The following is a 225382-nucleotide window of genomic DNA, read 5'->3' as shown; positions in this document are numbered from 1 at the left end:
GCGAGTTCAAGCGGATCGCGAAGGACGGCCGCGAGGTCTGGATCGAAGCATCCTACAACCCTGTGCTCGATGGCGACGGCAAGGCGGTGATGGTTGCCAAGATTGCGACCGACATCACCGAGAAGAAGATCCGGAGCATGACGGATGCCTCCAAGATCGCCGCCATCGGCCGCGCCCAGGCTGTGATCGAGTTCAAGCTCGATGGCACCATCGTCTCCGCCAACGAGAATTTCTGCAGGACGCTCGGCTACTCGCTCGCCGAGATCCAAGGCAAGCATCACAGCCTGTTCGTGGCCGACGCTGAGCGCAATGGCACGGCCTATCGCGAATTTTGGGCCGCGCTCAACCGCGGCGATTATCAGGCCGGCGAGTTCAAGCGGATCGGCAAGGGCGGCAGGGAGGTGTGGATTCTCGCTTCCTACAATCCGCTGCTCGACGAGAACGGCAAGCCGTACGGCGTCGTCAAGTTCGCAACCGATGTCACCGCGGAGAAGCTGAGAAACGCCGATCTCGCCGGTCAGATCGCGGCGATCGACAAGGCGCAAGCCGTGATCGAGTTCAACATGGACGGCACGATCATCACCGCCAACCCCAACTTTCTCAGCGCGCTCGGTTATTCGCTTTCCGAGATCAAGGGCAAGCATCACAGCATGTTCGTCGAGCCGAGCGAGCGTGACGGCGGCGCCTATCGCGAGTTCTGGGCCGCGCTCAACCGCGGCCAGTACCAGGCGGCCGAATACAAGCGCATCGGCAAGGGCGGCAAGGAAGTCTACATCCAGGCCTCCTACAATCCGATCCTCGATCTCAACGGTAAGCCGTTCAAGGTCGTGAAATATGCCACCGACACCACCAAGCAGGTGCTGGTGCGCATGGGCAACGAGCGCGTTCGCGGCATGATGGAATCGGTGGCCGCCGGTTCGGAGGAGCTCAACGCTTCGGTGCGGGAGATCTCCGAAGCAATGACCAAGTCGCGCGAGACCGCGATGAGCGCCGTGGATCAGGTCGCTGCCGCCGACGCCCAGGCCCAGCGGCTCACCGAAGCCGCGCAGGCGATGAGCGGCATCGTCGAGATGATCAACAGCATCACCGGCCAAATCAATCTGCTGGCGTTGAACGCCACGATCGAATCCGCCCGCGCCGGTGAGGCCGGCCGCGGTTTTGCCGTGGTGGCTTCCGAAGTGAAGAGCCTCGCCAACCAGGCCAAGCAGGCCACCGACAAGATCGGCCAGGAGATCGGCAGTCTCAACGGCATCTCAGGCGATGTCGTCAGCGCGCTTGGCTCGATCAAGCAGGCGATCAACAACGTCAGTGAATACGTCACCTCGACCGCCGCCGCCGTCGAAGAGCAGAGCACGGTGACGAACGAGATGTCGACCAGCATGCAGCGCGCCGCCGCCGAAGCCGCCGCGATTGCCGCGAGGGCGTAGGCAGCAACCACATCGTCATTCTGGGGCGCCTCGAAGAGGCGAACCCGGAATCTCGAGATTCCGGGTCTGGTCCTTCGGACCATCCCGGAATGACGGTTCCCGTCACTGTTTCGGCAGCTTGGCCTTCAACGCATACAGCGCATCGAGCGCCTCGCGCGGCGACATCTCGTCGGGATGCAGTGCCTTCACTGCGTCCATCAATAGCTCGGCCTCGGTCGGCGGGGCGGCCTCCGCGGCGGCACGCGAGGGCACGGCGAACAGCGGCAGATCATCGGCCAGCGCACGCGCGGTCTGGCCGCGGTCCTGCGCTTCGAGTTTTGCCAGCACCGATTTGGCGCGCGTGATCACGGCCGGCGGCAGGCCGGCGAGCTTGGCAACCTGGATGCCGTAGGAGCGGTCGGCCGAGCCTGGCAGAACCTCGTGCAGGAACACGACATTGCCCTGCCATTCCTTGACCCGCACGGTCGCATTGAACATCCGCGGCAGCTTTGCCGAGAGCGCGGTCAATTCGTGATAATGCGTGGCGAACAGCGTGCGGCAGCGGTTGCTCTCATGCAGATGCTCGATCGCGGCCCAGGCAATGGAGAGGCCGTCGAACGTAGCGGTGCCGCGGCCGATCTCATCCAGGATCACCAGCGCGCGTTCACCGGCCTGGTTGAGGATCGCCGCGGTCTCGACCATTTCCACCATGAAGGTGGAGCGGCCGCGGGCGAGATCGTCGGCGGCGCCAACGCGCGAGAACAGGCGGTCGATGATGCCGATCCGCGCGCGGGTGGCCGGCACGAAGCTGCCGATCTGCGCCAGCAGGGCAATCAGCGCGTTCTGGCGCAGGAAGGTCGACTTACCCGCCATGTTCGGACCGGTGAGCAGCCAGAGCTGGCCGGATTTTTGTGCAGGGCTCGGTGAGAGATCGCAGGCATTGGCGATGAACGGTTCGCCATTGCGCTTCAAAGCCTGCTCGACCACGGGATGGCGGCCGGCTTCGATGGCAAAGCCGAGGGAGCCGTCGACCTCGGGCCGCACATAGTTCTCGTCGACTGCGAGCTTGGCCAGTGACGTTGCAACGTCGAGCAGCGCAAAGCCTTGCGCGGCGGCGCGCAGATCGTCGCTGATGTCGAGCGCCTTGGCGCAGAGCCGCTCGAAAATTTCGAGCTCGAGCCCGAGTGCGCGGTCGCCGGCATTGGCGATCTTGGCTTCGATCTCGCCCAGTTCCGAGGTCGTGAAACGGACCTGTCCCGCCAGCGTCTGGCGATGGATGAAGGTTGCGTTCAGCGGCGCCGACATCAGCTTGTCGCCGTGCTGCGCGGTGACCTCGACGAAATAGCCGAGCACGTTGTTGTGGCGGATCTTGAGACCCTTGACGGAGGTGTCGTCGGCGTAACGCGCCTGCATCGAGGCCACGACCAGGCGCGAGGCGTCGCGCAGGTTGCGGGCTTCGTCGAGCGCGGGCTCGTAGCCCGCACGCACGAAGCCGCCATCGCGCTTGATCAGCGGCAGCTGCTCGTCGAGCGCGCGGGCAAATTCAGCCGCGAGCTCGCGCGGCGGACGCTTGAGTGCCGCCATCACCGCGGCGATCTCCTGCGGCGGCTGGTCGAGCTCGGACAACCGCGCCAGCACCTGGTCGGCAGCGATGATGCCGTCGCGCAGACCCGCGAGATCGCGCGGTCCGCCGCGGCCGACTGAGAGGCGGGCGAGTGCGCGCGACATGTCAGGCGCGCCGCGCAAGATGCTGCGGATGTCTTCGCGCGTCGCCGAATCCGCGACAAAGGCGCTGACGGCATCGAGCCGCCGCGCGATCGCAGGCGCATCGGTCAGCGGTGCCGCCAGCCGCTGCGCGAGCAGGCGCGAGCCGGCCGAGGTCACCGTGCAGTCGATCGCATCGAGCAGCGAGCCGCGGCGTTCGCCCGCAAGCGTCCGCGTCAGTTCGAGATTGGCGCGCGTGGCGGGATCGATCGCCATGGTCGCGCCGGAAGCTTCGCGTGCGGGCGGCGACAGCGGCGGGTGCTTACCGACCTGGGTGCGGTCGACATAGGTGACGGCGGCGGCCGCGGCGGTGGCCTCGAGCCGCGAGAGCTGCGCCAGTCCGTCCATGGTCGCGACGGCAAAATAGTCGCACAAGCGCTTCTCGGCGGTGGCGCCATCGAACACGTCGCGGGTCACCGGCGTCACCGCCGGCAGCTCGCGCAAGGTCTGTCCGAGCTCGTTATCGCTATAGAGCGCGTCGGTGACGATGGCCTCGTTCGGGTTGATGCGTGCCAGCGTGGCGGCGAGCTCGCCACTCGAAACTTCCGTGACCGTGAATTCGGCGGTCGAAATGTCGATCCAGGCAAGCCCGAAGCGATCGCCGCCGGCAGAGGAGCGGGCGCGCGCAATCGCCAGCAGATAATTGTTGGCGCGCGCATCGAGCAGCGTGTCCTCGGTCAGCGTGCCCGGCGTCACCAGCCGCACCACGCCGCGGCGCACGACGCTCTTGTTGCCGCGCGCTTTGGCCGCCGCAGGATCCTCGGTCTGCTCGCACACCGCGACCCGGTGGCCGGCGCTGATCAGGCGATGCAGATAATCCTCGGAGCGCTCGACCGGCACGCCGCACATCGGGATGTCGTTGCCCTGATGCTTGCCGCGCTTGGTCAAGACGATGCCGAGCGTTTTCGAGGCGATCTCGGCGTCCTCGAAGAACAGCTCGTAGAAATCGCCCATCCGGTAGAACAGCAGCAAGCCCTGATGTGCCGCCTTGATCTCCAGGTACTGTTCCATCATCGGCGTGACGCGCGATGCGGCTTCCGCCTGCGGCGCGGGGGTGGGTTCAGGCTCTGGCGCTGGGATTGGCTGTTGCATGGTCATGGGCGGCGCAACCTACAAAATTTCGCCTCCTGCTCCTATCGCTTTGGCCGGGGAGGGGAGGTTTTCCACGTTGTCCGCACCGCGGCATGCGCTGGCGGCGTGGACACCCCTCGGAACACGCAAGAAACCGTCAATTGACCTGCTGCGGGCGCCCTCCTAAAACTCCGCCGACATTGAAGAATTTTCGCCGGACCGCGGCATTCAGGGAGAACAACGATGCGTGACGTGTTTATCTGCGATGCCGTGCGGACCCCGATCGGCCGTTTCGGCGGCTCGCTCGCCAAGATGCGTGCCGACGACCTCGCCGCGGCCCCGATCAAGGCGTTGATGGCAAAACACCCCAATCTCGACTGGGCGCAGGTGGATGAAGTGTTCTTCGGCTGCGCCAACCAGGCCGGCGAGGACAACCGCAACGTCGCGCGCATGGCGCTGCTGCTCGCGGGTCTCCCGGACTCGGTTCCCGGCCAGACCCTCAATCGCCTCTGCGCCTCCGGCCTCGATGCGGTCGGTGCTGCGGGGCGCGCCATTCGCTCCGGCGAGATCGAGCTTGCGATTGCCGGCGGCGTCGAGTCCATGACGCGCGCGCCCTTCGTGATGGGTAAGGCGCAGGAAGCCTTCTCGCGCTCCGCCGAGATCTTCGACACCACGATCGGCTGGCGCTTCATCAATCCGCTGCTCAAGGCGCAGTACGGCGTCGATGCGATGCCGGAGACCGGCGAGAACGTCGCCGAGGAATTCCAGGTCTCGCGCGCCGACCAGGACGCCTTTGCCATCCGCTCGCAGCAGCGCGCAGGCAAGGCGATCGCCGCCGGCTATTTCGCGGAAGAGATCACGCCGATCATCATTCCCGGCGGCAAGGCAGGTCCGATCACGGTCGACAAGGACGAGCATCCGCGCCCCGAGACCACGCTCGAAGGTCTGGCCAAGCTGAAGCCGATCGTGCGCAATCCCGGCACGGTGACCGCGGGCAATGCCTCCGGCGTCAATGACGGCGCCGCCGCGATGATCCTGGCGTCCGAAGCTGCCGTGAAGAAGCATGGCCTGACGCCCCGCGCGCGCATCCTCGGCCTCGCCTCGGCCGGCGTGCCGCCGCGCATCATGGGCATCGGCCCCGTGCCCGCGACCCGCAAGCTGATGGAGCGTCTGGGCAAGAAGATCAGTGATTTCGATCTGATCGAGCTCAACGAAGCCTTCGCCTCGCAGGGCATCGCCTGCATGCGCCAGCTCGGCGTCGCCGACGATGCCGATTTCGTCAATCCGCATGGCGGCGCGATTGCGCTCGGCCATCCGCTCGGCATGAGCGGTGCCCGCCTCGCGCTCACCGCCGTCCACGGCATGGAGAAGCGCGGCGGCAAGCTCGCGCTGGCCACCATGTGCGTCGGCGTCGGCCAGGGCGTCGCGGTTGCGATCGAGAAGCTGAACTGACGGTGCACGCAGTGGACCGTCATCTCGGAGCCGCTCGTTAGAGCGGAATCCGGGATCTCGAGATTCCGGGTTCAGCCCTGTCGGGGCTGCCCCGGAATGACAGGGAGAGAGAGCCATGATCATCGAGCGCGAGCAGGACGTCACGGCCGCGGCTCTGGCGGTGATGGAGCGGACGTCCGATCCGCGGATGCGGCAGATCATGATCTCGCTGGTCAAGCATCTGCATGGCTTCGTCCGCGACGTTCGCCTGACCGAGAAGGAATTCCGCGACGCCACCGCCGTTATTGCCGAACTCGGCAAGCTGACGACCGACACGCATAATGAAGTCGTGCTGATGGCGGGCTCGCTCGGCGTTTCGCCGCTGGTTTGCCTGCTGAACAACGGCGATCAGGGCAATACCGAAACCGATCAGTCGCTGCTCGGGCCGTTCTGGCGGTTGAACTCGCCGCGGGTGGAGAATGGTGGGTCGATCGTCCGCTCCGAGACCCCGGGCGCGCCGCTGTTCGTGAACGCCCGCGTCGTCGACAAGGAGGGCCGCCCCGTTGCGGGTGCTGAGGTCGATGTCTGGCACGCCTCGCCGGTTGGGCTTTACGAGAACCAGGATCCCGATCAGGCCGACATGAACCTGCGCGGCAAGTTTACGACCGACCAGGATGGGCGTTTCGCGTTCCGCTCGGTGATGATGGTCGGCTATCCGATTCCGACCGACGGTGTCGTCGGCCGCCTCCTGGAGGCACAAAGCCGGCACCCTTATCGTCCCGCGCACCTCCATGCCCTGATCTTGAAGCCCGGCTTCAAGGTGCTGATCTCGCAGGTCTACGATCCCAACGACCCCCATATCGACAGCGACGTGCAGTTCGGCGTGACCCAAGCGCTGATCGGCAAGTTCGTGCGCCATGAGACGCCGCATCCGACCGTGCCAGACGTCGCAACGCCCTGGTACTCGCTCGATCACACCTACCGGCTCGAGGCCGGGGAGGCCGTGCTGCCGCGTGCGCCGATCAAATAGGGCAGCCGGCCCGAATGTCCGGGGGGAGATGGGTGCTAAAGCCGCTTCCCTAAATTAGTTATATTCTATAATGATTGGCGCAAATGTTGTCCGGCCGGCCCAAAGTGGCCGGGGCCGGGGAGGAGTTCGCCAATGACGTTCATTTATCCCACGGACAGCAACAAGGCGCATCCGCTGCCGCTGTCGCCCGACTACAAGAGCTCGATCAAGCGCGCGCCGAACAAGCCCTTGATCCCGATGCGCCACACGTTGTCGGAACTGACCGGTCCCGTTTATGGCCACGAGACCGTGCGTGACGGCGACAGCGATCTCACCACCCAGCACAAGGGCGAGCCGCTCGGCGAGCGCATCATCGTGCACGGCCATGTGCGCGACGAAGACGGCCGCGGCGTGCCCCACTCGCTGATCGAGATCTGGCAGGCCAATGCCTGCGGCCGCTACGTCCATGTCCGCGACCAGCATCCGGCGCCGCTCGATCCCAACTTCACCGGCGCGGGCCGCACCGTGAGCGATGCCGCCGGCTATTACCGCTTCGTCAGCATCAAGCCGGGCGCTTACCCTTGGGGCAATCACCACAATGCCTGGCGCCCCGCCCACATTCATCTCTCGGTGTTTGGCCATTCCTTCGTCACACGTCTGGTGACGCAGATGTATTTCCCGGGCGACCCGCTGTTCCCGTTCGATCCGATCTTCAACTCGGTGCCGGACGAGAAGGCGCGGATGCGCATGGTCTCCTCGTTCGATCTGGAGAATACCAAGCCCGAATGGGCGCTGTGCTACCGCTTCGACATCGTGCTGCGCGGCAAGAACGCTACCCCCATGGAGACCAAGTAAGTGCAGGATTCCGCGAAGCCCGATGGGATCACGCCATCGCAAACGGTCGGTCCGTTCTTCAAATACGGCCTGACGCCGACGGGCGAATATGCCTGGAATGATGCCTTCACCAACTCGACGCTGACACCGGATGTCTCCGGCGATCGCGTCCGCATCGAGGGCCGGGTGCTGGATGGTGACGGCGCCGCCGTGCCCGATGCCATGCTGGAGATCTGGCAAGCGGATGCGCAGGGTCGCTTCGCCGACCCGCAGGACAAGCGCGCGCTGCCGAATGCGAGCTTCCGCGGCTTCGCCCGCTGCGGCACCGATAAGGACGGTCATTATTCCTTCGACACCATCAAGCCGGGCGCCGTGCCCGATCCTGATGGCAAGCCGCAGGCGCCGCATATCGTTCTGGCGGTGTTTGCGCGCGGCATGCTGCGGCATCTCTATACCCGCATTTATTTCAGCGACGAGGCCGGCAACGCCGCCGATCCCGTGCTGGGATTGGTGCCTGCCGACCGCCGCGCCACGCTGATCGCGGTGCGGGAGGCCGGCAAGCCGGTCTATCGCCTCGACCTGCGCCTGCAGGGCGACACTGAGACGGTGTTCTTCGACGTCTAAGTCAATGCGTGCCGGCCATTTGCGAATCGCCGGCGCGAGCTTCTCATCCAGCGCATCGCAGTGCTTCATCAGTCTCGACACTTGTCTCTTCCGGCCAGTGCGTCGGCGCGACTGACTCAAAACCGATTGCCCGGCATCTGTTTCCCGTAGTTTTGCGGGGCATTCCTTTCGCCGATGCGTCCTCCGGGAAATCCCGTATTTACCGTATCCGGTTAGGCTCGCTGCAGTTTCAGCACGTGCCCCCGGAATATTTCATGAAAATTCGCCTGTCCTTGTCCTCTGCGATCATCGCGTTCGGGATCGTTCTTGCCATCGGCTTCACGGCGGTCGTCTCCACCAGCCTCTATGCATTGCGCGAGCTCAAGGTCGGCGGGCCGCTTTACTCCGATATCAAGCTCGGCAACGACCTCATCGCCGACATCCTGCCGCCGCCGGAATATGTCATTGAGGCCTATCTCGAAGCCACTCTTGCCATGCGCGAGCCGGACCAACTGGTGGCTCATGGCGAACGCCTGGTCCAGCTCCGCAAGGATTACGATGAGCGCAAGGCCTATTGGACCGCGTCCAGCCTCTCGGCCGACTTGAAGACGGCCCTGGTGTCCAAGTCCGACGCCGAGGTGCAGAAGTTCTGGAAGCTGTTGTCCGATCAGCTCCTGCCGGCGCTCAAGGCCAAGGACGCGGCCGCATCCGAACGCGCCTATGCGCAGCTCAAGGATGCCTATACCACGCATCGCGCCGTCATCGACAGCATCGTCGAAAGCGCCAACAAGCAGAATGCCGACATGGAGAAGCTGGCCGCCGACCGCGACAGCGCGATGCTTTATATTCTGCTCGGCGTCTCCGCGGCCGTGCTCGCCTTCATCGCCGCCGGCCTGCTCGGCGTTGCGTTCGGCGTGGTGCGCCCGATCGTGCGCATGACGGACACGATGCAGAAGCTTGCGACCGGGGATCTCGCCGCTGAAATTCCCTTCGCGCAACGTCAGGACGAGGTCGGCTCGATGGCCGGCGCACTCCAGGTGTTCAAGCAGGGCGCGATCGAGAATTCGCGCCTGCGCGAGGAGCAATTGCGACAAGAGCAAGAAGCCGCGCTTGCCAAGCGCGGAGCCCTGTACCAGATGGCCGAAACCGTCGAGCGCGAGACCGGCCGCTCGGTCGACACCGCCAGCGCGACGACGCAAGGCGTCGAGCGGGCTGCCCTGAGCCTGTCCGAGATCGCGCGATCCCTGTCGTCGGAATCGCAGGCGGTCGCCGCGGCCTCCACCCAGGCGCTCGGCAGCTCGCAGACCGTTTCGGCCGCCGCCGAAGAGCTGAGCGCATCGATCCGGGAGATCGCAACGCAGGTCGGACGCACCTCGACCGTCACCAAATCGGCCGTCGCAGGCCGCGAGCAGGCACGCTCGACCATCCAGGCGCTGGCGGGCGCCGTGAAGAAGATCGCCGAGGTCTCCGACCTGATCGGCGGCATCGCCGGCCAGACCAATCTGCTCGCGCTCAACGCCACGATCGAGGCGGCGCGTGCCGGGGAGGCCGGCCGCGGTTTTGCGGTCGTCGCGGCCGAGGTGAAATCCCTGTCCGACCAGACGGCGAAATCCACCGAGGAGATCGGGCGCCTGATTGCCGAGATCCAGGCCTCGACGCAGGCCGCGGTCGATGCCGTCGAGACCATGGGTGGTCATATTGTCGAGATCGACGGCGTGGCGACCTCGGTTGCCGCCGCGATGGAACAGCAGGACGCCGCGACGCGGGAGATCGCGCGGTCGATTTCCGAGTCGGCCTCCGCCGCGAAGGAAGTCTCGGCCAAGATCGCCAATGTCAGCCGCGACGCCGCGTCGGTGAACGAACGCGCCGCAGACGTCAGGCAGGCAATCGCAGGGATGGCGGCCAATCTGGAATCGCTGCGATCGGTCGTGGTCCGCACCGTGCGCGACTCGACCGCAGCGGCGTAAGCTCTGCCGCTGGCGCGCGGGGGTGTGATCGTGCAGTATGGCGCCGGGCAGGGGCATCATGGCTATGACACCTCCACAACTGCCGGCGGTCGTTGAGCCCGCCCGATTGACGGCGGCACTGCGCAAGGCCGGCGCACTGGACGCCGGCGCCGTGCGCGAGGTGAAGGTGCTGCACGAGCGCGATACGGTGGTGTCGCACATCGTTCGACTTGGCCTGCGCTATGTCGGGGAATCCGCTGGTGCGCCGCAATCGCTGATCCTCAAGACGCCGCATGCCGACTTCGCCAAGACGCTCGCCAATGGCGGCCGACACGAGGTGGCGTTCTACACCAGGCTCGCACCGCGAATGCCGCGGGGACTGGTCCCGCGCTGCTTCGACGGATTCTTCGACGAGGAAACCCTCAACTGGCATCTGCTGCTCGAAGACCTCACCGATAGTCATGAGATCGCAACCCAATGGCCGCTGCCGCCGTCGCGCGCGCAAACATTCGCGATCGTCACTACGCTCGCACGCTGGCATGCGGCCTGGTGGGACCATCCCGATCTCGGTGACACCGTCGGCACCTGGGCGAGCCCCGAGGACAGCGCGCAGCACATGGAGACCTTTGCCGGTCATTACGACCGGTTCGCCGATCTGCTCGGCGATCGCCTCAGCGAGGAGCGCCGGCTTCTCTATCGTCGCCTGATCGACCAGTCGGCCCGGCTATCCGAGCGCTACCACGCGCGCCGTAACCTCAGCATCACCCATGGCGATGCCCACACCTGGAATTTCATGCTGCCGCGCGCCGGCGTCACTGACACCGTGCGCCTCTTCGATTTCGACCTGTGGGGCGTTAACGTCCCGACCAACGACCTCGCCTACATGATGGCGCTTCATTGGTTTCCGGAACGCCGCCAGGCGCTCGAACGCCCCTTGCTCAATCTCTATCACGAGACATTGCTCGCAAACGGCATCACCGGATACACACGCGGTGCGCTCGATCGTGACTACCGCTTGTCGGTGCTCTGGCACATCACCAAACCGGTCTGGCAATGGAGCATCAACATCCCACCCGGCATCTGGTGGCACCATCTGGAACGGATCATGATGGCGGTCGAGGATTTGGGGTGTGAGGAGTTGTTGTAGGGGCAACAAAATCGGTGTCGCCCGGCCTTCGCGGGGACGACGTCGGAGATTAACGCTCCGGCTCGGCTCTAAACGACTGCAGCCTACTCCATCACCGCATGCTCCGGCCCGGCCGCCTGCTTGCGCAGCGTGGCTTTGGTCGAGCCGATCATCAGCGCCAGCGGGATGGTGCAGAGAATGAAGAACATCACCAGCTGGTAGTCGTGCGAAAACGCAATGATCTGCGCCTGCACGCTGACCATCCTGTCCGCCATGGCGCGACCGGCGCTGGTGGAGAGATCGATCATCCGGCTGACGTCAGGCATCTGGAGCGCCTGGTTGAACGGGTTGACGTGTTCGGACAGGATCGCATAGGTCCGCCGCGTCCCCTGCGTCAACTGGGCGATGACGACGGAGATGCCGACCGAGCTTGCGACGTTGCGCATCAGGGTCAGCATCGCGGTGCCGTCGGTACGCAGATTGTTCGACAGCGTCAGGAACGACACCGTCGAGAGCGGTACGAACACGAGACCGAAGCCAAAGCCCTGGATGACGCTGACGGTCACGATCTCCGGCACCTGGGTCAGGTCGGTCCAGCCGGTCATCTGGAATAGCGAGCCGGCGGTCAGCGACAGGCCGGCGATGATCAGCGTGCGCGCCTCGAAATATCGCATCATGCGCCCGACCAGCATCATGGCGAAGAAGGTGCCGAAGCCGCGGCTCGCCAGCAGCAGGCCGGCGGTGATGATGGGATAGCCGATCACGTTCTGCATGTAGGGCGAGGCCAGCGCCATGGTTGAAAACAGCACGAGCCCCATCACGATCATGAACACGCAGCCGGTGACGAAGTTGCGATCCCTGAACAGCGCAAAGCGGATGAACGGCGTCGAGGTCGTGAAGGAGTGCGCGAGGAAGAAGTAGAAGGCGACGGCCGAGACGATGAACTCCGCGATGATCTCGTCCGATTCGAGCCAGCCCAATTGCTCGCCGCGATCGAGCGCGAGCTGCAACGCGCCGATCGCGATCGCCAGCGCGGCGAAGCCGAGCCAGTCGAATTTGAGGCTGAGATCCTTCTTGGTCTCGTCCATGAAGATGATGAGCCCGATGACCGTGATCGCGCCGAACGGCAGATTGACGAAGAACACCCAGTGCCAGGAATAGGTTTCGGTCAGCCAGGCACCCAGCGAGGGTCCCATGATCGGACCCATCATCACGCCCATGCCCCAGATCGACATCGCCTTGGCGCGTTCTTGGAGCGTGTAATAGTCGAGCATGACCGATTGCGACAGCGGCACCAGCGCCGCGCCGAACACGCCTTGCAGCAGGCGGAACAGCACCATCTGGTTGATGTCCTGGGCGAGACCGCACAGCACGGAGGCCATGGTGAAGCCGCCCGAGCAGATGATGAAGATGCGCTTGCGGCCGAAGCGGTTGGCGACCCAGCCCACCGGCGCCGTCATGATCGCGGCCGCGACGATGTAGGAGGTCAGCACCCAGTTGATTTGGTCCTGGGACGCCGACAGCGTGCCCTGCATATAAGGCAAAGCGACGTTGGCGATCGTGGTGTCCAGCGCCTGCATGATGGTCGCCGTCATGGCGCAGATCGTCACCATGTTCCGGCGCAGGCCGGGAACCATCAGGCTGGCATTGGGGCCGGACATCGGCTTAGTCCTTGTCCTGGTCTTTATCTTGGCTTGCGGTCGCCGACAGGCCCAGCAGGCCGGCGAGCGAGCGCTGATGGCCGGTGTCGATGGTGGCGTAGACGCTCATGCCGGCCTTCAGCTTCTTCACGTATTTGTCGCTCTCGTCGAAATAGATCCTGATCGGCACGCGCTGCACCACCTTGACGAAGTTGCCGGTGGCATTCTGCGGCGGCAGGATCGCGAATTGCGCGCCGGTGCCGGGCGAGAGCGAGCCGATCTTGCCCTTGAAGACGTGGTTCGGGAACGCGTCGACCTCGAGCGTGACGGGCTGACCTTCGGCAACGTAGGTGAGATCACTCTCCTTCGGATTGGCGTCGACCCAGGGGTGGGCGACGTCGACGATGGTGAAGACCGGCGTGCCGGCGGCGACGTAGCGGCCGAGCTGAATCTGCTCGACCTGGGTCGCGATGCCGCCCATCGATGCGCGCACCACGGCGTGGTCGAGATTGCGCTCGGCATTCTCGAGCTTGGACTTGGCCTGGGCGTAAGGCGGGAATTTCTCCAACGGCAGGTCGATGTCGCCGAGCAGCTGGGTCTTGGCGGTCGAGATCTGCTGTTTGACGTATTGTGCGATCGAGCCTGATGTGACCAGGGCGTTCGAGGCATTGTCGAGATCGAGCTGCGAGCCAAAGCTGTTCTTCACCAGCGCCTGCTTGCGCTCGACGTCACGCTGCTTCAGGTCGATGCCCTTCTGCGCGAGATCGAGCATGTCGCCGTAGATCTTGATGTTGGCGCGCAAATTGTCATAGGTCGTCTGCGCCTGCATCAGCTGCGCCTTGGCGTCGTCCACGGCGAGGCGGAACGGCACGGGATCGATCTCGAACAGCACGTCGCCCTGTTTGACGAGCTGGCCTTCCTTGACGACGACCTTCTCGATCTTGCCGGAGATGTCGGGCGTGACCAGCACCTTCTGCGCGCCGACATAGGCATCGTCGGTGCCGACATAGCGGCCGCCATTCAGATAGAAGGTCAGGCCGGCGATCACGGCGACGGTCGGCAGCACCACCATCAGCAGGAAGCGGCGATGGCGGCGCAGGCCGGCGACGAAGCGGCGGCGCGGATCGGTCCCGGCCTTCTTTGTCGGCTTGCCGCTGTCGATCTTCTGCTCGGGCTGGAATTTGATGACCTGATCAGCCATAGCGCTGCTCCTTACGCGCTTGTTCCGCTCCGGACGTCTGGATCGCGGTACGCACGTTTTCCTTGATGGTTTCGAGTTGGGTGAGGAGACGATGGGCGTCCGCCGGGCTGATGCCGTCGAGCGCGTTCGCCGTGAGCTCCGATTTCAGGCCGCTCATTCTCCCCAGCAGCGCACGGCCGGCCTTCTTGAGGTAGAGGCGTTTGACGCGGCGGTCCGAGGCGTCGCTGCGGCGCTCGATCCAGTCGCTGTCGCAGAGCTTGTCGATCAGCCGGGTCAGCGTGATCGGCTGCATCTCCAGCAGCTCGGCGAGTTCCGACTGCTTCATGCCCTCGCTGCGTTCGACCTTGGCCAGCACCGCCCATTGCGCGCGGGTGATGCCGAAGCGCGAGGCCTCCTTGTCGGCATAGACGCGCAAGAGGCGGTAGAGCTCGCCGAGGGTGAACAGGAAATTCTGGTCGACAGACCCGCGGGTCATAAGCTTGGTCTCCAATAAGCTTGAATATAATAAGCAAGCTTATGATTTTTTCATGGCGGATTAAAGCGATGCTGTCCCGCAGCAAGAGCATGGCTGACCGCCGCGGTGCCGGACGAGCTTTGGGTTCCACGGCCGAAATGTTAGAAGGCAGGCCAAATGACCCTCGCAAAGCCGGCATTTCCAACGCCTGACCATGATCACGGCCGCTGTACCGCGGACGCGCTGGCGCATGCGGAAGCGGTCTGCGAGCAGCGGGCACAGAAATTCACGCCGATCCGCCGCCAAGTGCTGGGCGCACTGCTCTCCAGCCATCGCCCCCTCGGCGCCTATGAGGTGATCGACGAATTGGCAAAGTCGATGCCGCGGCCGGCGCCGATCACGGTCTACCGCGCTCTCGATTTTTTGATGGCCAACGGCCTCGTGCATCGCATCGAAAGCCGCAACGCCTATCTTGCTTGCGCCGCCCACGACCATGATGCGACCTCGGCGGTGGCGTTCCTGATCTGCGAGCGCTGCGGTCTCGTCGGCGAGATCCCATCGGCGTCCTTCGCCAAGGAACTAAACGCGGCGGCGCGCGCGTCAGGTTTCGCACCAAAGCTGTCCGTGGTGGAGATCACGGGCGTCTGCACCCATTGCCAGAAGGTCTCTTAAAGCGATGGAATCGGCTCAAGCCAAAGCGGTGGTGCTCACCCCTCCCAGAGGGAGAGGTGAAGAGTCCGCCGTCTGACCAAACAAGCAACAACGGCGCAAAGCCGGGTCCCAGGAAGATATGTCCACACCTCAAGCCATACCGCCCGCCGGCCGTCCGCTCAGTGCTGGCGCCATCGCCCTGATGCTCATGCTGTGCCTGACTTGGGCCTTCAACCAGATTGCGGTGAAGCTGGTGCTCCCGGACATCCCGCCGATGCTCCAGGCCACCTTCCGCTCGATGGGCGCGCTGCCGGTGCTGTTCATCATCGGCAGCTTCCGCGGCGTCAAATTCTTCGAGCGCGACGGTACGTGGAAGGCCGGCCTCGCCGCCGGGGTGATGTTCGGCATCGAGTTCGTGCTGATCTACCAGGGTCTGCGCTTCACCTCGGTGTCCCGCGCCGTCGTGTTTCTCTACACCGCACCGTTTTTCGTCGCGCTCGGGTCCTATCAGATGCTCGGCGAGCGGCTTGGCGGTTCGCAATGGCTGGGGCTCGCCGTGAGCTTTGCCGGCGTCGCGCTCGCAATCGGCGTGCCGCAGCCGGACGTCGATGCCAAGGTGCTGCTCGGCGATCTCATGATCGTCGGTGGAGCGTCCCTCTGGGCCGCGACCACGCTGGTTGCCAAGAGCACGCGGTTGCGCTTCGCCGCGCCCGAGAAGGCGCTCGGCTATCAGGTCGCAACCTCGATCCCGATCCTTGGCGCCGCCGCCTGGTTGTTCGGCGAATCCATCACCCACACGCCGTCGCCGCTCTCGATTGGCCTGTTGGCTTTCCAGGCGATCTGGGTGGTGGGAACCACGTTCACGCTTTGGTTCGCGCTGGTGAAGGCCTATTCGGCCAGCAAATTGTCGGCTTTTACCTTCATCACCCCTTTGTTTGGCGTGGTGGGTAGCTATTTCATCATGCACGACACCTTAAGTCTGGCCTTCGGGGCGGCAGCCGTCCTTGTAATTGCTGGGCTTTTTCTGGTTAACCGTCCGAGCCAAACGGCCGCGACGCCAGCTGATGCATTGCTGAACGTCACCAAAACCTGATATTTGGACCCCATGAACAAGCTCGAAAACCCCCTCGATTCCGAGATCGCAGGCCCAGCGCCGCGTCACCGGACCACCCAGGTCAAGGTCGGCGACGTCGCCGTTGGCGGCGGCGCGCCGATCGTCGTGCAGTCGATGACCAACACCGACACCGCCGACATCGACGGCACCATCGCCCAGGTCGCAGCGCTCGCGCGCGCCGGCTCCGAAATGGTCCGCATCACCGTGGACCGTGAGGAGGCCGCTGCCGCCGTTCCGCACATCCGCGATGGCCTCGCCAAGCGCGGCATCACCACACCCTTGATCGGCGACTTCCATTATATCGGCCACAAGCTGCTCGCAGCCTATCCGGCCTGCGCCGAGGCGCTCGCCAAATACCGCATCAATCCGGGCAATGTCGGCTTCAAGGACAAGCGCGACACCCAGTTCGCCGACATCATCGAGATCGCGAACAAGAACGGCAAGCCGGTCCGCATCGGCGCCAATTGGGGCTCGCTCGACCAGGAGCTGCTGACCAAGCTGATGGACGAGAACGCCGCCTCCGCCAATCCGCGCGACGTTCGCGCGGTGACGCGCGAGGCCATGGTGCAGTCCGCGCTGCTCTCGGCCGCGCGCGCCGAAGAACTCGGCATGCCCAAGGATCGCATCATCCTCTCCGCCAAGGTCTCGGCGGTGCAGGATCTGATCGCGGTCTATCAGGATCTCGCGTCGCGTTCCGACTACGCCATCCATCTCGGCCTCACCGAAGCCGGCATGGGCTCGAAGGGCATCGTCGCCTCATCGGCCGCGCTCGGCATCCTGCTTCAGCAGGGCATCGGCGACACCATCCGCATCTCGCTGACGCCGGAGCCCGGCGGCGACCGCACCCGTGAGGTGCAGGTCGGCCAGGAACTGCTGCAGACCATGGGCTTCCGCACCTTCGTGCCGCTGGTTGCAGCGTGCCCCGGCTGCGGTCGCACCACCTCGACCACGTTCCAGGAACTGGCGCGCTCGATCCAGGATTTCATCCGCGACGAGATGCCGAACTGGAAGAGCAAGTATCCCGGCGTCGAGGAGCTCAACGTCGCGGTGATGGGCTGCATCGTCAACGGCCCCGGCGAATCCAAGCACGCCAATATCGGCATCTCCTTGCCCGGCACCGGCGAAGCGCCGGCCGCGCCCGTGTTCGTCGACGGCAAGAAGTTCCGCACGCTGCGCGGTCCGACCATCTCCGCCGATTTCAAGGCGCTGGTGATCGACTACATCGACCAGCGCTACGGCCAGGGCGCCAAGGTAGCCGCGCCGGCGGAGTAGCAGCTCTCAAATATTGGAATCGCAGGGCGGGTTCGCGGCGAGCGACCCGCCCTCTTCTTTTGCGCGACCGGCCCGGATTGCACTTCGCTCTATCCGGGCTACCATGTCTCCCAATCAAGAATGATCGGGAGCAACACGATGAGCTCGCTGTCCGGCAAGCAAGGCCCGCGCTATCGCCACACGGCCGAAGACGGCGCTCCTTACGAAACCATCGCGGTCGAAAAGCTCACTCCCATCATCGGCGCGGAAATCTCCGGCGTCGATATCGGCAAGCTCGTCGAGGGCGATGCGCGCTCCAACCAGCAGATGGACGAGATCCATCGCGCGCTCGCCGAGAACCTCGTCATCTTCTTCCGCGACCAGCAGATCACGCCAAAGCAGCATCTCGCCTTCGGCCGCAAGTTCGGCGAGCTGCATTTTCATCCCGCCGCCCCGCATGAGGACGAAGATCCGGCGCTGATGAAGATATATGCCGACAAGAACTCGCCGCGCGCCAATGGCGAGGGCTGGCACTCCGACGTCTCCTGCGATCTCGAGCCGCCGATGGGCTCGATTCTCTACATCAAGCAATGCCCGCCGCGCGGCGGCGACACGCTGTTCGCCAATATGTACGCGGCCTATGAGGCGTTGTCGGATCGCATGAAGGCCTATCTCGACGGCCTCACTGCACTGCATGACGGCGAGCCGATCTACCGCGGGCTCTATGCGAACTATGGCGTGGCCGATCGCCCGTCCTATCCGAGCGCCGAGCACCCGGTGGTGCGCACCCATCCGGTCACGGGCAGGAAGGCGCTCTACGTCAACCGCGGCTTCACCCGCCACATCAACGGCGTTCCGCGCGACGAGAGCGACGCGATGCTTGCCTATCTCTACCAGCACGCCGAGAACCCGCTGTTCCAGTGCCGCTTCCGCTGGACCGAGAACGCCATCGCCTTCTGGGACAACCGCTGCACCCAGCACCGCGCGATGTGGGACTACTGGCCGCACACACGCTCCGGCACGCGGGTGACGGTGAAAGGGGAGCGGCCGGTGTGAAAATATCGTGGCGCATCACTGCCGCTATCGCTGTTTGGCTGATCCCGCTTTTGGCCTTGCCGGCTGACCATGGCGAGGCGGCTGTGGCCCGAAAGGCCGCGAGAGCCAGGATCAAGCCGCCGGCGCCGGAGGCCTGCGATCCGCGCAAATTCAGAATCATCCTCGATGTCGGACACACCTCGGAATCGCAGGGTGCGACCAGCGCGCGCAACGACGTGGAATTCGGCTTCAACCTGTATTTGACGCGGCTGATCGGAGAGCGCTTGAAGTCGGCGGGCTTCGCCGCGACCCGCGTGCTGGTGACCGAAGGCAAGGCGCGGGCCAGCCTGCTCAAGCGCGTCGGAACGGCCAATGACGCGCATGCGGATTTTTTCTTGTCAATCCACCACGATTCCGTCCCGGACAAGATGCTCGAAGCATGGGAATTCGACGGCGCCAAGAGCTATTTCAGCGACCGCTTCAGCGGTCATTCGCTGTTCGTGTCCGAGCGCAATCCGCATTTCGCTGCCAGCCTCGCCTTTGCCAAGCTGCTGGGCCGCGAACTGAAGCAGCAAGGCCTGCAATACGCCACCCAATACAGCCTGCCGCTGATGGGCCGTTACCGGCATCCATTGCTCGACAAGGATGTCGGCGTCTACCGCTATGACGGACTCGTCGTGCTCTCGCAGACCCGAAGCGCCGCGGTCCTGCTGGAAGCCGGCTCCATCATCAATCGCGACGAGGAGATGGCAATGAACTCGCCGGAGCGACGAGAGCTGACGGCGAAGGCCGTGGTGGCGGCGATGCGCGCGTATTGCGCTCGCAATGACGAAAAAGACTACAGCGGCGCCCCCTGATACTCCCGGTTCGCCAGGCTCGCTTCCTCCAGATCGAGGTCGCGCTCGATCCTGCGCCGCGTCTCGTCGGTGATTTGTCCGTCGCGCAGGAGATCGTGGATGAATTTGCGCTCGGCGGCGATCAGCTCGCGGGTCAGCGCGGTGCCGGCGGCGGAGACGTCGTGGTGGGTCGGATCGAGCGAATCCGGGAGCTGGTTGACGCGGATCTCGTGGCGCGCGCGCAGGAGCCGCATCACCTCGTCCGACACCTCTTTCTCTTCCATCAACGCGTCCAGCGATTTCAGCGCGGCGTCGAGCGCCTGGCGCCGCGCCGCGATCTCGGCCTCGTGCTCGGCGACATGCTCGTTGCGGCCGGCCTCTGCGATGCCGAGCCAGCGCACCACCGGCGGCAGCGTCAGGCCGACGCCGATCAGGGTGATGAAGATGACGCCGAAGGCCACGAACAGGACCAAATCGCGATACGGGAAGGTCTCGCCGCCGGGCAGCGTGAACGGCAGCGCCAGCGCGGCCGCCAGCGACACCGCGCCGCGCACGCCGGTGAATGCGAGCGCGAATGGCCATTGCCAGGGCGGCGACGGATCGCGCGCGCGCAGCGACTTGCTGAGCATCCGCGGCAGATAGGTCGCGGGATAGAGCCAGGCGAAGCGCGCCACAACGATAATGGTCATGACCAATGCGGTCGCGATCATGATGTCGTCGAGCGGGAACATCTTCGATTTCTCGTAGAGCGCGCGCATCTGGAAGCCGGTGAGCAGGAACAGCAGGCCCTCGATCAGATAGATGATGAGGTCCCAGAAGAAGATGCCCTGCAGCCGCGTCGACGCCGAAATCAGCAGCGGCCCGTTCCAGCTCACATAAAGGCCACAGGCGACGGTGGCGATCACGCCGGAGCCGCCGACATGCTCGGGCAGCCAATAGGAGACGTAGGGCGTGATCAGCGACAGCGTCAGCTCGACCTGCGGATCCCCGGACCATTTGCGGAAGCGTAGAGAGAGCCAGCCAACGCCGATGCCGAAGGCGATCTCGCCGGCGACGATGAGCGCAAATTCGCCGGCCGCCAGCGGCAGCGAGAAATGCCCGACCACGATCGCGGCCAGCGCGAAGCGGTAGAGGATCAGCGCGGTGGCGTCGTTGGCGAGCCCCTCGCCCTCGAGAATGACCAGAAGCCGGCGCGGCATGTTCAGCCGGCGGGCGATCGCGAGTGGCGCCACCACGTCGGGCGGCGCGACGATGGCGCCCAGCAGGAAACCGATGCTCCAGGGCAGGCCGATCACGTAATGGGTGGCCGTCGCGACCATTGCGGCAGTGAAGATCACGGCCCCGACCGCGAGCAGCACGATCGGACGTAGATTATTCCTGAACTCGCGCCAGCTCATCGCGACGCTCGCCGAGTAGATCAGCGGCGGCAGCACCATCAGCAGCACCAGCTCCGGCGGCAGTTCCACCGGCGGCATGCCCGGCACGAACGCGAGGCCGACGCCGGAGAGCATCAGCAAAATGGCAGGCGCCATGTTGAAGCGGCGCGCGATCAGCGCCGTGCCGGCCAGCACGGCCAGCAGGATGAGAAAGGTCTGGAATTTCGCTGCGATCATGACCTGTCTTGGCCGGAAGCGGCCAAGAGGTCAATGTGACTGGGTTAGACCAGCCGTTCGGCCACCACGCGCCCGATCCGCGCGAAAACCGCTTCGAGCTGCGCCGCATTCGGTGCGCCGCCCTGGGTATAGGCCGCGATCAGGATCGGCGCTTCCGGTTTGGGCCAGGCGACCGCGATATCGCCCGATGCGTCCTTGCCGTTGTTGCCGGTCTTGTCGCCGATTGTCCAACTGGCCGGCAGGCCGCCGCGCAGCCGGTTCGCGCCGGTCTTGCAGCCCACCATCCATTCGGTGAGCTGGGCCTTCGAAGCGGGCGACAGCGCCTCGCCCGTGACCAGCCGCTTCAGATTGCCGGCCATCGCCGCCGGCGTCGTGGTGTCATGGGGATCGCCGGGTGGCGAGCGGTTGAGCTGGGGCTCGTTATGGTCGAGCCGCGAGGTGGTGTCGCCGATCGATCGCCAGAATGCCGTGAGTGCGGCGGGGCCGCCGATCCGCGCGAGCAGCAGATTGGCGCAGGTGTTGTCGCTGAGCTCGACGATGGCTTTGCACATGTCCGCGACCGACATCGCGCCGGCCGACAGGTTCTGCTTCGCGACCGGCGCGTACTCCAGCAGATCGGTCTTGCCGTAAGAGATCATCGCCGCCAGCTGCTCCTCGCCGCGATCGACCCGCGCCAGTACGCAGGCTGCGAGCGAAGCCTTGAAGGTCGAGCACATCACGAAGCGCTCGTCGGCCCGCCAGGCGAGCTTGGCGCCCGTGGCGAGATTCTCCGCATAGACCCCGATCCGTCCGCCGCTTTCGCGTTCATAAGCTTCGAGTTCGGGCGGCGCCTCCGCAGCAAGCACGGGAGAAGCGGCCATCCAGCACAGCGAGGCGAGCAGGGAGCGGCGGTCGAGCAGCATGAGATGACTTTCGAGGGAGACGGAGGTGGGGAGCAACGTGCGGGCTATCCCCGCCGTCATTGCGAGCGCAGCGAAGCAATCCAGAATCCCTCCGCGAAGAGACTCCGGATTGCTTCGTCGCAAGGGCTTCGCAATGACATGTGGCGAGAGTTGGGGTCGCAATCGGAGAATGTGGGGCGGGCGCGTCAGATTTCGGTGAGCGGCAGGCGAGCCGCTCACTCTTTCAGATCGTACCGATACGATTTCGACACGATCTGCCAGCCGTCGGCGAGCTTCATCGCCACCAGGTAATCCGTGAAAAACCGCGGCGGCAGCTGGCATTTGACCTTGATGAAGGCGGTCTTGTCGTCCGAGCGGTCGATGGTGACGATGAAATCCTCGCGCGGCTTGCCTTCCGCCTTGGCGGAAGGGCGCTTGCGCACCCAGGCGAGCCAGTCCGGCACGGTCAGGATCTTCAGCTCGCCCTTTTCGACCCAGCGCAGATCGGCGGACGGGTGGAAGACGGCACCGAGCTTGTCGGCATCACCCTCGTACAGTCCGTCAAAATAGGATTGCACGACCGCTTCGACGCTGGACCTGTTCTGGCTCATGGGTCATCCCTTTGAATGATGGCTGGCCGCGAACTTAGTCGTACACATCAAATTGCGCTATGGATGTCTTCTGCCATTTGCGTGAGGGCGCCATCATGACGGGTTCGCAACAACCGAACGCTCGCATCCTTGCCGGTGAATGCTATTGCCGCACCGTCCGCTACGAGGTGGCGGACGCATTCGCCTACGCGCTGAACTGCCACTGTTCGAACTGCCGCCGCACCACCGGTTCCGCCTTCAAGCCGTTCGCCGGCATCGCATACAGCAAGCTCCACCTCGTCAGGGGCGAGGACCAGCGGCGGCTCTTCGGGGACGACACCACCCATGACGCGCACTGCGCCCGGTGCGGCTCGCTGCTGTATTCGAGGGTCCGCGACGGACAATGGGCCCATGTCGCCATGGGAACCCTGGTCGATGCCCCCTCGATCCGCCCGACCGCCCACATTTTCGTCGGCTCCAAGGCGCCATGGCACGAGATCACGGACGATCTGCCGCAGCATCGGGGGCACATCGGCGATGGCTAGAGGAAACCGGCCCGCGTGCATTTGGCGGCGAACCGCCAACGCACTGGCGCGACTAACAAAAAGGGTTCCTCGGCCTGTCGGCGCCGCCTTCGTGACCTCCATCACAAGCGCAGGCGGCGGATCTTGCTAAGGCTATCCCTGAGGGTGTGAACTACCTCGAATTTTTGGAAGTCGTGTCATGCGCAATTTGTTCAGGCTTTGCCCATTGCTCCTCGCCGCCGCGCTGCTGTTCGGCGCCGGGCCCGCTTTCGCCGGAAAGCGCGTCGCGCTGGTGCTGGCCAACTCGGCCTATCAGCACGCGCCTTCGCTCGCCAACCCCGTCAATGACGGTGCGGTGATGGCGAAGACGCTGAAGGATGCCGGCTTCGATGTCGTCGATTCCCGTCGCGATCTGACGGCGCTCGACACGCGGCGCGTGCTGCGCGACTTCGCCGATTCGACCCGCGATGCCGACATCGCCGTGGTCTACTATGCCGGCCACGGCATCGAGGTCGAAGGCTCCAACTATCTGATCCCGGTCGATGCCAAGCTCGAGCGCGACACCGACGTCTATGATGAGGCGCTCTCGCTCGATCGCGTGCTGGTCGCGGTCGAGCCGGCCAAGCAGCTTCGCCTGGTGATCCTGGATGCCTGCCGCGACAATCCGTTCGGCAGGACCATGAAGCGCACGCTTGCCTCGCGCGGCATCGGCCGCGGTCTGGCCCAGGTCGAGCCGACCAGTACCAACACGCTGATTGCCTATTCGGCCAAGGCCGGCTTCACGGCGCAGGATGGTGACGGCGCCAACAGCCCGTTCACGATCGCGCTGTCGAAGCATCTGACGACGCCGGGCCTCGACGTCCGCCGCGCCTTCGGCTTCGTTCGCGACGACGTGCTCAAGTCCACCGGCAACAAGCAGGAGCCGTTCGTCTACGGCTCGCTCGGTGGCGAAGACGTGCCGCTGGTGCCGGTCAAGGCCGCGCCTGCGCCCGTGACCGCGGCAGCGCCTGCGCCCGCGACGAACCCGCAGGCCGACATGCGCCGCGACTATGAGCTCGCACTTCAGGTCGGCAACAAGCCGGCGTGGGAAGCCTTCCTGGCCCAGCATCCGGACGGTTTCTATGCGAACCTTGCCAAGCTCCAGCTCGACAAGATCCAGGCCGAGCAGGTTCATGCGGCCGCGACCGAGAAGACCAAGCAGGCCGAGGCCGAGCGCGATCGTCTCGCTGCGCTTGGTGCGCAGAAGGACGCCCAGGCCAAGGCCGCGGCTGACGCAAAGGCGGCCGAGCAGGCCCAGCTTGCCGCGCAGAAAGCCAAGGAGCAGGCGCAGCAGCAGGCGGCAGCTGCCGAGCAGCAGCGCGTCAATCTCGCCGCCGCAGCCCCGAACGCCGCTCCCGCCGGCGCGGCGAGCCCCGCCGGCACCAATGTCGCCTCGCTGACGCCGGCAACCGCGCCGGCGGATCTCAGCCGCTCGGTGCAGACCGAGCTTGGCCGCGTCGGCTGTTTCTCCGGTCAGGCTGACGGCAATTGGAATACGTCCTCGCAGCGGTCGCTGTCGCAGTTCAACCGCTACGCCGGCACCAAGCTTGACGTGAAGATGGCGAGCACCGATGCGCTCGACACGGTCAAGTCAAAGCAGTCGCGCGTCTGCCCGCTGGTCTGCGAGCACGGCTTCAAGGCTGACGGTGACAAGTGCACCAAGATCGTCTGCGGCGACGGCTATGCGCTGAACGACGACAATGAATGCGAGAAGCAGCGCGCTGCCAAGCCGGGCAAGCCTGCAACCGCCAAGCGCGACGACGGCGATGAGCGGCCCGCACGTCAGCGTCGCCAGTCCGGTGGCGCGGCCATTGGAGCGGCGGGTGGCATCGCTGCCGCTGCCGGTCGCGCCACGGGCGGTGGCGGTCAGGTCTTTTGCAATGATCTGCTCTGCCGTCCCGTTAAGCGCGGCTGCCATCTCGAATATCACGGCGGCGGCGGCCCTCACAATGACGCCAATGTCGAGGTCTGCAACTGATCTGCCGCAAGAAACCCGTGACGGTTATGTCGCGATCGCGCTCGCCGCAATGTTGACCGTCAACGCCAGCAACGCGGTGTTGTAGATGAAGGACACGATGCCGTGCGCGGTGGCGGTGCGGCGGATGGTCTTGTCGGTGATGCCGACGTCGGAGACCTGCGCGGTCATGCCGATCACGAAAGAGAAATAGACGAAGTCCCAATAGTCGGCGTGGTCTTCCTTGTCGCCGCTCGGGAACTGCAGTCCGCCGGGCGGATGGCGGTAATAGTCATGGGCGTAGTGCAGCGCGAAGGTCGTGTGCACGGCGGCCCAGGACAGCGCGATGGTGGTGATGGCGATGGTGAGCTCCGCGGCGCCACGGTGCGGGGTGCCGAGCTCGGAGACGATTGCCGCGATGCTGGCGAACGCGCCGATCGCCGTCACCAGCAGGATCACGAAGCGGCCGTCGTCCTGCATCGCAGCCGCACGGCGGATGTGCTGGTGGTCGTTACACAGCATCATCGTGTAGACCAGCACGAGATAGACCGCGATCAGCGCATCCCAGCCGAACAACAGTCGCGTCACCAGCCGGTGCGAACCGGGGACGAGCAGGCAAACGAGGACGCCGACGGCAAGCGAGATGAAGGTCCGCGGCCGCGCGTAAATCAGCCGCATCGGCCGCGACATCTGACGGAAGCGGGCGAGGACGGGATCTTCTTTTTCCATGCAGATCGTCCAGTGAGGCTTGAGCGGCATCGAAGGTGCGCTCCCTCCCCGCTTGCGAGGGTAGGGGAGAGGGTGTCTCCGCAAGCAAGAACCCCCAAGGGGAGAGAGCCCTCACCCGCGCCTTCGGCGCGACCTCTCCCACAAGCGGGAGAGGTGAAAACCCAAGGTCAGTTCTTCCGTTCGGCAACGAACCGCGCGGCGGCCTGCAGCACGGCGGCGCGATCGCCGAAGATCGAGACGGCGCCGTCCGCGCGCGCGAGCAGATCGCGCACGCGCTGCTTGGCGCCATCGATCCCGAGCTGGGTGACGAAGGTGGTCTTGCCAAGCGCCGCATCGGCCCCGGCCGGCTTGCCGAGCGCGGCCGCATCGCCTTCAACGTCGAGCAGATCGTCGGCGATCTGGAAGGCTTCGCCGAGTGCACGACCGTAATCATCGAGCGCCTGGTATTCCGCACTCGAAGCCTGGCCGAGGATCGCGCCGGCGATGCAGCCATAGCGCAGGAGCGCGCCGGTCTTCATCTGCTGAATGCGAGCGACATCGATCGGTTCGTTGCCGCCAAAGCGGCCTTCGCCGGCGAGATCGAGGATCTGGCCGCCGACCATGCCGCCGATGCCGGCGCAGCGCGCCAGCGCGCGCGTCAGCAGCAGCCGCACATTGGCGTCGCGATGGATCTCGTCGCGGGTGACGATGTCGAAGGCGAGCGTGAGCAAGCCGTCGCCGGCGAGGATCGCGGTCGCATCGTCGGTCTGCTTGTGCAGGGTGGGGCGGCCGCGGCGCAGGTCCGAATTGTCCATCGCGGGCAGATCGTCATGGATCAGCGAGTAGCAGTGAATGCACTCGAGCGCGGCACCCACGAGCAGCGCGGCCTCGCGCGGCACGCCGAACACGGTGGCGCTCTCGACCACCAGGAACGGCCGCAGACGCTTGCCGCCATTCAGGCTCGAATAGCGCATTGCGTCCATCAGTCGCTTGGGCCGGGCGATCTCATCGTGCAGGATATCATCCGACAGCAGGCGGCCGAGCAGGGCCTCGGTGTCATCAGCGGTCTTGTCCAGACGTTTGGCGAAATCGGACGGGGACGTGCCGGTCATCAAGAAAGGCTCCAGAACTAAAATTCGGCGGGACAATCCTTTATGCGCCCGCCCCAGTCAATCGTTTGGAAGGCCTAAAAAGTGCTGGAAAAGGCCCGAATTATCACAGACTTAATGGCGGGATTCGCGGCCACGTTCATTTCGCGCCGGAAAGTTCGATTTGCGCATCGTTAAAATCCTGCTGGCAGCGTTCGCGATCGTGGCTCTCGCGCCCTATCTGATCGCACCGTTCTATCGCACGGGGCATCCGGTTTCGACGCTGATGGCCTGGCGCTCGCTGACGGGCGCGCCGATGCATCGGGAATGGATCGATCTGGCGACGATGTCGCCCTATGTACCGCGGTCGGTGGTGGCGGCCGAGGACGCCCATTTCTGCAAGCATCACGGCATCGACTGGGGCGCGCTACGCGAGGCCATCGACGATGCGCAGGAGGACGGTACGCCGTTCCGCGGCGCCTCCACCATCACCCAGCAGGTGGCGAAAAATCTCTTCCTCTGGCAGGGCCGGGATTTCGTCCGCAAGGCGCTGGAGTTTCCGCTGGCGCTCTGGATCGATTTTGTCCTGCCCAAGCACCGGATTCTGGAAATCTACCTCAACATCGCCGAGCTCGGCCCCCAGGGCCAGTTTGGCGTGGAGGCGGCCAGCGCCTATGCTTTCGGCAAGTCGGCCGCCAACCTGTCCCCCCGGGAAGCCGCCCTTTTGGCCTCGATCCTGCCGAATCCGGTCAAACGCAGCGCCAGGACCCCGGGACCGGGCGTTCGGCGGCTGGCCGGGACCTATGTGGCGAGGGGGCAGGCCCCCTCGCTTTTGACCTGTTGGCGGGAAAATCGCTGATTTCTGGCCCTTTTCGGGCAGATTTTCCGGTCCAAGAGCCTAGCTTTACGGCCAACCTTCCTCTATAAGCCCGGCCTTGATTGGCATTCAGCTCGCCTCGCATTGCGGGTGCTGAGCCGTCCCTCCGCGGACGATGCCCGGATGAACACCAATCCCTAGAGGATATTGAAATGGCCGTTCCGAGAAGAAAAACCTCGCCGTCGCGCCGTGGCATGCGCCGCTCGGCAGACGCCATCAAGAAGCCGACCTATGTGGAAGACAAGGACTCCGGCGAGCTCCGTCGTCCGCACCATCTCGACCTCAAGACCGGCATGTACAAGGGCCGTCAGGTCCTGAAGAAGAAAGAGTCCTAAGGTTTAGGACCTTTCTCCGGGCAGGATGATTTGACCTGCCTGATTTCGGCCAACCCATGAGATATGACAGTGACGGCGGCGGAGCAGATGCTTCGCCGCCGCATTGTCCTGCCCGGACATCTTGATCGAGAAGGCGCTTTGCCGATGGTCGGTTTCCCGCTGCTTCTGATTCCGCTCGCGGTGTACAACATCATCGCCTTCCTGATGCCGAGCGTGTCCTTTTCGGACGTGCTGTTCAAGGTGCCGATGGTGTCAGGGGAGGCCTGGCCGGTCACGCTGGCCGATCTGCTGCTGGCGCTTGGCGTGCTGCTGTTGCTGCTGGAAGTGGTCAAGGGCGCGCGGCCCGGCGCGAAATTCCTGATGGATCATCTGCTGTCGCTGATCATCTTCGGCGCGGCCGCGGCCGAATTCGTGATGTGGCCCAAATTCGGCAATTCCACCTACTTCCTGCTTGTGCTGCTTGCGATGGCCGACTTGTTCGGTGGCATTGCCCAACGTGCACGCCGCCGCATCACTTATGTTGCTGCCGAGACGGTCGCGGTGCCGCGCAAGGCGAAACGCCAGGCCGAGGCGCCGCCGCCAGCGACGGTGTTCGAGCCGAAGCTTGATCCGGTGCCTGCACCGCAGCCCGAGCCGCCGGCGCACTCGGCGCAATCAGTTGCCGAATCCGTTTTGATGGATCCCCCGGCGCCGAAGCCGGTCCAGGGCATCGCGCCATCGCCGGAAATTCCCTCGCCGCATTTGCAGCCGGGCAACGGCACGCCGTCCTCGCCCGAAGAGCCGCGCTGAGCTTGCCGCGATGCCGGTGCGCTCCCTCGCCCGCTTGCGGGAGAGGTGAAGACGAGTTACCGCGCTGAGGGCCTTACGCCACCTGACGCGTGCGTGAAGTGACGCTCGGAAGCGGGCGCTTGTGTCCATAGGCGAGGTATGCGTCCTCGGACGAGCCGCGGCGCAGCCGGCTTGCCTGGGGCAGGTGCTCGGCATTGGCGATCAGCTGGGTGACGAAGCTCGGATCGGGGCGTGTCAGAGGCATCTTGCGGATCAACTGCAAAACCGGCGTCAACGGTACCAGCGCGGTACTCGCCTCCCGCGTTGCCTCTTCGATTTGATCCTCATTCACCATCGCAACACCGCTGATCCGGTCGAACTGGCGCGATTTGGGACGCTGGCGCCGGTGCATGTGATGGTCTCGCAAGGCCTATGCCGGACGAGCCTATTCCGTTCCGCCGAGTTCGGGAACGTGGTTTCCAAATTGTTTATGAACTTTGCATAGGGTCTGAGGCGAATCTGGCCGTATCCTGTGCCGGCTTAGGACTCCCCGCTGTCCCGAAACGAGGCGCTTTTGACCCCTGCATTGCCGCAAGCCTCCGAAATCCTGGCCGCCCTCGGCCAAGCCGTTTTCGTCTGGGATCTTTCCAGCGACGCCATCGTCTGGGGTGAGCAGGCCGGCGCGATTTTCCCCGGCATTCCCGCCGAGCGGCTTGCGACCGGCGCGGAGTTCGCCAAGCTGATCGAGCCTGCGCAAACGCTGCGGAGCGCCGCGCTGGCGCAGACATCCGCCGTGCACGGCGCCGACGGCACGCCCTACCGGGTCGAATATGGCGTGCGCATGAGCGCCTCCGATCCCGTGGTCTGGGTCGAGGAGACCGGCCGCTGGTTCGCCGGCGCCGACGGTCGCCCAATGCGTGCGCTCGGCTCCGTCCGTATCAACAATGAGCGGCACGCCCGCGACGAGGAATTGACGAAGCTTGCGCGGCTCGACCCGCTCACCGGCGAGCTCAATCGCTCTCATCTGATCGCGGCGCTGGCCGAAGCGATCGAGGAGACGAGCCGCTTCCGCTCGACCGCGGCCTTCATGCTGGTCGGCATCGATCATCTCGCCCGCGTCAATGACGCCTTCGGTTTCGACGTCGCCGACGCCGTGATCCTCGACGTCGCCCAGCGCATTCGCGCGCGCTTGCGCGGTGGTGACGTGCTCGGCCGTTTCTCCGGCAACAAGTTCGGCCTGATCCTGAAGAACTGTACCGTGGACGACATGAACGTCGCCGCCGAACGCTTCCTCACCGGCATCCGTGACGAGGTGGTGCCGACCAAGTCCGGTCCGGTATCCGTCACCGTCTCGATCGGCGCGGTCAGCCTGCCGCGCTATGCCCGCAATACCGACGAGGCCATCAACCGCGCCCACGAGACGCTGGACGCCGCCAAGCGCCGCCGCGCCGGTTCGTTCGCCGCGTGGCGTCCGAACGCCGAGCGCGACGCGCAGCGCCGCGTCAACATCCGCGTCACCGACGAGATCGTCACCGCGCTGAACGAGCGCCGCATCAAGCTCGCGTACGAGCCGGTGGTTTCGGCTGCCACGCGCGAGGGCGCGTTCCACGAATGCCTGGTGCGGATGGACCAGGGCGACGGCCAGGTGCTGCTCGCGCCGGATATCGTGCCGGTCGCCGAGCGGCTCGGCCTCATCCGCCTCGTCGATCATCGCGTGCTCGAGCTGGTGGTGGCCGAGCTCGCGGCGGCGCCCGACATCCGCCTCAGCCTCAACATCTCGCCTGATACGACGATGGACCCGGACTGGTGGGCGGGAATCGAATCGCTGATGCGCGCCCATCCCGGCGTCGCCGAGCGGCTGATCGTGGAGATCACCGAGACGGTCGCGATCCAGGACATCGACGACGTTCGCGCCTTCGTCAGCCGCCTCAAGAATTTCGGCAGCCGCATCGCCATCGACGATTTCGGCGCCGGCTACACCTCGTTCCGCAATCTGCGCAAGCTCGGCGTCGATATCGTCAAGATCGACGGCGCCTTCGTGCAGAACATCACCCGTTCTGCCGATGACCGCGCCTTCGTGCAGACCCTGATCGACCTCGCCCGCCGGCTCGACATCAAGACCGTCGCCGAATGGGTGCAGGACGAGGAAGCAGCAGGCATGCTGCGCGACTGGGGCTGTGATTACATCCAGGGCCGCCTGATCGGGTTGGCGTCAGCCGAGCGCCCGTGGGGCGCGCCACCGGACAGCGCGCTGCCCGCGGCAAGCTGAGAAGCCGTAGGGTGGGCGAAGGCGCACTTGCGCCGTGCCCACGATTCTCTCGGCGAATGCACAGAAATGGTGGCACGCTTCGCTTTGCCGCCCTGCGATAGTGTTCGTCGGCGCGGCCCTCCCCCGTTCATTGCTTCGCTGCGCTCGCAATGACGATGTGGTGACTACGCCACGCAAATGCCTGCTACCGCGACCTTCTGAAACAGATGCGGACTTGCGACGGCGGATGCGGGGTAGATCGCGATCTTCGCGCGGAATTCCGGGTGGGTGAACGCCGCGCGGAAATGCGCATTGGATTCCCAGACCGCGTAATTGAGATAGGTCGGACTGTCGCCGACGGCGCGGTGAAGCTGGGTCGAGATGAAGCCGGGCTGCCGTTTCATGAAAGCGGCGTCGTCCTGCCAGCTCGTCAGGAAGCTCTGTTCGTCCGCGGCATCGAGCGTGAACAGATTGACCAGCACCACGGGGCCGGTTTCGAGTGCGATCTGGCGGTCGATCGGGAAGCTCGGGTCGAGCGGGCGCATCTGGGGCATGGCATTACTCCTCGCGATTTGGTATTATCATGTCAATTCGACAATACATTACATATGAGTTTGACATGATGATGTCAATGCAGAGCGATGATTACAAATGAGCAAGGCCAGGCGAACCCCAGCGGGCGAGGCCCTGACCGGCCTCATCCTCGACCTGTTCCGGGCCAATGGCCTGCTCCTGACTGCTGGCGACCGGCTGGTCGCCTCGCTCGGCCTCACCAGCGCGCGCTGGCAGATCCTGGGGGCGATCGTCGATGCCGAACGTTCGGAGCCGGTAGCGTGGCTGGCGCGCAATCTCGGAGCCAACCGCCAGAACGTGCAGCGGATCGTCAACGACCTCGAGCGGGATGGCCTCGTCGCATTCGAGACCAACCCGCATCACCGCCGGGCGCAGCTCGTGGTGCTCACCGACAAGGGCCGGCAGGTCTACGATGCCGCCGGACGCTTGCAGGTGCCGTGGGTCAATGGTCTGGCGGATGGCTTGTCAGTGAAAGACATTGAGGCGACCCATCGCCTGATCAGCGTTCTGCGCGACCGGCTTGAAGGAACCGGCGAGGGCTGATCGCCCGTGGGGCGCACCGCCGGGCAGCGCGCTGCCTGCGGCAAGCCGAGAATCCGGTTTAGAATCAACCCCGTTCTACTGTGCATGGGGTTGTTTTCGCAGAAGTTCATGAGGCGAGAAGAAACCTCACGCCACGCGGCGAACGGCGTTGAGCGTCTCGATGGTCAGGCCCACCTCGGCCGCCGGGCAGGGCTTGCCGAAATAAAAGCCCTGCACCGCGGTGCAGCCGCATTCGCGCACGAAGTCGAGCTGCTCCACCGTCTCGACGCCTTCCGCCGTGGTCTCGACGCCGAGCACCGAGCCGAGGCTCGCGATGGTGCGGACGATGGCGACGCTCTCCGGGCTTTCGCCGAGCGTGCCGACGAAGGAGCGGTCGATCTTGATGCGGTCGAACGGAAACTTGCGCAAGTAACTCAGCGACGAATAGCCGACACCGAAATCGTCGAGGCTGACGCGCACGCCGAGGGCGCGGAGCTGATGCAGGATCCCGATCGTGGCTTCGCTGTCGTCGAGCAGCGCCGTCTCGGTGACCTCGAGCTCGAGCCGCTGCGGCAGCAGGCCGGCTTCCGCCAGCGCGCTCGTGACCATCGCCACCAGCCCGCGCGAGCGGAACTGCACCGGCGACAAGTTCACGGCGACCGTGACATCCGGCCATGCTGCAGCTGTGGCGCAGGCCGTGCGCAGCACCCATTCGCCGATCGGAACGATCAGCCCGTTCTCTTCGGCGATCGGAATGAACTCGGCCGGCGAGACGAGGCCGCGCGAGGGATGCTTCCAGCGCAGCAGCGCCTCGAAGCCGGTGAGCTCGGTGGTGTCGAGCCGCACCTGCGGCTGAAACACCAGATGGAATTGGCTGGCTTCCAGCGCGCCGCGCAGATCGTGCTCGACCGCGTGCCGGCTGCGCGCTTGTTCCTCCATCTCGGGCTCGAACAGCTGATATGCGCCGCGCCCCTTGGCCTTGGCCTGGTAGAGCGCAAGGTCGGCGCATTTCATCAGCTCGTCGGCATCCAACCCGTGATCGGGCGCGATTGCGATACCGACGGAGGCGCCGACATGGATGGACTGGCTTTCCAGCGGCGGCGGGTGTCCGATGATCTCGACCAGGCGTCTTGCAAGCCGCTCTGCCGATTGCGGCTGCGGTCCGCGCTGGAGCACGGCGAACTCGTCGCCGCCGAGGCGCGCGACGGTGTCGTGCTCGCCGACATTCTCCCTCAGCCGTGCCGCGACCCAGCGCAGCAATCGGTCGCCGGCGGCATGTCCGAGCCGGTCGTTGACGGTCTTGAAATTGTCGAGGTCGAAGCACAGCACGGCCATGGCGCCGCCGGCGATCGCGACCTGGTTCAGCCCTTCGCTCATCTTCTCGCGGAACAGCGTACGGTTGGGCAGGTCGGTGAGCGAGTCGTGCTGCGCCATGTGCGCGACGCGCGCCTGGGCCTTGTGGCGCTCGGTGACGTCTTCGTAGGTGACGACCCAGCCGCCATGCACCATCCGCTTATGGTTGAGCTTGATGATGCGGCCGTCGCTCAAATGGCGGTGCAGCGTGTGCTCGCCCTCGCGCAGCCGCTCGACGTAGTCGGCATAGAGCCTGGCGCCGGTCATGTTCGGATGGATGCCGAGCGAACAGCTGTGCTCCATGATCTCGCGCATTGAAATGCCCGGCTTCACGATGTCGGGCGACAGCCCGTACATCTCGATGTAGCGGCGGTTGCAGACGATCACGTGCAGGCTCGCATCGAGCATGCACAAGCCCTGGCTCATATTGTTCAGCGCTGCGTCGAAGCGGCGATACTGCTCACTCAATTCCTCGACGGCGCGTTCGCGCTCGGTAATGTCCTCATAGGTGGCGACGAAGCCGCCCTCGGGCAGCGCGCAATAGCGCACCGAGATCATCGTGTCGTTGATCATGCGCCGGCGCATCGGCGAGGAATCGTTGTTCTCGATCCGGGCGCGGGCAGCTTCCAGGATCTGCTGCGGGCTGTATTCGGAGGCGAAGGCGCCGTTGGCCATCGACCGCTCGATCAGCTCGGAGAGATGCGTGCCCGGCTTGCTCTCCTCCGGCGACAGCCGATAGATCTTCTGATAGGTGGAGTTGCAGATGCGGAGGCGCATGTCGCCGTCGTAGAAGGCGAGCCCATGCGCCATGTTTTCGAGCGCGGCATCCAGCATCAGGTTTTGCTGCTTCAGCGTCTCTTCGTGCTGCAACCGCGCGGTGACGTCCTCGTGCACGGTGACCCAGCCGCCATCGGGCATGAAGCGGGATACGGCCTGCACTTTTCGACCGTCATGGCATGTCACGAGAATGGTCTTCGGGCTTCTCGTCCGGATGTCGTTGGTCCGGGCATCGCGGAACGCGTCTCCGGACATCGCCGCTCGGTTGCCGCGTGACAGCCAATGATCGATGGCCGCGCCGTGGGCGATGCCGGGCTTCACCACGTTCGGGTCGAGATTGTAGAGTTGCAGGAAGCGCTCGTTGCAGACGACGACACGCCCGCCGGCGTCATACATGATAAGGCCGTGCGACATGTGGGCGAGCGCGTGCTGGCTGCGCTCCGTCTGCAGTTGCAGCTCGGCCTCGAGGCGGGCGAGGCGGCTGACATCGTCGCAGATCGTCATCCAGCCGCCGCCGGGAAGCGGCTTCAGTTCGAGCGTGATGACAAGGCCGTTTGCGAGCGTCTGTCGCGTCTGGAACGGCTCGCCGGCCGCAATCAACGCGATCCGCGAAGCGTAGAGCGCATCGAGCTCGCCCGCCGGGATATTCCCGCGCGCCACGCTGTGGGCGAGCACGTCGCGGTAGCTCGTTCCGAGCCTGACGATATCGGCCGACATGTCGAATAGCGTCAGGTAGCGCGCGTTGACCAGCACGATGCGATTGTCGGCGTCGTAGACGCAAACGCCCTGCTCCATGCCGTCGAGTGCAAGCTGGCTCAGTGAGAGCAGGGCCTGTTGGCCTTGCTCGCGGCACGCACCGAGCTCGTTGTCGCGGGTCGACGTCATGGGATCAGCGGGATCTCGGTGGCAATAGACTTAACGCAACGTAATTCAGCCACGGAGCGTAGCGAAGAGGCGGGAAAATTCCCTTAAGCGCCGTAGTTTACGGAGGGTGACTGGCGATGGAGAGCGAGTGCACGAACCGCTGGCCCACGGGGCGATAGCAGGGCTCAACGCCTACGGTCCGTACAACACGAGTTCCGTATCAGTGAGATCGGCCAGCCGTGGGCGATGCGGACCCTTGAAATATTTGCGGCCGCGTCGCTCGGTATAAATACCGACAAGGCCGGGGATGGGCTCGTTGGAATCGACCAACACCGAGATCTTGCCGAGACGCAGCAACAACCGGCCGATGCGGCCGGCGCAGGCGGCGTATTCGGCGGCGTTGCGGCAGTAGATCAGCTGCATCGCCGGCGGTGCGATGAAACCGCGCCGGATCCGCACCGGTTGCAGGATGAAGGGGAAGACGCCCTTCGGCGTGCGGCAGACCAGGCTGAGGCAATTATAGCGCGCATGCCGTGTCAGCAACTCGGTCTCGGCCTCGGACAGGCCCTCGATCTGCTTGGTGTGTGGGGAGATGACTTCGATCTTGCTCCAGCGCGGAGCGCGCGACAGAGCCGGCACCGAGACGAACAGGCCGCGGCAATAGGCGCGAAAACCCTGCGTCTCGATGAGCGGCCAGGTCCACGGAGCCGGGCTGATGTTGAGGTAAGTCACGTGCTTGTGCCGCTGCGCGATCTTGGTCAGCAGCGGCGCATAATTGCGGTAGGCCGGCTCGACATACCAGCTCGACAAATTGCACTGGATGGCGGTCTCCTCGCCATCCCTGCGCGCGGTGTAGATCAGGAGCAGTACGCCGACCGGTTCGCCGTCATTGTCGAGCATGTAGCCGAAGCGCGGATAGCCGTCCGGCACCGGCCGGAAGGCCTGCCGGCGCAGACCCTGGATCCAGTAGCTGTGCGAGCGGCCAACGAAGCCGCGCGTCAGCAAGTCCGCGATGGCTTCAACATCGGACTCGGTAATCTCGCGACATCGGACCTTGGTATGGATCACGCTCGTCTTGCCCGTGGAAATGGTCGGCCTCTTACCTTAGCGCCAGCCTTCGCCGTGAGCGTCCACCGCGACGTGCGGCATGCCCAGAATGTCCCGCACCTTGGCGGGCCAGGCGGAGAGATCCGTGCCGTGGGTGTGGAACATGGCGACGGCCAGGCGATCCATGCCGAAGGCGACGCAGCCGGTGTGCGCGGGCTCGCCATTGGCGTCCTGGATACCCCAGGTCGTGCCGAAATGTTCGCGATGATAGTTGAAGCTCATGCAAGCCGTCGGCTGCTCTTCCGAGCGTAGTGGGATCAGGAGCTCGAACTTGAGCTGCTGCTGCTTCTGGCTCACCGCCTTCATCTGGCCGACGCGGCCGAAGAAGGGATCGCTGGCATAATCGACGCGGAAGGTCAGGCCGAGATCGGTCGCGATCTTCTGCGCGCGCACCATCCAGCGCTCGCGGAAATCGGCGACGTCGTCGGGGGTGCCGATGCAGACATATTCGCGCATCCGGAACGATTGCAGCCGGTCGAGATGCTTCGACGGCTCGCGGCGGAAGCAGTCGGCGGCGACGTCGAAGCGCAGGCCGCCCTTCGGCAATTGGCCACGGCTCGCCGCGATCGGGTACACGGGATAGCAGGCAGCCGGCGACAGCACGAGATCGGCGGGCGAGAGCGACGAAGTCCAGTCGCCGCCGGCATCGAAGCGGCTCACCGCAGCGTTGATCTCGCGTTCGGTGCCGTGCAGGCCGCAGACGCAGCCGAGCAGATTCGGAAAGCTCTTGAGATAGCCGGACTTTTCCAGCTGCGCCCGGCTCATCACCGGCGGAAAGCGCATCACCTCGGTGCCGGCTTCGCGGTTGCCGGTGATCAGCGCGGCGAGCTTCTCGACGACGCCCTCATAGAGCGCGGTGCGGGCGTAGACCCCGTCCGAGCCCATGCGGTGGAACAGCTTGTCGGCGAGATGATCGAGCGGGTCGACAATTTCTGGCGCGGTTTCGGGTGAGTTGGGGAGGACGGCAATGTTCATGGGATGATGTCCTGCTATCTGAAAATTGTTCTTATTGGTTTAGTCACGAAGGCTCGTCGGCACGCCGCTCATCAGCGTCGAGGTGGCGGCGTTGGCCAGAATACGGTCGTTGTTGATCATGATCGGCGACGACAGCACGTCACGCAGATGGCGGCCCATGGTGAACTCGCCGTCGTTGCGATAGCCGGAGAGGCCAGCGGTGCGCATCGCATGCATCACGGTCTCGACCGCGAGCTCGGAGGCTTGCACCTTGAGAAGGGTGATCGAGGACTGGAAATCGAGCGAGCCGAGCGCGCGCTCGTCATGTTCGGCGCGGGCGAAAGCGTCGATATTGGCTGATATCAGCGCGCGCAGCTTCGCCAGCGACATCTTCGCAGCCGTGAAGTGCGCGGCCGCCGGCGGCATCTGACCACCGGAGCTGCGGGCCGCCTTGCGGACGAAAGCCTGCGCGCGCGTGACGGAGGCAGCGGCAATACCGGCCCAGGCCGACGACCAGCACAGATGTGCGAACGGCGTCATGGTCTGAGCGTGGATCTTGTCATAGGCTTCCGGGAAGACGCGGTCGGCGGGACAATCGACCTTCAGCTCGAAGCCCGTCGAGCAGGTGCCGCGCATGCCGAGCGTTTCCCAGCCTTGCGTCTGCTTCAACGAATAATCGTCCTTGGCGAGCGCCAGCAGCACCTGGTCGGAAGCCGCGGCCTCAGTGGCGCGGCGGGCGATGGTGACGAGGCCGTCTGCCTCGGCGCCGTATGAGATCACGGTGGCGTCGCGCACCAGTGAGACGGTGTCGCCGGCGTGGTCGACGGCTGCCGCGCTGGCGCGGATGTTGCCGCCGTTCTGGCCTTCGGTGGTGGAGGAAGCGAGCAGCCACTGGTCGCGGGCGACCCGGCGCATCATGGTTTCCATCCACGGGATGCCGTGACCGTGCCTGACGACGCAGGCGACCTTGGTGGTGTGCATGGCATAGATCATCGCGGTCGAGGCGCAGGCGCGCCCGAGCGCGTAGCAGATGTCGGTGACATCGTGGATCGAGGCGCCAAGGCCGCCGAACTCGGCCGGGATCATGACGCCGAGCAGTTTCTGCTCACGGGCAACTTCGAAAGCCTTGTGGGGGAAGCGGGCGTCGCGGTCGACCCCGTCTGCGTCCGTCGCTGCCGCAGCGGCGGTTCGCGCGGCGCGCTCGATCAGGGATGGACCCTGCTCGAGGAAGCTCGTCTGCGTTTCGTCGACAGTGAGGACCGCTTCACGCACGTTCATACTCGTCCGCCTCCGGTTTGTCGTTCAGGATCGCCGGCCATCATTCGCGATGCCGCTCGAAGCGATCCTCCGACCATCTTTGCTTGTGGGACGAGGCTACGGATTTAATTCAAATTCGTCGATGAAATAGAGGGTAAACGAACTGCAATTCCGGACGAACAGTTAAGGTCCGGTTGTTTGCATCCTCCGAATTTCGACGGTCACGTTAGGGATCTGGAAGAAGTCCGAATTTCCGACAATCTGAGTCATCGTTTACTAAGAAGCATGAAGTAATGGTCACGCCCATTGTAGGATCGGCCCGTCGCGGCCATCGTACGGGGCGACAGGTCCGACCTCGATAGACAGATGGGAATTTAACCATGCAGGCCTTCCACACCGACGTGCGTGATCGCATCATCAAGCTGGTGAAGGGCATCCTCGAACAGAATTCGCTCATCACCGATGTCACGCCGTCGACGAAGCTCGTCGATGCCGGCCTGACCTCGATGGACATGGTCAATCTGATGCTGGGCGTCGAAGCCGAGTTCGACTTCACCATTCCGCAGTCCGAGATCACGCCGGAGAATTTCAAGTCCGTCGAGACGCTGGAGCGCATGGTCGCGACCCAGCTGAAGCTGGCGGCCGCGGCTTAGTCGCGTGGTCGTCCCGGCGTAGGCCGGGACCCATACCCCGCGATCCGTCGGCCGCGGATGGTAGCAGTACCGAACGACTGATCTTCGCCAAATTACTCCCTATGGCAATGGGTCCCGGCCTTCGCCGGGACGACACTGAGTATCTAGCCAGCGCTTTACGTCCCTCACAGCACGCCCCCGTTCCAAAACCGCCGCAAAACTGGCATAGCTTAACCATGTCGCAGGTCGCGGACAGGGTGGAGCAGGCATGACGCAGGCGGTATTGGGCATCATCGGCGGCTCGGGCATCTACGATTTGCCGGGTCTCGAGGGCGCGCACGAAGAGGTGATCAAGAGCCCCTGGGGCGAGCCGTCGGCGCCGGTGCGGCGCGGGACCATTGCCGGCCTGCCGATCGTGTTCCTGCCGCGCCACGACAAGGGCCACCGGCTGTCGCCCTCCGACATCAACTATCGCGCCAATATCGATGTGCTGAAGCGCGCCGGCGTCACCGACCTGATCTCGCTTTCGGCCTGCGGTTCCTTCAAGGAAGAGATGCCGCCAGGCACCTTCGTGCTCGTCGACCAGTTCGTCGACCGGACCCACAAGCGGGAGAGCTCGTTCTTCGGCAAGGGCTGTGTGGCGCATGTGTCGATGGCGCATCCCGTCTCGCCGCGGCTGCGGATTCATCTGGCCGCGGCGGCCGAGGTCGAGGGCATCGCGATCGCGCGCGGCGGCACCTATGTCTGCATGGAGGGGCCGCAATTCTCTACCTATGCGGAGAGCATGACGTACAAGACGCTTGGTTACTCCGTGATCGGCATGACCAACATGCCCGAGGCGAAACTCGCCCGTGAGGCCGAGATCTGTTACGCGACGGTCGCAATGGTGACCGACTTCGATTGCTGGCACCCCGATCACGACGCCGTCACCGTGCAGGACATCATCCGCGTGCTGACCTCAAATGCCGACAAGGCCAAGGCGCTGGTGGCGCGGCTGGCCAAGGATTTTCCGCGCGAGCACGAGCCGTGCCCCATAGGCTCGGATCGTGCGCTCGACACCGCGCTGATCACTGCGCCCGAGGCGCGCGATCCCGAACTCTTGAAGAAGCTCGATGCGGTCGCCGGGCGCATCCTGCGTGCTTGAGATGAAGGGCGGAATGCCATGAAGGTCGACGGAAAGCATTTCCGCAGCATCTGGCGCGAGCGCGACGGCTGGTCGGTCGGCGCGATCGACCAACGCAGGCTGCCGCATGAGTTCATCGTTGCGAAGCTCACCTCGTGCGGGGATGCCGCGGTTGCGATCCGCGACATGCTGGTGCGCGGTGCACCGCTGATCGGTGCCACTGCGGCGTACGGCATGGCGCTGGCGATGCGCGAGGATGCCTCAGACGCAGGCATGAAACGCGCCTACGACACGCTGATCGTCACGCGGCCGACCGCGATCAATCTGAAATGGGCGCTGGACGAGATGCGCGCGGCACTCGCCCCGATCGATCCGATCGAGCGGGCCGAGGCCGCCTATGCGCGTGCCGACGAGATTGTCGAGCAGGACGTCGAGATCAACCGCGGCATTGCGGCCAACGGCCTGCCGTTGATCGAGGCGATCGTGGCCAGGAAGAAGCCGGGCGAGACGGTCAACGTGCTGACCCATTGCAACGCCGGCTGGCTCGCCACCGTCGACTGGGGCACCGCGACCGCGCCGATCTATCTGGCGCATGAACGTGGCATCAAGATTCATGTCTGGGTCGACGAGACCCGCCCGCGCAATCAGGGCGCTTCGCTTACCGCCTGGGAGCTCGGTCACCACGGCGTGCCGCACACGGTGATTCCCGACAACACCGGGGGTCATCTGATGCAGCACGGCATGGTTGATCTCGCCATCGTCGGCACCGACCGCGTGGCCGCCAATGGTGATGTCTGCAACAAGATCGGCACCTATCTGAAGGCGCTTGCCGCGCACGACAACGGAGTGCCGTTCTATGTCGCGCTGCCATCGCCGACGATCGATTTCGCCGTCAACGACGGCATTCGCGACATTCCGATCGAGCAGCGCAGCGGCGCAGAGGTCACTGACATGACGGGTCGTACCGCGGACGGACGGCTGGAGACGGTGCGCATTGTGGCGGAGGGCTCGCCAGTCGCGAACTACGCGTTTGATGTGACCCCGGCAAGGCTGGTGACCGGCCTGATCACTGAGCGCGGTGTGCTGAAGCCGGATCGTACCTCGCTTGCTGCTGCGTTTCCTGAGCGCATCGCTACTGCGGCGGAGTAGCGCTCGTAGCGTGGGTACGCTTCGCTTTGCCCACCTTACGGCAGCCACAGCTTTCCGCGAACTATCTTAGCTTCAACCCCGTCGCTGCCTCGAGCTCGGCGATCGCCTGCGCGCCGCTCGTAACCTTGATCGTGGTCATACCCATCTCGCGCGCCGGCTTCAAATTGACGCCGAGGTCGTCGAGATAAACGCATGTTTTCGGATCGACCTTCAGCGTCTCGACCATCTGCTGGTAAATACGTGGATCGGGCTTGCGCAGGCCGATCTTGGCGGATTCGATCACATGGTCGAACAGCACCATGACCTCCGCGATGTAGAGTGAGCGACCGGTCATGCTGCCGATCGCGTTGGCCGGCAAATTGTTGGTGATGCAACCGGTCTTGAATTGCGCCTTGACGCGCTTCAAGGCCTCGACCATCTCGGGGCGCAGATCGCCCTGGATGAGCGGCAGCACCTCGCGGCCGCGCACCTCAGCGCCAAGCGTGCGTGATTCCTCGGCGAAAAGCTTGTCGAACGTGTCGATATCGACCTCGGCGCGCTCGAACCTGGCCCAGGCATTTTCCAGATGGTTGGCCGCATTGGTGCGTCGGATAATGTCGATCGGCAAGCCGCGCTCCGTCTCGAACCGCGAAAAGGCCTCGAACGGCGAGCTTGTCAACACGCCGCCAAAATCAAAGATCACCGCCTCGATGGTCACTGTCCCGCCCTCGTCAATTCCTTCCCAAGAGCGCTAGCATGCGGTATCGGCAAGGACCAGTCCGAAGCAGTCCCCGCTGATGCCGAAGCGTGTTCCCATGAAGAAGCTTGCAATTCTCATCGCATCTACGCTGCTGCTCGCCACGCGCGCTCACGCCATTGTCGGCGGTGGTACGCCGCAGACGGAAGGCGTCGCGCGCGCGGTCGTCACCATCGTCGGCTCGCGCGGCAATTTCTGCACGGGCACTCTGATTGCGCCGAAGCTCGTGCTGACGGTTGCCCACTGCGTGCAACCCGGTGCGGACTACAAGATCGTCGATCGCGGCGCTGACGGCCAGCCGCAATTGTTGAACGTGCGCACCGTGGCGATCCATCCAAGTTTCAACATGCAGGCCATGCAGGCGCATCGCGCCACGGCCGACGTGGCATTGCTGCAATTGGAAATTCCACTCAAGGGAAAATCGGCGATGCCGGTTGGCGCGCCGACGATTCCAATTCAAGTCGGCAGCCGTTTCACCATCGCGGGCATCGGTGTCACTATGCGCGGTGATGGCAAGAGCGGCGGGACGATTCGGGTTGCCGGTCTCGTTGCCACGGGCCAGCCTGGCACGTTCCAGATGCGCCTGGTCGATCCCGTAACCAACGGTGTTCGCGACGGAATCGGCGCTTGCACCGGTGATTCCGGCGGTCCGGTGTTCGAGGACAAGCCGAATGGCGCGGTGCTCGTCGGCGTCATCAGCTGGTCGACTGGATCGAATGGTGCCGCTGGCTGCGGCGGATTGACCGGCGTCACGCCGCTGACTCTTTACCGGGATTGGATCTTGCAGACCGCGCGGAGCTGGGGCGCGGCGTTGTAGTTTGATCGCGGCTTGATCTATGTCATTTTGCAGAGGAAGCGCGATGGGTGATCATGCCCGTCGCTGAGGAAACGCGTCGCCAATCAATGGCGGCCTGAACAAGACAAGGCATAGAAACAACAATGAATGTCGCTGTTCGCACTCACGCCACGGCCAAGCAGGATTCTGAACATTTCGACGTGCTGATCGTCGGCGCCGGTATCTCCGGCATCGGAAGCGCCTATCACATCGAAAAGCAGCTTCCGGGCACGAGTTACGTCATCCTGGAGACGCAGGCGACGTTCGGCGGCACCTGGAGCACGCATCGCTATCCCGGCATCCGCTCGGACAGCGATCTCCATACCTTCGGCTACAGCTTCAAGCCCTGGGTGGGTCCGCCGATTGCAACCGCCGACGAAATCCTTGCCTACATGAACGAGGTGATCGACGACAACGATATCGCCCGCCATATCCGCTACAAGCACGAGATCAATTCGGCGAGCTGGTCGAGCGAGCGGAATCTATGGACCATCGAGGCGGTGACCACGGACACCGGCGAGGCAAGGACCTTCACCGCCAACTTCCTCTGGATGTGCCAGGGCTACTACCGCCATTCGGAAGGCTACACGCCGCAATGGAAGGGCATGGATCGCTTCAAGGGCCGTATCGTCCATCCGCAGACCTGGCCTGACGATATCGATCTCAAGGCGAAGAAGGTCGTCGTGATCGGCTCGGGCGCGACCGCGGCGACACTGGTGCCGAACATTGCGGACGAGTGCGCGCAGGTCACCATGCTGCAGCGCTCGCCGACTTATTTTCGCCTGGGGCGCAACGCCATCGAGATCGCGGAGGAATTGCGCCGGCTCCAGGTCGACGAGGCCTGGATCCACGAGATCGTTCGCCGTAAGATCTTGTTCGAGCAGGATGCATTCACAAAGCTCTGCCTGGCGAAGCCCGAGCAGGTGAAGAAGGAACTGATCGGCCAGATCAGCGCAGTGCTCGGTCCGGACTACGACGTCGAGACCCATTTCACGCCGAACTACCGGCCGTGGCGGCAGCGCATCGCCTTCGTGCCCGACTCCGACCTGTTCAAGGGCATCGCCAGCGGCAAGGCGTCCGTCGTTACCGATGAAATCGAGTGCTTCGTCGAGAATGGCATCCAGCTCAAATCGGGCAAGCTGCTCGAGGCCGATGTCATCGTCACCGCGACCGGCTTCAATCTTTCCGCGCTGGGCGACATCGCCTTCGAGATCGACGGCAAGCCGCTCGCCTTCGGCGACACCGTCACCTATCGCGGCATGATGTTCACCGGCGTGCCGAACATGGTCTGGGTGTTCGGCTATTTCCGTGCGAGCTGGACGTTGCGCGTGGATCTCGTTGCCGATTTCGTCTGCCGGCTGCTCGGCCACATGAAGGCGAAGGGCAGCAAGAAGGTCGAGGTCAAGCTGCGGCCTGAGGACCACAACATGCCGATCCTGCCCTGGATCGATCCGGAAAACTTCAACCCCGGCTACATCACGCGTAACATGGACTTGCTGCCCAAGCGCGGCGACAAGCCGGAATGGCAGCACAGCCAGGATTACTGGACCGAAAAGGACGAGATCCCGAAGACGGATCTGGACGACAACGCGTTTGTGTATGGGTGATTAGACCGGCCGTTCGTTCTCCGCTGTCGTCCTGGATCGGCGCTTCGCTTGTCCAGGACGACGGCCGGACGGAATCGTGCTCTGGTTGCGAGAGGCTGCCCAACGGTGCCGCGCTGGCGCGCGATTCTGCACTGACCACGGCATCGGTGCAGATGAACTGGATGAACGGCTGGTCCGCATCGGCGACCTTCGAGGGCGAATTCTCGAATGTCACGCGCTCATACGCCGGCAAGGGCGTTGTGCGCTACAACTGGTAGGCCCTACCGCTTCGGCTGCGCCGGCTTGCGCGGCGGGCGCGGAGCGGCGGCGGGTGCGGGTGTTCCGCTCATCTTGTTGGCGGCATCGCTGACGTCGAGCAGCGAGCGGCGGGTGTCTTCGAGGAAGTTGGCCGATTTCTTCTTCATGGTGTCGGCGAGCTCGTGCAGCCCCTTCACCTTCTCGAACAGCTCGTCGGCCTTGCCGTCGACGAAGCCCGGCACCACGCCCTCGATCTTGGTGACCGCCTTGTCGAACCCCGCAAAAGCATTGTCGACCTTCAGCATCACGGCGTCGATCTCATCGCCCTTACCCCTGAGGTCGGCGGTGTAGTTTTCGAATGTGCGCAGGCCGTCCTTGATCGCTGGCGCGTTGCTGATGATGGTGCGGTCGACGCTGTGCAGTGTGTCGACGATGGATTCGGCGTCACTGAGATCTGCGGTCAGGACCGGCACGCCATCCGAGTCCAGCGGCACTGGCGGTGCGGACGGGGCACCGCCGATCAGCGAGACCGCAGCGACACCGGTGAGACCCTGGAACTCGATGCCGGCCACCGTGTCCTTGCGGATCGGCGCGCTATTGTCGAGCGACACCAGCGCCACGACCTTGCGCGGATTATCCAGCTTGATCGACAGGATCTGGCCCGCGGGCACGCCGTCGAAATTGACCGGGCCGCCGCGGCGCAGGCCGCTTGCGGAACCGCCTTCGAACACGACGCGCAATTGGCTACGGCTCTGGATGGCGCGCCATTTTTGCACGCCGAGCACGCCGCCGAACGCCACGGCGATCACCGCCAGCGTCGTCGTCCCGATCACCAGATTGCTCGCGCGTGCCATGCGGGTGCGATTTTACGACCAAAGCGGGGAAGTTGGAAGGAGCCCGGACGGCCGCAATGTTAGCGCGGGCGGGTTAACGACTTGCCCGCCCACGCGAGATCAATGCTTGGCAGCGCGTCTTGCCGCCGCATTGTTCAACACGATCAGGGCGTCGACCGCGACACCGGTTTTGGCATTGATCAGGAAGGGGTTGACGTCGATCGAAGCGATCCGGTTGCCGGCATCCGCAATCAAATTGGACAGGCCGACCAGTGCTTTTACGGCCGAAGTCTCGTGCAGGGCCGGCTTGCCGCGATAACCGCGCATCTTGATGCCGGCCTTGGTGCGGCCGATCAGAAGCCGGGCCTCGGCCTCGTCCAGCGGTGCGCCGGCCAGCGCCACGTCCTTCATCAGCTCGATATCGATGCCGCCGGTGCCGAACAGCACGACCGGACCCATTTCGGCATCGAGCGAGGCGCCGACCACGAGCTCAAGCTCGGCCTTGACCTGCTGCGCGATCAGGATGCCGTCGAGTTTCGGCCTACCCTTCAGCTTCGTCACCCGTGCGGTGATGTCGGAAAAGGCCTTCTTCACTTCGGCCGCGCTGGTGAGGTTCAGCACCACACCGCCGATATCGGATTTGTGCAGGATCTCGGCGCTCACGACTTTCGCCACCACCGGAAAGCCGATCTGCTTTGCGATCTTCACCGCCTCTGCCGCCGTCTGCGCAATTCCTTCCCTCGAAACCGGGATGCCATAGGCCCTCAGCAGCTTCTTTGATGCGACCTCGTCGAGCGCAGCACCGCTCGCCGACTTCAACGCTTTCTCCAGCACGGCGCGCGCGGCGGGCTTCGAGCTGGAGACGATGTCAGGCACCTCCTTGCGCAGCTTGGCGTAGGCGAGCAGAGATTTGATGGCTGTCACGGCGCGGTCCATGCCCTGCATCGCTGCGAGATGCGGCAACGACTTTCGCAGGCCCTTGGTGAACTCGGTGAAGCCGATCGACATCGCGCTGATATAGATCACGGGCTTTGACGCCCGGCTTGCCATCTCGTTGACGATGCGCAAATTGCGCTCGCGCTGCTCGTGTGGCGCTTTTGGAAGCTCGGCGTCGATGATGACGATGTCGATATCGGGATCGTCGATCATCAGCTTGATCGACTTCATGTAGACGGAGGGATCGACCACCGCGGCAAAGCCGGCGTCGAGCGGATTACCGACGATCGAGCCCGGCCCCAGCATTTTTGCAAGCTCGCCGCTGACATGCGGGCTCAGCGGCGCAAAGTTCAGGCCTTGTGCATAGAAGGCGTCGATCAGCATGCCGCGCTTGCCGCCGGATAACGTCACCGCCGCAAGCCGGTCGCCTCTCGGCACTGCGGCGTGGACGAAGCATTCGGTGGTCTCGATCAATTCGTCGAGCCCGCTCACGCGGATCACACCCTCACGGGTTGCGATCGCGTCGAACGTCTCGATCGAACCCGCCAGCGCACCGGTGTGCGCCATCGCGGCGGCGCGACCACCCTCCGACGATCCGAGCTTGAGCGCGATCACCGGCTTGCTCGCGGCACGCGCCGCTTTGCAGGCGTCGCGAAACGCCTTGGTGTTGCGCACGCCTTCGAGATAGACCACGATCACCCCAACGCTCGGATCTTCGGCGAAATAGCGCATCAGGTCCGGCGTCTCGAGCCCGGTTTCGTTGCCGGTTGTCACCATATAGCCGACACCGACGCCGCGATCCTCCAGCGCCTGCCGGATCGCCATGACGATGGCGCCGGATTGGCCGGCAATCGCTACCGCGCCCTGTTCCATGGTGACGATGCGGTCGTCGATATTGGTGAAAAGCTTTTCGCCGGCGCTCAGATTGCCGAGGCAATTCGGGCCGGTTACGGCGAGGCCCGTCTCGCGCACGGCCTGTCGCAGTTCGGCAGCGAGCTTCTGGCTTTCATCATCCTGCAACTCGCTGAAACCCGAAGTGACGATGGTGGCTGACCGCGCGCCGGCCGCAGCAGCGTCGCGGATCACCTGCACGGCAAAGCGTGCGGGCACCAGCACCAGGACGTGATCGGGCTTCTCAGGGAGACTCGCAAAATCCTTGTAGCAGGGCACGCCCCAGATGGTGTTGCGCTTGGCGTTGACCGGATAGAGCCCGCCCTCGTAGCCGTACTTGATCAGATTGTTCCAGATACGCTCGGCGTAATTGCCCGGCTTGTTGGTCGCGCCCACCAGCACGATGTTGTGCGGATGCAGCATGGCGTGGATGCCCTTGACGATCTCGCTGGCATCGGGCGGCGGCGACCATGGGCGGGCAGGAACCGACGCGGCAGAGACCTGAGCTTCCATGGCGTGACCTCACCTGTTGTTCTTCTTGGCGGTGCGTCACGTGGTTGTATGGCGAGTTGCGGGGAGTGGCAACCAGCACAGCTGCATGCCGCCGGGCGGAATGCGCGGCGGATCGCAAGTGACGACTGCAATCGTCGGCTCGCGTCGCCGCCTCAATAGCGCAAGACCCCGCATTTGTACGCATAGTGATAGGCGAGCTGCTGAAGGAGATAAGGTGCGATGGCACGGCGGATCTGCATCTGCGTCGGATCGAATCCGAGGACGCGGCGCCGCAAGATGCCCATTTCCTTGACGCCGATCGCGTAAGTGGCTGCGGTCTTCTGCGCATCATGGATGCGGAAACAGGAGAGAAACCGCGGCAGGCGCACGAACTTGAATCCAGCGCCCTGCGCCCGCAGGATGAAGTCCCAGTCCATCGCATAATGGAAGCTTTCGTCGATCGGACCGATCTTGTCCCACACGCGCTTACGCCAGAACATCGTCTCCTGCGGAATGTAGTCGGCATATTGCAGCGCCTTGCCGTCGTGGCGGGGCAGGACCGCGCGGCCGACTTCGAGCCCCTCGCGATCGATGAAGATGCGGTTGCCGTAGACGATGTCGACATCGGGATGCGACATGAAATAGCTGACGATATAGGCGAGCGTGCCCGGCAGCAGCATGTCGTCGCTGTTGAGATAAGCCATGATCTCGCAATCGACGCCGGCAAAACCGAGGTTGATGGCGTTGGACTGGCCCTTGTCCGGCTCGCTTTTCCAGCTGATGCTGTCGCCGCGGCTCTTCAGAAGATCGATCGTGCCGTCGATCGAGGCGCCGTCCTGCACGTGATAATAGAGGTTCGGATACGCCTGGCCCAGGATGCTCTCGATCGTGGCGTCGAGATATTGCGCGTGATTGTAGCTCGGCGTGACCATCGCGATCCGCGGTGCGTTCGCAGGGGTCGCGGGTGCGGAGTTGAACGCGTTCAGGTTGAGCAATCGCGCCGGATATTGCTCGAAGGTCCACATCGGCGGACGCCGCCAAAGACTGCGAAGCGAGGAACGTCTCTGACCGGCCGCAACGAGATCGAGATTCCGCTCCAGCAGCGCGACACGGTTTTCGAGCTGCTCCACTCGCTGCCTGAGTTCTTCGTCCATTTACCCCTTCTTCCCGCCCGGCTCCGCCGCAAAATTCGCAGGCCTTTGCTTATAAGTCTACAGTCGGTAGCGCCAGTTCAGCGGTTCCATTGACGCGCCTGCCGCGCACGCCACGCATGTTTGCGGGAGCGCGACCGATCCCACACGGGTCGATTGCGAATGGCTATTCACCATCTCCGATCAGGGTGGCATGCAGGAGGTAACGTTCGGGGCCGGGCGTGATGGCGTCGAACGGCCAGCAGGTCGTCAGCATAAGCTCGAAATCTCCAGTCGCGGGATCGATACCCGATGCGTCGAACCTGACAATCGCGGAGGAATCTGCGCGATAGCGAAAGCGCTTGCCGTCACTGCGTGTGACATCGATCACGTCCCCAATGGCAACATTTCGCAAGAAGCGAAAATGTGTATCGCGATGTGCAGCATATACCGCAACGCCGCGTTCGCCCGCATCAGCCGTTCGGTCGAGATGGCCAGGGCCGAAGGCAAGTGCCTGGCCGCTCGTGCCTTCCAGCACGATCGCGCTGGCTCCGATCCGCTTCACCTCGATCCGCGCCACCGGCCAGGTATCGGCCCAGGACCATGGCTTGACCACCTGCCCGGTCTCAATGCTCCTGTCGAACGCTCGCTCCAGCAGCACCTGCGCGAGCCACGCCTTGGCGTGGATGTAGGCGCCGTCACCGAACAGGATCGTTCCGACGAGCGCCAGGACAAGAGGCGAGATGAGGCGGGGCATTGGCATCTCTTGTTCCGTCAATCCGGGGCGATGCGAAGCATCGAATTCCGGTGCGGAATTGCGCACCGGAGAATCTCGAGATTCCGGGTTCGGCTCTGCGAGCCGCCCCGGAACGACATTCCCAAAAAAGACGCGCGCGGCCGTTGGTTTCGGGACGGGCAGCCGCGCGCGCCAAGCAAGAGGAGTTCGGGGGGCTCCTCCCTCAAGCGGCGTCAGTGAGCAAGGTCCGACGCCGGTTGAACACGAACAGGATCAGGGCGAGAACGATCATGATGAGGCCTGCGATCATCTTCACTTCGGCTGATGTCGCGGTCTTGGGCAAGCGGATGGCGTCGGGTGTGACAGGCGCCGGCCGCCTTGTGGCAGGCTGGCCTGCATCGGCGCGGCGCTCGCGCAACTGTGTCGGGGTTAGCTGCGGCCGTTCGCCGAACACTTTTGCGAAGTCCCAGCCCGCGGGCAGGTTGATCGGCAGCTCGCTGAGCTTGAGCGGCTCGCCATCGGGACGGCTCGGCGTCTTGTCGACCGCGACGAGGCTGGTCAGCCGCGTGACAATCTGATGGTCGAGCGCCAGCGCAAGAATCGTCTTGTCCGTATCCTCCGGCGCCATCTCGCGTAGCGTCCGCGCCACTTCCGCATCGCCGATCTTGCGTCTGGCCCAGAGTTTTGACAGGCCTTTGCCTTCGGCGGCGTTCTGCAACGGCAGCGTCACCGACCATGGGCGGTCTCCGACACGGCCCTTGATCTCAAGCGAGCCAGCGAGCTTGTCGAGCTTGGCGGCGAGCACCAGCGGCTCGCCGCGGTAGACGTCGGGAATGATCGTGGGGGTGACGTCGGCCTTGGCTTCGGAAAATTTTGCGGAGAGCCCGGTCACGGCAGGGTTCTCCAGCTTGGCGAACAGGCCGCGCATGCGCTCCTCGACCTGCTCGACCGAGCCGATATGGGTGAAGGCACCGCGGCCGAGCTCGGAAGCGCGTGTCATCAGATAGGTGTTGGGCGCGGAGCCGATGCCGACCATGAAAATGCGCGAGCGGCCCCGCATCGCCGTGATGGTCTCGAACAATTGCTGCTCGTTGCCGATCGCGCCGTCGGTCAGGAACACGATCTGGCGAACCATGTTGGTGTCATTGATCTTGTCGGTCAGTGCCGCGCGCATCGCGGGCACCATCTCGGTGCCGCCGCGCGCCTGCAATGCGCGGACGAACGAGGTCGCTTCGTCGACATGCGCGGCATCGGCCGGCAGCGAGGTCGGAAACAGCACGTCCATGGTGTCGTCGAACCGGATGACGTTGAAGCGATCGTTCGGCTGCAGCCGGCCGAGGGCATAGAGCAGGCTCGCCTTGGCCTGCTCGATCGAGGTGCCGCCCATCGAACCGGAATTGTCGATCACGAACACGACCTCGCGTGGCAACGGCTTCTGCGTGGCTTGCTCGGCGGCCGGCGGCGTGACGAAGGCGAGCAGGTAATCGGCATCGCCGACATGCTCGCGGAACAGGCCGACCGACGGCGCTTTCTCGGCGACCGGCTTCCAGGTCAGCTCGAAGTCGCGGTCGGCGGGCACGGTGCCGTCCGCGAGTGTCACCACGCGCGTCCTGTTGTCCGGGCTCTCGATCTTGACGTTGTGGTGGTGGCTCTTCACCTCGCCTAGCGCGAAGCCGGAATTCAGGTGCACCGTGATGCTGGTCGGATTGAGCGGCGCGCTCCTGGCGGGATCCGCGACCTCCGGCGAGATGCGGTCACGGTCCGGCACCGGGTCTGATGCGGTGGCGCCCCAGCCGGAGCCGTCCTTGCGAAAGTCGACGCTCTGCACGATCGGCGCCGGATTGTAGCGCGGCCCGACGACGAGCGGCACACGCAGCGAATATTCGTTGCCGGACTGATGTATCGGCTCCTGATATTCGATCTGCACCAGCACGGTCTCGCCGGGACCGATATTGGCAACCGAGTTGGTGAAGATGTTGGGCCGCTCCTGCTCGGTGAGCGCGGCCTTCTGTCCGTCGCGGCGGGCTTGCTCGTAGATGATGCGGGCCTGCTGACGCTCCTTGATGTCGCCGACGATGACGCGGTCGCCGACCACCATCTTGAGCGTGTCGACGGCGCCGTCGGTGGCCAGCGGGTAGACATAGGTTGCCTCGACCCAGTCCCTGGTCGGGTTGCGGAAGGCTTGCGTGACGCGCGTACGCAGGGTCGGGCCTGATACCGTGATGTCGACGTCGATCCCGAGGCGGATGGCTTCGGTGTAAGCGCCGTCCTGCTTCAGGAGGAGGCTGCCGGACTTGGCATCGCCAGGTTGGAGCAGGCTTGCCTGCTCCGTCGTCGCCGACCAGGAGGTCTCGAAACTGACCAGCAGGGCCACGAAGCTCACCAGCAGCACGGCAATGCTTTGCGCCAGAAGGAACAGACCGACCTTGATCAGCCTCCCGAGCCAGGGGTGTTCGTGGCTGTCGACCGTGTCGTAATTGTCCATTTGGCCTGCTCCCGAAGCTGTTTGATGCCGCTAAGCATCGGTCCGGAGGGGGCGAATTCGCGAGCAGAATGATCGGCAATGTTCCGCCAAGGCTGGCCCGGGCAGGCCGCCGCCTTGGCGGCGATGTCCGGTTTTGTGCTGACTTGTCCGCCCTGCTAGACTGGCGGCCGTGGAGCAGGGTTAACGATGCAGACGCAAGACAAGCTCTCGGACCGGCAGCTTTCGGACGAGCAGAGCCGCGAGGTTGCGGAGACGATCCGCGAGGAAATTGCCAGGCGCCGGATCTCGCGGCAGGCGCTGGCCGAGCAGGCCAAGCTCAGCCTGTCGACGCTGGAGAAGGCGCTTGGCGGTCGCCGCCCGTTCACGCTGGCAACCACGGTCCGGCTGGAGCAGGCGCTCGGCGTATCCCTGCGCAAGAACCCGGTTGCGCCGGCGCCGGCGGCCGGTAGCGACGTCGCGCCCGACAGCCTCGGCTCCTATTCGCATCGCGCGGTGACTTGGCTCGAGGATGTCTACATCACGCTGCGGCCGTCCTTCGGCGACAAGGACGCGATCTTCGCCTATCGAACCGAGATCATCTGGGAGCCAAAGGTCTCCTCGCTGGTCTTCCGCGAGGGCGAGCGGACCGATGCGGCCTATGAGCACACCGGCGAAGTTGCCGTGCCGCATCAGTCGGGGTTCATCTATCTTGTCATCAACAAGCATGGTCAGCATCGCGTGATCACCGTATCGCGGCCGACCGTGTCTGGCGCGATGTATGGCATCATCTCGACGCTGCGCGCTGGCGCCGGCTCGCAATTGACGCCGGTCGCGGCACCGATAGCCTATGTGCCGGCGCGGACGATCACCGATCCCGTTGTGGGAAGGATCGCTCCCGACCACGCGAACTACAAGCTGTATCGCGATCACCTTCGGCGTACTGTCGAGGAGTCGTTTGCGGTGTTTCTGCCCGCCTGAACCTGCGCCGGACTGGCGTCCCGCGCGATTTTGTTGAGGAGGGGAATCCGGCATGAAATCCGGCTTGAGTCCCGACCGGCCGCTGTTCTCCGTCATCATCCCGCTCGAACACCACCGCGGGCAGTGGGAGCAGTCCTGGCTCGGCTGGACGTCGCAGACGGCCGATCGGTCTCTCTACGAAATCATCCTGGTCGTACCGCCGGATTTTACCGCACGTGCTGAGCTTAAGGCGCTCGCCGGCGACGCTGCGCGCCTCGAATTCGCCGATTGCGTTCACGATATCGGGCTTTGCGCAGTCGGTGCGGCCAGGGCTAGCGGCCGCTATCTGTTCTTCACGGAGGCACATTGCTGGCCCGAGCCCGACGTGATCGCGCTCTGCATCCGCGCGATTGATGATCATCCCGATTGGGCCGGGTTTTCCTGCCGCTCGGTTCCGATCTGCCACAACCGCCTGTCGGAGGCGGAAGCCGCGATGTATCAGGCCGACATCGAGTTCGGCATGAAGCAGCACCCCTGGCGCAAAGTGCTCGACCAGTGCTTCGTGACGCGGCGCGACGTCTACTGGGAATGCGGGGGTCTGCGCCAAGAGCTCGGCCATTTCGCCGAATGGGTGCTCGCCGCCGGATATTCTGCGCGAGGTTACGCCATCGGCTATCTCGAAGAGGCGCGCTTCCATCACTATTACGTCGGCCGGGTCGGTGAGCTGAAGACGTTCACCCTCGATTTCGTGCAGGGCGAGATCCGCTATCTCAGCGACGACAGGCGCGATCCCGGCAGTGAACTGCTCGAGATTCCCCGCGAATGGAGTGAGATGGACGATTTCGATCGTCCGCTGGCCCTCCACGCGCTGAAAGCGTTGCTGTGCGACGGAGGCTGGAGGCGGCCCGGCGAGAAGCTGCGGGCTGTGTGGCGCTGGATCGAGCCGGCGCTGCTTGGTGATCTCCATCTCCGCCTCGCGGCGCTGCTCGCCGTCGCACATGCACGATCGATGCTGACGGCACTGCTTTTGGTCGGGTCGAGCAGCGCCGTCGCGCATTGGTTGAAGCGCTACATCGCATCACTGATCCGGCTTCAGCGGCTTGTCTGTATCCATGATGTTCGCGGCCGTGCCGGACCTGCGCAGAGACTGCTCGGCGATCACGTGCTCGCGCGGATCGGATTTCACGGCCTGGAGGTCGCGGCCGGCCACACGTTTCGCTGGAGCGAGCCGGAGGCGGCCGTCCGCATCAGGGGCGTAGCCGGGCGCAACATGGTCTGCATCCGAAGCCCCGCCCTGCGCGCACCGCTCGCCAAAATCGGTGCGCAATTCTATCTCGACGGCGCGCGTGTCGATCCCGCGGCGATCGAGATCGGTCGTGACCGCTACACGCTGAGCCTCGATCTGCCGCGGTCGGGCATCGCCATCCTGGCATGGGCCTGCCCCGTGCTGATAGGCGTCGGCGATGTGCGTCGTCTTGGCCTCTCCGTCGTTGGCATTGAAGTGGCTCCGGAGCTCACGTGACCGTGGTCACAAAGAATAGCGGCCTTTCGGCCGCCATCTCGCGCGTACCAGCAATTTTTCGGCCTGAGCTAGCCGCTCGGCTCGGCGCTGATGATGGGGCCGAACAGCTCCCACTGACCGCTCTTGAATCGCCACATCTTGAGCTGCTCGATCGGTGCGAAGTCGGTCGCCGAGGTGTTGATCGTGATCCCCGGGATCAGCGTGTCGGGGGCGAAGTCCTTCAGGCTGGCGGCCTGCTTCATCACGTTCTCGCGGGTGAGATTGTCGCCTGACTGCTTCAGCACCTGCACCATGGTCTGGGCTGCGGCATAGCCGTAGACCAGGTTGGCGTCTGAAATGTTCGCGCCGGGCATATACTTCTCGATGAAGGCCATGAACTTCTTCATGCCCGCGTCGTCCTTCCATTGCGGATCCGACGCATCCTTGAGGTATCCCGCCGAGAGCACGCCTTCGGAGGCCTCGAGGCCGGCCGGCTTCATCACCGCGCCGATCGACACCGACACGTCGGTCATCAGATGCATCGGCTTCCAGCCGAGCTCCGCGATCTTCTTGATCGCCTGCGCCGCGAACTTCGGCGTCGAAATATTCACGAAGACATCGGCGCCGGTGTCCTTGAGCTTGACGATATGGGCGTCGATCGACGGCTCCGAGGTCTCGTAGCTTTCCTCGGCCACGATCAGCTTCGAGGCCTTGTCGCCGAACACGTCCTTGATGCCGGCCAGATAGTCTTTGCCGAAATCGTCATTGGCATAGAAGATCGCAACCTTCGCGTCCGGCTTTTCCTTCAGGATGTATTTTGCGAAAATCCGCGCCTCGACCCGGTAACTGGGCTGGAAGCCCATGGTCCATGGAAAATTCTTCGGGTCGTTCCACTTGCTGGCGCCGGTGGCGAGGAAGAGCTGCGGCACCTTCTTGGAATTGTGATATTTCTGCACCGCGGTCTGGGTCGGCGTGCCCAGCGCGTTGAACACCAGGAAAACTTCGTCGCTCTCGATCAGCTTGCGGATCTGCTCCACCGTCTTCGGCGGCGAGTAGCCGTCGTCGTAGGAGATGAAATTGATCTTGCGGCCGTTGATGCCGCCTTGCTCGTTGATCATCTTGAAATAGGCTTCCTCGGTCTTGCCGATGATGCCGTAGGCGGACGCCGGGCCGGAATAGGCCTCGACATTGCCGATCTTGATCTCGGTGTCGGTGACGCCGGTGTCGTACGCCTTCTGCGCGTCGGCGCCCTGGGAGGAAAGCAATGTCAGGGCCGCCGCCGCGGCGAGCAGGGAGAGTTTCTTGTTCTTCATGGAAATTCCTTGGGTTTCTTGTGGGATGGAGCAGGCACTTCAAAACAAGAAAGCGCCCGCGAGGGGCGCTTTGATCAGGCGTTGGCGACTTTCTTGTCGACCTCGGAAGCCACCGAAAATTCCTGGCGCAGGGTCGGCTTGTGGATCTTGCCGGTGGCGTTGCGTGGCAGCGCATCGACGAAGCGGACCTGACGCGGACATTTGAAGCGCGCCAGGTTCGCCGCGCAGTGCGCGAAAACATCCGCTTCGGTCAGCCGCTGGCCTTGTTTGACTGCGACGATGGCGAGGCCGACTTCGCCCCATTGCGCATCGGGAATGCCGATGACCGCGGCTTCCGCGATTGCGGTGAGCTGGTGCAGGACGTTCTCGACCTCGGCCGGATAGACGTTCTCGCCGCCGGAGATGTACATGTCCTTCCAGCGGTCGACGATGTAGTAGAAGCCCTCCTCGTCCACGCGGGTGGCGTCGCCCGTGTGCAGCCAGCCGTCGGTGAAGGAGGACTTGTTCGCCTCAGGCCTGTTCCAATAGCCGGGCGTGATGTTCGGACCCTTGACCCAGAGCTCACCGAGCTCGCCGGTATCGGCATCGCTGCCGTCGGGCCGCACGATGCGCACCTCCGTGTGCAGCACCGGCTTGCCCGCGGAGCCTGCTTTCCGCGCCGCATCCTCGCGGTCGAGCACCAGCACGGCGGGCGAGGTCTCGGTCATGCCATAACCCTGCTGAAGTGCGACGCCGCGCGCCTCCCAAATCTTCAGCAGCGGCACCGGCATCGGCGCGCCGCCCACGCCGCAGACGATCAGCCGGGTCAGATCAGTCGTCGAGAAGGCCGGATGCTGCGCCATGAATTGGTAGATCGCGGGCACGCCGAAGAACGCGTTGATTCCCTGCGCGGGATCGTTGATCAGGCCAAGCGCGGTGCCGGGATCGAACGCGCGCATGATCATCACGGTGCCGCCGGCATGCAGCACGGGGTTGGTGTAGCAGTTGAGGCCGCCGGTATGGAATAGCGGCAGCACGGTCAGCAGCACCGAGGACGGTCCGATGCAGGCGGGGCCGCCGAGATTGACGCAATTCCAGAAGGTCATGCCATGGGTGATGGTCGCACCTTTGGGATGACCCGTCGTGCCCGATGTGTACATGATGGTCGAGACGTCATCGAGCGTGACCTCCTCGGCGTAAACGAGCGGCTTGGCGGACGCGATGCCGGCCTCGTAGGCGCCGCCGGGGCCGAGCAGCAGGCTGGTCGCGACATCGCAGAGTCTTGCGACCGCGAGTGCGGTGTCGGCGAGATCGGCGTCGTGGATCATCACCTTCGGCGCGCAGTCGGCGGTGATGAATTGAAGCTCCGGTACGGTGAGACGGGTGTTCAGCGGCACGAAGACAGCGCCCAGCCGTCCGCAGGCGAACTGCACCTCCAGCGTATCGGTCGTGTTCAGCGCCAGCACCGCGACGCGATCACCGCGCGAAACGTTTAGCGTGTTGTGGAGGAACGAGGCGAGGCGCGAGATGCGGGAGTTGAGCTGCGCATAGGTGAACCGGCGCTCGCTCGCGAGGTCGATGGCCGCGACCTTGCCAGGCGAGCGGCGCGCATGATGGACGATCCAGTCGTAGTAACGAACGGCCAACAGTCCCTCCCTCGGCGGTCTTGTGCCGCCTGAACTTTATTGCTGTGCACCATGCCCGGCATGGCCCTGGGAGGCCAGCCGGAGTTTGTGCAGCAGTCTTTTTTGATTTGGAGTTGGCCCGCGCGGGGTGAAAATCGTCTTGCGTTGAGTTGCTAGGTCACGGCCGGCAAGGTGCGCCTCCCCCAGCCAGCCACTCCGCGCAAGTGAGCCGCTGATGTTCCAGCCATGGTGGAACGGCAGGAGTCGTCGAAAGCGAAATCGCAATGAAGAGCCCGTTCTATACCGCCGAGCACGACGCGTTCCGCGACGTGATGCGCCGCTTCGTCGACAAGGAGATCGCGCCGTTCGCCCATGATTGGGATGAGGCCGGCGAATTTCCGCGCGGACTCTATCGCAAGGCGGCGGAGATCGGGCTGTTGGGGCTGGGATTCCCCGAGGAATATGGCGGGATCGCCGCCGACCAGTTCATGAAGATCGTCGCGAGCCAGGAATTGGCGCGCGCCGGGGCTGGCGGTGTCAGCGCCAGCCTGATGAGCCACACCATCGGCTCGCCGCCGATCGCGCGCGCGGCGCGCCCGGAAGTCAAGGCGCGCGTGCTGCCGCAGGTGCTCTCTGGCGACAGGATCTCCGCGCTCGCGATCACCGAGCCGGGTGGTGGGTCCGATGTCGCGAGCTTGCGCACCCGGGCGCGGCGCGACGGTGATCACTACGTCGTGAGTGGCGAAAAGACCTTCATCACCTCGGGCGTGCGCGCCGATTATCTGACCGTTGCGGTGCGTACGGGCGGTGAGGGCGCTGGCGGCGTCAGCCTGCTCCTGATCGAGGGCGATACGCCCGGCCTGTCGCGCACCAAGCTGAAGAAGATGGGCTGGTGGGCCTCCGACACCGCGACGCTGCATTTCGATGATTGCCGCGTGCCGGCCGAAAACCTGATCGGCGAGGAGGGCCAGGGTTTCAAGATCATCATGCAGAACTTCAACAGCGAGCGCATGGGCATGGCCGCCGGCTGCACCGCCTTTGCCCGCGTCTGTCTCGACGAGGCCGTCGCTTACGCCAAGGAGCGCAAGACGTTCGGCAAGCCGCTCGCCCAGCACCAGGTCATCCGCCACAAGATCGTCGACATGGCGCAGAAGGTCGCAGCCTCGCAAGCGATGCTGGAGATGCTGGCCTGGCGTCTGGAGCAGTGCGAAAGCCCGGTCGCGGAAATCTGCATGATGAAGAACCAGGCGACGCAGACCATGGCGTTCTGCGCCTCGGAAGCTGTGCAGATCTTTGGCGGCGCCGGCTTCATGCGCGGCATCAAGGCCGAGCGCATTTACCGCGAGGTCAAGGTCAACGCCATCGGCGGCGGCACCGAGGAGATCATGAAGGATCTGGCATCGAGGCAGATGGGGTTGTGATCTCAGCGTCATTCCGGGGCGGCGCGAAGCGTCGAACCCGGAATCTCGATATCGTAGAACTCATCTCTGGATTCCGGGTTCGCGCTTCGCGCGCCCCGGAATGACGAAGAGGACAAAATGCTATTCACCGCCGATCACGACGACATCCGTCGTTCGCTACAGAAATTCATCGCGGGCGAGATCAATCCGCATGTCGATGAATGGGAGAAGGCCGACATCTTCCCGGCACATGAGCTGTTCAAGAAGATGGGCAGCCTCGGCTTCCTCGGCCTGAGTAAGCCGGTCGAGTTCGGCGGCTCCGGCCTCGATTATTCCTATGCGCTGATGATGGCGGAGGAGCTCGGCGCGATCACCTGCGGCGGCGTGCCGATGGCGATCGGGGTGCAGACCGACATGGCGACGCCAGCGCTGGCGCGGTTCGGCTCCGACGAGGTGCGGCGCGAGTTTCTGGCTCCTTCGATTGCGGGCGACTTTGTGGCCTGCATCGGTGTCTCCGAGCCCGGCGCAGGCTCCGATGTCGCCTCGATCAAGACCAGCGCCCGCGCCGATGGCGACGACTACCTCATCACCGGCGGCAAGATGTGGATCACCAACGGCACCCAGGCCGACTGGATCTGCCTGCTCGCCAATACCGGCGATGGTCCGGTCCATCGCAACAAGTCACTGATCTGTGTGCCCATGAAGAGCAAGGGTGTCACCGTCGCCCGCAAGCTCGACAAGATGGGCATGCGCTCATCGGATACCGCGCAGATCTTCTTCGACAATGTCCGCGTCCCCAAGCGCAACCGGATTGGCGAGGAAGGTCAGGGCTTTACATACCAGATGATCCAGTTCCAGGAGGAGCGGCTCTGGGGCGCGGCCGCTTGCCTGAAGGCGCACGAGTACATCATCGATCAGACCATCGAATACACCCGTAACCGCAAGGCTTTCGGCCAGAGCATCCTCGACAACCAGGTCGTGCACTTCAAGCTCGCGGAGATGCAGACCGAGGTCGAGTTGCTGCGCGCGCTGATCTATCGCGCCGCGGAGCAGCTGGTCGCGGGCGAGGACGTGACGCGGCTTGCGACCATGGCCAAGCTCAAGGCCGGCCGGCTCGGCCGCGAGCTCACCGATGCCTGCTTGCAATATTGGGGCGGAATGGGCTTTACCAACGAGACGCCGGTCAGCCGCGCCTATCGCGACAGCCGCCTGACCTCGATTGGCGGCGGCGCCGACGAGGTCATGCTGATGGTCCTGTGCAAGATGATGGGTACGCTGCCCGGGAGTCGTAAAGTTTGAGCATGATCTTGTCGGAAAACCGCTTCACACTTTTCCGGATCATGCTCTAGGGGGAAGTCCTGATGATCACGCTCTATCACTGCGACGCCGCGCGCTCGTTCCGCCCGCTCTGGATGCTGGAGGAGATGGGGCTGCCGTATGAGCTGAGGATGCTGCCGTTCCCGCCGCGGGTGTTCGCCAAGGAATATCTCGCACTCAATCCGCTCGGCACGATTCCCTTCATGGTCGACGGCGAGACCAAGATGACGGAGTCCTCCGGCATCTGCCATTATCTCGGCGTCAAGCACGGCCCGACGCCGCTGATGGTCGGCCCCGAGGATCCCGCCTATGGCGTGTTCCTGAACTGGATGTATTTCAGCGACGCCACGTTAACCTTCCCGCAAACGCTGGTGCTCCGCTACACCCAGCTTGAGCCGGAGGAACGCCGCAATCCGCAAGTCGCCACCGACTATGCGAAATGGTTCCTGGGCCGGCTGCGCGCCGTCGAGGCCGCGACCGCTAAAGCCGAAACCTTGTGCGCCGGCCGCTTCACCGCCGCTGACATTGTCATCGGTTATGCGCTACGTCTCGCCGACAATATCGGTCTCGCCAAGGATTTCGGGCCGAATGTCGCGGCCTATTGGGCGCGTTTGCAGCAACGCGATGGTTTCAAGCGCGCGGTTGCTGCGGAGCAGAAGGCCGGCACTGAACAGAATGTTGCGCCGCGTGTGAGGGCGTGAGCATTCCGCAGGGCGGGACTACGGGTCTCATCGCGGTTCCGGGAAGACGGATGCTCGTCCCGGAATGGTAATCTTTTGCGCGTCGTGACAGCGCTATCCCGTCGTGACAGTGCCCAAATTTCCGCTAAGGTGACCTCCGTCCGCAGCGGCCAAAGAGCCGCGCGAGGAGGATCCCAATGGAAGACCAGGGTCGCGAATCCGACCATCTGATGTTGATCACGCCGGAGCGGGTCTTTTATGCCGGCTTGCTCGGACGGCCCCGCAAGCGGACCCCAGGTTGCTGCCACGTCTATGTTGCTGTGAAAGGCAGTCTGCATCTGTCCATCGACGACGTTCTTGCCACCGCCGAATTGTTCGTCACCCTGCCGAATCAGCGGCATTCCATTGCCAGCGACTATCGCACTGCAATCAGCGTGACCCTCGAACCGGAAAGCATGCCTGACGGCGTGATCGAGGCCCTAGCCGAGCGGCTGACCGGAGTCGACAGGGCCGTCTACGCCCGCAAGATCCTCGCCGCCTACGCGCTGCTGCGCCAGCGCCGCTATGGCGACATCACCACTGCCGAATTCGACGAGATGTGCTTTGGCGAGGCGCTGCCGCGCCGCGTGCTCGACCCGCGCGTCACGCGCGCGGTTGCGCGCATCGAGCGCTTTTCCGGCGAGCCGGTGACGGCTGACACATGCGCTGCCGAAGCGGGGCTCTCCGCTTCGCGCTTCCTGCATCTGTTCAAGGAAGAGACCGGCATCTCGTTCCGCTCCTTCCGGGCCTGGAAGCGCGCGCGGCATCTGCTGCACTTCGCCAACCAGGACCTCAACCTCGCCCATCTCGCACAGGATATCGGCTATCCCGACAGCACCCATTTCAGCCACTCGATCCGCCGGTTCTACGGATTGAAGCCGCGCGCCATCTTCGTCGGCTCGCGTGATCTCGCGATCTATCGCAGCACCGAGACGGTGCGGCTCGCGGAGGCGAGCTAACGGCGCTCTCGTAGGGTGGGCAAAGCGAAGCGTGCCCGCCATTCGTTGCGATGGAGAAAAGTGGCGGGCACGGCGAAAGAGCGCCTTTGCCCACCCGACGAGAGCTCGTCTTTAGCTAGCTTCTCCGCGCAAGAAGCCGCTTGTCCCGCATCACATGATCGCAAGCGTTGAATTCTCAACGTGCGAGATATTTTTGGCATGAGCGACAAGGCCGTCATCACCTGCGCGCTGAACGGCGTGCTCACCGACCCCAAGCAGCACAACGTGCCCGTGACGCCCGAGCAGATGGCGCGCGAGGCCAAGGCTGCGTTCGATGCGGGCGCGTCGATCATGCACATCCATCTGCGCCAGCAGGCGCCGGATAAGGGGCATCTGCCGTCCTGGGACGTCAGCGTGAGCAAAGAGATCCAGCAGGCGATCCGCGAAGCCTGCCCCGGCGTCATCATCAACCACACCTCGGGCGTGTCGGGGTCGAACTACTCCGGCGCGCTCGATTGCATCCGCGAGACCAGGCCGGAGATCGCCGCCTGCAACGCCGGCTCGCTGAATTATCTGAAGGTGAAGGCCGACAACACCTGGGCTTGGCCGCCGATGATGTTCGACAACGCGGTCGAGAAGGTGAAAGACTATCTCGACGTCATGAATTCAGTCGGCACCATCCCCGAGTTCGAATGCTTTGACGTCGGCATCGTCCGCTGCGTCGGCATGTACCACCAGGTCGGCATGTACAAGGGGCCACTGGAATATAACTTCGTGATGGGCGTTGCTTCGGGAATGCCTTCGGATCCGGAGCTACTGCCGATCCTGATCAAGCTGAAGCGGCCCGAAGCGCAGTTTCAGGTCACCGCCATCGGCCGCGAAGAGATCTGGCCGCTGCACCAGCGCTGCGCCGAACTCGGCGGCCACCTGCGAACCGGTCTCGAGGATGCGTTCTATCTCGCCGACGGCAGGAAGGTGACCTCGAACGGACAGCTGATCGAAGCCATCGCCGTCTGTGCCCGGCGTGCCGGTCGCGAGATCGCCAGCCCCGCCGAGGCGCGGAAGATCTTTGGGACGAACAGGTAGCCACACTCCGTCATTCCGGGATGGCCGAAGGCCAGGCCCGGAATCCATAGCCACGATCGGGAGTATGGATTCCGGGCTCGCGCTCCGCGCGCCCCGGAATGACGAGCAGGAGATTTAATGTCCATTCTCGAAAACGCCATTTCCCCCGGCAGCGCCGCATATCGTGCCAATCGCGACGGCATGCTCGGCTTGATCGATCGCATGCGCGCGCTGGAAGAGCGCACGCGTGCGGCGTCGGCGGCGGCAAAGGATCGCTTCCACAAGCGCGGTCAATTGCTGCCGCGCGAGCGCGTCGCGCTGGTGCTCGATCCCGGCGCGCCGTTCATCGAGCTGTCGACGCTCGCCGGCTACATGTTCGACATACCGGACGCCGACAAGAGCGTCCCCGGCGGCGGTGTCATCGCCGGCATCGGCTTCGTCTCGGGCGTCCGTTGCATGGTCAGCGCCAGCGATTCCGGCATCGATGCCGGCGCACTCCAGCCCTTCGGCCTCGACAAGACGCTGCGCGTGCAGGAGCTCGCGCTGGAGAACAAGCTGCCTTACGTCCAGCTGGTCGAAAGCGCGGGGGCTAATCTCTTGCGCTATCGCGTCGAGGATTTTGTCCGCGGCGGCAACATCTTTCGCAACCTCGCGCGGCTCTCGGCCGCAGGCCTGCCGGTCGTCACCGTCACGCATGGCTCGTCCACGGCGGGCGGCGCCTACCAGACCGGCCTGTCCGACTACATCGTCATGGTGCGTGGCCGCACGCGCGCCTTCCTGGCCGGGCCACCACTGCTGAAGGCCGCCACCGGCGAGATCGCGACGGAAGAAGAGCTCGGCGGCGCCGAGATGCACACGCAGATCTCCGGCCTCGGCGACTATCTCGCCGAGGACGACCGTGATGCGCTGCGCATCGCGCGCGAGATCATGGCGGCGCTGGAATGGGAGCGGCCGGGCCGAACGGCTCTGCAGTACAGACCGCCGCGCTATGACCAGGACGAGTTGCTCGGCATCATGCCGATGGATCACAAGCGTCCGGTCGATATGAAGCAGGTGATCGCCCGCATCATCGACGATTCCGATTTCACCGAGATGGCGCCGAATTACGGGCCGGCCACCGTCTGCGGCCATGCCCGCATCGAGGGCCAGGCGATCGGCATCATCACCAACAACGGCCCGCTCGATCCCGCCGGCGCCAACAAGGCGACGCATTTCATCCAGGCCTGCTGCCAGACCCGCACGCCGATCCTCTATCTCAACAACACCACCGGCTACATGGTCGGCAGAGCCTATGAAGAAGCCGGCATGATCAAGCACGGCTCCAAGATGATCCAGGCGGTGACGTCAGCGACGGTGCCGCAGATTACAATCTATTGCGGTGCCTCGTTCGGCGCCGGCAATTACGGCATGTGCGGCCGCGGCTTCCATCCGCGGTTCTGCTTCTCCTGGCCCAACGCCAAGACCGCGGTGATGGGCGGCGAGCAGGCCGCCGAGACCATGGCGATCGTGACGGAAGCCGCCGCCGCGCGCCGCGGCAAGCCGATCGAGAAGGACAGGCTGGAGGCCATGAAGGCTGAGATCATCGGCGTGTTCGACGGCCAGATGGACGTGTTCTCGACCAGCGCACGGGTGCTCGACGACGGCGTGATCGATCCGCGCGACACCCGTGCCGTGCTGTCGGAGGTGCTCGCGATCTGCCGCGAGGGCGATGCACGCACGCCGCAGTGCATGCAGTTCTCGGTGGCGCGCCCATGAGGAACGAATCAGGGCAGCACCGGCCGTTCTTCAGGGTCTTGGTCGCCAATCGCGGCGAGATCGCACTGCGTGTGATGCGCAGCGCGCGGCGGCTCGGCCTCGGCGTTGTCGCGGTCTATTCGGATGCGGATCGTGATGCGCTTCACGTCAAGCAGGCCGATCAGGCTGTGCGGATCGGCGAGGCCCTGCCGGCGCAATCCTATCTCAGCATCCCCGCGATCATCGCGGCGGCCAAGGCCAGCGGCGCGGATGCCGTGCACCCCGGCTATGGCTTCCTTGCCGAGAACGAAGACTTCGCGCAAGCGTGTAAGGATGCCGGTCTCGTCTTCATCGGTCCGTCGCCGCAGGCGATCGAGGCGATGGGCAACAAGGCCGGCGCCAAGGAGATCATGAAGAAGGCCGGCGTGCCTATCGTGCCCGGCTATCAAGGTGCCGACCAGGGCGACGAGGTGATGGTCGCGGAAGCCAAAAAGATCGGCTTCCCCGTGATGATCAAGGCGGTCGCGGGCGGCGGCGGCCGCGGCATGCGGCTCGTCGGTGATGTTGCGTCGTTCCCGGATGCGCTGCGCAGCGCGCGGTCGGAGGCCAAGGCTGCCTTCGGCGATCCCACGGTGATCCTCGAGCGCGCGATCCAGAACCCGCGCCACATCGAGATTCAGGTGTTCGGCGACAGCCACTGCAACGCCATCCATCTCGGCGAGCGCGACTGCTCGGTGCAGCGGCGCCACCAGAAACTGATCGAGGAGGCGCCGTCACCGGCGGTGACGTCGGAGCTGCGCGCAAGAATGGGCGAGGTTGCGGTCGCCGCCGTGAAGGCGCTGCGCTATGAGGGCGCCGGCACGCTGGAATTCCTGCTCGATGCCAACGGCGAGTTTTACTTCATGGAGATGAACACGCGCCTTCAGGTCGAGCATCCCGTGACCGAAGCGATCACCGGGCTCGATCTGGTCGAACTGCAACTGCGCGTCGCGCGCGGCGAGCCATTGCCGGTGAAGCAGCAGGACATCCGCTTCTCCGGTCATGCCATCGAGGTGCGGCTGTGCTCGGAAGATGCCGCGCAAGACTTCATGCCGCAGTCCGGGCGCATGGCGCGCTGGCAGGTGCCTGACGGCATCCGCGTCGAGCACGCGCTGCAGTCGGGGGCGGAGATCCCGCCGTTCTACGATTCCATGATCGCCAAGGTGATCGGCCATGGCGCCGCGCGCGAGGAGGCGAGGGGCCGGCTGATCGTCGGACTGGAGCAGCTCACGGCTTTCGGCGTGACGACCAACCAGGCGTTCCTGATGGCTTGCTTGCGTCATCCCGGGTTTGCCGCGGGCGAGGCGACGACAGCTTTCATCGGCACGCATCGCGACGAACTGCTGGCGCCGCGGGCAGACGCTGCATTCGATAGGGCGCTGGCGGGCCTGCTGCTCTACGTGACCAATCCGCGCGCGCCGTCGTGGCGAAGTGGTCGAAGCCTGTCGGCGACCTTTCCTCTGCCGGCGAAAATCGAGATCGCTGGCCACGCATACGAGCTCGACATCACCCGCGAGCGCGATGGCGGCTATGCCGTTGCCACTGACGGCCGGCTGGACAGGTTCGAGATTGACCAGCTCGATCCCGACGCGATCCGCTTCCGCCACGATGGCGTGATGGACAGCGCAAAGTTCCTGCGCGACGGCGACCGGCTCTACGTCCAGCATCGCGGCATTCCGCTTGCGGTGAATGATCTCACGCTCGCTGCGCCGAAGACTGCCGCCGCCAATGGCGGAGATGGAAAGATCCGCGCCGCCATGAACGGCCGTGTCGTCGCCGTCCTCGTCAAGCCGGGCGACCGCGTCACTGCCGGTCAGCCGGTGGTGACGCTGGAGGCGATGAAGATGGAACACGTCCACAAGGCCGGCATCGACGGCGTAGTGGCGGCGATCGCCGTGGCCGAAGGCGAGCAGGTCACGACGGGCAGGATCGTTGCGGAGATCGGGGCGGGGTAGCTGGCGCCTCAAACGGCCGTCGCCGGTACGACGTCAACGATCTCGCCCCGTCCCCTCATTCAACAAGCACGCCACCTGATGCTCATCGCCTGCATCCATCAGCACCGGCCGCTCCGTTTTGCATCGTTCCATCGCGAACCGGCAGCGCGTGTGAAAGGCGCAACCGGGCGGCGGATTGACCGGGCTTGGCACGTCGCCGTCGACGAGCGGCGCGAGCTTCTTCGCCAGCGGGCTGGGGATCGGCACGGAGGCGAGCAGCGCCTGGGTGTAGGGATGGCGAGGGTTACGAAACAGCTCGTCCTTGTCGGCGATCTCGACGATGCGGCCGAGATACATCACGGCGACGCGGTGGCTGATGTGGGCGACTACGGCGAGATCGTGCGCGATGAAGAGATAGGAGAAGCCGTGCCGCTTCTGCAGGTCGATCAGCAGATTGATCACCTGTGCCTGGATCGAGACGTCGAGCGCTGAGACCGGCTCGTCGCAGACGATCAGGCGCGGTGACAGTGCGAGCGCCCGTGCGATGCAGATGCGCTGGCGCTGGCCGCCGGAAAACTGATGCGGGAAGTTGCGCATCTGGTCGGGCCGGAGGCCGACCTGCTCGAACAGCTTTGCGACGCGCGCCTCCAGCGCCTTGCCGGCCGCGAGCCCGTGCACGGCCAGCGGCTCGCCGACGATATCGCCCGCGGTCATGCGCGGATTGAGCGAGGCGAACGGATCCTGAAACACGATCTGCATCGAGCGTCGATGCGGCCGCAGCGCTGCCTTGGACAGATGCGTGATGTCCTCGCCATCGAGGCGGATCCGGCCTGAGGTCGGCTCGACCAGCCGCAGCACGCTGCGCGCCACCGTCGACTTGCCGCAGCCGGATTCGCCGACGAGGCCGAGCGTCTCGCCGGCGCCAAGCGAGAAGGACACGCCGTCAACCGAGTGCACGGTGCCGACCTGCCGGCGCAGCACGCCGGCGCGCACCGGGTAATACTTCCTAAGGTCGGTGACTTCGAGCAGCGCTTCGGTCATGCCACCTCCGCCACTTCAGCCGCGCGCCAGCACGCCGCGAGATGGCCACCGCCCCAATCAGTCAGCGGCGGGTATTCTGCCTCGCAGCGCTTCACCGCGAGCTTGCAGCGCGGCGCAAAGGCGCAGCCCTTCGGCAGCCGCACCAGCGACGGCACGGTGCCGGGGATTTCGTTCAGCCGCTCCTGAGCGGGAACGCCCGACGCAGGGACGGCCGGGATCGAGGCCATCAGCCCGCGCGTATAGGGATGCTTCGGCGCGGCGAACAGCGCCTCGACGCTGGCTTCCTCGACCTTCCGGCCCGCATACATCACGATCACGCGCTGCGCCGTTTGCGCGACGACGCCGAGATCGTGCGTGATCAGCACGAGCCCGGTGCCGAGCTCTTTCTGGAGATCGAGGATCAGGGCCAGGATCTGTGCCTGGATGGTGACGTCGAGCGCGGTGGTCGGCTCGTCCGCGATCAGCAGCGCCGGCCGGCACGCCAGTGCCATCGCGATCATCGCGCGCTGGCGCATGCCGCCGGACAGCTGGTGCGGATATTCGCGCGCACGCCGTGCCGGTTCGGGGATGCGCACCAGCCGCAGCATCTCGACTGCGATGTTGTGCGCCTCCTTGGCCGACAGGTTCCGGTGCAGCCGCACCGCCTCGACGATCTGGTCGCCGATCCGCATCACCGGGTTGAGCGAGGTCATCGGCTCCTGGAAGATCATGGAGATGCGGTTGCCCCGGATCTTGCGCATCTCCGCTTCGTCCAGGGTCAGCAGATCTGTGCCCTCCAGCGAGATCGAGCCGCCGACAATGCGGCCGGGTGGATCGGGCACCAGCCGCATCAGCGACAACGCGGTAACGCTCTTGCCGCAGCCGGATTCGCCGACAATCGCCAGCGTTTCACCGCGCCTCACCGTGAAGGAGACATCGTCGACGGCTTTGAACAAGCCTGAATTGGTGAAGAACACCGTCTTCAGGCCGTTCACCTCGAGTACGAGATCGGATTGTTTCGCCATCAGCCACGCTGCCGGGGATCGAGGATGTCGCGCAGGGCGTCGCCGAACAGGTTTGCGCCGAACACGGCGAGACTGATGGCGATACCCGGGAAGATCACCAGCCACGGCGCAGTGCGGACATATTCGGCGGCGGATTCCGACAGCATGCGGCCCCATGACGGGTAAGGCTCGGGGATCCCGAGGCCGAGGAAGGAGAGCGAGGCTTCGGTGAGGATCGTCGAGCCGAGCTGGGCGGTGGCGAGCACGATCAGCGGCGCGAGCGTGTTCGGCAATACGTGGCGGAGCGCGATGCGGACTTCGCTCATGCCGATCGATTTCGCCGCCTCCACGAACGGCTGCTCGCGCAGCGCCAGCGTATTGGCGCGGGTGACGCGCGAGACGGTCGGGATCAGCGGAATCGCGATGGCGAGGATGACATTCGGCAGCGACGGACCGAGTGCGGCCGTCATGATCAGGGCCAGCACCAGCAGCGGCAGCGCCTGCAAGATGTCGGAGACGCGCTGGAATACGAGATCGACCCAGCCGGAGAGATAACCGGAGGTGAGGCCGACGATGACGCCGATCGTGCCGCCGAGGGCGGTCGAGCCGATGCCCACCGCAAGGGAAATCCGCGCGCCGTGGATGATGCGGCTGAAGACGTCGCGGCCGAAGGAATCCGTACCCATCCAGTGCGCGAGGCTCGGCCGCATCAGCGCGTGGGCCGAATCGACGCTCAGCGGGTCGTAGCGCGCGATGAAGTCGGCAAAGATCGCAGTGAACACGAACAGCGTCATGATCATGAGACCGGCCGCGCCTAGCACGTGCCGCTGTGCCAGGAACAGCACGCGCCGCCACCCGCCGGTCGCGTGCGCGCCGGCCCGCCTCAGTTCAACGTCATAGTCGATCGCGGCCAAGCGCCTCTCCTAATCCGTGTATCTGATGCGCGGGTCGAACACGGCGTAGAGCATGTCGACGATGAAATTCGCGCTCACCACCACGACGGCAATCAGCATCACGAGGTTCTGCACGATCGGATAATCGCGCCAGCGGATCGCCTCGACCAGAAAGCGGGCGACGCCGGGGATATTGAAAACGGTTTCCGTCACGATCAGGCCGCCGATCAGGAACGCCGCCTCGATGCCGATCACGGTGATGACGGGCAAGATCGCGTTCTTCAGCGCGTGGTGATAGTTCACGGCGGCGTCGGAGGCGCCCTTGGCGCGCGCGGTGCGGATGTAATCCTGCCGCAGCACCTCCAGCATCGAGGATCGCGTGATACGCATGGTCAGCGCCGCGCTGCGGAAGCCGACGGCCGCGGCCGGCACGGCGTAGGTCGCGAACGCTTCCAGCCACGTGGCCGGGTTTGGATTGAAGATCGGGATCTGGCCGAACATCGCCACCGCCGCGGTGAGGATCAACAGGCCGAGCCAGAATGAGGGCAGCGACAAGCCACTCAGGCTCACCACGCGCAGCGCGTAGTCGAGCCGCGTGCCCTGCTTCACCGCGCTGATGACCCCGAGCGGGATGCCGATCGATGCCGAGAACAGCAGCGCGAGGCCGGCGAGCCGCGCGGTGATCGGGATCCGCGGCAGGATCTCTTGCAGCGCAGGCTTCTCCGACACGTAGGAGTAGCCGAAGTCACCACGCAGAAAGCCGCTGATCCAGTGCCAATATTGCAGGATCAGCGGCTGATCGATGCCGAGCTCCTTCTCCAGATTGGCCTTGTCGGCCGGATCGACATAGCCGGCTGCCGCGAACAGGATGTCGACGATGTTGCCGGGCACGATGCGCAACAGGAAGAAGATGACGATCGAGATCCCGAACAGGGTCACGAGCATCAGGAACAGGCGCCGCACCAGATAGGCAAACATCCCGCGTCCTCCGCGAGCCGCTAGGGCATGATCCGGAAAAGTGCGTGGCGGTTTTCCGACAAGATCATGCTCAAACCAAAACCTCTTCAGCCTGCCGCACTATTTGTCGAGCCACACGTCCTCGTAGCGAAATCCGTTGTATGAGCTGTTCGACATGATCGTGATTCCCTTGACGTAGGGCTGCCAGCAGGTGCCGGCGCGCGCATGGAATATGATCGGACGGGCGACGTCCTCCTGCAGCTTCTTGTCGATGTCCCAGACCAGTTGCTTGCGCTTGTTGGTGTCGATCTCCTGCGACTGCACGTCGAACAGCTTCTCGATCTCCTTGTTGCAATAGTTGGTGTAGTTCCGCTCCGAGCCGCAGGAATAGTTCTCGTAGAAGGACTGGTCCGGATCGTCGACGGAATTGCCCGTCAAATTGAGGCCGAGCATGTAGTCCTTGCGCGCGACTTTCGGGAACCAGTTCGCAGTCTCGACCACATCGAGTTCGCCGTCGATATAGATGCTCTTGAGCTGGTCGATCAGGATCACCGCGGGATCGCGATATTCCGCGAGATTGCGCGTCGAGATTTTTACCGCCAGATGCTTGTCGGGGCCGTAACCGGCCTTCTGCATCAGCTTCTTCGCTTCCTCGCGATTCGCGTTCACGTTCGGACCATAGCCCGGAATGGTCTCAAGCTTGTCCTTGGGCATGCCCCAGATGCCCTGCGGCGGCGGCAGCATGGTGCCGCCGATGTCGGCCTGGCCTTCGAACAGGATGTCGACGAAGGCTTTGCGGTCGAGCGCCAGCGACATCGCGCGGCGGATATCGATGTTGTCGAACGGCGCGGAGGTCGAATTGACGATGATATTGGTCGAAACGTTGGTCGGTTCGACGACGCAGGTCGCGTTCGGCGCCTGCGATTTGATGTCCTTCAGGAGTGGGATGGTAATATGCGTCGGAAACGTCATATCGAATTTCCCGGCGACGAAGGCGAGGATCGCGGTCGAGCGGTTTGGGATGATCGTGTATTCGATGCCGTCGAGATAGGGCAGGCCCTTCTTCCAGTAGTCCGGATTCCGCGTCAGCTTGATCGATTCATTGGCTTTGAACTCGACGAATTTGTACGGTCCGGTCCCGATCGGATGGGTGCGCATGTCCGCCGGTGAGACGTGACAGGGGTAGATCGGCGTATAGCCGGAGGCGAGCATCGCGAGCAGGGAGGGTTGCGGCCGCTTCAGGTTGAAGGAAATCTCGAAGTCGCCGTTGGGCGCGACGTCGTCGACTTCGTTGTACCAGGCCTTGCGCGGATTTTGCCGCAGCTTCTGCTGCGATTTGCCCATGAGGAGATCGAATGTGCATTTGACGTCGGCTGACGTGAATGCCTTGCCGTCATGCCATTTGACGCCCTGGCGAAGTTTGAATGTCAGCTTCTTGTTGTCGCTGCTCCAGGACCAGCTCTCGGCCAGCTCGGGCCTCAGGGTATCGGGACTGTTCTGCGCGATGTGCTGATCATAGATGACGAGATTGTTGAAGACCCCCATGAAGGGTACGTTGAGCGAGTAGGTCGCGCCCTCGAGGATCGAGGCGTTGCCGGGGCTGTCGCGGTGATACATCCGCAGGATTCCGCCCTGCTTGGGCTCACCGGCGAATGTCGTGGTCGAAAACGCCAGCAAAGATAGCGCCGCCGTCGCGGCGAGCGCCCAAACGCTCCGCATCCTCGGTCCTCCCTGGACATCGGCCTTTCTGGCCTGTTTGACCAGACGATAGCCGAGCCGCGTGGAGGGAGGCAACCGGCCAACGCGCTTTACCGCCTTGACAATTTGGATGACGTAACGCCGCAGGCGTTCACACTTTCACAGTGGGAGAGTGCAAGTGCGAACGGTTCCAGAGCCGTTGTTATGCAATGCCGCAACGCCAATCTTCGCTGTCGTCCCGGACGAGCGAAGCGAAGATCCGGGACCCATACCCCCAGAGAGCAGTTTGGTGAAGATTCGGAGTGACCTGCTCGCGCGACGATTGCGCGTCCTGTGGTTATGGATCCCGGGTTCGCGACTTCGTCGCGCCCCGGGACGACAGCGGAGTTTGCGGCGCTCGCTTCCTCACACAACGCGACCGAGCTGCTCACACGATCCGCGACGTCTTGTTGCCCCAATACCGGTCCCGCAGCAGCCGCTTGTAGAGCTTCCCCGTCGGCAGGCGCGGCAGTTCCTGCTCGAAATCGACCGAGCGCGGCACCTTCTGCCGCGACAGCGATGCGCCGCAGAAGGCGATCAGCTCCTCGGCGAGGGCCTCGCCGGGCATCACGCCCGGCATCGGCTGCACCACCGCCTTCACCTCCTCGCCGAGATCGGCATTGGGCACGCCGAACACGGCGGCATCGGCGACCTTCGGATGGGTGATCAAGAGATTTTCGCACTCCTGCGGATAGATGTTCACGCCACCGGAGATGATCATGAAGGTGGCGCGATCGGTCAGATAGAGAAAGCGGTCCTCGTCGACATAGCCGACGTCGCCGACGGTGCTCATGCTGCCGTCGGCCGAGCGCGCCTCTTTGGTCTTCTCCGGGTCGTTGAAATATTCGAACGGCGATCCCGTCTTGAACCAGACCTGGCCCGGCGTGCCGGTCGGACACGGCTGCATGTTCTCGTCGAGAATATGGAGATCGCCGAGCAGCACCTTGCCGACGGTGCCGCGATGAGCGAGCCATTCCTTGCTGTTGCAAGCGGTGAAGCCGAGCCCTTCGGTGGCGCCGTAATATTCGTGGATGATCGGCCCCCACCATTTGATGATGTCGTCCTTGACCAGCGCCGGGCAGGGTGCGGCGGCATGGATCGCGATCTCGAGCGAGGAAAGGTCGTAACGTGAGCGTACCTCCTCCGGGAGCTTCAGCATGCGGGAGAACATCGTCGGCACCAACTGGGTATGCGTGATGCCCCATTGCTGCACCAGCTGGAGGTAACGCTCGGGATCGAACGTTTCCATGATGACCACGGTGCCGCCCATCCGGATCGTGAGATTGACCGCGGCCTGCGGCGCCGAGTGATAGAGCGGCGCCGGCGACAGATAGACCATGCCCTCGCGGTAGTGCCATAGCTTCGTCAGGAAATCGAACAGCGGCAGATTGTGCTTCGGCGGCTCCTCCGGCAGCGGCCGCAGGATTCCCTTCGGCCGTCCGGTCGTGCCGGACGAATAGAGCATCGCGGTTCCGAGCCATTCATCCGGGATCGGCGTCTTCGGCAGGTCCGCGGTGACGTCGGCCAGTCCGACGATGCGATCGCTCTCGCCGGGGCCGTCGGCGACAATGCAGAGCTTGACGTCGGGACAGGCCTGGATTGCCTCGCGCGCGATGTCGAGCTTTGCCACCGACGTGATCAGGATTTTCGACTGGCTGTTGACGAGGAGATAAGCGAGCTCGCCCGGCGTCAGGAAGGAGTTGATGCAGGTGTAATACAGCCCCGACCGCTCGCCCGCGCCGCAGGCTTCGAGATAGCGGGAATTGTTCTCCATGAAGATCGAGTAGTGATCGAGCCGCCGCAGGCCGTGCTTGCGAAACAGATGCGCCAATCGGTTGCTGCGTGCATCGAGTTCGCGATAGGTGACGGCCTCGCCCGTCGCCGCCATGATGAAGGCGGGTTGCAGCGGGCGCAGGCGGGCATGCAGACCTGGGTACATCAGTCCTCCGGGCTTACAATTATGCGGCGAGAAGCAGGATTTCGCGCACTTGCGCTGGGTTCTCGATCCTGCGCGGATTGCGCGGGATCCAGTTCGTGCGCATCGCCTGTTCGGCGATTCCATCGAAATGCTCGGGCATCACGCGCACGTCGGCAAGCCTGCGCGGCATGCCGAGCGAGCGGATGAAGGCATCGAGCACGTCCGCGGCATCGTGGCCGGGAAAACCCATCGCAGCGGCGACGATCATCTGGCGTTCGGCATTATCGCGCGCATTCCAGCGCATCACCGCTGGCAACATCACGCAGGACGTGTAGCCGTGCGCGACGTCGAAGGCGGCGCCAAGGACGTAGCCGATGCCGTGGCTCGCGCCCATCGGCACGCCGGCCGCGAGCGCGCCCATCGATAGCCAGGTGCCGATCTGCGCATCCATCCGCGCGTCGAGATCTCCGGGATCGGCCTTCACCCGCGGCAGTGCATCGGCGAGCATGGCGAGGCCCTTCACCGACTGGGCATCGGCATAAGGATGCGTCTCACGCGAGCAGATCGCCTCGACGCAATGATCGATGGCACGGATGCCGGTGGAGAGAAACAGCCATTCCGGCGTGTGTACCGTGATGGCGGGGTCGAGAATGGTCGCGCGCGGTACGGCAAGCGGATGCCGCAGCATCTGCTTCACATGGGTGCTGCGGTCGGTGACACCCGCGATCGACGAAAACTCGCCGCCGGCAATCGTGGTCGGCACGCTGATCTGGCGCACTGTCGGCGCGGTCATGTCGGGCACGGCGCCCTTGTGCACGCGGATGCGGTCGATGCCGTCGATGTCCTCGATGCCGTTGGCAAGACAGAGCTGCACCGCCTTGGCGCCATCGGTGATCGAGCCGCCGCCCACGGTCACAATCAAATCGGCGTCGGCCTCGCGTGCGGCATTGGTGGCCGCGATCACCGCCTCACGCGGCGTGTGGGCCGGCATGGCGTCGAACAGCCCGGCGCAGCGCGGGCCCAGGGCCGCGACAATTTTTGCGATTTCGTCGGTCTGGCGGTTCAGCGTGCCCGAGACCATCAGGAAGGCACGGTGGGTGCCCAGACGGTCCATCTGCGCGACGATGGCCTCAGTCGCCGGATGGCCGAACACGACCTCCTCGATCGCGCCGTAAACGACACGTCCCTGGTGCACGCCTGTCCTCCCCGGACAATTCGTCTTGCTTTTGTGGATTTAATCTAACCGAGCTGACGACGTTCGTCATGCGCGAAGGCGCTGGGTCCTCTTCTCCCTCTCCCCGCGTGCGGGCAGAGGCGAAGAACGCACCACGCCCATTCATGAGCCCGATGAATAAGTCCAATCGCAAGCGGTCGGCTAATCACCGCGTGCGGGGCGGGCTACCACCCTGTCAACCCGCCATCCGGCCAGGGCATCGTTCCGGGCTCTGCGCATGCTTTGGTCTTGAAGAGTTCATCAACTCGACCCATCTTGGGACCCCCGCGGGTAAACGCGTACCCCGCTTTTTCCGCGGCTTTTGAGGCGAGGACCTGGGATGACCGGACCAGACGGAAGCGAGCGACTCGTCAAAAGGCTTGTCAAAAAGCACGATTTCGTTCAACCGCGGCATTGCGCAGCCGCGGGCCTCCTCGCCGCGGCATTCGCGCTTAGCGGTTGCGGGCAGCCGGCCTCGCAAGCGTCGGCACCGCCGCCCGCACCGGTGACCGTGGCCCAACCGGTCAAGCGCACCGTCACCGATTGGGACGAGTACACCGGCCGCTTCGAGGCGGTCGAGGAGGTGCAGGTGCGCCCCCGCGTCGGTGGCTTCGTCAATTCCGTCGAGTTCCAGGACGGCGCGATCGTGCATCAGGGCGACCTGCTCTACGTCATCGACCCGCGCCCGTTCGAGGCAGTGGCCGAGCAGGCGGACGGCCAGCTCTCCGACGCCCGCGCCAAGGTGGAGCTTGCCAAGCGCGAGCTCGATCGCGGTCTGAACCTGGTGCAGACCAGCGCGGTCTCCGAGCAGGTCGTCGACCAGCGCCGCCAGGCCTTGCAGGCCGCGCACGCCGCCGAGACCCAGGCCGAGGGCGCGCTGAAGGCTGCCAGGCTCAACATCGAGTTCACCCATGTCACCGCGCCGATCACCGGCCGCGTCAGCCGCCATCTCGTCAGCCCCGGCAATCTCGTGCAGGGCAGCGACAACGGCTCTTCGACCCTGCTGACCTCGATCGTGACGATGGACCCGATCTACATCTATTTCGACATGGATGAGACGACCTTCATCAAATACAGCAAGCTCTGGTTCGAAGGTAAGCGGCCGAGTTCGCGAGACACCGCGAATCCGGTGCAGGTGACGCTCGCCGGTGAGACCAAGCCGTCGCATGAAGGCTCTATCAACTTCCTCGACAACCGCCTCGATGTCTCCACGGGAACCCTGCGCAGCCGCGCCGTGGTCAAGAACGCCGATCTCTCGATCCTGCCCGGCCAGTTCGGTCGCGTTCGGCTGATCGGCAGCGCGCCTTACGAGGCGCTCTTGATTCCGGACGCCGCGGTCGCGACCGATCAGTCGCGCAAGATCGTGTTCGTGGTGAAGCCTGACGACACCGTGGAAGCGCGGCCCGTGGTGCTCGGGCCGCTCGATGACGGCCTGCGTGTGATCCGCGAAGGGTTGAAGGCCGAGGATCGCGTGATCGTCAATGGCATCCAGCGCGCCCGCGTCGGCGCCAAGGTCGCCCCGCAGGCCGCTCAACCGCCGGCCGGTGGCAAGGCTGGTGACAAGTCATGAATCTTGGCCGCCTCTCCATCAACCAGCCCATCCTGGCGATGGTGCTGTCGATCGTGCTCCTGATCGTCGGGACGCTCGCTTATTCGACGCTGCCGGTCTCCGAGTATCCGCAGGTGGTGCCGCCGACCGTCGTCGTCACCACGCAATATCCGGGCGCCTCGGCGCAAACCGTGTCCGACACGGTCGCAGCTCCCATCGAGCAGCAGATCAACGGCGTCGAGGACATGCTGTATCTCTACAGCCAGGCGACCTCGAACGGCCAGCTCACCATTACCGTCACTTTCAAGCTGGGCACCGATCTCGACAAGGCGCAGGTGCTGGTCCAGAACCGCGTCGCGATCGCGCAGCCGCAGCTGCCGGACGAGGTGCAGCGCAACGGCGTCGTCACCCGCAAGAACTCGCCCGACATCCTGATGGTCGTGTTCATGCTGTCGCCGGACGACACGTTCGACCAGCTCTATATCTCCAACTACGCGCTGCTCCAGGTTCGCGACCAGCTGCTGCGCATCGACGGCGTCGGCGACATCCAGATCTTTGGCGCGCGCGATTATTCGATGCGGCTGTGGCTCGATCCCGATCGCATCGCCAATCTCGGCCTGACCTCGACCGAGGTGCTGGCCGCGATCCGCGCCCAGAACGTGCAGATCGCCGGCGGCCAGATTGCGGAACCGCCGATCGCCGATCGCGCCTTTCAGCCTAACCTGGTTTTCACCGGGCGACTGAAGGACCAGAAGCAGTTCGAGGACATCCTGATCAAGGCCGGCTCCGACGGCCGCACGGTACGCCTGCGCGACGTCGCCCGCATCGAGCTCGGTGCGCTCGCTTATTCGACCAACAGCTTCCTGCTGCGTAAATCCGCGGTCGCCATGCTGGTGACACAGCGGCCGGGATCGAACGCGCTCGCGACGGCAAAAAATATCTCCGACACCATGGCGAAGCTGAAGGAAAGCTTTCCAAAGGGCCTCGACTTCAACATTGGCTATAATCCGACTGAATTCATCGCGCAGTCCGTCCACGAGCTGATCAAGACCATCTACGAAGCCATGCTGCTCGTGGTCGTCGTCGTGCTGGTGTTCTTGCAGGGCTGGCGGCCGGCGATCATCCCGATCATCGCGATCCCGGTCTCGCTGGTCGGCACGTTTGCGGTGATGGCGGCACTCGGCTTCTCCATCAACAACCTCACCTTGTTCGGGCTCGTGCTCGCCGTCGGCATCGTGGTCGACGACGCCATCGTCGTGGTCGAGAATGTCGAGCGGCATCTCGAGCACGGATTGAGCCGGCGCGACGCCGCGCTGAAGACCATGGAGGAGGTCGGCGGCGCGCTGGTCTCGATTGCGCTCGTGCTCTGCGCGGTGTTCGTGCCGACGGCGTTCCTGGGTGGCATATCCGGACAGTTCTTCCAGCAATTCGCCGTCACGATCGCGGTTGCGACCGCGATCTCCTGCTTCTGCTCGCTGACGCTGTCGCCGGCGCTGGCCTCGCAGATCCTGACTCCTCATGAGGAGAAGCGGCCGCCCGCCGCCTGGAATCTGATTGCGCGGGGTTGGAATGCCTTCACGGGCGCCTTCAACCGCGTGTTCGACCGGCTCGCGCACGGCTATGCCGGCGTCGCCAACTTCGTGATCCGGCACTCGGTGGTGATGATCCTGATCTATCTCGTGCTGATCGGCAGCGCAGGCTGGCTGATCGGGACGACGTCTCAGGGCTTCATCCCGGCGCAGGATCGCGGCTACGTCATCATCTCCGTGCAATTGCCGGGTGCGGCGTCGCTGGCGCGGACCACCGAGATCGTGCGGGAGATCGAGCGGATCTCGCTGGATACGCCGGGCATCATCCGTGTCGCCGCCTTCGCCGGTTTCTCGGGCGCCACGCGCACGCAGGCGGGCAATGCGGCCGCGCTCTTCCCGGTGTTCGATGAGCCCGAGGTGCGGCTGAAGAAGGGCCTGACGGCGAATGCCATCACGGCCGAGCTGCGCAAGCGCCTCGCCGCGATCCAGGGCGCCTTCATCATCGTGATTCCGCCGCCCGCCGTGCCCGGCATTGGCACGGGCGGCGGCTTCGCCATCCGCATCCAGGATCGGCAGGGCCGCGGGCCGGCGCTGCTGGCATCCGCGACCGACGAGCTCGTCGCCGCCGCGCGCAAATCGCCCTCGCTGCTTGCCCCCACGGTGTTCTCGCCGTTCACGGCCAACACGCCGCAGCTGTTCGTCGACATCGACCGCACCAAGGCACAGAAGCTCGGTGTGCCCATCGCCAACATCAACGACACGATCCAGACCTATTTCGGATCGACCTATGTCAACGACTTCAACCTGTTCGGCCGCACCTATCACGTCACCGCGCAGGCTGATTTCCCGTTCCGGAAAGAGCCGAGCGATCTCGCGCGGCTGCGCACGCGCAACGCCTCCGGCGACATGGTGATGCTCGGCAGCGTGGTCGACTTCAGGGATGTCTCTGGCCCAGACCGCGTCGCACGCTACAATCTCTACGCGGCGTCCGAATTGCAGGGCGAGCCGGCGCCAGGGACCAGCTCGACCACCGCGCTCAACGCCATCAAGAAGCTCGCCGACGACACTTTGCCGAGCGGCTTCAGCTTCGAATGGACGGATCTCTCCTATCAGCAGGTTACCGGCGGCAATGCCGGCCTCTACGTGTTCCCGATCTGCGTGCTGTTCGTCTATCTCGTGCTCGCCGCGCAATATGGCAGCTGGACGCTTCCGTTCGCGGTGATCCTGATCGTGCCGATGTGCCTGCTCGCGGCCACCATCGGCGTGCGCATCATGGGCCAGGACGTCAACATCCTCACCCAGATCGGCTTCGTCGTGCTGGTGGGGTTGGCGGCGAAAAACGCGATCCTGATCGTCGAGTTCGCGCGCGACATCGAGAACGAGGGCAAGCCGCGGCTCGAGGCCGTGATCGAGGCCTGCCGCCTGCGCTTGCGGCCGATCCTGATGACGTCCTTCGCCTTCATTCTCGGCGTGCTGCCGCTGGTGATCTCATCCGGCTCGGGTTCCGAGATGCGTCAGGCCGTCGGCGTGGCCGTGTTCTTCGGCATGATCGGCGTCACCCTGTTCGGGCTGCTGTTCACGCCGATCTTCTATGTGGTGGTGCGGAACCTGGCGGAAGGGCGGCGGGACAAGAAGCTGGAGAGAGTGACTTAAGCCTGTCTCTGCAGCCATCGGCGTCCCTACACCCTCCGCTGTCATCCCCGCGAAGGCGGGGATCCATAACCCCAGGGAGAAGTGTGGCGCGACGCTGACAACCACGAGTCTTCGCCAAACTCCTCCCTGTGGTGATGGGGCCCGGGCTCGCGACTTCGTCGCGCCCCGGGACGACAGCGGTTATTTGACGCACAGCTGCCCTTACCAACGATCTACGCAAATTCGATGGGCACGGCCGAGGTTCTTCACTAGTATCCGCGCGATTTCAAAACAGAACACTGCTGGGAGATAACAGATGAAATCAGCACTTTTGGCCGCCGTCGCAACGTCGGCTCTGTTGCTGGCCGCGCCGGCCTCCGCGCAAGGCGTCAAGATCGGTATCCTCAACGATCAGTCCGGCGTCTACGCAGATTACGGCGGAAAATACTCGGTCGAGGCGGCCAAGATGGCGATCGAGGATTTCGGCGGCGAGGTGCTCGGCCAGAAGATCGAGATGGTCACCGCCGATCACCAGAACAAGCCCGATCTCGCCACCTCGATCGCGCGGCGCTGGTATGACGCCGACAATGTCGACATGATCACCGAGCTGACGACGTCGTCGGTGGCACTGGCCGTGCAGGACCTGTCGAAAGAAAAGAAGAAGATCGACATCGTGGTCGGCGCGGCCACGTCGAGCATCACCGGTTCTGCGTGCTCGCCCTATGGTTTCCACTGGGCGTTCGACACCCATGCGCTCGCGGTCGGCACCGGCGGCGCGCTGACCAAGGCGGGCGGCGACAGCTGGTTCTTCCTCACCGCGGACTATGCCTTCGGCTACGCGCTGGAAAAGGACACCAGCGAGATCGTCACCGCCAATGGCGGCAAGGTGCTGGGCTCGGTCCGCGTGCCCCTCAACTCCTCGGACTTCTCCTCCTTCCTGCTGCAGGCGCAGAGCTCGAAGGCGAAGATCGTCGGTCTCGCAAATGCCGGTCAGGATACGACCAACTCGATCAAGCAGGCGGCCGAATTCGGCATCGTCTCCGGCGGTCAGAAGCTCGCTGGTCTTCTGATGACGATCGCCGAGGTGAATGGTCTCGGCTTGCAGGCGGCGCAGGGCCTGGTGCTGACGGAAGGCTTCTATTGGGATCATAGCGACACGACGCGCGCCTTCTCCGAGCGCTTCTTCAAGCGCACCGGGAGGATGCCGAGCATGATCCACGCCGGCACCTATTCGGCGACGCTGAGCTATCTGAAGGCGGTGAAGGCCGCCGGCACCAAGGACACCGAGGCGGTGGCCAAGAAGCTGAAGGAGCTGCCGGTCGACGACGCCTTCGCCAAGGGCAAGGTGCTCGAGAACGGCCGCATGGTCCACGACATGTATCTGTTCGAGGTCAAGAAGCCCTCGGAATCGAAGAAGCCGTGGGACTATTACAAGGAGATCGCGACCGTCCCCGGCGACAAGGCGTTCTTCACCGCCAAGGAAAGCGGCTGCCCGCTGACGAAGTGATCCTTTGTCGTCCTGGCGAAAGCCAGGACGACACTGAATGTGTGGCGCCGCAGTTGTCTCATACCAGCCTTAACACCACCGCCCCCAGCGCCCCCGCCCACAGCGCAATCGCGGCGATACCCTGGATCGCAAATCCGGGGCCACGCTTCGCGGCGGCCTGCGAATAGCCGATGAAATAGACGATACGGCCGATGATCCAGACCGCGCCGATGCCGGCCGCGACGGCGTCGCTGATGTAGATCGCGAACAGCCAGAGCGACGGCAGGAAGATCGGCATCCATTCCAGCGTGTTCATCTGGATGCGGAAGGCGCGCTCGAAATCCGGATGGCCCGACATCGCCGGCACCTTCACGCCGGTTTTAGTCCGCGACCGCGAGACATTCATGCACGTGAAGAAGAAAAACAGAATAGCGAGCAGCGTGACGAGCGCAGTCAGATGGTACATCGAAGCCTCCGGCAATCAGATGCAGCTCAATAGCCGGTCAGCTCGAGATAGCCAACGCCGTCATGTGTGCCGGCAAAGCTGATCGGCCCCTCCCAGTAAGAGAAGCCGGTCCCCATCCAGGCCCTGGGATTGAGCGGCTTGCAGAGAATCGAGAACGAGCGCGAGGGGATTGCGATCTGCCATTCCACCGGCAGCTTGCGGCCCGCAACCTCGGCGGTCGCCTTCGGACTCATTTGGATGTCGCCACCCGCAATCATCTGCGTGTCGCCATTGGCGCTGATCCAATTGCCGAACGGATAATCCCTGCCGTCTTTCTGGCGCAGCCGGTACAGCATCAGCTTGTCGCCGGATGAAAGATGTAGCGACAGCCAGTCCCAGCCGGTCTGGTCGGTATCGAGCGGCTGGCTGCTCCATTCCCTGTCCATCCAGGCCTGGCCCGAGACCTCGACCGGCTTGTCGTCGATGGTGAGCGTGCCGCGCGCGCGGTAGAATGGCTGGCTGTAATAGTACGACGCTTGGCCACGGTCGGATTTGCGGCTGTAGCCGCCGTCGCCCTGCAAGACCACCGGGCGATCAGCTTCAAGCGTCAGCGCGTAGCTGAAATCCGTGCCGGAGGCTGTCAGCGTCACCGGCGCCAGGGTGCGATCGTCGGTGCGCTCGGCACCCTTCATCTCCCAATTGTCGATCCAGGCCGCGAACGGCTTGGCCTCGACGCCGGCCTGGCCGACACCGCCGCGCGAAAACAGCTCGTTGAAGCGGTGCGTGTCGGCGCGCGTCACCGCGGCATGCGCCATCCAGATCTGCTGATTGGCCCAGCCTTCCGCTTGCGGCCCCGGCCTCGCGGCCTGGCGAAACAGCGTCCATTGCAGCCCGCACGCCACACCGCCGCTGTCGACGAGGTTCGCCGTCAGGTACCACCACTCGATGCGAAACTGCGGATGCGGCCCATGATCGGCGGGAAAGGTGAATGCCTTTCCGGGCGCGACCTTCGCAAAGCCGTCGGCGGTCTCGCCGAGTCCGGCATAGCCTTGCGCGCCGGCGCGGCGGGCTGCCGCGAGTGCGGCGATGCCGCCGACGAAGGCACGCCGCGAGAGTCCGTCAGCGCTCATTGGCAAACACCTTGACGAGGCTCGCCGGCTGCATCCGCGCCAGCCGCAACACCGGCAGCAGCGCGGCCAGCAGCGAGGCGACCAGCGCGACCGCGACCAGCTCGACCAGTTGCAGCGGAAAGACGTGGAACGGCAGCCGCCAGCCGAACGCCTTCACGTTGACGATCGCGATTAGGCACCACGCGACCAATAGCCCGAGCGGTACGGCCAGCAGCGATGTGAACAGCGCAACCGCTAGCGTCTTGGTCAGCTCGATCGCCGCAAGGCGGGGTCGCGTGATGCCGATCGCCCAGAGCGGCGCGAGTTGCGGCAGCCGCGAGTTCGCCAGCGTCAAGAGGCTGGTCAGGAGTGCGATGCCGGCGACGCCGAGCGTGAAGGCGTTCAGCGCCGACGTCACCGCAAAGGTGCGATTGAAGATGCGGATCGATTCCGCCTTCACGGTGGCCTGGTCGGCCACGCCGCGGTCGTCGAGTGCGAACTGCTTTTGCAAGGCTGCGATCAGGCCGGCAATGTTATCCCGTGGAACAATAAGCCCGATCCGGGTCTGCGGCGTTTGCGGAAACTGCCGGATCAGCGCCGCGACATTGACGGCGAGCTGGCCCTTGGGGTTGCCGTAGTCGGCATAGATGCCGACGATGTCGAGCTCCCAGGTCCCGCCCGGTGCCGGCACCGCGATGACGTCGCCGACACGGATATTGAGGCGGCGGCTGAGCTGCTCGCTGATGAAGGCGGCATTGCCGGGCACGAGCTGGGTCCAGGCGCGCGGCGCTGTCTCCAGCAGTGGCCAGCGTTCACGGTAGAGCGCGTGATCGGGCAGGCCGAGCAACTCCACCGGCTGGCCCGCTACCTGCGTCTCCGCGCGTCCGCCCGACAGGATCGCCTGCACCTCGCTGCGGTCCTTCAACCAGTTGCGGATCGCGGTGCCTTGCGCATTGTCGGCGGCGCTGATGTAGACGTCGGCGGCCAGCCGCCCGTCGAGCCAGCCGACAAAGGTCCGGCTGAACGTTTCCACCATGGTCGAGACGCCGACATTGACCGCGAGCGCAAGCAGCAGCGCCATCAGCGCCAGCGACAAGCCGGAGAGCTGCTGCCGGCTGTCCGCCCAGAACCACAGCGCCAGCGGCCCGCGCGCCAGACGCTGGCCCGCGAGCAGGAGAATCTCGAGGAAGGCCGGCAGGCTCAGCGCTGCACCGAGCATCAGCGCCGCCAGGACGCCAAACCCTGTGATCAGCGATTGTCCGTAATGAAGCAACAGCAGCGCAACCGCGAGCACGGCGCAGGCAGCGAGGCTTTGCAGGAAGAGCCAGCGGCGCTGCCGCTGCTGCCAGGCGCGCGGCTGCGCCGTCGCCAGCACGGGCATCCTGATCGCCTTGATCAGGCTGGTCGCGGCCGCCACGATGGCGCCGGCAACGCTGATGCCGATGCCGGCGAGCCACCACTGAGGTTGCAGTGTGAGCTGCCCTGGAATCTGCGCGCCATAGAGCCCGCGCAGTGACGCCGCCACATCAGGCAGCAGCGCCGCCGCGATGACATAACCGCAAACCAGCCCGATCAGGCCCGCGACCAGCGCCAGCGCCACCAGCTCGACCACCAGCACGCTATTCACCAGCCGCGCCGAAGCGCCGCAGGCGCGCAAGGTCCGCAGCATCGGCAGCCGCTGCTCGAAGGCGAGGCCGACGGCGGAATTGACGATGAAGAGGCCGACGAAGAACGACAGCAGGCCGAACGCGGTGAGGTTGAGATGGAAGCTGTCGGTCAGCCGCTCCAGCTCGGTCTCGGCGGTCGGCTCGACCTGCTGCAACTGGTCGCCGACAACGCTCTGCAACGGCGCGGGCTTGCCCTTGGCCTTGCCGATCAGCAGCCGCGAGATCTGATCCGGCTTGTTGAGGAGCCGCTGCGCCACGCCGATATCCACCACCAGCACGTCGGGCACGAGTTGCGGCTGCACGCGCAGCGGCGGCAGTTTTGCGCCGCTGCTGGTCGACGGCGCAGCGCCTTCGCCCTCGTGCAGATCGTTCAGCGTCTCCCGCGCGACCAGCGTCTGGCCGGGGGCGGCGACGAAACTGCTCAAGTCCGCAGCGCCGAGGCGCGGCGCATTGCCGACATCGGCAGGCAGCGTCACCGGCTCGATGCCGAGCAGCCGCATCGATCGTCCGTTGATCTGAACCCGGCCCTCCAGCATCGGCGAGACCGGCCAGCCTGCGCGGCGGAGTTTTATGAAAAGGTCTTGCGGGAAGGTCGCTGCATTGGGTGCGACCAGTGTCGCCGTGCGCACCCCGCCGAACGTCGCCGCCGCGCGGTCGTAGGCGCTGCGGGCCTGCTGATTGATCGCCTGCACGCCGCTCCACAGCGCGGTCGCCGCGATCAGCCCGATCAGAAGCGTCGCAAACTGCATCCTGTGCCGCCGCCAATGGCTGAGCAGTACGGCCAGCACCCACAGCGCGCGTCTCATGCGATCCGCCCCGCATGCAGCACGATGTGACGATCGAGCGTACCGGCCAGATGCAGGCTGTGCGTCACCATCAGGAAGCCGCAGCCGGTGCGCGCCACGAGATCGCGCGTCAGCGCCAGCACGTCGTCGGCGGTGGCTTCATCGAGATTGCCGGTCGGCTCGTCCGCGAGCAGCAGCGACGGCTTGGTTGCCAGGGCACGGCCGATCGCGACCCGCTGCTGCTGGCCGCCCGACAATTGCTCCGGATAACGCTTGAGCAGGGCGCCGAGCCCGAGCCGCTCGACCAACTCCTTGGTCCAGGCTGCATCATGCCGGCCGGCGATCCGCGCCTGAAAGGCAAGGTTGTCTGCGATCGAGAGACTCGGGATCAGGTTGAACTGCTGGAATACCAGGCCGATCCGGTCGCGGCGCAACGCGGCGCGGCCCGAATCCGGCAGCTCCGTGACCTCCGTGTCCTGCAGGCGGATCGTGCCGCCATCGGCGGCATCCAACCCCGCGATCAGGTGCAGCAGCGTGCTCTTGCCGCTGCCGGATTCGCCGGTCAGCGCGACGCGTTCGCCGGCCCTGAGGTCGAGGTCGACGCCACGCAACACATGGACCGGCTCGCCGGCCGAGGAGAAGGTCTTTGAGAGGTTTCGAATGCTCAGCAAGATCAGTGCGCCGGACGGAATTAACACAATGCTGCGTAGCACACTTGCTGCGGAAATGCCGGGGTTGCGTTGCCGTTCAAGCCGTTGTTAGCTCCGAAGACGGCCAAATCAAAAGTGCCGAACAAAGAATATGCGGGGAGAATGATGAGCGCTCAGGGAACGCCCAATGCGGCGGGCAGGACGGCAGGGGTGTCCCGAGGGACGGGCGCAACGCCGAAGGGTGCCTGGACCGTCACTTTTCTCCTGTTTCTCTTCATGGTCGTGAACTTCGCCGACAAGATCGTCGTCGGCCTCGCCGGCGTGCCGATCATGACCGATCTGAAGCTCGAGCCCGCGCAATTCGGCGTGCTCGGCTCCTCGTTCTTCATCCTGTTCTCGGTCTCGGCCATCGTGGTCGGCTTCATCGTCAACAAGGTGCCGACGCGCTGGGTGCTGCTGACGCTGGCGGTGATCTGGGCGCTGGCGCAGTTTCCGATGGTCGGCACTGTCTCTTTCACCACGCTCCTGATTTGCCGCATCGTGCTTGGTGCCGGTGAAGGTCCGGCGGCTTCTGTCGCGACGCACGCGATCTACAAATGGTTCCCCGACGAGAAGCGCACGCTGCCGACCGCCATCCTGTTGCAGGGCTCGGCCTTCGGCGTCATCCTCGCCGTGCCGGCGCTGAACTGGGTCATCGTCAATCATTCCTGGCACTACGCCTTCGGCGCGCTCGGCGTGGTCGGCCTGATCTGGGTCTGCGCCTGGCTCGCGCTCGGCAAGGAAGGCCCGCTCGAGGACACCCAGGCCCTCGCGGCCAATGAGGCGAAAATTCCCTACCTCCAACTTCTCACCTCGCGCACATTCCTCGGCTGCGTGGCCGCGACCTTCGGCGCCTATTGGGCGCTGTCGCTCGGACTCACCTGGTTCACGTCCTTCATCGTCACGGGGCTTGGTTTCTCGCAGAGCGATGCCGGCTGGATCTCGATCCTCCCCTGGGTGTTCGGCGCCACCATGGTGATTCTGACCGGCTGGATCTCGCAGGTGATGATGGCGCGCGGCTACACCACGCGCATCTCGCGTGGCGTGCTGGGCTCAGTGCCGCTGATCATCGGCGGCCTGATCCTGGCGGCGATGCCGTACGTCCCGGGTGTGGGGCTGAAAATCGTGATGCTCGTGGTCGGCCCTGGGCTTTGCAGCGCGATTTATGTCGTCTGCCCGCCGATGCTCGGCGAATTCACGCCGGCCTCGCAGCGCGGCGCCATCCTCGCGATCTACGGCGCGCTCTACACGCTCTCGGGCATCATCGCACCGAATGTGATGGGCACCGTGATCCAGCGCGCCGGCAGCATGCTCGACGGCTACATGACCGGCTTCACCATCAACGCAGTGGTGTTGGTCGGCTCCGGCGTTATCGGCCTGCTGCTGCTCTGGCCGAACACGGAAAAGGCCCGCCTGACGCGCGGTGCCGCTCCGCGGGAAACCGGGCTGAAGGGCGCCGTCTCGCCGACCTAAGGCCGGCGCAACCAGGCCCAACCGCAATTGTCATCCCGGGGCGCGCGTAGCAGAAAGCGGTTTGGTAAGTCTTCGCAAAGCGATTGCTGCGGCATATGGGTCCCGGCCTTCGCCGGGACGACACCGAATTTGTAGCTACGCCTTGGCTTGCGTCTTTCGCTCCGTGAACGGCGACAGCACCACGGTTGCGACCATGAAGATCACGGAGGCGCCGAACACCCAATGCGGCGCGCTCTGGTCCATGATCCAGCCGAACAGCAGCGGTGCGACGATGCCGCCGAGATTGAAGCCGGTGGAGACGATGCCGAAGGCGCGGCCCGCGGCACCGGGAGGCGCCGCGTTGCGCACCAGCATGTCCCGCGATGGTGCGATCACGCCGGAGAGGAAGCCCGCGGCTGCCATTGTGGCGGTCAGCGCCCATCCGGGCAGCGTGACCAGCGCGATCAGGAGAACGATGGCCGCATTGGCGGCAAAACAGGCCGCGGCGACGTAGCCGTGGCGTTCGGTGTGGTCGGCGAGGAAGCCGCCCGCGAGCACGCCCACGGCGCCGCAGCCAAGACATGCCGTCAGCGCGACATTGGCGACGGAATAGCTTGCGCCGTAGCCGCTCATCAGCGCGACCACGCCGAAATTGTTGATGCCGGCAACCGACAGGCTCAGCAGCATGAACAGCGCGGTCAGCGTGATCAGCGCGGGCGTGATGACGGCCTGCTTCGGCGCATTCGCGGCGCCTGGCTTGGTCTTGTGCGCGCCGGCATCGGGAATGTTCATCACCACCAGCAGCAGCGCCACCAGCGCGCCGATCGCGCCCGCTGCGAGCAGTGCGCCGACGCCTCCGGACACCGTGATCAGGGCGGCGACGATCGCCGGCGCAACGGCGCCACCAAAATAGCCGGCAAAGGTGTGGACCGAGAAAGCGCGGCCCATCCGCGCCTCGTCCATGTGCGCGGCGAGGATCGCGTAATCGGCGGGATGATAGACGCTGTTGGCGAGCCCGAGCAGCACGGCGCAAGCGATCAGCGAGGCGTAGCTCAAATGCAGGCCGAGCATGATCAGCGCCAGCCCGCCGAGGGTCAGTCCGCCGAGCAGGATCTTGCGCGCGCCAAAATGGTCGACGAGATAGCCGGTCGGCGCCTGCGTCAGCCCGGAGACGACGGCCGACACGGTCAGCGCGAAGCCAAGCTCGACATAGCCGACGCCAAGCTGCCCCTTGAGAAACGGAAACAGCATCGGCAGGACCAGCAGATGGAAATGGCTGACCCAATGCGCAATCGAAATTCCCGTCAGCGTGCGTAGCGCGCTGTCCGCCTTGCCTTGTTGCGGTGCGGCGAGAACGTCGACCATTGCAGTTCCGTTTGCGTCCTAAGAGAGGCGCAAACTATCGGGCACAGCGGTTATTTGTCCATGAACGCAGGCGCATGGCAGGTAGTGCGGGTGGGGCTCAGTCCCGTCGTCCTGGCCAAGGCCGGAGTGGTGAAGACAAGCTGCATCCCCATCGTCGTCCTGGCGTTCGCCAGGACCCACCGCACGATCTCTCGATTGGGATCGATCGCATTACCGAACTGGGTGTCTTCGCCAAACTGCGCATTGGGGTAATGGGTCCTGGCTTTCGCCAGGACGACGGCGGAGCGTGTCGCGCCGGCGCGTAGTCAAAACACACGTCTCACCCTCACAACGGCTCGTCATCGGTCCCATAGCGATCGCGCTTCGGGGTGGCGATGTCGCCGTCTTCGTAATCGTCGTCGGTGTCGCGTGGCGGCTCGGGCTTCTTGGCCTTGTCGTCCACGGTCTTCGGCGGTTCGTTCGGCTTGGCAGTCTTGTTTCCGATCTTGGCCATGGCTGATCCCGGATGGTGATGCGTCATCCGCTTCTAATCACGAAATCTATGCGGCGTCTGACCTATCTCAAGACCCGCGAGGATGTCGTCAGCCCTGCACCACCGGCCCGCCGGCCTTCTTCCAGGCATCGATGCCGCCGGCGATGTGGGCGGTGTTGGTGAGCCCGGCCTCCTTGGCGGCGGCAACAGCCATCGCCGAGCGTTCGCCGAAGGCGCAGAAGAACACGATGCGGCGCCCCGTGGCGGCGGCGACCTCGCGCAGCATGCCGCCGGGCTTGAGGCTCTCCTCGACGCTCGGATAGGGCGTGTGCAGCGCGCCTTCGAGCATGCCGTGCTTCATCCGCTCATTGGTTTCGCGCAAGTCGACAAGCAGCATGTCGGGCCGTCCGAGCGAGCGGATCGCCTCGACCGCGCTGAGCGCTCGGCCCTCTTTCTCCAGCTCTTCCTGATGCAGGCCGACATGCATGTTGGCCGGCACCGCCACGTCCATCATCTTCGGATTGGGCAGCTTCAAGTTCGCCATCAGCTCGATATATTCGTCGACCGAGCGCACCTGGAGCCGCGGATTGTATCGCTTCTCCTCGCCGATGGTGGAAACGGTGTCGCCCTTGTAGTCGTGCGCCGGAAAGACCATCGTCTCATCGGGCAGCTTGAGCAGGCGGTTGAAGATCGAATCGTACTGCGCGCGCGATGAACCGTTCTGGAAATCCGTGCGGCCGGTGCCGCGGATGAGCAGCGTGTCACCAGTGAAGACGCGGTCGCCCATCAGATAGGAGTAGGAATCGTCGGTGTGGCCCGGCGTGTACATCACGTCGAGCGACAGGCCCTCGATCGTCACCTTGTCACCGTCGGCGACACGCATCGCCACCACGTCGGCCTTGGTCTGGTCGCCCATCACGGTCATGCAATGGGTGCGGTCGCGCAACTCGCCGAGGCCGGTGACATGGTCGGCATGCAGATGGGTGTCGACGGCCTTGACCAGCTTGAGGTCGAGCTCGCGCAGCAGCTGGCAGTAGCGGTCGACCTTCTCCAGCACAGGATCAAGGATCAGCGCCTCGCCGCCGGGGCGGCTGGCGAGGAGATAGCTGTAGGTGCCCGAAACGCTGTCGAAGAGCTGGCGAAAGATCATGGCAGGACCCGGCGTGAACTGATGCCGAGGATTCTACTACGCGGGAAGCCGGAAAGAGAAGTAATGTGCTGCTGAAATAAGAAAATTTAGAAGATTTTTATTGCGGCTTGAGACCTCAAGTGGATCTCCAAAAAAATGGTGTCGTCCCGGCGAAGGCCGGGGGACCCATTACCCCAGGGAGTAGTTTGACGAAGATCACGTCGTTCGGTACGCCGACTGCGGCGGACGAGAGGTCACGCGGTGGGCCCCGGCCTTCGCCGGGACGACAGCGGAGGGTGTGGCCAAGACCTACGGCCTCACCACCGTGTACCCGTTCTCCGCCAGAAACAGGATCTGCCCGACCCCCACCTGCACCGGCGTCGCGGCCGGGATGAACTCCGGCCGCTTGCCCGTCTCCCGCGCGATTGTGTCGATGGTGTTGAGGCAGATATCGAAGCGCACGCCCTGCGCGATCAGGCTCTCGACCTGCTTGCGGCGCTCGCTGCCTGACAGCAGCAGATCGATGCCGGGACCGAAGGCGACGACCTCGACCGCAATCTTGTCGGGGTCGTAGGCCTTCAGGAGATTGTTGGCGACGCTGAGCACCAGCGCCTGCTTCTTCACATCGCCATCGGAGAGCTGGAGCACGATCTTGTGCTCGGCGAACGGCTTGTCCTGGAGCGGCACCTGCTGCGCAACAGCGAGCGGCATCGCCGCCCAGGCGAGCAGCGCCAACAGCATCGCGCGAAAAATCTTGAACCGCATCATTCCTATCCTGCGATGCCCGGATTGCCGTCGACGCCTTTCAGGGTGACGCCGGTGCCGAGCCGCTCCTGAAGCATCCGGCCCGAGCGCAGATATTTGGCCACGACATCCCACACCGCAGCGCCCTGCTGGTCGTTGACCGAGGCCCAGCCCGCAACCTTGTAATGTCGGTTGGCGCTCAGCGCCTTGCCATTGTCGAGCTTGAGCTCGGAGATGCGGCTGCCGATCGCGTTGGTGGGGCTGCAGGCGTAGCTGAGTCCGCCGGCGCGTACCATGTCGCCGCCTTGCTGGTAATACGGATCTGCATTGAAGAGATTGTCGCAGACGTCTTCCAGCACGTCCTTGATCTGCGAACCGGTCATTTCCTGCACATAGGTCTCGGGATAGGTGATCGCGGTTTCCGCGAGCACATCCTCCATGGTCAGCGGCTGGCCCGACAAGGTGGTGACACCCCAGCGGAAGCCGGGCGACAGCGCGATCTCGGCGTTGAGCTCGGTTCGCAGCGCGGTGCAGATCAGCTCGTCGATGGGGCCTGCGAAATTGTCGCGGCGATAAAATAGGCGATCGGGCGTTGCGATCTTCTCCGACCAGTCCGTCACGTGCGGTGCGCGCAGCTTTCCGATCAGCTCGGCCATCGCAGGATCGGGCTTCAGCAGTTCCGAATAGACCGGCAGCAGATGGTATCTGATGTCGCCGACCTTGCCCTTGTCGAGCGCCAGATCGAGCACGGCCAGAAATTTCCCGTTGGAGCCGGCGTTGGTGACGAGCGTCGTGCCGGCGGCGTTCTTCACCGGGATGGGCTGCGGCACGGCATCATGGGTGTGGCCGCCGAGAACGACGTCGATGCCGGTGACGCGGCTTGCGAGCTTGAGGTCCACATCCATGCCGTTGTGCGACAGCAGGATCACCGCATCGACCTTGTCTTTGCCGCGCAATGCGTCGACATGCTTTTGCAACTCTTCCTCGCGGATGCCGAAGGTCCAGTTCGGCGTGAACCGCTTGGGGTGCGCGATCGGCACGTAAGGGAAGGCCTGGCCAATGATCGCGACGCGATGGCCGGCGAGCTCCTTGATGATCGATGGCTTGAATACGCGCCCTGTCGCCTTGTCGAAGGCGGGCGCGTCGTTGAACGCCGCTTCCTCGGTCAGGAAGACGTTCTGCGCCAGAAACTCGCCCTTGAAGTGCTCGAGATTGTCGCGGAGCGCCTGCTCGCCATAAGTGAATTCCCAATGCCCGGTCATCGCCTCGATGCCGAGCAGATTGGCGACCTCCACCATGTCGCGGCCCTGCATGATGTTGGCAAGGCCCGTGCCCTGCCAGAGATCGCCGCCGTCGACCAGCATGGCGTGCTTCTCGCCGACATCACTGCGCAGGCGGTCGATCAGTGTCTTCAGATGGGCGAAGCCGCCGAGCTTGCCGAAGCGTCCGGCGGATTTTTCGAACTCGACACAGGTGAAAGCGTAGGCATCGGCGCTATCGGGCCGGATGCCGAAGCGCTCCAGGAAGGCGCGACCGACCAGATGCGGCGGCCGTCCCGCCATCTCGCCGATGCCTATATTGATGCTGGGCTCGCGGAAATAGACCGGGTTGAGCTGCGCATGCGTGTCGGTGGTGTGAAGGATCCGCGCATTGCCGAAGCGTTCGATGTCGTAAATGCTGGCGGCTTCAGCGCCGCGCGCCAGCCGGGGCAGGCTGAGCGAGGTGGCGACAGCGGTTGTACTCTTCAAAAAGTCGCGGCGGCGGATCGCCATCACACATTCTCCGCGCCGGTTCTCGGCAGTTCCACAGGGTTCGAGTCTAGCGGATTTCCATCGCCTTCCAGGCTTCTTTTTCAGTGGTTGCCTGGACAATCGAGGCTTTCGCCAGCGCCTCGGCTTCCTTGGCTACGGCCACGGCGCGGTCGAAATCGCCGCCATCGCCCGCCTTCTTGGCGGCCGCCAGCGTCGAGACGGTCGTGGTCCATTGGTTGCGCATGCCGGCTGCCTCCTTGGAGGCGGCCTCCGCAGCGGCATAGGCCGCCTTGTAGTCTGCCTCGGTTGCCGCGCGCGCCGCCGGCGCGAAGCTCAGAGCAAGCAACATGGCCAAGGTAAGTGACCGCTTCATGGCCGCGCTCCCGGGCCCGATATCGGCAGGCCGTTGGCGACGTAGGACAGGAAATATTCGACGTCGCGATATTCGTCCGACTGAGGCTCCAGCGGAACCGCGCGGGTCTGGCTGTTGCAGGTGATGAAGCGCCGGCTGGTGGTGCCCATGCCGCTCCATTCGGAGCGGTAGATCGGCATCGCGTTCAAAATACCGAGCGCTGGCGCCAGAATTTCGGCGCGGATGCGTTCGCCCGGGCTCTGCACGTGGCAGCTCGCGCAGGAGAAATTCATCTGGCCGCGACGGGTGTAGAAATAGCGCTTGCCGTTCTCGAACGCTTCGAGCGCGCGCGGGTCATCGGGAATCCTGATGTCCATCGTCTTGCCGCGCGACGTGAAGGCCATGTAGGCGGTGAGCGAGGCCATCTCGTCCTTGACGTAGGAGTAGGGCGCTTCGCCATTGGCCTCGCGGCAGCGGTTGAGCGCGAGCTCCAGCGTAACGACCTTGCCTTCCTTGGTGTCGAAATAGGGATAGTTCTGACGGACGCCGATGCCGCCATTCGGGAAGCAGTCGGCATAGGTCTTGCCGTTCTTGAACGGCGTCGCAAACATCTCCTTGCCGGCGTCGAGCGCGAACTCGTAGGGCGGGAATTCCTCCTTCTCCTGCCACTGTCGCTTCATATCCTCGTTCAGGGAATAAGGACCGTTGACGAAATCCTCGTGCTTCACGTTCGGAAATTTCTGGAAGAAGAAATTCTGGAACGCCCTGGCGTCAGCGACGGGATCGACCTTGTCGGCTGCGCTCACGCGCGGAGACGCGAGCACGAACGCGACGAGCGCAGCGCTCAACGAGCCAAGCAGGAAGGAGGTGCGGGCCTTCATCACGCGATCTTCGCGGTGGTCTCGTCGGACGCACCCTTGTTGTCGGTCCAGGAGATCTTGAGATCGTCGCCCTTCTTGGCGCCCTTGAAGCTGAACTTGAGGTAAGGATCCTTGGAAACCGCGGTGCCCCAGTTGGCGACGAAGACGTCCCTGCCGTTACATGCGAATTTCAGCTCCTGGATGTAGTGCGCTGGGATCAGCTCGCCCTTGGCGTCCTTGACGAGGCCGGTATTCATGGGATGCTGGATCAACGTCTGCACCTCGGTGATGTCGCCGTTGGATGTTGCGCGTACTCGAATGCTGGATGCCATCGGACCGATCCTCCTTAACCGCCGCAGCCGCCGACGGTGACCTTCACTTCCTTGGTCGCGCTGTAGAGCTTGCCGTCGGCTTCCACGATTGCAGTCACGCTGCTGGTCTTCGCCATCTTCAGGCGGTTGGCGACAGCGGGAATCGTGCCGTCGGGAAACTTGTAGGACGCCGCCAGTGCGTTCGGGTTCTCGGCCACGAAGAACGAGATCGAGGTGACCTTGTCGAGCGTCGTCGCGACCGAGATCGGCACGACCCCGCCGTTCTCGGCGATCTCGGGCGCATCGAGCTTGATCTTGTCGGACGGCTCGGCGGTCCTGCCATAGAGCGCCTTGATCGCATCCGCTTCGTTCTTCAGCTTGAACGCTTCTTCCGGATATTTGTCGTTGGCCGCGGCGCGCGCGGGCGCAAACGGCAGATTGCCGAGGCCGATCAGGGCGACCGAGACCGCGCCTTGAAGGATCAGGCGCCGCGTCGGATGAGGGCTGGTGTGCGTGGTCATCTGAAATCTCCTGGGCCGACCGTTACAGCGTCTGCAGGAAATCAACGATCGCGCTGATCTCCTGGTCGGTCAAAATCCGGTTGCGGCCGAACGGCGGCATCATGGTCTGCGGGTTGCGCTTGGTCTCGTCGAACAGGATCGCGGCCAGCTCGTTGCGATCGGGATACTTGACCTTGAGGTCCTTCAGCTCGGGCCCGATCGTGCCCGGCAAATCACCGCCCTTGATGACGTGGCAGGTCAGGCAATTGCCCTTGCCGCGGTCGAAGGCGAGCTTTTGGCCTTCGGTGACGGTCGATTGCGCCCATGCCGGGCGCGCGGCAAGTCCGGTGAGGACGACCAGCGAAAGCAGCAGGGCGGACTTGCGAGGAAAGGCGGTCAAGGCGTCGTTCCGAAGCGTTAGGTTGAGGGTCTCGTTCGCAGAAATATAGTGCTCAAAGCACAAAGGACACACCCTGACAATCAAGACTATGCAGGCTGCAAAATGGCGTTAATATCTGCCGCATTGCAACTGACGAGATAGGTCGTTCATCAAGCCGGGTTTAACCGGCAATTGTTCGGGGCGTTTGGTCCTTGCTCGCGTTTTCGTCTGCTTTTTCGTTTTCCGGGGACATCGATTGGCTGAATATGTCGTTGAATTTGGTAGGGACGGCGGGAGAGTCGAGCCTGACGGCCGCCTCGATGCGCCTGCTTTCCATCGCAATCACGAGCCGCTCTGGGGCGCGCTCGCTAAGCACCTCATTGGGCGGTCGGGCGACGTGGTCGAGGTCGGCAGTGGAACCGGCCAGCATGTGGTCCATTTCGCCGGTCACACGCCCGATCTCGTCTGGTGGCCGAGCGACCTCAACCAGCGCCACGTGAAGAGCATCGAGGCCTGGCGGGTGCATTCGGGCCTGAAGAACATCCGCTCACCCCTGCGGATCGATCTCGCCGATCCCGACTGGTGCCCGGAGATGAAGAGCGGACAGGGGCCGACCAATCTCGCAGCCGTGTTCTGCGCCAATGTCATCCACATTGCGCCCTGGGCCGTGGCGGAGGGCCTGTTTGCCGGCGCCAGCCGTTACCTGCGGTCCGACGGCGAGCTGTTCCTCTACGGTCCGTTCAAGCGCGACGGCAAGCACACCGCGCTCAGCAACGCCGTGTTCGATACGTCGTTGCGCGAAGGCAATCCCGAATGGGGCGTGCGCGATGTCGGCGATGTCGAGGCGCTGGCGCGCGGTGCGGGCCTCAGCCTCGTCGATACGATCGGCATGCCCGCAAACAATCTGACGCTGGTGTTCGCGCGCGGGTGAGGCGCGACGCCCTCACACCTCGCCGTCGCGCCACCCGATCCTCTCCTTCAAGAACTGAAAGCCCAGCACCTGGAAGCCGGCGCGCTCCTTATTGTCCTTGCCGTAGCCATGCCCGCCGGCGGCCGGCTCGTAGAACCAGGCCTCGTAGCCCATCGCCTGGAGCTTTGCGGCCATCTTGCGGGCGTGACCGGGATGGACGCGGTCGTCGCGCCGCGTCGTGGCGATCAGGATCGGTGGATAGGGCTGGCCGGGTATGGCGTTGTGATAGGCGGAGTAGGTCTTCAGCCACTCCCATTCCTCCATTTTGTCGGGATCGCCATACTCCGCAATCCAGCTCGCGCCTGCGAGCAGCTTCGTGTAGCGGCGCATGTCGATCAGCGGGATGGTGCAGAACAGCGCGCCGAACCGTTCGGGGTAACGCACCAGCATGTTGGTGATGAGGATGCCGCCATTCGATCCGCCCTGCGCGGCGATTCGCTTCGGCCTGGTCACGCCGCGGCGCACGAGATCGGTGGCGACGGCGGCAAAATCATCGTGCGATAATTTCTTGCCAGCGTAGCGGCCGGCATCATGCCAGCGCGTGCCGAACTCGCCGCCGCCGCGCAGATTCGCCTGCACCGTCGTGCCGCCGCGCTCCAGCCAAAGCTTGCCGAGCGACGAATTGTACTGCGGCTTCACGGCGAGTCCGAAGCCGCCATAGGCGCTCATATAGACCGGCGCATCGCCGGTCTCGCCTGCGGGCCCGGTCTGGACATAGGGAATGCGCTCGCCGTCGATCGAGATCGCCTCGTGCTGCGTGACGATGAGGCCATCGGCGTTGAACGTCTTCGGCGCCTGCTTCAGGAGCGTCGGGCTTTCGACGCCGCGCTCGATCAGCATCAGCGAGGGCGGCGTGAGCGGGTCCTGCACATTGGCCAGCAGGTCGCCATTGCTCTCGGAGTCATAATGATCGAAGCGCCAGACGTCGACCACGCCGATCCCGGGAAGGCCACGCAGCGTCTCGCGGCTCCAGCCGGCCGGCGACGGCGTGCAGATCTCGAACACCGGCCGCAATTCGTCGAGGATGGACAGCAGCAGCTTGCCATCGGCCCAGGAAAATCCCTGGAGGGCGCGGCGTGCGCCTGGCTCGAACAGGATCGCGAAGTCGCGATCGCCTGCGAGAAATGCCGAGAGCGAGATGCCGAGCACGCTGTCCGCCACATAGGTTCGTCCGGCAACGGTCCAGTCCTCTCGCAGCTTGATCGCGAACCAGTCGCGATGTGCCTGCATCCAGACGTCGGTCGGCAGGTCGAGTTGCGTGAGCGTGCCGGTGGCATCACGAAGCCAGATCGCAAAATTGAAGAAGTCGACCTGATCGATGATCCAGGCGCGCGGCGCCGCACCGGTGTCGTCGACCCCGCAATAGACGCGCATCCGGTCGGCGGTGGTCTCGAAGATCACTTCCGCCTGTTCGATCGGCTGCCCGCGCCGCCACAGCCGGACCGTTCTGGCGTAGCCGGATGTCGTCGCCATGCCCTCGCCATAGGCACTGGAGAGCACGAGCGTATCGGGATCGAGCCAATCGACGCTGCCCTTCGCTTCCGGCAGGACGAAGCCATCGCTCACGAAGCTCTTCGTCTCTCCGTCGAATTCGCGCAACACCACGGCATCGCTGCCGCCGCGCGACAGGCTTAGGATAACCCGCGAATATTTGGACCGCGAGGTCGTCCAATTGAGCAGCCAGTCTTCGCCTTCCCGTGCCGCAAGCTCGTCGATGTCGAGGATGGCTTCCCATGACGGCTCAGCTTTGCGAAATTCGTCGAGCGTGGTGCGCCGCCACAGGCCCCGCGGATGGTCCGCATCCTTCCAGGTGTTGTAGAGCAGGCCGCCACTTCGGCTCGCATAGGGAATGTTGTCCGGACGATCGTAGATCGCCGCGAGCAAGTCGCGATCGCGTTCGAAGGCCGGGCCGCCGAATTTGTCCAGCGTCAGGATGTTCTGACGCTCGACGAAATCGAGCGCGCGGGCGCCTTCGACCTCCTCCAGCCAAAGCCAGGGATCGTCGTCGGGAGCGCTGACCGTAGGCCTGTCATCGACGGACATGAAAAAAACTCCCAAAAATCGCGGCGGATAGGATTTGATCGAGCGCAAGCCGTCAAGAGCGCGGGCCGGTATCATCGGCTCGATTGCGTCGGAGGCATGGCCTGCGCCCGTTTGCGCCGGTTGCCCGGTCCTTTCGGCCCGTCCATAGTGCCGGGAATCAACCCCCCGCTATAAATAGTGCCTTGGGCGGAAATGCCGATGTTAGACGTGACTTCGACCCATGAGATCGCCGATGACGCCCGCGCGCGTGCCAATGTGGTGCGCCTTGCCGCTGCGCAGGCCCTGACCGGCGCCAACTCGGCGGTGATCTTCGCCACCGGCTCGATCGTCGGCGCCACGCTCGCGCCCGACATGTCGCTCGCGACGGTGCCGCTGTCGATGTACGTCGTGGGCCTTGCCGCCGGCACGCTGCCGACCGGCGCGATCTCGCGCCGCTTCGGCCGCCGCTGGGCGTTCGTGATCGGCACCGGCTGCGGCACGTTCACCGGCCTGCTCGGCTCGTTTGCGATCCTGCACGGTTCGTTCGCGCTGTTCTGTATCGCGACCTTCCTCGGCGGCCTCTACGGCTCGGTGGCGCAATCCTATCGCTTTGCAGCCGCCGACGGCGCCAGCGCGGCCTACCGGCCCAAGGCGGTGTCGTGGGTGATGGCGGGCGGCGTGTTCGCCGGCGTGCTTGGTCCGCAGCTCGTGCAATGGACCATGGATGTCTGGTCGCCTTATCTGTTCGCGTTCAGCTTCCTGGTCCAGGCCGCCGTCGCGCTGATCGCGATGGGTATCGTCGCCGGCGTCGACATGCCGAAGCCCGCGCCCGCTGATCTGCATGGCGGCAGGCCGCTTCTCACCATCGTGACACGGCCGCGCTTCATCGCAGCCGCACTGTGCGGCGTCATCTCCTATCCGATGATGAATCTGGTGATGACCTCGGCGCCGCTCGCGATGAAGATGTGCGGGCTGAGCGTGTCCGATTCCAATTTCGGCATCCAATGGCACATCGTCGCGATGTACGGCCCGAGCTTCTTCACCGGCGCGCTGATCGCGCGCTTCGGCGCGCCGAAGATCGTGGCTGCCGGGCTGCTGCTGGAGGCCAGCGCCGCCGGCATCGGGCTCTCGGGCCTAACCGCAATGCATTTCTGGGCGACGCTGATCGTGCTCGGCGTCGGCTGGAATTTCTCCTTCATCGGCGCCTCCGCTCTGGTGCTGGAGACGCATCGCCCGCAGGAGCGCAACAAGGTGCAGGCCTTCAACGATTTCCTGGTGTTCGGCATGATGGCGATCGGCTCGTTCTCCTCCGGTCAGCTGCTCGCCAATTATGGCTGGTCCGCCGTGAACCTGGTCGTGTTCCCGCCGGTGGTGCTCGGCCTCGTCGTGCTCTCATTCGCGTCCTGGGCGCGCCGCCGCAAGGCGCGGCTCGACGCGGCCATGGGCGAGTTCCCGGACGCGATCTGACTGCGCGATCTGAATTGGCAGGAGGCTGTCAGCAACGTTGATACTTCGATCGCTGTCGAAGTGATTTTCGGATGAGGGTTCATTAGATGATGCGTCATGGCCGGGCTCGTCCCGGCCATCCACGTCTTAGGACGTCGAAGAAGGAACGTGGATGCCCGGGACAAGCCCAGGCATGACGGAGTAGGCAGCATGCTCGACAATCCTCAGACTCAAGCGCTCGACGAATCCTCGCTTCACTACCAAGGCTGGCGCATTGTCGCCGTCTGCTTCCTGCTCGCAACCTTCGGCTGGGGCCTCGGCTTCTACGGCCAGAGCGTCTACGTCGCCGAGCTGCAGCGCGCGCGGGGCTGGCCGGCCTCGCTGATCTCCTCCGGGACAACGTTCTTCTATCTGTTCGGTGCGCTGCTGGTCGTCTTCGTCGGCGAGGCCGTCAGAAAATATGGCCCGCGAATCTGCCTGATCGCCGGCACGCTGGCGATGGCGGCAGCTGGCGTCGCGATCGGCGCGGTGCGCGAGCCCTGGCAGCTTTATCTGGCGGATGCCGTGCTCGCCTTCGGCTGGGCCGGCACCAGCCTCGCCATGATCACCAACACGATCAGCCTGTGGTTCGACCACAAGCGCGGCATGGCGATCAGCCTGGCGCTGAACGGCGCCAGCTTTGGCGGCATCGTCGGCGTGCCCTTGCTGGTCACGCTGATCGGTCATGCCGGCTTTGCCAATGCGATGTATGCGGCTGCGGGCGCCATGCTGGTGCTGCTGGTGCCGGTGATTTTGCTTGTCGTCGGCCGGCCGCCGGACCTCCATGGCTGGCACGGGGCGGCGAAGGCAAGGCCGCAATCATCGGCGCAGATCCGCGCATGGGCGCTGCGCGATGTCGGCTTTCTCGCGGTGACGATCGCCTTCGCGCTGGTGCTGTTCGCGCAGGTCGGCTTCATCGTGCACCTGATCTCGTTCCTCGATCCCGTGATCGGCCGCGAGCGCGCCGCCGTGGCGGTCGCAGTCCTCACCGCAATGGCGGTGGTCGGCCGGGTGCTGTTCTCGATGGTGATCGATCGCCTCAACCAGCGGCTGGCGTCGGCGCTCTCGTTCCTGAGCCAGGCGGCGGCGCTGTGCGTCGTCATCAATCTGCACAATGATTACGTGCTGATCGCGGCCTGCGCCGTGTTCGGCTTCTCCGTCGGCAATCTCATCACGCTGCCGTCGCTGATCGTGCAGCAGGAGTTCGATTCGGCCTCGTTCGGCGTGCTGATCAGTTTGAACACCGCGATCAACCAGGTGACCTACGCGTTCGGCCCCGGCGTCGTCGGTGCCTTGCGCGATTGGTCCGGCGGATACACGCTGCCATTCTATCTCTGCGTCGCGCTGGAAGTGGTGGCCGTAGCGCTGATCATGGTGCGGGGCGCTCCGCGAACGAAGGCTGCGTAGAGATGCGACGCCGTTTCCACGCATTCCGTCATTGCGAGCGAAGCAATCCAGGATCCCTCCGCGGAAACAATCTGGATTGCTTCGTCGCAAGAGCTCCCCGCAATGACGGAGGAGAGAGCGGAGTTCACGTCTCGCGCTGCCTCAACAGCGCCTCCACGTCCAGCCGCTTGGTGACCATCGCGAGCTTCCCATCCGGCCCGAATGGCCATTGCTCCCGCGGCTTGTCCCAATACAGCTCGACGCCGTTCTGATCGGGATCGCGCAAATACAGGGCTTCGCTGACGCCGTGGTCGCTGGCGCCGTCCAGCGCAATGCCTGATGTCAGCACCCGGTGCAGCGCGTCCGCCAGTGCCGCCCGGGTCGGATAGAGGATGGCGGTGTGAAACAGTCCGGTCGTGCCTGGCGGTGGCGGCGAGCCGCCCTTGCTCTCCCAGGTGTTGAGCCCGATGTGGTGATGATAGCCGCCGGCCGAGACGAAGGCTGCCCCCGAACCCATGCGCTGCATCAGCTCGAAACCAAGCACGCCGCAATAGAAGCCGAGCGCGCGATCGAGATCGGCGACCTTGAGGTGGACATGGCCGATGCGGGTGCCGGCGGCGACGGGTGATGTTTGCGACATGTGGCTGCTCCGTGTCTGAACCCCACTTAATCCGGGCATCGGGACAGTGCCACTGGCTGATCCCGAAACCCAGCGTTTCCCGATGCGAAACTATGACAGCTCCGCCACCTCGCCCTCCGGCAGCTCGAACTCAAAGGTGTTCAACGTCATCGACACCATCGTGTAATAGCCGCACAGCCCGATCACCTCGACCACACCACGTTCGCTGAGCAGCTTCACCGCCGCGTCGTAGAGACCCTTCTCGACGCCGTGGCCCTCGTGCAGCGATTTTGCGAGATCGTAGATCATCTTTCCCTTGGGGTCGTCGAAATCGGGCGTACGGCGGTCGCGGATCGCGTCGATGATCTCCACCTTCATGCCGCCCGCCAGCGCGAGGCGCTTATGCGCATACCATTCGTAATGCGCTGTCCAGTGCCGCGCCGTCACCAGGATTGCGATCTCCGAAAGCTTGGCCGGAAAAATCGTGTCATAGCGCAGCACTTCGCCGAGCCGCGTGGCGTGACGGGCCATGTCAGGACTGTTGAGCCAGGCCATCATCGGCGCCGGCGGCTTGCCGCGCTTGCCGGCAATGGACTCGTCATAGGTTTGCCGCTGGCTCTCGCTCATTTCGCCAGGCGAAAGAAGTTTCAGGCGCATTCTCGTTTCCTCTTTGTTTTCAAGCACCGTCGCGCTGGCGAGTATAGCGGATGACACGACACGGAAGTGGTTGAATTCCGCAGTGCGATGGCCCAGAGTCGCGCCCAACAACTCGATTGTGATTGATGGAAGCGACCATGAGTGAGACCGACACCGCCGAACTCGAACAATTCCGCAGCGAGGCGCGCGCCTGGCTGGACGCCAACTGCCCGCCGGAGATGCGCAAGCCCGCAACGTCGGATGCCGACGTGTTCTGGGGCGGTCGCAACGCAAAATTCTCGTCCGAGCCGCAGCGCATCTGGTTCGAGCGCATGCGCGACAAGGGCTGGACCGTGCCGGACTGGCCGAAGGAATACGGCGGCGGCGGTCTCAGCGCCGCCGAGCACAAGGTGCTGCGCTCCGAAATGGCCAAGATGGGCGCGCGGCCGCCGCTGTCGAGCTTCGGCATCTGGATGCTCGGGCCGGCGCTGCTGAAATACGGCAACGAGGCGCAGAAGAAAGAGCATCTGCCGAAGATCGCGGCGGGCCTGATTCGCTGGTGTCAGGGCTATTCCGAGCCCAACGCCGGCTCGGATCTCGCTTCGCTGCAGACCCGCGCCGAGAGCGACGGCGACGATTTCGTCATCACGGGGTCGAAGATTTGGACCTCCTACGCCAACTATGCCGACTGGATCTTCTGCCTCGTGCGCACCGACTCGGCTGCGAAGAAGCACGACGGCATCAGCTTCATCCTGTTCGACATGACGTCGAAGGGCGTGACGACCAAGCCGATCCTCTTGATCTCCGGCTATTCGCCGTTCTGCGAAACCTTCTTCGACGGAGTCCGCGTGCCGAAGTCGCATGTGGTCGGCACCGTCAATCGCGGCTGGGACGTCGCGAAATATCTGCTGCAGCACGAGCGCGCGATGATCTCCGGCATGGGTGAGCGCGGCGTCGGCCGTCCGCTCGGCCAGATCGCTGCGGATTCGGTCGGCTCGGATGCGCGGGGCAAGCTCGACGATTCCATGCTGCGCGGCCAGATCGCGACATTCGACGTCGACGAAGCCGCGCTCGCCGCCTGCGCCGAGCGCGCGGTCGATCTCGCCAAGGCGGGACAGGCGCATCCGGCATTTTCATCCGCGATGAAATATTACGGCACCGAGCTCAACAAGCGCCGCTACGAAATCCTGATGTCGGCCGGCGGCGTCGATGCGCTGGAATGGGAAAGCGAACGCTCGAAGCAGGGCGCTCGTCCGCGCGCCTGGCTGCGCACCAAGGCCAACTCGATCGAGGGCGGCACCAGCGAGGTGATGCTCGGCATCGTCGCCAAGCGCATCCTCGATTTGCCGGGGGCGTAACCCCACCGTCGTTCCGGGGCGTCGCGAAGCGGCGAACCCGGAACCTCGAGATTCCGGGTTCACGCTTCGCGTGCCCCGGAATGACAGCAACAGATTTCCAAGACACTAGAGACTCAAGCACATGGCCCTCGTCCTCACTGAAGAACAATCGATGCTCCGCGACTCCGCGCGCGGGCTGATCAGCGACAAGGCGCCGGTGTCGCATCTGCGGCACTTGCGCGACAGCAAGGACCCCACCGGCTTCTCCAAGGAGCTGTGGCACTCCTTTGCCGAGATGGGTTTTGCCGGCCTGCTGGTGCCGGAAGAATTCGGCGGCAGCGGCCTTGGCTTCATGGAGGCCGGTGTGGTGATGGAGGAGATCGGCCGCACCTTGATGCCGTCGCCCTTCCTCGCTACCAGCGTGGTCGCGGCCTCGGCCCTGAACCGCGGCGGCAATGCCGCGCAGAAGTCGGAGTTCTTGCCGAAAGTCTCCAACGGCTCGCTGCTCGCGACGCTCGCGATCGACGAGGGCGCAAAGCATCGTCCGCTCCACACCAATTTGCAGGCCGTGCGTGCCGGCAACGGCTTCAAGCTTTCCGGTGCCAAGGCACTGGTGGTCGACGGCCATGTCGCCGATCTCGTCATCGTCGCCGCGCGCACCGCTGGCGCCGCCGGCGAGCGAGACGGCCTGACGCTGTTCCTGGTCAATCCTGCGGCCAAGGGCGTATCGATCGAGCGCACCATCATGGTTGACGCGCACAATGCGGCGCGGATCGAGTTTGCGAACGTCGAGGTCAATGCCGACAGTGTGCTCGGCGAGGTCGATCAAGGCGCCGCGCTGCTCGACGGCGTGCTCGACATCGGCCGCGGCGCGGTGGCCGCCGAAATGGTGGGCCTCAGCGACGAGGTCTTCAACCGCACCGTCGAGTATCTCAAGAACAGAAAGCAGTTCGGCAAGCTGATAGGCGAATTCCAGGCGCTGCAGCATCGCGCCGCCGAGCTCTATGTCGACATCGAGATCACCCGCGCCGCCACGATGAAGGCGCTGCAGGCGCTGGATGCCGACGTCGCCAAGGCCGCATCAAGCGTCGCCGTGGCAAAGGCGCGCGCCGGCACCACCGCCACCCGCGCAGTGCAGGAAGGCGTGCAGATGCATGGCGGCATGGGCATGACCGACCAGTTCGACATCGGCTTCTTCATGAAGCGCGCGCGGGTCTGCGAGGAGCTGTTCGGCGACGCGAACTACCACACCGAGCAACTGGCGCGGGCGCGGGGGTATTGAGGGGGACACCGTGACGCCTCAATACCAGGCGTCGTCCCGGCCTTCGCCGGGACGATCCAGGAGAGGCAGGCCGCCTACCGCATCGGCGGTGCGTACTGCACGCCACCGGCGTTCCACAGCTGGTTCATGCCGCGCGGGATCTTCAGCTGCGACTTCTCGCCGATGTTGCGCTCGTACATCTCGCCGTAATTGCCGACGCGGCGGATGATGCGCACGGCCCAATCCTTGGTGAGGCCGAGCTGCTCGCCGTAATTGCCCTCGGTGCCGACCAGGCGCATCACGTCCGGCTTCTTGGACTTCAGGGCCTCGTCGATGTTCTCCGAGGTGACGCCGAGCTCTTCGGCGTTGATCATCGCGTAGAGCGTCCACTTCACGATCATCATCCAGTCGTCGTCGCGCTGGCGCACGACCGGCGCGAGCGGCTCCTTGGAGATCATGTCCGGCAGGATCATGTGGTCGCCTGGCTTCGACAGGTTCAGCCGCAGCGCATAAAGCTGGGAGACGTCGGCGGAGAGCGTGTCGCACTTGCCGCTGTCGTAGGCCTTCACCACGTCGTCCAGCTTGTCGAACTTCACCTCTTCATACTTCATGTTGTTGGCACGGAAGTAGTCGGCGACGTTGAGCAGCGTGGTGGTGCCGGACTGGACGCAGACCTTGCTGCCGGTCAGGTCCAGTGAAGTCTCCTTGTTGCGCGACCGCGGCAGCATGAAGCCTGCGCCGTCGTAATAGGCAACCGCCGGGAAATAGAGGTCATAGTCGAGCTCGCGCGCCATGCTCCAGGTCGAGTTGCGCGAGAGGATGTCGACTTTCCGGCTCTGCAATTCCTTGAAGCGCTCGCTGGCGTCGAGCGGAACGAACTTGGCCTTGCTCGGATCGTCGAAGATCGCGGCTGCCACCGCGCGGCAGAAATCGACGTCGAAGCCGGTCCAGTTGCCCTTGTCGTCGGGGATCGAGAAGCCCGGCAGGCCCCTGTTGACGCCGCACAGCACTTCGCCGCGGCGCACCGTGCGCTTCAGCGTGCGGGTATCATAGAATTCGTAAGTGATGGCCAAGGCGCCGACCAGCACGGCGACCGCGAGCCCGATCAGCAGGCCGCCTCGAAATGTGCGCATCATGTTGCTCTCTCGAAAAATCGGGAAATTGAATTTGGGGGAGGGCGCAGAGCATGATCCCAAGGGGATTCCAACGGATCATGCTCAAACGACAGGCTTACAGTTCAGGCTTCTGCCGGATGACCACCTTGGTGCCAACAGGGACGCGATCGTAGAGGTCGGCGACATCGTTGTTGACGAGACGGAAGCAGCCTGAAGACACCTTGGTGCCGATCGTGTCGGGCCGGTTGGTGCCGTGGATGCGGTAGACCGTGGTGCCCAGATACATGGCGCGGGCGCCGAGCGGGTTGCCGGGGCCGCCGGCCATGAAGCGCGGCAGATAGGGCTGGCGCTGGATCATCTCCGGCGGCGGCGTCCAGTCTGGCCATTCCTTCTTGTTGGTGATGTTCACCAGTCCCTGCCACTGGAAGCCGTCGCGGCCGACGCCGATGCCGTAGCGGATCGCGCGTCCGCCGGGCTGGACCAGATAGAGGTGACGCTCGGAGGTCGAGATGATGATGGTGCCCGGCGCTTCGGTCGTGCGGTAGTAGACGACCTGCTTCTGCCATTCCGGATCGAGCTGGTAGCTGTCGTCGGCGATCAGGCCGGGCTCGTCGCCGCGGTCGGGCTGCTGGGCGAAGGCTTGCGGCGCGGACAGCATCAGGCCGATCGCAGCCACAACCGCCCCGGTCAGGCGACGAAAATCCGTCATTTCAAGCTCTCCCCGCTGCCACAGCGCAAGTCGTTAGGAACCATCTGAACTCAGGGGCAGCTTCGTGGCAAGTTAAAGGCACGCCCGGCAGGTATGTCACGACAATGCTTTGGTTTTTTGACGGGGCCCGGCAATGCCTCAAACAGGGGATGGCGCGAAAAGCATAGGTTGTTGCCGCTGCGGTGGTGCGCTCCCTCCCCCGCAAGCAAGCGGGAGAGGCTCAAGACCGAGCTGGCGGCGAGGTCAACTTCGTCAATAGATCAGATCTGATTGGCCTCCGCCCCGATCCCGAGCCGCCGGACGATCTCGGCGCCCACGGCGCGGGCCTCGTTGCGGGAGCCGATCCGGGGGCTGCGAAACCGCCGTCCGGACTGCAAGCGGATCGCGACGATGCAATGCTCGTCCTCGGACCGCCCGCGGCGCTCGACCGTGATCGTTTTCACATCGTGCCCTTCGATATGATCGGCGCGCGGCGTGCCGTTGCCCCATAGGCGCTCGACGCGGATATCGCCCTCGCGGACGATCCAGAAGGCGCCCGTGACGAGATTGGCGAACCGGTAGACGCCGAACGCGGCGATCACGCCCAGCGGCAGCAGTGTGTAGTCGATCCATTGGGGTGGCAGGCCACGCCAGAGCCTGTAGGCATAGGGTGCGGCACTCAGCGCGACGGCGATCAAAGCCGCGATCCGGATGTCTCTTTGGGAAAACGGCTCGACGGGGTCGCCAAGACGCATCTCGGGATTGCTGGCATCGAGCGGGTTGACGGGCGACTCGACGTCGGGAACCTCGAATTGCGCGGCGATCCGCGCCACTGTGTCGCGCACATGCGTGACGTCGGTGAGCGGCGGAGAGGTCAGGCGTTCGCCTGAGGCCAATGTGAAGGCCAGCTGAAAGCGGGCTCTTGCGGTCTTGCTGCCGGGAACCTGCAAGCCGAGGATGTCGTCTTTCGGGACCGTTCGTGTCTGCAGCTTGCCGAACGGACGCTGCCGTCCGATCAGGATCTCATCCGGCGTGATGATCCACACCACCGCCGGCGTCATCATGACCACGCCGACGAACGCAGCGCCCGCCAGCAACGCGACCACGGAGATGATCATCTCCAGCGCATCGTGCGTGAACAGGCCCGGCGTGAAGCAGAGCGCAACGGCCGCCGCAGAGCCGGCCACGACCAGCCGCTGCGCGATCGAGGAGCCTTCGCGAAGGCGGATGTCGTTGCTGGTGGTCGCGTCGTTCATTGCGGCGGCTGATTTCGAGGTTGCGAACCTCCACGGACGGGTCCGTGGAGTCAAGCAACAACATGGCGCCGCTGCATGCGGCGTCAGCTGTTTGCGTTCAGCAGCTTCGCCACCGTGCGGTCGATCTCGTCGTAGCGGCCTTCGCCTTCATGCTGGAACACGATCTTGCCGCTCTGGTCGATGATGTATTGCGCCGGCCAATATTGGTTGCGGTAGGCGTTCCAGGTCTTGGACTCATTGTCCTGTGCCACCGGATAGGTGATGCCGTGGCGCTTCAGCGCGGCCTGGACGTTGGACGCGGAGCGCTCGAACGGGAATTCCGGCGTGTGCACCCCGACCACGACGAGGCCCTTGTCCCTGTACTTGGCGTAGAGGTCGGTGACGTGCGGCAGCGTGTTGACGCAGTTGACGCAGCCATAGGTCCAGAAGTCGACCAGCACGACCTTGCCGCGGAGGTCGGCGATGGTGAGCGGTTTCGAGTTGAACCAGTTGCTGATGCCGGCGAAGTCGGGCGCGGTCACTGCCTGCGCGGCCGCAACCTTGACCGGCATGGCCGGCGTCGCCTCATCGCAGATGCCGGGGATGACGGCGCCGGTCACGGCGAAGCCGACCAGTGCGGTGGAGACGACGAGCAGCTTGAAAGTCATGGTCATGTTCTCCGTGAAGAGGGATGCGATCACAGGCCGATCTGGCCGGTGGGGTAGAAGCCGGTGAGCCACGCCACGATCAGCGTGTCGTATTGGAAGTAGGCGGCAACGGCGAAGGCGATCACGACCACGCCAAAACCCTGCTGCAGGCGCGGCGAGATGCGGGCGAGGCTGCGCACGCGCGTGGTCGCGGCCTGGCCGCCATAGGCGATCGCCAGCATCGGGATGGCCGCGCCGATGGCGTAGGCAACGAGCAGTGTGCCGGCCCAGGCGAGATTCCGGGACGTCGCGACCAGCGTCAGGATCGAGCCGAGCACCGGCCCGGCGCAAGGCGTCCAGACGAGGCCGAGCGTGGTGCCGAGCACGAGGCCGCCGAGCGCGCCCTCGCGTTGCACGCCGCCGGCCGCGCCGGGATCAAGCCAGCCATTGAGTCGAAGCGACAGCCACTCGAACGGCGCCGGCCAAAGCATCAACAGACCAAAGCCGAGCAGCAGGATCGCCGCTGCCTCGCGCAGCACATTCGGATCGAAATCGAACAGCCTCGTCAGTGCGCCAAGCAGCAGCGCCACCGCGGAAAAGGAGACGACGAAGCCGAGCGCGATCATCGCGGGCCGCAGATGCGACGTGCGCCCGATCGAGGCGCCGAGCAGGATCGGCAGCATCGGCAGCGTACAGGGGGCGGCGATGGTGAGGATGCCGGCGAGCAGAGCGAAGAGAAGTTCGAGCATGGGGCACTCGTGAAGGAGGTCACGAGAGCAGTTCGGGATGGGTGTGCCGCTCGTTACGCGGTGTCACGCGCTCGTGACGGGGGAAATCGCCAACCGCAACAACGGTGCGCTCGCTGCCCCGCTCTTGTCCGACGAAGCCTCTTGGCGAAGGCGGAGTCTATCTGTGCCCCAAAAATACAAAACGACCCGGAGGGGGGGCATCCCGTCCGGGTCGTTGGAGGTTCTTGGGAGGTTTAACTAAAACCGTATGAGAGCTTTATAGGGACGAAGTTTTTCCGCCTGATGTTGTGCTTTGTTTCATTTGTTTCGTCGGCGGTAACGCTTTCGTGTCCCGGGATGGGGCCGAGAACTCGGCCTTATCCCATTGAAATCATTGGCCTTAGGCCGCGAAGCGGTCGACGCCGCAACCCTTAAGCAAATCGGCGAGCTGCTTGCGGGCATAGAACATCCGGGTCTTCACCGTGCTCTGGGGGATGCCGATGATCCGCCCGACCTCCTCCACCGACTTCTCATGGTAGTAGACGAGGGTGATGATCTCGCGATGCGCGGGCGACAGCTTGGCGACGCAGGCGCGCAGGATGGCGCTGGTGTCGCTGCGGTCGAGCGAGGCCTCGGGCGTATCGGATCCATCCGGAATCTCGCGCACGTCTTCCTGATCGATGTCCTCGAAGCGGCGTTGGCGCATCGCAGTCAGCGCCTTGAAGCGGGCGATCGAGAGCAGCCAGGTCGAGACCTGCGAGCGGCCCTGGAACTGGCCGGCGGTCCGCCACACGTCCAGAAACACCTGGCTGACCAGGTCTTCCGCGGTGGTGGCATCGCGCACGATGCGCAGGATGAAGCGGTAGACCCGCACATTGTGCCGGCAATAGAGGATGTGCATGGACGTCCGATTGCCGTCGGCAATGCTTTCCAGGAGCATGTCGTCCGAAGTCGCCTGAGCGGCAATGATGCTCTGACTGGCCTGGGCGTTGATGGCGATGACGTTCCGCATTGACTTGGCTCCCCGGTGCGCCGCAACCGAGCGGCGTTTCCTTGGACCAAAGTGTTAATGAGCCAACGTTTCGGGATGTCTGCACGAAAAGGGGAAAATGGTTTCGTCGGCGGTTAAATTGTTTCGTCGGGGCACGTGCGACGAAATATTCGGGACAAAAAAGCTAGTAATTTCAATGTGCGGAAAATACGGGAGTGCGGATTTGGTGTAGCAGGAACCAATTTCCGGGACTTGCGTTCGGTCGCGCCACACCCACTGCCGTCGTCCCCGGGCGCGCGTAGCGCGAGCCCGGGACCCATCACCACAGGACGTGCTTGGGCGAAGACCCGGAGTGACCGGCTTCGCGCCGCAACGTTTTCCTGTGGTTATGGATCCCGGATCCGCGCTTCGCTTGTCCGGGATGACGGCGTGGGCGCCGCCCGCCTAGGCCTTCTCGCCGGCCGGCGAGAACAGGTAGCCGCCGCCGCGGATGGTGCGGATCACGGCAGGCTTGGTCGGGTCGGGCTCGATCTTGCGGCGGATGCGCATGATGCGCAGGTCGACGGCGCGGTCGAAAGCTTCGGCATCGCGCGCATTGGCCAATTCCAGGAGGCGCTCGCGCGACAGCACGCGTTTCGGATTGGCCGCGAACACCTTGAGCAGGCCGAACTCGGAGGCCGTCAGCGGATGCTCGTTGCCTTCGTCGTCACGCAGGGCCTGGGCTTCGAGGTCGAGCCATTTGGTGCCGAAGCGCACCAATTGATCCTTGTCCGATTTCCCAGGCGCTGCGTCAGAGGCGACGGCTTTCACCGGCGCGCTCCGCCGCAGCACGGAGCGGATGCGCGCCATCAGCTCGCGCAGCTCGCAGGGCTTTGCCACGTAATCGTCGGCGCCGAGCTCGAGGCCGACGACGCGGTCGATCGGGCTCGCGGTCGCCGTGAGCATGATGACGGGAACGTTGATGCGGCTCTTGAGGTCGCGGATGATCGAAAGGCCGTCTTCCTCGGGCATGTTGAGGTCGAGCACGACGAGGTCGGGCATGCTGCCGTCGATCGCGGTGCGGAGCGACTTGCCGCCGTCGCACAGCGTCACGGTGAAGCCGTGCATCTTGAGGTAATCGCCGACCATCTCCCGGGCCGGGGCCTCGTCGTCGACGATCATGATGTGCTGGCTTTGTGTCATGTCACTTCGGAATCTTGGAGATCTCGATACTCAAATCACGGCACGTCGGTCGCGGGCAGGGTGATGGTGAAGGTCGAGCCCTTGCCCGGTCCGTCGCTGTCGGCGGTTACCTCGCCGCCATGCATGTCGATAATACGCTTGACGATGGACAACCCAAGCCCCGTCGAGCTCTCGCCCGCGGTCGGTTTTGCCGACAGTCGCTGGAACCGGCCGAACAGGCGGCCGAGATCCTCCGGCGACAGGCCGGCACCCTCGTCACTGACGCGGATGATGGTGTCGTTGGCCTCATGGGTGACCGCGACGGTGATCTTGCCCGATATCGGCGAGTATTTGATGGCGTTGCTGATGAGGTTGTCGATCGCCTCGCGAATGCGGTCGGTGTCGCACATGGTGACGATGTTGGCCGGCGCGCTGACGCTGATCGCCTGCTGCTTGTTGACCGCGAGCGGCTGGTTGGCTTCGGCGACCTCTTTCACCAACGCTGCGACGTCGACCGGCTCGCGGCGGATGGTGATGTCGAACGCATCGGCCATCGCGTCCGAGATCAGATGGTCGACCATCGTGGTCAGGCGCTTGGTGGCATCGCGGATGTGATCGACCTGGGCGACTACGCCGTTTGACGAGGCGCCGGTCGAGATCAGCTCCTTCAGCATCTCGGTACGGCCGAGGATGACGCCGAGCGGGTTCTTCAGATCGTGCGCGACCGTGCCCAGAATCTCGTTCTTGAAGCCGTTGGCGCGCTGCAGCCGCAGCCATTGTGCCGAGAGGCGGCGGTTGGCCTGCATCAGCGCGCGGGTGCGCTGCGCGACACGGTCTTCCAGCTGGGTGTTGGCGTCCTGGAGCTGCTGGTAGAGGATCACGTTGTCGAACGCGATCGACAGCCTGGAGGAGAAGATCTCGACCAGCGAGCGGTCGGTCTCCGACAGGTCGCGCTCGGATTGCAGCAGCACCACGACCTCGCGGCCGGATCCGGTGCGCAGGTAGATCACGCTGCGATGGTCGGCGAATTCGTTCTTGCGGCGCTGGAAGGCGTCCTCCACCAGCTGGCGCAGATCGGGGTCGAGCGCCTTCGACGAGGTCGTGCCGATGAAGCGGCTGTAGCAGCCGCTGCCCGCGAGCACCGAGAGCTCGGGATCGACGCCGCCATTGTCGCGCAACACCAGGATGCCGGCGCAGTCGACATTGAGCAGCGAGGCGAGCTGGGTCAGCACGCCCTCGGCGAGCCGCTGCATCGACTTGAAATCGTACAGCGTCGAAGCCGCATCGATGATGATCTCGAGCCCGCGCCTGGTCTGCACCATGCGCTCGAGCTGCTGATAGGAGCGCAGCGCCGCGGTCAGCGAGGTGAACAGCTTGTCGGCGGTGAGCTCGGTCTTGGCCTTGTAGTCGTTGATGTCGTACTGCACGATCACACGCCGCTCCGGCGCCTGGCCGGGCTGGCCGGTGCGCAGGATGATGCGCACGGTCTCGTTCTTGAGCACGTTGCGGATGTATTCGACGAGCTCCAGCCCGGCGACGTCGGTCTCCATGATGACGTCGAGCAGAACGGCGGCGATGTCGTGGTGCTCCGCCATCAGCTTGCGGCCTTCGGCCGCGGAATGGGCGGAGAGGATCTCCAGGCTCTGGCCGTTGAGGCTGTAGTCGGACAGCGCGAAGCGCGTGCCGTCATGCACGGCCGGATCGTCGTCGATGACGGCGATCTTCCATTTCCGGGCGTCCATATCCTCCGACGCGGTACCGGTGTCGTCGATCAGGTGGAGGACATCGTCCTGTTCGGCCATTGAGAAGTCCCGTCACTTTCTGCGCTTTGCGCGCCGCCCTTGGCGATCCGCGGCATGATAATCCGAAAAGTAGTACCTTGTCCCAGCTTGGATTCCAGCATCATCCGCCCGCCGAGCTGCTGGGTGACAAGGTTATAGACGATATGCAAGCCGAGTCCTGTACCACCTTCATTGCGCCGGGTGGTAAAGAATGGGTCAAAGGCCTGGCGCTGCACGTCGGGGGTCATGCCGGCCCCGTCATCGGCAAAGATGATCTCGATGTCGTCGGCCCCGCGCGGCCGGGCCGAGATCGTGATGGTGCCGGCGCGGCCATCGGCGAAGGCGTGGTTGGCGGCGTTGAGGAAGAGGTTGGTCAGGATCTGGCCGTAGGAGCCGGGATAGCCGTCGAGCAGGAGCCCCTCGGGCACGTCGACCTGGAGCGTGATCGGCGACCGCTTCAGCACGGGCCGCAAGCTCGCGATGATCTGGTCGGTGGCTTCGCTCAATGAGAACTGCCGCCGCTCGGCATGGGAGCGGTCGACCGCGACCTGCTTGAACGACTGGATCAGCTCGCCGGCGCGGGTGAGGTTGGCGACCAGCTGCTGCGAGGCGTCGCGCGAGGACTGCACGAACTCGTCCAGCTGCGAGCGGCGCAAGCCCCCATCGCCCCTGAGCTGGGCCTCGAAGATCTCGCTGCGCCTCGCAAAGCTCGAGGCCACCGTCAGGCTGATGCCGATCGGGTTGTTGACCTCATGTGCGACGCCGGCGACGAGGCCGCCGAGCGCTGCGAGCCGTTCGGCGTCGATCAGGTTCTGCTGCGCCGTGTTGAGCTCGAGCAGCGCGCTCTCGGCCTTTTCCTTCGACGCGCGCAGCTCGTCCTCGGTCTCGCGCTTCGCGATCGCGTTCTCGCGGAACACTTCCACCGCGCGGGCCATCGCGCCGACCTCGTCGCGTGCCCTGGTGCCCTGCACCTCGCGGCCGAGATCGCCGAGCGTGATCGCGCGCATCGCCGCCATGATCTGCTGCAGCGGCAGCCGGATCGACAGCGCGATCAGCACTCCGGCGGAGAGGATGATGCCGAGGAAGATCACCGCGATGGAGAGAACACGACGCGAAATCGCCGCCAGCGTGCGGTCGAAGGTCTCCTGCGCCTTCTGCTCGCGCTGGCGCATCTTGGTCGAGAGATCGTCGATGGCCCCGATCGCCTCGGCCTGGCTGGCGTCGATGGTGTTGCGCAGGAGCTCGGTGCGGCTGGTCAGCTGCTCGCTGAGCTTTGCAAAGCCTTCGCGCAGCGCGATGGTGCGGGCCCCGAGCTTTTGCAGCGCCATCTTCTGGAGATCGTTGTCGGCGAGATCGATCATCACGGGGATGGTCTTCTCGATCGTCTCGGTGTGGCGGCGCGCGTCGTCAGCCGCAGCGACCGACTGCGACAGATAGTAGGAATTGGCCGCGACCAGCATCGCGGTAAAGGCCTCGCGCGACTTGCCGAGCGAGGGCCAGATCAGCGCGTCGCGATGGCCGGTGGCGCCCTCGATGATGGAGTACAGGCCCGCCATGTCCCTGGCCGGGCCCTGCACCTGCTCCTCATAGGTCTTGGCGATGGTGGCCTGCACGGTGCGCAGCTCGCCAAAGCCGTTGAGGAAGCGGTCGGTCGTGCGCTCCAGCTCCTCGACCGAGCCCGCCAGCATCGGGTCCTTGGCGGCGCGGTCGGTCAGGGTGCCCAGCACGGCTTCGCGCAGCAGCAGGATCTCGGCGAACAGGTCCGGGCTCGGCTGGTTGATGTAGCGGTGAATCAGGTTCTGCAGCCGCCCGGTCTCGCTTTCGAGCAGCGCCAGGATCCGGTCGGATTCGCGCACCTGGCGCACGTCGTCCCAGGCCGATCCCAGCACCTGCGCGCCGTTCCAGATCATCGCGACCAGCACGATCACCACCGCGGAGTTCAGCGCCGCGATCGACAGAATGCGCCAGCGGATCGGCACCGCCCGCAGCACGCCCACGAGCCGCGCGCGCATCCGCCCGATCGGGCCGGGCGGCCGCTCCGCGATCTCGCTGGGTCCGGGCACGATCAAATGGACTCACTCCACCTTGCGGATGCGTTCGATCAGCGCCGCCGCGGCGGGATCCTGCGCGGCCCTGGCGTAGATCGGCGCCATCGCGTCCTCGAACGGCTTGCGGTCGATATCCCTGACGACAGTAATGCCCCCTTCCTCCGCCTTGTGCTGCGACTGCTCTTCGAGGTCACGCCACTTCTCGCGCATGAACAGGCTGGAGCGTCGCGCGGCCTCCCGGAAGATGGCCTGGTCCTCAGTCGTCAGGCTGCGCCAGGCCTTGAGCGAGATTACCAGGACCTCCGGGCTCATCGTGTGCTCGGTGAGGGTGTAATAGCCCGCATATTTGTAATGGTCTGTCGTCACGAAGGATGGCCAGTTGTTTTCCGCGCCGTCGATCAGATGGGTCGCCAGCCCCGTGAGCACCTGCCCATAGGGCAACTCGACGGGCTCGGCGCCGAGCGAGCGGATCATCTGGCTCATCAACTCCGATTGCTGCACCCGGATCCGCAATCCCCTGAGGTCGGCAAGGCTCTTCACCGGACGGACGGAATTGTAGATCGAGCGTGCCCCGGAATCGTAGAAGGCGAGTCCGACGAAGCCGTAGGGCTCGAAGCTGTCGAGGATCTCGTTGCCGATCGGCCCGTCCAGCACCTTCTGCATGTGCTCGATGGACCGGAACAGGAACGGCATGGCGAGCACGTTCATCGCCGGGACGAAATTGCCGATCAGCGCCACGTTGGTCCGGTTGAGGTCGATCGCGCCGGCGCGAGTCTGCTCGATCGTCTCCTTCTCCTCGCCGAGCTGGCGGGAGTGAAACACTTTGATCTCGTGCCTGCGGCCGGTGCGCTCGGCGATCAGCGCGCCCATGTAGCGCAGCGCCTGGACGGTCGGGTAGTCCTCGGTCTGGGTGTCGGCGGCGCGGAATTCGCGCGCAGCAGCTCCCGTCGCGCAAATGGCGAGTAGAAGCGCGACGAAAATCACTCCGGTCCGCGAGAGTTCGGCACGGTTTAGCACTGGCACACTCAACCCCTCGGTGATGGAGTCTATGGCGGGACCAAAAGGTTCAATGCAATCTAAAGCGTTTTCAAGCGAAGTGGATACCGGTTCGCGTAAAGAAAACGCGTCAAACCAGGAATCTGGAGGCCCGGCCCGATCAGAGCGGGGGCTCCAGCAGATGATAAAGGGAAGGCCATCCCACGCCACCCGCGGTGCAATTGTGCGGCGCGGCCGTTCATCATTCCCGGTTGAAACCGCGAAGGGCCCGCCTTAAGCAGGGTGCGGTCGCCTTTTGCCGCTTGATCCGGGACGCGCCATCGTGACTTCAGCATTGCGCCTTTTGCAGGTCGCCGCCGCCACTCTGGTCTTCGCGTTGAGCTGCGAGGCGCGTGCCACGACCGACATCGCGTGGTGGCACGCCATGTCGGGCGAGCTCGGCAAGCAGCTCGAAAAGCTCGCCTCCGACTTCAACGCGTCGCAGTCCGATTACCGCATCGTGCCGAGCTACAAGGGCAATTACACCGAGACGGTGACGGCCGCGATCTTCGCCTTCCGCTCGCGCAGCCAGCCCGCGATCGTGCAGGTCAACGAGGTCGCCACCGCCACCATGACCGCGGCCAAGGGCGCGATCTATCCGGTCTACAGCATGATGCGCGACATGGGCGAGCCGTTCTCGCGCACCGACTACCTTCCGGCAGTCTCCGGCTATTACACCGACGCTGCCGGCAATCTGCTCTCGTTCCCGTTCAACTCCTCGACGCCGATTCTCTATTACAACAAGACCATGTTCCGCGACGCCGGGCTCGATCCCGAGACGCCGCCGAAGACATGGCCCGAGCTCGGCGCCGCCGCAAAGCGCCTGCGCGAGCGCGGCGCCGTCTGCGGCTTCACCACGTCATGGCCGTCCTGGATCCATGTCGAGAATTTTTCGGCGTTTCACAATCTGCCGCTGGCCACGCGCGCCAACGGCTTTGCCGGGCTCGATGCCGAGCTGACCATCAACAACCCGGTCGTCGTCAAGCATGTCGCCCAGCTCGCCGAATGGCAAAAGACGAAGCTGTTCGACTATAGCGGCCGCGGCCAGGCGGCCGAGCCGCGCTTCCAGCGCGGCGAATGCGGCATCTTCATCGGCTCCTCGGCGACGCGCGCCGACATCACGGCCAATTCGAAATTCGAGATCGGTTACGGCATGATGCCGTACTGGCCCGACGTTGCGGGCGCGCCGCAGAATTCCATCATCGGCGGCGCCACGCTGTGGGTGCTGCGCGACCGGCCGCGCGAGGAATACAAGGGCGTGGCGCGGTTCTTCGCCTATCTGTCGCAGCCCGGCGTGCAGGCCGCCTGGCATCAGAACACCGGCTATCTGCCGATCACCCGTGCTTCCTTCGAGTTGACGCGCGCGCAAGGTTTTTACGAGCGCAATCCGGGCTCGGCGATCTCGTATGAGGAGATCACGCTGCATCCGCCGACCGGGAATTCGAAGGGCATCCGGCTCGGCTCCTTCAATCTGATTCGCGGCACGATCGAGGAGGAGCTCGAGCAGGCCTTCGCGGGCCAGAAGAGCGCGCAAGCCGCGCTCGATGCCGCCGTCGAGCGCGGCAACAAGCTGCTGCGCCAGTTCGAGCGCGCCAGCCCGGAGCGGTAGTGATTTGCGATTGGATCAGGCCGCAGCCGAGAGCGGGGTGCGCTCCCTCCCCCGCTTGCGGGGGAGGGCTGGGGAGAGGGTGTCTCCGCAATGGGACAATCCCCAAGAGGAGAGAGCCCCCACCCGGCGCTTCGCGCGGACCTCCCCCGCAAGCGGGAGAGGTGCACCGCGTTCTTGGCTCGCACTGAATCGACCAAACCTGATAAGCGAAAGCGAATGACCACCGCTCCATCGCAGCAGTTGCCGGCTTTCGCCGACGCCAATGCCTTTCGCGCCTGGCGCTCCGATCCGCCGCAATGGCTGCCGATCGCGCGCGACATCGCACGCAGCCACGGCATCGACGTCGGCTCACCGCATGTGTTCTCGACCGGCACCAATCTCGTGGTCGGCTTCACTGACAAGCTGATCCTGAAAATCTTCCCGCCGCTATTGCGTGCGCAATTCATCTCCGAGCGCGGCTCGCTGATGCAGCTGGCGGGCCGGCTTGATCTGCCGATCCCCGAGATCGTCGCGGAGGGGATGCGCGACGGCTGGCCCTATCTCGTCATCACGCGCCTCGCCGGCACGCTCGGCTCGGAGGTCTGGCCGCAGCTCCCTGAAGTGCAGAAGGAACGCGTGCTGCGCCAGATCGGCGAGACCATTGCCGCCGTGCAGCGCGCGCCGCTCGGCCCGCTCGCCGACATCGAGCCGCGCTGGGACGCGTTCATCCACGCGCAGATGCAGGGCTGCCGTAACCGGCATACGCGTCTCGGACTTTCGCCGAAATTCCTTGAAGGCCTCGACGATCTCCTGCGTGACGCAGCGACGCTGATTCCGATGGACGCGCCGCCGGTGATCCTGATCGGCGAATACATTCCGGAGAACTTCCTGCTCGCCTGCCGCGACGATCAATGGTCGCTCGCCGGCCTGTTCGACTTCGGTGACGTCCGCGCGGGCTGGCGCGATTACGATCTACTCGGCCCCAGCGCCTTCATGGCGGCGGGCCGGCCGGGGAGGGTGCGCAGCCTGCTCGAAGGCTTTGGCTATGAGAAGCCAGACTACACGCTCAAGCGGCGCCTGACGGCCCTGATGCTGCTGCATCAAGCCAGCGACCTCAAAAGCCATATCTGCATCGAGGGTTGGCAGGAGCAGGCGAAGGATCTGGTCGATTTGCAGGAGCTGATCTGGGCGGAGTGATTTTCACCTGTCGTCCTGGACAAGCCGAAGCGGAGCGCCGATCCAGGACCCATCACCCCAGGGAGAGGTCGTCGCCCGAGCTGGCAATCGCGAGTCTTCGCCAAACCACTTCTTGGGGTCATGGGTCCTGGCTTTCGCCAGGACGACGGCCGGGGGTAGATGGCCGCCTATCAAATAAGCCGACGAAAAGAGCTGCCCACTTTGCAGGCAAACGAACATGTTTGTATGCAATGCTAGAGGTCTGGGTGCTCGCTCCGTCCTGCCAAATTCCAAATCTATTCAAGGTATCAATGCATTAGGTCGGAAGTAAACTTTCCTTAACCCTTGGCACGAACCTTGCGAATCCTGTTCCAACCAGAAACGCCCGCGTTGGAGCAGTCTCATGAAGCGTCGCGATTTCCTCAAATCCGTGTCCGGATTGGCCGCCGGCGCGGCACTTCCGGCGATGCCGCAAGTGATCTCGTCCGCCTATGCCGACGCGCGCTCGGAGACGCTGCTGATCGTCTCGGAAGGCGGGCCCAACAATCTCGACATCCACGGCGTCGGCACCAACGTGCCCGGCTATGAGGTGTCCTGGAATTGCTACGACCGCCTGATCAGCCACGAAATGAAGAGCGGCCCCGGCGGCGTGCCCTATTACGACCGCGACAAGTTCAAGGGCGAACTCGCCGAGGAGTTCAAGATCGACGACATGTCGGTCGCCTTCAAGCTGCGCAAGAACGCCAAGTTCCACGACGGCACGCCCGTGACCGCCAAGGATGTGAAGTGGTCGCTCGATCGCGCCGTCAACGTCGGCGGCTTTCCGACCTTCCAGATGAGCGCGGGCTCTCTCACAAAGCCGGAGCAGTTCGTCGTGATCGACGACTATACCGTGCGCATCGACTTCCTGAAGAAGGACAGGCTGACGATTCCCGATCTCGCCGTCATCGTGCCCTGCATCGTCAACTCCGAGCTGGTGAAGAAGAATTCCAGCGAGAAAGACCCATGGGGCCTGGAATTCACCAAGCAGCAGACCGCGGGCTCCGGCGCCTACAAGGTGACGAAGTGGACCGCCGGCACTGAAGTCATCATGGAGCGCAACGACGACTGGGTCTGCGGTCCGCTGCCGAAGATCAAGCGCGTGATCTGGCGCATGGTGCCGCAGGCCGGCAACCGCCGCGCGCTTTTGGAGCGCGGCGACGCCGACATTTCCTACGAACTCCCGAACAAGGATTTCCAGGAGATGAAGGCGAACGGCAAGCTCAACGTGGTGTCGCTGCCGTTCTCCAACGGCATCCAATATATCGGCATGAACGTCACCAAGCCGCCGTTCGACAATCCGAAGGTGCGTCAGGCCGTGGCCTACGCGCTGCCCTATCAGAAGATCATGGACGCCGTGATGTTCGGTTTGGCGAACCCGATGTTCGGCGCGCCGAAGGACAAGCCGACCGAGGTCGTTTGGCCGCAGCCGCACAAATACAACACCGACATGGAGAAGGCGAAGGCGCTGATGGCGGAAGCCGGCCTCGCGGGCGGCTTCGAGACCACGATCTCGTTCGATCTCAACTTCGCCGGCGTCAACGAGCCGCTCTGCGTGCTGGTGCAGGAGAGTCTCGCCCAGATCGGCATCAAGACCACCATCAACAAGGTGCCCGGCGCCAACTGGCGCACCGAATTGAACAAGAAGGAGATGCCGCTCTTCACCAACGTGTTCTCGGGCTGGCTCGATTACCCCGAGTACTTCTTCTACTGGTGCTATCACGGCAACAATTCCGTCTTCAACACCATGAGCTACAAGTCGGCGGAGATGGACAAGCTGATCGACGGCGCGCGCACTGCCGCCGCGGCAGGCGACATGGCGGCCTACGACACCGACGTGAAAGGTTTTGTCGATCTCGCCTACGCCGACATCCCGCGCATCCCGCTGTACCAGCCCTTCGTCAACGTCGCGATGCAGAAGAACATCTCAGGCTACCAATACTGGTTCCATCGCAGGCTCGACTATCGCGCGATGGCGAAGGGGTGAGGGGCGTGGGCGAGGTGAGCACGCTCTTCTGGCTCCCTCCCCCCTTGTGGGGGAGGGTTGGGGAGAGGGGTGGCCACGAACTCAGACCCCTCCCGGAGCCACCCCCCTCCCTAGCCCTCCCCCACAAGGGGGGAGGGAACGCAGCGGAGCGTGGGGCGCTACTTCAATTCCACATCAGGAGCATCCAATGCTCACCATGATCGGTAAGCGCCTGATGTTCGCGATTCCCTCGCTCATCGGCGTCGTCATCGTCACCTTCCTGCTGACGCGCGCGCTGCCGGGTGATCCCGCGGCGTATTTCGCCGGGCCCGCCGCAACAAAGGAAGCGGTCGAGCAGATCCGCAAGAAGCTCGGCCTCGACAAGCCGCTGATCGAGCAGTTCTTCCGCTACACCAACGATCTCGCGCATGGCGATTTCGGCAACTCACTGACGACAGGCCAACCGGTGGCGGCCGAAATTCGTAACCGCCTGCCAGCCTCGGCCGAGCTGACGCTGCTAGGCCTGATCGTCTCGATCGTCATCGCCATTCCGCTTGGCGTGCTGGCGGCAACGCGACCGGGATCATGGGTCGACCATCTCTATCGCATCACGACAACAGCGGGCGTCTCGCTGCCGGTGTTCTTCACCGGCCTCGTGCTGGTCTATGTCTTCTATTTCCGGCTCGGCTGGTCGCCTGCGCCGCTCGGGCGTCTCGACGTGTTCTACAGCGCGCCGCCGACGGTGACAGGTTTCTATCTGATCGACACGCTGATCGCGCGCGATGTCGAAGCGTTTCGTTCGGCGCTGAGCCAGCTCATCCTGCCCGCGACGACGCTGGCGATCTTCTCGCTGGCGCCGATCGCGCGCATGACCCGCGCCTCGATGCTGGCGGTGCTGGCATCCGAATTCGTCCGCACCGCGCGCGCCAGCGGCCTGTCGCCGGTGACCGTCATCGTCACCTATGCCTTCCGCAACGCGATGCTGCCTGTCATCACCACGCTCAGCATGGTGTTCTCGTTCCTGCTCGGCGCCAACGTGCTGGTCGAAAAAGTGTTCGCCTGGCCGGGCATCGGCTCCTACGCGGTGGAAGCGCTGATCTCCTCGGACTTCGCGCCGGTGCAGGGTTTTGTCCTCACCATGGCGGTGATGTACGTGCTGCTCAATCTCGTGATCGACATTTTGTACGGCGTGATCGATCCACGCGTGCGGTTGGAGGGCTAAGCCATGAGCTCCGTTGCGCCTGCCGTTGAACCCGTCGGTCCCGCGCGAACGTCGGGACTGGCCGCGATCCTCGAACAGACCCGCTATGTTCTGAGCGAGAACAAGGTCACGGGCTTTTCCTTCGCTCTGCTGATCGTCATTCTCCTTGCCGCGGTCTTCGGTCCCTATGTGGTGCCGTACGATCCGCTCGCGTCTGATACCGCCGCCGCGTTGAAGCCGCCGTCGGCAGCGCATTGGTTCGGCACTGACCAGCTCGGCCGCGATATTTTTAGCCGCGTCGTGGTGGCGACGCGGCTCGATACGTTCATCGCGGTTGCGTCCGTCGTGCTAGTGTTCCTGATGGGCGGCCTTGCAGGCATCGCGGCCGGCTATTTCGGCGGCTGGACCGACCGCATCGTCGGCCGCATCGCCGACACCATCATGGCCTTTCCGCTGTTCGTGCTGGCGATGGGCATCGTCGCCGCGCTTGGCAACACCGTGCAGAACATCATTCTGGCCACCGCCATCGTGAACTTCCCGCTCTACGCCCGCGTCGCGCGTGCCGAGGCGAACGTGCGTCGCAACGCCGGCTTCGTACAGGCCGCGCGCCTGTCCGGCAACGGCGAATTCCGTATCCTGCTGGTGCACATCCTGCCGAACATCATGCCGATCATGATCGTGCAGATGTCGCTGACCATGGGCTACGCCATTTTGAATGCCGCGGGCCTGTCCTTCATCGGCCTCGGCGTCCGGCCGCCGACCGCCGAATGGGGCATCATGGTCGCTGAAGGCGCCGGCTTCATGGTCTCAGGCGAATGGTGGATCGCGCTGTTTCCCGGCCTCGCGCTGATGATCGCCGTGTTCTGCTTCAACCTCCTCGGCGACGGCCTTCGCGACATCGTCGATCCGCAGCGGAGGACGTGATGGTCTGGACAGAATTCTTCAACGATTTCAACGCCCGTTCTACTGTGCATGGGGTTGTTTTCGACCGTTTGAGCGATGGGAGGTCCGCATGACGGCCCAGCCGCTGCTCGACGTCCAGGATCTCACGGTCGAATTCACCACCCGCCGCGGCATCGTCAAGGCCGTGCAGCACGTCAACATCTCGGTGGCGAAGGGCGAGGCGCTCGCCATTGTCGGCGAGTCCGGCTCGGGCAAGTCGGTGACCTCCTATGCCGTGATGCGCATCCTCGACCGCGCCGGGCGGATCGCCGAGGGCTCGGTGATGTTCTCCGGCATCGACGTGAAGGCCGCCACCGAAGCCCAGATGCGCGATCTGCGCGGCCGCGAAGTCTCGATGATCTTCCAGAACCCGCGTGCGGCCCTCAACCCGATCCGGAAAGTGGGCGATCAGATCGAGGACGTCTTGCGCACCCATGTGCAGCAGGCCCAGGTCGCCGATCACGGTGAGAAGGCGATCGAGGCGCTGGAGCAGGTCAAGATCGCCCGCCCGCGCGAGCGCTATCACGCCTATCCGTTCGAGCTGTCAGGCGGCATGTGCCAGCGCGTCGTCATCGCGCTCGCGCTCGCCTGCAATCCCCAGCTCCTGATCGCCGACGAGCCGACCACGGGCCTCGACGTCACCACGCAGAAAGCGGTGATGGATCTGATCGTCGAGCTGACCAAGCGCCGTGCGATGTCGACCATCCTGATCACCCACGACCTCGGCCTCGCCGCCGCCTATTGCGACCGCGTTGTGGTGATGGAGAAAGGCCGCGTCGTCGAGACCGCCAAGGCCGCCGACATCTTTGCGAGCCCGCAGCACCCCTACACCAAGAAGCTGATGCGCGCGACGCCGCGGCTGGGTGTGAGCTTGCGGGATCTGCTGCCGGAGGAAGAGGGCGCTTCCTTCGCCTCTCCCCGCACGCGGGGAGAGGCCGACACGCTCGGCAGCGCAATTGCGCGCCTGAGCGTGGCGGGTGAGGGGGACTCTCCAGGAGTCGTGTACGTGGAAACAGTCCCTCACCCCAACCCTCTCCCCGTGAAGGACGGGGAGAGGGAGAGCCCCCTTCTCCTCATCGAGAAGCTCGTCAAGGAATATCCCCGCCAGGGTGCCACGGCGACGCTCGGAAAGCTGTTCGGCCGCAAGCCGCCCGTCGAGCCGGATATGTTCCGCGCCGTCGACGGCATCAGCTTCTCGATCGGCCATGGCGAGAGCGTCGGCCTCGTCGGCGAATCCGGCTGCGGCAAATCGACGACGTCGATGATGGTGATGCGCCTGCTCGACCAGACCTCCGGCCTGATCCAGTTCGACGGCGAGGACATCGGCGGCATCGCCCCAGCCGCCTTCGCCCGGCTGCCGCAGCGCAGCCGTATTCAGATGGTGTTCCAGGATCCGACCGACAGCCTCAACCCGCGCTTCACCGCCGCCCGCGCCATCGCCGACCCCATCATGCAGCTCGGCGATATCAGGGGCCGCGACGCGCTCCGTGCCCGCTGTGTGGAGCTGGCGACCATGGTCGGGCTGCCGCACAATCTGCTGGATCGCTTCCCGCACCAGCTCTCCGGCGGCCAAAAGGCCCGCGTCGGCGTCGCCCGCGCCATCGCGCTGCATCCGAAGCTCGTCATCCTGGACGAGCCGACCGCGGCGCTCGACGTCTCGGTGCAGGCCGTCGTCCTGAACCTGCTGCAAGACCTCAAGGCGCGACTAGGTATGAGCTATCTGTTCGTCTCGCATGATTTGAATGTAGTGCGCTTGTTGTGCGATCGTGTCATTGTGATGCGGACGGGGCGGATCGTCGAAGAGGGCTCTTCCGAAAACGTCCTCAGCGATCCGCAGGACGACTACACCAAGGAACTGCTGACGGCGATCCCGCATCCGCCGTTGCCGGTGCACTGAGATCAGCTTGAGAGAGTGATGGCCGAACCGCTGGACGACTATATCGACGCCGTATCGAAAGCGCTGGCGCTGCCGGTCGAGGAAGCCTGGCGGCCTGCGGTGCGCGCCAATCTCGAAGTGTCGCTGCGGCTCGCCCGCCTGGTCGACGAATTCGCGCTGCCGGACGAGACCGAGCCGGCGCCGATCTTCACGGCCTGATGCTGACATGACCACCAAGCCAGAGATGACGGCCGCCGAGATCGCGAGTGCGGTCGCGGGCCGCAAGATGTCCGCGCTCGATGCCACCGAAGCCACGCTCGCGCGCATCAAGCAGCACGACACCATCCTCAACTCCTTCACCGACGTCACCGCCGATCGCGCCCGCGCCAAAGCGCGCGCCATTGACGCCGATATCGCCGCCGGCAAGGAAGTCGGCCCGCTCGCTGGCGTGCCCTTCGCGGTGAAGAACCTGTTCGATGTCGCTGGCCTGCCGACGCGGGCGGGCTCGAAGATCAACCGCGACCTCGCGCCGTCCAAGCGCGATGCCACGCTGATCGAGCGCATGGAAGCGGCCGGCGCCGTGCTGGTCGGTGCGCTCAACATGGGCGAATACGCCTACGATTTTACGGGCGAGAACGACCATGACGGTCCCTCGCGCAATCCGCATGATACCACGCGCATGACCGGCGGCTCCTCCGGCGGTTCGGGCAGTGCCGTCGGTGGCGCGCTGGTGCCGATCGCGCTCGGCTCGGACACCAATGGCTCGATCCGCGTGCCGTCCTCCTTTTGCGGCATCTTTGGCTTGAAGCCGACCTATGGCCGGCTGTCCCGCGCGCGCTCGTTCCCGTTCGTCGCGAGCCTCGATCATCTCGGCCCGTTCGCACGCTCCGTCACCGATCTCGCGCTTGCCTATGACGCGATGCAGGGGCCGGATGCCGACGACGGTGCCTGCACGACGCGCGGACTGGAGCCGACGCTGCCGCTCATCGCGAATCCGATCTCGGACCTGCGCATTGCGGTCGCGGGTGGGTATTTCCAGAAGAACGTGTTCCCGGAAGCGGTCGAAGCCGTCAGCCGCGTCGCCAAGGCGCTCGGCGCGACAAGGGTCGTCGACGTGCCCGAAGCCTCGCGCGCTCGCGCGGCGGCCTATGTCATCACCACCACCGAAGGCGCCTCGCTGCATCTCGATCGCCTGCGCAAGCGCCCGAACGATTTCGATCCGGCGGTGCGCGACCGATTGATCGCGGGCGCCATGGTTCCGGCGCCGCTGGTCGATCGCGCGCAAAAATTCCGCCGCTGGTATCGTGCGCAGCTTGCCGAGATATTCAAGTCGATCGACGTACTGCTCGCGCCCGCGACGCCCTGCACCGCGCCGAAGCTCGGCCAGGTCAACTTCAATCTCGATGGCGTCGAGCTGCCGGTGCGCGCCAATATCGGCATCCACACCCAGCCGATCTCGTTCATCGGCCTGCCCGTGGTCGCGGTGCCGGTGCCGCTCGAGCCGCTGCCGATCGGCGTGCAGATCATCTGTGCGCCCTGGCGCGAGGACGTCGCGTTGCGCGTCGCGTACGCATTGGAACAGATGGGCGTGGCATCCGCGCCATCGCCAAGGGGACTCTAAGAGGAATCCAAAATGGAGATCGATCTCCCCGACGTGATCGCGGAAGTCACAGCCGCGTTCGAGCGCTATGAGCAGGCCCTCGTCAGCAACGACGTCGCCGTGCTCGGTGAACTCTTTCGCAACGACCCCCGCACGCTGCGCTACGGCATTGGCGAGAACCTCTACGGATATGAGGCGATCTCCGGCTTCCGCGCGGGCCGTTCGCCGGTCGGCCTCAATCGTCGCACCGCGAAGACGGTGATCTCCAGCTATGGCCGCGATACGGCCGTGGCCTCCACGCTGTTCTATCGCGACACGGCGCCCGGCAAGGTCGGCCGCCAGATGCAGACCTGGATTCGCTTCCCGGAGGGCTGGCGCGTTGTCGCTGCCCATGTCAGCATCATCGACGAGTCGAAAGAGACCTGACCGTATGACGCTTGACGATTTTCCGCCCGGGATACTGCCGGCCGAGCCGGTGGTGCCACGGGTCGACCGGGCGCAGCCGAGCATGCACAAGGTCACGCGCGCCGAGGAGCTGCGGCTTCAGCTCGCCGACGAGATCGTGCGTGGAACCCTGGCCCCCGGCGCGCCGCTGGACGAGACCGACATCGCGCGCCGCTTCAGCGTGTCGCGGACCCCGGTGCGCGAGGCGCTGCGGCAACTGGTGGCAAGCGGTCTGGTCGAGGCGCGGCCCCACCGCGGCGCGGTGGTGGCGCAGCCCTCGATCGAGCGGCTGACGAGCATGTTCGAGGCGATGGCGGAGCTGGAGGCGCTCTGCGCCGGCCTCGCCGCCGAGCGCATGTCGGCTGCCGAGCGCCATGGGCTGGAGGCCATCCACGAAGAGCTCCGCGTTCTCAGCTACGCCGGGAATCCCGATCGCTTCCACGAGGTCAACGAGCGCTTTCACAACGCGATCTACGCGGGATCGCAGAACGGCTACATCGCCGAGATTACGCTCGCGACCCGCGTGCGCGTGCAGCCGTTCCGCCGCGCCCAGTTCCGCAATCTCGGCCGCCTGGCAAAGTCGCAAGCCGAGCACGACCGCGTCGTCGTCGCCATCATGCGCGGCGACAAGCAGGGCGCCGCCGCCGCGATGCGCGCGCATATCGAGCTGGTGCGCGGGGAGTATGAGATCTACGCGGTGTCGGTGTAGGCGACGGCGCTTCGGACAAGTGCCGTAGGGTGGGTTAGCCGAAGGCGTAACCCACCCTACGAGACCTACGCCTTGGCAGCTTCCGCCATGAACTTCCGCCAGCCGCCATACACGGTGATATCCCGCGCCTCGCCCAGCACCTCCGGCTCGACGAGAAATCCCTTCACGCTCCGTCCGTCCGCCAGCCGGATCGTCCCGATCGCCATTGGCGCCGGGATCGCATTGACGAACTTGCCGAAGGCGGAGGACGACAGCGACCAGATCTCCAGCTCGATCGACGCGCCCGCGCCGGCCGCAACGCGTAACAGGCCTGGCTTTGGCGGCGTGGTCGTGAGTGCATAAAGCTTGTAGTCCGGCGTAGTCTTGGTCGCCTCAAGCAGCTTTGCGCTCAACGCCGTCAATTCGCCGTTCAGCGCCATGCCGGAGAGATGCGCGCCGACGACGGCGATGGGGATCTCGTCGCCGCTGTTTGCCGGCAGCGGCGCGAGAGCAGCTTGCGGCACGCCCTTCGCGCCGACGGTCAGCTTCGTATCAGCATGGAACACGCGGCCGATGCTTGCGAGCAGTGCATCGCGGCCCGCGGGAGCCAGCAACGTGATGCCAAACGGAATGCCATCGGCGCGCATCGACGCGGGAAGTGCCAAGCCACAGAGATCTAGCAGGTTGACAAAATTGGTGTAGGTGCCGAGCCGGCTGTTGAGCTCGATCGGGTTGGCCAGCACTTGTGCGGTCGTATAGGCCGTCGGTGCGGTCGGCAGCACCAGCGCGTCGATGTTGGCGAATGTGCGCTCGGCGGTCTTGCGCAGGCCCTGCAGGCGGTAGAGCGCCGAGAAGGTCTCCGCCGCAGTCAGCCGCGCGCCGGCGGCCGTGATCTCGCGCGTGACCGGATGAATCGAATCGGGTGCGGACGCCAGCAGATTCTTGATCACGAGATAGCGTTCGGCGACCCAGGGACCTTCGTACAACAACCTTGCCGTCTCGTAGAACGGCTCGAGATCGAATTCGACGAGCGTTGCGCCAAGCGCGGTCCAGCGCTTCAGCGCATCGGCATAGGCGGCCTCGGCCTTCTTGTCGCCGAAGAAGATCAGCTGTCCGTTGCGCGGCACGCCGAGGCGAAGATTTGCAGGGAATGGCGTGAGCGCGCCGAGCGGCCGGTCGCGCGAGAACGGATCAGCCTGGTCGGGGCCGGCCATCACCGACAGCGCGAGCGCGGCGTCGTCAACCGTCAGCGCGAAGACCGAGATGCAATCGAGCGTGCGGCAGGCCGGCACCAGGCCCGCATTCGAGATCATGCCGAGGCTCGGCTTCAGCCCGACGATGTTGTTGAGCATCGCCGGCACGCGACCTGAGCCGGCGGTGTCGGTCCCCAACGACAGCGGAACCAGGCCAGCGCCGACCGCCACAGCGGAGCCAGAGCTCGATCCGCCGGGAATGAGATCGTCGCGGATCGAATTTTTGGGAATGCCATAGGGCGAGCGCACGCCGACGAGGCCGGTCGCGAACTGATCCAGATTGGTCTTGCCGATGATGATCGCGCCCGCGGCGCGCAGCCGCTGCACGGCGGTCGAGTCATGCGCCGGTGCATAAGAGTAGGCCGGGCAGGCCGCCGTGGTCGGAAAGCCGAGTGCGTCGATATTGTCCTTCACCGCGACAGGCACGCCGTAGAGCGGCAGGTGATCTGCATCCTTCGCGGCCAGCTTCTCGGCCTCCGCGATCGCATCCCCCTCGTCGCGCAGGCTGATGAAAATGGCGGGATCGTTGTGGTCGCGGATGCGCTGATAGGTCCGCGCGACCGTCTGCGCCGGCGTCATCGTGCCCGCGCGATGCGCGGCCACGATCGCAGCGATCGTTTCAGGCTGCTCAGCCCCCATTTCGGCCTTCATGGCGATAAAGCTCCGGCAACTTGTCTCCCCCCCGGTGAAGCAAGCGATGTGCCATTGTGTACAATATCCGGGCAGCGCGGTCGCTGCAGATATTATCGCGAGATCAGTGGCTTGGGAGACGCTCTGATGAACCATCAGGCGGCCGCGCCGGCGCCCGGTTCAGGTCACTTGCCTAAATCGTATGCAGTCATGATCAGGTGAAGTCAGCCAGGATCCGCAGCAGCCGCTCCCGGTTCTCCTTGCCGATCTTGTCCTCGACATGCCGCTCGTGCTCGGCGGCGAGCCGCTTGAATCTGGCCAGTGCGGTTTCGCCCTGCGTCGTGAGGTGCAGTGCGTGGGAGCGGCGGTCCGTCTTGGACTTGATTCGTTTCACCAGCCGGCGCTGTTCGAGACTGTCGAGCAGGTGCACCAGCCGGGCGCGCTCGATGCCCAAGCGTTTGGCCACGGCCATCTGCGACAGGCCGGGATTGGCGCCGATCACGGTCAGCACCGAATATTGCGTCGGCCGGATGTCGACGTCGCCGAGCGTCTTGATGAAGTCCTGGAAGATCCAGATCTGGAAGCGCCGCACCGCATAGCCGGCGTGGCCGACCAGGGCGTCGAGGCCGATCTCGTCCGCGTCGATCCGTCGCGCGGCGCCGTTGCCGGCGCGTTTGCGGGGGGAAGTCCGGGCTGCGGTGGTTGTCACGTCGCCTCTCCTGCCGTGTGACCTTAGCGCCTCGCGGGTTCAAGCGGAAGATTGTTGTTGACGACAACAATTGCTGTGCCCAACATTATGGCCAAAGGGGCCCGGAACGAGGCCGCGACCGATCCCCGATGTGGGCGAGGAGGAAACCATGACGATCGCCTCACGCGGTGGCGCCGCAAGCCTGTTCGCAACGCCCAACACCGTCGCCGAGCATCGCGCCGATGGCAGCATCGTGCTGCGCTCGCAGGACGCCTTGCGCGACACCGTGCGCTGCATCGGCGACTGGCTGGAACAATGGGCGCGGCAAACGCCTGACGCGATCTTTCTCGCCGAGCGCGGCAGCATCGAAGCGCCGTGGACGACCGTGAGCTACGGGCAGGCGCGGCGGCAGGTACGGGCGATCGCGTCCTGGATATTGGCGCAAGGGTTGAGCGCCGAGCGCCCGCTCGCGATCCTCTCCGACAACAGCATCGACCACGCGCTGCTCGCGCTGGCCGCCCAGCATGTCGGCGTGCCCTCGGCCGCGATCTCGCCAGCCTATTCGCTCATGTCGAAGGATTTCGACAAGCTCAAGAGCATGATTGCGCTGCTTCAGCCCGGAGCGATCTATGTGTCCAGCACCAAGCCGTTCGCGGCGGCGCTTGCTGCGATCGAGCCGTTGCACAACGCGCAGGTCATCAGTGGCAACGCCGGCGACGCCGATGCGCTCGCCTTCCGCACCATCGCGGCAACGCCTGAAATCCCCGAGGTCACAAAAGCCTTCGCGGCGGTGACACCTGACACGATCGCAAAGTTCCTGTTCACGTCGGGCTCGACCGGTACGCCCAAGGCTGTGATCAACACCCAGCGGATGCTGACCTCCAGCCAGCAGGCCAAGGCGCAGACCTGGACTTTCCTCGAACAGGCAGGCAACGAACTCGTCATCCTCGACTGGCTGCCCTGGAGCCACACATTCGGTGCCAACCACAATTTCAATCTCGTGCTGCGCAACGGTGGCTCGCTCTATATCGATGGCGGCAAGCCCGCGCCCGGTTTGTTTGCGACCTCGCTCGCCAATCTGAAGAGCGTGATGCCGACGGTGTATTTCAACGTGCCGCGCGGATTCGATATGCTGATCGCGGCGCTGCGCGGCGACGAGGAACTCCGCCGCCGCTTCTTCAGCGAGGTGAAATTCGCCTTCTATGCCGGCGCCGCGCTGCCTCAGAACCTTTGGGATGCGCTTGAGCAGCTTTCCGTCGAAGCCGTCGGCCACGCCATGCCGATGGTCTCGGCCTGGGGCTCGACGGAAACATCGCCGCTCGCGACCGACTGCCATTTCCTTGCCGAACGCTCCGGTAACATCGGCGTGCCCATTCCCGGCACGGAGCTGAAGCTCGTCGCCTCCGGCGACAAGCTGGAAGTGCGCGTGCGCGGGCCCAACGTCACGCCGGGCTATTGGAAGGCGCCGGAGTTGACCAGGCGGGCCTTTGACGAGGAGGGTTTCTACCTCATCGGCGACGCCGTGAAGCTCGCGGACGCCGATCGGCCGGAGCGTGGTCTGTTCTTCGATGGTCGCGTTGCGGAAGACTTCAAGCTCAACTCCGGCACCTGGGTCAGCGTCGGCACGCTGCGGGTCGCCGGCATCGCCGCGTTGGCGCCGCTTGCGCAGGATATCGTCGTGACCGGCCATGGCGGTGACGAGGTGCGCTTCCTGGTGTTTCCGAACATCGTCGCATGCCGCGCTCATGCCGGCTTGTCCGAGACGATCGGCGTGAACGACGTGCTCGCGCACGACAAAATCAGGACCGCGATCGCGCAGGGGCTGGCAAAGCTCAAGCAGCAGGCCGCCAACTCGTCCGGTCACGCCACGCGCGCGCTGTTGCTTGCCGAGCCGCCGTCGGTCGATGGTGGCGAGATCACCGACAAGGGTTACATCAACCAGCGCGCGGTGCTGACGCGGCGGGCCGATGCGGTGACGCGGTTGAATGATGATGCGTCGGCGGAGTGGATCGGGCTGTAGCGGTCGAGTTAGCGAAGCCACGTTCCGCTGTCATTCCGGGACGCGCCTCTTGGCGCGAGCCCGGAATCCATTTCACCGCTGGGGTGTTGCACGATGGATTCCGGGGTTCGCGCTGCGCGCGCCCCGGAATGACGAGCGGGATACGCCAGCTATCCTGTCGCAATATCCTGCACAATTCTTTTGTTGCCTAAGCAACTAATTTATGCGAACCGTTCCGATAGGGATGACGGCGGAAGAAACCGCTGCGTCCGATTTCGGAGGAAACGATGCTCGGCAGCAAAGGTGCCGCTGGCAAACGCCGGCGTGTGCCCGGAGACGATAGCGGATCGCGCCCGGCGCCCGGCCTGTCAGCTCTCGGGGCCGCCGGTCACTGCGCCGAGATTCTCGTGCAGCCGGCGGACGAGGTCGATCAGTACCTCGCGCTCGTCCTTGCTGAGGCAGGACAGCAGGCGGCGTTCGCGGTCGAGGGCAGCAACAATCACCTTGTCATGGGTGGCGCGGCCCTTTGCCGACAGCGAGATCGAATGGGTGCGGCCGTCGTTCGGGTCGGTGCGGATCGAAACCAATCCGCGCTTCTCCAGTCCTGCCAGCGTTCGGCTCACCGGCCCCTTGTCGAAACCAATGACGTGACAGATTCGCGAGGCTGGAATGCCGGGCTCGATCGCCAGCAGCGACATGATCCGCCATTCCGTGACGTTGACGCCGAACTGTCGTTGGTAGAACGCGGTGGCGCTATTCGAGAGCTTGTTGGCGATGAAGGTGATGAGGGCCGGGACGTAACGGTCGAGATCGAGCGTCGGTCCCGCCTCCGTGGGCGCGGGCTTTTGGCGGGATCTGGTCGAAGGCGCAGGCATATCGGGATTCTGACTTGCGGCGGGTCCCAAGACCTAAGGGCATGCGCCGCGCTTTCACAAGATCAAAATGAGGGAGAACCCTTATGAGTGCATCCGGCTCGATCGCAACCGACGTCCCGCATCTCGATGTCGATCCCTTCGACATGAACTTTTTCGCCGACCCTTATCCCACGCATGAGCTGCTGCGCGAGACCGGTCCCGTCGTCTATCTCGACAGGTGGAACGTCTATGGCGTGGCCCGTTATGCTGAGGTGCACGCCGTCCTGAACGACCCCGCGACGTTCTGCTCCAGCCGCGGTGTCGGCCTCTCCGATTTCAAGAAGGAAACGCCGTGGCGGCCGCCGAGCCTGATCCTCGAGGCCGATCCGCCCGAGCATACTCGCACCCGCGCCGTACTCTCCAAGGTCCTGTCGCCAACCGTCATGAAGGGGCTCCGCGACCGCTTTGCCGCGGCGGCTGAGGAGCGCGTGGACGCGTTGCTGGAAAGGCGCAGCTTCGATGCGATCGCCGATCTCGCCGAAGCCTATCCGCTCTCGATCTTCCCGGATGCGCTCGGCCTGAAGCCTCAGGGCCGCGAGCATCTCATTCCCTATGCGAGCGTCGTCTTCAATGCGTTCGGCCCGCCGAACCAGCTGCGCCAGGATGCCATTGCTCGGTCGGCGCCGCGCCTGGCCTACGTCGCCGACCAGTGCCAGCGCGACAATCTCACGCCCGGCGGCATCGGCGCCTGCATTCATGCCCATGTCGACGAGGGCGCCATCACGGCCACGGAAGCGCCGCTGCTGGTGCGTTCACTGCTGTCGGCCGGCCTCGACACCACGGTCAACGGTATCGGTGCTGCCATCTATTGCCTGGCGCGTTTCCCCGATCAGTGGCAGCGCCTGCGCGACGACCTCACACTGGCGCGAAATGCCTTTGAGGAAGCGGTGCGCTTTGAAAGCCCGGTGCAGACTTTTTTCCGCACGACCACGCGAGAGGTCGAACTCTCAGATGCAACCATCGGTGAGGGCGAGAAAGTGCTGATGTTCCTCGCCGCTGCCAACCGCGATCCCAGGCGCTGGGACAGGCCTGACAGTTACGACATCGCCCGCCGCACCTCCGGCCATGTTGGCTACGGCTCCGGTATCCACATGTGCGTCGGCCAGCTCGTGGCGCGGCTCGAAGGCGAGACGATGCTCTCGGCGCTGGCCCGTCGGGTCGCCCGCATCGAGATCACGGGCGAGCCCAAGCGCCGCTTCAACAACACACTGCGCGGGCTTGACAGCCTGCCGGTGACGATCACGCCCGCCTGACGCGGCTGGCGGCCAAGGCAACAAACGGGGGAGGGACCCATGAAGAATCTGACGTGGACGATCGCGCTGGCGGCGAGCCTCATCGGCGGCGCAGCGAGTGCCGAGATTTCCGACAATGTCGTGCGGATCGGCGTACTCAACGACATCTCCGGAATCTTCCAGGACACTAATGGGATGGGCTCGGTCGAGGCCGCGCGCATGGCGGCGGAGGATTTCAACGGCGGAGCTAAGGGCATCAAGGTCGAGATCGTCTACGCCGACCACCAGAACAAGGCCGATGTCGGCAATGCCATCGCGCGCAAATGGCTCGACGTCGAGGGCGTCGACGCCATCGTCGACGTGCCGAATTCGGCGGTCGGCCTTTCCATCAACACGCTGCTGCGCGACAGCCGCATGACGTTCCTGGCGTCGTCGACTGCGAGCGCCGATCTCACCGGCAAGGCCTGCTCGCCCAACACTATCCAATGGGTCAACGACACCTGGGCGACCGGCAATACCACGGCAGCCGCCATGGTGTCGCGCGGCGGCAAGGACTGGTACTTCCTCACGGTCGATTTCGCTCTCGGCAAGGGCATCGAGTCGGAGGCGCAGAAATATATCGAAGCCCATGGCGGCAAGGTGATCGGCTCCTCGAAACATCCGCTCGGCACGTCCGATTTTGCCTCGTTCCTCTTGCAGGCGCAGGGCTCGAAGGCGCAGGTGATCGGCCTTGCCAATGCAGGCGGCGACACCATCAACGCGGTGAAGCAGGCCGCCGAATTCGGTATCCAGCAGAACGGGCAGAAGCTCGTCGCCTTCCTGCTCTTCATCAACGACGTCCACGGCATGGGCATCAAGGTCGCGCAGGGCCTTCAGCTCATGGAAGCCTTTTACTGGGACATGAACGATGACACCCGCGCCTTCGCCAAGCGCTTCGCGGCGCGTCCGGGCATGAACGGCAAGATGCCGAGCGGCAATCAGGCCGGCGTCTATGCCTCTACGCTGGCTTATCTCAACGCGGTCGCCGCGACCGGAAGCGATAGTGCCAAGGATGTCGTGCCTGAGATGAAGAAGTTCAAAGGCAGGGACAAGCTGTTCGGCGACACCGCAATCCGCCAGGACGGCCGTGTCGTGCATCCGATGTACCTGTTCGAGGTGAAGAAGCCGGAGGAGTCGAAATATCCGTATGATTATTACAAGCTGGTCTCGACGATTCCCGCGGAACAGGCATTCCGACCGATGGCTGAGGGCGGGTGCGAGTTGGTGAAGTAGGTGGTCTTTTCACCTCTCCCCGCGGGGAGAGGTCGGAATTCGCGCGAAGCGCGGATTCCGGGTGAGGGGGTACAGGTCCCACGTCCATCTGCTCCGCGGAGAGGGCCCCTCACCCCAACCCTCTCCCCGTAAGAATGTTCAGACCGGGGAGAGGGAGGAGAATGCTCACACCACCTTGCTGCTTCCCTGAGTGATCAACCGCGCCGCCCGCTGGTCGCGGGCGTAGATCCAGAGCCAGCTCAGTGCCACGCTCAGGCGATGGCGCAGCCCGATCAGGAAGTAGATGTGGGCGATGCCCCAGATCCACCACGCGATGGTGCCGCGCAGTTTCACCTTGCCGAAATCGATCACGGCAAGTCGCTTGCCGATTTGTGCGAGGCTGCCGGCATGCTTGTAACGGAACGCGCCCTTGCTCTCGCCGCGCAGCCGCGCCTTGATGGTCTCGGCGACATGCTTGCCCTGCTGCTTCGCGGCCGGAGCGATGCCGGGTACCGGCTTGCCGTCCCAGGCGTTGATGTTGATGGTGTCGCCGATCGCAAAAATCTCGGCATGGCCGGGAATGGTGAGGTCGTCGTTCACCTGCACGCGCCCGGCGCGATCGCTCGGTGCGCCCAGCCATTCGGCGGCCGGCGAGGCGCGGACGCCGGCGGCCCAGATTCGCGTCTTCGCCTCGAGCAGTTTGCCGCCGAACACGACGCCTTCACGGTTGATCTCGGTGACAGCCTGTCCGAGCACGACCTCGACGCCGATCTTTTCGAGCGAGGCCTGCGCATAGGCGGAGAGATCGTCGGGGAAGCCCGCGAGCACGCGCGGGCCGGCCTCGATCAGCACGACGCGGGCCTTGGTCGTGTCGATATTGCGGAAGTCGCCGGGCAGCGTGTGGTGCGCCATCTCGGCGATGGTGCCGGCGAGCTCGACGCCGGTCGGGCCGGCGCCGATGATCACAAAAGTCAGCCGCGCAGCGCGCCTGGCCGGATCGGTCTCGCGCTCGGCGCGCTCGAAGGCTACCAGGATGTGACGACGCAGCGTGGTTGCGTCCTCCAGCGTCTTGAGGCCTGGCGCCCACGTCTCCCATTCATCATGGCCAAAATAGGCGTGGCGCGCGCCGGTCGCGAGCACCAGCGTGTCGTAGGGCACCTCGCTGCCGTCGTCGATCAGCACGCAGCGTCTGCCGGCATCGACGCCACTGACGGTCGCAAACAGCGTCGTCACCTCGCGCCGGTCGCGCATGAGGTGGCGGACAGGCCAGGCGATCTCGCTGGTGGCGAGCGAGGCGGTCGCGACCTGGTAGAGCAGCGGTTGAAACAGATGATGATTGCGGCGGTCGATCAGCGTGATCTCGACCGGCGCCCCCGCGAGCCGGTAGGTGGTCTCCAGCCCGCCAAAGCCGGCCCCGACGATGACGACGCGATGCGGTGTCGTGGTCATGATGTGTCCTCGAATCTCGCTGCTCACTTCTTTCATTTAAGTGCGGATCGGGGGGCGCGGTCCAATAGCCGTCATCTATCGCCGCATAGGCCGGATGTATCGACATCCCGCGAAAAAGCGCCGCAGCCTCGGCCAAAGTGAGTAGAATTATATTTCTTGCCATCCCCGTTTGGGGCGAAATATGGTGCAGGGCGGGCGCTGAGCCATTGGCGGCGCGACGGATTTTGCGTTCAATAGACACAGGCCCGGGGCGGCGATCACCCCGTTTCCGGGATCAATAATAAGGAGGGGAGTGAGTTATGAGGACGGCATTCTGGCTGGCGGGCGCAGCGGCGCTGGTGCTGGCGAGCCCGGCATTCGCCGGCGACACCATCAAGATCGGTTTCGTCTCGACCTTCAGCGGCCCGACCGCCGTGATCGGCAACGACATGCGCAACTCCTTCGAGCTCGCGCTCGATCATCTCGGCCGCAAGATGGGCGGCAAGCCGGTCGAGGTGATCTATGAGGACGATGGCCAGAAGCCCGATGTCGGCAAGCAGAAGACCGAGAAGCTGGTGCAATCCGACAAGGTCGATTTCCTCGTCGGCTACATCTGGTCGAACGTGCTGCTCGCCTCGCTCAAGACCGCGGTGGACTCCCAGACCTTCCTGATCTCCGCCAATGCCGGCCCGTCACAGCTCGCGGGCGAGCTGTGTTCGCAATACGTGTTCTCGACCTCCTGGCAGAACGACCAGACGCCGGCCGCTATGGGCCTCTACATGAACGCGAACGGCGTCAAGAGCGTGTTCCTGATCGGCCCGAACTACGCCGCCGGCAAGGACATGCTTGCGGGCGTGAAGAGCACGTTCAAGGGCGAGGTCAAGGGTGAGGAATACACGGTCTGGCCGAGCCAGCTCGACTTCTCCGCCGAGTTGGCCAAAGCCCGCGCCTCCGGCGCCGAATCGATCTTCGTGTTCTATCCCGGTGCGGCCGGCGCGCAGTTCCTCAATCAATATGTCCAGGCCGGCATGAAGAGCACCATGCCGCTCTACACCGCCTTCACCGTCGACGAGACGACGTTGCCTTTGCAGAAGGAGAATGCGTTCGGGGTGCCCGGTGCGCAGGAATGGGTGAACGACTTGCCCAACGAGCAGAACAAGAAGTTTGTCGCCGACTACCGCACGAAATATCCCAGCGCCCGGCCGAGCTACTACGGCGCACAGGCCTATGACGCGGCCCAGCTCATCAACAGCGCGGTGGTCGCCGTCGGCGGCGACACTTCCAAGAAGGATGCGATGAAGGCCGAGATGGAGAAGGCCAATTTCAAGTCGCTGCGCGGCGCGTTCAAATACGGCAACAATCACATCCCGATCCAGAACTTCTATCTTCAGGACGTGGTGAAGGGCGCCGGCGGCGAGCTTTCGCTGAAGACCGTTGCCACCATCGTCACCAACGATCAGGACCGCTTCCACGACAAGTGCCCGATGAAGTAGCCACATGCGATGTTGCCCCTTCTCCCCTTGTGGGAGAAGGTGGCGCGAAGCGTCGGATGAGGGGTTGCTTCCGCGAAGCAATCTCTATCGCATTCGCGGAGAGATACCCCTCACCCGTCTCGCCCACCCTCTCCTACAAGAGGAGAGGGGAAGAGGGAGCCTACACCCGCGGCATGCTTGCAGGTCGTACCTCGCGGGCCTGCGCGGCCAGCCTGATGCCCGCATTCGCCGCACCAAAGCCCTGATAATTCCTCCGCTCCACGATCTCGAAGAAGAACCGCTCGTCGAAAATGTGGGTGTAGACCTGGAAGAACTCGCCGTCACCCTCGCGGTCGTAGAGAATGTGGTTGGCACGGAGGTTTGCCATGACATCGGGCGCGAGGTCGTATTTGGCTTCGATGTCGTCGTAATAATTCTCGGGGATGTCGAGGAAGCCTGCGCCACGGGCGCGCATCGCGGCGACGGTCGCGAAGATATCCTCGCACGCAAACGCGACGTGCTGCACGCCCGAGCCGAAAAATTCCGAGATGAAACGCGCCGGCAGAGTGCGGTTGGCTGAGGAGCCGTTGACGACGAAGCGCAGGCTCTGGTCGGCGTTGATGAGGGCTTGGCTCTGCACGAGGCCGCGGGGGTCGGCGATCTCCATCTGCGGCAGGCGCTTCAGATCGAGAATGCCGGTGTAGAACAGCAGCCAGGACAGCATCTCGTCATAGGGCATCGACTGCGCGATGTGATCGACCGCCAGCAGCGCATCGGCGCTTGCGTCGCTCGTCACAGGCTCGAAATCCGTGTCCCAGTTCTTGCCGGCCTGGTCGAGAAAGTAGAGCAGGCTGCCGCCGACGCCGTGGATCGCCGGGATCTCCAATTCGCCCGGTCCGACCGGCTGATAGAAGGTGCGCGCCTTCAGCGTCTCGGCGCGCTGCATGGCGAGGCCGGCATTGTCGACATCGAGCGCGATGGCGCAGACGCCGGGGCCGTGCGTGACATAGTGCGAATGCGCAAAGCCGTCGGTCTCCGAATTGATCACGAGCTCGACCTTGCCCTGCGACCAGCGCTCGACCGCCTTGCTGCGATGCTTGCCGGTCTTGCGGAAGCCGAGCTGTGAAAACAGATGCGCGAGCTCGCCGGCCTTGGTCTCGTTGACGGCGAATTCGATGAAGCCGGTGCCGTGGCTCTTGGCCTTCGGCGCCAGGGGCTCGCCGACGAGCTTCGGCCAGTCCGGGGCGAGCTGGTCCTGCAGCAGGATCAGCGAGCGCAGTCCGTCGACCGCGGTCTGCGCCGCCGAGCCGGCGCGGAACTGGTCGTTGAAGATCTCCAGCGACCACGGGCCGGCATAGCCGGTCGCGGCGATCGCCTGCATGAATTCTCCGACCGGCAGGTCGCCCTGACCGGGGAACGAGCGGAAGTGCCGGCTCCACGACAAGATGTCGAGCTCGAGTTTGGGTGCGTCGGCAAGCTGCACCAGAAAAATCTTGTCGCCGGGGATCGAGGCCATCGCGCGGGTCGGGAAGCCCGGCGCCAGCGCGTGAAAAGAGTCGAGGATGACGCCGATGGCGGGATGATCGGCGCGGCGGACGATTTCCCAGGCGTCGCGATAGTCGTTGACATGGCGGCCCCAGGCCAGCGCCTCGTAGCCGACGCGCAAGCCCCGCTTGGCGGCGCGATCGCCGAGCTCGCGAAAATCATCGGCAGCGCGGTCGATGCCGCCGAGCGAGGCCGGCGACACGTTGGAGCAGATCAACAGCAGATCGGTGCCGAGCTCCTGCATCAGATCGAACTTGCGCTCGGCGCGGGCGAAATTGCGCGAGCGCTGCGGCTCCGGCATGCCCTCGAAATCGCGGAACGGCTGAAAGGCGCAGATCTCCAGATTGAGATCCTTGCAGAGTCTTGCGATGTCGCGCGGGCCTGAACCGAACGACAGCAGATCGTTCTCGAAGATCTCCACCGCTTCAAAGCCGGCGGATGCGATCGCGCGCAGTTTTTCGTCCAGCGCGCCTGAGAGGGAGACGGTCGCGATCGAGCGCTTGTTCATGCTGCCTGCTCCATGATGTGGCCCGGCGATATTTTCTGGCCCGTGCGTGCCGCTTCGCTGACGGCCTCGACGACCGCGAGCGTGCCCATCGCATCTTCGACTGAGATCAGTGGCTGTTCGCGGCCCGTGATCACCGCGCAGAAATGCCTGAGCTGCTCTGCCAGCGGATCGGATGCCGGCGGCGCGATGGTCTCGCGCGACAGCGGCGCGTGCCAACCGGGCGGCTGCTTGTAGGACCACAGCTCCATGTTCGGCACGGAGAGCGAGCCGCGGGTGCCGGTGAAGATGTAGCAGGGCTGATCCTGCTTGGGGTACGCAGCGTTCTCGCCCGACGCCAACTCCCAGCTCCACGGGGCCGGCGTCGCATCCGACACGGTTACCGTTCCCAGCGCGCCACTGGCAAAGCGCAGCAGCAGTGCAGCGGTGTCCTCGACGGCGAAGCCGCGAACCTTGTTCGAGGTCATCGCCTGCACTTCGGTGATTTCGCCGCAGATAAAACGAAGATTGTCGATGTCGTGGATGAGGTTGATGAGTAGCGGGCCGCCGCCTGCCTCGCGCCGCCAACTCACGTCGAAGTAATCATCAGGCTTCTTCAGGAGCCATAGTCCGGCCACGGCCGTGAGCTGGCCGAGCATGCCGCTCGCCACGCTTTCGCGTGCGGCCTTGATGATCGGATTGTGCCGGCGGTGATGACCGACCAGCATCGGCACGCCGGTCCGCTTGACGGCTGCGCAGAGGCGCTGCGCGGCCGCGACCGTGTCGGTGACCGGCTTCTCGATCAGCGCGGGCACTCCGGCTTGTGCGCAGTCGAGCGCCACCGGCGAATGCAGCGCGTTCGGCGAGGCAATGATGAGACCGTCCGGTTTCTCGCCTGCCAGCAGTGCGCGGTGATCGACATGCCAGGGCGTATTGCGCGCCTGCGCATATTCTTTCGCGGCGGGGGAGGGGTCGGCGATACCGGCCAGCATGCAGTCCGGCGATGCCTCGACCAATTCGATATGGCGGCGGCCGATCAGGCCGGCGCCGGCAACGGCGATACGCAGAGGCGCGCTCATGCTGCGCTCTCCTCCATGGCGCCCCCGAGGAAGAGCTGGCCGATGCGTGGGTCGTTGAGGATGCGCTCTGCCTTGTCGACCATGCGGGTCTGGCCGAGCTCGAGCACGATGCCGATATCGGAGATCTCCAGCGCCGAGCGCGCGTTCTGTTCGATCATCAGGATCGTGACGCCGCGGCCACGCAAGCTCTTGAGGATGTCGAAGGTCTGCTGCACCATCAGCGGCGAGAGGCCGATCGAAGGTTCGTCGATCAGCACGAGCTTTGGCTCGAGCAGCAGCGAGCGGGCGATCTCGAGCTGCTTCTGCTCACCGCCCGAGAGTGTCGAGGCCTGCTGCGTCGACTTGCGGCGCAGCGCGGGAAACAGGTCGAGTGCGGCCTCGATCCGCGTCGGCAGGTCGATGCCCTTGCCGGCAGCGACGCCACCAAGCTCGACATTGTGGCGCACCGACAGTTCCGGAAAGATGTTGCGGCCCTGCGGCACGTAGCAGATACCGGCATTGAGCAGCGCGCGCTGACTCAAATTGGTGACGTCACGTCCCGCAAAGCTGATCTTGCCCTCGCGCAGCTTGAGCAGGCCGAAGATCGCCTTGAACACAGTGGACTTGCCGGCGCCGTTCGGGCCGATGATGGTGGTGATGGTCGCTGGCGGCACCGAGAATGTCGTGCCGTTCAAGATCGTCATCTTGCCGTAGCCGCCGACGAGATTGTGAACCGAGAGGATCGGGTCGCTCATCGTTGCACCTCAATGTCCGAGATAGGCTTCGATCACGGCGGGGTTCTTGCGCACCTCGTCCGGCCGGCCCATCGCCAGCACCTTGCCTTCCGCCATCACCATCACGCGTGAGCACAGCGACATCACGAACTCCATGTTGTGCTCGATCACGACGAAGGTCGCGTTCTTCTCGCGGTTGATCGCGACCAGCCGCTCCTTGAGGTCAGACAGCATCGTCGGGTTGACGCCGCCGGCGGGCTCGTCGAGCAGCACCAGTCGCGGGCCGCCCATGAAGGCCATGGCGGCATCGAGCAGCTTTTGCTGTCCGTAGGAGAGGCCGCCGGCAGGCTCGGCCGCGAGGTGGTCGAGCTTGAAAAAACCGATCATCTGGTTGGCGGCGTCGGTCAGTCCGGCGTCGGAGCGGCCGACCAGGCGCGAGGCCATGTTGCCCTGATGCTCCTGGCCGGCGAGGATCAGGTTCTCGCGCACCGAGAGTTTTGGAAACACCTGCAAGAGTTGGAAAGTACGGCTGACGCCGAGCTTGTTGAGCTCGGAGGGGCGCAAGCCGGTGACGACCTTGCCGTCGAGCTTGACCTCGCCGCCTGACGGCGTGAGCTGGCCGAGGATGCAGTTGAACAGGGTCGACTTGCCGCAGCCGTTCGGGCCGATCAGGCCGAGGATCTCGCCCTCGTGGACGTCGAACGAGACGCCGTCGACGGCGCTGATGCCGCCAAAGTTCTTCTTGATATTTGTGACTTCGAGCACCGCACTCATTGCGCCGTCTCCAGGCGGGACTTGGCAACGGCGCGCAGCGCTGAGGCTGCCTTGGTGCGCCGTGCGGCCATGTAGCGGTCGAGAATTCCCAGGATGCCGGTCGGCGACCAGATCAGCAATGCCATCACCGCGATCGCATAGAGCATCAGATAATAGCCCTCCGTGAAGCGCAGCCATTCCGGCAGCAGCACCGCGATCATCGCTCCCAGGAACGGGCCGAAATAGAAGCCGGCGCCGCCGACGATCACCATCATCAGGAGGTCGAGCGAGAGCGACAGGTTGAAGGGAACGGGGTCGATATATTGCGTCAGCGGCGCATAGAGCGCGCCGGCCACGCCGCCGAGCGCCGAGCCGATCGCAAAGGCCATCAGCGTGTAGCGGCGGGTGTCGATGCCGAGTGACTGCGCACGCAGCGGATTCTCGCGCAGCGCCATGAAGGCGCGTCCCCAAGGCGATCGGATCAGCCACCACACCGCGACCGAGACGATCGCGAGCGATCCGAGGCAGACATAATAGAATGGCAGCGGCTTGTTGGTCGCGATGCCGAAGACGTGCGGCCGCGGAATGTTGGAGATGCCGTAGATGCCGCCCGTGAGCCAGCTCTCGTTGCGGAACACCAAAAAGGCCAGCGTCGAGAACGCCAGCGTGACGAAGGCAAGGTAATGATGCTGCACGCGCAGCGCGGGATAGCCGAGCACCCAGCCGACTGCGAAGCTGAGCACGATCGCGACCAGGATCGCGGCCGGCAGCGGCCAGCCATGCGTCGTCATGATCGCCGCCGCATAGGCGCCGATGCCGACGAACGCGCCCTGCGCCAGCGAGACCTGTCCGGCATAGCCGAGCGTGAGGTTGAGCCCCATCGCGGCAATCGTCATCACCGCCCACTGGCTCAGGATGAACAGGCCGTAGCGGTTGAAGTTCATGGGGACGACGATCAGGCCGGCAATGACGATGAGGCCGAGCGCGATCTTCAGGGGTTTGGCGAAGCCGCTCATACCGTGCGCTCCTCGGCGCGGTCGAGCAGTCCTTGCGGCCGGAACAGGATGACGACGATCAGGAAGATCAGCGGCACCGCGGCGCGATACTGCGTCGAGACGTAGGAGGCCGCGAGATTGTCCAGCACGCCGATCAGAAGGCCGCCGGCGATTGCGCCGCGGACCTGGTTGAAGCCGCCGACGATCGCCGCGATGAAGGCCGCCTGGCCAAGCACCTCGCCGGAGGAGAATTTTGCCAGATAGATCGGCGTGATCAGCAGCGAAGCCAGCGCGACCAGGAAGGCGTTGATCAGGAAGGTGAGCAGGATCATGCGCTCGACGGGCACGCCGATGATGCGCGCCACCGTCGGGTTCTGGGCTGCCGCCTGCATCTGGTGGCCGAGCGAGGTGCGGTTCAGGAGCGTGGTCAGGCCGAATACGGCAAGGATGGCAACGACCAGGACGCCGATGCTTTGCAGCGAGACGGCGTGGCCGAGCACGGAGATGTCACCGGTCGGCACGATCGACGGGAAGGGCGAAGCCTCTGCGCTGAAGAACTGCTTGACGGCCTCCTTGATGCCGATCGCGAGCGCCATGGTCGCGATCGCCAGCGGCAGAACACCATGGCGCATCATCGGGTCGACCAGCAGCATCTTGAAGGCGAGGCCCAGCAGGATCATCGACAGCAGAATGCCGAGGATGATCGCGAGCCAGAACGGCGCGCCGACATGCATCGCCGCCAGCATCAGGAATGCCGGCAGCATCACGAACTCGCCTTGCGCGAAATTGATGGTCTGCGAGGTCTGCCACAGCAACGTGAAGCCGACCGCGACCAGCGCATAGATCGCGCCGGTGGCCAGTCCCGCGACCAGAAGATCGAACAGATTGGACATTTTCCCCTCTTTCTTCTCCCTCTCCCCGCTTGCGGGGAGAGGGTCGGGGTGAGGCTCCCCCTCACCCGGAATTTGCTTTGCAAATTCCGGCCTCTCCCCGCCTGCGAGGAGAGGCGAAGAACGCCTCACTTCATCTTCGGCAGCACCTGCTTCACGACCTGCTTGCCTTCGACGACCTCGACCAGAAAGCTCTGGCGATCGATGTCGCCGTTCGCATCGAAGGTGACGTCCATCAAAATGCCCGGCTCATCCGCGGCCTTGATCGTCAAGCCGTGGAGCGTGTCGGCGAAGGCTTTGGGATCGACCTTGCCCATCTTCTCGGTGGTGGCCTTCACCATGTAGACGGCGAGGTAGCCCTTCAGGCCGTTATGGTCGGGGACATAGTTGTACTTCTTCGAGAAGCGGTCGCGGAAACCCTTGATCAGGTCGACTGGGGCATCCGTGGTGAGACCGACATGGCCGCGGGCGCCGTTGGCGGCGTCGCCGGCGAGCTCGATCACCTTTTGGCCGATCAGCGTGGTCTCGCCCATCAGCGGTGCGGTGACGCCCTGGCGCTTCAGCTCCTTCAGGATGCGCGCGCTCTCTTCCTCGTTGAGATAGACGAAGACGGCGTCGGGATTGGCAGCCTTGATCTTGCCGACGTCGGCGGCGAAATCGGCCTGGCCCGCCTCAGTGGAGAGGTCGGCGACGACCTTGGAGCCGAGCCGCTCGAGCTCCTTGATGACGACGTCGCGTCCGCCGCGACCGAAATCGTTGTTGACCCAGACCACCGCGACCGACTTCGCCTTCATGTCGTCGTGGATGTACTTTGCCACCTTCGGCATCGAGGATTGCTGGCCGAACGAGGTGCGGAACAGGAACTTGTTGCCGGCCTGCGTCAGTTCGGCAGCTTCGCCGCCCATGATCTGCGCGATACCGGCTTCGGCTGCGAGCGGCGCGGTGACCTTCACGGATCCGGAATAGCCGGGCCCGAGCAGCACATAGGGTTCTGCGTCGAGTGCTTTTTGCACCTGCGCGCGGGCGACGCCGGGATTGGACTGCGAGTCGGCATGGGTGACTTCAAGCTTGCGGCCGAGCACGCCGCCCTTGGCGTTGATCTCCTCGATCGCGAGATCGATGCCGTTCTTCCAGTTGGTGCCGACGGTGGCGCCGCCGCCAGAGAGCTCGGCGACGTCGGCGAGCTTGATCGCCTGTGCGAAGGCGCCCGTCGTCGTGATTGCAGTGAGCAGCGCGCCCACCAGTAGCGTTGATTTCATCGTCCTCTCCTCCCGTTTCAATTTTGCAAGCGGCCTTGTGTCCGGCCGCTTCGCCTCAAGCTGCCTGATAGGCGGCGCTGCGCGCAGCCATCACGGCGTCAAAAGCCTCTCCCATGACTTCGGTCGACGGGGCAAGGCCGGTGAACAATTCGAAGGCGTCGGCGGCTTGGTAGATTGCAAGCTCCCGGCCGGTCATGACGCGCGCGCCCTTCTCTTGCGCTGCGGCAAGGAGCGGCGTGATCAGCGGCGAATAGACGGCATCCGCGACCCACAGGTCTGCACGAAGCAGCGCCGGCGGCACCGGCGTGTTGCGGTTCGGCAGCATGCCGACCGGCGTGCCGTTGACGAGGCCGGTGGCGCCATCCAGCGCGCTCTCGACGCTGGTTACGACTCTTGCGCCTGTGGCGTTCAGGAGCGAGGCAAGCCTTTCGGCCCGCGCCGGCTCACTGTCGAAGATGCGGATGTCGGAAACTTTTCGGTCCGCCAGGGCAAAGGCGATCGCCTTGCCGACGCCGCCGGCGCCGATCACCGCCACCGCGTTGCCTGATGGCGTCAGCAGCGGTGATACCGCACGGGCAAAGCCCGTGGTGTCGGTATTGTGGCCGATCAGCCGGCCGTCCTTCACGACCACGGTGTTGACCGCGCCCATGGCGGCCGCGCCCGGCGCCAGCGCGTCGAGCAGCGGTACCACCGCCTCCTTGTAGGGAAAGGTGACGTTGACACCGGCAAAGCCGAGCCGCCGCACGCCTTCGAGCATCATCCTCAGCCCGGTCGCATCGGCGCCGGCGACCTCGATGAGCTGATAATGGCCGCGCAGTCCGAGAGCCTCGGCGGCGCGCTCGTGCATGGCGGGAGAGGCGGAATGAGCGATCGGCGCACCGATCAGGCCGGTCAGGAGCTTTTTGGGGGCAGCGGGGGCGCGGCTAGACATGATCCACTATCGTCTCTTGATAGGCTTTTGGGGCGCGTTGATGTCCGGCCATTAGCGGAGAAATCCGCGCAATTCCAAGAGGGACGATAGTCATTCCCCTGCCTAACACAATTACTCATTTATCCGACAAACCTAACATTATGTTATTTCCTCCGTCCGCGCGCTGCGGCGGCCTTGCCGGGGCCGCGGGACGGTTCGACCGCGCGCATCTCGGCGCGCAGGGCCTCGATGAAATGCTCGACATGGAGCGACAGCGGCGCGCCGCGCTTGACCGCGATGTAGGTGTCGAACCGGGTCGGTTCGGTGATCTTGATCAGCTCGATCCCGGGATAGCCGCCATGGGCGACCGTGAACTGGTCGATGATGGCGATGCCGAGCCCGGCCTTCACCAGCGCGCAGACCGTGGTGCCGAAGCGCGCGCGGATGGTGATGTTGTACTCCAGCCGGTTGCGCGCAAAAATCTCGGCCATGATCCGGCCATAGGGGTCGTTGGGATCGATGCCGATCAGCGGGTAGCGGGTGATCTCGGCGGCCGAGACCTGCTTGCGCCCGGCGAGCTCGTGGCCCGGCGGCACGATGCAATAGAGCTCGCCAGAGGCGAGCGGCATGAAGTCGAGCCCGGAGTGCTCGAGCCGGTAGCTCATCGCCACGCACTCGCCGCGGCCGAGCATCAGATAGTCGATCGCTTCCTCGAGCTTGAGGATGTTGATGTCGATGCCGAGATCGGGATAGCGGCGGCGGACCCGCTCGATCGCGCGCGGCACCATCACCTGCGAGATGCTGGGCACCGAGCCGATGCGCAGCTCCGACAATCCGCCGCGGCCGATCTTGGAGATGATCTCGGAGAGATCGTCGACCTTCTTGTAGACGCCGTTGATCTGCTCGAAAATGTTCTCGGCTTCCGGCGTCGGGAAGTAGCGGCCGTTCTGGCGCTGGAAGAAGCGGATGCCGAGCGAGCGCTCGGTGTATTTGACAAGCCGGCTGATCCCCGGTGCCGATACGTTCAACAGCTTTGCCGCGCCGCCAATGGTGCCCGTCACCATCACGGCACGGATCACTTCAACCTGGCGCAGGGTCATCATGGTCTTGGCATCCGAAAGACGATCGTGGCGGCGATCATCTCACGACAACCGTGATGTCATCCAGCGGCAAGTGGGCTCTGATCGAAGTGGGAAAGGATGGGCAACGTCGCAGTCAGATTGTTTCAACCAAGGTCAGCGCGCTCAAAACGAAGGGCATCGTTGCACAATCGGCTGCATCGGGGGGGTATCCGCTGCGACCTGCGCGGCTAGCCCGCGGGTTTTTCCGGCGAGACGCTGTCGACGAGCTTCGGGCGTTCGCTTTGCAGCACGTCGCGCGCGAACTCGATGATCTTCTGCTTGTTTGCCGTATCGCGGACGGCGAAAAACACGCGGTTCAATTCCAGGCCAAGCACGCTGTTGAGCGCGATGTTCTCATCTTCCATCGTGGTTTTCCCGCTCTAGAAGCGTTGGGTGTAACTGGGCGTCACTTCCTCCACAAGTAGATTAAATCTTCGGTGCGAGTGCCACACCGGGAAATTACGGATGCAGTGAATTGAGGCGGCCGCCCAAGACGTGCTATATCGAGCGGCGAGGAGGCAGGAAACGCACCAATGTCCGCCGTGGATTATGGCCGCGAAGCGCTGGACTTCATCGAAGGGCTGGGAGCCTATGACAGGGTTCCGGATGCGATGGATGCGCTCGCCATCACCTTTGGCCGCTATGGCTTCGAGCACATCATCGTCACCGGATTGCCGAATCCCGATCAGCGCTTTTCCCAGATGGTGCTGGCCAAGAAATGGCCGGCCGAATGGTTCAGCCTCTATACCGAAAAGAGCTACGATCGCGTCGATCCCGTGATTCGGAAGTGCCGCCAGACGGTCAATCCGTTCGAATGGTCGGAAGCGCCCTATGACGCGGAGTTCGAGCCGGGTGCGGTGGAGGTGATGCGGCGCGCTGTCGATTTCCGCATGTCGCGCGGCTTTGTCGTGCCGATCCACGGCTTGACCGGGTATGAGGCCGGTGTCTCGCTCGGCGGCGTTCATCTCGATCTCAACGTCCGCAGCAAGCCGGCCCTGCATCTGATCGCGATGTACGGCTTCGATCACATTCGTCGTTTGCTTGCACCGTCGCCGCATCCGTCGGCACGCTTGACCCCGCGCGAGCGCGAGGTGATCGCCTGGGCGTCGCAGGGCAAGTCGGCCTGGGAAATCGGCGAGATTCTGAACATCACGCAGCGCACCGCGGAAGAGCATCTTGCAACCGCTGCGCGCAAGCTCGGCGCCGTCAACCGGACGCATGCGGTCGCGATCGCGATCCGCCAAAGAATCATCAATCCCTGAAATCGTCGCCTACTGGGAAATTTCCCAATAGTCGATTTGGCCTTTTTCGCTGAGGCTGCCCCCATTTCAAACTATGGGGGAGTTCATGATTCATGTGATTTCTGCCGTCAACCGGCACCTCTACGAGGATGTCCTCGAGCAGCATTTCCGGGTACGTCACGAGATTTTCGTCGAAGAGCGGAAATGGGAGGGGCTGCGCAAGCCCGACAGCCGCGAGATCGATGCCTACGACAATGAGGACGCGATCTATTTGCTGGCCCTCGAGAACCGCCGCGTGCTCGGTGGCTCGCGCCTGTATCCGACCACCAAGCCGACCATGATGAGCGAGGTGTTCCCCCATCTCGCCGCGGTGCGTGGCTGTCCGGTAGACCCGCAGGTCTGGGAGTGGTCGCGCTTCTTCGTGACGCGCGAGCGCCGTGATGGCGCGTTCAATCTGCAACTGATGGCGGCGGCGCAGGAGTTCTGCCTCGATCAGGGCATCGAGCGGCTTTGCCTTGTCATGGAGACATGGTGGCTGCCCCGTTTCCAAGACATCGGCTTTGTCGTCACGCCGCTGGGATTGCCGGCCTTGATCGAGGACTCCTGGACCATGGCCGCGACCATCGAGGTCCGCCAGGAATCGCTGAACATCGTGCGCGACCGTATCGGGATGAAGAACGTCGTCCATCAGGACGGACCCCGTCTCGATTGCCTCGCCCGTGCCAACCTCTGCGGCCGCACCGCCGCGCAACGAAAGAGCGCCTGAAATGTCGAATATGATGCGGGACAGCCAGATCATGGCGGAAACCAAGGACGAGAATCTCGGCTACATGTCCGACATGGCGCTCGAGCTGGCGCAGATGGCCGAAGATACCGGGCTGGCAACGCTGGCCTACCTGTTCCGGATGGCGGCGCTGGAGGCCTCGACGGCCAACAGCGAACTCAACGAGCCGGACGATTTTCCCCACCAGGTCACGTCGCACTAGACGTCGCCCTTTCATCCGGGCCTCGCGCGCACCCCTCTCCCTGGAAAACGGGGGGAGGGTTATCGTTTGGGTGCGGCAGGCTGCCTCACCCCGTGCGGAGCCTTTGCCGGGCGGGTTCTGCAGGGCCGAATTTACAAGGGTGATTTCGAGCGCATGACACCGGCATGCAACAAAGTGCATGTTCAATGTCGAATCGCTCTTGCCTCGGAACGATACTGCCATTACCCATTTTTCCGCCTTGAAGAGGCGGGGGGAGCTCTTTCACTGATGGCGACTGTGTTCGAACATCGGCGCGTGTGCGTGTGCGCCTGAAAGAGTCTTGATGCTGCTCGTCGTCGAACAGTTCTTGAACGGATTGCAATTCGGCCTGCTGCTGTTCCTGCTCGCCGCCGGCCTGACGCTGGTGTTCGGGATCATGGATCTCGTCAACCTCGCGCACGGCTCGCTCTATATGATGGGCGCCTATTTCGCCGCGACCTTCGCCGCGTGGACCGGAAGCTTCCTGCTCGGCGCACTGCTGGCGCTCGGTGCGACCCTGGTGCTTGGCATCGTGCTGGAGATGAGTGCGCTGCGGCATCTCTACGGCCGCGACCATCTCGACCATGTGCTCGCGACCTTCGGCCTGATCCTGTTCTTCAACGAGGCTGTGCGGCTGATCTGGGGCCCGGCGGGCCTGGCGCTGCCGCTCCCGGCCTGGCTCACCGTGCCGGTGCCGATCCTGCCCGGCATTCACTATCCCGCCTATCGGCTTGCGATCATCATCGTCGCGCTGCTGGTCGCGCTGCTGCTCTATCTCGGCGTGATGCGCACCCGCATCGGTATGCTGATCCGCGCCGGCGCCTCCAACCGCGAGATGATCGGCGCGCTCGGAATCAACATCAAGCTGCTCTACACGTTGGTGTTCGGGCTTGGCGCCGCGCTCGCAGGATTGGCCGGCCTGATGCAGGCGCCGATCCTCACCGTGCAGATCGGCATGGGTGAGAACATCCTGATCCTCGCCTTCGTCATCATCGTGATCGGCGGCATCGGCTCGATCCGCGGCGCCTTCCTCGCCGCGATCTTCGTCGGCATGATCGACACGCTCGGCCGCGCCTTCCTGCCCAACCTGTTGCGGCAGGTGCTGAGCGGTGCCGCTGCCTCCACTGCCGCGCCCGCGCTGTCGTCCATGCTCATCTATCTGCTGATGGCGATCGTGCTGGTGGTGCGGCCGGAGGGGCTGTTTCCGGCCAACCGTCGATGAAGACTTTCTCGGTAAGCAAGGCCGTCACGGCCGTGATGCTGGCGGGCCTCGTGCTGCTGCCGCTCTATTCCTATCTGTCCGGCAACATCTTCATCCTGACGCTGTTCACCCGCATCGTCATCCTGGCGCTGGCGGCGGCGAGCCTCAACCTCATCATGGGGTTTGGCGGCATGATGAGCTTTGGTCACGCCGCCTATCTCGGCATCGGCGGCTACGCCGTCGGCATGCTCGCGCAGGAAGGTGTCGGAAGCGGCTTCATCCAGTTCCCGGTCGCGCTCGCGGCCTCTGCAATTTACGCGCTGGTGATCGGCGCGCTCTCGCTGCGAACGCGTGGCGTCTATTTCATCATGATCACGCTGGCCTTCGCGCAGATGGCTTATTACGTCGCCTCGGGCCTTGCGCGCTACGGCGGCGATGACGGCCTGACCGTCTACAAGCGGAGCGACTTCTCCGGCCTGATCAACCTGTCGAACCGCACGCAGTTTTATTATCTCTGCCTTGCCTGTCTGTTCGGCGTGATCTTCCTGATCTGGCGCATCGTCAATTCGCGCTTCGGCCTCGTCGTGCAGGGCCTGCGCTCCAACGAGCAGCGTATGCAGGCGATCGGCTTTCCCGCCAAGCGCTACCAGCTCGTCTGCTTCGTCATATCAGGCACCATGTGCGGCCTCGCCGGCGCGCTGCTCGCCAACAATACCGATTTCGTCAGCCCGGCCGTGATGTACTGGACCCGCTCCGGTGACCTCATGGTGATGGTGATTCTCGGCGGCATGGGCACGCTGTTCGGCCCCGTCATGGGTGCGGTGGTCTATCTGCTGCTGGAGGAGTTTCTGTCGCAGATCACCGAATATTGGGCGCTGATCATGGGCCCGCTGTTGCTGCTGATCGTGCTGTTCGGCCGCGGCGGCATCATGGGCCTTCTGGGGAGGCTCAATCGTGGCTGAACCGCTGCTCCGCGTCGAAAAGCTGGTGCGCCGTTTCGGCGGCATCGTCGCGACGGACAACGTCTCGCTCGACGTCGCGGCCGGCGAGTTGCACGCCATCATCGGTCCGAACGGCGCCGGCAAGACCACGCTGATCAGCCAGCTTACCGGGCACCTCGAACCGCATTCCGGCAGCGTCTCGCTGGGCGGACGGGACATCACTTATCTGCCGGCCTATCGCCGCTGCGCGCTGGGCCTCGCCCGCTCATTCCAGATCACCTCGCTGCTGCTCGACTTCACCGCCGCCGACAATGTCGCGCTGGCGGCGCAGGCGCATGCAGGTCACTCATTCCGCTTTTTCGCCAATGCGCGGAAGGAGAAGGGCCTGCGCGATGCCGCGCACGCCGCGCTCGACCGCGTCGGTCTGGCTCATCGCGCCGATGTTCTGGTGTCGAAGCTCAGCCATGGCGAGCGGCGCCAGATCGAGCTTGCGGTCGCGCTCGCCAGCAAGCCGAAGCTGCTGCTGCTCGACGAGCCGATGGCCGGGCTCGGCGTCACCGAATCGCAGGGCATGGTGAAGCTGCTGCAGGAGCTGCGGAGAGAAGTCTCGATCGTGCTGGTCGAGCACGACATGCCGGCGGTGTTCGCGCTCGCCGACCGCATCTCGGTGCTGGTCTATGGCCGCGTCATCGCGTCCGGAGATCCCGCGGCGATCCGCGCCAACGAGGACGTCAAGCGCGCCTATCTCGGCGACCAGCATGTGGTGACTCACCATGGCTGATACGCTGCTCGACGTCGACGGCATCGAGACCTGTTACGGTCTCAGCCAAGTGCTGTTCGGCCTGTCCCTGTCGATCAGGCCGGGCGAGATGGTCTCGCTGATGGGCCGCAACGGCATGGGCAAGACCACGACGATCCGCTCGATCATGGGCCTGACGCCGGCACGCGCCGGCAGCATCCGCTTTGCGGGTACGGAGGTCCGGCAGCTGCCGTCGTACCGCATCGCCAAGCTCGGCATCGGCCTCGTGCCCGAGGGCCGCCAGATCTTTCCGAACCTCACCGTGCGCGAGAATCTCGTCGCGGCCGCCGCCGACCGCTTTGATAGCGCCAATCCCTGGACGCTCGCCGCAATCTACGTGCTGTTCCCGCGCCTCGCCGAGCGCGCCGCCAACATGGGCAATCAGCTCTCCGGCGGCGAACAGCAGATGCTCGCCATCGGCCGCGCGCTGATGACCAACCCGAAACTCCTGATTCTGGACGAAGCCACCGAGGGTCTCGCGCCGTTGATCCGCGAAGAGATCTGGAATTGCCTGTCGTTGCTGAAAAGCCGGGGCCAATCGATCCTGGTCGTCGACAAGAACGTCGACCACCTCGCCCGCATCTGCGATCGCCACTTCATCATCGAGCGCGGCAAGACGGTGTGGAGCGGCACGTCGAACGAGCTGATGGCCGAGCCGGATCTGCAGCACAAATATTTGGGGATTTGAGGCAGCGTGAGGCGCGGAAAGGTCCGTGCCGCGAACACGCCGTCGTCCTGGCGTAAGCCAGGACCCACCGCGTGATCTATCGGTTGCAGCCGCAATCAGTCGCGAACGACCGGTCGTCCCCAAACCTCTCCATGGGGTAATCGGTCCTGGCTTTCGCCAGGACGACACCGGTCTCTCACCAATAAATCCCGTGCCGATGCAATTCGCGGATCACGCGTGCCTCGGTGGACGGCTGGCGGTGCTTCGGCTTGGCGGTCTCCGCGGTCGTCTGTGCGGGCGTCGCGGCCGGCACTGTTGCGGCTTGTGCTGGAGCTGCCGGCTGGCTTGACGCTGGTGTGGTGGTCGCCGTCTGGACATTCGCCTGCGGCGTTGTGGTCGGAGCCTGCGTTGCTTGCGGCGGGGCCTGAGTTGCCGGCTGCTCGGTCGCCTGGCTCGCGTTGGTTGCAGCCAGGCTCAGGCTGCGTGAACCGCCGGCATAGGCTTGACCTGCCAGCAGCGACAACGTCGCGATCAGGATCAGCTTGCGCATGGAAACCCTCCCTTTGGTCAGTCCGTCTGACCTGACTTGCGCGCCGTCAGCGGGCGAGGCGGTGGGTGCCGATCTCGAGCAGGGTAGCCCGGCAGGACAGGCGATAGATCAGGCTGAACAATTGACCCAACATGATCGAACTCCACTGTTGATCATGGGAGACAACAATAAACCTCGCGCCTTTCACGCGGTTTTCGTGGCGCAGGAAAATGGCTTCGTCGAAGACCGGCGTGATGTCGTCGGAACAGATGGCATGAAGTCGCCTCACAGCGCCGTGAGGCGGTCTCCCTCAAAACATCTCAAAATATTCGCGATGCTCCCAGTCGGTCACCTCCGCCAGGAAGCGGTCGATCTCGGCGTTCTTGATGTGGGTGTAATAGTCCACGAACTCCGCGCCGAACTTTTCGCGGAAGAACGGATCGTCCTTCAGCGCGGAGACCGCATCCCGCAACGACTTCGGCAGCAGCGGGGCCTTGGTCTCGTAGGGCGTGTCGGCCGAGGGGCCGGGATCGAGCTTGCGGTCGACGCCGTCGAGGCCGGCGAGGATCTGCGCGGCCATGTAGAGATAGGGATTGGCGGCGGGCTCCCCGACCCGGTTTTCCAGGCGGGTGGCGGCATCGCCGGCGCCGCCGAGCACGCGGATCATCACGCCGCGATTGTCGCGGCCCCAGATCGCGCGGTCGGGCGCCAGCGAATAGGAGCGGTAGCGCTTGTAGCCATTGATGGTCGGCGTCGTGAACACGGTGGCCGCACGGGCGTGATCGAGCAGGCCGGCGAGATAGGCGCGGCCAAATTCGCTGAGCGGCTGGCCGGCCTCTTTCGCCATGAAAAGATTGTCACCGCTCGCGCGCGAGACGATCGATTGATGCAGGTGCCAGCCGCTCGCGAACAGGTTCGGTAGCTTTGGCCGGCACATGAAGGTGGCGTGATAGCCGTGGCGGCGGGCGATCTGCTTCACGGCAGAGCGAAACAGCACCATGTTGTCGGCGGGCTCCAGGCCCTTCTTCGGCGCGAAGGTGAATTCGCACTGGCTCGGCCCAAACTCCACCTCGACCGAGCGCAGCGGCAGCCCGAGCGCGACGATATCGCGGCGCAGGATCTCCAGCACCGGCTCCATCTGATCGAAGCGCTGCTCAGTGAGATATTGATAGCCGTGAGACAGCAGACTCACCGAGGGCGGGGTGCCCGGTTGGCCGGCGTCCTCGGGGCGCATATGGGGGTCGTCGAGCTTGAAGATGTGGAATTCGACCTCGAGGCCCGCAACAAAATCGTGGCCGTGGCGGCCGAGCTCGTCGAGCACCTTGCGATAGAGCCCGCGCGTCGCGAACGGCACCGGGCGGCCGTCATTGAAATAGAGGTCGCACAGCACCCAGCCGGTCGCCGGCGCCCACGGCAAGACGCGAAACGTGGTGGGATCGGCGACCATCAGCACGTCGGCCGCACCCTCCATCTCCTTCATGCCGAAGCCGCCGCCCGCGGTGAACACCGGAAACACCGTGCGGTGCGAGGTGTCCTTGGCGAGCATGGTGGTAGTGATGGAGCAGCCGTTCTCCAACGAGGCAATCGCTTCGGAGGCGATGATGGTCTTGCCACGCAAGATGCCGTGCTGGTCGGGAAAGGCCAGGCGGATGACCTCGAGATTCCTGTCCTCGACGAGACGGCGCATGCGCGCGGCCGCGTCCTTCTGCTCATCCGACCACAGCGCATGACGCGCGACGAAAGTCACTTTGCAACTCCCTCAACTGCCGTAGGGTGGGCAAAGCGAAGCGTGCCCACGATCTGTATCCACGGAGAAATGGTGGGCACGGCGCGCTGCGCCTTTGCTCACCCTACGGGAGCGGCGCACAAACGTCACTCCGCCGCCGTCAGCCGATGCACATTATCGGCAATCTCCTTCGGCACCGGCGCGGTCCATGGCGCGCCGCGGCGGCGCTTGACGTCGATCTCCATCCAGTAGGTCTCCCAGCCGCGCGTCGGGCCGATGCCGTCCATGGTTGCCGGTCCCTGAATGCTGCGCGCATTGGCCGCGTCCAGGAACAGCATCGGCTTTTCGCCGCCGCCGACCTTCTCGATCTCCTGCCGCAGCAGGCGGCGGTATTGCACGATCGCCTTGTCGCTCGACCCGAGATGCTCCTTGGTGCGGTCCTGGATCGCGCCCATCGATTCCACCGCCCACTGGTCGTGGACGTTGATGTCGTTGCCCATGCCGGTATAGGTCGCGGTCTGCTGCTCGTGCGGGTCGAAACCGTAATCGTTGGCTTTGTTCTTGCGCGACTTGTAATCCGGCAGCTCATAGAGCTCGAGCCGCTGGTCGCGCATCTTCTGCTTGTCGACCGGGTTGGAATAGCTGGTGAAGATCGCGTACCAGTAGCAGTTCTCGTCATCGACCGGCACGTGCCACTGCGTGATCGTCATCTCCGTGCTCATCGGGATGACGAAGCCATGCGGGAAGAGCTGGTTGGTGACGCGCACATGGGTGCGCTCCTCGTCGATCTCGCGCAGCGCGATCAGCCGCAGGCCGTATTCGGTGTGCTCGACATTGATGATCGGGCGGTCGTATTCGCGCAGGATCTTTGTCATCGGCAAATCGCTTCCCGCGGATGCGCCCCGGAATTGCTTGCCGTAAGCGGTGGAGGTGTCCTCGTCCTCGAAGAAGCGGTGCAGATAGGAGGCGTGCGCGGGATCGATGCCGACCTCCAGCGCCTGCAGCCAGTTGCAGGCCATGTGGCCCTTGAAGGCAAAGGTGTGTGTGCCGGGCGCGACGAAGCAATCGATTTCCGGGAAGGCTGGCGGCTTGCCCTCGCCGAGATAGGCCCAGAGGATGCCGCTCTTCTCCACCACGGGATAGGAGCGCTGGCGGATGTTCTGGCAGAGCTTTGAGTCCTTCGGCTCGGCTGGCGTCTCGATGCATTGGCCGGTGGCGTCGAACAGCCAGCCGTGGAAAGCGCAGCGCAGGCCGCCATGTTCGAGCCGACCAAAGGCGAGGTCGGCGCCGCGATGCGCGCAATGGCGATCGATCAGGCCGTAACGCCCGGTCTCGTCGCGAAACAGCACCAGGTTCTCGCCGAGCAATTTTACGGGACGGATCGGCCGCTCGCCCTGGAGCTCGTCGACTAGGGCCGCGGGTTGCCAGTAGCTCCGCATCAGTCTGCCGCACGGGTCTTTCGGCCCGGTGCGGGTGATCAGGTCGTTCTGCTCCTGGCTCATCATGGCGGTCGCGTCCTTCCTTGCTCGAACATGCAAGTCGAGAGCCGGTGCGCTCTTCGCCTCTCCCCGCAAGCGGGGCGAGGGGGACCACGAGCGTGCCTGCCTAACGAGTTGCGTTCGCCTATTGAACGAATGGGCGAATTATGACATGCCTTGGATCGGCAGCAAGCGCTATTTTGCAGGATTGTCCCGGGGATCATGCCAAAGCTGAAGCGGAGCGAGACTGACGAGCGTGCGACGGATTTCGTCGAGGCCCTCGATCGTGGCCTGCGTCTGCTGCAGTGCTTCGGCACCAGTGCAGGCCCGATGACGCTGAGCGATCTCGCCCGCGCCGCCGATCTGCCGCGCGCCACTGCGCGGCGCATGCTGTTCACGCTTCAGCGTGGCGGTTTCGTCTCCGGTGACGGCAAGCTGTTTTCGCTGACCCCGCATGTGCTGACGCTGGCGGCGTCCTATTTGCGTTCGAACCAGCTCGTCGCGGTGCTGCAACCGGTGCTCGATCGCGTCGCAACCGCGGCGAACGAAATCTCCTCGCTCGCGGTGCTCGACGGCGACGATGTCGTGTTCATCGCCCGCAGCAGCCCGGCGCGCATGTTCTCCGGTGGATTGGAGATCGGCTACCGGCTGCCGGCGTTCTGCACCTCGGTCGGCCGCGCCATGCTCGGTCAGTTCGACGACGCCGATCTGCTTGTCCGCCTGAAGAAGACGAGGCGTGAGGCGCTGACGCCGCAGACGGTGACCGACCCGAAGACGCTGCTCGCGCACATTGCGGCTGATAGATCGCAGGGCTATTCGCTGGTCGATCGCGAAGCCGAGCCGCATTTCCGCTCTATCTCCGTGCCCGTGCGCCGCTACGACGACGTGATCGTCGCCGCCATCAACATGGGTGCCCATGTCGACCGCGTGCCGGCGCAGGAATTGATCGACCGCTTCCTGCCGCTGTTGCGGGAGGGGGCGGAGGCGGTGCGCTCGCAATTGCTGTAGTTGACGCCAATCCCCCAACGTCGGCGTCTGTGCTATTGTGCTATAATGTACCTACACAACACCAGGGAGCACGCCATGCAACACACCATGGTTCCCAGTGATCGCGTGGAGCACGTCGCCGTCTATGGTTGTGACGGCACCAAGCTCGGCACGATCGAGCGATTGATGCTCGACAAGGTGAGCGGAACGGTTGCCTATGCGGTGATCAAGACCGGCAGGCCATTCGGTGCCCACCACCACTACCCCGTGCAATGGAGCGCGCTGAAATATGATCCGGGACGTCAGGCCTTCCAGGTCGAACTGACGCCGGAGCAATTGAGCAGCGGCCCCTGCGAGGTCGATGGCGATGAGTTCGACTGGGGCGACCGCTCGCGGTCTTACCAGCATCCGAATTATTGGTCGATCTAGGCGGTCGAATTTCATTCGTCGCGCTCCCGCGCCGCCTCGCACGCCCTGTCGTGCCCGCGATATCCTCCGCTCATCGGCGCCGGGCGCTACCGGTTGCGCATCCAGTCGGCGAGGCCTGATATCGCGCGATCGAGGTCCTGCCGCGCGGCGCTATCCGTGATGGTCTCTTCCATCGCGCCGCGCATGCAAGCCATCCACGAGTCGCGTTCGGCATCGCCGATGGCAAAGCCGATATGCCGCTGCCGCAATCGGGGATGGCCTTTCTCGGGGGTGTAGAGCTTTGGGCCGCCGGTCCATTCCGTCAGATAGCGCTTCAGCACGTCCCTGATCAGGCCGAGGTCGTCGGCATGCATCGCGCGGATGATCTTCGCTTCCGGCAGCGAGTCCATGCGGTCGTAAAAGCTGTCGACCAGACGGTCGATCGTGGCACTGCCGCCGATCCGCTCGAACATGGAGGTGGTGACGTCGCTGTCGGTCATCTCTACAGCGCTACACTGCGCAGCCCAAAGCTGCGCGCCTCGTTCTGCAGCACCGGCCGCACCGCATCGATCAGTCGCGCAGCGGCCGCATCGACGCTGAGCCCTGCCGTATCCACGACCGCCGTTGCACGTGCGTAAAGCGGTTCGCGGCTGAGCAGGATGTTGCGCAATTCGGCCATCGCGGAGCGGTCATCCGCCATCGGGCGGAGATCGCCCTGGCGGCGGACGCGGGCCATGTGCTCTTCGGGCTCGGCCTTCAGCCAGATCGTGTAGAACGAGGTCAGGATCTGGTCGAAGGTCAGCGGCTCGGAGACGATGCCGCCGCCGGTCGCCAGCACCATCAGTTCGTTGCGTGCAAGCAGCTGCTGCAGCGCGGCCTGCTCCAGGCGGCGAAAACCTTCCTGGCCGTAGAGCGCGATGATCTCGGCGACCGAGAGGCCGTTCTGCTGCTCGATCTCCTTGTTGAGCTCGACAAAGCTCCAGCCGATCTTCTTCGCCAGCATGCGCCCAAGCGTGGATTTGCCGGCGCCGCGCAGGCCGATCAGCGCGATGCCGCAGAACGGCGCGCGCCGCGGCGCAGTTGCGCTGCCGCCGGCGAGCAGGTCTTTTGCTTGGGCAATCTGGCCCGGTGTCGCCTTGCGGAGGAGATCGCGAAACATCTGCCAGTCCGGTGTCGGATCGGCGGAGGGGAGCAGATCTTCGAGATGCGCGCCCATCGCGTCGGAGACGCGGCGCAGCAGCACGATGGAGACATTGCCCTTGCCGCTCTCGAGCTGCGCGATGTAGCGCTCCGAAATTCCTGATACTTTGGCGAGCACCTTGCGCGACATGCCGCGCAGCGCGCGCATGGTGCGCACGCGCTGCCCGAGTTGTTCGAGAAAGTGGGATTCGGCGTCGGGACTGTCGGTCATGAGTCTTCTTTACAGGGGTCCTGCGGCGCGTTTTAATGAAACATAGTGCCTGCTGGCATTGACAGCAAGCTGTCACAATGTCTTTCTATGAATTATAATTCTAAATTCAGGGGAGACGACCGTGAGCGAGGGATCCTACAACGCGGTGACCTGGCTGCTCGACCGTAACGTCGAGGAGGGCCGGGAAGGCAAGCTCGCCTTCGACGACACCGTCTCGCGGCTCAGCTATGGCGAGCTCCAGCGTGAGACCCGGCGCGCCGCCAACATGCTGCGCCGGCTCGGCGTCCGCCGCGAGGAACGCGTGGCGATGATCATGCTGGATACGGTCGATTTCCCGGTCGTGTTTTTGGGCGCGATCCGCGCCGGCGTCGTGCCGGTGCCGCTGAACACGCTGCTGACCGCGGACCAATACGCCTACATCCTCGCCGACTGCCGCGCCCGCGTGCTGTTCGTCTCCGAGGCGCTCTATCCCGTCATCAAGGACGTGGTCGGCCGCATGCCTGATCTTGAGCACGTCGTGGTGTCCGGCGCCAAGCAGAACGGGCACAAGCAGCTCGCGGAGGAGCTCGCGGGCGAGAGCGACCAGTTCACAACGGCCGCGACGCATCCGGACGAGCCGGCGTTCTGGCTCTATTCGTCGGGCTCGACCGGCATGCCCAAGGGCGTGCGCCACATTCATTCCAACATGCAGGCGACCGCCGATACCTATGCGAAACAAGTGCTCGGCATCCGCGAGAGCGACGTGTGCCTGTCCGCAGCAAAACTGTTCTTCGCTTATGGCCTCGGCAATGCATTGACGTTTCCGATGTCGGTCGGCGCAAGCGTGATCCTCAATAGCGAACGCCCGACGCCGCCGCGCATGTTCGACCTGATGAACCGCTACAATCCGTCGATCTTCTACGGCGTGCCGACGCTGTTTGCGGCGATGCTGAATGACGAAGCGATGAAGAGTGAGCGCGGCGGCAAGTCCTTGCGCATCTGCACCTCGGCCGGTGAGGCGCTGCCGGAATCCGTCGGCAACAGCTGGAAATCGCGCTTCGGCGTCGACATCCTCGACGGCGTCGGCTCGACCGAGCTCTTGCACATCTTCCTGTCGAACGCGCCGGGCGACATCAAATACGGCTCCTCCGGCAAGCCGGTGCCGGGCTATGCGGTGCGGCTCGTCAACGAGGCCGGTCAGGACGTCGCCGATGGCGAGGTCGGCGAGCTCCTGGTCGATGCCCCCTCCGCCGGCGAGGGCTACTGGAACCAGCGCCACAAGAGCCGCCGCACGTTCGAGGGCCCGTGGACCCGCACCGGTGACAAATATGTCCGCGACACCGAGGGACGCTACACCTTCTGCGGCCGCGCCGACGACATGTTCAAGGTCTCCGGCATCTGGGTCTCGCCGTTCGAGGTCGAGAGCGCGCTGATCACGCATCCGGCCGTGCTGGAGGCTGCCGTCGTGCCCGAAGCCGATCCGGAGGGGCTCTTGAAGCCGAAAGCGTTCGTCGTGCTGCGCCCGGGTGTGAAGACGAACGACCTTCAGGAAATGCTGAAAGAGCACGTCAAGCAGAAGATCGGCCCGTGGAAATATCCGCGCTGGATCGACGTGGTGGAGTCACTGCCGAAGACGGCAACGGGAAAGATCCAGCGGTTCAAACTGCGCGAGGGCGCGAATTGAGCGGCCTCGTCATTCCGGGGCGTGCGAAGCGCGAACTACGGTGCGCACTCGCGCACCTGAGAATCTCGAGCCATGGACTGCAATATCGAGATTCCGGATCGGCTCGCGTTGCGATCCGTCCGGAATGACGGAAATGAACGGGAACGACAGCATGACCAGCCTCACCCCCGCCGGCTTCCTCAGCATCGGCACGGCCCGCCTCGAATACAAATGGCTTGCGCCGCCGGCCCCCGACGCCCCCACCATCGTCATGCTGCACGAAGGCCTTGGCTCCGTCGGTCTGTGGAACGACTTTCCTGAAAAGCTGCAGCAGGCGACCGGCGCCGGCATCTTCGTCTATTCGCGCGCGGGCTACGGCCAATCGAGCTCGGTCACGCTGCCGCGGCCGCTCGACTACATGCAACGCGAAGCGCTCGACGTATTGCCGAAGGTGCTCGATGCGATTCCTTTCAAGCGCGGCCTGTTGCTCGGCCATTCCGACGGCGCCTCGATCGCGGCGATCTATGCCGGCGCACATCAGGACAATCGCCTGCAAGGCATCACGCTGATCGCACCGCATTTCATCGTCGAGGACGTCTCGGTGAAGTCGATCGCCGAGATCAAGACGACGTATGAGACGACCGATCTCAAGGTAAAGCTCGCGCGCTGGCACAAGGACGTCGACAACGCCTTCTACGGCTGGAACGGCGCCTGGCTCGACCCGGCATTCCGCGACTGGGATATCTCGGAGTATCTGGCCTACATCCGCGTTCCCGTCCTGATCGTGCAAGGCGGGGACGACCAATACGGGACGCTGCGTCAGGTCAAGATCGCGCAGGAGGAATGTTATTGCCCGGTCGATGTGACGATCATTCCAGGCGCGGGACATTCTCCTCAACGTGAGGCCCCGGCGCCAACGCTCGAGGCAATCGCGCAATTTGCAAAGGCCGCCTTGCAGGATGATCGAGGTCTCCACGCTGCGTGACGCGTAGAGGGCGGCGTGGTTGCGACCGGCTGTCGCTCAGATGAAGCAAAGTGCATGTTAGGCCAAGATTTGGGCTAGACGCCTCTCACAAGATGCACTATTGTGCATCTAACGCTTAAACCAAGACGAGCTCAAGGGTGGCCCATGGCCGGGGAAGATCGGCGCCTCGCAGGCGGCGCGACATTCATCGATTTCCAGACCGAACCGTCCCGCTACAAGCACTGGAAGCTGGCGGTCGACGGTGACGTCGCGACGCTGACCATGGATGTCGACGAGAATGGCGGCCTGTTCGAGGGCTATCTGCTCAAGCTCAATTCCTACGATCTCGGCGTCGACATCGAGCTGGCCGACGTGGTCCAGCGGCTGCGCTTCGAGCACCCCGAGGTGAAAGTCGTGGTGATGCGCTCGGCCAAGAACCGCGTGTTCTGCGCCGGCGCCAACATCCGCATGCTCGCGGGCTCGACCCATGCGCACAAGGTGAACTTCTGCAAATTCACCAACGAGACCCGCAACGGCATGGAGGATTCGTCCGAGAATTCCGGCCAGCGTTTCATCACCGTCGTGAACGGCTCGGCCGCCGGCGGCGGCTATGAGCTCGCGCTCGCCACCGACCATATCATCCTCGCCGACGACGGCGCGTCTGCCGTGGCGCTACCGGAAGTGCCGCTGCTCGCCGTGCTGCCGGGCACTGGCGGCCTCACCCGTGTCGTCGACAAGCGCAAGGTGCGCCGCGATCACGCCGACTTCTTCTGCACCATCGAGGAAGGCGTGAAGGGCAAGCGCGCGGTGCAGTGGCGTCTGGTCGACGAGATCGCGCCGAACTCCAAGCTGGAAGCGAAGATCATCGAGCGCGCCAAGGAGTTCGCGGCTGCCTCGAAGCGCGCCGGCAACGGCAAGGGCATCGCGCTCTCGCCGCTGAAGCGGACGATCGACGAAACCAGCATCCGCTATGGCTTCGTTACCGTCGACATCGACCGCGCCGCCCGCATCGCCACCATCTCGATCAAGGCGCCGGAAACGGCGCCGCCCGCAGACATCGACGGCATGATGGCGCAGGGCGCGTCGTTCTGGCCGTTGCAGGTCGCGCGCGAGCTCGACGACGCCATCCTGCACCTGCGCATCAACGAGCTCGAGATCGCCATGCTGGTGTTCAAGAGCCATGGCGACCGCGCCCATGTGCTCGCCAGCGATGCCTTCCTCGAAGCCAACAAGTCGCATTGGCTGGTCAACGAGATCCGCCACTACTGGAAGCGCGTGCTCAAGCGCATCGACGTCACCTCGCGCACGCTGGTGACGCTGGTCGAGCCCGGCTCCTGCTTTGCCGGCACGCTCGCCGAGCTCGTCTTCGCGGCCGACCGCTCCTACATGCTGATCGGCACGCGCCAGGGGGACAACCGTCCGCCGCCGTCGATCGAACTCTCCGCGATGAATTTCGGCCCCTATCCGATGAGCCACGGCCTGACGCGGCTGGAATCGCGCTTCCAGGCCGATCCAGCGGATGTGGAGCGCGCGGAAGCCACGCTCGGCACCGCGCTCGACGCCGAGCAGGCGGAAGAGCTCGGCCTCGTCACCTTCGCGCTCGATGACATCGATTGGGACGACGAGGTCCGCGTGTTCCTGGAAGAGCGCGCCAGCTTCTCGCCCGACAGCCTCACCGGCATGGAAGCCAGCCTGCGCTTCGTCGGCCCCGAGACGATGGAATCGAAGATCTTCGCGCGCCTGACAGCCTGGCAGAACTGGATCTTCCAGCGCCCCAACGCGGTCGGCGAGGAAGGCGCGCTGCGCCGCTACGGCAGCGGCCAGAAGCCGAAATTCGATATGACGCGAGTCTAGCGAATAGGGAGTGGCGAATGGCGAATAGGAGTTTTCACTCGCTACTCGCCATTCGCCTCATTAAACGAGCTAGTCCCCAACGGGAGGTCCACCATGAACATGAACATCATGAACGTCGACTACTCGACCAAGATTCCGAACAACGTGAATCTCGCTGAAGACCGCCAGGTGCTGAAAGCGCTGGAAGGCTGGCATCCCGGCTATATGGACTGGTGGAGCGACATGGGCCCCGAGGGCTTCCAGGAATCGCTGGTGTATCTGCGCACCGCTTACTCCGTCGATCCGCGCGGCTGGGCCAAGTTCGATTACGTCCGCATGCCCGAATATCGCTGGGGCATTTTGCTTGCGCCGCAGGAAGAGAACCGGGTCGTTCCCTTCGGTGAGCATTATGGTGAGCCGGCCTGGCAGGAAGTCCCGGGCGAATATCGCGCCTTGCTGCGCCGTCTGATCGTGATCCAGGGCGACACCGAGCCGGCCTCGGTCGAGCAGCAGCGTCATCTCGGCAAGACCGCGCCCTCGCTCTACGACATGCGCAATCTGTTCCAGGTGAATGTCGAGGAAGGCCGTCACCTCTGGGCGATGGTCTATCTGCTGCAGAAGTATTTTGGCCGCGACGGCCGCGAGGAAGCCGACGATTTGCTGCGCCGCCGCTCCGGCGATGCCGATGCCCCGCGCATGCTCGGCGCCTTCAACGAGGCGACGCCGGACTGGCTGTCCTTCTTCATGTTCACCTACTTCACCGATCGCGACGGCAAGATGCAACTGCACTCGCTCGCGCAGTCCGGTTTCGATCCGCTGTCGCGCACCTGCCGCTTCATGCTGACCGAGGAAGCGCACCACATGTTCGTCGGCGAGACCGGCATCACCCGCGTCGTGCAGCGCACGTGTGACGCGATGCGCGAGGCCGGCATCACCGATCCCACCGATATCGCAAAAGTTCGCGCGCTCGGCGTGATCGATCTTCCGACCATCCAGAAGAAGCTGAACCTGCACTATACGCTGTCGCTTGATCTCTTCGGCTCGGAGGTCTCGACCAATGCGGCCAACGCCTTCAACACCGGCATCAAGGGCCGCTACCACGAGACCCAGATCGACGACGACCACCAGCTCAAGAACGCCACGTATCCGGTGCTGAAGTTCATCAACGGCGAGATCCAGCTGGTCGACGAGCCGGCGCTGACCGCGCTCAACATGCGCCTGCGCGACGATTACAGCCAGGATTGCGTCAAGGGCATGCTGCGCTGGAACAAGGTGATCTCGACCGCAGGCTACGACTTCCAGCTCAAGCTGCCGAACGTCGCCTTCCATCGCCATATCGGCGAGTTCAAGGATATCCAGGCCACGCCCGACGGCATCTTGATCGATGATGCCACCTGGGCGAAGCGCAAGGACGAGTGGCTGCCCTCGATCGCCGACGGCGACTTCATCACCTCGCTGATGCAGCCGGTGACCGAGACCGGCAAGTTCGCGTCGTGGATTTCGCCGCCCAAGGTCGGCATCGACAACAAGCCGGGTGATTTCGAGTACGTGAAGATCGAGTCGTAGGCTTCTTACCTCTCCCCGCTTGCGGGGAGAGATCGACGCGCAAAGCGCGGCGGGTGAGGGGGTACAGGTCTCACGTCTATCTCGGGTGGGGAGAGAGGCCCCTCACCCCAACCCTCTCAGCGCGAGCGAAGCTCGTCGCGGCCCCGCAAGAGCGGGGCGAGGGAGCGGATCGAATGCGCCGCGTATAACGTGCCTTTCAGTTAGCGTCGCCTACCCCGCGATCTCCAGCCCCGCATTCGCATACACCACGCCGCCATCGACCGCGATGGTGTTGCCCACCACGTAATCGCCCGCGCGCGAGGCGAGAAAGATCGCAACGCCCGCCATGTCCTCGTCGGTGCCGATGCGCCGCGACGGAATGCGCTTGGCGACGTCGTCTGCGTGGTCGCGCGCGGCGCGGTTCATGTCGGACTTGAACGCGCCCGGCGCGATCGCGGTGACATTGATGTTGTCCTTGATCAGCTTCGTCGCCATGCGCCGCGTCAGATGGATCACCGCGGCCTTGCTCGCCGCATAGGAATAGGTCTCGCTCGGATTGACGAAGATGCCGTCGACGGAGGCGATGTTGATGACCTTGGCGGGCCGCTCGTGCGACGCCGCCGCGCGCAGCGGCTTCGCCAACGCCTTGGTCAGGAAGAACAGCGACTTGACGTTGAGGTCCATCACCTTGTCCCAGCCGCTTTCGGGGAATTCGTCGAACTCCGCGCCCCAGGCGGCTCCTGCATTGTTGACGAGGATGTCGAGCTTCGGCTCGAGCTTGATGATTTCGCCGGCGAGCTTGTCGCAGCCTTCGACGGTCGAGATGTCGATCGGCAGCGCGATGCATTCGCCGTCATGTTGCGCCGAGAGCTCTTTCGCGGTCGCTTCGCAGGGGCCTGCCTTGCGCGCGGTGATATAGACTTTCGCAGCTCCTGCACCGAGAAATCCTGCCGCGATCATTTTGCCGATGCCGCGCGAGCCGCCGGTCACGAGTGCGATGCGGCCTTTGAGCGAAAACAGATCGTTGGACATGGTGCCTCCCTTGGGTTGGCGACGTTTTGAGCGCCGCGGGGAGGGGAGTCAACTATGCCGCCGCGATCCGGCGGAAGCCGTTCCACATCGCGGTCGCGGCGCCCGAGGTCAGCACCGGCAAGATGCGCGCGTCCTGGTAATTTCCGTTGAGCGAGACGCGCGGCAGCGCGGTCATGTGGCCGGCGTTCTCGGCGAACAGCATGCCAGGGCGTGTCGTCACCGCGGTCTTGAAGCCGGCGGACGCGGCCAGCGCGAATTCGCGCATTCCTGCGGCTTCGCGGTCGCCATAGGGGTAGGCGAGATGCAGCACCTCGCGCTCCAGCGCGTTCTCGATCCGCGCCCGGCTCACGGCCATCTCCTGCGTGGCGATCGCCTCGCTCTGCTTGGCGAGGTTGCAATGGCTGATGCTATGGGCGCCGATCGTGACCAGCGGATCGGCGGCGAGGCGTTTCACCTCGTCCCAGGACAGACAGAGGCTGCGGCACAACGCGCCCATGTCGACACCATGCGCGGCGCAAAGTGCCTCGATCTCCCGCTTCAAATCGTACTCGCCCGGCAGCGCCCGCAGCCAGTCATGCAGACGGTCGAAGGCCGCCTGCTTCGCGGCCGGATTCGTCGTGTCGAGCCGCAGCGCGGAGTGGCCGATCTGCACGTCGACCTGCTCGGCCTTGGCGATGACGGCCTCCAGCGCGGTCCACCACAGCCGCCCGGTGCCTTCGGCGAAGTCGCTGGCGACGTAGATGGCCGCCGGCGCGTCGAATTCGCGCAGCACCGGTAGGGCATGGTCCCGGTTGTCGCGGTAGCCGTCGTCGAGGGTGATGGCCGCGAAGCGGCGATCGAACCGGCCCTGCACCAGCCGGTCGTGCAGTTCGTCCATGCTGACGATGTCGATCTCGCGCGAGCGCAGATGGCACAGCGCTGCGCGCAGGAAATCGGGGGTGACCTCCAGATGCCGGTTCGGCTGGAACGCACCCTCACGGGCCGGCCGCACGTGGTGCAGCATGAAGATCGCGCCGACGCCCGACAGCAGCGGACGCAGCAGATGGTGCGCCCCGCTGAAGTATAGTGCACCCAGCCCGGCGCGAATGACGTTGTTACGGAGTTGTTTCATGACCGGCTGGCGGACCCCAGGGCATTCCGCCCTCAACTTACGGAATGACCCTTGAAGAAAAAGTTATTCCAATTGTCCACGCACGGCCCCCGAAACGGCCCCATTTCCGGTTTGACAGCCTGCCAAGGGTTTGTTTTGTCTCCGGTTCCAGAGTTCGGGTCGTCGAATGCAGATGCTTTTCAGGTGGGCCAGCAAATGGTGGCCAGGGCTGATTCCCCTGGCCGTCATGTGGGGATTTGCGGCCTGGAATAATACCTTGCCGGTCGAGGCAGACCTGTCGGCCCGCAGCTCGGCCGCGCTCAAGGAGACCGTCCTGGACAAGACCCGGATCGCGGTCGACGGCCGTGACGTCCGCCTGGCGGCGGATGCATTTTCCGAGGAGGGCCGCCGCGACGCCGTGACGGCGGTCGAGATGGTTCCCGGCGTACGGCTGGTCGACGACCAGACCCGCCTTGTTCCCGAAGCCAAACCCTTCGTCTGGAACGCCGAGCGCGACGTGGTGCGGGTCACGCTGTCGGGCTCCGCGCCGCTGCCGTCGATGAAGGTGCGGCTGACGGACGCCGCGCGCAAGGAGGTCAACGGGACCGAGGTCGCCGATCAGATGGGCCTGGCGCGCGGTGCACCGGCGCGGTTCGAGGCCGCAGCCATGCTGCTGCTCGACCAGATCGGCAAGCTGAAGGACGGCAAGATCACGATAACAGACACCAAGGTCAGTCTGTCCGGCATGGCGCGCGACCTCGGTGGGCGCGAGGCGATCGCGGCGGCGCTGAAGAATCTGCCTGAAGGATTTTCGATCGCCGCCAACGAGATCAAGGCGCCGCCTTACATCTTCCAGGCCTACAAGGATCCGGTCGCGGCCACGGTGACGCTGACCGGCTACGTACCTGACAACAACGTCCACGCCTCGATCGCGACCAGCGCGTCGCGAAAGTTCTTCACCGAGAAGGTGGTCGACAGCCTCAAGGCCAGCATTGGCGCGCCCGGCTCGTTCAACACCGCCGTGGTCGCTGCACTCGGTGCGTTGTCGCGGCTGTCGACCGGCACGCTCGTGGTGTCCGATCGCGAGGTGAAGCTGTCGGGCGATGCGCTGTACGAAGGCGCTGCCAACGACATCCGCGCCGGCCTCGGCAAGGATTTTCCAAAGAACTGGCAATACAAGCCTGAAATCACCGTGAAGCCCGCGGCGGGGCCGGTCGACGGCACCGTCTGCCAGCAGTTGTTCTCGGAGCTTTTGGCCAAGGGCAAGATCCGCTTCGCAACCAAGCGCGCCGACATCGATCCTGACTCCGCCGGCATTCTCGATCATCTGATCGAGACCGCGCTGCGCTGCCCGACCACCAATATCGAGGTCGCCGGCCATACCGATGCCGACGGCGAGGACTCCTTCAACCAGGCGCTCTCCGAGAAGCGCGCGCAGGCGGTGATCGACTATCTGGTCAAGGCCGGCCTGCCGGCGGATCGTTTCACCGCGGTCGGCTATGGCGCCACGCAGCCCGTCGCCGGCAACGACACCGACGACGGCAAGGCGCAAAACCGCCGCATCGAATTTCTGGTGAGGTGATGATGCCCTATCTCGTCTCGTTCCACATGGGCTGGTTGATCGGCGCGGTCCTGTTGGGCTTCTGCATGGGCTGGATCTCCGTGGTCCAGCGCGGCAATGGCACCTCGAAGGTCACGGCGCGCTGGCTCGCCGCACTCGCGGCGGGCCTGGTCGGGGCCTCCTTCGCGCATGTTGTCCCGGGCCGCTTCGGCTACTGGCTCGATCTCGGCCTGGTCCTGTTCGCCTGCTACCTCGTCGGCTGCACCATCGGGGCGTGGCTGCGCTATTGGGTCGTCTCGCGCAGCCAGCCTGCGGCCTGACGGTTTCCTGGCCATATGCCGGGACCGGCATCCGGCAGGCATCAAGCTCCAAATTCAACATCCGCGAGTCATGCAGCGAGCTGTCCCGTCACGCGCGGACGGGACATTTCCTGGCGCGACGTGCTCAGCGGAAGCCGGCACTGAAATTGTGGTCGCGAATGCCGATGGCCTTGGCCTGCGCCGCGGACACGCCATCCCGGCACTGGATATACCGCAGCACTTGCGCGTCAGTGCCCGCGGAGTGCGCACGCCACATGTCGAGAGTGAAGCCGTTTTTGGCCATGCAGGCCTGCGAATGAGGACTGTCGTTGCGCTCTCTGGCGCCGGCGGGAGTGGTGGCAAGAACGATGACCGCGATGGCGGCACCGAGCAGAAGCTTCATGGTTTTCCCTTTATCATGCAAAGTATCACGCAAAATGCCTGGCTGACTTGACGGCTGCCCGGGGGCGACTGCCTCGTCCGCCGAAAACCTCGCCGATTGCAAGCTGGCTCGCCATAGGCCGTCGAGCGATAGCCACAGGTAGTTGTGCAAGGGCCGAGGAACGCTCAAGACGATCATCTCGTTACTCCCCCCGGAGGGCGCCCGGGATGGGCCAGCCGGCCCGTGGGGCCCCTCTTTCAACAGGCCGACGCTGCCCATAGATTGATTTCGACTTAAGCCGTGAAGGAACATTGTCCGGCCGAAATCATCAAAACTTCACGGCGACTGCGCAGGATTGCCATGGAGATTCGCGTCAGCCTTGCCGCCGAAAGCGCCAAACCGTGCATCAGGAGCCCGCAAAGCTGCCTAAAATATTGAAGGCACGTGATTTTGTTCACATTGGCGAATTCCACTCCGCCCCAAAACGCGCTAGTGGAGGGACGGGGGGCATGCGCGATGCTGGAGCCGGCGGCGAGGGTTCGTTGAGTGCCACTGCGTCGTTCGCCTGTTCGCCGGCCACCCTGGCCGCTGAAGCGTTATTCGAGGTCTAGATGCTGGAAGCCATACGCAGGGCGATGACGTTTCTGCGCCAGAAGCAAATCCTGCATAAGCTTGGAGTTGTGATCAGCGTCGCGGTCATCGGCATCGCTTGCTATGTGCTCTACCACATGCTGCGCGGCATCGACATGAACGAGGTGATCGAGGCGATCAAGAGCACCGAGCCGCGCCAGATTGCGATGGCCGCGCTGTTCGTCGCCGCGGGCTATTTCACGCTGACATTCTACGATCTGTTCGCCGTGCGCGCGATCGGCCATTCCCACGTGCCTTATCGCATCAATGCGCTTGCGGCCTTCACCAGCTATTCGATCGGACACAATGTCGGCGCCAGCGTCTTCACCGGCGGCGCGGTGCGCTACCGCATCTATTCGGCCTATGGGCTGAACGCGATCGACGTCGCAAAGATCTGCTTCCTCGCCGGCCTCACCTTTTGGCTCGGCAATGCTGCCGTGCTCGGCCTCGGCATCTCCTATCATCCGGAGGCGGCCGCCTCGATCGACCAGTTGCCGCCCTGGCTGAACCGGACGATAGCGATGATGATCATCGTCGCCCTGGTCGGATACGTGGTCTGGGTCTGGACCCAGCCGCGGGTGGTCGGACGCGGCCCCTGGACCGTGGTGCTGCCGGGCGGCCCGCTGACCTTGCTCCAGATCGCGATCGGCATCATCGATCTCGGCTTCTGCGCGCTCGCGATGTATGTGCTGGTCCCCGACGAGCCCAATCTCGGCTTCGTCGTCGTCGCAGTCATTTTCGTCTCGGCGACGCTGCTCGGCTTCGCCAGCCATTCGCCCGGCGGGCTCGGGGTGTTCGACGCCGCCATGCTGGTCGGCCTCTGGCAGATGGACCGCGAGGAGCTGCTCGGCGGCATGCTGCTGTTCCGGGTCCTCTATTATCTTTCCCCGTTTGTCATCTCTGTAATCTTGCTGACGTTTCGCGAGGTTATCATCGGCGCCCGATCGAAGCGCCTGCAGCAGGCGGCGCTCAAGCTCGATCCCGGCCCACCGCCTGAAGCCGCTTACGTGAGAAAGCGCAGCGACAGCAGCGGCGCCTGACCGGCGCCAGCCCCTAGGAGAAGTTCCGCCCCGATGGCGATCGACGCCCCATCTTCTCCCCCCGCACAGCCTTGGTCCGATCGGCTGCGGCATTCGACGATCATCCTGATCGCTGCTGCGCTGGCGCTCTCGATCGTGGTCTCCCTCGGCGAATTGTCGGCGCTGAACGCCGCGGTCATATTCCTTTGCATCGCGGCGGCTGCACTGATCCCGTGGCGGCTGCATGATACCGCTGCCTCACGCGAGGACGTCAGGCGCGTCAATCCGGTCGAGAGCGCGGCGGTGGCCGCTGTTGTCGCCGGCATGCCGGATCCGGCCGTGCTGCTCGACCGTGCCGGCCGCGTCATTCATCTCAACGCCGCCGCCTCCCAGCTTGCGCCGGCGTTGCGCAAGAACGAGCTTGCCCAGTTCGCGCTGCGCTCGCCGGAGATCATCACGGCGCTGCGCGAATCCATTGCGACCACCGAGCCGCGGCGCGCGACCTATCTCGACCATGTGCCGGTCGATCGCTGGATGGAGCTGATCATCACGCCGGTGCCGGTGCCGACCAATTTCGGCGGTGCGGACAAATGCATGCTGATGACCTTCCACGATCAGACGCCGCTGCGTCGGGTCGAGGAGATGCGCGCCGATTTCGTCGCCAATGCCAGCCATGAACTGCGCACGCCGCTGGCGGCGCTGTCCGGCTTCATCGACACGCTGCAGGGCCAGGCCAAGGACGATCCCAAGGCGCGCGAGCGCTTCCTCGGCATCATGCATAATCAGGCGACCCGCATGGCGCGCCTGATCGACGATCTGCTGTCGCTGTCGCGGGTGGAGCTGTCGGCCCATGTGCGGCCCGATACGCTGGTCGACCTGCTGCCGATCATCTTCCAGGTCGCCGACGGGCTCGAGCCGCTGGCGCGCGAGCGCCAGGTCGAGGTCGAGACCCATCTGCCGGAGACCCCGGTGATGATCGCCGGCGATCGCGAGGAGCTGCTGCGCCTGTTCGAGAATCTGATCGAGAACGCGCTCAAATACGGCGCCTCCGGCGGCCGCGTCATCGTGTCGCTGACCACGACGCCGGCGCCTGACGGAACTCAGGAAATCAGGGTCATGGTGCGCGATTTCGGCCCCGGCATCGCACCCGAGCACCTGCCGCGCCTGACCGAGCGCTTCTACCGGGTGGACGTCGGCGACAGCCGCTCGCAGGGTGGAACCGGGCTCGGATTATCGCTGGTGAAACATATTCTTAACCGTCACCGCGGCCGTCTTTTGATCGAAAGCGTGCCCAAGCAGGGCGCCACCTTCACCGCCTGTTTTCCCCCGGCTAAGACTTTAGTTTAATCAGAAAACGCAAGCGATTTCAATCGCTTGGTTGTGTCATCCGACTGTCACCAAACCTTCGTAAAAGCTCAGCCGACCGCTCCTAAAGGGGCGGCGCGGGGAGCGCGATCGGGCGCGGATGGCGCTTCGCTCCCCTGTATGGAGACCAGCATGAATTTCATCAAAACGATCGTCGCTGCCGGCTTGGTCGCCGCCACGACGACGGCGGCGTTTGCTGCCGATATCACCGGCGCAGGTGCGACGTTCCCGTTCCCGATCTATTCGAAGTGGGCTGACGCCTACAAAAAGGAGACCGGCAACGGCCTGAACTACCAGTCGATCGGTTCCGGCGGCGGTATCAAGCAGATCCAGGCCAAGACCGTGACCTTCGGCGCCAGCGATGCGCCGCTCAAGGCCGAGCAGCTCGAGAAGGACGGCCTCGCGCAGTGGCCGATGGTGATGGGTGCCATCGTTCCCGTCGTCAACCTCGAGGGCGTCAAGGCTGGCGAGCTCGTGTTCGACGGCGAGACCCTCGCCAACATCTATCTCGGCAAGATCACCAAGTGGGACGATGCCGCGATCAAGAAGCTCAATCCGAACGTGAAGCTGCCGTCGGAGGCGATCACCGTGGTCCGCCGTTCGGACGGTTCGGGCACCACCTTCAACTTCACCAACTACCTCTCCAAGGCCAGCGCCGACTGGAAGAGCAAGGTCGGTGAGGGCACCGCCGTCGAGTGGCCGGTTGGCGTCGGCGCCAAGGGCAACGAAGGCGTGTCGGGCAACATCAGCCAGACCAAGAACTCGATCGGTTACGTCGAGTATGCCTATGCCAAGCAGAACAAGCTGACCTACACCGGCCTCGTCAACAAGGCTGGCAAGTCGGTGCAGCCGACCGTCGAAGCCTTCCAGGCAGCCGCTTCCAACGCCGACTGGGCCAAGGCGCCCGGCTATTACGTCATCCTGACCGACCAGCCCGGCGACAAGTCCTGGCCGATCACCGCGGCGACCTTCATCCTCATGCACAAGGACGCCACCGACAAGGCGGCGTCGCAGGAAGCCATCAAGTTCTTCCGCTGGGCGTTCAAGAACGGCGGCAAGGCGGCCGAAGAGCTCGACTACATCCCGATGCCGGACAGCGTCGTCCAGCTGATCGAGAAGACCTGGGCTGCCGAGATCAAGAGCTAAGCGCTTTCTCTTCGGACGCGGTGCGGCCTCCAGTTTGGCCGCAACGCGGACCTCACGACTTTTCGGCCCCGGATCAGCCTCGTGCTGCTTCCGGGGCCCGAGACCAACAAAAAGCGTATATGACTTGGTACAGGGGATCGGCGTGGCAGAGATGGCCGTTCAGAGCGATGTAATCGACGACGCCGGACCGTATGATCGCGCAAAAGCCTTGAGCGCGTTCAAGCTCGGCGATGTCACCTTCTACTGGATCACGCGGCTTTCCGCGATCTCGGTGCTTCTCATTCTCGGCGGCATCATCCTGTCGCTGATCGTCGGCGCCTTCCCGGCGATGAAGGAATATGGCTTCGCGTTCCTGTGGACGCAACGCTGGGCGCCCTCGGCCGATCCGCCCGTGCTCGGTGCGCTGGGACCGATGTATGGCACGCTCGTCACCTCCTTCATCGCGATGCTGATCGCCATTCCCGTCGGTCTCGGCATTGCGATCTTCCTCACCGAGCTCTGCCCGCAATGGCTGCGCCGCCCGATCGGCATGGCGGTGGAGCTGCTCGCCGGCATTCCCTCGATCATCTACGGCATGTGGGGCTTCTTCGTGCTGGGGCCGTTCCTGGCCAACACCTTCCAGCCCTTCATGATCAAGATCTTCGACGGCGTCCCTGTGCTCGGCGCAATCTTCGCAGGTCCGCCGTCTTACCTCAGCCTGTTCAACGCCGCGCTGATCCTCGCGATCATGGTGCTGCCCTTCATCACCTCGATCTCGGTCGACGTGTTCAAGACGGTGCCGCCGGTGCTGAAAGAGGCCGCCTATGGCGTCGGCTGCACCACCTGGGAAGTGGTGCGCAGCGTGGTGATCCCCTACACCCGCGTCGGCATCATCGGCGGCGTCATGCTGGCGCTGGGCCGCGCCCTCGGCGAGACCATGGCGGTGACGTTCATCATCGGCAACTCGTTCCGCATCTCGTCATCGATCTTCGCGCCGGGCACCACGATCTCGGCGGCGATCGCCTCCGAATTCGCCGAGAGCGACGGCCTGCACCAGTCCGGCCTGATCCTGCTCGGCTTGTTGCTGTTCGTGTTGACGTTCTTCGTGCTCGCAGGCGCCCGGCTGATGCTGCTGCGTCTGGAAAAGAAGGCGGGGAAGTAACATGAACCCGATTTACGCACGCCGCCGCCGCAAGGACATCGTCGTCCGCGGGCTTTGCATCGGTGCCGCCGCCTTCGGCGTCACCTGGCTCGCGCTGATCCTGATCACGCTGCTCTACAACGGCCTGGCCGGCCTGAACCTCGAGCTCTTCGCCGCTGATACCCCGCCTCCGGGCTCGACCGAAGGCGGTCTGCGCAACGCCATCGTCGGTTCGCTGATCATGACCGTGATCGGCGTCGGCATCGGCGCGCCGCTCGGCCTGTTCGCCGGCACCTATCTCGCCGAGTATGGCCGCAACGACAAGCTGACCTCGGTGATCCGCTTCATCAACGACATCCTGCTCTCGGCGCCCTCGATCATCATCGGCCTGTTCATCTACGGCGCGGTGGTGGTGCCGATGCGTGGCTTCTCGGCGATCGCAGGCTCGCTCGCGCTCGCGGTCATCGTGATCCCGGTGGTGCTGCGCACGACCGAGGACATGCTGCTGCTGGTGCCGAACGCGCTGCGCGAGGCGGCCTCTGCGCTTGGCCTGCCGCGCTCGCTGGTGATCAAGCGGATCGCCTACCGCGCCGCGCGCTCCGGCCTCATCACCGGCGTGCTGCTCGCCACCGCCCGTGTCGCCGGTGAAACCGCGCCGCTGCTCTTCACCGCGCTGTCGAACCAGTTCTTCAGCCTCGGCCTGAACAAGACCATGGCCAACCTGCCGGTCACCATCAACAACTTCGTCCAGAGCCCCTACGCCTATTGGAAGCAGCTCGCCTGGAGTGGCGCGTTGCTGATCACATTGACCGTGCTTGCCCTGAACATTGGCGCGCGCATTCTCGGCGCCGAGAGGACCGCAAAATGACCGATCTGTCCGTATCCGTGAGCTCGAATGCTCATTTGGCGTCGCAGCAGCCGCTGCCGGAGGCGCCCGCCAAGGTGACGGTGCGCAACCTCAACTTCTATTATGGCGAGCATCACGCACTGAAGAACATCAACCTGGCGCTCGGCACCAACCGGGTCACGGCGTTCATCGGCCCGTCGGGTTGCGGCAAGTCGACCCTGCTGCGCATCTTCAACCGGATGTACGATCTCTATCCGGGCCAGCGCGTCACCGGTCAGCTCATGCTCGACCAGACCAACATCCTCGACCCCAAGCTGGATCTCAACCTGCTGCGCGCCCGCGTTGGCATGGTGTTCCAGAAGCCGACGCCGTTCCCGATGACGATCTACGAGAACATCGCGTTCGGCATTCGTCTCTACGAGAAGATCTCGAAGTCCGAGATGGACGACCGCGTCGAGAAGGCGCTGCGCGGCGGCGCGCTGTGGAACGAGGTCAAGGACAAGCTCAACGCTTCCGGCCTGTCGCTCTCCGGCGGCCAGCAGCAGCGCCTCTGCATCGCCCGCACCGTCGCGGTGCGCCCCGAGGTGATCCTGTTCGACGAGCCCTGCTCGGCGCTCGACCCGATCTCGACCGCCAAGGTCGAGGAGCTGATCCAGGAACTGTCCGAGAACTACACGATCGCGATCGTGACCCACAACATGCAGCAGGCGGCCCGCGTCTCCGACAAGACCGCCTTCATGTATCTCGGCGAGCTGATCGAGTTCGACGACACCAGCAAGATCTTCACGTCGCCGACCGACCGGCGCACGCAGGATTACATCACCGGCCGGTTCGGCTGAGGAGACAGGACATGGGTTCTGAACATACCGCAAAAGCCTTCGACACCGACCTCCAGGAGCTCACCCGCCTGGTCGCCGAGATGGGCGGCATCGCCGAGCGCATGATCGTCGACTCCGTCGACGCGCTGATCCGCCGCGACGTCGCGCTCGGCCAGCGCGTGGTCACCATCGACGCCGAGCTTGATACGCTGCAGAAGAAGATCGAGGAGCGCGCCGTGCTCACCATCGCGCGCCGCCAGCCGATGGCGGTCGATCTTCGGGAGATCGTCGGCGCGATGCGGGTTGCGACCGATCTCGAGCGGATCGGCGATCTCGCCAAGAACATGGGCAAGCGCGTCGCGGCGCTGGAGACGGATTTCCATCCGCTCAAGCTGTTCCGCGGCCTCGAGCACATGACCGACCTCGTGCAGCAGCAGGTCAAGTCGGTGCTGGACGCCTATGCCGCGCATGACCTGCCGGCGGCGATGGCGGTGTGGAAGGGCGACGAGGAGGTCGATGCCATCTGCACCTCGCTGTTCCGCGAGCTCCTCACCTACATGATGGAAGATCCGCGCAATATCTCGTTTTGCATCCATCTGATGTTCTGCGCCAAGAACATCGAGCGGATCGGCGACCACGCCACCAACATTGCCGAGACCGTGTTCTACATGATCGAAGGCCAGGCCATCACCGATAAGCGGCCGAAGGGCGACATGACGACGTTCGCCACGACGGTCCCGAACACCTGATTACGCAAGGAGCGACGACCCCATGGGCGCACGCATTATGGTGGTTGAGGACGAGGAAGCTCTGACCGAGCTTCTCCGCTACAACCTCGAAGGCGACGGCTATGACGTCGAGACGGTGATGCGCGGCGACGATGCCGACACCCGTCTCAAGGAGCACATTCCTGATCTGATCGTGCTCGACTGGATGCTGCCGGGGCTGTCGGGCATCGAGCTGTGCCGCCGGCTGCGGACGCGATCCGACACCAAGCAGCTGCCGATCATCATGCTCACCGCGCGCGGCGAGGAGAGCGAGCGGGTGCGGGGCCTGGCGACCGGCGCCGACGATTACATCGTCAAGCCGTTCTCGGTGCCCGAGCTGCTCGCGCGCGTGAAGGGCCTGCTGCGGCGCGCAAGCCCTGAGCGGCTCGCGACCATCCTCGCCTTCGGCGACATCGAGCTCGACCGCGAAAAGCGCCGCGTGGCACGCTCGGGCCGGCCGATCGATCTCGGGCCTACCGAATACCGCCTGCTGGAGTTCTTCCTGGAGCATCCCGGCCGGGTGTTCTCGCGCGAGCAGCTGCTCGACAGCGTCTGGGGCCGCGACATCTATATCGACGAGCGCACCGTCGACGTACATATCGGCCGCCTGCGCAAGCTGCTCAATCTCGGTCGTGAGCAGGACCCGATCCGCACCGTCCGCGGTGCCGGCTACGCGCTCGATGATCGGTTCGCGAAGGCGGAGCAGACATAGGGTTTGCGGGCGACTGGTTTAGTGAGCTGCGGCCACATTCTCAGCTGTCGTCCCGGGGTGCGCGCAGCGCGAGCCCGGGACCCATAACCACGGGGAGTGGTAGCTATGGATTCCCGCCTTCGCTGGGATGACACCGAATAATTGGCGCCGTCATCGTGTCACGGCCGCCGTCTTGGCAATCAATAGAATTGGTAGCTCAGCGCGTGCCGGGCTTCGCCGGTGCGCGACGCCGGTCGGCTGCCGGCTGATACGCCACCCGCGAGTGTTGAGCGCAATAGGGCAGGCCGGAGAGTGCCTTGCCGCCGCAGAAGAAGAAATCCGGGCTCGAGGGATCGCCGACCGGCCAATGGCAGGTTGCCTCGTTCAATTCGAGCAGCGACAGCCGCTGGCTCATCGGCACTACGTTGTCGTAGGTAACCGGCTCGGCCTCGACCTCGACCTCGAAGGCCTGCGCCAATGCGGTGTTGCCGCGCGCGATGGGCCTGCTCACCCGCATCATGTGCTGCGCGGGACGCGCCTTGCGCGGCCGCGGAGCTGCCGAAGACGGGCTCTTGGCGCGGCCGGACAGGCCGAGCCTGTGCACCTTGCCGATCACGGCATTGCGGGTGACATTCCCAAGCTCAGCGGCGATCTGGCTAGCCGAAAGTCCGGCCTCCCAGAGCTTTTTCAACTGCTCGACGCGATCGTCCGACCAGGTCAAAACCGTCATTGTAACCTTTCCTTCGCCGCGCGCCTGCCATCCTGGGGCGGCACAACGAATGCCTAAGCCTCGAAAAACCCGTGCCGCCAGAATCCCTTAAGGCTCGCCGGGCGTGACTAGAACGCCCGAACGTTTACGCCGGTACATGAGGACTCTTGGGATCAGAACCGCTGCACGAGATGTCGTATCTGACAAGCCAAACGCTACAATATGGCGTGACTCACGCGCAAGAGTCCGCCGACTCGCTTCCACATGTTCCGTGGTGAAAATCCCGCAAAATCGCCACCGCAAGACTACGGATTCAGCGTTTCGCGAGGCTTTCCGGGCGGCATTGACACCCGTTTCACCAGGCCTAAGATAGTCGCGCGTGCCGCCCTTAAAAGGCGGCACGTTTCGTTTTCCGGGCCGGTCAATGGTGCGTTGCGCAAAGCACGCGTTACACCGTCCGCAACATCAAGTGATCGTCATGACTAGCAGCGCAGCGCCGCATTTGCTCCCCGTTTTCGCCAGGGCCGACATCGGTTTTGAGCGCGGTGAAGGCGTCTGGTTGATCGCAACCAACGGCGATCGCTATCTCGATTTCACCTCGGGCGTGGCAGTGAATGCGCTCGGCCACGCCCATCCCGCGCTGGTCAAGGCGTTGCAGGAGCAGGCGACCAAGCTCTGGCACATGTCGAACCTGTTCCAGAGCCCGGACGGCGAGAAGCTTGCGAACCGTCTCTGCAACGAGAGCTTTGCGGACTTCGTGTTCTTCTGCAATTCCGGCGCCGAAGCGCTGGAAGGCGTGATCAAGCTGGTCCGCCATCACCATTTCTCCAAGGGGCATCCGGAGCGCTACCGCATCATCACGTTTGAGGGCGCCTTCCATGGCCGCACGCTGGCGACGCTCGCCGCGACCGGCTCTGCAAAATATCTCGAAGGGTTCGGTCCGCCGATGGACGGCTTCGACCAGGTGCCGCATGGCGACCTCGAGGCCGTGAAGAAGGCGATCGATCCCCACACTGCGGGTATCCTGATCGAGCCGATCCAGGGCGAGGGCGGGGTGCGCTCGTCGACGCCGTCGTTCCTCAAGGCGCTGCGCCAGCTCTGCGACGAAAAGGGCCTGCTGCTTGCGTTCGACGAGGTGCAGACCGGCATGGGCCGCACCGGCGATCTCTTCGCCCATCGCCGCACCGGCGTCACGCCCGACGTGATGTCGCTGGCGAAAGCGCTCGGCGGCGGCTTCCCGATCGGCGCGGTGCTGGCGACCGCGGACGCGGCCTCCGGCATGGGGCCCGGCTCGCATGGCTCGACCTTCGGCGGCAATCCGCTGGCGATCTCGGCTGCGAATGCCGTGCTCGACGTCATGCTCAAGCCCGGCTTCTTCGACCACGTGCAGAAGATGTCGCTGCTCTTGAAGCAGAAGCTCGCCTCCGTGATCGATCGTCATCCCGATATCGTCAGCGAAGTGCGCGGCGAGGGCCTGCTGATCGGCATCAAGGCCGTCGTGCCCTCGGGCGACCTGGTCGCAGCGCTCCGCAACGAAAAATTGCTCACGGTCGGCGCCGGCGACAATGTGGTGCGCTTGCTGCCGCCCTTGATCGTCACCGAAGCCGAGATCGAGGACAGCATCGGCCGGCTCGAACGCGCCTGCGCTGCGTTGTCCGGCAACAAGCGGGCGGCAAGCTGATGAGCAAGGCTCCAAAGCACTTCCTGGATATCAACGAGCTGCCGTTGTCGGAGCTCAAGAGCATGCTCGCGGCCTCCTCCGCCATGAAGGCGAAGCAGAAGGCGCATCAGCCGGTGAGGCCGCTCGAAGGCAAGACGCTGGCGATGATCTTCGAGCGTCCGTCGACCCGCACGCGCGTCTCGTTCGATGTCGCCATGCGCCAGCTCGGCGGCGAGCCCATCATGCTCACCGGTGCCGAGATGCAGCTCGGCCGCGGCGAGACCATTGCCGACACCGCGCGCGTGTTGTCGCGCTATGTCGACGCCATCATGATCCGCATCCTCAATCACGAGGCGCTGCTGGAGCTCGCGGCGAATGCGACCGTGCCCGTCATCAACGGCCTGACGCGGCGCTCGCATCCCTGCCAGGTGATGGCCGATCTCATGACCTTCGAGGAGCATCGCGGGCCGATCGAAGGTCGGACCGTGGCCTGGACCGGCGACGACAACAACGTGCTGGCGTCCTGGGCCCATGCCGCCGAGCGTTTCAAGTTCAAGCTCAATGTCGCGACCCCGCCGGAGCTGGCGCCGAAGAAAGTCATGCGCGACTTCATCAAGGCCACCGGCGCGCCGATCGTGATCGGCACCGATCCCGAGGCCGCCGTCAGGGGCGCCGATTGCGTCGTCACCGACACTTGGGTGTCGATGGGCGACAAGGAAGGCGAGCATCGCCACAACGTGCTCAAGCCCTATCAGGTCAATGCCAAGCTGATGTCGCTGGCCAAGCCCGACGCGCTGTTCATGCACTGCCTGCCCGCCCATCGCGGCGAGGAGGTCACCGACGAGGTGATCGACGGCCCGCAATCGGTCGTGTTCGACGAGGCTGAAAACCGCCTGCACGCGCAGAAGGGCATTTTGGCCTGGTGCTTTGACGCGGTGAAGTAACGCTGCGGTGGAGCGGGGTGGCTGTACGGCGACCCCATCCTCCGCTGTCGTCCCGGACAAGGGTAAGCGCAGATCAGGGACCCGTAATCACAGGACCTCGTTTGGCGATGAGTTGTCATCGCCGACAACAGCCTGATCCTGTGGTTATGGATCCCGGGTTCGCGCTTCGCGCGCCCCGGGACGACGCTGAGTTTGAGGCCCCTGTGCCTCTTCCATTTCCACCCTCCGACCCCAGATAAAGCGCCATGGTTTCCCAATCCCCTGACATGAAAACCGGGCCTGAAGGCCCGGTTCGCGCACCATCCGCGGTTCCGATCGATGACGCTGTGCTGCCCTACGAGGTCGATGCGCTCGATGTGCGCGGCCGCCTGGTGCGGCTTGGTCCTGCGCTCGACGACATCCTGACCAAGCATGATTATCCTGCGCCGGTCGGCAAGCTGCTCGGCGAGGCCATCGTGCTGACGACGCTGCTCGGTTCGGCGCTGAAATTCGAGGGCCGCTTCATCCTGCAAGCCCAGACCGACGGCCCGGTGTCGTTCCTGGTGGTGGACTATCAGGCGCCGGATCGCCTGCGCGCCTATGCGCGCTTCGACGCCGAGCGCCTCGGCGACGCCAGGGACTCCGGCGCATTGCTCGGCCGTGGCCATCTCGCCATGACCATCGACCAGGGGCCGGACATGAGCCGCTACCAGGGCCTGGTCGCGCTCGACGGCGGCAGCCTGGAAGATGCCGCCCACGAATATTTCCTGCGCTCCGAGCAGATCCCGACGCGCGTGCGGCTCGCGGTCGGCGAGGAGTGGCGCAGTAGCGACGGTGGCAAGCATCGCTGGCGCGCCGGTGGCATGCTGATGCAGTTCTTGCCGAAGGCGCCGGAGCGCGCACGGCAGGCCGACTTACACCCCGGCGACGCGCCTGATGGCGCCGAGGTGCACAGCATCGCCGAGGACGATGCCTGGGTCGAGGCGCGCTCGCTGATCGAAACCGTCGAGGACGTCGAACTGATCGATCCCGATCTCTCCGGCGAACGGCTGCTCTATCGCCTCTTCCACGAGCGCGGCGTGCGCGTGTTCAATCCGCTGGTCCTGAAGGCGCAATGCTCCTGCTCGCGCGACGCGGTCGCCTCCATGCTGAGGAGCTTTTCGCCGGATGATCGGAGTGCCATGGTCAAGGACGACAAGGTCGTCGTGACCTGCGAATTCTGCTCCTCGGTGTACGCGTTCACGCCGGACGAAGCGGGCGTCGAGGACGCGTAGCGCGGTAGGTAGGTTCGTACGGCACCTCGCTAATTCAACACCCGCTTGTTGTCCGGGCTGTCCAGCGAGAACGTCGGCACGTCGATCTCGAAGCGTTCGCCGCTTTCGCTGACCATCTGGTAGCGGCCGGTCATGAAGCCGGACGCGGTCGAGAGCGGGACGCCGGAGGTATATTCGAAGCGCTCGCCGGGGGCGAGCGTCGGCTGCTCGCCGACCACGCCTTCGCCCTTGACCTCCTGCTGGCGGCCGGAGGCGTCGGTGATGATCCAGTGCCGCGTCTTGAGCTGCACCGTCTCGTCGCCGGAATTGGTGATGACGATGGTGTAGGACCAGAAATAGCGCGAGCGGTCGGCCGACGACTGCTCCGGAACAAAGTTCGGCTCGACGGTCACTTCGATCTGGCGGGTCACGGCGCGGTACATGATTGCCATCATAACGAAATCCTGGCCGGGAACCAAACGCCGAAGTCCGCTTTGGCGACATCGTCCCGCCAGAATTGACGGGGAAGTACACCCCGAGAACACCCGTATGTGATCCCGCCGCTTTGCGAGGCGGCGACGGGACCGGTACACTCCTTTAAGCGTCGCGATTTGCGGAAGGGTTTTTGGGCCCCGATGACCATTGCCGATCAAGTGACGGGATCGACGATCGCGGGAACCGCGGGGGCCACGCCTGTGGGTGCCAAGCCCGTGGATGCCAAGCCCGTGGATGCAAAGCCGCGCATTGCCGCGCCGGCCATCACGCTGCCCGCCATCGGCGAGCGCGAGCTCAGGCTCGACCTGTTCCGGGGCCTCGCGCTGTGGCTGATCTTCATCGATCATCTGCCGCCGAATTTGCTGACCTGGTTCACGATCCGCAATTACGGCTTCAGCGACGCCACCGAGATCTTCATCTTCATCTCCGGCTACACCGCTGCCTTCGTCTACGGCCGCGCCATGCTGGAAAACGGCTTCCTCATCGCCACCGCGCGCATCCTGCGCCGTGTCTGGCAGATCTATGTCGCCCACGTCTTCCTGTTCACGATCTTCCTCGCCGAGATCTCCTACGTCGCGACCAGCTTCGAGAACCCGCTCTATACCGAAGAGATGGGCATCATGGATTTCCTCAAGCAGCCCGACGTCACCATCGTGCAGGCGCTGCTCTTGCGCTTCCGTCCCGTCAACATGGACGTGCTGCCGCTGTACATCGTCTTGATGCTGGCGCTGCCGCTGATCCTGTGGTCGATGAAGTGGCGGCCCGACGTGACGCTTGCGCTCTCGGCCCTGCTTTATGCGGCGACCTGGGAATTCGACCTCTATTTCTCGGCCTATCCGAACGGCTTCTGGGCGTTCAATCCGCTGGCCTGGCAATTGCTTTTCGTGTTCGGAGCCTGGTGTGCGCTCGGAGGTGCGCGACGCATGTCGCGCATCCTGGCTTCCCCCATAACGATGTGGATCTCGATCGCCTATCTCGTCGCGGCGTTCTACGTGACGCTGACCTGGTACCTGCCGCAGCTCTCGCACTTCATGCCGAAGCGGCTTGAACAGTGGATGTATCCGATCGACAAGACCGACCTCGACGTGCTGCGCTTCACGCATTTCCTGGCGCTGTCGGCGCTCACCGTTCGCTTCCTGCCGCGGGACTGGCCGGGGCTGAAGTCGCCGTGGCTGCGGCCGCTGATCGTGTGCGGCCAGCATTCGCTGGAGATCTTCTGCCTCGGCGTCTTCCTGGCCTTTGCCGGCCACTTCATCCTGGCCGAAGTCTCCGGTGGACCGGCCATGCATGCGCTGATTAGTCTCTCCGGAATCCTGATCATGTGGGCGATGGCCTGGGTGATTTCGTGGTACAAGCGCGTGGCCGACAAGAGCGGTACGAAAAACAAAGCCGCCGTCGGCAACGCCGATCTGGCGGGAGGGGGCTGATGAAGGCTAAGGTTCTCCTGAGCCTGATCCTGCTGTGCGGTGGTCTCGCTGCGCCTTCGGCGCGCGCGGGCGATGCCGTGCCTGCTGCGCCCGCAGCCTGCGAATTGCCGCCCTATCTGCTCGCCACCGACAGCCAGCTCCACAAGGTCGCCGACACCGTCAAATCGGGCAAACCGCTCGAGATCCTGGTGATCGGCAGCCGCTCCACCACCATTCCGGCCCAAGAGGACAGCTCCTATCCGGCGCGGATGCAGGCCGTCTTGAAGGACAAGCTGCCGCCTGCGGAGACTGTGCACGTATCCGTAGAAATACAGAGCAAGAAAACGGCGGAGGAAGCTGCCGGGACCTTCGTTAAGCTGATGGAAGCAAAAGCACCTACTTTGGTCATCTGGCAGACCGGGACCGTGGATGCTATCCGCTCCGTCGATCCCGACGATTTCCGCGGCGCCGTGACCGAAGGTGTCGCTGCGTTGCAAAATGCAGGGGCTGACGTCGTCTTGATGAATTTGCAGTACAGCCCCCGTACCGAAACCATGATCTCGGCACCGCCTTATCTCGATAACATGCGGGTGGTGGCACAGGAGCATGATATCCCGCTGTTCGACCGTTTCGCGATGATGCGGCAGTGGAATGATCAGGGTCAGTTCGACCTGTTCAGCCCATCCCGGGGCCCCGAGCTGGCGAAGCAGGTCCATGATTGCATCGGCCGGGCGTTGGCACAGTTCGTGATCGACGCAGCCCATCTGGGGCCGGCCGAGCAGCAAAATTGAGGTCTAGCGTTAATGAGTTCTCTCCGCCCTTTTGGCCTGTCGACACGGCTGGTCGCGCCCGCAGCGGCGGTGCTGCTGGTGCTGACGCCCATGCTGCAGGTCCCCGCTCGCGCTCAAGCCGCGCAGGCGACGCCTGCTCCGCAGCAATCCGCTAATCCCGCACCGGCATCACCGTCCCAGACGACCGTGGCCGCGACCGGCCAGTCGACCACCGACCAGCGCGGTCTCACCTCGCGCGCCATCGACAAGGTGAAGCAGGTCGCGAAATCCGCCGGCGACATTTTCAGCCGCGTGCCTTGCCTGTCGCCGAAGGGCGTCTCGAAGACCATGGGCTCGCTGCCGCATGTCGCGAACAAGCTCGTCGCCGGCAAGCCTGTCGTGATCGTCGCGTTCGGCTCGTCGTCGACCGCGGGTTACGGTGCGAGCTCGCCCGATTTCAATTATCCGAACCGTCTCGCCGCGCAGTTGCGCCGGCAATACCCGACCGCCGACATCACCGTCATCAATGCCGGCGTCGGTGGCGAGGACGCGCCCGAGATGATGACGCGCCTCCAGAAGGAGGTGATCGATGTGCATCCGGATCTCGTGATCTGGCAGGTCGGCACCAACGCCGTGCTGCGCAACCTCGATCCCGGCGATACCGCCAAGATGGTCGAGGACGGCGTCACCCGCATCCAGACGGCCGGCGATGCCGACGTCGTGCTGGTCGACCCGCAATATTCGCCGCGCGTCACCGAGCGTCCCGAAAGTGCGGGCAAGATGGTGAAGCTGCTCGGCAAGGTCGCCGAGCTCCGTCACGTCGGCATCTTTCCGCGCTTCGAGGTGATGCGCGAGTGGCACGAGAAGCAGGCGCTGCCGGTCGAGAGCTTCGTCATCGCCGACGGCCTGCACATGAACGATTGGGGCTATGCCTGCTTCGCCCAGTTGCTCGGCGACGACATCATCCGCTCGGTGGGGCAGATCAAGCTAGGGGTGAACGTGCCGGCGGACGTGCGGACGTACCGGCCGATGTAAGGGAAGCGAGTAGGGAGTGGCGGGTAGCGAATGGGGATCGATCCATTCGCCACTCGCTATTCACCCCGTTACGCCTTCTCCAGCGCCGCCGTCAGATCCTCGATCAGATCATCCGCGTGCTCGAGCCCGGCCGAGTAGCGGATGAATCCTTCGCCAATGCCGAGTTCGGCGCGCACTTCCGGCTTCAGCCGCTGATGCGTCGTGGTCGCCGGATGTGTCACCAGGCTCTTGGCATCGCCGAGATTGTTCGAGATCTTGGCAAGCTTCAGCTCGTTGAGCACGCGGAACGCCGCGGCCTTGCCGCCCTTGACCTCGAAGCCAACCAGGGTCGAGCCGCCGCGCATCTGCTTCTTGACCAGCGCCGCCTGCGGATGATCCTCGCGTCCGGGATAGACCAGCCGCGCAATCTTCGGATGGCTCGCCAGCACGTCGGCGATGCGCGCCGCAGTGTCGGTCTGCGCGCGTACGCGCACGCCGAGCGTTTCCAGGCCCTTGAGCAGGACCCAGGCGTTGAACGGCGAGATCGACGGGCCGGTCTGGCGCATGAAATTGTGAATGTGCTCGGCGATGAAGGCTTCCGAGGACAGGATGATGCCGCCGAGACAGCGGCCCTGGCCGTCGATGTGCTTGGTCGCGGAGTAGACGACGACGTCGGCCCCTAACGCGAGCGGGCTTTGCCAGATCGGCGTCGCGAACACGTTGTCGACGACGAGCCGCGCGCCGCCGCTGTGGGCGATCTCGGCAATGCCGGGAATGTCGAGCACGTCGAGCGTCGGATTGGTCGGGCTCTCCAGGAAGAACGTCTTGGTGTTGGGCTTCAGCGCACGCTGCCATTCATCGAGATTGGCGCCGTCGACCAGCGTGGTCTCGATGCCGTAGCGCGGCAGCAGGTCCTGAATGACATAGAGACACGAGCCGAACAGCGCCCGCGAGGCCACGACGTGGTCACCAGCCTTGAGCGGCGCCAGGATCGCAGTCGTCACGGCGGCCATGCCCGTTGCGGCCGAGCGCGCGGCCTCTGCCCCTTCGAGCTCGATCATGCGGCGCTCGAACATCGCGATCGTGGGGTTGGAGTAGCGCGAATAGATGAAGCCGGGGTCCTCGCCCTTGAACCGCGCCTCGCACTCCTCGGCGCTGTTGTAGACGTAGCCCTGGGTCAGGAACAGCGCCTCCGACGTCTCGCCATATTGCGAGCGCAGGGTGCCGGAATGGACCAGGCGGGTTTCGGGACGGTAAGTAGCAGGCGACTTCGACATAGGACCCTCCGAGATGACCGTCTCGTCGAAAACGGTCACAAAAAAACCGGCCTGGATATCTCCACGGGCCGGGATCACAGAGGTCCCCGGCCTGTTTAGCGACTTATTTAACGTGGCTGCAAGCCGGCCGGCTCAAATCACCACGGGATAAGTGATGCTCATATTCCGCAATGCCCTTTCCGTCAAGGCGTCCATCGGATAGCCGTAAAAGACTAGTATTTCCCGCAAGTCCGGATGTACTTGACCCCTGATGAGGACCCACGGTTGACGTTCACGGTTGCCGCCGACGCCAATGGTATCCTGCCCGACCGCATGATCGCGGCGATGGCGGAAGCAGGCCTCATCCTGCCCGCATACGATTTCGTCGAAAGCCAGATCCAGCCGGCGAGCCTCGATCTCCGCCTCGGCGACATCGCGTATCGCGTGCGCGCGAGCTTCCTGCCCGGCCCCGGTGCCACCGTCGCCGAGCGCATCGACCAGTTGAAGCTGCACGAGTTCAGTCTCGCCGACGGCGCGGTGCTGGAGACCAACTGCGTCTACATCGTGCCGCTGCTGGAAAGCCTGGCGCTGCCGCCGGAGATCGTCGCGGCAGCCAATCCGAAAAGTTCGACCGGCCGGCTCGACGTTTTCACCCGCGTGATCGCCGACGGCACCCGCCGCTTCGACATGATCGGCGCCGGTTATCACGGCCCGCTTTACGCCGAGATCAGCCCGAAGACGTTTCCAGTCCTGGTGCGCGAAGGCTCGCGCCTGTCGCAGGTGCGCTTCCGCACCGGTGACGCCATCCTCAATGCCGATGCGCTCGATGCACTCCACGCCACCGAGCGTCTCGTCGACATCGACGATGCCGATCTCACCGGCGGCGTCGCCGTCTCCGTCGATCTCTCCGGCGAGAAGGGCACCGGCTTCGTCGGCTACCGCGCCAAGCGCCACACCGGCGTGGTCGATGTCGACCGTCGCTCCGGCTATGCCGTGGAAGATTTCTGGGAGCCGATCTCGGCGCGTCCCGACGGCAGCCTGATCCTCGATCCCGGTGAGTTCTACATCCTCGCCTCCAAGGAGGCGGTGCAGGTCCCGCCGGATTACGCCGCGGAGATGGTGCCGTTCGATCCCTTGGTCGGCGAATTCCGCGTGCACTATGCCGGATTCTTCGATCCCGGCTTCGGCTATGCCGGTGCGGGCGGGCAAGGCGCGCGCGCCGTGCTGGAAGTGCGCTCGCGCGAGGTGCCGTTCATCCTCGAGCACGGCCAGATCGTCGGCCGTCTCGTCTACGAGAAGATGCTGGCGCGCCCCGACGCGATGTACGGCCAGCGTATCGGTTCCAACTACCAGGCGCAGGGCCTGAAGCTGAGCAAGCACTTCCGGGTGTAGCTGCACACTCCACTGTCATGCCCTGGCAAGTCGGGCGACGACACCGAATGTGTGTCAGGATGTGCAAAATCCGGCGACATGCGAGGTGGTGCCATGACCGATCAATCTCAGCTCGACGCAAACATCCTTGACGACGTCGCCGACGCGCTGATCTATTCGGATCGGTCAGGTACGATCATGCGCTGGAATCGTGCGTCCACCGCGCTGTTCGGTTTTGCGACAGACGAAGCGCTCGGCCAGAATCTCGATCTGATCATCCCGGAGCATCTGCGCGCCGCGCACTGGAAGGGCTTTGAGGCCGCCCTTGCCAGCGGAGCGATGAAGCTTGCGGGCCGGCCGACGCTGACCCGCGCGCTGCACAAGAGTGGACGCAAGCTCTACATCGAAATGACCTTCGCGCTGGTGCGTGATGCCGGCGGCAATGTGCAGGGATCGGTCGCCATGGCGCGCGACGTCACCGAGCGCATTGAGCGCGAGCGCGCCGCCAAGGCTCCGCAAAAATAAGGCCAGGCAAACTTCGTGATGCGGAATTGGCGCGCTGTCGTGCAAGGCGTTCTGCGGGCGCGTCATGTTGCCTGCTGCCTGCCGCAGTGACACACTCGATCAATACAACGATCGGGAGCGATCATGACCGCCGCAGCAGACGCCGCGCAGGAAGCGCAATGGAAACGCTGGCGCGTGGTCGCCGACCTCTACCACGCTTACTTCACCGGCCTCATCCTCACGGTGGTCACGCGGCGCGGTACGGCAGAGGCCGCCGAGTTCGTCTTCCGCGTGTTCCGCCGCCAGCAGCAGGAGCGTTTCCTGCCGGGGCTCAAGAAGCTCGGGATTGATCATCTGCCGCCGGCGGTAGCGGCCGCGCAATATCACTACCTCTCCAACTGGATCGGCGGCGTGCACGTCGAATACATGTATGAGAGCGACACCAAAGCCTGGATCCGCTACCCGCCGCCGCGCTGGATCTGGAAAGGCCCGGCGATCTGCGGCGTGCCGGGCGAGGTCAGCCGCGCGATGCTGCGCGGTTGGCACGCCAACAACGGTGTCGCGCTCGGCGATCTCAGGCTGGGCTTCGTCTGCACCAAGCAGAGCGTCGATGGTCAGGACGGGCTCGAAGGCTACTACCACCAATACGACCATCCACTGGAGCTGGACCAGCGTCTCGCCTATGCGCGCCATCTCGACGCGCCTTTATTCGACGCGAAGAGAGCACCGGCGCTTCCCGTCGCAAGCTGGCCGAAGTCTCGGCTGGAAAAGGCCTATCGCAACTACGCGATGGAATATGTTCGCACGGCAGCGCCGGTGATGGTGCAGCTGTTCGGGCCGGAAGATGCCGGCTATCTCCTGCACATCACCGGCAAGCTGATCGGCATGCAATTCTTCGATGAGATTGCGGAGCCGCTGGCAATGCGCCGCGGCGGTGCGAAGGAGTTCGCATCCTTCCTCAACGCCCTGTTCGCCGCGCAGGATGATGCGGCCGATACCGCGCAATCCGAAGGCAGCTTCGAAATCCGCCAGCAGAGCTGGAAGCTGATGGATGACGTCGCCGATTATCACCGCGCCTGCGCCAAGGTGCTGGAAGGTTTGCTCGAGGGACTGGCGGCAGGATGCGGCCGGCATATCAATGTGCACTTGCGCCCGACGGCAGGCGGCCACCCGCCGCTGGTCTGGACGATTGGGTAGACGACCGTGTTTCCGCGGGCTTCACCTCGCCCCGCAAGCGGGGCGAGGGAGAAGAACCAATTCCACCTACTGAAATGCGCTGCCGCAGGGCACGCCTGCACCCGACGCAGGAGGAATCGGCCGCCGCCGTGCTAACAAGTGCATACCGCGCCTTTCGCGCGAGTGAATTCATTAGCGCACCTAAGCATTGCCGCGCCACAAGTGGCGCTTATGCCGGAGACGAAATGACGGACATCGCCGAGATCCCGGTCGATGAGCAGGAACGTCCGCTGCCGCCCTCTCGGCGCCCCGCGCGGAGCGCGCTGACCGACGGGCCGATCCTGCGCACGCTGCTCGGGCTCGCCTGGCCGAATGTGGTCGCACTGTCGGCCGGCACCTGCGTGGTGATCGCAGAGACCTCCTATATCGGCCGTCTCGGCGTCGAAGCGCTGGCCGCGATGGCGCTGGTGTTTCCGACAGTGATCCTGACCATGACGATGTCGGGCGGCGCCATGGGCGGTGCCGTGGCGTCCGCCATCGCACGTGCGCTCGGGGCCGGCGATCGCGAGCGCGCCGGCACACTGGCTGCACATGCGCTGCTGATCGGCATCAGCTTCGGTCTCGTGTTCATGCTGGGCATGCTGATCTTCGGGCCCCAGGTGCTCACGATGCTCGGCGGCCGCGGCGACGTGCTGACCCATGCGATCGCCTACACGCAGGTGTTTTTCGGTGGTGCCGTGCTGCCCTGGCTGCTCAACACCATGGCCGGGGTGCTGCGCGGCACCGGCAACATGAAGCTGCCGTCGCTTTTGATCCTCAACTCCGCGGTCTGGCAGATCGTGCTCGGCGGCATGCTCGGCCTCGGGCTCGGGCCCTTCCCGCAACTCGGCATGCGTGGGGTCGCCGCCGGCGCGCTGACCGCCTACTCCATGAACATCTGCGTGATGGGCTGGTACCTGTTTTCCGGCCGCGCGCGCGTGGTGCCAAAATTGCGAGGCTTGCGTATCCAATGGGCGATGTTCTTCGACATCCTGAAGGTCGGCGCCATCGCATGCTTCTCGCCACTGCAATCGGTGCTGACGATCTCGATCTTCACCCACATGCTGGCGAAGTTCGGCACGGCGATCCTCGCCGGCTACGGTATCGGCGCGCGGCTCGAATTCTTGCTGACCTCGATCGCGTTCTCGTTCGGCATCGCGTCGGTGCCGATGATCGGTATGGCGGTCGGTGCCGGTCGCATCTCCCGCGCGCGGCGCATCGCCTGGACCGCAGGCGCGAGCGCCTTCGTCGCCGTAGGTACGCCGGCCTGCCTCGTCGCGCTGTTCCCCGACCTCTGGGTCAACATCTTTACGGACAGTGCCACGGTGCGTGCAACCAGTCATCAATATCTGTCGACGGTGGCGCCGTTCTACGCGTTCATCGGCCTTGCCTCGACGATGTACTTCTCGTCGCAAGGGGCAGCCAAGGTGATCGGGCCGGTGCTGGCGCAGACCGCGCGGCTGATCTACATCGCGACCTGCGGCTGGTGGCTGTCGACGCATGACGCTACGGCGCAGAATTTCTTCTGGCTCGCCGCAAGCTCGATGGTCGTGCTCGGCCTGCTCTCATCCTCCAGCGTGGTGCTGACCCGCTGGGGACCGCGTGAAGCCAAGCCGGCGGTGCGCCCCGCCCTGTCGGTTGTGGACTAGCGATGTCTGTGGCGGCGATGGCCTCCGCCGCCGACATTGGCGAGCCGCATCAATTGCGGGATCATCGCCATCATGTCGCCGCCGCCGGCGCCGCCGAGCATGCTCATGATATCGCCGCCCATGCCGCCGATCCCGGTCGGGATGGTGCCGCCGCCCATCGGCGCATAGCCGCCGTAATTGGGCGCGCCGAAGCCGGCCATGCCGCCGCCACCCGTTATGCCGCCGAGTCCGCCGCCGCCATTCTCCATCATGCGGCTCATCATCGGGCCCATGGTTTGCATCATCATGGCGAAGCGGCGCTTGCCCATCTTCGCCTTCATCATTTCCAGCATCGGCGCCATCTGGGTCATCATGTCCTCGCCGCCGGCACCACCGCCGCCGAGGAACTGCGCCTTGGCCGGCGCGCCCGAAATTGAAAGCAGCAGCAGCACGGCGGCTGCCTGGCAGATCACCTTGTCCGCACCTCTCATGGCATGCTCCTCGCGTGCGTGGCGCCGCCGGGAGAGCGAGGCCAACAGGACGCACGCGATCATGGGTACGGCCGATGAGAGCAGGGCTCTGTGAGAAAGATCACGTACCTTTCGGCGGAAACGCCTTGTGCATGGCGATCACGGCGGCCTTGGTCTGCTCCTGCACGTAGGCAGCAAGCTCGTTCGGAAGCATGTCGATGATCCAGACCAGGCGGCATGTCGTCTCACTCTCGGCAATCACCTGCGCCGAGGCGCTGTAATGCTTCAGCCGCTCGCTGTTGATCGCATAGACCAGCCGCCGCCGCGCATCGTCGCAGTCGATCAGCACCTCGCGCGCCACCGAGCCGTTGGCGAAAGTGACGATGCGAGCGTCGCCATCGAGCTGGCAAGCGGTGACAAAGCCCGGCACGAGCCGCTGATGCAGCGCGCCGAAATCACGCACGGCATCCCAGACCTCGCGGGCCGGGGCGGGGAGGGCAACGTCGTTGTGGATAGAGGCCATTGAGTTTCCATTCTGCTGGAGTCATTCCGGGGCGCGCGAAGCGCGAACCCGGAATCTCGAGATTCCGGGTTTGGTGCTACGCACCATCCCGGAATGACGGCGCGTGCAGCGGGCGTCGTCGCAGCTCACATACAAACCGCCTCGACATTGTTGCCATCAGGATCGATCAAAAACGCCGCATAGTAAGTCGGGCTGTAATCCTTGCGCGGCCCCGCTCCGCCATTGTCACGGCCGCCGCTCTTCAGGCCTTCGCTGTGAAACGCCTTCACCGCAGCATGGTCCTTGGCGCGAAATGCGATGTGTGCGCCGTCGGCCTTGCGGCCCTTGTTCAGGTGCAGCCAGAGTGCCGGCTCGCCCTTCGGCCCGAAGCCGGCATAAGCGTCGCCGCTCGAGCACAGGACGTAGCCGAGCGGTGCCAGCACCGCGGTGTAGAAACGCATGGCGGCGTCAAGGTCGGCAACGCGCAGTCCGATGTGGTCATACATGGTCGTCTCCATTGCAAAGCGCGCCGTATGGTGGCGCGCGCCGGAGACGACCCTAGTCAGTTGAGGGCGGGCTGCTCTTGGAGAATCTTGCGCTTCCCCTTCGATGCCTGCCGGAACTTGGTCGGTGACATGCCGGCGGCGCGGTGGAAGGTGCGGACGAAGTTGGAGAGGTCGCCGAAGCCGACGTCATAGGCGATGTCGGTGACCGCGATGTCGTCGTCCGTGAGCAGCCGCGCCGCGTGGCGCAGCCGCGAACGCACCAGATATTGATGCGGGGTGACGCCGAGCACGTTGGAGAACAGCCGCAGAAAATGGAACGGACTCAAATCCGCCAGGCGCGCGGCCTGTTCGAAGTCGATCTCGGCCTGCGAGTTGTCGTCGATCCACAGCGCCGCCTCGACTGCGCGGCGGCGGTCGCGCGCCGTCGGCGTGGCCCGTTTGCGCGGCTTGCCCGTGACCACATCGACAAAACGGCCGGCGAGGATCTGACCGACCTCGTCGAGGCCGAGGTCGCTGTTGCCATCTGCTGCCGTCTGGGCGAGCTCGCCCAGCACCATCAGCTCGGGCAGCGGCGGCGTCGCGCCGATTTGCCACGTCTCGCGCCGTCCGCCGAGCGCCTCGACCAGATCCTCGCTGAAGAAGAACGACAGGCAGACGTCGCCGCAGACATGCTCATGCGTGCAGGTGTACTCGTCGCCGGGCGCGCCGACCAGCAGCGAGCCCGCCACCAGCTCGAAGAAGCCGGCGCGGCAATGGCAGCCAAAGCTCCCCGCGCGAACATAGGCAATGGAATGACCGGTGCGGCACTCGGCAAATGGTTTGTCGTCCGGTCCCGCGTCACAGCGAAACTCGGACACCGTCATCGTCCGTGACGTCAGCAGCGTGGTCGCATCCATGCCACCTATCTAGGTAGGTGACCGCGGCGGGGCAACGGGCAGGAGCACCTCGAACAGCGTCTTGCTGGCGATCGGGTGGACGCCTTCGAGCGACAAGAGACGTCGCTTTGAGATCATCCCGCCGTAAGCCGAGATCCGGTCGGGATAGCCGCCGGCCTCCAGCACCCGGTGGCAGGGCACGATGATCATGTAGGGATTTCGACAGATCGCCTGCGCCACCGAATGCGCGGCGCCGGAGGCGCCCAGCGCCTTGGCGATCTCGTGATAGGTGCGCGTCTCCCCGCGCGGGATGGTGCAGGCATATTCGTAGACCCGCCGGTTGAAGGCAGGTACGTCGCTGGCATCGAGGCTGACGTCGGAAAAATCAGGATCGCTGCCTTGCAGCAAGGTGACGATGCCCTCGATCGCCAGCTCGGTGTTGAGCGGCGGCGCCTGCTCGCGCGCCTCGGGCTGGACTTGGAAAATCCGGCGGCGCGTATCGATCTCCCGCGCCTCCGGCAATTACACGGCGACCACGCCGGAATTGCTCCAGACGATGCCGCAACGGCCTATAGCCGTGTCGAAAACCGCGTAAGCCCGCCCCACCATACACACGCCCCACTCAGTGCAGGTCTCTCCCCAGAGCCCAGATCATAACACTGCCACAATCCGGCGCACCCGGAATCTTGCCAGGACGTTAACAACCGTTCGGCCGGACGCGCCAAACCGCTTGGCGCCGGACGCCGTCTCGGCTAATCAGGACAGGCGCGGAGCACGCGCATAAGCGGGCGTAGTTCAATGGTAGAACGGCAGCTTCCCAAGCTGCATACGAGGGTTCGATTCCCTTCGCCCGCTCCAACCTCCTGGGACACCAAATGGCCGACAAGGACGAGAGCACGCGTTTGGTCGCCATTGCCTGTGATCACGGAGGCTTTGCCCTCAAGGAAGCCCTGAAAGCCGCGCTGCCCGATCTGGCATGGCTGGATCTGGGCACTGACGGCGCCGCGTCCGTCGACTATCCCGACTTCGCCGACAAGCTGGCCGACGCCATCAAAAACGGCAAGGCCGGGCGCGGCATTCTGATCTGCGGGTCGGGCATCGGCATTTCGATCGCCGCCAACCGTCATGCGCACATCCGTTGCGCGCTCGTGCACGATGTCACCGGCGCGCGGCTGTGCCGCCAGCATAATGACGCTAACGTCTTGGCGTTGGGCGGACGGATGACCGGCGAAGCGGTGGCAAAGGACTGCGTCGAAGCGTTCCTGGGCACGGCATTCGAAGGCGGCCGCCATCAGAAGCGGATCGACAAGCTGGGCTCCTGAGAGGGCCGACCAGCACGACGATCTAATCGGGGCCGAACGATAGCGGAGCGACATTGAGGCTGATGCCGGTGGTCGTGAGGATCCGCTGCGTCGGTCCGCTCATGCCATCGCCTCCCGGTGCATTGTCGTTTGGCGCATTCTTCACGGTGCTAACAGCCGTGCAAAGATTCCAATATATTAGCACCTCGCTCCCGGCACGCATCGTTCCTCCGGCCTAAGCTCCTCCGGTCCGGCGGATGCGGTCCATGCGTCGGGCAGGTTCGGATCAGAGGCCATCGACCAGCAAACATGGACCAGCAAAAACTCGACAGGGCGATCGGTCGCCGATTGAAGATTCTGAGGACGCAGGCCGGCATGACCTTGAACGAACTCGCCAGCCGCTCCGGCGTCAGCCGGGCCATGATCGGACGGGTGGAGCGGGCGCAGAGCAGTGCCACGGCGGCGCTGCTCAACAAGCTCTGCGCCGCGCTCGATGTCTCGCTCAGCGACATCGTCGCACTCTCGGAGAAGCCGCCGGAGCGGTTGACGCGGCTTGCCGACCAGCCGCAATGGCGCGACCCCGACAGCGGCTACCGGCGCCGCCATGCCTCGCCGGTCGATGCGGCGAGCGGCATCGAGATCATCGTCGTCGACCTGCCGGCCGGGTCGCGCGTGCCCTACAGCCCCTGGGGTCGCAACGCCTTCACCCAACAACTCCTGATGCTGGAGGGAGCGGTCTGCGTGCATATCGACGCCAAGACGGTGCGCCTGCGCGAGGGCGATTGTCTCGACTTCGACGTCATGCGCGCGGTGACCTTCGAGAACGAAACCAAACAGGATGCCCGCTACGTCATCATCACGCGGCGCGGCACCTCTTACGGGAAGATGTGATGTCGCTGATCGTACGTGACGCAACGCTCGAAGATGCCGAGGACATCCTCGCCATCTACAATTATGCCGCGATCAACACCACGGCAGTGTGGACCGACGGCCCGGCCGATCTCGCTTCGCGGCGCGAATGGATCCGCGCGCGGCAGGAGGCCGGCTATCCCGTTCTGGTCGCAATGAAGGGCAGGGACGTCGTCGGCTTCGCCTCGTTCGGCGATTTCCGCCCGTTTCCCGGCTATCGCCACACGGTGGAGAATTCGGTCTATGTCGATGAGCGGCATCATCGGCTCGGCATCGGCCGCAGCCTGCTGGCCGCGCTGCTCGAACGCGCCAAGGCGCTGAACAAGCATGCGATGATCGCCGGGATCGAGGCGCTCAATGCCGGCTCGATCGGCCTGCACGCCTCGTTCGGCTTTACCGAGGTCGCGCGCATGCCGGAGGTCGGCTGCAAGTTCGGCCGCTGGCTCGATCTCGTCTTCATGCAGAAGCAGCTTGCGAGTGACGTGAGGCCCTGATGATGCAGATCCGTACCGGCGACACATTCGATCCGCGCGTCGTCGCGCTGCTCGATCACCACGTCACGGCGGCGCGGGCGCAGACCGCCCCGGGCAGCGCGCACGCGCTCGATCTCGCCGGCCTTCGCGCCAGCGACGTCGCGTTCTGGACCGGCTGGGACGGCGACACGCTGGTTGCAACCGGGGCGCTGAAGACGCTCTCGGTTGACCACGGCGAGGTGAAGTCGATGCACACGCTCCAGACCACGCGCCGCCGCGGCTTTGGTGGCCTGATGCTCCGTCACATCATCGCCGAGGCACGCCGGCGCGACATCAAGCGGCTGAGCCTCGAGACCGGCTCGTGGGACTATTTCAAGCCGGCGCATGCGCTCTATCGTGCCCACGGCTTCGTGCCCTGCGGCCCGTTTCAGGGCTATGTCGAGGACCGCAACAGCCTATTCCTGACGCTCGATCTCGGCGGCTAGCGCCGGATCAGATGCAGCGGGTGCTCAAAAATGCCGTCGCAACCCTCAAAATGAGTTGCGTACCTCAAAACGCCTCTGCTAGCCTTCAGGCATGGCCGAAGACACCGTTTCCGCCGCGCTGACGCTGAAGGACATCGCCCGCGAGGCCGGTGTCAGCCTCGCCACGGTCGACCGTGTCCTGCACAACCGCCCCGGTGTGCGGCCGGACACGGTCCGGCGCGTCCAGGAGACGATCGCGCGCAATTCCTTCCAGCCGCATGTGGCGGCCGCCGAGCTCGCCCGCGGCCGCGCCCGCCGCTTCGCCTTCGTGATGCCGTTGGGGTCGAATCCCTTCATGCAGCAGATCCAGGCCTATCTCAGCGAGATGTCGGCGTGGCTCTCCGCCCGCCGCCTTTCGATCGAGATGGTCATCACCGACGTGTTCGACCCGTCCGTGCTGGCGGCCTCGCTGGAGGAGCTCGCCGGCGGCAATTATGATGGCGTCGCCGTCGTCGCGCTCGACCATCCGAGCGTGCGTGCCGCCATCAACGATCTCGTCGATGCCGGCGGCAAGGTGGTGACGCTGGTCTCGGACGTGCCGTCGTCGCGCCGCCACCATTATGTCGGCATCGACAACATCGCCGCCGGCCGCACTGCCGGCGCTCTGATCGGTCGTCTTGTCCGCCCGGGATATGGCTCAAGTCCGGGGAAGATCGCGATCATCGCGGGCTCGCAGAGCCTGCGCGACCATGCCGAGCGCATTTTTGGCTTCAATCAGGTGATGGCGTCGGAGTTTTCGCATCTCGACATCCTGCCTCTGCTCGAGGGGCGCGACGAGGACGATCGCTCCGAGCAGCTGATATCGCAGCTGCTCGGCGAGCATCCTGACATCATCGGTCTCTACAATGTCGGCGCCGGCACGCAAGGCGTGGCCAAGGCCCTGACCGAGGCCGGTCGCGACAAGCAGATCGTGTTCATCGCCCACGATCTCACGGCGATGACGCGAAAACTGCTGCTGCAGGGCACGCTGGATGTCGCGATCTCGCAGAACCCGGGCCATGAGGCGCGCGCCGCCGTGCGCGTGCTGCTGTCGCTTGCGCGTAACGAGCCGATCTTGAGTGAACAGGAGAAGATTCGCATCGATATCTTGATGCGGGACAATCTGCCGTAGCAGCGGCGCAAAAGGAGGACGGTCCGCGAAACAGGCGACGGAGATCGCCAGCCGGGCCAGCAAGGGAGGACGAATTGTATCTCGGACTGGATATCGGCACGTCCGGTGTGAAGGCGGTGCTCGTGAACGAAGCCGGCGCGGTTATCGCGACGGCGGCGCGCGAGCTTGCGCTGTCGCATCCCGCGCCGCTGTGGTCCGAGCAGGATCCCGACGCCTGGGTCGATGCATCGATCGGCGCAGTCGACGATCTCGCCGCCGCTCATCCGCGTAATGTTGCCGGCGTGCGCGGCATCGGACTGTCGGGCCAGATGCATGGCGCGACGCTGCTCGATGCGGACGGCCGCCCGTTGCGGCCCGCGATCCTCTGGAACGATGGCCGTTCGCATGCCGAATGCGTCGAGCTCGAGCGCCGCTGTCCCTCGCTGCACGCCATCGCCGGCAATCTGGCGATGCCCGGCTTCACCGCGCCGAAGCTGCTCTGGGTCGCGCGGCATGAACCCGATATTTTCAAGCGCGTAGCAAAGGTACTGCTGCCGAAAGCCTATGTGCGCTATCGCCTCACCGGCGAGATGGCCGAAGACATGTCGGACGCCGCCGGCACGCTGTGGCTCGACGTCGGCCGGCGCAGCTGGTCGGCAGAACTGCTGCATGCCACCGGCCTCGACCTGCATCACATGCCGCGGCTCGTCGAAGGCAGCGCGGTGAGCGCCGTGCTCGCCCCCGAATTCGCGCAGCGCTGGGGTATGGCGAAGGACGTCGTGATCGCCGGCGGCGCCGGTGATAACGCCGCGAGCGCGGTCGGGCTCGGCGCGATCGCACCCGGCGATGCCTTCCTGTCGCTCGGCACCTCCGGCGTGGTATTCCGCGTCACCGACCGCTTTGCACCGGCGCCGGCTTCGGCGGTGCATGCGTTCTGCCATGCGCTGCCGGGTCTCTGGCACCAGATGGGCGTGATGCTGTCGGCGGCGGCCTCGCTCGCCTGGCTCGCGGGCGTGATGGAGGTGCCCGCCGCGACGCTGCTGGCGTCGCTCGGCGAGCACGTCGACGGACCGAGCCCGGTCAAGTTCCTGCCCTATCTCGACGGCGAGCGCACGCCGCACAACGACGCAACGGCGAGCGGCGCCTTCGTCGGCTTGCGCGGTGCGACCAGCCGCAGCCAGATCGTCCAGGCCGTGCTCGAAGGCGTCGCCTTTGCCGCGCGCGACAATCTCGCGGCGCTGAGCGCGGCGAGCGGGCCGATTGCCGAGCTCGATCTCGTCGGCGGCGGCTCGCGCTCGCCACTTTGGGCGCAGATCTGCGCCGATGTGCTCGGCATTGTCGTGCACCGTGTCGAGGAGGGCGAGGTCGGTGCGGCGCTCGGCGCCGCGCGGCTCGGCCGGCTTGCGGCCACCGGCGAAGATCCGGCGCAAGTGTGCACCCGTCCGCGACGGCTCGCCAGTTTCATGCCCCGCGCATCCGCCGCGCCCGCCTATGACGAGGCCTATCGCAGCTGGCGCAATCTTTATCCCGCATTGAAGGAGTCTACTTAAGTGAACGCGTCAGCCAAATTCTTCGATGCAAGCGCACCCGTCGCCTTTGCCGGCAAGGATGTTGGAAATGGACTCGCCTTCCGCTGGTACGACAAGGACCGCATGGTTCACGGCCGCAGACTGGAAGATCACTTACGCTTTGCGGTCTGCTACTGGCATTCCCTGTGCTGGCCGGGCGGCGATCCCTTCGGCGGCGAGACGTTCATGCGGCCCTGGCACCACGGCTCCGATCCGATGGCGATGGCGCGCGCCAAGGCCGATGTCGCCTTCGAGCTGTTCCGCCTGCTGGATGTGCCCTTCTTCACCTTCCACGATGTCGACGCCGCGCCGGAAGGCGCTTCGCTCAGCGAGTCCGTCGCCAATCTCAACGCAATCGCCGATGTCTTCGAAGCCAAGATGGCATCAGCCAAGGTCCGCCTGCTCTGGGGGACCGCAAACCTGTTCACGCATCGCCGCTACATGGCGGGCGCTGCGACCAATCCGGATCCTGAAATCTTCACCTATGCTGCCGGCCAGGTCCGTGCCGCCTTGGAGGTGACGCATCGGCTCGGTGGTCAGAACTATGTGCTCTGGGGCGGCCGCGAGGGCTATGAGACTCTGCTCAACACCGATCTCAAGCGCGAGCTCGACCAGCTCGGCCGCTTCGTGTCGCTGGTGGTCGAGCACAAGCACAAGATCGGCTTCAAGGGTCCGATCCTGATCGAGCCGAAGCCGAAAGAGCCGACCAAGCATCAATATGATTTCGACGTCGCCACCTGCTACGGCTTCCTCGCGCGCTACGATCTGCTCAAGGACGTCAAGCTCAACATCGAGCAGAACCACGCTATCCTCGCCGGCCATTCCTTCCATCACGAGGTCGCGCTCGCGGAGGCGCTCGGTGTGTTCGGCTCGCTCGACATCAACCGCGGCGACGATCTGCTCGGCTGGGACACCGACCAGTTCGCGATGAATGTGGGCGAGCTGGCGCTGGTGTTCCACGAGATCCTGAACCGCGGCGGCTTCACCTCGGGCGGGCTCAATTTCGACGCAAAGATCCGCCGCCAGTCGATCGATCCGGATGACCTCATCCATGCCCATGTCGGCTCGATGGATGCCTGCGCGCGGGCGTTCCTCGCTGCGGCCGACATGCTCGATGCCGGTGCCCTCACGACGCCGCTGGCTTCGCGCTACGAGGGATGGGCCGGGCCTGAGGGCCGGGCCATTCTCGCCGGCCAGCGTTCGCTTGCCGATCTCGCCGATCGCGCGCAGGATCCGGGCTTCGACCCGCAGCCGCGCTCGGGACGGCAGGAATACCTGGAATCGCTGGTCAACCGCTACCTCTGAGGTCGATGATGACAAGTGCTGCAACACCGGTTCTAGAGCTCTCCGGCATCGGCAAGGAGTTCGGCGCCATCCGCGCGCTGCACGACGTCGATCTGCATGTGCGTCCGGGCGAAGTGGTCGGCCTGATGGGTGACAACGGCGCCGGCAAGTCGACGCTGGTCAAGATCATCGCCGGCAATTTCCGTCCCACCCACGGCGAAATCCGCTTCGACGGCAACGCGGTCCATTTCTACCGTCCGATCGATGCCCGCGCGGTCGGCATCGAGGTCGTCTACCAGGATCTCGCGCTCGCCGACAATCTGACGGCGGCTGCGAACGTCTTTCTCGGCCGCGAGCTCAAGCGCAAATTCGGACCCGTTGCGCTGCTCGATCACAAGGCGATGGCGTCACGCGCGCTGGAATTGTTCGGCGAGCTGCGCTCGGAGACCCGGCCGCATGATCTGGTCAAGCAGATGTCCGGCGGCCAGCGCCAGGCCGTGGCGATCGCCCGCACGCGACTGTCCAACGCCAAGCTCGTGATGATGGACGAGCCGACGGCCGCGATTTCCGTACGCCAGGTGGAGCAGGTGCTCGGCCTGATCCACCGGCTGAAGGAGCAGGGTGTTGCCGTGATGCTGATCTCCCACCGTATGCCCGACGTATTCGCGGTATGCGACCGCGTGATCGTCATGCGCCGCGGCGAGAAGCGGGCCGACAAGCCGATCCACGAGACGTCCCCCGAGGAAGTCACCGCCCTGATCACCGGCGCGAAGGAGGCGGCGTGATGTCCGTACCCATGGAAAACCCGATCTCTTTCACCAATGTCGGTCGCACCAAATGGTGGCATCGCGGCATCTTTGCCTCGCAGACCGGTTACGTCCTGCTGGCGCTTGTGGTGCTGATGATCGTGATGCGTTTTGCCAGCCCCTATTTCTTCACCGAAGGCAACATGCAGAACGTGGCGAAGAACTTTTCTTTCATCGCCATCGCCACGCTCGGAATCACGTTCGTCATCATCACCGGCGGCATTGATCTCTCCGTCGGCTCGATGATGTGTTTTTCCGCGATGATCACCTCCATGGTCATGGTGGAACTGTCGGCGCCGGGATCGTCCTTCGTCCATCTGGCCGCCGATGGCAAGACGGCCGTCGCCAACGTGCCCGGATTGATCCTGCTGATCTCGGTGCTCGCAGGCCTGTTCGTCGCGTTCATCGTCGGGATGATCAACGGCTTCTGCATCGCGGTGCTCGGGCTGTCGCCCTTCGTCACCACGCTCGGCATGCTCTCGATCGTGCGCGGGCTCGCTTATGTGGTCTCGAACGGCCGTGGCAGCTTTCCAGGCGGGCCCGATGCCGATCTGTTCTACGCGTTGACCTCGGGTGATGTGCTCGGCGTTCCCGCGCCCTTCATCTATCTGGTGATCCTCGCGGTTGTGATGGCGGTCGTGCTGCATCACACCAGCTTCGGCCGCCACGTCTTCGCGCTTGGCGGTAATGAGAAGGCGGCGGAATTGACCGGTATCCCGGTCGTGCGCGTGAAGATCGAGGTCTATGTGATCTGCGCGCTCGCCGCAGGCCTGCAAGGCATCATCATCTCGGGCTGGCTGGGATCCGCGCCCGCGAATATGGCGACGTCCTACGAGCTCAACGTCATTGCCGCCGCGGTCATCGGCGGCGCCAACCTCGCCGGCGGCCTCGGTGGTCCCCTGGGCGCCATCGTCGGCTGCGTGCTGCTGGAGGTGATCCGCAACGGCCTCGTGCTCGCGCAGGTCAATTCCTACTGGCAGCAGACGCTGGTGGGCGTGATCATCATCCTTGCCGTGCTGGTCGATCGCATCCGCTCGCGCATGACCTGACGAGTTACTCCGGAAGGACAACGAAAGATCGTCTATCCGCCTGCCGGAGCATCACATCACAAATGGATAGGCAACAAAGTGTGGAGGGAATGGTATGAAGAAGCTTCTGTTGGCCGGCGTGACCATCGCGATGATGGCGACCCCGGCATTTGCCCAGACCTACAAGTTCGCCGTCGTTCCCAAGGCGATGAACAATCCGTTCTTCGACGTGGCGCGTGACGGCTGCATGAAGCGCGCCAAGGAGCTCGGCAACGTCGAGTGCATCTACAAGGGGCCGATCGAGCACGAACCGGCGACGCAGGCGCAGATCATCCAGGACTTCATCACCCAGAAGGTGGATGGGCTTGCGATCTCGGTTGCCGACGTCGCGTCCATGACCAAGTCGATTGAGGCTGCGACCGCGGCCGGCATCCCGGTGATCACGTTTGACGCGGACGCGCCGGGCTCCAAGCGGCAAGCCTATATCGGCACCAACAACAAGGACTTCGGCGTCGCGCTCGGCAAGCAATTGCTGCAGCTCCGGCCCGAGGGCGGCAAGTACGCCATGGTCTCCGGTGGTCCGGGTGCGAAGAACCTCGCCGAACGCGTCGATGGCGTTCGCGAAGCACTCAAGGGCTCGAAGTGGGTCGAGGTCCAGGGCTCGCCGACCTTCTGCAACGACGATTCCACGCTTGCGGTCCAGCAAATGACGGATCTGCGTACCGCGACGCCGGATCTCGCCGCGATCGTGCCGGTCGGCGGCTGGCCGATGTTCGCGCCGGAGGGCTTCAAGGCCTTCGTCAACAAGAACAAGAAGGACATCGACAGCGGCAAGCTGACGCTCGTCGTCGCCGATACGCTGAAGATGCAGCTCGAGTTGCTGCGCGACGGCTACTCCAACGCGCTCACCGGCCAGCGCCCGTTCGAAATGGGTGAGAAGTCGATGGACACGTTGCTGGCCATCAAGAAGGGCCAGAAGGTTCCGGAAACCATCTACACCGGTCTCGATCTGGTGACGAAGGACAACGTTGCTCAGCTCCTGAAGTAGGGCCATCAAGCAGGAACGTCTGCCAGCCCCGACGTTCCTGCGCTACACTCCCTCCTCCGCCCGCGGGGGAGGGAGTGCTGCTTTTGGAAGGAGCTTACAATGAAGCGTACCCGGCTTGCTGACGGTCTCGATGTCACGTCGATTGGCCTTGGTTCGGCGCCACTCGGCGGACTGTTCTCGGCGGTCAGCGATGCGGATGCGGAAGCGACACTCGCGGCCGGTTGGTCGGCCGGCATCCGCTTCTACGATACCGCGCCGCTTTACGGCTTTGGACTGGCGGAACAACGACTGGGTGCCTTCCTGCGGCAACAGAAGCGCGACTCCTATGCGATCTCGACCAAGGTCGGCCGACTGCTGCGCGCGCCCGGTGGCGCGACGGTCGAGGATGATCATTACAAGGACGCGCCTGCGTTGCGGCCGCAATTCGATTTCAGCTATGACGGGGTGATGCGATCGGTCGAAGAGAGCCTCGACCGCCTCGGGCTCGACCGCGTCGATGTTCTGCTCGTGCATGATCCCGATGATCACTATGACGACGCCGTCAGCGGCGCTTTCCGCGCGCTGATGCGACTGCGCGACGACGGCACCGTGAAGGCGATCGGCTCCGGCATGAACCAGTCCGAGATGCTGACGCGTTTCGCCGAAGCCGTACCGGTCGACTGCTTCCTGCTCGCCGGCCGTTACACGCTGCTCGACCAGGGCGCGCTCGAAGCGTTGTTTCCGGTCTGCGCTGCCAGGAACATCGGCATCCTGCTCGGCGGCATCTACAACAGTGGCATTCTGGCCAATCCGCATGCGGGCGCGAAGTTCAACTATGAGGACGCCGACGCTGCGCTCGTTGCGCGCGCGCTCGCGCTCGATGAGCTCTGCCGCAAGCATGGCACCGAGCTGAAGGCCGCCGCGCTCCAGTTCTGCATGGCCCATCCGGCCGTGACGGTGGCCGTGATGGGTGCCCGCAACGCCGCCGAGGTCGCCGACAACATCGCGATGTCCAAGCGCGCGGTACCGCAAGCCTTCTGGCAGGAGCTGCGCGCTAAAAACCTCGTCGACGCGCGAGCGCCGCTGCCAGGCGGAGCGTGAGACATGGTGATCGACGCTCACCAGCATTTCTGGGATCCCGCGCGCGCTGACTATCCGTGGATGGCGGCGCCCGAGCTCGCGCCGATCCGTCGTGCCTTCGGCCCTGCCGATCTGGCGCCGCTGTTGAAAGCGAATGGCATCGATGCCAGCATCGTGGTGCAATGCCGCTCCTCGGTCGCGGAGACTGAGGAGTTCTTGCGGATCGCGCACGCCACGCCCTCCGTCATCGGTGTCGTCGGCTGGGCCGATCTGACTGATGCATCGCTCGGTAACACGCTCGGTCGCCTGCGGGCGCTGCCCGGCGGCGCCAAGCTGGTCGGCATCCGCCACCAGGTCCACGATGAGGCCGATGCCGACTGGCTGTTGCGCGCCGATGTTCAGCGGGGACTGGCAACGCTGTTCGCCCATGATCTCACCTACGACTTCCTCGTCCGCACCCGCGAGCTCCCCGCTGCGATCGCAACCGCAAAAGCCTTTCCGCAAGCCCGCTTCGTGCTCGACCACGCCGCAAAGCCGCCGATCGCCGAGGGCGGCTGCGCCGAATGGTCCGATCGCATCGCAGCGCTCGCGGCTTGTGGCAATGTCTGGTGCAAGGTCTCAGGGCTCGCGACGGAGGCGAAATGGAGCGATTGGGACGCCGAGCGGCTGTTTCCGTTCGTTGCGCATGTCGCGAAGTGCTTTGGCGATGATCGCATGATCTTCGGCTCGGATTGGCCGGTGTGCCTGCTGGCGGGCAGCTATGGCGAGATCAAGAGCGCGCTTGAGGCGTGCCTGGCGAAGTTAGGTACGACCGTGCGCGCGAAGGCATTTGGGGTGAATGCGAAGGCTGCGTATCGGCTGGCAGATTAAGCCGAGCGCGCGCCTAACAACAGGTGTCGTCCCGGCACAGGCCGGAACGACGGCGGCGTTTGTGGTAGCGCTCGCGGCTCACGCGCCCGCGGGCACCTGATCCAAAAATCCCGTGATGCTCTTGATCCGCCCGTCCTTCAGCACGGCGAAATCGGTCCCCTTGATCGGGCTGTCGACACCTTCGGGACCGAGACCCCAGCTGAAGCGCACATGGTCGCCATAGCCGTTGGGCTCGCCGATCAGGCTGAACTTGAAATCCGGGAAGCGCTGCTGCACGCCGGCGATGAGCGCGTCGATGCCGTCCCGGCCATCGCCCTTCATCAGGGGATCGACATAGCTCGCATCGGCCGTCCAGTTCTCGCTGAGCAGTTCGCGCCGGCGGCCGGCCGCGCGCTCGTTCCAGAGATCAATGTAGCGGCGGGCGATGGTGACGTGGTCGGTCATGTGCTCTCCTTCGGTGGCGCCGTGGTTCGGCTGGCCGTCACTATCGAAGGTTCGCGCGCGGGAATCGATTACCTCGGAGATCATGCATCCGCAAAAAGAGCGCGATGATGGTCTCATCGCGCTCCGGTCACATGTGATGCTGCGCGAATTACTTCGCCGCGGTCACCATGATCTCGACGGTGTACTGCGGCGCCGCGAGCTTGGCTTCGACGGTGGCGCGGGCCGGGGTGTTGCCGGGCGACACCCAGCCGTCCCACACGGCGTTCATTTCCTGGAACGTCTTCATGTCGGTGATGTAGATCGTTGCCGACAGCAGCTTCGACTTGTCGGTGCCGGCCTTGGCGAGATGGCCGTCGATGGTCTTCAGGATGTCCTGGGTCTGCTTGGTCACGCTTTCGCCGGCCGCGTTGCTGGCGACGACGCCGGCGAGATAGACGGTGTTGCCGTGCACGACGACCTGGCTCATGCGCGGGCCGGTTTCAAAACGCTGAATGCTCATTTACGGGATCTCCTTAAGGGAATGGCGGCCCTGTCTAGCGCAGCACCTCGCACTGTGCCACCCCAGGCACGCAGGCTTTGCCGTTCACGCATGCGTAGCCGGCAATGCATGTTCTTCACGGAAGCCGGCTGAAAAACGACCAGATCGTCTCGGCGCCGTCGATGTCGCTGTTCTGCGGTCCCAGCAGACGCGTTGCGATTTTCGGGAAACGCGCATCCGCAGCGAAGCCCGGCATGCGGTGGCCGCCATGATTGATGCGATAGAGCACGACGTCATGGCCTTTCGGGCAGCGCGATGAGATCCGTGTGACCGCGGATTGGTCCATCGACGTCTTGTCGGGCAAATCAGCCACATCGGCGTCATCGATCTCGCAGCCGTTGAGCTTGCGCCAGAAGGCCAGCGTCTCCTCGGTCGACCAGAAGCCATCTGCGGCAAAGTAGCTCGATCCGTGCCCGCCCTCGTAGGGCACCAGCGGGTCCGCGGTGCCGTTCATGAGCAGCATCGGCAGCGGCCGCGACGGATGGCAGGTCACCGCGGCCTCGTCGGTCAGATTCATGATCACGCTTGCCCCGGCGGCAAACAAATCGGCGCGGGCGCAGAGGAGGGTCATCGCCATGGCGCCGCCATTGGAGATGCCGGCGACATAGACGCGGTGAGGGTCGGCCGTACCGTTTGCAACCAGTTTCTCGACCAGCTTGGCGATGAAGGCGACGTCGTCGGTGCCCGGAGGAGGGCCACGCAGCGCGGGTCCCGCCTTGGTCCGCGCGTCGGCCCAGGCATGGTTGAGTCCGTCAGGAAAGACCGCCGCAAATCCTTCTCGCTTTGCCACTTGCGGCCACGCCGTGCGCGCGACCATATCGGCGCTGCGCTGGGTCTTGCCATGGAGCACGATCACGAGCGGCGACGGCTTCTTTGCCGGCAATTGCACGGTGTAGGAGCGCATCACGCCGTTGACGTCGATCGTGTCGGCGCCGGCCGAGTGGGTGCAGGCAGCGAGCGCTGCAACGAGCACGCCGATGCGCAACCACCGCGGCATGATCTACCCCACCGCTTTCGCCGCGGCGCGGCCCGCATTGCGGCCCGAGAACAGGCAGCCGCCGAGAAAGGTGCCCTCCAGCGAACGATAGCCGTGCACGCCGCCGCCGCCGAAGCCTGCGGCTTCGCCGACCGCATAGAGCCCGGGAATGATCTGCCCCTCGCTGCCGAATACGCGCGAGTCGAGATCGGTCTCGAAGCCGCCCAGCGTCTTGCGGGTGAGGATGTTGAGCTTGACCGCGATCAGCGGTCCCTTCGCGGGATCGAGGATGCGATGCGGCGAGGCCGTGCGGATCAGCTTGTCGCCGATGTAGCGTCGCGCATTGTGAATATTCATCACCTGCACATCCTTGACGTAGGGGTTGGCGATTTCGCGGTCGCGCGCCTCGATCTGCATCCTGATCTCGTCGAGCTTGAGCAGATCGTTGCCGGCGAGCTTGTTCATGGCTGCGACGAGGTCTTCGATCTTGTCGCGCACGATGAAGTCGACACCATGGCTCTTGAACGCCTCGACCGGCGCCGGCGCGCCCTTGTTGGTGGCGCGGCGCAAGGTCATGCGCCAGCTTTTTCCCGTGAGGTCCGGATTCTGCTCCGAGCCCGACAGCGCAAACTCCTTCTTGATGATGGCCTGCGTCAGGATGAACCAGGAATAATCATAGCCGGTGGACATGATGTATTTGAGCTGGCCGAGCGTGTCGGAGCCGGGGAACAGCGGCGCCGGCAGCCGCGTGCCCGTGGCGTCGAACCACATCGAGGACGGGCCGGGGAGAATGCGGATGCCGTGGCGCGGCCAGATTGGATTCCAGTTCTGGATGCCCTCGACATAGTGCCACATGCGGTCGCGGTTGATCAGCCGGGCGCCGGTCTTTTCGGTGATGCCGATCATGCGGCCGTCGACATGCTCGGGCACGCCGGAGATCATGAACTTGGGCGGCTCGCCGAGCCGCTTGGGCCAGTTTGCCCGTACCAGGTCATGATTGCCGCCGATGCCGCCGGACGCGACGATCACGGCCTGCGCCTTCAGCGCAAACTCGCCGACGACGGTGCGCGACGAGCTCTTGCCGCGCTCGATATTGTCGGGCGCGAGGATCGCGCCGCTGACGCCGTCCACCGTCCCGTTGGTGATGGAGAGCGCATTGACGCGATGGCGGAACTTGAAGATCAGCCGGCCGCTCCTCGCGGCCTCGCGCGCGCGGCGCTCGAACGGCTCGACGATGCCGGGGCCGGTGCCCCAGGTGACGTGAAAGCGCGGCACCGAGTTGCCGTGGCCCATCGCGTCGTAGCCGCCCCGCTCGGCCCAGCCGACCACGGGGAAGATGCGGTGGCCCATCGCGCGCAGCCAGTCGCGCTTCTCGCCGGCGGCGAAGCCGACATAGGCCTCGGCCCATTTGCGCGGCCAAAAATCCTCGTCGCGGTCGAAGCCGGCGGTGCCGAGCCAGTCCTGCATCGCGAGGTCGAAGGAGTCCTTGATGCCGAGCCGGCGCTGCTCCGGCGAATCAACCAGGAACAATCCGCCGAACGACCAGAATGCCTGGCCGCCGAGCGACTGCTCGCCCTCCTGGTCGACGATGACGACGCGCTTGCCGGCGTCGGCAATCTCGGTCGCCGCCACCAGTCCCGATAGTCCTCCGCCGACGACAATGACGTCGGCCTGCTCAGTCGAATGCCCGGCCATCAGTTCCCCCTGTAGTTGCCCGGATTGAAGCCAGCGGTTCTAACTGAGATCAAGGGCTTGTCGCGTAAGACATCGTTAACTTGTTCCACATTGGGATTGAGGCCGGCCGGGTGCAGCGTGGACGCAACACTGGATTTGAATTTGTTTTGAGTGAGCCGGCGTGCCTAGACAAAACCGCAGAGTCGACCGACGCTAGGCGCGCATCACCACCTGACACGCAGATTCGAAAACGACTGGGGCGGGGAACAATGAAGTTTCTGACGGGGTTGCTTGCGGCGGTTCTCTTGATCGCTTGCATGGGGACTTCCCACGCGGTGGTTCGAATCGCGGATGATCGCGGTGGCCGGATCGGAACCTACGTCGACAAGTACCAGGACCTGCGCCAATCCGGTGACACCGTCATCATCGACGGCCTCTGCGCTTCCGCCTGCACCATCGTTCTCGGTGCCATTCCGCACGACCGCATCTGCGTGACCTCGAGCGCGACGCTCGGCTTCCACGCCGCCTGGGATTTCGGCGCCAACGGCCGCGCCGTCACCAATCCCGAAGCGACCCAGATGCTCTATGCGATGTATCCCTCGCAGGTGAAGCGCTGGATCACGCAGCGCGGCGGCCTCACGCCGCACATGCTGTTCCTGAAGGGCAAGCAGCTCCAGGCCATGTACAAGCCCTGCTACCTCGATGCGCAGGCCTCGACCATCAAGCCGTCGCGCCGGCCGCTGCCGCAGGCAGATCAGCTCGAATCGGCCCGCGGACAGCTCCTGCACTGACGTCCCCGGGCCGGGCCTCCCCGGCTTGGCGGGATTGTTCCGGTCCGCCGGAGGCGCCTTGCCCCCGGGCGGGCCAGAGCCTATCTGAGCTCCGGGAACCCGGGACCTTCGCTCCGGTCATTGTCATGGCTCAATCCGTGCATCCGGCACATCCTGTATCGGACAATTCGCCCACTGCCGGTCGTGCGCCGTCCGTGCTGCTTTGGGCCGGCGCGGGCGTTGGCGGGCTGATGGTGATCAGCGCGCTCGCGCTCTGGTTCCACTACGGCACCCAGGTGTTCTTCGAAATGATCAGGACCGGCTTCGCCGCCTGCTTCTGATCCGCGACAGGAAGTTTTCCGCTCATGAGCTCCGCTGCCCGTCCGCTGGTGATCGCGACCGCCTTCGCCGCAAGCCTCGTCGTCGGTCTGCTGGTGGTGTTCTGGGCCATGGGCGGGGTCAGCAAGGTGGCGCAGCCGGCCGCGATCGGCGGTCCGTTCCAGCTCACCGACCAGAACGGCAAGGCTGTTACCGAAAAGAGCCTCAAGGGCAAGCCGACCCTGATCTTCTTCGGCTACACCCATTGCCCCGATGTCTGCCCGACCTCGCTGTTCGAGATGTCGGAGGTGCTGCGCGCGATGGGCAAGGATGCGGACAAGGTCAACGCGGTCTTCATCTCGGTCGATCCCGAGCGCGATACGCCCGCCACCATGAAGGAATATCTCTCGAGCTTCGATCCGCATCTCGAGGGCCTCAGCGGCGACCCCGCCGAGACCGCCAAGGTGATCCTCTCCTACCGGGTCTATGCCAAGAAGATCCCGACCAAGGACGGCGACTACACCATGGACCATACCGCGCTGATCTACCTGATGGACCGCGACGGGCGTTTCGTCTCGCCGTTCAACCTGAAGCGAACCCCGGAAGAAGCGGCGGCGGATTTGAAGCGGTATCTCTGAGTTTCACCTCCCCCGCAGGCGGGCGAGGGAACGCACCTTCAGCCAGGCCACAATCACCGCTCGCGTTCCCGGCCGGATGGTCTATAAGGCCCTCCGATCCCAACGGAATTCATTGCTTTCCGGCCGATGGCTCCATCGCAACAGGCGAAATCGTCCAAATCTGCCCGTGGCCTGCTGACGGGGCTCGCGGTCGCCGCGTGCCTGCTCGCAGGTCTGCCCCGCGCCGAGGCCCAGATCCCGGCCAAGCAGCCTCCGGTGGCCCCTCAGGCCACACCGCAGGTCGCGCCCCAGGCGGCGCCCCAGGCCGTGCCCGGCTTCTGGGACCCGCGGCGGCGCCCGGAGCGGCCGGACCTGTCGCGCCTGACCGTGATCCGCTTCCTGACCGAGACCGACTACCCGCCGTTCAACTACACCGGTGCCGACGGCAATCCGGCCGGCTTCAACGTCGATCTCGCACGCAGCCTGTGCGAGGAGATCAAGGTCACCTGCACCGTGCAGATGCGCCGCTTCGAGACGCTGGTCGATGCGCTCAGCTCGAACCGGGGCGATGCCATCATCGCCTCGATGGCGGTGAGCCCGCAGCTTCGCGCGCGCGTCGACTTCACCGATCCCTATTACCGCGTGCCGGCGCGCTTCGCCTCGCGCAAGGATGCGGTGATGCCGGAGATCCGGCCCGAATATCTCGAAGGCAAGAAGGTCGGCGTCATCGCGGGCTCCGCGCACGAGGCCTATCTCAAGGCGATGTTCACCGATGCCGAGCTGCACGCTTATCCCAACGATGAGAGCTTGCGCGCCGCGCTCCGCAAGGGCGAGGTCGATTTCATCTTCGGCGACGCCATCTCGCTGGCGTTCTGGATCAACGGCACCGATTCCGGCGATTGCTGCGCCTTCTCCGGCGGTCCGTTCGTCGAAAGCCGCTTCTTCGGCGAAGGCATCGGCATTGCCGTGCGCAAGGGCAACGACGTGCTGCGCCAGGCCCTGAACTGGGCCCTGTTCCGCGTCTGGGAGAAAGGCCGCTACACCGATCTGTGGCTGCGCTATTTCTCGGTGAGCCCGTTTTAGTTTCTTCTTCGCCTCTCCCCGCTTGCGGGGAGGGGCCGGATTGCATCGAAAGTGCAATCCGGGTGAGGGGGACTCTCCGCGAGTCCGACTCTCACCGTGATCGCGGAAGCAGCCCCTCACCCCAACACTCTCCCCGTAAGAACGGGGCGAGGGAGTAAGAGCGGCAATAGCCGCGCCAACTTTTGCATTCTGCCCGGAAATCGCTATTTTCCGCGGCCCGGAGGCCCCCTGATGTCCGTTATCGACTCCAATATGAGCCCGAGCGATCTTCGTGCGCTCGCCGAACAATCCAACGCCTGGCCGTTCGAGCAGGCGAAGGCCATTGTCGCGCGGCTGAAGAAGAGCCCGAAGGACGAGGTGCTGTTCGAGACCGGCTACGGCCCCTCCGGCCTGCCGCATATCGGCACGTTCGGCGAGGTCGCGCGCACTTCGATGGTGCGCCACGCCTTCCGCGTGCTCACCGAGGACAGGATCAAGACGCGGCTGCTCGCCTTCTCCGACGACATGGACGGCTTCCGCAAGGTGCCGGACAATGTGCCGAACAAGGATCTCCTGGCGCAATATCTGGGGCGGCCGCTCACCGCGGTGCCCGACCCGTTCTCGAACGAGCATCCGTCGTTCGGTGACGCCAACAACGCTCGCCTGCGCGCGTTCCTGGATCATTTCGGCTTCGACTACGAGTTCGCGAGCTCGACCGTCTATTACAAGTCGGGCCGCTTCGACGCGACGCTGCTCAAGATGCTCGCCGCCTACGACAAGGTGATGGACATCATCCTGCCGACGCTCGGCCCCGATCGCCGCGCCACCTATTCGCCGTTCCTGCCGATCAGCAAGACCACGGGTGTCGTGCTGCAAGTGCCGATGATCCGCCGCGACGTCGCCGCCGGCACGGTCACCTATGTCGACCCTGACACCAACGAGGAAGTCGAAACGCCCGTCACCGGCGGCAATGTCAAGTGCCAGTGGAAGGCCGATTGGGCGATGCGCTGGGTTGCGCTCGGCGTCGACTATGAGATGGCCGGCAAGGATCTCATCGACTCCGTGAAGCTGTCAGGCGCGATCGCTAGGGCGCTCGGCGGCACGCCGCCCGAAGGCTTCAACTATGAGCTCTTCCTCGACGAGAAGGGGCAGAAGATCTCGAAGTCGAAGGGCAACGGCCTCACCATCGACGAATGGCTGCGCTATGCCTCGCCGGAATCGCTGTCGCTGTTCATGTATCGCGAACCGAAGGCGGCCAAGCGGTTGTTCTTCGACGTCATCCCGCGCCAGGTCGACGATTATCAGCAATTCACTGACGGCTTTGCCAAGCAGGACGGCAAGCAGCAGCTCGGCAATCCGGTCTGGCACATCCATGCCGGCCATCCGCCGCAGGCCGACATGCCCGTCACGTTCCAGCTGCTGCTCACGCTGGTGTCGTCGTCGAACGCGGAGAACGCCGAAACGCTGTGGGGCTTCATCGGCCGCTACCGTCCGGGCGTGAGCCCGCAGACGCATCCGAAGCTGGATGCGATGGTCGGCTATGCCATCAATTACTACCGCGACTTCGTGGCGCCGACCAAGCAGTTCCGCGTGCCCACGGACACCGAGCGCGCCGCATTGCAGGACCTGCGCGATGCGCTGTCGCAGCTGCCGCAGGATGCTTCGGCCGAGGACATCCAGAACGTCGTCTACGAGATCGGCCGCCGCGAGCCGTTCCTCGACCAGGTCAAGAAGGGCAAGGACGGCCGCCCCGGCGTCACGCTCGACTGGTTCAACATGCTGTACCAGGTGCTGCTCGGCCAGGAGAAGGGCCCGCGCTTCGGCTCCTTCGTCGCGGTGTATGGCGTGCAGAATGCCGTCAACATGATCGACGGTGCACTGGCGCGGAGTGCGTGAGGGGAGTTATCGAACGCGATGCCTCCCCATCGTCGTCCTGGCGAAAGCCAGGACCCATAGCCACCGTCGGATGTGGTTACGGGGACTCGGAGTTGCCGTCTCGCGCTTCGGCTTGCTCTTGGGGTAATGGGTCCTGGCTTTCGCCAGGACGACAGCAAGCTCACTGGCTCGCCCACACGATCCTTGCGATCCACGCCACCTCGCCCGCCGCCACCGTCCGCTCGCCATGCGCCGCATCGAGCGACTGCAATTCCAGCGCCTTCGCGGTGCGGCGCTTCAGCGTGGCGAGCGTCACGTCGCCCGCCTTCGTCTTCAGCACCACGCGATCGCCTTTGCGGATTGCGGTGCGTGGCGAGACCAGGAGGACATCACCGTCGCGGTAGGCAGGTAGCAGCGCATCGCCGGAAATCTCCAGCGCAAAGGCGCGGCTGTCCTCGGTGGTCGGCAGCGCGATCTCGGTCCAGCCCTTGCCGGACGGCAAGCCGGCCTCGTCGAAGGCGCCGCTGAGGCCGGCCTGTGCCAAGCCAAGCAGCGGTACAGAGCGACCGTTGCCGGCATCGTTGTCGATCATCCGGGCAAAGATCTCGATCGACGATTCCGCAGCCGCCAGCGCCTTCGCGATCGATTCGGTCGAGGGCCAGCGTTCGCGGCCGTCGGAGGTGACGCGCTTGGATTTGTTGAAGGTGGTGGGGTCGAGCCCGGCCCGTTTGGCAAGGCCGGACGGCGACAGACCGGCGCGCGCGGCCAATTGATCCAGCGCGCCCCAGATCTGGTCGTGGGTCAGCATCCTCTGCGCTTTGGCCTGTTTGACCATGGGAAGGTCCAGCCCGTCGCAACTCAGGAAAACTGTCCTCAAATCAACCGGTTTTCCGTTTTTCGCGCAAGGGGTCGCGCGGTAAAGCCTTTTCGAGCGAAACGGGTACCGGTCCGCGTCAAGAAAGCACGTCAAAACAAGAGCCTGGAGCTCTGTTCCGATTTCATCGGAACGGAAAAGGCTCTAGGCCTTGAGTTCAGGGAGGGCGGCCTTTACGGTCGCGCCGGGTTTTGAGACCCGGACGGGATGAAAAACCCCAAAAGACTCAAGCAGCTGACTCAACGAGCAGCTCGGTGGCAAACAGGGCTCCGCAACAGGTGGTCAAGATCTACAAAATCTGTCCGGCCTCGGCCTGGCGCGAGGCGGAACGGCAAGGCGTCTACCGCGGCAGCGCAGATGATGCGCGCGACGGATTCATCCATTTCTCGACCGCCGCCCAGGTTCCGGAGACGCTGCGCAAGCACTATTTCGGCCAGCGCGCGCTGTTCCTGGTCGAGGTCGACGGTGACGTGCTCGGCAGCGAATTGCGCTGGGAGCGTTCGCGCAATGAGGAGCTGTTTCCGCATCTCTATGGCGAGCTCGATCTCGGCGCAGTGCTCTCGGTGATGAATCTCAACATGCGCTCGGATGGCGGGCACGACGTTCCGGAGCTTGCCCCGTGATCCGCGCTTTCGATGCTTTCTCGCTGCCGGTGCTGCGCTGGCTCGATCCGGAGGACGCCCACCGCCTCGCGATCCAGGGCCTTCGCTTCCTGCCACCGGTGAAGCCGCGCACCGACGATCCGAAACTCGCGGTGCGCGCCTTCGGACTCAACTTTCCCAACCCGATCGGCATGGCCGCGGGCTTCGACAAGAGCGCCGAAGTGCCGGACGCGCTGCTGCGGCTCGGCTTTGGCTTCGTCGAGATCGGCTCGGTGACGCCGAAGCCGCAAGCAGGCAATCCGCGGCCGCGGCTGTTTCGCCTGGAGCGGGACGAGGCCGTCATCAACCGTATGGGCTTCAACAATGACGGCGCGGAAGCCGTGCTGCGCCGGCTTGCCGCGCGCGCCGAGAACGGCGGTATCGTCGGCGTCAATGTCGGCGCCAACAAGGATTCGCCTGATCGCGTCGCCGATTACGTCAAGCTGATCGAGACCTTTGCGCCGGTCGCGAGCTATTTCACCGTCAACGTCTCCTCGCCCAACACGCCGGGCCTGCGCAATCTGCAGGAGGGCGCGTTGCTCGACGATCTGCTCGGACGCGTGATCGATGCGCGCGAGCGTGTCAGGCAGAAGGCCGGCGACACCCCGGTGCTGCTGAAGATCGCTCCGGATCTGAGCCTCGCTCAGCTCGACGACGTCGTGCAGGTCGCGCGCTCGCGCCGGGTCGACGGCATGATCGTGTCGAATACGACGATCGCGCGGCCGAGCACGCTGCGCGACGAGATGCGTGCGAAGGAGCAGGGCGGCCTGTCCGGCCGACCGCTGTTCCGGCTGTCGACGCGCATGGTCGCGGAGACCTATGTGCGCGTCGAGGGTGCGTTCCCACTGATCGGTGTCGGTGGTGTCGACTCTGGCGGTGCGGCCCTGACCAAGATCCGTGCCGGCGCGAGCCTGATCCAGCTCTATTCGTCGCTGGTCTACAAGGGCCTCGGCCTCGTCGACGAGATCAAGCGCGACCTCACCTCGACGCTGCTGCGTACGGGGCGGGACTCGCTCTCCGAAATCGTCGGCGCCGATGCGGCCACGCTCACCGCGGAAGACTGGCCCGGGATGTAGTTGTTCTTCGCCTCTCCCCGCCTGCGGCAGGGGAATCGCATATGGATTTGCGACCCCTATTGCGTTGTTTTGTAAGATGGATTCTGAGAACGACTCCCACAAGGCGGAGGGAGTCGGATGGGAAAGTTCAAGAAGGCATTTCGGCGATTGTCGGACCCGCGTGCAGCGAACGCACGACACGATCTGCTGGAGGTATTGGTCATCGCCTTGGCTGCGGTGCTTTGCGGAGCAGAGACCTGTTCGGACATGGCGGAGTTTGGGCAGGCCAAGGAAGAGCTGCTGCGGCTGTTTCTGCGCCTGGAGCACGGGATTCCCAGTCACGATACGTTCAGCCGCGTGTTCCGTTTGCTCGACCCGGAGGCCTTCGAGGCGGCATTCCGCCGCTTCATGGCGGCGTTTGCCAAGACCAACCGGCTCGATCTCACCGGGGTGGTTGCGGTCGACGGCAAGGCGCTGCGTGGCGCCTTCGAGCGTGGTTCGCGCTACGAGCCTTTGCATCTGGTCAACGTCTGGGCGGTGGAAGCGCGCATGTCCCTTGCCCAGCAGAAGGCTCCTGGCCGCAACGAGACCAAGGGAGCATTGGAGGTCTTGGCACTGCTGTCGCTCAAAGGCAGCATCGTCACGGCCGATGCGCTGCATTGCCATCGTGCGATGGCCAAGACGGTGCTCGAGCGCGGTGGCGACTACGTGTTGGCGATCAAGGCCAACCGTGGACCTCTGTACAAGACCGTGGTCGCGCAGTTTGCCCGCTCCGGCGAGCGCAGCACAACCAAGAAGGTCGAGCCGTCCACCCACGATCGGCGCGAAGCACGCCGGGCAACCATCATGCGCAACACCAGCTTGGCTGCCGTCCACGACTTCCCGGGCGTCGTCGCGATCGGCCGCGTCACCTCGCGCAGGCAATTGCAGGGCAATCGTGCCGATCCGCCGGTCGTGCGCTATTATCTGCTCTCCAAGTTCATGTCCGCCAAGCGGCTGCTGCAGGTCACGCGCAGTCATTGGACCATCGAGAACCAATTGCACTGGGTGCTCGACGTCCACTTCGACGAGGATGGCAACCGGGCGAGATTGGACCATGCTCCGGAGAATCTCGCCCGCCTGCGCAGGCTCGCACTCAACATCCTTCAATCTTGCCCCGGCCCCACCTCCATACGTCGCAAAATCAAGCGCGCGGGGTGGGACAACAGCTTCCTCCTCGCCCTGTTCGGTCATATGCGATAGCCCTGCCGCCTGCGGGGAGAGGCCGGAATTTGCGAGAGCAAATTCCGGGTGAGGGGGACTCTCCGCGAGGTCAACTCTTACTGTCCTCGCGGAGAGTCCCCCTCACCCCGACCCTCTCCCCGCAAGCGGGGCGAGGGAGAAGGGAACGTCGCTCGATGCAGCGCCGGATAGCGCGCACCCTGCAATCCGCCACGCGCGACATAGAACGCGATCAGCGCACACCACAGCCCGGCATTGCCGAACGACTGCAGCGCCAGCCAGACGGCGAAGAAGATCGCGAGCGCGGCCAGCATCAGATTGCGCATCTCGCGCGCCCAAGTGGCGCCGACATAGATGCCGTCGAAGCCGAAGGCGAACACGCCGGGAATGGGCGCCAGCACGATGAACGGCAGGAATTCGCGCGCGGCGCGGCGCACGTCCTCGCTCGCGGTCATGACATCGATCAGGTTCGGGCCGAACAGCGCGAACAGCACCGCGACGACCAGTGCGAAGCCGAGGCCCCAGAGCAGCACCAGACGGGTCGAATCCGCAAAACCCCTGGCGTCGCGCGCGCCAAAGGTGCGGCCGCAGAGCTGCTGGGCCGCATTGGCGAGGCCGTCGAGGAAAAAGGCGCTGACCAGCAGGAAATTGTTGAGCACGGAGTTTGCCGCCAGCGTCACGTCGCCGGCGCGCGCGCCCTTGGCGGTGAAAAACAGGAACACGGTGATCAGCGCCGCGGTGCGGATCATGATGTCGGAATTCACCGCCAGCAGCCGCATCAGCTTGGCGCGATCGAGCAGCGTTGCGCGGGGGACGGCAAAGCCACCGTGTGCATAGCGCCGGCAGACGATCACGCCGAGCACGAAGCCGACACCCTCCGACAGCAGCGCGGCGATCGCCGCACCCGCAATGCCGGTGTCGTAGACCAGCACCAGCAGAATCGTCGCCGCCATGTTGATGAGATTGATGACGACCTGGAGCGCGAGCGCCGGATTGGCGCGCGCCTGCCCGACCAGCCAACCGAGGATGACGTAGTTCGCGAAGGCGAATGGCGACGACCAGATCCTGATCATGAAATAGGTCTTTGCGGCGCGCGTCACGCCCGCGCTGCCGCCCATCAGGTCGAACAACGTGCCGGCCAGCGGCAGTTGCAGCGCGATCAGGCCGACGCCGATCAGGCCGGCGACGATGAAGCCGCGCACCAGGATCACGGTCTGCTCGCGGGTCTCGCCGGCGCCGAGCGCCTGCGCCGTGAACGCGAGCGTGCTCATGCGCAGGAAGCCGAACAGCCAGAACAGGCAGTCGAAGATCACGGAGGCCATCGCGACGCCGCCGAGCAGGGCGGCATCGTCGAGCCGGCCGATCGCGGTGGTCGAGACCACGCCGATCAGCGGTGTGGTGAGGTTCGCGACCATCGCGGGACCGGCGATGGCGAAGACCTGGCGGGAGCCCACCCTTGGAGGAAGCGGTGCGTTCATGTCAGGTTCGTGTATCCGACCGCCGAACCGAACGCACCATCGCGGCCGGCATAGCGTGCTTGCGCCGGCCGCGTACTTCCAAAAGCCTTACCGGCCGCGCGGCGAACCGAACACGCGCGACAACAGCCAGATCGGGATCACGATGACTGCGCCGAGCAGGAAGTAGCGCCACAGCCAGTTCACGGTATCGAAGCCGAGATCCCACAGGCGCTGGAACAGCAGGCGAATGCTGTTGATGATGTTCCAGGGATCGAAGCCGATTGCGGCCAGCACGACGCCGACCAGGATGGAGAGCAGCACCAGGCGAAACGCGACCGCCACTGGCGAGCCGCCGAGAAAGCGGTGCAGGCCATCGCTGTGGCCGGCCGGCAAATCTCTGACGTCTTGGGCCATCTCAAACTCCTCGCGGGGATTCGCCCCGATTATAGGTCACGGCGGGGGACATGGGGAACCCCGACCCGACCGTCAATCAGCTTACCGCATTTTAATCCGGGCATATGCGCGCCACAGACTCCCCAACCTCTCCCGCTTGCGGGAGAGGTCGCGCCAAAGGCGCGGGTGAGGGCTTTCTCCTCTGGGGGAGTATCCCGGCGCGGAGGCACCCTCTCCCTAACCCTCTCCCGCAAGCGGGAGAGGGAGCGCACCTGATTACGCCTCAATCTCCGCGGCCTCAACTTTCAGCATCTTTTCCAGCGTTTCCAGCCTGTCCGCTTCCCGCGGCGGCTTGTCCCAGCGCAGGCGGCTGATGCGGGGAAAGCGCATGGCGACGCCGGATTTGTGGCGCGGCGAGCGCTGCAGGCCCTCGAATGCGACCTCCAGCACCAGCCCCTTGTCGCCCTCGTGCACGACATGGCGGACGGGGCCGAACTTTTCCGTGGTGTTGCGGCGGACGAAGCGATCGATTTGCAGCAGCTCCTCGTCGGTGAAGCCGAAATACGCTTTTCCGACCGGCACCAGCTCCTCGCCGTTCTCGGTCTCGGTCCAGACACCAAAGGTGTAATCGGAATAATAGGACGAGCGCTTGCCGTGGCCGCGCTGCGCATACATCAGCACGGCGTCGATGATGTGCGGATCGCGCTTCCACTTCCACCATTGGCCTTTTGGTCGTCCCGGCAGATAGGGCGCATCGCGCCGCTTCAGCATCACGCCCTCGACAGCGTCGGCATCCTCACCCGCGTCGGCGCTGGTGGGATCGGCGCGTGCGGCGGTGAGCGCGTCCCAGCTTGCGAAGGGGACGGTGGGCGAGAGATCGATGCGGGGGTCGTCGAGTTTCCTGATGAATGTCTCCAGCCGCTCGCGCCGCTCCGCGAACGGCAGCTCGCGCAGATCGTTTTCGTCGTCGCCGAGCAGATCGTAGGCGCGTAAGTGGATCGGAAACTCCTTGATCAGCTTTGGTGAAACGATCTTGCGGTTGAGCCGCTGTTGCAGGACGTTGAAGCTCTGCACGCGGCCCTCGCGCAGGATCAGCAGCTCGCCGTCGATGGCGCCCGGCAGTCGCAGCGACGGCACGAGATCCGGAAAGCTTCCCGTGATGTCCTCACCGGTGCGCGAATAGAGTCGCGCAGTGATCTGCCCATGGTCATCGCGGCCGGCGACCGCCTGCACGCGGATGCCGTCCCATTTCCATTCGGCGATGTAGTCCGCCGGATCGAGGCTCGCGAAATCGCTGTCCTCGATCGCATGCGCCAGCATCACCGGGCGGAACGGTGCGGGATCGCGATTGACCGGCTTGTCGGCACGGCCTTCGAGCCAGGCGAACAGGTCGAGATAAGGCGCGCTGAGGCCCGGCCAGATCAGCTCGACCTCGTGCGGGTCCTTGTCGCCAAGCGCGGCGGCCGCGGTCTTCGCCAGCCGCGCGGAGATGCCGATGCGCAGCGCGCCGGTGACGAGCTTCAGCAGCGCCCAGCGTCCGGTCTCATCGAGCTCGTCGAGCCAGCGCTCGAGCTGCTTTGGCAGCTCCGTCTTGCCGAGCGTGCGGAGCGTGGTGACGACTTCGGTCAGCGTCGGTGGCGGCGGGTTGTTGTGGGTGGCCAGTGCCGCCTTCGGCCACATCAGCGCAACCGTCTCCGAGAGATCGCCGACGTAATCGTAGCTCAACCCGAACAGCACTTCATCGGTACGCGACGCGATCAAATCGCGGATCAGCGCCGGCTTGGCATGCTTGAAGCTCAACGCGCCGGTGAGCGCGGCCAGCGCGTAGCCGCGGTCGGGATCGCCGACCGCGCGGAAATAGCCGGTGAGCAGGCGCAGCTTGTTGTTGCGGCCGGGCTCGTAGGCGAGGCGGTCGAGGAGCTCGGCGAAGCGGTTCATGCTTCGGCCTCACGCTGAACCGGCGGCCCGCTTTCCTCTTCCTCGCCATAGCCGACGAGATCGAGTGGCTGCGCCCGCAAGCCCCGGCTCTTGCACCAATGCACCAGCGCGTCTTCCTGGCCGTGGGTGACCCAGATCTCGCCGGCGCCGGTTGCGGCAATCGTTGCAGTGAGGCCGTCCCAATCGGCATGATCGGAAATCACCAGCGGAAGTTCGATGCCGCGCTGCCGGGCACGGGCGCGCACGCGCATCCATCCGGATGCGAACGCCGTGACGGGATCAGGGAAGCGGCGCGTCCACAGGTCGGAGGTGGCCGAGGGCGGTGCGAGCGTGATGGTGCCGGCGAGCCCCGCCTTCTTCACGCCCATCGCCGGCCGGAGCTCGCCGAGATCGATGCCGCGACTCTGATAGTAATGCGTGATCGTCTCCATCGCGCCGTGCAGGTAGATCGGCGCGTCATAGCCGGCCTGCCGCAACAGCGCGATTACGCGCTGCGCCTTGCCGAGGGAATAGGCGCCGACGAGATGCGCGCGCTCCGGAAACAGCGCGACCGAGGCCAAGAGCTTCTTCACTTCGTCCGCGGCATCGCCGTGCCGGAACACCGGCAGGCCAAACGTCGCCTCGGTGATGAAGACATCGCAGGGCACCAGTTCGAACGGGACGCAGGTGGGGTCGGGCGCGTCCTTGTAATCGCCGGAGGCGACGATACAGGTGTCCTTGGCGGTCACCGCGATCTGCGCCGAGCCCAGCACATGGCCGGCCGGATGAAATTTGACCTTGACGTCGCCGAGCCGGATCTCCTCGCCATAGCTGATGACTTGCGTCGATCCGGCAAAATTCTCACCGTAGCGCAGCCGCATCATGTCCAGGGTTTCCTGCGTCGCCAGCACCGCGCCATGGCCGGCGCGGGCATG

Annotated in this window: 205 protein-coding genes, 1 tRNA gene, 2 pseudogenes and 1 riboswitch (2 of these 209 running past the window's edge); of the genes and pseudogenes, 111 read left to right on the top strand and 97 right to left on the bottom strand. The window is 64.5% G+C overall.

Translation table 11 applies throughout. The features are described from left to right. On the top strand, window positions 1-1427 hold the 3' portion of the coding sequence (locus tag ACWAT4_RS38915; protein ID WP_212303284.1) for a methyl-accepting chemotaxis protein. Its footprint begins 250 nt before the window's first position; 1427 of the gene's 1677 nt are visible here — the last part of the coding sequence; the start codon falls outside the window, past its left edge; the stop codon is at window positions 1425-1427. Window positions 1428-1529: 102 nt separating this feature from the next. On the opposite strand, the gene mutS is transcribed toward ACWAT4_RS38915, so the two are convergent. Further along, window positions 1530-4268 (bottom strand): DNA mismatch repair protein MutS, encoded by a 2739-nt coding sequence (gene mutS / locus ACWAT4_RS38910; RefSeq protein WP_449729516.1) that lies wholly within the window; start codon window positions 4266-4268, stop codon window positions 1530-1532. Between the two features lie 216 nt (window positions 4269-4484). Between mutS and pcaF the strand changes: the two genes are divergently transcribed. The 6 genes from pcaF (at window position 4485) to ACWAT4_RS38880 (ending at window position 11211) form a co-directional block, all read left to right on the top strand. Further along, window positions 4485-5693 (top strand): 3-oxoadipyl-CoA thiolase, encoded by a 1209-nt coding sequence (pcaF, locus tag ACWAT4_RS38905; RefSeq protein ID WP_212445428.1) that lies wholly within the window; start codon window positions 4485-4487, stop codon window positions 5691-5693. A gap of 115 nt (window positions 5694-5808) precedes the next feature. Further along, window positions 5809-6702, top strand: coding sequence for a dioxygenase family protein (locus ACWAT4_RS38900; protein WP_449729515.1), 894 nt, complete (start codon window positions 5809-5811; stop codon window positions 6700-6702). Between the two features lie 132 nt (window positions 6703-6834). Beyond that, window positions 6835-7536: a protocatechuate 3,4-dioxygenase subunit beta gene (pcaH, locus tag ACWAT4_RS38895; protein ID WP_449729514.1), complete on the top strand. Its 702-nt coding sequence runs from the start codon at window positions 6835-6837 to the stop codon at window positions 7534-7536. Next, the gene (gene pcaG / locus ACWAT4_RS38890; protein WP_212303289.1) at window positions 7537-8139 is read left to right on the top strand and encodes a protocatechuate 3,4-dioxygenase subunit alpha; all 603 of its coding nucleotides are present in this window, start codon (window positions 7537-7539) and stop codon (window positions 8137-8139) included. A gap of 254 nt (window positions 8140-8393) precedes the next feature. Then, a complete protein-coding gene (locus ACWAT4_RS38885) occupies window positions 8394-10085 on the top strand; it encodes a methyl-accepting chemotaxis protein (protein WP_449729513.1) in 1692 nt (563 codons plus the stop codon). A 37-nt stretch (window positions 10086-10122) separates the two neighbouring features. Next, window positions 10123-11211, top strand: coding sequence for a phosphotransferase (locus tag ACWAT4_RS38880; RefSeq protein WP_212424335.1), 1089 nt, complete (start codon window positions 10123-10125; stop codon window positions 11209-11211). 83 nt (window positions 11212-11294) lie between these two features. Here the strand turns inward: ACWAT4_RS38880 and ACWAT4_RS38875 are convergent, their stop codons facing one another. From ACWAT4_RS38875 to ACWAT4_RS38865, 3 genes are read right to left on the bottom strand one after another with little or no spacing between them, the layout of a single operon-like run. Next, on the bottom strand, window positions 11295-12851 hold the full coding sequence (locus ACWAT4_RS38875) for an MDR family MFS transporter (protein WP_249154144.1): 1557 nt from the start codon (window positions 12849-12851) through the stop codon (window positions 11295-11297). A 4-nt stretch (window positions 12852-12855) separates the two neighbouring features. Continuing rightward, a complete protein-coding gene (locus ACWAT4_RS38870; protein WP_449729512.1) occupies window positions 12856-14031 on the bottom strand; it encodes an HlyD family secretion protein in 1176 nt (391 codons plus the stop codon). Continuing rightward, window positions 14024-14506, bottom strand: a complete 483-nt coding sequence (locus tag ACWAT4_RS38865) for a MarR family winged helix-turn-helix transcriptional regulator (RefSeq protein ID WP_212303293.1) — start codon at window positions 14504-14506, stop codon at window positions 14024-14026. The genes ACWAT4_RS38870 and ACWAT4_RS38865 overlap by 8 nt, the downstream gene beginning before the upstream one ends. Window positions 14507-14662: 156 nt before the next feature. Between ACWAT4_RS38865 and ACWAT4_RS38860 the strand changes: the two genes are divergently transcribed. From ACWAT4_RS38860 to ACWAT4_RS38840, 5 genes are all read left to right on the top strand, one after another. Then, window positions 14663-15157 (top strand): Fur family transcriptional regulator, encoded by a 495-nt coding sequence (locus tag ACWAT4_RS38860; RefSeq protein ID WP_212303294.1) that lies wholly within the window; start codon window positions 14663-14665, stop codon window positions 15155-15157. A gap of 118 nt (window positions 15158-15275) precedes the next feature. Then, complete coding sequence (locus ACWAT4_RS38855) at window positions 15276-16229, top strand: DMT family transporter (RefSeq protein ID WP_212303295.1); 954 nt, start codon at window positions 15276-15278, stop codon at window positions 16227-16229. Between the two features lie 12 nt (window positions 16230-16241). After that, a complete protein-coding gene (gene ispG / locus ACWAT4_RS38850) occupies window positions 16242-17522 on the top strand; it encodes a flavodoxin-dependent (E)-4-hydroxy-3-methylbut-2-enyl-diphosphate synthase (RefSeq protein WP_212303296.1) in 1281 nt (426 codons plus the stop codon). 138 nt (window positions 17523-17660) lie between these two features. After that, a complete protein-coding gene (locus ACWAT4_RS38845; RefSeq protein WP_449729511.1) occupies window positions 17661-18557 on the top strand; it encodes a TauD/TfdA dioxygenase family protein in 897 nt (298 codons plus the stop codon). Then, window positions 18554-19393 (top strand): N-acetylmuramoyl-L-alanine amidase family protein, encoded by an 840-nt coding sequence (locus ACWAT4_RS38840; protein ID WP_212303410.1) that lies wholly within the window; start codon window positions 18554-18556, stop codon window positions 19391-19393. The genes ACWAT4_RS38845 and ACWAT4_RS38840 overlap by 4 nt, the downstream gene beginning before the upstream one ends. Here the strand turns inward: ACWAT4_RS38840 and ACWAT4_RS38835 are convergent. The 3 genes from ACWAT4_RS38835 to ACWAT4_RS38825 all read right to left on the bottom strand — a co-directional run bounded on the left by ACWAT4_RS38835 (window position 19375) and on the right by ACWAT4_RS38825 (window position 22477). Then, a complete protein-coding gene (locus ACWAT4_RS38835) occupies window positions 19375-20985 on the bottom strand; it encodes a Na+/H+ antiporter (RefSeq protein WP_249154145.1) in 1611 nt (536 codons plus the stop codon). The two genes, ACWAT4_RS38840 and ACWAT4_RS38835, sit on opposite strands and share 19 nt — an antisense overlap. Window positions 20986-21029: 44 nt before the next feature. Beyond that, window positions 21030-21887, bottom strand: a complete 858-nt coding sequence (bla, locus tag ACWAT4_RS38830) for a class A beta-lactamase (protein ID WP_212424338.1) — start codon at window positions 21885-21887, stop codon at window positions 21030-21032. Between the two features lie 215 nt (window positions 21888-22102). Further along, window positions 22103-22477: a nuclear transport factor 2 family protein gene (locus tag ACWAT4_RS38825; RefSeq protein WP_212303299.1), complete on the bottom strand. Its 375-nt coding sequence runs from the start codon at window positions 22475-22477 to the stop codon at window positions 22103-22105. A 95-nt stretch (window positions 22478-22572) separates the two neighbouring features. Between ACWAT4_RS38825 and ACWAT4_RS38820 the strand changes: the two genes are divergently transcribed. Further along, window positions 22573-23001: a GFA family protein gene (locus ACWAT4_RS38820; protein WP_212303300.1), complete on the top strand. Its 429-nt coding sequence runs from the start codon at window positions 22573-22575 to the stop codon at window positions 22999-23001. 178 nt (window positions 23002-23179) lie between these two features. Next, on the top strand, window positions 23180-24997 hold the full coding sequence (locus ACWAT4_RS38815; protein WP_212303301.1) for a caspase family protein: 1818 nt from the start codon (window positions 23180-23182) through the stop codon (window positions 24995-24997). A 24-nt stretch (window positions 24998-25021) separates the two neighbouring features. Here the strand turns inward: ACWAT4_RS38815 and ACWAT4_RS38810 are convergent, their stop codons facing one another. Together ACWAT4_RS38810 and ACWAT4_RS38805 are read right to left on the bottom strand one after the other, a co-directional pair. Continuing rightward, a complete protein-coding gene (locus ACWAT4_RS38810; protein ID WP_249149120.1) occupies window positions 25022-25732 on the bottom strand; it encodes a DUF1345 domain-containing protein in 711 nt (236 codons plus the stop codon). 137 nt (window positions 25733-25869) lie between these two features. Continuing rightward, window positions 25870-26793: a polyprenyl synthetase family protein gene (locus ACWAT4_RS38805; protein WP_212303302.1), complete on the bottom strand. Its 924-nt coding sequence runs from the start codon at window positions 26791-26793 to the stop codon at window positions 25870-25872. A 160-nt stretch (window positions 26794-26953) separates the two neighbouring features. Here ACWAT4_RS38805 and mtgA point away from each other — a divergent pair, with 160 nt between their 5' ends. From mtgA to ACWAT4_RS38790, 3 genes are all read left to right on the top strand, one after another. After that, entirely contained in the window at window positions 26954-27628 is a 675-nt protein-coding gene (gene mtgA / locus ACWAT4_RS38800) for a monofunctional biosynthetic peptidoglycan transglycosylase (RefSeq protein WP_212303303.1), read from the top strand. A gap of 170 nt (window positions 27629-27798) precedes the next feature. Further along, window positions 27799-27981 (top strand): 50S ribosomal protein L32, encoded by a 183-nt coding sequence (gene rpmF, locus ACWAT4_RS38795; protein WP_007598106.1) that lies wholly within the window; start codon window positions 27799-27801, stop codon window positions 27979-27981. Window positions 27982-28125: 144 nt separating this feature from the next. Continuing rightward, window positions 28126-28770 (top strand): hypothetical protein, encoded by a 645-nt coding sequence (locus ACWAT4_RS38790; RefSeq protein ID WP_212303304.1) that lies wholly within the window; start codon window positions 28126-28128, stop codon window positions 28768-28770. A gap of 73 nt (window positions 28771-28843) precedes the next feature. Here ACWAT4_RS38790 and ACWAT4_RS38785 read toward each other — a convergent pair whose 3' ends face one another. Continuing rightward, complete coding sequence (locus tag ACWAT4_RS38785) at window positions 28844-29104, bottom strand: hypothetical protein (RefSeq protein WP_212303413.1); 261 nt, start codon at window positions 29102-29104, stop codon at window positions 28844-28846. A 219-nt stretch (window positions 29105-29323) separates the two neighbouring features. On the opposite strand from ACWAT4_RS38785, the gene ACWAT4_RS38780 reads away from it, so the two are divergent. Further along, window positions 29324-31018, top strand: a complete 1695-nt coding sequence (locus ACWAT4_RS38780; RefSeq protein WP_212303305.1) for a bifunctional diguanylate cyclase/phosphodiesterase — start codon at window positions 29324-29326, stop codon at window positions 31016-31018. A gap of 164 nt (window positions 31019-31182) precedes the next feature. Here ACWAT4_RS38780 and ACWAT4_RS38775 read toward each other — a convergent pair whose 3' ends face one another. Beyond that, a complete protein-coding gene (locus tag ACWAT4_RS38775) occupies window positions 31183-31551 on the bottom strand; it encodes an antibiotic biosynthesis monooxygenase family protein (protein ID WP_212303306.1) in 369 nt (122 codons plus the stop codon). Window positions 31552-31648: 97 nt separating this feature from the next. Between ACWAT4_RS38775 and ACWAT4_RS38770 the strand changes: the two genes are divergently transcribed. Continuing rightward, window positions 31649-32113: a MarR family winged helix-turn-helix transcriptional regulator gene (locus ACWAT4_RS38770; RefSeq protein WP_212303307.1), complete on the top strand. Its 465-nt coding sequence runs from the start codon at window positions 31649-31651 to the stop codon at window positions 32111-32113. 126 nt (window positions 32114-32239) lie between these two features. Here the strand turns inward: ACWAT4_RS38770 and ACWAT4_RS38765 are convergent, their stop codons facing one another. The 4 genes from ACWAT4_RS38765 to ACWAT4_RS38750 form a co-directional block, all read right to left on the bottom strand. Continuing rightward, window positions 32240-35107: a PAS-domain containing protein gene (locus ACWAT4_RS38765; RefSeq protein WP_449729510.1), complete on the bottom strand. Its 2868-nt coding sequence runs from the start codon at window positions 35105-35107 to the stop codon at window positions 32240-32242. Between the two features lie 171 nt (window positions 35108-35278). Beyond that, entirely contained in the window at window positions 35279-36154 is an 876-nt protein-coding gene (locus ACWAT4_RS38760) for an acyl-CoA acyltransferase (protein ID WP_212424344.1), read from the bottom strand. 36 nt (window positions 36155-36190) lie between these two features. Then, window positions 36191-37168 (bottom strand): amino acid--[acyl-carrier-protein] ligase, encoded by a 978-nt coding sequence (locus ACWAT4_RS38755; RefSeq protein ID WP_212303310.1) that lies wholly within the window; start codon window positions 37166-37168, stop codon window positions 36191-36193. A 39-nt stretch (window positions 37169-37207) separates the two neighbouring features. Then, on the bottom strand, window positions 37208-38425 hold the full coding sequence (locus tag ACWAT4_RS38750) for an acyl-CoA dehydrogenase family protein (RefSeq protein ID WP_449729509.1): 1218 nt from the start codon (window positions 38423-38425) through the stop codon (window positions 37208-37210). Between the two features lie 359 nt (window positions 38426-38784). Between ACWAT4_RS38750 and ACWAT4_RS38745 the strand changes: the two genes are divergently transcribed. The 3 genes from ACWAT4_RS38745 (at window position 38785) to mtnA (ending at window position 41308) form a co-directional block, all read left to right on the top strand. After that, the gene (locus ACWAT4_RS38745) at window positions 38785-39057 is read left to right on the top strand and encodes a phosphopantetheine-binding protein (RefSeq protein WP_212424346.1); all 273 of its coding nucleotides are present in this window, start codon (window positions 38785-38787) and stop codon (window positions 39055-39057) included. 247 nt (window positions 39058-39304) lie between these two features. Continuing rightward, window positions 39305-40180, top strand: coding sequence for an S-methyl-5'-thioadenosine phosphorylase (locus ACWAT4_RS38740; RefSeq protein WP_212303313.1), 876 nt, complete (start codon window positions 39305-39307; stop codon window positions 40178-40180). An 18-nt stretch (window positions 40181-40198) separates the two neighbouring features. Further along, window positions 40199-41308: an S-methyl-5-thioribose-1-phosphate isomerase gene (gene mtnA / locus ACWAT4_RS38735; RefSeq protein ID WP_212303314.1), complete on the top strand. Its 1110-nt coding sequence runs from the start codon at window positions 40199-40201 to the stop codon at window positions 41306-41308. 61 nt (window positions 41309-41369) lie between these two features. Here the strand turns inward: mtnA and ACWAT4_RS38730 are convergent, their stop codons facing one another. After that, window positions 41370-42005, bottom strand: coding sequence for an HAD-IA family hydrolase (locus tag ACWAT4_RS38730; RefSeq protein ID WP_449729508.1), 636 nt, complete (start codon window positions 42003-42005; stop codon window positions 41370-41372). 97 nt (window positions 42006-42102) lie between these two features. Here ACWAT4_RS38730 and ACWAT4_RS38725 point away from each other — a divergent pair, with 97 nt between their 5' ends. From ACWAT4_RS38725 to ACWAT4_RS38715, 3 genes and pseudogenes are all read left to right on the top strand, one after another. Next, on the top strand, window positions 42103-42861 hold the full coding sequence (locus tag ACWAT4_RS38725) for a S1 family peptidase (protein ID WP_212303316.1): 759 nt from the start codon (window positions 42103-42105) through the stop codon (window positions 42859-42861). A gap of 122 nt (window positions 42862-42983) precedes the next feature. Further along, window positions 42984-44486, top strand: coding sequence for a flavin-containing monooxygenase (locus ACWAT4_RS38720; RefSeq protein ID WP_212303317.1), 1503 nt, complete (start codon window positions 42984-42986; stop codon window positions 44484-44486). A gap of 98 nt (window positions 44487-44584) precedes the next feature. Continuing rightward, window positions 44585-44743: pseudogene (locus tag ACWAT4_RS38715) on the top strand (autotransporter outer membrane beta-barrel domain-containing protein); the annotation flags it as partial. Between the two features lie 3 nt (window positions 44744-44746). Here ACWAT4_RS38715 and ACWAT4_RS38710 read toward each other — a convergent pair. The 5 genes from ACWAT4_RS38710 to ACWAT4_RS38690 all read right to left on the bottom strand — a co-directional run bounded on the left by ACWAT4_RS38710 (window position 44747) and on the right by ACWAT4_RS38690 (window position 52226). Next, entirely contained in the window at window positions 44747-45577 is an 831-nt protein-coding gene (locus ACWAT4_RS38710) for an MlaD family protein (RefSeq protein ID WP_449729507.1), read from the bottom strand. A 99-nt stretch (window positions 45578-45676) separates the two neighbouring features. After that, on the bottom strand, window positions 45677-47896 hold the full coding sequence (locus ACWAT4_RS38705; RefSeq protein WP_449729506.1) for an acetate--CoA ligase family protein: 2220 nt from the start codon (window positions 47894-47896) through the stop codon (window positions 45677-45679). 152 nt (window positions 47897-48048) lie between these two features. Beyond that, entirely contained in the window at window positions 48049-49029 is a 981-nt protein-coding gene (locus ACWAT4_RS38700) for a glycosyltransferase family 2 protein (RefSeq protein ID WP_212303320.1), read from the bottom strand. Window positions 49030-49192: 163 nt separating this feature from the next. Beyond that, window positions 49193-49762 carry a class GN sortase gene (locus tag ACWAT4_RS38695; protein WP_212424351.1) on the bottom strand — a complete coding sequence of 190 codons (570 nt, stop codon included), beginning with the start codon at window positions 49760-49762 and terminating at the stop codon, window positions 49193-49195. Window positions 49763-49964: 202 nt separating this feature from the next. Next, complete coding sequence (locus ACWAT4_RS38690) at window positions 49965-52226, bottom strand: marine proteobacterial sortase target protein (RefSeq protein ID WP_449729505.1); 2262 nt, start codon at window positions 52224-52226, stop codon at window positions 49965-49967. A gap of 186 nt (window positions 52227-52412) precedes the next feature. Here ACWAT4_RS38690 and ACWAT4_RS38685 point away from each other — a divergent pair, with 186 nt between their 5' ends. Next, on the top strand, window positions 52413-53183 hold the full coding sequence (locus ACWAT4_RS38685; RefSeq protein WP_212424353.1) for a helix-turn-helix domain-containing protein: 771 nt from the start codon (window positions 52413-52415) through the stop codon (window positions 53181-53183). A 52-nt stretch (window positions 53184-53235) separates the two neighbouring features. After that, window positions 53236-54684, top strand: a complete 1449-nt coding sequence (locus ACWAT4_RS38680) for a glycosyltransferase family 2 protein (protein ID WP_212424354.1) — start codon at window positions 53236-53238, stop codon at window positions 54682-54684. A gap of 68 nt (window positions 54685-54752) precedes the next feature. Here the strand turns inward: ACWAT4_RS38680 and ACWAT4_RS38675 are convergent, their stop codons facing one another. Further along, complete coding sequence (locus tag ACWAT4_RS38675) at window positions 54753-55976, bottom strand: ABC transporter substrate-binding protein (protein WP_212424355.1); 1224 nt, start codon at window positions 55974-55976, stop codon at window positions 54753-54755. A gap of 74 nt (window positions 55977-56050) precedes the next feature. Next, complete coding sequence (locus ACWAT4_RS38670; protein WP_212424356.1) at window positions 56051-57601, bottom strand: acyl-CoA synthetase; 1551 nt, start codon at window positions 57599-57601, stop codon at window positions 56051-56053. Window positions 57602-57864: 263 nt separating this feature from the next. Here ACWAT4_RS38670 and ACWAT4_RS38665 point away from each other — a divergent pair, with 263 nt between their 5' ends. The 7 genes from ACWAT4_RS38665 to ACWAT4_RS38635 all read left to right on the top strand — a co-directional run bounded on the left by ACWAT4_RS38665 (window position 57865) and on the right by ACWAT4_RS38635 (window position 66747). Continuing rightward, window positions 57865-59001, top strand: a complete 1137-nt coding sequence (locus ACWAT4_RS38665) for an acyl-CoA dehydrogenase family protein (RefSeq protein WP_449729504.1) — start codon at window positions 57865-57867, stop codon at window positions 58999-59001. Window positions 59002-59118: 117 nt separating this feature from the next. Continuing rightward, window positions 59119-60279 carry an acyl-CoA dehydrogenase family protein gene (locus tag ACWAT4_RS38660; RefSeq protein WP_212424358.1) on the top strand — a complete coding sequence of 387 codons (1161 nt, stop codon included), beginning with the start codon at window positions 59119-59121 and terminating at the stop codon, window positions 60277-60279. A 62-nt stretch (window positions 60280-60341) separates the two neighbouring features. Then, window positions 60342-60998, top strand: coding sequence for a glutathione S-transferase family protein (locus tag ACWAT4_RS38655; RefSeq protein WP_212303329.1), 657 nt, complete (start codon window positions 60342-60344; stop codon window positions 60996-60998). A 176-nt stretch (window positions 60999-61174) separates the two neighbouring features. Next, complete coding sequence (locus ACWAT4_RS38650) at window positions 61175-61975, top strand: helix-turn-helix domain-containing protein (protein WP_212424359.1); 801 nt, start codon at window positions 61175-61177, stop codon at window positions 61973-61975. A gap of 198 nt (window positions 61976-62173) precedes the next feature. Beyond that, window positions 62174-63040 (top strand): beta-keto acid cleavage family enzyme, encoded by an 867-nt coding sequence (locus ACWAT4_RS38645; RefSeq protein WP_449729503.1) that lies wholly within the window; start codon window positions 62174-62176, stop codon window positions 63038-63040. A gap of 117 nt (window positions 63041-63157) precedes the next feature. Next, window positions 63158-64774 (top strand): acyl-CoA carboxylase subunit beta, encoded by a 1617-nt coding sequence (locus tag ACWAT4_RS38640; RefSeq protein ID WP_449729502.1) that lies wholly within the window; start codon window positions 63158-63160, stop codon window positions 64772-64774. Further along, entirely contained in the window at window positions 64771-66747 is a 1977-nt protein-coding gene (locus ACWAT4_RS38635) for an acetyl/propionyl/methylcrotonyl-CoA carboxylase subunit alpha (RefSeq protein ID WP_449729501.1), read from the top strand. The genes ACWAT4_RS38640 and ACWAT4_RS38635 overlap by 4 nt, the downstream gene beginning before the upstream one ends. A 33-nt stretch (window positions 66748-66780) precedes the next feature. Here the strand turns inward: ACWAT4_RS38635 and ACWAT4_RS38630 are convergent, their stop codons facing one another. From ACWAT4_RS38630 to ACWAT4_RS38600, 7 genes are all read right to left on the bottom strand, one after another. Next, window positions 66781-67767 carry an ABC transporter ATP-binding protein gene (locus ACWAT4_RS38630; RefSeq protein ID WP_449729500.1) on the bottom strand — a complete coding sequence of 329 codons (987 nt, stop codon included), beginning with the start codon at window positions 67765-67767 and terminating at the stop codon, window positions 66781-66783. Beyond that, window positions 67764-68771 carry an ABC transporter ATP-binding protein gene (locus ACWAT4_RS38625; RefSeq protein WP_449729499.1) on the bottom strand — a complete coding sequence of 336 codons (1008 nt, stop codon included), beginning with the start codon at window positions 68769-68771 and terminating at the stop codon, window positions 67764-67766. The genes ACWAT4_RS38630 and ACWAT4_RS38625 overlap by 4 nt, the downstream gene beginning before the upstream one ends. Beyond that, complete coding sequence (locus ACWAT4_RS38620; RefSeq protein WP_212303336.1) at window positions 68771-69664, bottom strand: ABC transporter permease; 894 nt, start codon at window positions 69662-69664, stop codon at window positions 68771-68773. Before ACWAT4_RS38620 ends, ACWAT4_RS38625 begins: the two co-directional genes overlap by 1 nt. 9 nt (window positions 69665-69673) lie before the next feature. Beyond that, complete coding sequence (locus tag ACWAT4_RS38615) at window positions 69674-70621, bottom strand: ABC transporter permease (RefSeq protein WP_212303337.1); 948 nt, start codon at window positions 70619-70621, stop codon at window positions 69674-69676. Between the two features lie 99 nt (window positions 70622-70720). Then, window positions 70721-72319 carry an ABC transporter substrate-binding protein gene (locus ACWAT4_RS38610; protein WP_212303338.1) on the bottom strand — a complete coding sequence of 533 codons (1599 nt, stop codon included), beginning with the start codon at window positions 72317-72319 and terminating at the stop codon, window positions 70721-70723. A 406-nt stretch (window positions 72320-72725) separates the two neighbouring features. Then, window positions 72726-74276: an AMP-binding protein gene (locus ACWAT4_RS38605; RefSeq protein WP_449729498.1), complete on the bottom strand. Its 1551-nt coding sequence runs from the start codon at window positions 74274-74276 to the stop codon at window positions 72726-72728. Between the two features lie 19 nt (window positions 74277-74295). After that, a complete protein-coding gene (locus tag ACWAT4_RS38600; protein ID WP_449729497.1) occupies window positions 74296-75450 on the bottom strand; it encodes an iron-containing alcohol dehydrogenase in 1155 nt (384 codons plus the stop codon). Window positions 75451-75808: 358 nt separating this feature from the next. Between ACWAT4_RS38600 and ACWAT4_RS38595 the strand changes: the two genes are divergently transcribed. From ACWAT4_RS38595 to ACWAT4_RS38585, 3 genes are all read left to right on the top strand, one after another. Further along, the gene (locus tag ACWAT4_RS38595; RefSeq protein WP_449729496.1) at window positions 75809-77038 is read left to right on the top strand and encodes an efflux RND transporter periplasmic adaptor subunit; all 1230 of its coding nucleotides are present in this window, start codon (window positions 75809-75811) and stop codon (window positions 77036-77038) included. Continuing rightward, window positions 77035-80199 carry an efflux RND transporter permease subunit gene (locus ACWAT4_RS38590; protein WP_449729495.1) on the top strand — a complete coding sequence of 1055 codons (3165 nt, stop codon included), beginning with the start codon at window positions 77035-77037 and terminating at the stop codon, window positions 80197-80199. Before ACWAT4_RS38595 ends, ACWAT4_RS38590 begins: the two co-directional genes overlap by 4 nt. A 295-nt stretch (window positions 80200-80494) precedes the next feature. Further along, window positions 80495-81685, top strand: a complete 1191-nt coding sequence (locus ACWAT4_RS38585) for an ABC transporter substrate-binding protein (protein ID WP_449729494.1) — start codon at window positions 80495-80497, stop codon at window positions 81683-81685. A 58-nt stretch (window positions 81686-81743) separates the two neighbouring features. Here ACWAT4_RS38585 and ACWAT4_RS38580 read toward each other — a convergent pair whose 3' ends face one another. The 4 genes from ACWAT4_RS38580 to ACWAT4_RS38565 are packed head-to-tail and all read right to left on the bottom strand — an operon-like array spanning window position 81744 to window position 86341. Continuing rightward, window positions 81744-82130 (bottom strand): MAPEG family protein, encoded by a 387-nt coding sequence (locus ACWAT4_RS38580; RefSeq protein ID WP_212424369.1) that lies wholly within the window; start codon window positions 82128-82130, stop codon window positions 81744-81746. Window positions 82131-82156: 26 nt separating this feature from the next. Continuing rightward, window positions 82157-83239: a lipocalin-like domain-containing protein gene (locus ACWAT4_RS38575; protein ID WP_449729493.1), complete on the bottom strand. Its 1083-nt coding sequence runs from the start codon at window positions 83237-83239 to the stop codon at window positions 82157-82159. Further along, window positions 83229-85691 (bottom strand): ABC transporter permease, encoded by a 2463-nt coding sequence (locus ACWAT4_RS38570; RefSeq protein ID WP_449729492.1) that lies wholly within the window; start codon window positions 85689-85691, stop codon window positions 83229-83231. The genes ACWAT4_RS38575 and ACWAT4_RS38570 overlap by 11 nt, the downstream gene beginning before the upstream one ends. Further along, the gene (locus ACWAT4_RS38565; RefSeq protein ID WP_449729491.1) at window positions 85688-86341 is read right to left on the bottom strand and encodes an ABC transporter ATP-binding protein; all 654 of its coding nucleotides are present in this window, start codon (window positions 86339-86341) and stop codon (window positions 85688-85690) included. The genes ACWAT4_RS38570 and ACWAT4_RS38565 overlap by 4 nt, the downstream gene beginning before the upstream one ends. 144 nt (window positions 86342-86485) lie before the next feature. On the opposite strand from ACWAT4_RS38565, the gene ACWAT4_RS38560 reads away from it, so the two are divergent. Next, window positions 86486-87832 carry an MFS transporter gene (locus ACWAT4_RS38560; RefSeq protein WP_449731318.1) on the top strand — a complete coding sequence of 449 codons (1347 nt, stop codon included), beginning with the start codon at window positions 86486-86488 and terminating at the stop codon, window positions 87830-87832. Between the two features lie 135 nt (window positions 87833-87967). Here the strand turns inward: ACWAT4_RS38560 and ACWAT4_RS38555 are convergent, their stop codons facing one another. The 10 genes from ACWAT4_RS38555 to soxX all read right to left on the bottom strand — a co-directional run bounded on the left by ACWAT4_RS38555 (window position 87968) and on the right by soxX (window position 95695). Beyond that, window positions 87968-89176 (bottom strand): MFS transporter, encoded by a 1209-nt coding sequence (locus ACWAT4_RS38555; RefSeq protein ID WP_449729490.1) that lies wholly within the window; start codon window positions 89174-89176, stop codon window positions 87968-87970. Window positions 89177-89501: 325 nt separating this feature from the next. Next, on the bottom strand, window positions 89502-89669 hold the full coding sequence (locus ACWAT4_RS38550) for a hypothetical protein (protein WP_449729489.1): 168 nt from the start codon (window positions 89667-89669) through the stop codon (window positions 89502-89504). An 88-nt stretch (window positions 89670-89757) separates the two neighbouring features. Beyond that, window positions 89758-90798, bottom strand: coding sequence for an MBL fold metallo-hydrolase (locus ACWAT4_RS38545; RefSeq protein WP_449729488.1), 1041 nt, complete (start codon window positions 90796-90798; stop codon window positions 89758-89760). Window positions 90799-91086: 288 nt separating this feature from the next. Beyond that, a complete protein-coding gene (locus ACWAT4_RS38540; protein ID WP_449729487.1) occupies window positions 91087-91545 on the bottom strand; it encodes a DsrE family protein in 459 nt (152 codons plus the stop codon). Between the two features lie 2 nt (window positions 91546-91547). Beyond that, on the bottom strand, window positions 91548-93293 hold the full coding sequence (gene soxB, locus ACWAT4_RS38535; RefSeq protein ID WP_212424372.1) for a thiosulfohydrolase SoxB: 1746 nt from the start codon (window positions 93291-93293) through the stop codon (window positions 91548-91550). Window positions 93294-93339: 46 nt separating this feature from the next. Beyond that, entirely contained in the window at window positions 93340-93645 is a 306-nt protein-coding gene (locus tag ACWAT4_RS38530; RefSeq protein WP_212303353.1) for a hypothetical protein, read from the bottom strand. Beyond that, a complete protein-coding gene (gene soxA / locus ACWAT4_RS38525) occupies window positions 93642-94505 on the bottom strand; it encodes a sulfur oxidation c-type cytochrome SoxA (RefSeq protein ID WP_212303354.1) in 864 nt (287 codons plus the stop codon). Before soxA ends, ACWAT4_RS38530 begins: the two co-directional genes overlap by 4 nt. Further along, window positions 94505-94816, bottom strand: coding sequence for a thiosulfate oxidation carrier complex protein SoxZ (soxZ, locus tag ACWAT4_RS38520; RefSeq protein WP_449729486.1), 312 nt, complete (start codon window positions 94814-94816; stop codon window positions 94505-94507). The genes soxA and soxZ overlap by 1 nt, the downstream gene beginning before the upstream one ends. Before the next feature lie 14 nt (window positions 94817-94830). Beyond that, entirely contained in the window at window positions 94831-95316 is a 486-nt protein-coding gene (gene soxY / locus ACWAT4_RS38515; RefSeq protein WP_212303356.1) for a thiosulfate oxidation carrier protein SoxY, read from the bottom strand. Between the two features lie 22 nt (window positions 95317-95338). Then, a complete protein-coding gene (gene soxX / locus ACWAT4_RS38510) occupies window positions 95339-95695 on the bottom strand; it encodes a sulfur oxidation c-type cytochrome SoxX (protein WP_212303357.1) in 357 nt (118 codons plus the stop codon). Window positions 95696-95930: 235 nt separating this feature from the next. Between soxX and ACWAT4_RS38505 the strand changes: the two genes are divergently transcribed. Continuing rightward, on the top strand, window positions 95931-96605 hold the full coding sequence (locus tag ACWAT4_RS38505; RefSeq protein ID WP_212303358.1) for a DUF938 domain-containing protein: 675 nt from the start codon (window positions 95931-95933) through the stop codon (window positions 96603-96605). Between the two features lie 12 nt (window positions 96606-96617). On the opposite strand, the gene ACWAT4_RS38500 is transcribed toward ACWAT4_RS38505, so the two are convergent. After that, entirely contained in the window at window positions 96618-98687 is a 2070-nt protein-coding gene (locus ACWAT4_RS38500) for a prolyl oligopeptidase family serine peptidase (RefSeq protein WP_449729485.1), read from the bottom strand. A 198-nt stretch (window positions 98688-98885) separates the two neighbouring features. Between ACWAT4_RS38500 and ACWAT4_RS38495 the strand changes: the two genes are divergently transcribed. After that, window positions 98886-100133, top strand: a complete 1248-nt coding sequence (locus tag ACWAT4_RS38495) for an MFS transporter (protein ID WP_212303360.1) — start codon at window positions 98886-98888, stop codon at window positions 100131-100133. A 189-nt stretch (window positions 100134-100322) separates the two neighbouring features. After that, a complete protein-coding gene (locus ACWAT4_RS38490; RefSeq protein ID WP_449729484.1) occupies window positions 100323-101558 on the top strand; it encodes an MFS transporter in 1236 nt (411 codons plus the stop codon). Window positions 101559-101682: 124 nt separating this feature from the next. Here the strand turns inward: ACWAT4_RS38490 and ACWAT4_RS38485 are convergent, their stop codons facing one another. Both ACWAT4_RS38485 and ACWAT4_RS38480 read right to left on the bottom strand, forming a co-directional pair. Further along, complete coding sequence (locus ACWAT4_RS38485; protein ID WP_212303362.1) at window positions 101683-102177, bottom strand: VOC family protein; 495 nt, start codon at window positions 102175-102177, stop codon at window positions 101683-101685. 90 nt (window positions 102178-102267) lie between these two features. Continuing rightward, complete coding sequence (locus tag ACWAT4_RS38480) at window positions 102268-102813, bottom strand: carboxymuconolactone decarboxylase family protein (protein ID WP_212303363.1); 546 nt, start codon at window positions 102811-102813, stop codon at window positions 102268-102270. 137 nt (window positions 102814-102950) lie between these two features. On the opposite strand from ACWAT4_RS38480, the gene ACWAT4_RS38475 reads away from it, so the two are divergent. Next, a complete protein-coding gene (locus tag ACWAT4_RS38475) occupies window positions 102951-104150 on the top strand; it encodes an acyl-CoA dehydrogenase family protein (RefSeq protein ID WP_449729483.1) in 1200 nt (399 codons plus the stop codon). A 121-nt stretch (window positions 104151-104271) separates the two neighbouring features. Then, complete coding sequence (locus tag ACWAT4_RS38470; RefSeq protein ID WP_212303365.1) at window positions 104272-105411, top strand: acyl-CoA dehydrogenase family protein; 1140 nt, start codon at window positions 104272-104274, stop codon at window positions 105409-105411. Window positions 105412-105485: 74 nt separating this feature from the next. Here ACWAT4_RS38470 and ACWAT4_RS38465 read toward each other — a convergent pair whose 3' ends face one another. From ACWAT4_RS38465 to ACWAT4_RS38420, 10 genes are all read right to left on the bottom strand, one after another. After that, complete coding sequence (locus ACWAT4_RS38465; protein WP_449731317.1) at window positions 105486-106523, bottom strand: amino acid ABC transporter substrate-binding protein; 1038 nt, start codon at window positions 106521-106523, stop codon at window positions 105486-105488. A 97-nt stretch (window positions 106524-106620) separates the two neighbouring features. Next, window positions 106621-107214 carry a L,D-transpeptidase gene (locus tag ACWAT4_RS38460; protein ID WP_212303366.1) on the bottom strand — a complete coding sequence of 198 codons (594 nt, stop codon included), beginning with the start codon at window positions 107212-107214 and terminating at the stop codon, window positions 106621-106623. A gap of 260 nt (window positions 107215-107474) precedes the next feature. After that, window positions 107475-108449 carry a hypothetical protein gene (locus ACWAT4_RS38455; RefSeq protein ID WP_449729482.1) on the bottom strand — a complete coding sequence of 325 codons (975 nt, stop codon included), beginning with the start codon at window positions 108447-108449 and terminating at the stop codon, window positions 107475-107477. Between the two features lie 83 nt (window positions 108450-108532). Beyond that, window positions 108533-109096, bottom strand: a complete 564-nt coding sequence (locus ACWAT4_RS38450; protein WP_449729481.1) for a thioredoxin family protein — start codon at window positions 109094-109096, stop codon at window positions 108533-108535. 29 nt (window positions 109097-109125) lie between these two features. Then, complete coding sequence (locus tag ACWAT4_RS38445) at window positions 109126-109824, bottom strand: cytochrome c biogenesis CcdA family protein (protein ID WP_449729480.1); 699 nt, start codon at window positions 109822-109824, stop codon at window positions 109126-109128. 379 nt (window positions 109825-110203) lie between these two features. Further along, window positions 110204-110815: a sigma-70 family RNA polymerase sigma factor gene (locus ACWAT4_RS38440; protein WP_212303370.1), complete on the bottom strand. Its 612-nt coding sequence runs from the start codon at window positions 110813-110815 to the stop codon at window positions 110204-110206. Between the two features lie 423 nt (window positions 110816-111238). Next, window positions 111239-111976 (bottom strand): response regulator, encoded by a 738-nt coding sequence (locus ACWAT4_RS38435; RefSeq protein ID WP_212303371.1) that lies wholly within the window; start codon window positions 111974-111976, stop codon window positions 111239-111241. Between the two features lie 35 nt (window positions 111977-112011). Next, on the bottom strand, window positions 112012-113757 hold the full coding sequence (locus tag ACWAT4_RS38430) for an ATP-binding response regulator (RefSeq protein ID WP_212303372.1): 1746 nt from the start codon (window positions 113755-113757) through the stop codon (window positions 112012-112014). Beyond that, window positions 113727-115748, bottom strand: coding sequence for a sensor histidine kinase (locus tag ACWAT4_RS38425; RefSeq protein ID WP_449731316.1), 2022 nt, complete (start codon window positions 115746-115748; stop codon window positions 113727-113729). Before ACWAT4_RS38425 ends, ACWAT4_RS38430 begins: the two co-directional genes overlap by 31 nt. A 63-nt stretch (window positions 115749-115811) precedes the next feature. Then, complete coding sequence (locus tag ACWAT4_RS38420; RefSeq protein WP_449729479.1) at window positions 115812-116807, bottom strand: TRAP transporter substrate-binding protein; 996 nt, start codon at window positions 116805-116807, stop codon at window positions 115812-115814. 295 nt (window positions 116808-117102) lie between these two features. On the opposite strand from ACWAT4_RS38420, the gene ugpB reads away from it, so the two are divergent. The 10 genes from ugpB (at window position 117103) to ACWAT4_RS38370 (ending at window position 128360) form a co-directional block, all read left to right on the top strand. Next, window positions 117103-118428 carry a sn-glycerol-3-phosphate ABC transporter substrate-binding protein UgpB gene (gene ugpB, locus ACWAT4_RS38415; protein WP_433995281.1) on the top strand — a complete coding sequence of 442 codons (1326 nt, stop codon included), beginning with the start codon at window positions 117103-117105 and terminating at the stop codon, window positions 118426-118428. Window positions 118429-118644: 216 nt separating this feature from the next. Then, a complete protein-coding gene (locus ACWAT4_RS38410) occupies window positions 118645-119604 on the top strand; it encodes an aminoglycoside phosphotransferase family protein (RefSeq protein WP_449729478.1) in 960 nt (319 codons plus the stop codon). Between the two features lie 382 nt (window positions 119605-119986). Then, on the top strand, window positions 119987-121609 hold the full coding sequence (locus ACWAT4_RS38405; RefSeq protein WP_449729477.1) for an ABC transporter substrate-binding protein: 1623 nt from the start codon (window positions 119987-119989) through the stop codon (window positions 121607-121609). A 187-nt stretch (window positions 121610-121796) separates the two neighbouring features. Continuing rightward, window positions 121797-122810, top strand: coding sequence for an ABC transporter permease (locus ACWAT4_RS38400; protein WP_449729476.1), 1014 nt, complete (start codon window positions 121797-121799; stop codon window positions 122808-122810). Window positions 122811-122813: 3 nt separating this feature from the next. Continuing rightward, on the top strand, window positions 122814-123713 hold the full coding sequence (locus ACWAT4_RS38395; RefSeq protein ID WP_449729475.1) for an ABC transporter permease: 900 nt from the start codon (window positions 122814-122816) through the stop codon (window positions 123711-123713). Between the two features lie 88 nt (window positions 123714-123801). After that, a complete protein-coding gene (locus ACWAT4_RS38390; RefSeq protein ID WP_449729474.1) occupies window positions 123802-125628 on the top strand; it encodes a dipeptide ABC transporter ATP-binding protein in 1827 nt (608 codons plus the stop codon). A gap of 18 nt (window positions 125629-125646) precedes the next feature. Beyond that, on the top strand, window positions 125647-125826 hold the full coding sequence (locus ACWAT4_RS38385; RefSeq protein WP_018316853.1) for a DUF4089 domain-containing protein: 180 nt from the start codon (window positions 125647-125649) through the stop codon (window positions 125824-125826). A gap of 7 nt (window positions 125827-125833) precedes the next feature. Next, window positions 125834-127228: an AtzE family amidohydrolase gene (locus ACWAT4_RS38380; protein WP_449729473.1), complete on the top strand. Its 1395-nt coding sequence runs from the start codon at window positions 125834-125836 to the stop codon at window positions 127226-127228. A gap of 12 nt (window positions 127229-127240) precedes the next feature. Next, window positions 127241-127633 carry an oxalurate catabolism protein HpxZ gene (gene hpxZ / locus ACWAT4_RS38375; RefSeq protein ID WP_449729472.1) on the top strand — a complete coding sequence of 131 codons (393 nt, stop codon included), beginning with the start codon at window positions 127241-127243 and terminating at the stop codon, window positions 127631-127633. A 4-nt stretch (window positions 127634-127637) separates the two neighbouring features. After that, window positions 127638-128360, top strand: a complete 723-nt coding sequence (locus ACWAT4_RS38370) for a GntR family transcriptional regulator (protein WP_212303381.1) — start codon at window positions 127638-127640, stop codon at window positions 128358-128360. Between the two features lie 65 nt (window positions 128361-128425). Here the strand turns inward: ACWAT4_RS38370 and atzF are convergent, their stop codons facing one another. Next, a complete protein-coding gene (atzF, locus tag ACWAT4_RS38365) occupies window positions 128426-130231 on the bottom strand; it encodes an allophanate hydrolase (protein ID WP_449731315.1) in 1806 nt (601 codons plus the stop codon). A 205-nt stretch (window positions 130232-130436) separates the two neighbouring features. Then, the gene (locus ACWAT4_RS38360; protein WP_212446977.1) at window positions 130437-130931 is read right to left on the bottom strand and encodes a MarR family winged helix-turn-helix transcriptional regulator; all 495 of its coding nucleotides are present in this window, start codon (window positions 130929-130931) and stop codon (window positions 130437-130439) included. Window positions 130932-131079: 148 nt separating this feature from the next. On the opposite strand from ACWAT4_RS38360, the gene ACWAT4_RS38355 reads away from it, so the two are divergent. Continuing rightward, complete coding sequence (locus ACWAT4_RS38355) at window positions 131080-132930, top strand: feruloyl-CoA synthase (protein ID WP_449729471.1); 1851 nt, start codon at window positions 131080-131082, stop codon at window positions 132928-132930. Window positions 132931-133277: 347 nt separating this feature from the next. On the opposite strand, the gene ACWAT4_RS38350 is transcribed toward ACWAT4_RS38355, so the two are convergent. Beyond that, window positions 133278-133784, bottom strand: a complete 507-nt coding sequence (locus ACWAT4_RS38350) for a MarR family winged helix-turn-helix transcriptional regulator (protein WP_212303385.1) — start codon at window positions 133782-133784, stop codon at window positions 133278-133280. A gap of 83 nt (window positions 133785-133867) precedes the next feature. Between ACWAT4_RS38350 and ACWAT4_RS38345 the strand changes: the two genes are divergently transcribed. Together ACWAT4_RS38345 and ACWAT4_RS38340 are read left to right on the top strand one after the other, a co-directional pair. Continuing rightward, window positions 133868-135076, top strand: coding sequence for a cytochrome P450 (locus tag ACWAT4_RS38345; RefSeq protein WP_449729470.1), 1209 nt, complete (start codon window positions 133868-133870; stop codon window positions 135074-135076). Window positions 135077-135115: 39 nt separating this feature from the next. After that, entirely contained in the window at window positions 135116-136327 is a 1212-nt protein-coding gene (locus ACWAT4_RS38340) for an ABC transporter substrate-binding protein (protein WP_212303387.1), read from the top strand. A gap of 165 nt (window positions 136328-136492) precedes the next feature. On the opposite strand, the gene ACWAT4_RS38335 is transcribed toward ACWAT4_RS38340, so the two are convergent. Then, window positions 136493-137755: an NAD(P)/FAD-dependent oxidoreductase gene (locus tag ACWAT4_RS38335; RefSeq protein WP_212303388.1), complete on the bottom strand. Its 1263-nt coding sequence runs from the start codon at window positions 137753-137755 to the stop codon at window positions 136493-136495. Between the two features lie 299 nt (window positions 137756-138054). Between ACWAT4_RS38335 and ACWAT4_RS38330 the strand changes: the two genes are divergently transcribed. Beyond that, the gene (locus ACWAT4_RS38330) at window positions 138055-139227 is read left to right on the top strand and encodes an ABC transporter substrate-binding protein (RefSeq protein ID WP_212303389.1); all 1173 of its coding nucleotides are present in this window, start codon (window positions 138055-138057) and stop codon (window positions 139225-139227) included. Between the two features lie 160 nt (window positions 139228-139387). Here ACWAT4_RS38330 and ACWAT4_RS38325 read toward each other — a convergent pair whose 3' ends face one another. The 10 genes from ACWAT4_RS38325 to ACWAT4_RS38280 form a co-directional block, all read right to left on the bottom strand. Continuing rightward, complete coding sequence (locus tag ACWAT4_RS38325; RefSeq protein WP_212446981.1) at window positions 139388-141259, bottom strand: bifunctional sugar phosphate isomerase/epimerase/4-hydroxyphenylpyruvate dioxygenase family protein; 1872 nt, start codon at window positions 141257-141259, stop codon at window positions 139388-139390. After that, window positions 141256-142314: a Gfo/Idh/MocA family protein gene (locus tag ACWAT4_RS38320; RefSeq protein WP_212424383.1), complete on the bottom strand. Its 1059-nt coding sequence runs from the start codon at window positions 142312-142314 to the stop codon at window positions 141256-141258. The genes ACWAT4_RS38325 and ACWAT4_RS38320 overlap by 4 nt, the downstream gene beginning before the upstream one ends. Continuing rightward, window positions 142311-143048: an ABC transporter ATP-binding protein gene (locus ACWAT4_RS38315; protein WP_212424384.1), complete on the bottom strand. Its 738-nt coding sequence runs from the start codon at window positions 143046-143048 to the stop codon at window positions 142311-142313. The genes ACWAT4_RS38320 and ACWAT4_RS38315 overlap by 4 nt, the downstream gene beginning before the upstream one ends. Window positions 143049-143057: 9 nt before the next feature. Next, a complete protein-coding gene (locus ACWAT4_RS38310; protein WP_212424385.1) occupies window positions 143058-143801 on the bottom strand; it encodes an ABC transporter ATP-binding protein in 744 nt (247 codons plus the stop codon). Continuing rightward, entirely contained in the window at window positions 143798-144796 is a 999-nt protein-coding gene (locus ACWAT4_RS38305) for a branched-chain amino acid ABC transporter permease (RefSeq protein ID WP_212446984.1), read from the bottom strand. Before ACWAT4_RS38305 ends, ACWAT4_RS38310 begins: the two co-directional genes overlap by 4 nt. After that, window positions 144793-145668 carry a branched-chain amino acid ABC transporter permease gene (locus tag ACWAT4_RS38300; RefSeq protein WP_449729469.1) on the bottom strand — a complete coding sequence of 292 codons (876 nt, stop codon included), beginning with the start codon at window positions 145666-145668 and terminating at the stop codon, window positions 144793-144795. The genes ACWAT4_RS38305 and ACWAT4_RS38300 overlap by 4 nt, the downstream gene beginning before the upstream one ends. Before the next feature lie 125 nt (window positions 145669-145793). Continuing rightward, complete coding sequence (locus ACWAT4_RS38295) at window positions 145794-146924, bottom strand: ABC transporter substrate-binding protein (RefSeq protein WP_212303396.1); 1131 nt, start codon at window positions 146922-146924, stop codon at window positions 145794-145796. Between the two features lie 55 nt (window positions 146925-146979). Continuing rightward, a complete protein-coding gene (locus tag ACWAT4_RS38290; RefSeq protein WP_212424387.1) occupies window positions 146980-147855 on the bottom strand; it encodes a shikimate dehydrogenase in 876 nt (291 codons plus the stop codon). A gap of 143 nt (window positions 147856-147998) precedes the next feature. Continuing rightward, window positions 147999-148937, bottom strand: coding sequence for a LysR family transcriptional regulator (locus ACWAT4_RS38285; RefSeq protein ID WP_212303398.1), 939 nt, complete (start codon window positions 148935-148937; stop codon window positions 147999-148001). Window positions 148938-149143: 206 nt separating this feature from the next. Continuing rightward, window positions 149144-149320, bottom strand: a complete 177-nt coding sequence (locus tag ACWAT4_RS38280) for a hypothetical protein (protein WP_212303399.1) — start codon at window positions 149318-149320, stop codon at window positions 149144-149146. Between the two features lie 168 nt (window positions 149321-149488). On the opposite strand from ACWAT4_RS38280, the gene ACWAT4_RS38275 reads away from it, so the two are divergent. From ACWAT4_RS38275 to ACWAT4_RS38245, 7 genes are all read left to right on the top strand, one after another. Continuing rightward, the gene (locus ACWAT4_RS38275; protein WP_212424388.1) at window positions 149489-150217 is read left to right on the top strand and encodes a LuxR family transcriptional regulator; all 729 of its coding nucleotides are present in this window, start codon (window positions 149489-149491) and stop codon (window positions 150215-150217) included. 85 nt (window positions 150218-150302) lie between these two features. Continuing rightward, window positions 150303-150962 (top strand): acyl-homoserine-lactone synthase, encoded by a 660-nt coding sequence (locus tag ACWAT4_RS38270; protein ID WP_212446989.1) that lies wholly within the window; start codon window positions 150303-150305, stop codon window positions 150960-150962. Window position 150963: 1 nt separating this feature from the next. Further along, on the top strand, window positions 150964-151182 hold the full coding sequence (locus tag ACWAT4_RS38265; protein ID WP_212303402.1) for a hypothetical protein: 219 nt from the start codon (window positions 150964-150966) through the stop codon (window positions 151180-151182). Between the two features lie 322 nt (window positions 151183-151504). Next, window positions 151505-152422: a branched-chain amino acid ABC transporter permease gene (locus tag ACWAT4_RS38260; protein ID WP_092251677.1), complete on the top strand. Its 918-nt coding sequence runs from the start codon at window positions 151505-151507 to the stop codon at window positions 152420-152422. Next, entirely contained in the window at window positions 152419-153363 is a 945-nt protein-coding gene (locus ACWAT4_RS38255) for a branched-chain amino acid ABC transporter permease (protein WP_212303403.1), read from the top strand. The genes ACWAT4_RS38260 and ACWAT4_RS38255 overlap by 4 nt, the downstream gene beginning before the upstream one ends. Continuing rightward, on the top strand, window positions 153356-154123 hold the full coding sequence (locus ACWAT4_RS38250) for an ABC transporter ATP-binding protein (RefSeq protein WP_212303404.1): 768 nt from the start codon (window positions 153356-153358) through the stop codon (window positions 154121-154123). The genes ACWAT4_RS38255 and ACWAT4_RS38250 overlap by 8 nt, the downstream gene beginning before the upstream one ends. Continuing rightward, a complete protein-coding gene (locus ACWAT4_RS38245) occupies window positions 154116-154829 on the top strand; it encodes an ABC transporter ATP-binding protein (protein ID WP_212303405.1) in 714 nt (237 codons plus the stop codon). The genes ACWAT4_RS38250 and ACWAT4_RS38245 overlap by 8 nt, the downstream gene beginning before the upstream one ends. A 175-nt stretch (window positions 154830-155004) precedes the next feature. On the opposite strand, the gene ACWAT4_RS38240 is transcribed toward ACWAT4_RS38245, so the two are convergent. The 4 genes from ACWAT4_RS38240 to ACWAT4_RS38225 all read right to left on the bottom strand — a co-directional run bounded on the left by ACWAT4_RS38240 (window position 155005) and on the right by ACWAT4_RS38225 (window position 158568). Then, window positions 155005-155358 carry a hypothetical protein gene (locus ACWAT4_RS38240; protein WP_212303406.1) on the bottom strand — a complete coding sequence of 118 codons (354 nt, stop codon included), beginning with the start codon at window positions 155356-155358 and terminating at the stop codon, window positions 155005-155007. Window positions 155359-155404: 46 nt separating this feature from the next. Continuing rightward, window positions 155405-155626 carry a hypothetical protein gene (locus tag ACWAT4_RS38235; protein ID WP_212303407.1) on the bottom strand — a complete coding sequence of 74 codons (222 nt, stop codon included), beginning with the start codon at window positions 155624-155626 and terminating at the stop codon, window positions 155405-155407. 21 nt (window positions 155627-155647) lie between these two features. Further along, the gene (locus tag ACWAT4_RS38230; protein WP_212446991.1) at window positions 155648-157084 is read right to left on the bottom strand and encodes a glutamine synthetase family protein; all 1437 of its coding nucleotides are present in this window, start codon (window positions 157082-157084) and stop codon (window positions 155648-155650) included. Window positions 157085-157209: 125 nt separating this feature from the next. Next, the gene (locus ACWAT4_RS38225; protein ID WP_212302887.1) at window positions 157210-158568 is read right to left on the bottom strand and encodes an aromatic ring-hydroxylating dioxygenase subunit alpha; all 1359 of its coding nucleotides are present in this window, start codon (window positions 158566-158568) and stop codon (window positions 157210-157212) included. 195 nt (window positions 158569-158763) lie between these two features. On the opposite strand from ACWAT4_RS38225, the gene ACWAT4_RS38220 reads away from it, so the two are divergent. Both ACWAT4_RS38220 and ACWAT4_RS38215 read left to right on the top strand, forming a co-directional pair. Then, complete coding sequence (locus tag ACWAT4_RS38220; protein WP_212302885.1) at window positions 158764-159549, top strand: IclR family transcriptional regulator domain-containing protein; 786 nt, start codon at window positions 158764-158766, stop codon at window positions 159547-159549. 75 nt (window positions 159550-159624) lie between these two features. After that, window positions 159625-159957: a PRC-barrel domain-containing protein gene (locus ACWAT4_RS38215; protein ID WP_212302884.1), complete on the top strand. Its 333-nt coding sequence runs from the start codon at window positions 159625-159627 to the stop codon at window positions 159955-159957. A gap of 86 nt (window positions 159958-160043) precedes the next feature. Here the strand turns inward: ACWAT4_RS38215 and ACWAT4_RS38210 are convergent, their stop codons facing one another. After that, window positions 160044-160436 (bottom strand): group II truncated hemoglobin, encoded by a 393-nt coding sequence (locus ACWAT4_RS38210; RefSeq protein ID WP_212302881.1) that lies wholly within the window; start codon window positions 160434-160436, stop codon window positions 160044-160046. Window positions 160437-160438: 2 nt separating this feature from the next. Then, on the bottom strand, window positions 160439-161347 hold the full coding sequence (locus ACWAT4_RS38205; RefSeq protein WP_212302880.1) for a helix-turn-helix transcriptional regulator: 909 nt from the start codon (window positions 161345-161347) through the stop codon (window positions 160439-160441). 121 nt (window positions 161348-161468) lie between these two features. Here ACWAT4_RS38205 and ACWAT4_RS38200 point away from each other — a divergent pair, with 121 nt between their 5' ends. The 4 genes from ACWAT4_RS38200 (at window position 161469) to boxB (ending at window position 167352) form a co-directional block, all read left to right on the top strand. Beyond that, entirely contained in the window at window positions 161469-163010 is a 1542-nt protein-coding gene (locus ACWAT4_RS38200) for a benzoate-CoA ligase family protein (protein WP_212302878.1), read from the top strand. A 151-nt stretch (window positions 163011-163161) separates the two neighbouring features. Next, on the top strand, window positions 163162-163974 hold the full coding sequence (locus ACWAT4_RS38195) for an alpha/beta fold hydrolase (RefSeq protein WP_449729468.1): 813 nt from the start codon (window positions 163162-163164) through the stop codon (window positions 163972-163974). A 144-nt stretch (window positions 163975-164118) separates the two neighbouring features. Further along, the gene (boxC, locus tag ACWAT4_RS38190; protein ID WP_212302875.1) at window positions 164119-165807 is read left to right on the top strand and encodes a 2,3-epoxybenzoyl-CoA dihydrolase; all 1689 of its coding nucleotides are present in this window, start codon (window positions 164119-164121) and stop codon (window positions 165805-165807) included. Between the two features lie 93 nt (window positions 165808-165900). Then, window positions 165901-167352 (top strand): benzoyl-CoA 2,3-epoxidase subunit BoxB, encoded by a 1452-nt coding sequence (gene boxB / locus ACWAT4_RS38185; RefSeq protein WP_449729467.1) that lies wholly within the window; start codon window positions 165901-165903, stop codon window positions 167350-167352. Window positions 167353-167562: 210 nt separating this feature from the next. Here the strand turns inward: boxB and ACWAT4_RS38180 are convergent, their stop codons facing one another. Then, window positions 167563-168363: an SDR family oxidoreductase gene (locus ACWAT4_RS38180; RefSeq protein ID WP_449729466.1), complete on the bottom strand. Its 801-nt coding sequence runs from the start codon at window positions 168361-168363 to the stop codon at window positions 167563-167565. Between the two features lie 52 nt (window positions 168364-168415). Next, the gene (locus tag ACWAT4_RS38175; protein ID WP_449729465.1) at window positions 168416-169474 is read right to left on the bottom strand and encodes a polysaccharide deacetylase family protein; all 1059 of its coding nucleotides are present in this window, start codon (window positions 169472-169474) and stop codon (window positions 168416-168418) included. Window positions 169475-169640: 166 nt separating this feature from the next. Here ACWAT4_RS38175 and ACWAT4_RS38170 point away from each other — a divergent pair, with 166 nt between their 5' ends. Beyond that, window positions 169641-171035, top strand: a complete 1395-nt coding sequence (locus ACWAT4_RS38170) for an OmpA family protein (protein WP_212424399.1) — start codon at window positions 169641-169643, stop codon at window positions 171033-171035. 2 nt (window positions 171036-171037) lie between these two features. After that, window positions 171038-171334: a hypothetical protein gene (locus ACWAT4_RS38165; RefSeq protein ID WP_212302911.1), complete on the top strand. Its 297-nt coding sequence runs from the start codon at window positions 171038-171040 to the stop codon at window positions 171332-171334. A 124-nt stretch (window positions 171335-171458) separates the two neighbouring features. Here the strand turns inward: ACWAT4_RS38165 and ACWAT4_RS38160 are convergent, their stop codons facing one another. After that, complete coding sequence (locus ACWAT4_RS38160; RefSeq protein WP_212447000.1) at window positions 171459-171893, bottom strand: hypothetical protein; 435 nt, start codon at window positions 171891-171893, stop codon at window positions 171459-171461. A 413-nt stretch (window positions 171894-172306) separates the two neighbouring features. On the opposite strand from ACWAT4_RS38160, the gene ACWAT4_RS38155 reads away from it, so the two are divergent. The 8 genes from ACWAT4_RS38155 to phoB all read left to right on the top strand — a co-directional run bounded on the left by ACWAT4_RS38155 (window position 172307) and on the right by phoB (window position 180119). Continuing rightward, window positions 172307-173365, top strand: coding sequence for a lysylphosphatidylglycerol synthase domain-containing protein (locus ACWAT4_RS38155; protein ID WP_212302866.1), 1059 nt, complete (start codon window positions 172307-172309; stop codon window positions 173363-173365). Between the two features lie 33 nt (window positions 173366-173398). Next, window positions 173399-174691 carry an ATP-binding protein gene (locus ACWAT4_RS38150; RefSeq protein WP_449729464.1) on the top strand — a complete coding sequence of 431 codons (1293 nt, stop codon included), beginning with the start codon at window positions 173399-173401 and terminating at the stop codon, window positions 174689-174691. Between the two features lie 150 nt (window positions 174692-174841). Continuing rightward, window positions 174842-175855 (top strand): phosphate ABC transporter substrate-binding protein PstS, encoded by a 1014-nt coding sequence (gene pstS / locus ACWAT4_RS38145; protein ID WP_212302862.1) that lies wholly within the window; start codon window positions 174842-174844, stop codon window positions 175853-175855. Window positions 175856-176006: 151 nt separating this feature from the next. After that, on the top strand, window positions 176007-176996 hold the full coding sequence (gene pstC / locus ACWAT4_RS38140) for a phosphate ABC transporter permease subunit PstC (protein WP_212302909.1): 990 nt from the start codon (window positions 176007-176009) through the stop codon (window positions 176994-176996). A 1-nt stretch (window position 176997) separates the two neighbouring features. Beyond that, complete coding sequence (gene pstA / locus ACWAT4_RS38135) at window positions 176998-177843, top strand: phosphate ABC transporter permease PstA (protein WP_212302861.1); 846 nt, start codon at window positions 176998-177000, stop codon at window positions 177841-177843. Next, a complete protein-coding gene (pstB, locus tag ACWAT4_RS38130) occupies window positions 177840-178661 on the top strand; it encodes a phosphate ABC transporter ATP-binding protein PstB (protein WP_212302859.1) in 822 nt (273 codons plus the stop codon). Before pstA ends, pstB begins: the two co-directional genes overlap by 4 nt. 11 nt (window positions 178662-178672) lie before the next feature. Continuing rightward, window positions 178673-179389 carry a phosphate signaling complex protein PhoU gene (phoU, locus tag ACWAT4_RS38125; RefSeq protein WP_212302857.1) on the top strand — a complete coding sequence of 239 codons (717 nt, stop codon included), beginning with the start codon at window positions 178673-178675 and terminating at the stop codon, window positions 179387-179389. A gap of 22 nt (window positions 179390-179411) precedes the next feature. Then, window positions 179412-180119, top strand: coding sequence for a phosphate regulon transcriptional regulator PhoB (gene phoB, locus ACWAT4_RS38120; protein WP_212302856.1), 708 nt, complete (start codon window positions 179412-179414; stop codon window positions 180117-180119). Between the two features lie 196 nt (window positions 180120-180315). Here phoB and ACWAT4_RS38115 read toward each other — a convergent pair whose 3' ends face one another. Next, complete coding sequence (locus tag ACWAT4_RS38115) at window positions 180316-180828, bottom strand: GcrA family cell cycle regulator (protein WP_018644522.1); 513 nt, start codon at window positions 180826-180828, stop codon at window positions 180316-180318. A gap of 457 nt (window positions 180829-181285) precedes the next feature. Between ACWAT4_RS38115 and ACWAT4_RS38110 the strand changes: the two genes are divergently transcribed. From ACWAT4_RS38110 to ACWAT4_RS38100, 3 genes are all read left to right on the top strand, one after another. After that, window positions 181286-182488 carry an aspartate aminotransferase family protein gene (locus ACWAT4_RS38110; RefSeq protein WP_449729463.1) on the top strand — a complete coding sequence of 401 codons (1203 nt, stop codon included), beginning with the start codon at window positions 181286-181288 and terminating at the stop codon, window positions 182486-182488. Beyond that, window positions 182488-183411 (top strand): ornithine carbamoyltransferase, encoded by a 924-nt coding sequence (gene argF / locus ACWAT4_RS38105; protein ID WP_212302852.1) that lies wholly within the window; start codon window positions 182488-182490, stop codon window positions 183409-183411. The genes ACWAT4_RS38110 and argF overlap by 1 nt, the downstream gene beginning before the upstream one ends. Before the next feature lie 245 nt (window positions 183412-183656). Beyond that, window positions 183657-184664 carry an Hsp33 family molecular chaperone gene (locus tag ACWAT4_RS38100; RefSeq protein ID WP_212447002.1) on the top strand — a complete coding sequence of 336 codons (1008 nt, stop codon included), beginning with the start codon at window positions 183657-183659 and terminating at the stop codon, window positions 184662-184664. A gap of 29 nt (window positions 184665-184693) precedes the next feature. Here the strand turns inward: ACWAT4_RS38100 and apaG are convergent, their stop codons facing one another. Next, entirely contained in the window at window positions 184694-185086 is a 393-nt protein-coding gene (gene apaG, locus ACWAT4_RS38095) for a Co2+/Mg2+ efflux protein ApaG (protein WP_212302907.1), read from the bottom strand. Between the two features lie 192 nt (window positions 185087-185278). On the opposite strand from apaG, the gene ACWAT4_RS38090 reads away from it, so the two are divergent. From ACWAT4_RS38090 to ACWAT4_RS38080, 3 genes are read left to right on the top strand one after another with little or no spacing between them, the layout of a single operon-like run. Next, window positions 185279-186565 (top strand): OpgC domain-containing protein, encoded by a 1287-nt coding sequence (locus ACWAT4_RS38090; RefSeq protein WP_212302848.1) that lies wholly within the window; start codon window positions 185279-185281, stop codon window positions 186563-186565. Continuing rightward, window positions 186565-187335, top strand: a complete 771-nt coding sequence (locus tag ACWAT4_RS38085; RefSeq protein ID WP_212302847.1) for an SGNH/GDSL hydrolase family protein — start codon at window positions 186565-186567, stop codon at window positions 187333-187335. Before ACWAT4_RS38090 ends, ACWAT4_RS38085 begins: the two co-directional genes overlap by 1 nt. Window positions 187336-187347: 12 nt before the next feature. After that, on the top strand, window positions 187348-188349 hold the full coding sequence (locus ACWAT4_RS38080; RefSeq protein ID WP_212302845.1) for an SGNH/GDSL hydrolase family protein: 1002 nt from the start codon (window positions 187348-187350) through the stop codon (window positions 188347-188349). Between the two features lie 68 nt (window positions 188350-188417). Here ACWAT4_RS38080 and ACWAT4_RS38075 read toward each other — a convergent pair whose 3' ends face one another. Beyond that, window positions 188418-189605 carry an O-succinylhomoserine sulfhydrylase gene (locus ACWAT4_RS38075; protein ID WP_212302843.1) on the bottom strand — a complete coding sequence of 396 codons (1188 nt, stop codon included), beginning with the start codon at window positions 189603-189605 and terminating at the stop codon, window positions 188418-188420. Between the two features lie 74 nt (window positions 189606-189679). Next, window positions 189680-189759, bottom strand: a riboswitch (SAM riboswitch). 80 nt (window positions 189760-189839) lie between these two features. On the opposite strand from ACWAT4_RS38075, the gene ACWAT4_RS38070 reads away from it, so the two are divergent. The 4 genes from ACWAT4_RS38070 to ACWAT4_RS38055 all read left to right on the top strand — a co-directional run bounded on the left by ACWAT4_RS38070 (window position 189840) and on the right by ACWAT4_RS38055 (window position 194323). Further along, window positions 189840-190976: a 2'-deoxycytidine 5'-triphosphate deaminase gene (locus ACWAT4_RS38070; protein ID WP_433995276.1), complete on the top strand. Its 1137-nt coding sequence runs from the start codon at window positions 189840-189842 to the stop codon at window positions 190974-190976. Window positions 190977-191069: 93 nt separating this feature from the next. Next, window positions 191070-191480: a PAS domain-containing protein gene (locus tag ACWAT4_RS38065; RefSeq protein WP_212302839.1), complete on the top strand. Its 411-nt coding sequence runs from the start codon at window positions 191070-191072 to the stop codon at window positions 191478-191480. A gap of 123 nt (window positions 191481-191603) precedes the next feature. Continuing rightward, window positions 191604-192656: a hypothetical protein gene (locus tag ACWAT4_RS38060; RefSeq protein WP_212302837.1), complete on the top strand. Its 1053-nt coding sequence runs from the start codon at window positions 191604-191606 to the stop codon at window positions 192654-192656. Window positions 192657-192880: 224 nt separating this feature from the next. After that, a complete protein-coding gene (locus ACWAT4_RS38055; RefSeq protein WP_449729462.1) occupies window positions 192881-194323 on the top strand; it encodes an MATE family efflux transporter in 1443 nt (480 codons plus the stop codon). Here the strand turns inward: ACWAT4_RS38055 and ACWAT4_RS38050 are convergent. From ACWAT4_RS38050 to ACWAT4_RS38030, 5 genes and pseudogenes are all read right to left on the bottom strand, one after another. Beyond that, window positions 194320-194793, bottom strand: coding sequence for a hypothetical protein (locus tag ACWAT4_RS38050; RefSeq protein WP_449729461.1), 474 nt, complete (start codon window positions 194791-194793; stop codon window positions 194320-194322). The two genes, ACWAT4_RS38055 and ACWAT4_RS38050, sit on opposite strands and share 4 nt — an antisense overlap. Before the next feature lie 100 nt (window positions 194794-194893). Further along, window positions 194894-195295, bottom strand: a complete 402-nt coding sequence (locus ACWAT4_RS38045) for an SRPBCC family protein (RefSeq protein ID WP_212424410.1) — start codon at window positions 195293-195295, stop codon at window positions 194894-194896. Between the two features lie 125 nt (window positions 195296-195420). Continuing rightward, complete coding sequence (locus tag ACWAT4_RS38040) at window positions 195421-195780, bottom strand: VOC family protein (RefSeq protein ID WP_449729460.1); 360 nt, start codon at window positions 195778-195780, stop codon at window positions 195421-195423. Window positions 195781-195836: 56 nt separating this feature from the next. Then, complete coding sequence (locus ACWAT4_RS38035; RefSeq protein WP_212302830.1) at window positions 195837-196676, bottom strand: helix-turn-helix transcriptional regulator; 840 nt, start codon at window positions 196674-196676, stop codon at window positions 195837-195839. A 9-nt stretch (window positions 196677-196685) separates the two neighbouring features. Beyond that, a pseudogene (locus ACWAT4_RS38030) lies at window positions 196686-197264 on the bottom strand (methylated-DNA--[protein]-cysteine S-methyltransferase). Window positions 197265-197439: 175 nt separating this feature from the next. Between ACWAT4_RS38030 and ACWAT4_RS38025 the strand changes: the two are divergent. The 13 genes from ACWAT4_RS38025 (at window position 197440) to ACWAT4_RS37965 (ending at window position 208615) form a co-directional block, all read left to right on the top strand. Then, window positions 197440-197513, top strand: a tRNA-Gly gene (locus tag ACWAT4_RS38025). Between the two features lie 17 nt (window positions 197514-197530). After that, on the top strand, window positions 197531-197977 hold the full coding sequence (gene rpiB / locus ACWAT4_RS38020) for a ribose 5-phosphate isomerase B (protein WP_449729459.1): 447 nt from the start codon (window positions 197531-197533) through the stop codon (window positions 197975-197977). 288 nt (window positions 197978-198265) lie between these two features. Beyond that, window positions 198266-198847 carry a helix-turn-helix domain-containing protein gene (locus tag ACWAT4_RS38015; RefSeq protein WP_212302826.1) on the top strand — a complete coding sequence of 194 codons (582 nt, stop codon included), beginning with the start codon at window positions 198266-198268 and terminating at the stop codon, window positions 198845-198847. Beyond that, complete coding sequence (locus ACWAT4_RS38010) at window positions 198847-199359, top strand: GNAT family N-acetyltransferase (protein WP_212424415.1); 513 nt, start codon at window positions 198847-198849, stop codon at window positions 199357-199359. Before ACWAT4_RS38015 ends, ACWAT4_RS38010 begins: the two co-directional genes overlap by 1 nt. A 2-nt stretch (window positions 199360-199361) precedes the next feature. Next, complete coding sequence (locus ACWAT4_RS38005) at window positions 199362-199823, top strand: GNAT family N-acetyltransferase (protein ID WP_212302905.1); 462 nt, start codon at window positions 199362-199364, stop codon at window positions 199821-199823. A gap of 91 nt (window positions 199824-199914) precedes the next feature. Continuing rightward, the gene (locus ACWAT4_RS38000; RefSeq protein WP_212302823.1) at window positions 199915-200973 is read left to right on the top strand and encodes a LacI family DNA-binding transcriptional regulator; all 1059 of its coding nucleotides are present in this window, start codon (window positions 199915-199917) and stop codon (window positions 200971-200973) included. Between the two features lie 74 nt (window positions 200974-201047). Continuing rightward, the gene (xylB, locus tag ACWAT4_RS37995; protein WP_212424416.1) at window positions 201048-202502 is read left to right on the top strand and encodes a xylulokinase; all 1455 of its coding nucleotides are present in this window, start codon (window positions 201048-201050) and stop codon (window positions 202500-202502) included. Next, window positions 202503-203825, top strand: a complete 1323-nt coding sequence (gene xylA / locus ACWAT4_RS37990; protein ID WP_212424417.1) for a xylose isomerase — start codon at window positions 202503-202505, stop codon at window positions 203823-203825. A gap of 5 nt (window positions 203826-203830) precedes the next feature. Then, entirely contained in the window at window positions 203831-204589 is a 759-nt protein-coding gene (locus ACWAT4_RS37985; protein ID WP_212302818.1) for an ATP-binding cassette domain-containing protein, read from the top strand. After that, entirely contained in the window at window positions 204589-205659 is a 1071-nt protein-coding gene (locus ACWAT4_RS37980) for an ABC transporter permease (RefSeq protein ID WP_212302816.1), read from the top strand. Before ACWAT4_RS37985 ends, ACWAT4_RS37980 begins: the two co-directional genes overlap by 1 nt. A 94-nt stretch (window positions 205660-205753) precedes the next feature. Beyond that, window positions 205754-206686, top strand: a complete 933-nt coding sequence (locus tag ACWAT4_RS37975) for a sugar-binding protein (protein ID WP_212302814.1) — start codon at window positions 205754-205756, stop codon at window positions 206684-206686. A 99-nt stretch (window positions 206687-206785) separates the two neighbouring features. Further along, window positions 206786-207766, top strand: a complete 981-nt coding sequence (locus tag ACWAT4_RS37970; protein ID WP_212302813.1) for an aldo/keto reductase — start codon at window positions 206786-206788, stop codon at window positions 207764-207766. A gap of 3 nt (window positions 207767-207769) precedes the next feature. Next, window positions 207770-208615, top strand: a complete 846-nt coding sequence (locus tag ACWAT4_RS37965; protein ID WP_449729458.1) for an amidohydrolase family protein — start codon at window positions 207770-207772, stop codon at window positions 208613-208615. A 78-nt stretch (window positions 208616-208693) separates the two neighbouring features. Here ACWAT4_RS37965 and ACWAT4_RS37960 read toward each other — a convergent pair whose 3' ends face one another. The 4 genes from ACWAT4_RS37960 to ACWAT4_RS37945 form a co-directional block, all read right to left on the bottom strand. After that, window positions 208694-209059: a nuclear transport factor 2 family protein gene (locus tag ACWAT4_RS37960; protein ID WP_449729457.1), complete on the bottom strand. Its 366-nt coding sequence runs from the start codon at window positions 209057-209059 to the stop codon at window positions 208694-208696. A 148-nt stretch (window positions 209060-209207) separates the two neighbouring features. Continuing rightward, window positions 209208-209558 (bottom strand): RidA family protein, encoded by a 351-nt coding sequence (locus ACWAT4_RS37955; RefSeq protein ID WP_092289080.1) that lies wholly within the window; start codon window positions 209556-209558, stop codon window positions 209208-209210. Between the two features lie 115 nt (window positions 209559-209673). Next, entirely contained in the window at window positions 209674-210594 is a 921-nt protein-coding gene (locus tag ACWAT4_RS37950; RefSeq protein ID WP_449729456.1) for a CE1 family esterase, read from the bottom strand. A gap of 3 nt (window positions 210595-210597) precedes the next feature. Further along, on the bottom strand, window positions 210598-212268 hold the full coding sequence (locus tag ACWAT4_RS37945; protein WP_449729455.1) for an FAD-binding dehydrogenase: 1671 nt from the start codon (window positions 212266-212268) through the stop codon (window positions 210598-210600). A 248-nt stretch (window positions 212269-212516) separates the two neighbouring features. On the opposite strand from ACWAT4_RS37945, the gene ACWAT4_RS37940 reads away from it, so the two are divergent. From ACWAT4_RS37940 to ACWAT4_RS37920, 5 genes are all read left to right on the top strand, one after another. Further along, a complete protein-coding gene (locus tag ACWAT4_RS37940) occupies window positions 212517-213038 on the top strand; it encodes a hypothetical protein (protein ID WP_212302805.1) in 522 nt (173 codons plus the stop codon). Between the two features lie 125 nt (window positions 213039-213163). Then, window positions 213164-213358: a hypothetical protein gene (locus ACWAT4_RS37935; protein ID WP_212424422.1), complete on the top strand. Its 195-nt coding sequence runs from the start codon at window positions 213164-213166 to the stop codon at window positions 213356-213358. A 24-nt stretch (window positions 213359-213382) separates the two neighbouring features. After that, window positions 213383-213973, top strand: coding sequence for an SCO family protein (locus tag ACWAT4_RS37930; protein WP_212424423.1), 591 nt, complete (start codon window positions 213383-213385; stop codon window positions 213971-213973). A 126-nt stretch (window positions 213974-214099) separates the two neighbouring features. After that, the gene (locus tag ACWAT4_RS37925) at window positions 214100-215035 is read left to right on the top strand and encodes a transporter substrate-binding domain-containing protein (RefSeq protein ID WP_449729454.1); all 936 of its coding nucleotides are present in this window, start codon (window positions 214100-214102) and stop codon (window positions 215033-215035) included. Between the two features lie 231 nt (window positions 215036-215266). Then, a complete protein-coding gene (locus ACWAT4_RS37920) occupies window positions 215267-216910 on the top strand; it encodes a lysine--tRNA ligase (protein ID WP_449729453.1) in 1644 nt (547 codons plus the stop codon). Between the two features lie 160 nt (window positions 216911-217070). On the opposite strand, the gene ACWAT4_RS37915 is transcribed toward ACWAT4_RS37920, so the two are convergent. Then, window positions 217071-217724, bottom strand: a complete 654-nt coding sequence (locus ACWAT4_RS37915) for a S24 family peptidase (protein ID WP_449729452.1) — start codon at window positions 217722-217724, stop codon at window positions 217071-217073. 317 nt (window positions 217725-218041) lie between these two features. Between ACWAT4_RS37915 and ACWAT4_RS37910 the strand changes: the two genes are divergently transcribed. The 3 genes from ACWAT4_RS37910 (at window position 218042) to ACWAT4_RS37900 (ending at window position 220701) form a co-directional block, all read left to right on the top strand. Then, a complete protein-coding gene (locus ACWAT4_RS37910) occupies window positions 218042-218386 on the top strand; it encodes a DUF952 domain-containing protein (protein ID WP_212302901.1) in 345 nt (114 codons plus the stop codon). Beyond that, window positions 218383-219480, top strand: a complete 1098-nt coding sequence (locus ACWAT4_RS37905; protein WP_212302790.1) for a quinone-dependent dihydroorotate dehydrogenase — start codon at window positions 218383-218385, stop codon at window positions 219478-219480. The genes ACWAT4_RS37910 and ACWAT4_RS37905 overlap by 4 nt, the downstream gene beginning before the upstream one ends. A 117-nt stretch (window positions 219481-219597) precedes the next feature. Next, window positions 219598-220701, top strand: coding sequence for an ISAs1 family transposase (locus tag ACWAT4_RS37900; protein ID WP_212428606.1), 1104 nt, complete (start codon window positions 219598-219600; stop codon window positions 220699-220701). A gap of 77 nt (window positions 220702-220778) precedes the next feature. Here ACWAT4_RS37900 and ACWAT4_RS37895 read toward each other — a convergent pair whose 3' ends face one another. The 4 genes from ACWAT4_RS37895 to ACWAT4_RS37880 form a co-directional block, all read right to left on the bottom strand. Continuing rightward, entirely contained in the window at window positions 220779-222158 is a 1380-nt protein-coding gene (locus tag ACWAT4_RS37895; RefSeq protein ID WP_212302789.1) for an MATE family efflux transporter, read from the bottom strand. 87 nt (window positions 222159-222245) lie between these two features. After that, window positions 222246-222551, bottom strand: a complete 306-nt coding sequence (locus ACWAT4_RS37890) for a DUF6460 domain-containing protein (protein ID WP_212302787.1) — start codon at window positions 222549-222551, stop codon at window positions 222246-222248. A gap of 255 nt (window positions 222552-222806) precedes the next feature. After that, complete coding sequence (locus ACWAT4_RS37885; protein WP_449729451.1) at window positions 222807-224468, bottom strand: ATP-dependent DNA ligase; 1662 nt, start codon at window positions 224466-224468, stop codon at window positions 222807-222809. Further along, window positions 224465-225382 carry the 3' portion of a ligase-associated DNA damage response exonuclease gene (locus ACWAT4_RS37880; protein WP_212426000.1) on the bottom strand. It continues 120 nt past the right edge of the window, so 918 of the gene's 1038 nt are visible here — the last part of the coding sequence; its start codon lies beyond the right edge, outside the window; its stop codon occupies window positions 224465-224467. The genes ACWAT4_RS37885 and ACWAT4_RS37880 overlap by 4 nt, the downstream gene beginning before the upstream one ends.

This window comes from Bradyrhizobium sp. T-1, assembly GCF_053592855.1.
The sequence above is the reverse complement of the archived record's forward strand: the minus strand, read 5'-3'. Positions and strand labels throughout refer to the sequence as shown.

What these genes read in the sequence shown, in the direction of transcription:
- ACWAT4_RS38440 (WP_212303370.1), bottom strand. Translation starts at nt 110,815, where the DNA reads ATGCGGAACGTCATCGCCATCAACGCCCAGGCCAGTCAGAGCATCATT.
- ACWAT4_RS38835 (WP_249154145.1), bottom strand. Translation starts at nt 20,985, where the DNA reads ATGATCGCAGCGAAATTCCAGACCTTTCTCATCCTGCTGGCCGTGCTG.
- ACWAT4_RS38810 (WP_249149120.1), bottom strand. Translation starts at nt 25,732, where the DNA reads ATGCCGCTCAAGCCTCACTGGACGATCTGCATGGAAAAAGAAGATCCC.
- ACWAT4_RS37930 (WP_212424423.1), top strand. Translation starts at nt 213,383, where the DNA reads ATGAGCTCCGCTGCCCGTCCGCTGGTGATCGCGACCGCCTTCGCCGCA.
- ACWAT4_RS38175 (WP_449729465.1), bottom strand. Translation starts at nt 169,474, where the DNA reads ATGAAACAACTCCGTAACAACGTCATTCGCGCCGGGCTGGGTGCACTA.
- ACWAT4_RS38605 (WP_449729498.1), bottom strand. Translation starts at nt 74,276, where the DNA reads ATGTACCCAGGTCTGCATGCCCGCCTGCGCCCGCTGCAACCCGCCTTC.
- ACWAT4_RS38450 (WP_449729481.1), bottom strand. Translation starts at nt 109,096, where the DNA reads ATGACTTTCAAGCTGCTCGTCGTCTCCACCGCACTGGTCGGCTTCGCC.
- ACWAT4_RS38085 (WP_212302847.1), top strand. Translation starts at nt 186,565, where the DNA reads ATGAAGGCTAAGGTTCTCCTGAGCCTGATCCTGCTGTGCGGTGGTCTC.
- ACWAT4_RS38280 (WP_212303399.1), bottom strand. Translation starts at nt 149,320, where the DNA reads ATGGAAGATGAGAACATCGCGCTCAACAGCGTGCTTGGCCTGGAATTG.
- ACWAT4_RS38595 (WP_449729496.1), top strand. Translation starts at nt 75,809, where the DNA reads ATGACCGGACCAGACGGAAGCGAGCGACTCGTCAAAAGGCTTGTCAAA.
- ispG (WP_212303296.1), top strand. Translation starts at nt 16,242, where the DNA reads ATGAACAAGCTCGAAAACCCCCTCGATTCCGAGATCGCAGGCCCAGCG.
- ACWAT4_RS38885 (WP_449729513.1), top strand. Translation starts at nt 8,394, where the DNA reads ATGAAAATTCGCCTGTCCTTGTCCTCTGCGATCATCGCGTTCGGGATC.
- ACWAT4_RS37890 (WP_212302787.1), bottom strand. Translation starts at nt 222,551, where the DNA reads ATGGCCCAAGACGTCAGAGATTTGCCGGCCGGCCACAGCGATGGCCTG.
- ACWAT4_RS38110 (WP_449729463.1), top strand. Translation starts at nt 181,286, where the DNA reads ATGACTAGCAGCGCAGCGCCGCATTTGCTCCCCGTTTTCGCCAGGGCC.
- ACWAT4_RS38390 (WP_449729474.1), top strand. Translation starts at nt 123,802, where the DNA reads ATGACGGCCCAGCCGCTGCTCGACGTCCAGGATCTCACGGTCGAATTC.
- ACWAT4_RS38275 (WP_212424388.1), top strand. Translation starts at nt 149,489, where the DNA reads ATGTCCGCCGTGGATTATGGCCGCGAAGCGCTGGACTTCATCGAAGGG.
- ACWAT4_RS38860 (WP_212303294.1), top strand. Translation starts at nt 14,663, where the DNA reads ATGACCCTCGCAAAGCCGGCATTTCCAACGCCTGACCATGATCACGGC.
- ACWAT4_RS38470 (WP_212303365.1), top strand. Translation starts at nt 104,272, where the DNA reads ATGGCCCTCGTCCTCACTGAAGAACAATCGATGCTCCGCGACTCCGCG.
- ACWAT4_RS38560 (WP_449731318.1), top strand. Translation starts at nt 86,486, where the DNA reads ATGAGCGCTCAGGGAACGCCCAATGCGGCGGGCAGGACGGCAGGGGTG.
- ACWAT4_RS38305 (WP_212446984.1), bottom strand. Translation starts at nt 144,796, where the DNA reads ATGAGCGGCTTCGCCAAACCCCTGAAGATCGCGCTCGGCCTCATCGTC.
- ACWAT4_RS38385 (WP_018316853.1), top strand. Translation starts at nt 125,647, where the DNA reads ATGGCCGAACCGCTGGACGACTATATCGACGCCGTATCGAAAGCGCTG.
- ACWAT4_RS38055 (WP_449729462.1), top strand. Translation starts at nt 192,881, where the DNA reads ATGACGGACATCGCCGAGATCCCGGTCGATGAGCAGGAACGTCCGCTG.
- ACWAT4_RS38865 (WP_212303293.1), bottom strand. Translation starts at nt 14,506, where the DNA reads ATGACCCGCGGGTCTGTCGACCAGAATTTCCTGTTCACCCTCGGCGAG.
- ACWAT4_RS38675 (WP_212424355.1), bottom strand. Translation starts at nt 55,976, where the DNA reads ATGAAGAACAAGAAACTCTCCCTGCTCGCCGCGGCGGCGGCCCTGACA.
- soxZ (WP_449729486.1), bottom strand. Translation starts at nt 94,816, where the DNA reads ATGGCATCCAGCATTCGAGTACGCGCAACATCCAACGGCGACATCACC.
- ACWAT4_RS38325 (WP_212446981.1), bottom strand. Translation starts at nt 141,259, where the DNA reads ATGAACAAGCGCTCGATCGCGACCGTCTCCCTCTCAGGCGCGCTGGAC.
- ACWAT4_RS38300 (WP_449729469.1), bottom strand. Translation starts at nt 145,668, where the DNA reads ATGTCCAATCTGTTCGATCTTCTGGTCGCGGGACTGGCCACCGGCGCG.
- ACWAT4_RS38720 (WP_212303317.1), top strand. Translation starts at nt 42,984, where the DNA reads ATGAATGTCGCTGTTCGCACTCACGCCACGGCCAAGCAGGATTCTGAA.
- boxB (WP_449729467.1), top strand. Translation starts at nt 165,901, where the DNA reads ATGAACATGAACATCATGAACGTCGACTACTCGACCAAGATTCCGAAC.
- ACWAT4_RS38900 (WP_449729515.1), top strand. Translation starts at nt 5,809, where the DNA reads ATGATCATCGAGCGCGAGCAGGACGTCACGGCCGCGGCTCTGGCGGTG.
- soxA (WP_212303354.1), bottom strand. Translation starts at nt 94,505, where the DNA reads ATGAAGGCCCGCACCTCCTTCCTGCTTGGCTCGTTGAGCGCTGCGCTC.
- ACWAT4_RS38660 (WP_212424358.1), top strand. Translation starts at nt 59,119, where the DNA reads ATGCTATTCACCGCCGATCACGACGACATCCGTCGTTCGCTACAGAAA.
- ACWAT4_RS38080 (WP_212302845.1), top strand. Translation starts at nt 187,348, where the DNA reads ATGAGTTCTCTCCGCCCTTTTGGCCTGTCGACACGGCTGGTCGCGCCC.
- ACWAT4_RS38640 (WP_449729502.1), top strand. Translation starts at nt 63,158, where the DNA reads ATGTCCATTCTCGAAAACGCCATTTCCCCCGGCAGCGCCGCATATCGT.
- rpmF (WP_007598106.1), top strand. Translation starts at nt 27,799, where the DNA reads ATGGCCGTTCCGAGAAGAAAAACCTCGCCGTCGCGCCGTGGCATGCGC.
- ACWAT4_RS38260 (WP_092251677.1), top strand. Translation starts at nt 151,505, where the DNA reads ATGCTGCTCGTCGTCGAACAGTTCTTGAACGGATTGCAATTCGGCCTG.
- ACWAT4_RS38765 (WP_449729510.1), bottom strand. Translation starts at nt 35,107, where the DNA reads ATGACGTCGACCCGCGACAACGAGCTCGGTGCGTGCCGCGAGCAAGGC.
- ACWAT4_RS38355 (WP_449729471.1), top strand. Translation starts at nt 131,080, where the DNA reads ATGACGATCGCCTCACGCGGTGGCGCCGCAAGCCTGTTCGCAACGCCC.
- ACWAT4_RS38665 (WP_449729504.1), top strand. Translation starts at nt 57,865, where the DNA reads ATGAAGAGCCCGTTCTATACCGCCGAGCACGACGCGTTCCGCGACGTG.
- ACWAT4_RS38150 (WP_449729464.1), top strand. Translation starts at nt 173,399, where the DNA reads ATGGCGATCGACGCCCCATCTTCTCCCCCCGCACAGCCTTGGTCCGAT.
- ACWAT4_RS38315 (WP_212424384.1), bottom strand. Translation starts at nt 143,048, where the DNA reads ATGAGCGACCCGATCCTCTCGGTTCACAATCTCGTCGGCGGCTACGGC.
- ACWAT4_RS38245 (WP_212303405.1), top strand. Translation starts at nt 154,116, where the DNA reads ATGGCTGATACGCTGCTCGACGTCGACGGCATCGAGACCTGTTACGGT.
- ACWAT4_RS38635 (WP_449729501.1), top strand. Translation starts at nt 64,771, where the DNA reads ATGAGGAACGAATCAGGGCAGCACCGGCCGTTCTTCAGGGTCTTGGTC.
- ACWAT4_RS38500 (WP_449729485.1), bottom strand. Translation starts at nt 98,687, where the DNA reads ATGTCCGTCGATGACAGGCCTACGGTCAGCGCTCCCGACGACGATCCC.
- ACWAT4_RS38790 (WP_212303304.1), top strand. Translation starts at nt 28,126, where the DNA reads ATGGTCGGTTTCCCGCTGCTTCTGATTCCGCTCGCGGTGTACAACATC.
- ACWAT4_RS38870 (WP_449729512.1), bottom strand. Translation starts at nt 14,031, where the DNA reads ATGGCTGATCAGGTCATCAAATTCCAGCCCGAGCAGAAGATCGACAGC.
- ACWAT4_RS38160 (WP_212447000.1), bottom strand. Translation starts at nt 171,893, where the DNA reads ATGATCGTCTTGAGCGTTCCTCGGCCCTTGCACAACTACCTGTGGCTA.
- pstC (WP_212302909.1), top strand. Translation starts at nt 176,007, where the DNA reads ATGGCCGTTCAGAGCGATGTAATCGACGACGCCGGACCGTATGATCGC.
- ACWAT4_RS38335 (WP_212303388.1), bottom strand. Translation starts at nt 137,755, where the DNA reads ATGACCACGACACCGCATCGCGTCGTCATCGTCGGGGCCGGCTTTGGC.
- ACWAT4_RS38195 (WP_449729468.1), top strand. Translation starts at nt 163,162, where the DNA reads ATGACCAGCCTCACCCCCGCCGGCTTCCTCAGCATCGGCACGGCCCGC.
- ACWAT4_RS37975 (WP_212302814.1), top strand. Translation starts at nt 205,754, where the DNA reads ATGAAGAAGCTTCTGTTGGCCGGCGTGACCATCGCGATGATGGCGACC.
- ACWAT4_RS37915 (WP_449729452.1), bottom strand. Translation starts at nt 217,724, where the DNA reads ATGGTCAAACAGGCCAAAGCGCAGAGGATGCTGACCCACGACCAGATC.
- pstA (WP_212302861.1), top strand. Translation starts at nt 176,998, where the DNA reads ATGAACCCGATTTACGCACGCCGCCGCCGCAAGGACATCGTCGTCCGC.
- ACWAT4_RS38050 (WP_449729461.1), bottom strand. Translation starts at nt 194,793, where the DNA reads ATGAGAGGTGCGGACAAGGTGATCTGCCAGGCAGCCGCCGTGCTGCTG.
- ACWAT4_RS38410 (WP_449729478.1), top strand. Translation starts at nt 118,645, where the DNA reads ATGACCACCGCTCCATCGCAGCAGTTGCCGGCTTTCGCCGACGCCAAT.
- hpxZ (WP_449729472.1), top strand. Translation starts at nt 127,241, where the DNA reads ATGGAGATCGATCTCCCCGACGTGATCGCGGAAGTCACAGCCGCGTTC.
- ACWAT4_RS38550 (WP_449729489.1), bottom strand. Translation starts at nt 89,669, where the DNA reads ATGGCCAAGATCGGAAACAAGACTGCCAAGCCGAACGAACCGCCGAAG.
- rpiB (WP_449729459.1), top strand. Translation starts at nt 197,531, where the DNA reads ATGGCCGACAAGGACGAGAGCACGCGTTTGGTCGCCATTGCCTGTGAT.
- ACWAT4_RS38400 (WP_449729476.1), top strand. Translation starts at nt 121,797, where the DNA reads ATGCTCACCATGATCGGTAAGCGCCTGATGTTCGCGATTCCCTCGCTC.
- ACWAT4_RS38625 (WP_449729499.1), bottom strand. Translation starts at nt 68,771, where the DNA reads ATGGCGAAACAATCCGATCTCGTACTCGAGGTGAACGGCCTGAAGACG.
- atzF (WP_449731315.1), bottom strand. Translation starts at nt 130,231, where the DNA reads ATGGGGGCTGAGCAGCCTGAAACGATCGCTGCGATCGTGGCCGCGCAT.
- ACWAT4_RS38435 (WP_212303371.1), bottom strand. Translation starts at nt 111,976, where the DNA reads ATGACACAAAGCCAGCACATCATGATCGTCGACGACGAGGCCCCGGCC.
- ACWAT4_RS38350 (WP_212303385.1), bottom strand. Translation starts at nt 133,784, where the DNA reads ATGCCTGCGCCTTCGACCAGATCCCGCCAAAAGCCCGCGCCCACGGAG.
- ACWAT4_RS38035 (WP_212302830.1), bottom strand. Translation starts at nt 196,676, where the DNA reads ATGGATGCGACCACGCTGCTGACGTCACGGACGATGACGGTGTCCGAG.
- ACWAT4_RS38205 (WP_212302880.1), bottom strand. Translation starts at nt 161,347, where the DNA reads ATGACCGACAGTCCCGACGCCGAATCCCACTTTCTCGAACAACTCGGG.
- ACWAT4_RS38170 (WP_212424399.1), top strand. Translation starts at nt 169,641, where the DNA reads ATGCAGATGCTTTTCAGGTGGGCCAGCAAATGGTGGCCAGGGCTGATT.
- ACWAT4_RS38005 (WP_212302905.1), top strand. Translation starts at nt 199,362, where the DNA reads ATGCAGATCCGTACCGGCGACACATTCGATCCGCGCGTCGTCGCGCTG.
- ACWAT4_RS38395 (WP_449729475.1), top strand. Translation starts at nt 122,814, where the DNA reads ATGAGCTCCGTTGCGCCTGCCGTTGAACCCGTCGGTCCCGCGCGAACG.
- ACWAT4_RS38295 (WP_212303396.1), bottom strand. Translation starts at nt 146,924, where the DNA reads ATGAAATCAACGCTACTGGTGGGCGCGCTGCTCACTGCAATCACGACG.
- ACWAT4_RS38575 (WP_449729493.1), bottom strand. Translation starts at nt 83,239, where the DNA reads ATGAGCGCTGACGGACTCTCGCGGCGTGCCTTCGTCGGCGGCATCGCC.
- ACWAT4_RS38345 (WP_449729470.1), top strand. Translation starts at nt 133,868, where the DNA reads ATGAGTGCATCCGGCTCGATCGCAACCGACGTCCCGCATCTCGATGTC.
- ACWAT4_RS38495 (WP_212303360.1), top strand. Translation starts at nt 98,886, where the DNA reads ATGTTAGACGTGACTTCGACCCATGAGATCGCCGATGACGCCCGCGCG.
- ACWAT4_RS38075 (WP_212302843.1), bottom strand. Translation starts at nt 189,605, where the DNA reads ATGTCGAAGTCGCCTGCTACTTACCGTCCCGAAACCCGCCTGGTCCAT.
- soxB (WP_212424372.1), bottom strand. Translation starts at nt 93,293, where the DNA reads ATGGCGATCCGCCGCCGCGACTTTTTGAAGAGTACAACCGCTGTCGCC.
- ACWAT4_RS38285 (WP_212303398.1), bottom strand. Translation starts at nt 148,937, where the DNA reads ATGATGACCCTGCGCCAGGTTGAAGTGATCCGTGCCGTGATGGTGACG.
- ACWAT4_RS37970 (WP_212302813.1), top strand. Translation starts at nt 206,786, where the DNA reads ATGAAGCGTACCCGGCTTGCTGACGGTCTCGATGTCACGTCGATTGGC.
- ACWAT4_RS38775 (WP_212303306.1), bottom strand. Translation starts at nt 31,551, where the DNA reads ATGCCCCAGATGCGCCCGCTCGACCCGAGCTTCCCGATCGACCGCCAG.
- ACWAT4_RS38755 (WP_212303310.1), bottom strand. Translation starts at nt 37,168, where the DNA reads ATGAACATTGCCGTCCTCCCCAACTCACCCGAAACCGCGCCAGAAATT.
- ACWAT4_RS38705 (WP_449729506.1), bottom strand. Translation starts at nt 47,896, where the DNA reads ATGGAAGCTCAGGTCTCTGCCGCGTCGGTTCCTGCCCGCCCATGGTCG.
- ACWAT4_RS38000 (WP_212302823.1), top strand. Translation starts at nt 199,915, where the DNA reads ATGGCCGAAGACACCGTTTCCGCCGCGCTGACGCTGAAGGACATCGCC.
- ACWAT4_RS38430 (WP_212303372.1), bottom strand. Translation starts at nt 113,757, where the DNA reads ATGGCCGAACAGGACGATGTCCTCCACCTGATCGACGACACCGGTACC.
- ACWAT4_RS38070 (WP_433995276.1), top strand. Translation starts at nt 189,840, where the DNA reads ATGTACTTGACCCCTGATGAGGACCCACGGTTGACGTTCACGGTTGCC.
- pstS (WP_212302862.1), top strand. Translation starts at nt 174,842, where the DNA reads ATGAATTTCATCAAAACGATCGTCGCTGCCGGCTTGGTCGCCGCCACG.
- ACWAT4_RS38290 (WP_212424387.1), bottom strand. Translation starts at nt 147,855, where the DNA reads ATGTCTAGCCGCGCCCCCGCTGCCCCCAAAAAGCTCCTGACCGGCCTG.
- ACWAT4_RS38880 (WP_212424335.1), top strand. Translation starts at nt 10,123, where the DNA reads ATGGCGCCGGGCAGGGGCATCATGGCTATGACACCTCCACAACTGCCG.
- ACWAT4_RS38100 (WP_212447002.1), top strand. Translation starts at nt 183,657, where the DNA reads ATGGTTTCCCAATCCCCTGACATGAAAACCGGGCCTGAAGGCCCGGTT.
- apaG (WP_212302907.1), bottom strand. Translation starts at nt 185,086, where the DNA reads ATGTACCGCGCCGTGACCCGCCAGATCGAAGTGACCGTCGAGCCGAAC.
- ACWAT4_RS38615 (WP_212303337.1), bottom strand. Translation starts at nt 70,621, where the DNA reads ATGTTTGCCTATCTGGTGCGGCGCCTGTTCCTGATGCTCGTGACCCTG.
- ACWAT4_RS38220 (WP_212302885.1), top strand. Translation starts at nt 158,764, where the DNA reads ATGCCAAAGCTGAAGCGGAGCGAGACTGACGAGCGTGCGACGGATTTC.
- ACWAT4_RS38115 (WP_018644522.1), bottom strand. Translation starts at nt 180,828, where the DNA reads ATGACGGTTTTGACCTGGTCGGACGATCGCGTCGAGCAGTTGAAAAAG.
- pcaH (WP_449729514.1), top strand. Translation starts at nt 6,835, where the DNA reads ATGACGTTCATTTATCCCACGGACAGCAACAAGGCGCATCCGCTGCCG.
- ACWAT4_RS38455 (WP_449729482.1), bottom strand. Translation starts at nt 108,449, where the DNA reads ATGAACGACGCGACCACCAGCAACGACATCCGCCTTCGCGAAGGCTCC.
- ACWAT4_RS38710 (WP_449729507.1), bottom strand. Translation starts at nt 45,577, where the DNA reads ATGGCACGCGCGAGCAATCTGGTGATCGGGACGACGACGCTGGCGGTG.
- ACWAT4_RS38255 (WP_212303403.1), top strand. Translation starts at nt 152,419, where the DNA reads ATGAAGACTTTCTCGGTAAGCAAGGCCGTCACGGCCGTGATGCTGGCG.
- ACWAT4_RS38265 (WP_212303402.1), top strand. Translation starts at nt 150,964, where the DNA reads ATGTCGAATATGATGCGGGACAGCCAGATCATGGCGGAAACCAAGGAC.
- ACWAT4_RS38545 (WP_449729488.1), bottom strand. Translation starts at nt 90,798, where the DNA reads ATGATCTTTCGCCAGCTCTTCGACAGCGTTTCGGGCACCTACAGCTAT.
- argF (WP_212302852.1), top strand. Translation starts at nt 182,488, where the DNA reads ATGAGCAAGGCTCCAAAGCACTTCCTGGATATCAACGAGCTGCCGTTG.
- ACWAT4_RS38210 (WP_212302881.1), bottom strand. Translation starts at nt 160,436, where the DNA reads ATGACCGACAGCGACGTCACCACCTCCATGTTCGAGCGGATCGGCGGC.
- ACWAT4_RS38610 (WP_212303338.1), bottom strand. Translation starts at nt 72,319, where the DNA reads ATGCGGAGCGTTTGGGCGCTCGCCGCGACGGCGGCGCTATCTTTGCTG.
- ACWAT4_RS37965 (WP_449729458.1), top strand. Translation starts at nt 207,770, where the DNA reads ATGGTGATCGACGCTCACCAGCATTTCTGGGATCCCGCGCGCGCTGAC.
- ACWAT4_RS37925 (WP_449729454.1), top strand. Translation starts at nt 214,100, where the DNA reads ATGGCTCCATCGCAACAGGCGAAATCGTCCAAATCTGCCCGTGGCCTG.
- ACWAT4_RS37885 (WP_449729451.1), bottom strand. Translation starts at nt 224,468, where the DNA reads ATGAACCGCTTCGCCGAGCTCCTCGACCGCCTCGCCTACGAGCCCGGC.
- ACWAT4_RS37955 (WP_092289080.1), bottom strand. Translation starts at nt 209,558, where the DNA reads ATGAGCATTCAGCGTTTTGAAACCGGCCCGCGCATGAGCCAGGTCGTC.
- ACWAT4_RS38015 (WP_212302826.1), top strand. Translation starts at nt 198,266, where the DNA reads ATGGACCAGCAAAAACTCGACAGGGCGATCGGTCGCCGATTGAAGATT.
- ACWAT4_RS38630 (WP_449729500.1), bottom strand. Translation starts at nt 67,767, where the DNA reads ATGACCGAAGCGCTGCTCGAAGTCACCGACCTTAGGAAGTATTACCCG.
- ACWAT4_RS38685 (WP_212424353.1), top strand. Translation starts at nt 52,413, where the DNA reads ATGCAGACGCAAGACAAGCTCTCGGACCGGCAGCTTTCGGACGAGCAG.
- ACWAT4_RS38215 (WP_212302884.1), top strand. Translation starts at nt 159,625, where the DNA reads ATGCAACACACCATGGTTCCCAGTGATCGCGTGGAGCACGTCGCCGTC.
- ACWAT4_RS38040 (WP_449729460.1), bottom strand. Translation starts at nt 195,780, where the DNA reads ATGTATGACCACATCGGACTGCGCGTTGCCGACCTTGACGCCGCCATG.
- ACWAT4_RS38825 (WP_212303299.1), bottom strand. Translation starts at nt 22,477, where the DNA reads ATGAGCCAGAACAGGTCCAGCGTCGAAGCGGTCGTGCAATCCTATTTT.
- ACWAT4_RS38820 (WP_212303300.1), top strand. Translation starts at nt 22,573, where the DNA reads ATGACGGGTTCGCAACAACCGAACGCTCGCATCCTTGCCGGTGAATGC.
- ACWAT4_RS38875 (WP_249154144.1), bottom strand. Translation starts at nt 12,851, where the DNA reads ATGTCCGGCCCCAATGCCAGCCTGATGGTTCCCGGCCTGCGCCGGAAC.
- ACWAT4_RS37945 (WP_449729455.1), bottom strand. Translation starts at nt 212,268, where the DNA reads ATGGCCGGGCATTCGACTGAGCAGGCCGACGTCATTGTCGTCGGCGGA.
- ACWAT4_RS37895 (WP_212302789.1), bottom strand. Translation starts at nt 222,158, where the DNA reads ATGAACGCACCGCTTCCTCCAAGGGTGGGCTCCCGCCAGGTCTTCGCC.
- phoB (WP_212302856.1), top strand. Translation starts at nt 179,412, where the DNA reads ATGGGCGCACGCATTATGGTGGTTGAGGACGAGGAAGCTCTGACCGAG.
- ACWAT4_RS38155 (WP_212302866.1), top strand. Translation starts at nt 172,307, where the DNA reads ATGCTGGAAGCCATACGCAGGGCGATGACGTTTCTGCGCCAGAAGCAA.
- ACWAT4_RS38580 (WP_212424369.1), bottom strand. Translation starts at nt 82,130, where the DNA reads ATGTACCATCTGACTGCGCTCGTCACGCTGCTCGCTATTCTGTTTTTC.
- ACWAT4_RS37985 (WP_212302818.1), top strand. Translation starts at nt 203,831, where the DNA reads ATGATGACAAGTGCTGCAACACCGGTTCTAGAGCTCTCCGGCATCGGC.
- ACWAT4_RS38700 (WP_212303320.1), bottom strand. Translation starts at nt 49,029, where the DNA reads ATGGACGAAGAACTCAGGCAGCGAGTGGAGCAGCTCGAAAACCGTGTC.
- ACWAT4_RS38480 (WP_212303363.1), bottom strand. Translation starts at nt 102,813, where the DNA reads ATGCGCCTGAAACTTCTTTCGCCTGGCGAAATGAGCGAGAGCCAGCGG.
- ACWAT4_RS38745 (WP_212424346.1), top strand. Translation starts at nt 38,785, where the DNA reads ATGCAGGCCTTCCACACCGACGTGCGTGATCGCATCATCAAGCTGGTG.
- ACWAT4_RS38695 (WP_212424351.1), bottom strand. Translation starts at nt 49,762, where the DNA reads ATGCCCCGCCTCATCTCGCCTCTTGTCCTGGCGCTCGTCGGAACGATC.
- ACWAT4_RS37935 (WP_212424422.1), top strand. Translation starts at nt 213,164, where the DNA reads ATGGCTCAATCCGTGCATCCGGCACATCCTGTATCGGACAATTCGCCC.
- ACWAT4_RS38090 (WP_212302848.1), top strand. Translation starts at nt 185,279, where the DNA reads ATGACCATTGCCGATCAAGTGACGGGATCGACGATCGCGGGAACCGCG.
- ACWAT4_RS38650 (WP_212424359.1), top strand. Translation starts at nt 61,175, where the DNA reads ATGGAAGACCAGGGTCGCGAATCCGACCATCTGATGTTGATCACGCCG.
- ACWAT4_RS38225 (WP_212302887.1), bottom strand. Translation starts at nt 158,568, where the DNA reads ATGATGAGCCAGGAGCAGAACGACCTGATCACCCGCACCGGGCCGAAA.
- ACWAT4_RS37900 (WP_212428606.1), top strand. Translation starts at nt 219,598, where the DNA reads ATGGGAAAGTTCAAGAAGGCATTTCGGCGATTGTCGGACCCGCGTGCA.
- ACWAT4_RS37940 (WP_212302805.1), top strand. Translation starts at nt 212,517, where the DNA reads ATGAAGTTTCTGACGGGGTTGCTTGCGGCGGTTCTCTTGATCGCTTGC.
- boxC (WP_212302875.1), top strand. Translation starts at nt 164,119, where the DNA reads ATGGCCGGGGAAGATCGGCGCCTCGCAGGCGGCGCGACATTCATCGAT.
- ACWAT4_RS38060 (WP_212302837.1), top strand. Translation starts at nt 191,604, where the DNA reads ATGACCGCCGCAGCAGACGCCGCGCAGGAAGCGCAATGGAAACGCTGG.
- ACWAT4_RS38320 (WP_212424383.1), bottom strand. Translation starts at nt 142,314, where the DNA reads ATGAGCGCGCCTCTGCGTATCGCCGTTGCCGGCGCCGGCCTGATCGGC.
- ACWAT4_RS38750 (WP_449729509.1), bottom strand. Translation starts at nt 38,425, where the DNA reads ATGAACGTGCGTGAAGCGGTCCTCACTGTCGACGAAACGCAGACGAGC.
- ACWAT4_RS38270 (WP_212446989.1), top strand. Translation starts at nt 150,303, where the DNA reads ATGATTCATGTGATTTCTGCCGTCAACCGGCACCTCTACGAGGATGTC.
- ACWAT4_RS38725 (WP_212303316.1), top strand. Translation starts at nt 42,103, where the DNA reads ATGAAGAAGCTTGCAATTCTCATCGCATCTACGCTGCTGCTCGCCACG.
- ACWAT4_RS38465 (WP_449731317.1), bottom strand. Translation starts at nt 106,523, where the DNA reads ATGCGCACATTTCGAGGCGGCCTGCTGATCGGGCTCGCGGTCGCCGTG.
- ACWAT4_RS38645 (WP_449729503.1), top strand. Translation starts at nt 62,174, where the DNA reads ATGAGCGACAAGGCCGTCATCACCTGCGCGCTGAACGGCGTGCTCACC.
- ACWAT4_RS37980 (WP_212302816.1), top strand. Translation starts at nt 204,589, where the DNA reads ATGTCCGTACCCATGGAAAACCCGATCTCTTTCACCAATGTCGGTCGC.
- ACWAT4_RS38570 (WP_449729492.1), bottom strand. Translation starts at nt 85,691, where the DNA reads ATGAGACGCGCGCTGTGGGTGCTGGCCGTACTGCTCAGCCATTGGCGG.
- ACWAT4_RS38180 (WP_449729466.1), bottom strand. Translation starts at nt 168,363, where the DNA reads ATGTCCAACGATCTGTTTTCGCTCAAAGGCCGCATCGCACTCGTGACC.
- ACWAT4_RS38815 (WP_212303301.1), top strand. Translation starts at nt 23,180, where the DNA reads ATGCGCAATTTGTTCAGGCTTTGCCCATTGCTCCTCGCCGCCGCGCTG.
- ACWAT4_RS38405 (WP_449729477.1), top strand. Translation starts at nt 119,987, where the DNA reads ATGAAGCGTCGCGATTTCCTCAAATCCGTGTCCGGATTGGCCGCCGGC.
- ACWAT4_RS38240 (WP_212303406.1), bottom strand. Translation starts at nt 155,358, where the DNA reads ATGCGCAAGCTGATCCTGATCGCGACGTTGTCGCTGCTGGCAGGTCAA.
- ACWAT4_RS38485 (WP_212303362.1), bottom strand. Translation starts at nt 102,177, where the DNA reads ATGTCGCAAACATCACCCGTCGCCGCCGGCACCCGCATCGGCCATGTC.
- ACWAT4_RS38530 (WP_212303353.1), bottom strand. Translation starts at nt 93,645, where the DNA reads ATGAAGCGGTCACTTACCTTGGCCATGTTGCTTGCTCTGAGCTTCGCG.
- ACWAT4_RS38380 (WP_449729473.1), top strand. Translation starts at nt 125,834, where the DNA reads ATGACCACCAAGCCAGAGATGACGGCCGCCGAGATCGCGAGTGCGGTC.
- ACWAT4_RS38370 (WP_212303381.1), top strand. Translation starts at nt 127,638, where the DNA reads ATGACGCTTGACGATTTTCCGCCCGGGATACTGCCGGCCGAGCCGGTG.
- ACWAT4_RS38475 (WP_449729483.1), top strand. Translation starts at nt 102,951, where the DNA reads ATGAGTGAGACCGACACCGCCGAACTCGAACAATTCCGCAGCGAGGCG.
- ACWAT4_RS38680 (WP_212424354.1), top strand. Translation starts at nt 53,236, where the DNA reads ATGAAATCCGGCTTGAGTCCCGACCGGCCGCTGTTCTCCGTCATCATC.
- ACWAT4_RS37950 (WP_449729456.1), bottom strand. Translation starts at nt 210,594, where the DNA reads ATGCCGCGGTGGTTGCGCATCGGCGTGCTCGTTGCAGCGCTCGCTGCC.
- ACWAT4_RS38010 (WP_212424415.1), top strand. Translation starts at nt 198,847, where the DNA reads ATGTCGCTGATCGTACGTGACGCAACGCTCGAAGATGCCGAGGACATC.
- pcaF (WP_212445428.1), top strand. Translation starts at nt 4,485, where the DNA reads ATGCGTGACGTGTTTATCTGCGATGCCGTGCGGACCCCGATCGGCCGT.
- ACWAT4_RS38805 (WP_212303302.1), bottom strand. Translation starts at nt 26,793, where the DNA reads ATGACCGGCACGTCCCCGTCCGATTTCGCCAAACGTCTGGACAAGACC.
- ACWAT4_RS38555 (WP_449729490.1), bottom strand. Translation starts at nt 89,176, where the DNA reads ATGGTCGACGTTCTCGCCGCACCGCAACAAGGCAAGGCGGACAGCGCG.
- ACWAT4_RS38425 (WP_449731316.1), bottom strand. Translation starts at nt 115,748, where the DNA reads ATGCGCGCGCGGCTCGTGGGCGTGCTGCGGGCGGTGCCGATCCGCTGG.
- ACWAT4_RS38585 (WP_449729494.1), top strand. Translation starts at nt 80,495, where the DNA reads ATGAAATCAGCACTTTTGGCCGCCGTCGCAACGTCGGCTCTGTTGCTG.
- ACWAT4_RS38690 (WP_449729505.1), bottom strand. Translation starts at nt 52,226, where the DNA reads ATGGACAATTACGACACGGTCGACAGCCACGAACACCCCTGGCTCGGG.
- mutS (WP_449729516.1), bottom strand. Translation starts at nt 4,268, where the DNA reads ATGACCATGCAACAGCCAATCCCAGCGCCAGAGCCTGAACCCACCCCC.
- ACWAT4_RS37920 (WP_449729453.1), top strand. Translation starts at nt 215,267, where the DNA reads ATGTCCGTTATCGACTCCAATATGAGCCCGAGCGATCTTCGTGCGCTC.
- phoU (WP_212302857.1), top strand. Translation starts at nt 178,673, where the DNA reads ATGGGTTCTGAACATACCGCAAAAGCCTTCGACACCGACCTCCAGGAG.
- bla (WP_212424338.1), bottom strand. Translation starts at nt 21,887, where the DNA reads ATGCTGCTCGACCGCCGCTCCCTGCTCGCCTCGCTGTGCTGGATGGCC.
- ACWAT4_RS38590 (WP_449729495.1), top strand. Translation starts at nt 77,035, where the DNA reads ATGAATCTTGGCCGCCTCTCCATCAACCAGCCCATCCTGGCGATGGTG.
- soxY (WP_212303356.1), bottom strand. Translation starts at nt 95,316, where the DNA reads ATGACCACGCACACCAGCCCTCATCCGACGCGGCGCCTGATCCTTCAA.
- ACWAT4_RS38770 (WP_212303307.1), top strand. Translation starts at nt 31,649, where the DNA reads ATGAGCAAGGCCAGGCGAACCCCAGCGGGCGAGGCCCTGACCGGCCTC.
- ACWAT4_RS38340 (WP_212303387.1), top strand. Translation starts at nt 135,116, where the DNA reads ATGAAGAATCTGACGTGGACGATCGCGCTGGCGGCGAGCCTCATCGGC.
- ACWAT4_RS38065 (WP_212302839.1), top strand. Translation starts at nt 191,070, where the DNA reads ATGACCGATCAATCTCAGCTCGACGCAAACATCCTTGACGACGTCGCC.
- ACWAT4_RS38740 (WP_212303313.1), top strand. Translation starts at nt 39,305, where the DNA reads ATGACGCAGGCGGTATTGGGCATCATCGGCGGCTCGGGCATCTACGAT.
- ACWAT4_RS37960 (WP_449729457.1), bottom strand. Translation starts at nt 209,059, where the DNA reads ATGACCGACCACGTCACCATCGCCCGCCGCTACATTGATCTCTGGAAC.
- ACWAT4_RS38165 (WP_212302911.1), top strand. Translation starts at nt 171,038, where the DNA reads ATGCCCTATCTCGTCTCGTTCCACATGGGCTGGTTGATCGGCGCGGTC.
- ACWAT4_RS38445 (WP_449729480.1), bottom strand. Translation starts at nt 109,824, where the DNA reads ATGCTCGAACTTCTCTTCGCTCTGCTCGCCGGCATCCTCACCATCGCC.
- ACWAT4_RS38490 (WP_449729484.1), top strand. Translation starts at nt 100,323, where the DNA reads ATGCTCGACAATCCTCAGACTCAAGCGCTCGACGAATCCTCGCTTCAC.
- ACWAT4_RS38540 (WP_449729487.1), bottom strand. Translation starts at nt 91,545, where the DNA reads ATGATGCGGTTCAAGATTTTTCGCGCGATGCTGTTGGCGCTGCTCGCC.
- ACWAT4_RS38330 (WP_212303389.1), top strand. Translation starts at nt 138,055, where the DNA reads ATGAGGACGGCATTCTGGCTGGCGGGCGCAGCGGCGCTGGTGCTGGCG.
- ACWAT4_RS38785 (WP_212303413.1), bottom strand. Translation starts at nt 29,104, where the DNA reads ATGGTGAATGAGGATCAAATCGAAGAGGCAACGCGGGAGGCGAGTACC.
- pstB (WP_212302859.1), top strand. Translation starts at nt 177,840, where the DNA reads ATGACCGATCTGTCCGTATCCGTGAGCTCGAATGCTCATTTGGCGTCG.
- mtnA (WP_212303314.1), top strand. Translation starts at nt 40,199, where the DNA reads ATGAAGGTCGACGGAAAGCATTTCCGCAGCATCTGGCGCGAGCGCGAC.
- ACWAT4_RS38310 (WP_212424385.1), bottom strand. Translation starts at nt 143,801, where the DNA reads ATGAGTGCGGTGCTCGAAGTCACAAATATCAAGAAGAACTTTGGCGGC.
- ACWAT4_RS38045 (WP_212424410.1), bottom strand. Translation starts at nt 195,295, where the DNA reads ATGGCCTCTATCCACAACGACGTTGCCCTCCCCGCCCCGGCCCGCGAG.
- ACWAT4_RS38655 (WP_212303329.1), top strand. Translation starts at nt 60,342, where the DNA reads ATGATCACGCTCTATCACTGCGACGCCGCGCGCTCGTTCCGCCCGCTC.
- ACWAT4_RS38845 (WP_449729511.1), top strand. Translation starts at nt 17,661, where the DNA reads ATGAGCTCGCTGTCCGGCAAGCAAGGCCCGCGCTATCGCCACACGGCC.
- ACWAT4_RS38855 (WP_212303295.1), top strand. Translation starts at nt 15,276, where the DNA reads ATGTCCACACCTCAAGCCATACCGCCCGCCGGCCGTCCGCTCAGTGCT.
- ACWAT4_RS38460 (WP_212303366.1), bottom strand. Translation starts at nt 107,214, where the DNA reads ATGACGGATTTTCGTCGCCTGACCGGGGCGGTTGTGGCTGCGATCGGC.